We start from the raw sequence: 226,082 nt of genomic DNA on the forward strand, positions 1-226,082 counted from the left end.
GGCGTCTCCAGGCTCCGTGGACGCGCTCGAACCCGGTTCGTCGTCCGAGGTCTCCCCGTCGTCCTGACCCGACGACACCGAGGCCGCAGCCTCGTCAGCAGGCTCGGACTCAGGCTCAGACTCAGACTCAGACACGGACGTGTCCTCGTCCCGCGCCTCCACCTCCGCATCGGCATCCGCATCGGCATCCGCTTCGGCGGCGTCACCGTCGGCCTCGGAGGCCGAGCCTTCGGCGCCCGCGGGCGCCGGCTCGGCGGACGCGCCCGAACCCGCCTCGTCGTCCTGACCCGACGAGCCCGAGACGGCAGCCTCGCCCTCGCCATCACCCTCCGCCGGAGACTCGGCCTCGTCCGCGGCCGCAGGCTCCCGCTCCGCAGACGCGCCGGAACCCGCCTGCTCGCCCGAGAGCCCCTCGGACGCCTCGCCCGACCCCGGAGCCGGAACCGCCGCCTCCGCGGCCTCAGAGGGCGCCTCCTCGTCCGCCGACGCACCCTCGTCGTCCGCGCTCGCCACCCACGCCGCCACCGCGGCCCGCAGCCTCGCGTCGTTCTCCGCCGAGCCCGACTCGGTGCCCCGCTCCCTGCTCGCCGGCGCAGACGGCTCGGGCGGCATCTTGAAGACCGCCGTCGGCTGGTCCACTCCGGGAGCGGCAGCCCCCGGGGACGCCTGGCGGAACACGGCAAGCCGCGGGTCACGTTCACCCGAAGTCGTCTCCCCCGACGACTTCCGCTGCTCCGACTTGTCGGGGGACTCGCCCGCCACCGTGCCTCCTCCATGAGTCATGCGTCATGTGTCATGCGTATGCCATGCGTACGCATTGTCGGGCGCCGTTCAGGCGACAGCCCGTGTTGTCCGAACCATCTACCAGTGTCCTGTGTGAGAGGACAGCCCCCGCGCAGAGACGAGAACGACATACCTGCCGGTTCCCGTACGAAGTGCCCAGGCGCTCTCGACAGACCAATGTGAGAGGGGTCACCCTGTCATTCATCCACGCGGGGAGGCATGGATGGGCAGGAGCCGCAGAACACTTCCGGAAGAGCTTCTACTGCTCGCTCTGGACCCGACCACGGGTACCACAGCGCAGCCGCAGTCGCTCGACCTCGGCCTGGCCGGAGCCCAGCTAGTAGAGCTGGCTCTGGCAGGACGGATAGCCCCGGACGGGGATCGTATCGCCGTGGTGATGCCACGGCCGACCGGAGATCCGACTCTGGACTCCGCACTGGAGTTGCTGCGCCGACGCGGCAGTCCGGTACGGGCGGTCCATTGGATTGGCGGGCCCCGACTGGGGCTGCGCCAGATTTACCTCTCGCATCTGGAGCGGTGCGGCATGGTGCATGCCGTGGCGGGCCAGATGTGCGGAGTGCTGCCGACAACTCGCTACCAAGCGACGGAGACGGCGATCAGCCGGGACATCAGGGCCCGGCTGGACAGTGCGATCCGCACCGGTGTACCGCCGGACCCGCGGACCGCGGCGCTCGCTGCGCTGGCCCACGCGGTCGGACTCGGCAAGCACTTGTACCCCGGGAACGAAGGGCGTTCCTCGAGGTCCCGTCTGCGGGATCTCATCAGGCACGACCCCATGGGCGGACTCGTGGCGCACGCCGTGATGGACGTCCAGAACGGTGCGGCCGCTCAGCCCCGCCGCAATCCAGCCGCCCCGGGCGGCAGTCGCCAGCCGGCGGCCGTATCGATGCAACCGCGCCACGGGAGCATGGACCGCGTCGCCGCGCACTAACCGCACCACAACCGCACCACAAGCCGCACCGTACACACAGCACAGCCGCCGCATCGACGTCCCCAAGACCCGGTCCGGGAGCCGCACAAGACGCGCGGGGCAGCAGAAACGCTGCCCCGCGCGTTCCCGCGTGTAGCCATTTGCCAGCGCAGCCACGACCATTGGTGGCAGTCTGCTGAGCGGTAGATACGCACAGCTACGCAGCCGGAGGTGCAGTTTCCGTGGCGTCCAACGTCAACCCCACCGTCAGGCGACGTCGTTTGGGCCAGGAGCTGCGCCGGCTCCGGGAACTCAAGGGCATGACGGCCGAAGAGGTGGCGGAGCGCCTGCTCGTCTCCCAGTCGAAGATCAGCCGCCTTGAGAACGGCCGCCGCTCGATCAGCCAGCGCGATGTCCGCGATCTGTGCGGCGTGTACGAGGTCGAGGACCACCGGATCGTCGACTCGCTGATGCAAATGGCCAAGGACTCGCGTCAGCAGGGCTGGTGGCACGCCTTCGGCGACATCCCGTACAGCGTCTACATCGGCCTGGAGACCGACGCGGCGAGCCTGCGGGTGTACGAGCCCCAGGTCGTCCCGGGACTTCTGCAGACCCAGCAGTACGCCGAGGCACTGATCGCCGGCGCGCTGCCCGAGAGCGGGACCACCGATATCGAGAAGCGGGTCAGCGTCCGGCTGCGCCGCCAGGAGCGGATCAACGACGCCGAGCATCCGCTGCGTCTGTGGGTGGTGGTCGACGAGGCCGCGCTGCGCCGCCTGGTCGGCGACAAGCAGCTGATGCGCGAGCAGCTCGAGCATCTGGTGGAGCTGTCCCAGCTGCCGCATGTCACCGTGCAGGTGCTGCCCTTCGACATGGGCGCCCATCCTGGCATCAACGGCCAGTACGCGATCCTCGAGTTCCCCGACGCCTCCGACTCGAGCGTCGTCTATATCGAGGGCGTGACCAGCGACTTGTACCTGGAGAAGGCCAACGATGTGCAGAAGTACAGCGTCATGTACGAGCATCTGCGCGCGCAGGCCCTGAATGTGGACCAGACCCGGCAGTTCATCGCGGACATCGCGAAGGACTACGCCCGCTGAGGGGCTTCGCGAGGCGCTTCGGCGGCGAAGGGGACCGTACGGTACACCCCCGCCACCTCGCGGCGGAAGAGTCGCATGGGATATGCCATCCGGTCGAGTGAATGGCCGCCTCGCGCACCCACTGCGGCGAGTAGCGTCGATCACGCCAGCAAGAACGTTGGCGCGAATCACACCACTTGCTGAAGCGGAGCAGACATGGCAATCACTCAGGGCGCCACGGAGACCTGGACGAAGTCCTCGTACTCCACAGGAAACGGCGCATGCGTAGAGGTCAAGTCCCCCATCGTGCAGGCGATTGCCGTGCGGGACTCCAAGGTGCCCGCCGGCCCGACGATCACCTTCGTCCCCGAATCCTGGAACGCGTTCGTGAACGAAGTGGGTCAGGGCGCTTTCGATCTCGGCCGATAACCGCGCCGAGCGCACCCCGAGCAGGACAGCGCCCCAACGCACCACAGAGCACCACAGACATGAGCCCTCTCGACTGGTCCGCCGTCCCGGCCGAGGGGGCTCGGCCATGCCCCCACTGCCATCCCCTCCCCCACCGGCTGCCGTCTCAGCGCGGTTGCCTCAGCCCCCGGCCGTCTCAGCGCGGTTGCCTCAGCGCAGTTGATCGACGTAGCGGTCGGTACCCGGGACCGTCGGAATGAAGGGAGCCACCAACTCCACCCGCCCCAGCCCCGATTCGACGACCGCTGCGTCGAGACCGGCGAACGCAGGCTCCCAGCGCTCCCTCGGGTCCTCCTCGAGGAACCACAGCAGCGTCAGCCGGGTATCCACGCCCTCCACCTGCTTCACATAGGTCATCCGGTCGCCCGGCAGCGGTGTCGGCCGGAAGACGGTCACCATCGCTGCGGGAGAGCCCGCCAGCCGCTTCGGCAGATGCTTGGCACGCAGCCACTCCAGCAGCTCCGCCCGCTGCTCGGGCCCGTCGGCGTCGATCACCTCGACCACCAGCCCGGCGTACGGGTGGTCCAGCGCGTGGTAGTCGCGCGGCCCCGCCGCCCCGTCCCGGTAGACGGTCGCCTCATGGTCCTGGAAGGCCGTGAAGACATGCGTACGGTCCTGGTAGACCCTTCCGTCGCGGTTCAGCCGCTTGTTGATCCCCACGGTCCACTTCATATGGTCCGCGTAGCGGCCGTCGGTGATCCAGTACGTGGAGATGTAGCAGCCTGCGGTCACCGGCTGGGCCACCGCCGACTTCTCCGGGTAGCGCAGCCGCTGCAGTTCCCTGGTGGCGACCCAGCGTCGCCCGGCGTACATCCAGGGCATCGCCATCGCGCCCGCGTAGTAGTGGTCGTCCTCGTACCAGCGGTTGTACGCGTACTCATGGCCTGGATGCGGTTCGACCATGGTGATCAGGGCATGGCCGGGGCGCACCCCGTACGGGCCGACGCCCGCCAGTTCCGCGTACACCTCACTGCGCGTGCCTTCGCCCCGCGCGTCCTCGCCGTGCGTGTCCTCGCCGTGCGTGTCCTCGCTCACGATGTCCCCTCCCCTTCCTCTTCCTTCCGCCGACGCAGGGACCTACTCTGACGCCCCGTCAGAAGAACTGCCATAGCCGGGAGGGCGTTGATGTTGCTCAAGGGAAAGACCGTCATCGTCTCCGGGGTAGGGGCCGGTCTCGGCCATCAGATCGCCGCGACCGTCGTACGGGACGGGGGCAACGCGGTCCTCGGCGCGCGCACCGAGGCGAATCTCGTGAAGTCGGCCGAGGAGATCGACCCCGGCGGCACACACACCGCGCACCGCGCCACGGACATCACCGACGAGGCGCAGTGCGACGCGCTGGCCGCGCTCGCCGTCGAGCGCTTCGGGCGGATCGACGCCGTCATCCATGTCGCCGCCTGGGACAGCTACTTCGGGGGTCTGGCGGACGCGGACTTCGAGACCTGGCGCGGAGTCATCGACGTGAACCTGCTGGGCACACTGCGGATGACCCGCGCCTGCTTGCCGGCGCTCAAGGAGCGGGGCGGCTCGGTCGTCATCATCGGTACGCAGTCGGCGGTGGCCGCGCCCTCGCAGGTGTGGCAGGCGGCGTACGCGGCGTCCAAGGGGGCGCTCACCTCGGCGATGTACTCGCTGGCGCGCGAGCTCGGCCCGGACCGGATCCGGGTGAACACAGTGCTGCCGGGCTGGATGTGGGGGCCGCCGGTGCAGGCGTACGTCCAGTTCACGGCACACACCGAGGGGGTGCCGGAGCCCGAGGTGCTCGGGCGGCTCACCGAGCGGATGGCACTGCCCGAACTGGCCACCGACGGGGACGTGGCGGAGGCCGCGGCCTTCCTCGCCTCCGACCGGGCCCGGGCGATCACGGGCCAGTCGCTTCTGGTCAACGCGGGTGAGTTGATGCGGTGACGATGCGATAGCGCCCGTCGGCGCTCAACCCCCTTCCCCTCCGGGGCCCTTCGACCGGCCGCACGGGCAAATCACCGCCGTGCGGCCTTTTTCACCCCTCCGTGATTCATGGATATGAACAGAGGTCATTAACTCGAACAATTTTACCCTCCCTTGACCCTTCGAGTCGTTGTCGTGACCGCGCCCATGGACACACCATGAACGGCGTTCACAAGGCGGACCCCAGGAGGGGGCACATGAACAGTCTCGACTGGACCGTGCTCATCGGTTACTTCGGTGTGATGGTCGCGATCGGCCTCTGGTCGCACAAGCGCATTGACAACGTCAGCGACTTCTTCACCGCCGGCGGCAAGATGCCGTGGTGGCTCTCGGGCATCTCGCACCACATGTCCGGCTACAGCGCGGTGATGTTCACCGGCTACGCGGGCATCGCCTACAAGTACGGTGTCACGTCCTTCGTGACCTGGTCCCTCCCGATCGCCATCGGCATCTTCATCGGCGCCAAGCTCTTCGCGCCGCGCGTGAACCGGCTGCGGTCCAAGCTCCATGTCGCCTCGCCGCTCGAATACCTGAAGAACCGGTACAACCTGAAGACGCAGCAGGCCCTGGCCTGGTCCGGCCTTCTGCTGAAGATCGTGGACGTCGGCGCCAAATGGGCCGCCATCGCCACCCTGCTCTCCGTCTTCACCGGCATCTCGCTCAACCAGGGCATCCTGATCACCGGCATCATCACGGGCATCTACTGCACGATCGGCGGCCTCTGGGCCGACGCCCTGACCGAGCTGGGGCAGTTCATCATCCAGCTGCTGGCCGGTCTCGCGATGCTCATCGCGGTCATGGGCAAGCTCGACGGCTTCAGCACGCTGTGGACGGTCTGGGACAAGCCGGAGCTCCAGGGGCACGCCGACGCGACCGCCGGACCGTACACGGTCACGTTCCTGCTGGCGTTCCTCTTCATCAAGACCTTCGAGTACAACGGCGGCATGTGGAACCAGGCGCAGCGCTACATGGCGACCGCCAACGCCCGCGAGGCCACCCGCTCGGCGCGGCTCTCCGCCATCCTGTGGTTCGTCTGGCCGCTGGTCCTCTTCTTCCCCATGTGGTGCGCGCCGCTGCTCATCGAGGCGAAGAAGCCGGACGCCTCCGACTCGTATGCGCTGATGACCGAGCAGTTGCTGCCGCACGGTCTGCTGGGCCTGGTCATCGTGGGCTTCTTCTCGCACACCATGGCCATGTGCTCCTCCGACGCCAACGCCATCTCCGCGGTCTTCACCCGGGACATCGCACCCGTGCTCTCCAAGAAGGCGAGAAGCTGGTCGGAGCGGGCCGGGCTGATCGCGGCCCGGCTGTCGACGATCTCCTTCCTGGCGCTGTCGATGGCCATCGCGACGCAGGTCAACTCGCCCACGTTCAAGGACATCATCACCGTCGTGATCAAGTGGGTGGCGGGACTGATGGGCCCGATCGCGATTCCGTTCATGCTGGGTCTGCTGCGTCCGTTCCGTAAGTCGGGACCGACCGCGGCGCTCACCAGCTGGGCGGCGGGCCTGATCGCCTTCTTCTTCCTCAACTACGAGATCGACGGCACGGCCAGGACCGATGTGGCCCTGCAGTACCAGGTCTCCGTACCGCTCGCGGTCTCGCTGGTGCTCTACATCGCGATCGGCTTCCTCAAGCCGGAGGACACCCCCGAGCGGGACGCGGTCATCGCCCGGATCAACACGGACGACGACGGTCCGGACGCTGGGCTCACCGCCCGGGCCGTGCCGGCGTCGGCGGAGCCGGCCGACGCGAAGGTGCTGGGCCGCGAGGGCGCGGACGGCTGACGTACAACGGTACGCAGAGGGCCCGGCTCCCGTGGGGGACTCGGGCCCTCCTGCGTACTCGGGCCGTCCTGCGTACTCGGGCCCGCCTGCGTACCGAGGTCAGGTTCGCGGGTAGCGGGCCAGCCAGCCGGGTGCGGTCACCGTGGGGCCGTGCAGGGCCGGGCCCTGCGTCATCTCCATCGCGAAGTCGTCGGCGAGCTCCAGGATGGTGGCGCGGCCCTCCAGTTCGGAGAGCCAGGCGGGCGGCAGTGCGGTCTCGCCGTGCAGCGCTCCGAGCAGTGAGCCGGTCAGCGCGCCGGTGGTCTCCGAAGGGCCGTCGTGGTTCACGGCCAGGCGCAGGCCGTGCCGGATGTCCTCGCCGACAAGAGCGCAGTAGACGGCGATGGCGAGCGCGTCCTCCGCGTTGTGGCCGTCGCCGATGGAGGCGATCCTGGTGGGGCTCGGCATGCCCTGGCGTACGGCGCCGAGCGCGTGCTTGAGGCCGTCCGTGACGGGCTGGTGGCCGGGGCGCGAGGCCAGCTGGGCCAGGGCGCGCTGCACGGAGCCGTCGAGGGTCTCGCCGCGGGCCAGACCGTGCACGATGACGGCGAGCGCGCCGGCGGAGAGATACGCGGTCGGATGACCGTGGGTCTGGGCCGCGCACTCCACGGCGAGCTGGCACACCAGCTGCGGCTCCCAGCCGACGAGCAGCCCGAACGGCGCGGAGCGCACCAGTGCGCCCGCGTCGCGCGCGGAGGGGTTCTTGGGTGCTTCGAGCGTGCCCATGTTCTCGTCGCCGAGCCCGGTGAGACAGGCCGCCGCGGGTTCGCGGCGGGTGTAGAGCCACTCCTCGCGGGCGAGCCAGCCATTGTCCTTGCGGCGCTCGTCCGGGCCCCAGTCGCGCTGGGTGGCCGCCCATCTCAGATGTGCGCGGTGCACATCTGTGGGCGGGTGCCAGGCGCCGGTGTCGCGGCGAACCTGGGCGCGAATCAGCCCGTCGACGGTGAAGAGGGTCAGCTGGGTGGCGGAGGTGACGGCGCCGCGGCGGCCGTGGGCGGGCACGAAGTCGCTGACAGCCTCGGGGCCGTGAGCCTCGCGTATCTCCTCGATGGTGAGCGCGGAGACTCCCGCGCCGAGCGCGTCGCCGATGGCGCCGCCGAGCAGGGCCCCGCGCACCCGCGCACGGAAGTCCTGCTGCTCGGCACGGCCCCAGACGGCCGTGGCTGCTGCGCTCACCGCGCGTCCCTCCCTGGGCTCCCGAACGTCGAACGTATGCCTGGCGCAGCACTGTAATCGACCCGGATCGGTCGGTTCAGAGGCCGGAACGGGATCGCCACGGTATGTGGACAGAAGGGCTTCTGGTCTGCTTTGACCCCTTTGGTCGGCGGGTGTCACCACTCAGTCGGTGGATGTCACCGCTTCATCGGTGGACGTCACCGCACCCTGTGTCTCGATGAGAGGACGCAGCGGCGGCTCCAGCCCGGCGGTGTCCCCGCCCAGTTCCCGGTACCGCTCAAGATCGGCGAGGGCCTGTTCCCGCCGGCCGGTGGCCAGATGCACCGCGGCCCGGCGTCCGTACGCCCAGCTGTACGCCGGATCGAGCGCGATCGCCCGGTCCAGCTCCGTCCGCGCCTCCTCCGACCGCTCCAGGTCCTGGAGGGTCGCGCCGCGCTCGGCGGCGATCCACGCCTTGTCCGGCTGGAGTCCCGCCGCCTGCGCCAGGTCCGCCAGCGCCTCCTCGAACCGGCCGAGCCCGCGCATTGCCTGGCCACGGCTGCCGACGACCCAGCCGTCGTCGGGGTTCAGCACAGCCGCGCGGTCGTAGTCCGCGATCGCCTCCTGGTACCGCTCCGCGCGCCGGTGGGCCTCCCCGCGCAGCGTGAGATGGACCGCGTGATCCGGCGCGAGGGTCACCGCCCTGTCGAGGTCGGCGAGTTCACCGTCGAGATCTCCGAGCGCCCGCCGCACCCCGGCCCGTACCGACAGGGCGAAGGTGTCGTCGGGATCCAGCTCGAGCCCGCGGTCCAGGTCCGCCAGCGCCTCCTCGTAGCGGTGCATCCGCTCGTAGGCCCGGCCCCGGGAGACATGGGCATAGCCGTAGTCCGGGGCGAGTGCGAGGGCCTGGCCGTAGTCCGCGAGCGCCTCCTCGTACCGCTCCGCCAGCTGGTGCGCGTAGCCCCGCTGCGCCAGCGCCCACTCCTTGAACCGCGCGCTCGCGACCGCCCGGTCCAGGGCCGCGAACTCCCCTGCGCTGTCGCCGCGTTCCCGGTGGATCTCGGCCAGCCTGATCAGCGCCCACACATACTCCGGAGTCAGCTCCACCGCACGGTCCAGGTCCGCCAGCGCCTCCTCGGTCCTGCCCAGCGCCCGCTTGGCCATGGCGCGGCTGCCCAGCGCCCAGGAGTAGGCCGGGTCGAGCGCGAACGCCCGGTCGAACGCCGCGATCGCCTCCTCGGACCGCCCGTCGTGCCGCAGGATCTCACCGCGCTCGCCGACGATCCAGGGATTGTCCGGATCGAGCGCCCCGGCCCGGTCGATGTCCGCGAGCGCTCCGTCGGTGTCCGCGAGCGCGCGCCGCACCTGCGCCCGCCGCACCAGCGACCACACATGGCCGGGCTTGATCTCGAGGGCCCGGTCCAGATCCGCCAGTGCTTCCTCGTCGCGCCCCATCGCGTGCCTGGTCAGGGCACGGCTGGAGAGCGACCAGGTGTCGTCGGGGTCGAGTGCGAGCGCCCGGTCGAACTCGGCGACGGCCTCCTCGGACCGCCCCGCGAGGCGGTAGGTCTCACCCCGCCCGTAGTACGCCCGCCGGCACTGCCCGTCCAGAGTGATCGCCTGCTGGTAGTCGCGCAGCGCCTCGTCGTACCGGCCGGCGTTGCGGCGGTCCCGCCCCCGGATCACCAGGGCCGCCACCCGCCCCTCGTCGTCCAGTTCGCCCCGGGCCAGCATCAGCCCCAGCACTTCCGCACTCCGGTACTGCTCGTCCTCGAGCGCGGCGAGGCAGTCCCTGCCCCAGGTGCGCAGTACGCCGCTGTTGCCGTCGCCGCCCGCGTCCGCGACGGTCTGCGCCCAGAGGCGGGCCGGCACCGTCCCTGCGTCGCAGGCGTCGATCCCCTCCCGCAGCACCATCGGCAGCGCCGTCCGCGGCTGCGCGCACAGCAGGTGGTACGTCTCCTCCAGCTTCAGCTCGCGCCAGGCGTCCTGCCGCCAGCGCTCGTCCGGCTCCAGCCCCTCCCCGGCGGCCGCCCGCCACCCGGCGAACGCCTCCGCCAGCCGGGTGTGCCCGGTGCGCCAGCGCTGCGGTGAGCTGTTGCGCTGCAGCCGCAGCATCGGCTCCCGTACGACGTCGTGGTACTGGGCCCGGCCGCCGCGGTCGCTCACGAACGGCATCCCGCGCAGCCAGCGGAAGAGTCCCGCCCCGTCCCCTTCGACTCCGACGTCGACGGCCGCCCGGAAGACGTCCTCGTTCAGACGGCGCGGCAACGCGCCCTCGAGCGCCGCGGACCGGCGGACCGGATCGCTCTCCCACTTCAGGAAACGCTCCACGGCGGTGGCGCTGGGGTCGTCCACGCGGCCCGGGTTCCCGGCGCTGCCGGCGTTCTCGGCGAGGCCGGCGGCGAGGGTGGAGACAAGCACAGGAAGCCGGCCGGAGAGCATCAGCACCTCCCGTACCAGCTTCTCGTCCTCCACGCCCTTGGCGGTGAGGAACTGGCGGGCCTCGGACTCGGTGAAGGGGGCGAGCGGGAGGTCCGCCACGAAGTCCACGCAGTCGGCCCAGCAGTTGGGATCGAGCGGCCGCTGCCCGGCCGTCGTGACGACGACCTGGGCGGGCGGTGAGCCGTACCGGTCGGTGGTCATCAGATCGCGCAGCCAGGTGTCGAGGAACGGCCCGGTGCGTTCGTACGTGTCGAAGAAGAGCGTGAACCACGGGACGTCGGCCGCCACCCGCTTCAGCTCGGTGACCAGGACGGGGGTGAGGGCCTTGAGCGGTTCGAGGACCAGCTGTACGTCCTCCTGCTTGCCGAAGCGGGCGCTGAGGGCGGCGCGTAAGTGGTCGGCGCCCCGGGCCAGTTGGGCGGGGTCGACGGCCCCGGCGAGCGAGCCGATGCCCGGCACGGTGCCCAGTGCGACGAGGCCGGCCTGGGCTGCGACCATGCTGCCCGCGGAGGGCGGCTGCGGCTGACCGTCCGACACCGCGGTGGACAGGGCCTCCGCCTCGTAACGCCGCTGACGGTAGGTCGCGAGGAGCCGGTCCAGCGCCTTCAACTCATGGCCCTGCTGGGCGAATTGGGCACTGAGCGCCGCCAGCGCCTCCGGCACGCTGTTCACGGTCTCGTCCATGGTGGCGGTGAGCGCGCGGCGCTCGCGGGCCGTCTCCACCAGTTCGCGTACGAGGGAGGACTTACCGACGCCCGCGTTGCCGTGGATATGGAAGAGGAAGCGATGCCGGACGTCCAGCGGCGAAACGTCGAAGTTCTCCCGGAACAACGCGATTTCACCACGGCGTCCCACGAATCCCGCGCGCCTGCGCATCTTGATCAGCTCGTGCATCGACGGGCTTGCCGACCCCATGGTCCCCCTCCGAATACTCCCCCTCCAAGGCCCGGGACCAGTCTGTCAGCCCGTCGCGGCATGCGGAACGAAGTCCCCGAGCGCAGGCGCGATGGACCTGGAGGAGGTCAACTTCCTACCCGTCCAAGGCGTCGGCGGGCGCCCGCGCAGCCGTGGCCTCGGCGAGCCTGCTGCGGAACCTCTCCAGTTGTCCGGTGTCCGCCCCCGGACAGCTGAGAAGTTCCGTCACCGCGTCGAGCGCGTCCGCCGGGTCCTCCCAGGCCGGATCTCCGGCCAGGAACTCCTCCAGGAGGGCGTCTGCCCTCTCCCACTCGCCCTGCCCGCAGAGGACCACCATCAGTTCGCCGGCCTCGGTACAGGTGAGTGCCGCCGGATCGGTACGGGGGTAGTGCCGTTCGGCGTCCCTCCACAGCTCCGCGGCCTGCTGTACGCCCTGGGTACGGCTGACCACCAGCGCGAGATAGTACGAGCCTTCGCTCGGCTCCTCGGTGAGAAGGCGCTCGGCGGCTTCCCTGGCCGGCTCGAAGCGCCCCGCCAGCCGACATGCCTCGGAGCGCAGCCCCAGGAAGTCGACAGGCTCCGCACCCTCCCGCTCGGCCAGGTCCAGTGCAGCCAGGGCCTCTTCCGGGCGGCCCAGGAAGAGCAGCGCCGAGGCCCTCTTCCGGTGCACCCAGGCCGAGCCGAAATCCAGTTGGAGACAGCGGTCGAGGCCGGCGAGGGCACGCTGAAGCCGCCCGGTGGTCAGGTCCAGTGCTGCCCGTCGTACGTACGCCCAGACATACTCGGGATCCACATCGATCGCCCGGTCCAGATCCGCGTACGCCTCCTCGAACCGTCCCATGGCTCTGTAGACCCCACCGCGGTCGGCCAGGATCCAGGCCTCCGCCGGCTGCAGTTCGTCTGCCCGGTCGAGATCCGCCAGCGCCTCCTCGTACCGGCCCAGGGCACGTCGGGTCTGGCCGCGGCTGCCCAACGCCCACCCGTAGCCGGGATCGAGGACGATCGCGCGGTCGAAGTCCGCCAGCGCCTCCGGGTAGCGACCCGCTACCCGGTGCGCCTCGCCGCGCTCCGCGAGTGTCCAGGCATTGGCGGGTTCGATCTCCACCGCCCGGTCCAGATCGGCGCGTTCACCGTGGGCGTCGTCGAGCGCGCGGCGGACCCTGCCGCGCTCGACCAGCGCCCACGCATACTCGCCGTCGAGGTCCAGTGCATGGTCCAGGTCAGCCAGGGCCTGCGCGAACCGGCCGGCCTCGCGATGTGCCCTCCCGCGGCCGGCGAAGGCGAAGGCGTAGTCGGGGGCGCGCTCGATCGCGACGCCGTAGGCCGCGATCGCCTCGTCGTACCGGTCGTCCAGCCGGTAGATGTCGCCGCGCTGCCCCGGGATCCACGCAGTGTCCGGGCTCAGCTCCTCGGCCCGGTCCAGATCCGCCAGCGCACCCGGAATGTCCCCGAGGCGCCCCCGGGCCTGGGCTCGCCTGACCAGCGCCCATGGGTAGTCGGGATCCAGCTCTATGGCGCGGTCGAAGTCCACCAGCGCCTCGGCGTACCTGCCCCGCTGCTGGTTCGTCTGGCCTCGGCTGGCGAAGGACCAGGCGTCCGTGGGATCGAGCTCCAGAGCACGGTCGAGGTCCGCGACCGCCTCCTCGAACCGGTCCGCCATCCGGTGCATCTCGCCGCGCTCCCTGATGATCCACCAGGTGCCGGGCCGCAGTTCGTCGGCCCGGTTCATATCGGCCAGGGCCAGGTCGAACTCGCCGAGCGCCTGGCGGGTGAGCCCGCGGCCCAGATACGCCCTGGCCCGCCCGGCTTCGAGCGCGATGGCACGCTCGTAGTCGAGGAGCGCCGCCGGATACTCCTGGGCGTCGCGCAGGTCCCGGGCCCGCGCCACCAGGGCGCTCACCTGGCCCTCGGTGTCGAGCCCGGCACGGGAGAGCAGCAGGCCCAACACTCTTATCGTGCCCCGCTTTTCGTCCGCGAGGGCGGCGAGGCAGTCCTCGCCCCACTGCCTGAGCACGTCCGCATCGGAGTCCTCGCCCGCCTCCGCCAGGACCTGTGCCCAGCGGCGGGCCTCCGCCGTGCTGTCGTCGCACGCGTCCACACCGTCCCGCAGGACCGTCGGCAGCGCGCCCTGCGGCTGGGCGCACAGCAGGTGGTACGACTCCTGGAGGCGCAGCTCGCACCAGCGCACCTGCTCCCACAGTTCCTCGGGGTCCACCCCGGCTCCGGCTGCTTCCCGCCAGCCGGCGAAGGCTTCGGCGAGCCGGGTGTGCAGTGAACTCCAGTGCTGCGGCGAGCTGTTGCGCTGCAGACGCAGCATCGGGTTGCGTACGACATCGTGGTACTGGGCGCTGCCCCCGCGGTCGGACACGAACGGCAGCGACCGCAGCCAGCCGAAGAGTCCGGCCGCGTCCGCTTCAACCGCCGCCCGGAAGACATCCTCGTTGAGGCGCCGCGGCAGGGCGCAGGCCAGGGCAGCCGCACGCCGGACCGGATCCTGCTCCCATTTGAGGAAGCGGCCGACGGCGGTGGCGCTCGGATCGCCGACGTCAGCGGGATCGGCGGGCTGGTTCTCGGCGAGGGTGGACACCAGGACCGGCAGTCGGCCGGAGAGCCGCAGCACGTCCTGTACCACCCCTTCGTTCACCACACCCTTCGCGGCCAGGAGCTGGCGGGCCTCGGACTCGGTGAAGGGCTCCAGCGGCAGATCGGCGACGAAGTCCATATGGTCGGCCCAGCAGCCGGCGTCGAGCTGCCGCTGCCCGGCCAGCGTGACAATGACATTCGCGGGCAGCGCGCCATACCGCTCAGTGGTGATGAGATCCCGCAGCCACGCATCGAGGAAGGGGCCGGTGCGTTCGTACGTGTCGAAGAAGAGCGTGAACCACGGTACGCCGGCAGCGAGCCGGGCCACCTCCGCCACCAAGACCGGGGTGAGGACCTGAAGCGGGTCCATCACCAGCTGTACATCTTCCTGATTACGGAAGCGCGCACTGAGCGCGGCCCGCAACCGGTCGGCCCCCTGGGCCAGATGGGCCGGGTCGACGGCCCCGGCCAACGCGCCGATTCCGGGCACCATACCGAGCCCGACGAGACCCGCCTGGGCGGCGGCCATCGACCCGGCGGACGGGCCCGGGGGCTGCTGCGGGTCGAGCACCGCGACGGACGCCGACTCCGCCTCGTACCGCCGTTCGCGGTAGGTCGCCAGCATCCGCTCCAGGGCCTTGAGAGCGTGCCCCTGCCGGGCGAAGTGCGCGCCGATCGCCGCCATCGCCTCGGGCACGCTGCTCACGGCCTCGTCGACATAGGAGGTGAGCGCCTTGCGTTCACGGGACGCTTCTTGAAACTGCTGGACGAGAGAGGTCTTTCCTACGCCCGCATTGCCCCGGATGTGGAAGATGAAGCGATGCCGTTCGTCCTCCGGGGGGAAGTCGAAGTTCTCCCGGAACAGCGCCAGTTCATCGCGGCGCCCCACGAATCCGGCGCGCTTGCGGCGCCGGATGAACTCCTGCATGGACGGGCGTGCCGACCCCATGGTCCCCCTCCGGATAGTCCCCATCCAAGTTCCGGGACCAGTCTGTCAGCCCGTCGCGGCATGCGGAACGAAATCCCAGGGCGGCCGGGACCGCTCGGGGACGGACGGCGCTGGATCAGGCCGCCTCACGAGGGGATACAGGACCACGCAGCCCGCCGGTCAGGTAGCGAGGGGACTTCGCCTGGGGGACGATGAGCAGGAAGGCACGCACCGCACAGGCGGTGGAGGCGGCGAGACGGCTGCTCGCATCCCCGCCGAGCCCTAGTCGCCCAGCACAGGAAGCAGCTCAGGCAGGTGCCCGTCGGACGCGATGGCCGCTTGCTGTCGCTCCTGCGACACCTCGCCGTACAGCGTCGTACGCGGCTTCGCCGGGCGGCCCGCCTCCTCCGCGATGGCGATCAGGTCCTTGATGGAGCGGTACGAGCCGTAACTGGAGCCCGCCATCCGGGAGATGGTCTCCTCCATCAGCGTGCCGCCGAGGTCGTTGGCGCCGGAGCGGAGCATCTCGGCCGCTCCCTCCTGCCCCAGCTTCACCCAGCTGGTCTGGATGTTGGTGATGTGCGGGTGCAACAGCAGCCGGGCCATCGCCGTCACAGCGCGGTTGTCGCGGCTCGTCGGCCCCGGCCGGGCGATGCCCGCCAGATAGACGGGCGCATTGGTGTGGATGAAGGGGAGCGTCACGAACTCCGTGAAGCCACCCGTCTCCTGCTGGATCTGCGCGAGCGTACGGAGGTGGCCGAGCCAGTGCCGGGGCTGGTCCACATGTCCGTACATCATGGTCGAGCTGGACCGGATACCCAGCTGGTGCGCGGTCTTGACGACTTCGATCCAGGTGGTCGTGGGCAGCTTGCCCTTGGTGAGGATCCAGCGGACCTCGTCGTCCAGGATCTCCGCGGCCGTCCCCGGGATCGAGTCCAGGCCCGCCTCCTTGGCGGCGGTGAGCCACTCGCGAATGGAAAGACCGGTCCTGGTGGCGCCGTTCACGACCTCCATCGGCGAGAAGGCGTGCACATGCATGCCGGGGACGCGCTCCTTCACGGCGCGCGCGATGTCGAAGTACGCCGTGCCGGGCAGGTCGGGGTGGATGCCGCCCTGCATGCACACCTCGACCGCACCGACCTCCCACGCCTGCTCCGCACGGTCGGCGACCTGGTCGAGGGAGAGGGTGTACGCGTCCGCGTCCGTACGCCGCTGGGCGAAGGCGCAGAAACGGCAGCCCGTGTAGCAGACATTGGTGAAGTTGATGTTGCGCGTGACGATGTAGGTGACGTCGTCGCCGACCACGTCACGGCGCAGCTCGTCCGCGATCCCGGTGAGCGCGTCCAGCGCCGGCCCGTCCGCGTGCAGCAGTGCGAGCGCCTCGTCGTCGGTGAGCTTGGTCGGGTCGTCGGCGGCCGTCGCGAGCGCGGCGCGTACATCCGTATCAATACGGGACGGCACCATGCCGGGCACGGCTGCCTCCCGAAGCGCCTCCCAGTCCCCGTACACCTCGTCGAAGTCGTCGCGCCGGTCGGAGGTCCGGCCTTCCGTATCGATCGTGCGGTGCAGATCGGTCCGTCCGGTGGAGGTGAACCCTTCGTCGGGCTCCTGCCACGGGTGCCCCTCGACACGGGCGCCCTGGTTCGCCAGCCCGGTCTCCGGATCGGCGAGCGCGCGGACATGCGGCAGCAGCCGCGGGTCCAGCCAGGGCTCACCGCGCTGGACGAACTCCGGGTACACGCAGAGGCGCTCTTCGAGCCGGAAGCCCGCCGCCGCCGACCGCTCGGCCAGCTCGTCGATCTGCGGCCAGGGCCGCTCGGGGTTCACATGGTCGGGCGTCAGCGGCGAAACTCCGCCCCAGTCGTCGATGCCGGCGCCGATGAGGCGTGCGTACTCGCCCGCCACCAGGTTCGACGGCGCCTGGAGGCAGGCGGACGGCCCCATGATGTGCCGGGCGACGGCGACGGTGGCGACCAGCTCGTCCAGCTCGGCGTCCGGCATGCCGCGCATCGCCGTGTCCGGCTTGGCGCGGAAGTTCTGCATGATCAGTTCCTGGATGCCGTGGTACGCACGGGCGACGCGCCGCAGCGCGAACAGCGAATTGGCGCGCTCCTCGTACGTCTCGCCGATCCCGATCAGCAGCCCGCTGGTGAAGGGCACGGAGCTGCGCCCGGCATCCTCCAGCACCCGCAGCCGGACGGCGGGCTCCTTGTCCGGCGACCCGTGGTGCGGCCCGCCCGGCTCGCTCCACAGCCGGGTCGCCGTGGTCTCCAGCATCATGCCCATGGAGGGCGCGACCGGCTTGAGCCGTTGGAAGTCCGTCCAGGTCATGACGCCGGGGTTGAGATGCGGCAGGAGCCCGGTCTCCTCCAGGATGCGGATCGCCATGGCCCGTACGTACGCGATGGTGTCGTCGTAACCGTGCGCGTCGAGCCACTCCCGGGCCTCGGGCCAGCGGTCCTCGGGCTTGTCCCCGAGCGTGATCAGCGCTTCCTTGCAACCCAGTTCGGCCCCCCGCCGGGCGATGTCGAGGACCTCGTCCGGCGACATGAACATCCCGTGGCCCGCGCGGCGCAGCTTGCCGGGGACGGTGACGAAGGTGCAGTAGTGGCACTTGTCGCGGCACAGCCGGGTGAGCGGGATGAACACGCTCTTCGAGTACGTGATGACACCGGCGCGGCCCGCAGCCTCGAGCCCGGCGTCCCGCACCCGCGCGGCGGACGCGGTGAGGTCTTCGAGATCGTCTCCCCGCGCCTGCAGCAGCACGGCGGCCTCGGTGACGTCCAGCGCTACCCCGTCCCTGGCTCGCTTGAGGGCGCGGCGCATGGCGTTCTCGGTGGGGCGTACGGGGCGTACGGGCTGGTGATCCGTCATGGATGGAGCATACGAGCGCGGGGGAAGGGGAAATAGCTGGCCTCGGGCGGAGGGGCACGGCCGAGGGGTACTGACCTGAGTACCTGCGCCCAGGCATGCTGGGCACAACCACGCATGTCCGGGCCGTGCGATGGGCCGTAGCTTCAGTCTCATGATCGACGACCTTGAGATGCCCGACTCCCCCGCGAGGGCGGTGGTCCGCAGGGCTCTCGACGTGGCGTGGTGGGCGTTCATCGTGCTGATTTCCGCGCCGCTGCTGCTTGTGCTCGGCCTGGTCATCACGTACCAGGTGGAGCGCGCCACACCGGAGGACTACCCCAGCGTCGCTCCCGAGGAGATGATGCGCCGCGCCACCGTCCGCTCCCAGAACGCGTACGAGGTGCTGGGCTTCGACCGCGTTGTGCCGCCGGGCGTGGTGGAAATCGGGGCGGGCACGGAGAACTACCTCTCGACCGACTTCTGCCACCCGGGCGGGCTCGAGGGCATGGCCGATGATCCCGTGGACGGGGCGTACGGGCTGTACCACGGCTGGGCCCTGGACAAGGTCTCCGAGAAGGAGGCCCTGCCTGCGTTGCGGAGGTTGCACGACCATTTGAAGGACACGGGCTGGCATATCAGCGAGTACGGGGAGTTCCAGACCGGCGACGAGTGGAACCTGCGGGCGGAGCGGGACGGCCGGGCGGGAGACGGCGGGAACGAGACGCTGTCCTTCACCTGGCGTGCGGAGGACCAGCGGTTCTCCGGGGGCAGCGGGATGCCCTGCGCGTACGACCCCAAGAAGGCGTATGGCGATTCGCTGACCGGCGTCCATCCTCCGGAGCTCCGTCCGGGCGGGGGGCAGGGCTGATGTCACAGGCGTCACCGAGGTCACAAGATGACGCGTCAGCAAGCGTTGGCGATATCCAACGATTTGATCGTTTTGATTCCATTGCATTCGAAAACTGGTTCGTGGCAACATGCCGTGCATGACCAGCAACGGGGACGGTACATCGGAGCCCGAAAGCCCTTGCGGCTAACGGATTTGGCCGATTCGGTACCAGATTCAACTGCCGTGGGGACTCAGCCACCGGTTCCCGCCGAGGATCAACTCACCTGGGCCCGCAGAGAATTTGCAGTGTTGCTAGGGGAATTCCGCCGCACCGCCGTGCTGGTGCCGATCGATCCGTTCGGGAGCCTGTGGACCTCGGACCAGGGCGGGGTTCGCTGGATCTGCGCGTTCTCGGACGAAGAGGCGCTGGCACGGTTTGCACGTGCGCAGGGGGACGCCGAGCGGGAGTGGACGTACCAGACGATCCTGGGCGCGCGCCTGCTGGATGTGATGGTGCCGATGCTGCCGGGGCCGGCAGGCGTGGCACTCGACGCGGGCAGTGAAGAAGGCATGTTGTTCCCGCCGGTGCAGGGCATCGTGCCCGACGCCGCGGCGGTAGATCTCGGGGGTATGGAATGAGCGGGAGCGATCCTGATCTCGCGGCGCCGGAAGCGGCGCTGGCCGAGATCGCGAACGGCATCAATCTGGCGCATGCCGAGTTGAAGGACCTCGGGATGATCGGTGAGGCGTCGACCGGTCGGGGGTTCTCGGATCTTGCGTTGTCGGGGCTGGAGTTGGGGCACAGCGGGCTGACCGCGGAGTTCCAGACGTTCTGTGATCGCTGGGAGTGGGGCGTACGAACCTTGACTCTGCGCGGGAATGGCTTTGCGCTGGGGGTGGGTCTGTCGGCCGGCTCGTACGCCGAGCAGGAGCAGTACATCAAGGACTCGATCAAGATCGGCGTGAACTCGGTGAACGGGAACCCGCACTTGAGCGAGGACGAGGTCAAGGGCATGAGCTGGGGCAAGATCAGCACCCAGTCGGCGTTCGACGGCGCGACCTGGAGCGCCGAGTCCTTCTCGGAGGCCCAGAAAGAGGTCAACAAGACCTGGAAGAACACCGGGTACGACGTGATGGACGCGGGGCTGGACTCCGCGGAGCGCTCCGGTCTGATCGACCCGGAGTTGCGTGAGAAGACGGACGAGCAGATGCGCGAGGTGTTCGATCCGTCGGAGGAGACGATCGCGCAGGCTGAAGAGCCGCGGTGGGGGGAGCACGGCTGATGCCGGACTGGGGAAAGTTGGTCGATGAGGGTATCGACGCCGTAGGCGACGGGATCGACAAGGCCAAGGAGAAGGCCGGCGAAGGTGTCGACTGGGCAACGGACAAGGTCGGTGACGGTCTTGACCACATGGGCCAGCACAAGATGGCGGACGTGGTCGAGGACTGGGGCGATCGCACCGCCTCGTCCCTGGGCGCGGAAGTCGGTGAGCAGCAGCTCGGCGAGAGCGAGGAGGCGAACGAGCTGATCCACGGCAACCCCGGGAAGATCGCCGAGTCGGTGAAGAACCTGCGGGACTTCCACAAGGCGTTCGACCTGGTCGGCGGCGGGATGAAGAAGCTCGACTCCAGTCACTGGAAAGGTGAGGCAGCCGACACCTTCCGGGAGAAGTTCTCCACCCTGCCCACCGACTGGCTGCACGCGGCGGACGCGTTCGAGGACGCCGCCAAGGCACTGGAGACGTACTCCAAGTCGATCACCAGCGCGCAGGACAAGGCCAGGGAAGCGATCGCCCTGTACAAGGAAGGCGACGAGTCCTCGAAGACGGCAACCGACGAGCACAACAAGAAGGTCGACGCCTACAACGCCGCCCGCAACGGCGACCACCCGCTACCCAAGCCCGGTGAGCTCTCCGACCCGGGCGAGGCCAAGCGGGAGCGGGCGCGAGAGATCCTCAAGGAAGCCCGCCGCCACCGCAACGAGGCGGCCGAAACGGCGAAGACGGCTGTCACGGCAGCGATGGCGCACGCTCCGAAGGAACCCACCGGCCGCGAAAAGCTCAACCTCGAGCTCATGGACTACAGCCTGGGCCAGAGCTTCGAGCTGGCCCACTTCGGCGGCGGCGTCGTCAAGGGCACGGCCGGGCTGCTCAACTTCGTCCGGTCGGTGGACCCGATGGACCCCTACAACCTGACCCACCCGGCCGAGTACTACAAGGGCCTCAACATGACGCTCGCCGGGCTGGCGTCCACCGCCGCCAACCCGGACCGGGCCCTGAAGAACGCGTGGGACGCGGCGAAGGGCGACCCCTCCGAGTTCCTCGGCCGGTTGGTCCCCGAACTCATCGGCTCAAAGGGTGCCGGGCTCGTGCGCGGCGGCATCCGTGCCGGGATGAGGAACGGCGTTAAGCACGGGCTTGAAGAGGGCGCCGAATCGGCCGCTCGTAAAGGCGTTGAGGATCCTGCCAAGCCTTCCCGTCCTCAGGAGGCGGTGGAGAGCAAGGGCACCGACCCGGTCGATCTCGCCACCGGCACCATGTACCTCCCTCAGACCGACGTCATCCTGCCCGGTGTGCTTCCGCTGGTCTTCCGCCGCCGCGTTGCTTCCGACTATCAGGTGGGCCGCTGGTTCGGCCCTTCCTGGTCGTCCACTGCCGATCAGCGCCTGGAGATCGACTCTGAAGGCGTCGTCTTCGTCTGCGAAGACGGCCTGCTGCTTTCCTATCCGCACCCCGCGCCTGGTGTTCCGGTCATGCCGAGCCGCGGCCCGCGCTGGCTTCTGGACCGCGACATCGACGGGGACTACACGGTCACCGACCCTGACACCGGCCGCGTCTGGCACTTCACCACGCGCAGCGCCAACCTGGCTCTGCTGGCTCAGATCGACGACCGCAACGGCAACTGGATCACCTTCGAGTACGACGAGACGGGCACGCCGACCGGAATCCTGCACCACGGCGGCTACCACCTGAAGCTCACGACCGACCAGAGCCGGATCACCGCCCTGCACCTGGCCGGCGCGGCACCAGACGGCACCGATCAGGAGATCCTGCGCTACGGCTACACCGACGGGAACCTGACTGAAGTCATCAACTCCTCCGGCTCGCCCCTCCGGTTCGGGTACGACGAGCGCAGCCGGGTCACGTCCTGGACCGACACCAACGGCAGCCGCTACGAGTACGCGTACGACGACCGCGACCGGTGCATAGCCGAGGGCGGCACCGAGGGCCACATTGCTCTGCGGCTGGACTACGGCGGCACCGACCCCGAAACCGGTCTGCGCGTCACCACCACAACCACCACCAGCGCCGCCGTCCACCGCTACCTGATCAACGACGCCCATCAAGTCGTCGCGGAGGTCGACCCGCTGGGCGCGGTCACCCGCTACGAGCGCGACCGATACAACCGGCTGCTATCCCTGACCGATCCTCTCGGCCACACCACACGCTTTGAGTACGACGAGTCGGGTCAACCGCGGACAATCGTCCGCCCTGACGGGCGAGAGTTGCACGCCGATTACAACGATCTCGGACTCCCGGTACGCGTCACCAATCCGGACCGGACGTCAGTACGTCAGGAGTACGACGAGCGGGGCAACCGCGTTACGGTCATCGACCCGTCCGGAGCGACCACGCGCTATACCTACGACGAGCACGGGCACGCGACTTCGGTCACCGATGCCCTGGGCAACACCACCCACATCCGCAGCAACGCCGCCGGCCTCCCGGTTGAGATCACTGACCCCCTGGGCGCGGTCACCCGCATCGACCAGGACGGGTTCGGACGGCCTGTCGCCCTGACCGACCCGCTCGGCAACACAACCCGCCTGGAATGGACCCCGGAGGGTAAGCCAGCCCGCCGCATCCAGGCGGACGGCACCGAGCAGTCGTGGGCGTACGACGGCGAGGGGAACTGCGTCGCCCACACCGATGCCCTGGGCGCTGTGTCCCGCTTCGAGTACACCCACTTCGACCTCATGACCGCCCGGACCGGTCCCGACGGCGTGCGCTACGAGTTCCAGCACGACACCGAGCTGCGTCTGACTCAGGTACTCAATCCTCAGGGCCTGACCTGGAAGTACGCGTACGACATCGCAGGCCGTCTCATATCCGAGGCAGACTTCGACGACCGCACCCTCGCCTACACCCACGACGAGGCAGGCCGCCTCGCTACACGCACCGACACACTGGGCCAAGTCATCCGCTACGGGCGAGATGAGCTCGACCGCATCGTGTCCAAGAACGCCGAAGGGGCTCTCACCACCTTCGCGTACGACCTCTCCGATCAACTCGCTGAGGCAATCGGCCCGGACGCGACGATCACCTACCTCCGGGACCGCTTCGGACGACTCAAGTCTGAGACCGTGAACGGCCGCACTCTCACTTACGACCACGATGTGTTGGGGCGCCGGACAGGCAGGACGACACCGTCGGGCGTGCTGAGCTCTTGGACGTACGACGCGGCAGGCCGACGTGCCACCCTGACCACCTCTGGTCGAACGCTGAGCTTCGACCGCGACGCAGCAGGCCACGAACTCGCCCGCCACATTGGCGAGACGGTCACCCTGGAGTCCAGCTTCGATGCACTGGGACGCCTGACCGGCCAACACGTCACCGGCGCAGACCGCAGCATCCAGCGCCGCGCCTACACGTACCGGGCCGACGGCAACCTCATCGGCATCGACGACCAACTCGCCGGCAGTCGCCACTTCGACCTGGACGCAGCAGGCCGGGTCACCGCCATCCACGCGACAGGTTGGACCGAGCAATACGCATACGACGAGGCCGGCAACCAGACCGAAGCAACATGGCCCACGTCTCACCCCGGACAGGAAGCCACAGGCCCGCGCAGCTACATCGGCACCACGATTACCCGAGCTGGCAACGTCCGCTACGAGCACGACGCACAGGGCCGGATCGTCCTGCGTCAGAAGACACGTCTTTCGCGCAAGCCCGACACATGGCGCTACGAGTGGGACGCGGAGGACCGCCTGGCCTCTGTGATCATCCCGGACGGCACGCACTGGCGCTATCAGTACGACCCTCTCGGCCGACGCACCGCAAAGCAGCGCTTCGCCGCCAACGGCCAAGCAATCGTGGAGCAGGTTGACTTTGTCTGGGACGGCACCAACCTGTGCGAACAGACCACTACCTCGGTAGTACTGCCGAACCCGGTAACCCTCACGTGGGTTCACGAAGGCTTGCGCCCCATTGCCCAAACCGAACGCATCACGCTCGTCGATGCTCCACAAGTGGAAATAGATCAGCGGTTCTTCAGCATCGTCACCGACCTCGTCGGCAGCCCAACGGAGCTCATTGACGAACAAGGCGAGATCGCATGGCATAGCCGCACCACGCTCTGGGGTAATACCACCTGGGCAAGCTCCAGCAAAAGCTATACACCGCTCCGCTTCCCAGGCCAATATTTCGACCCCGAGACCGGCCTCCACTACAACCATCGCCGTTACTACGATCCCGAGTCTGCGCGCTATCTTTCAGTCGACCCTCTCGGCCTTGCGCCCGCCCCAAACCCCACAACCTATGTCCACAACCCGCACACTCGGTCCGATTCACTCGGCCTGGCACCGGACTGCGACGGGGATGGTCGTGGCCCATTCGACTTTCGCGACCCCAACCCAAACTATCCCCCTAGTTCCGCGGCAACTGACACAATGAGGTCCGCCCCTACAGGTGGAAACATCGACTGTTCGGAGATTGCGGAGTACATTCTTCGGAGGGGTGACGGCCAAGGGAAAATCATCAACTTTACTGCCCATAACGATCCAGTGATCCGCATCCCCGAGAGCGGCGGACGAGACGTAGCCGACTATCGCTACCATGACGTCTACACCGATGGCCGCTATGTGTACGATCCGGCAATGAGGTCCGATCCAATCCCCTATGGTGACTACGAGCGGGCCATCAGACTCATGAACCCCGGAAAGAAGCTGATCATCCAAAACGGTGGATACGATGGCCCCCTCTGGTGAGACGATTGGAGATGAAATTCAGATGCCATCGAGAAGTGCGCATTCAATGCAGATTCTCAGCAAATTCGGTGATCTCGCCTGGTTTAAGTCGAGTGCGGGTCCACACCCTCTCTACGGATACCAGCAGGTGCCATATCTCGGGTTGCGTTACAATTCCCCCCCGGACGGCACAGCCGAGTTGATTAAGCAGGCAATTAGAGACACGTCGACCCAAGTTGACTGGACGCTTGACACGAAGCGGAAAAATTGGCTTCTCATCCCATCCCGCATTCTCCAAGAAAGCGGAAAAGCCGATTCTCCAGAATTCCGGGAGGTCATACACTCGATTACTGCAGAGGATCAAGACTTCTGCATTAGGGCACTTTCTGACCTCGATGCCATCCTTCGCAGCCTGGAGCATGCGCCCCAATCTGGGGATCAGGAGTAGAACAGGTGATGGCCTCACTCGTCTATTTTCGCAAGGTTGCCGAGTCCAGTAGCTCTGTTGCGTACCTCTTCGGCTTCGACGCAAGTGAAACCCCACGCCGTTTCGTCATAGATGTCGAAAGCCGAAGGGCGGAGCCCGTCGACGGCAGCATTGACTACGCCTTCCTCAAGGCATCACGGAAAATCAATGCTTCCCGGTGGGAAAGAGCTATACCCCGTGATCAATATTATGTTTTCCGTACGCCCCGGACAGGGCGAACCCAGCGGATTCGATCTTGGGGACATCGTCTGCGAGGGTGGCCTTGGACAGGCTGGATCAAGCGGGCACATCCCGGACCAGGGCATGATGATCTACCCCTCCGTGACATTGCTGCTGGACAGCCTCGCCGCACTGCTGAACGGTCGAGACAGGATGCTGAACTTCACGGGCGTCGACACGTCCTTCGGCATTGCCTTCCGACGGAGCAATAAGGAGATCTCCATCTCCTCGAGGAACAAACTGATTGCCAAGGCCAGTCAAGACGAACTTGCACGCGCGGTCTTCCTGGCTGCGGACGAACTGGCGGCCTCGGGCCTAGCTCAGCTTCCCGAGCATGATCCCGCCAGAACGGACTATCTTGCCGCCTTGAATGACTTCCGAGCACTGGCCGAGGGGTCCACCACTGGCTAAGCGGGCAGGGTTCGGGGTCTGCGTGGCGTCAGAGACCGCGATGCGGAGCCTCGTCGAGGTGAGCGCTAGGCGGAGCTCGAAGTCACGGCCCCGGGACGCGGGCGTGGGCGACCGCGTGCGCCGCGAGTTCCGCGGTGATCTGGACCGCGGAGTCGGAGAGGTCGCTGCCGTACGGCACGTCCCAGCCGTCGAGTTGATGGCCGGAGAGATGACGGGAGAGGTATTCGCCCCTCCTGCGTGGCGGAGCGTCGGACGGAATTCAGTCGGCGTAGTCCTTGAGCTTCTGCGTCTCCAGGGTGATCCCGACCGGGTCTGGGAGCTCGACAACGGCGCCGAAGGGGCGCGTGGTGATGCTTCGGTACGAGCCCCCCTCGGGCTCGGCGTGGACGGTGACCGCCTGGGTCTCACGGTCGATGAGGAGGTAGACCGGGATACCGGCTGCCGCATAGCCGTCGGGCTTCTCGACGCGGTCGCGCATGTCGGTGTCCGGGTCGCGCGAGGTGACCTCGACCGTCATCAGGACGCCGTCGGGCGCCGCCCATTCGCCCTGCGGAACGAAGTGGTCGATGGGCGCGAGAGCGCCGTCCGGACGGGCCCGCCCCCTGCGATACTTCTCGACCTTCAGGCCTTGCTCGGGGTAGAGGCGATGATCGGGCAGGTGCTGCATGCACTGTTCGAGGAGCCACATCACGATGGCTCCGTGGACGCCGTCCGGCACGGGCTTGACCTGGACCTTTCCCTGGATGAACTCCAGCCGCACCATCTCTGGCGAACGGCGGGCGAGTTCCTCGAACTCCTCGACCGACATCTGGGGCCGGGGGGTGGTCCTGGGGGTCATGGCGTCGCCTCCTCCCCTCCATGGTGCCCTGACCGGCGCGTCCTGCACGCTCATGCACGAGTCCTCGGGGCCAGCCCGGCAGCGATGCGCGCGGCGTCGGCGTGCGCGGCCACGTCCGCCGGGCGCGGGCCGGGGCGGAAGGTGGCCGGGATGTCGTCCTCGTCCTCGTTCCGGCAGGCCTCGCACATGCCGTTGATGAGCGGCTCGTCCTCCTCGGTCGTGTCGCAGAACATGCAGACCATGACGCTACGCAGCACGGTCTCGGGCTCGCGGACGGGCTTGGGCGGCATCTTGTCCTCCAGTCGTCGTTTCGCGATCCCTGCCGGGTTGTGGATCGCGACGGGTAGTCCGTCAGTGAGCGCATGAATCAGGTGCTTCACGCTCGCGCCGTACTCCAGCCACGTCGCGGCAAGGGGTTCCAGCCGCTCGCAGTCGGCGGCGGAGAGGGTCATCCGGGGGTCGGTACGGCCGAGGGCGGCGAGGGTTCGGTAGGCGGTGGTGCGCTGCGGTGCGGGCTCGACGGCGGCCGGCTGGGTGGCGGCCGGATCCGTGGCGGTCGGCGCATCGTCCGGGGCGTCATCCGGGGCGTCGAGCATCACGCCCCGTACGCTCCGGCAGTACTCCTGCCACCAGGCGGCACTGCGGGCGGTACGCGACCAGTACGTACGCGTCACCCAGCGCACCCCGTCGTCGCGGACCACCTGCTCCTTGATCCGGCGCAGATGGCCCGCGTTCGTGAGTGCCTTGAGTGCGCTGCGGATCGCCGCCTGGCCATAGTCGGCGATGTGTTTGGCAAGGGTCTTGTGGTCCATCGCCGCGCCCTCGGGGAGGCGGTCGATGAACGCGGCGACGGACGCTTCCCGCTTGAGCAGATGTGCGAAGTCGCCTCTGCGGCGCGGGGATTGATCCGGCGCAGGACGCTTGCCGTAGCCCGGACTGGCCATGGGGTGTGCGGGCGTGGGCAGGGCACAGCTAGAGTTGAGATACGCCACGAGATCGGTCCTGTCGATCTTGGAGGTCAGACCCCGGCTGGTGCTGCTAACACCGGTCGGGGTTGTTTATTGCTGCGAACGCTAGAGGCATATGACAGCGCGTGGCAAGTTGAACACCGAAAGTCAACTCTTGAGGGCATCACGGCAGTTGGGGAGGGTGGGTGGGTTCAATCCACCAACCATTCCTCACAAAGAGGGCTCGGAGCTCGGAGCCTGCGGTTCGAGGCTCCCTGAGTAGGGGTGAGTAGCCGCGCGGATCGTTCCGGGACCCGACAGTGGCGCGGCGGAACCACGAAATAGGGCGTACGTTCGGTCGCCATTCAAAGTGAGGACCCAGGGCGCTGACCGTCGACAGCTAAGGCGGAGACTAAACAGCAGCCCGACGCCGCGGCATGGTGCGGTTCTTCCAGCAGCTACAAGGTCGGAGGACATGGACGAGCCAAGCCAGTTGCAGATCTATGCGGTGGAAGAGTCGACCGAGCCCGGAGGGACTTGCATCGCAAGGTGCGTTGGGGGTGTTGCCCGGGTTGGGCAGGTCTTCACACACGAGGGCACCTCGGAGGCCTCCGTTCAGGACCTGCGGCTGACCCTGGACAGAATCGAACGGTACGGCCGGTGCGTGGACTTCTTCGGCCCACCCCATGTCGCAAGGGTTCACCTCTCCGGCGGATCGACGTCGATCCTTGTCAGAGGGGCCATCATTGCCTCCGCGCCAACCGCGGAACCCATCACCGAATCGCTGGAGAACTGACCGTGCACGCCATTCCCTTCCTCGTCTCGGTCATTACCTCGGGGCGGCTGCATGGACTGGAGATCGGCTCCACCCTCAGCAAGGTTGGTCAGGCGATTCACTCCGACTTCGTCGACGTGGTCGACGAGAATGGTCTCTCGCTGCGCCGGGACTACGGCATCTTCGAGTTCGCCTTCAACCCTGGGTCGGAGTGGGTGATGGCCAACTGCTCCATCGAGTTGCACAGGCTGGCATCAGGCAATTCCATGGCGAAAAAGTGGCGTAGGAGCATGCAGGTCGACTTCCCGCGGTACCTCGTCTGGGATGAGCTGCGGGAGGCGCTCTCCCAAGCACCAGGGGCTCCGTCCCTGAGCGTCACCGACCAAGGTGGGTTCCTCGAGTACCGTGCGGCCGCAGCGAACGTGAACGTGTCCGTCATCGTGAGCGACGATCACGAAGCGCGCGGACGGTCCCTGGGGCATGGAGATGTGTGGAGCGTCAGCATGTGGGCTGCCGCTCGGGCGTAGTGAGTCGGCTTATGTCAGGGCCAGTTCAACCCAGATCGTTTTGCCGATGAGCCGGTCGGCTGTGCCCCACGCCGCCGCCAGCGGCAGGTGCTCAACCGACTGGTGGTTATGACCCCTTGTCCCCAGTGGCGGGATCCACATTCCATGTCGCGGGCAGATCGCTGCCGCAGAAGACACAGACGAACTCGCCCTCGCGCACAATGTTGTGCTGCTGACAGCGTTCACAGCGTCGGAACACCAGCTCATGCGTGAAGCCATCAGGGCGATCGAACCCGGCTCGGTCCAGCGTCTCGGCGACGGCAGGCCACGAGCTGATGTCCGGGCAGTAGCCAGTCGATTGGTTGCTGACCTCAATGACCGCCCACCGACCCGATTCGCGGCTGAAGCCCATCTCACCCGCACTCAAGACCCGGCCGCCGCCTGCACACGCCACGTGTTCACTGCGCCGCGATGCCAGCCGCAGACCGGCGTCCATGCCGATGACGAAGGTGAATGGTTCGTCCAGCTCCGCCGCCGCACGCTCGGAAGCCCAGCCGTCGAAGTCGGTCACCGAGCGGATCATCTTGCCCTCGCTGCCAGGCAAGACCATGGCCCGCAGCTCAGCCGGCCCGACATAGCGATAGCTCCGCCCCGTGTTCACACAGGTCAACCTAGCCACTTACGCAACGCATCGTGCGGTCGATGAACCACCAACGGGCGGGTGACCGACGGGGCGATCGAACCACACGGGCAGCCACGCCGGGGTTCTGGGTCGGCGGGCCGCCGATCGCAATGGCTTGCCCATCTCAGCCGGCATCTTTGCCGCGAACATACATGGCAGCCACCCTGCCCACCCGGCCTCGCGCACTTCGACGGCCGGTGCGGGCTTCCGCCTTCGCTGGTGCGGCTCGGAGCCCTGCCCGATTGGCCGCGTGCCTCCGCGTACATCTGGGGACGAGAATCACCCTATCCAGGCAAGACGATTAGTCCGATTTACTGACAATCGGAGTGTTTCGATCGACCATGACGACCGATCAGCTGTGCACGGGTCAAGCTCGCCCTTGGGTTCGACTTTGACGCCCCAAAACGATCGGAACAAGGAGCAAGTTCATGAGTCCTGACAACAGGACAGGGTCCTGGCTGGGGCCGCTGCCGCGTAGAGACAAGTGGAGGGCTGGCGGCACAATCGTCTCGCTCGCGCTGGTCCTGGCAGCGGGGTTGGTCAGCCCGGTCGCGGTCGCGGCTCAGAGCATGGGCGAGCGCGTGAGCGCGTCGAGCGGCCCGGGCGGCGTACTCGACAAGTGCAAGGGCGGATCGCAACGCGGCGGCAAGGACGACTGCAAGAGGGGAGCGACGGGCCCGACCGGCCCGAAGGGCGCGACCGGTGCAACTGGCGCCACCGGTGCAACTGGCCCCACAGGGACGGGTACGACCGGCCCGACCGGCGGGCAGGGCGACGCGGGCACGCCTGGCGGACCAGGCGCCACCGGTCCGACCGGAACGGGTACAACCGGCCCGACCGGCGCGCAGGGCGACCCGGGCACGCCCGGCGGACCAGGCGTCACCGGTGCGACGGGACCGACGGGCGCGCAGGGTGACCCGGGTACGACGGGCGCCACCGGTGCGACCGGTCCGACAGCTACGCTGGGCGCGACGGGTCCGCAGGGTGACCCCGGTACGCCGGGCGCGACGGGACCGCAGGGTGACCCGGGTACGACGGGCGCGACCGGTCCGACAGGTCCGCAGGGTGAGCCCGGTACGCCGGGCGCCACCGGTGCGACAGGTACGCAGGGGGTGACGGGACCGACCGGGGCGACGGGTCCGCAGGGTGACCCCGGTACGCCGGGCGCCACCGGTGCGACCGGTCCGACAGGTACGCAGGGAGTGACGGGACCGACCGGTACGACGGGTCCGCAGGGTGACCCCGGTACGCCGGGCGCCACCGGTGCGACCGGTCCGACAGGTACGCCGGGCACGACGGGTCCGCAGGGGGTGACGGGACCGACCGGGGCGACGGGCGCAACCGGAGGTACCGGACCTGCCGGGCCCACAGTCAATGTCGGCGCGAGTGTCTTCTCCTCAAACAGCCAGGCCATCCCGACCAACACCCTGACCCAGATCGACTTCGATGGCGCCGCCTACGACACGGACGCGATGTTTGATTCGACGTCCTCGACTCTGGTGGTCAACACTCCCGGGCGCTACCTCCTCAAGGCAAGGCTCCTCTGGTCCTTCAGTCCGAGTTCGGGAGGGGATCGTGAACTTCGCATCTACGTCGACGGCGGCGTCGTCGCCTTTGACGGGCAGGACACCGCAGACCTCCCGGCCGGTCTTGGAACTTCGCAGGAGGTGTCTACGATTGTTCAGCTGGATGCCGGTGACGTGATCTCCCTCAACGTCTTCCAGACCACCGGAAACAGCGCCACTTCGAACAGCCTGTTTGCCGGAGCGACCTATCTCGCTCCGCAGCTCCAGGCGGAGTGGCTCGCGCCGTAGACAACACCTCTCTCCGCAGGATTCTGTGACGGCCTGCCGGTTCGTCCGGCAGGCCGTCACGCTGAGCCTCAATGAGACACCGTCAAACCGCTCACCGCAGCGCGAGCTCCGCCCAGACCGTTTTGCCGATGACGCGGTCGGCCGTGCCCCAGGCAGTGGCGAGAGCATCCACCAGCAGCAGGCCGCGGCCCGTCTCCGAGTCGGGGGTCGGCGACCTCGGGGCCGGTTCGCGGTCGGCGCGGGCGTCCGGCGGGCTGTACGGGACGTCGGCCGTGACCGAGAAGGCGGTACGGCATGACGGAAGAGCGGCCCGAGCGGCCGGCCGAAGTGGACGGGACGGCGCACCTCTTCAGCGCTCTCGGCAAGCAGATCAAAGTGCTGAGGGAGAACGCTTCGATGAGCCAGCGGGAGCTGGGGGTCGCAGCGCACTGCGGGGAGGACCTGATCTCCGCGATGGAGCGGGGCGTACGGACGCCGCAACCCGACTTCCTGGTGCGGGCCGATGAGTTGCTGGCCGCCGGGGGTGTACTCAAGGCGGCGATCGATGACGTGCGGGAGGCGCAGAAGAAGGCGCGGACTAGGCACCCCGAGTGGTACCGGGACTACGCCAAGCTGGAGGCGGAGGCCGTAGAACTGCACTACTACAGCAACCAGGCTGTGCCCGGCCTGCTTCAGACCGAGGAGTACGCCCGGGCCGTCTTCTCTCAGCGGCGTCCGTTGCTGAACGAGGAGACGGTCGAAAAACGCGTGACCGACCGGCTGTCCCGTCAGCAGATCTTCGAGCGCTGGCCTTCGCCGACCTTCAGCTTCATCCTGGAGGAAGCCATCTTGCAGCGGCCGATCGGTGGACGGTCAGTGCATGAGGGGCAGCTTCGACTGCTGCTGCGCCTCGGCCGGCTACGCACCGTGGAGCTCCAAGTGATGCCGACCGACCGCGACGAACACCCCACAATGGACGGTCCGTTTACCCTGCTGACCAGCAAGGAGCGACGGCAGGTGGCGTACGTAGAGGTTCAGGGATACCCCCGGTTGATCACCGATACGGAAGAGGTCAGGCTCATCACCGATCGCTATGGCATCCTGCGGACTCAGGCTCTCCGGCCCCGAGAATCCGTGACTCTGATTGAGAAGATGCTGGGAGAACGATGAGCACCGAGAATCTCTACTGGTTCAAGTCGAGTTACAGCGGCGGCGAAGGCGGCGAATGCCTCGAAGTCGCCTACGACTGGCGCAAGTCCAGCTACAGCGGCGGTGGCGGCGGAGAGTGCATTGAGGTCGCCACTCACCCAGACACAGTCCACGTCCGGGACTCCAAGAACCTCCAGGGCCCCCAGCTCGCCGTCGCCTCCGACTCCTGGTCCGCCTTCGTCTCGTACGCGCGACGACACCCGACCGGCTGAGGCCCGTGCGTGTCTGACTGATTCGGCGACAACCTGTCGGCAAGCTCGGGCCACGTGACCACATTACGACTGATCGCCATCGCCCTGCTGACCGTCGCCGCCGTGCCCGCCGCCGCCCTGCTCCCCGCCGACGGGCTCCGCACCGGCGCGCCCACCGTGCAGGCACCCGGTGCGCCCGGTGCTCCCGGGGGCTACAGGTACTGCGCGTACTCGTCCAGCACCCTCAGCACCTCCGGCTCACCCGCCGGCGGGAGCTGCGGCACGGCCGCCTCCAGGCCTTCGGGCGACCGCTCCCGAAGGTCACATATCGTGTAGCCATGGCCATGCCACCTCCCCACCAGTCCCCCGGTCCGTACGGACCTCCGCAGCCCAACCCCTACGCTCAGCAGCCCTACCCGCACCCGCCCTACCCGCAGCAGGGCTACCCGGGACCACAGGGATACCCGGGGCAGCCGGGCCAGCCCGGGCAGGGCGGGTGGGGACAACCGCCGGCGGGGCCGCCGCGGCGCAAGAATCACACCTGGCTGATCGTCGGTATCACCCTTGGGGCGGTGGCCCTGGTTCTCGCCCTTTCCTACATAGGCAACCTGGGCGGCGACTCCGGGCGCCCCGCCAAGACGTTTCCCGAGGCCAAGTACCGGCTCACGATCCCAAAGACTCTCCTGGCCAACGAGTACAGGCTGGTCAAGGACGGTTCGGCGGACGCCGACGCCGAGGCTCAGAAGAAGGGTTACGGGGCCGGTCCGGACGCCCGCAATGTCAAGGCGGTCATCGGCTCGTACACCGGTACCGCCACCGACGCCGCTCGCGGCCTCGTACTCACCGGCATGTACGGGCAGTTCAACGATCCGGATCAGGCACGCGACAGTCTGCTCGACGGCATGAGAAAAGCCGATGGGATGGACGAACCCAACCCGCCAAAGACCATCACGCCGCCCGGCTCGGACGTCGACATGACCTGCACGGTCATGCTTTCCACGGACAAGGACGGGACTTCCACCGTCCCGGTGTGCGCCTGGGGCGACGACAACACGGCGGCCTATGTCGCTTTCCTCACCCCGGCCTCCGCAAAGCAGGACCCCGACACAGTCGACCTCAACGCGACCGCGCAGCAGGCTCTGAAGGTGCGCGCCGAAGTGCGGCGGCCCATCGGCTGACCCGACGCCCACAGCGGGCCCGTTCCGGTCCGCCTCCGCCGCCACCTCCCGGGAGAGCGGCCGCGGGTCAGGACGCCGGAGGGCTGCCAATCCCGTGGCCGCGTTCAGACCAACACGCTTGAAGTGAGGCGCGTTTTGTCTCCTGTGGGGCTATGGGGCGGTTCACTGACCATGTGTCACGTGAAGTGCCGGTTGCCAGGTCAGCATCATGTGGGCGGAGCGGCTCCGTGACTCCCGTCTGGCCCTTCAGGTGAAACGGCCGGAAGGACCGTCCGTGGGCGGCGCCGGGCCGGGGCGCAAGGCGCTGCGCCGTGCCCCCGGCCTGAGCCGGTCGCACAAGCCCGACAGTCCCGATCCCCAGCTCGGCACAGTGCGCGGCCTGGGCGAAGGCAGAACCGTCTCAAGGGGGAAGCGGCCCGGTCGAGGGCGGCGCTTTCGGCTCGACCGCTTTTCCGTCTCTTCATGAACTTTTTCGACCGTGATCACGCAACTCCCGCCGCCGGCCGAGGTCCCTCCAGGCCCGCCGCTACAGGTACTGCGCGTACTCGTCGAGCACCCTCAGCACCTCCGGCTCACCCGCCGGCGGCAGCTGCAGCACGACCTCCTCCACGCCCAGCTCCACGTAGTGCGCCATCTTCCCGGGCGTCGGCAGGACCGCGTACGGCACCACCTGCAAGGTCTCCGGGGCGCGACCCGCGGCCGACCAGGCCTCCCGAAGCGCCGGGACAGACTCCGTCAGGCCCCGGCCGCCGATCGGGAGCCAGCCGTCCGCGTACTCCGCGATGTGCGAGAAGAGCTTCGGGCCGGCCGCTCCCCCGATGAGCGTGCGCGGGCCGCTCACCGGCTTGGGGTAGGCGTAGGAGGCCCTCACGGAGCCGAACTCGCCCTTGTACGGGGTCGGTTCCGGCGCCCACAGCGCCCGCATCAGCGCCATCCGGTCCCGGACCAGCTCGCGCCGCTTCGTCCACTCCACGCCGTGGTCCGCGGCCTCCTCCTTGTTCCAGCCGTAGCCGAGGCCGAGCGTGAACCGGCCGCCCGACAGATGGTCGAGGGTCGCGATCTGCTTGGCCAGGTCGATCGGGTCGTGCTGGGCGACGAGTGTGATGCCCGTGCCGAGGCCGAGCCGCGACGTGACCGCCGCGGCCTGGCCGAGTGCGACGAACGGGTCGAGGGTGCGGCCGTACTCCGGCGGCAGCTCGCCACCCGCCGGGTACGGGGTCGCGCGCTCCACCGGGATATGGGTGTGTTCCGGCAGATAGAGCCCGCCGAATCCGCGCTCCTCCAGCTCGCGCGCGAGCCGCACGGGCGTGATCGTCTCGTCCGTGAGGAAGATCGTGGTCGAGATCCGCATACGGAACCTCCGTCATCGTCTGTGGTGGCGGCCCAAACGTATGCCGTACGGTGCCACATGCCGAGAGCTCGGCAACCACAGCAACGACGACAACCACGGGGAGAATCCACATCATGATGCGTATCCGCGTCGTCACCACCGCACTTGTGCTGTCCGGGGCACTGTTCGCCGGCGCGCCCGTCGCATCGGCGGCCTACGCACCCACGGCGGCCGTCGCCGTGCAGAAGACCGTGCAGAAGACCGCCGCCGCGCCCGGGGCCGGGTCGTCCGTCGCCCAGGCGTCGACGACCGTGAGCACCCTGAGCAAGGTCGGCAAGAAGAGCAAGAAGAAGAAAAAGAAGAAGAGCGGCCTCTCCGCCGGGCTGATCATCGGTCTGATCCTCGGCCTCGCGGTGCTCGTGATCATTGTGCTGCTGCTGATGCGGCGCAACCGCAGTGACGCCTGAGCCGTAACGGTGGCCGGAAATCCCACTTGAAAGCCAGGAGCAACCCGGCACGCCCCTTCCCTTGCCCAGCAGTTCACGGCTCAATACCAGGGTTCGAGTACATCACTCCTGTCCCTCTCACCACCCCTGGGGAGCCGACGGCATGTGCAACGACGAACACGCGATGGACAGACGCGGACTGCTCGTGACGGGAGCCGCTGCGGCCCTTACGTTGGGCACTGTGAGCTTCGCGAACGCTGCGCCGAACAACGGTGGACAGACCAACAGCGAACCCAGCCAGGTCGTGCGCGGCACGCTGCCGCCCGGCTCCCCCGACTTCGTGTATCTCCCGGTCGAGATCCCGAAGGGCGTACGCGAGATCCACGTGGCGTACACCTACGAGCGGCCCGTCGTTCCGCCCGGCACGCAGGGCAACGCCCTCGACATCGGCATCTTCGACGAGCGCGGCACGGAGCTGGGCGGGGACGGCTTCCGCGGCTGGTCGGGCGGCGCGCGCACGGAGTTCTTCATCCGCGCGGACGAGGCGACGCCGGGCTACATCCCGGGCCCGGTACGCGCAGGCACGTGGAACATCGCGCTGGGCCCGTACACCGTCTCGCCGCAGGGTCTCGCGTACGAAGTCACCATCACGCTCCGGTACGGCGCGCCCGGCAGGACGCCCAAGCCGGTCTATCCGCCGGAGCGGGCCAAGGGCCGCGGTCGCGCCTGGTACCGGGGCGACTGCCATCTGCACTCCTGGTACTCGGACGGCAAGCGCACGCCCGCAGAGATCGCGGCGCTCGCCCGTTCCGCCGGGCTCGACTTCATCAACACCTCCGAGCACAACACACACTCGGCGCACGCCCACTGGGCCGACCAGGCGGGCGACGACCTGCTGATCCTCATGGGCGAGGAGGTCACCACGCGCAACGGCCACGTGGTCGCGCTCGGCACCGACCCCGGCACCTTCATCGACTGGCGCTACCGGGCCCGCGACAACCGCTTCGGCCACTACGCGCGCGAGATCAGGCGCTCCGGCGGCCTGGTCGTGCCGGCCCATCCGCACGCCACCTGCATCGGCTGCAACTGGAAGTTCGGCTTCGGCGAGGCGGACGCGGTGGAGGTGTGGAACGGCGCGTACACGCCCGACGACGAGGTCTCGCTGCAGTCCTGGGACAACACACTGGTCGCGTCCGTACGCTCCGGACGGCGCTGGACCCCGGCGATGGGCAACAGCGACGCGCACCGCGACCCGGACCCCGTCGGCACTCCGCAGACCGTGGTCCTCGCGGACGACCTGACGCGCGAGGCGATCCTCGACGGCATCCGGGCCGGGCGCAGCTATGTCGCCGAGTCGAAGGCGGTGTCGCTCTCCTTCTCGGCGGCGGGCGGCCGCGGACGCCATGCGGGCATCGGCGAACGGCTGCACGTCGACGCCGACGACCCGGTGACCCTGCGCCTGGAGGTCAGCGGCGCCCCGAACTGCTCGGTCCGCTTCGTCACCGACCAGGGTGTGCTGCACACTGCGGCGCTCCCGGCGACGGGCACGGTGGAGTGGCACACGACGGCGGCGTACGCGGCGTATGTGCGGGCGGAGGTCCGGCACGCGGCGGTGATCCCGGTGCTGCCGGGGCCGTTGGCGGCGTTCACCAACCCGGTGTTCCTCGGCACCTGACCCGCTTCGCGAACTCGTCGGAACGAATCGCCGGTTCGGCTCCTCTGTGGGGTGACGTATCCGCTCACCGAGGAGGTCCTCATGGAAACGAACCGGCGTGCCGCCGCCCAGGCTGTGGCGGGCGTACTGACCGCCGACGGGCTGCTGCACGTGTTCTGGGCGACCGGCAGCCACTGGCCGACCGACGACCCGAAGGCCCTGTCGTACGCGGTGCTCGGCGCCGATGTGCCGTTCACCCCGCCCGTGCTCCTGCCGCTCGCCGCGCTGCTGTTCACTGCGGCGGGCCTGGTGACCGCGCGCGCCCGGCGCCGGGGACGACTGCTCCAGGCGGCCACCGTTGCCGTTGCCTGCGGTACGGCACTGCGTGGGGTGGTCGGTCTGGCCTGGGCCTTCGGGGTACGGGCGGGACTCGACGACGGCGCCGGATCCACCTTCTACTGGCTGAACCTGGCGCTCTACACTCCGCTGTGCCTGGCTCTGGCGACCGCGGCACTGCGGGTGGCGAGGGAGCGGAGTGAGTGACGACGTCCAGCGAATGGTGCGGGCCGCGCAACGCGGCGACACCATCGCGATGAACGACCTCCTCGACGTCCTCACCGCGTACGCGGGCCGCATCTGCACCCCGATCGCGCTCGCCGACGGCCCGGACGCCGTCCAGGAGACACTGGTCGCCGTCTTCCGGGGGCTGCGTTCCCTGAAGGAACCGGCGGCGCTCTACGGATGGGTGCGGGCGATCGCCTGCCGGGAGGCGGTCCGGGTCGCCCGCAGGTCCGCCCGTTCAGTACCGGCCGATCTCACCACCCTCCCCCAGCGGGGCGATCCTCAACTCGCCGCGGACATCGGGGACGTACTGACCCGGCTCTCGCCAGAACACCGGGCGGTCCTCGTCCTGCGGGACATCGAGGGCCTCGACGAACAGTCCGCGGCCGAACTGCTCGGCCTCCGCGTCGGCACCGTCAAGTCACGGCTGCACCGGGCCCGGGACTCCTTCAGGAAGGCGTGGTCATCGTGACAACCGTCAACTGGCCGCCCGCCGCGGGCCTCGACCCGGTGCGGCGGCTGTACGCACTGGCCGCCGGCGTCCCCGGCGCCACGATCACCGAGCGCGAGATCGACGCGGACTACGCCGAGGTCTGGCCGCTCCTCACCGACCTGGACGGCGAACTCGCCCGTCTGGTCCCGGACATGCGCCGCCTGCGGGTGATCCGCATCGACGGCGACCGCGTGGAGGCGGTTGCGCGGAGCCGCTTCGGCATGCGGGCCCGCTTCGACGGCGTACTGCGCCCGGGCTGGGTCTGGCTCCAGAGCCGCTTCATCCTGATGGGAGTGGCGGCGATCCCCTGCGGCGAGGGCCGCACCCGGGTGGCTTTCACGGGCGGCATCCGCATCCCGGGACGCGCGGCGCTGATCCCGGTGGGGGTGGGGCGCGCGGGGCGCCGGGTGCTGGGAGAGCTCGAGAGGCGGGTGGCGGCGGGGCGAACGGAGTGAGGACGGTCGGCTGCCACCGCGGGCGCCCGCCGCGGGCGCCCGCTTGCCCGCTCCGCCGGAGAAGCCTCAGCCCGCAGCGAGAGCCGTCCGCAGGCGAGCACACACATCAGCCACGGCCGCCTCGTCCGGCAGTTGCCCCGCCTCGAACATGGCCATCTGCAGCGCGGGCCCGTAAGCGTCGTACCGGGCGAGATCATCCTTGAGCGCGGGTTGCACCACGAAGTGAATGTGCCCCGGCACTGCGCCGGCATGGGACCAGAGGCAGACGTAAACCTGCTCAGGCTCCATCGTCTCCGTGACCGCGGAACTGACCCTCCGTAGCAGCGGGCCGAGTTCGCCGGATTCCTCGGCTGTCAGATCGGCCACATGGATCACGTGCCTGATCGGCTTGACCACCAGCGTCCCCAGGCCCAGCGGCCCCACGCAGTGCTCGACGACCCATGTGCCGGTCCGCAGGATCGGGCCACCCGGCAAGAACTCAGTACCGGCCGTGAGCCCACAAGCCAGGCACGCCTGATCGGCATCCGGATCCTCAACCAACGGTGCCACCCCCCAGTTCGGAAGGTGACAGCGTTTCCTGAAGCCGCGAGGAGATCAACCCCCGCGGCCTGGTGGCCGGTCACCGGCACCCAGTCACCGGACTGCCAACGACTTCTGATCACAAGGCGTGTCGCGGCGCGCGGGGCCGGCGTCGAGCCTCAGCCGGGCCACACCACCGCCTGCAGCTCGCTGTATGCCTGCAGCGCGTACGAGCCCACATCCCGCCCGACCCCGCTCTTCTTGAACCCACCGAACGGCGCCTCCATATTGCGTCCAATCGTGTTGACCCCGACCCCGCCCGCCCGCAGCTCCCCCGCCACCCGGAACGCCCGCGCCACATCCCCCGACCAGACATAGTCGATCAGGCCGTAGTCGCTGTCGTTCGCCAGCGCGATGCCCTCGTCCTCGTCGTCGAAGGGGACCACGACCACCACCGGGCCGAAGATCTCCTCCCGCACCACCCGCATGTCGTTCGTGCAGTCCGCGAACAGCGTCGGGGCCACATAGAAGCCCTTGTCGTACGCAGGTCGCTCGCCGCCCGCAACCAGCCGAGCGCCTTCCTTCCTGCCCAGTTCGACGTACGACTCGACCCGGTCACGGTGGGCCGCCGAGATCACCGGGCCGACCACCGTGCCCTGCGCCGCCGGGTCGCCGAGCTTCATATACGTCAGATAGCCGGTCAGCTTCTCGACCAGAAGGTCGTGGATCCCGCGCTGCGCGATCACCCGCGTCGGCGCCGTACAGATCTGGCCGCTGTAGAAGGAGAACGTCGTGCCGATGCCCATCACCGCGGAATCCACGTCCGCGTCGTCGAAGACAAGCGCCGCGCCCTTGCCGCCCAGCTCCATGAGCTGCCGCTTCATCCCGCGGCCGCAGACCTCCGCGATGCGCTGTCCGACCGCCGTCGAGCCGGTGAAGCTGACCATGTCGACATCCGGGGAGTCGACGGCGGCCTCGCCGACGGCGGGTGCGGAGCCGGTCACCACGTTCACGACACCGGGCGGCGCGCCCGCCTCCGCCAGGGCCTCGGCCATCCTGTAGACGGACAGGGGGTCCTGCGGGGCGGGCTTCACGACCACCGTGTTGCCGATGGCGAGCGCGGGAGCGACCTTGCCGGCCGGGTTGGCCCAGGGGTTGTTGTACGAGGTGATGCAGGTGACGACGCCGACCGGGCGGCGTACGGCGAGTGCCCCGAAGACGCCCGCCTTCCCCATCGGTCCCGCGGCGTTGATCTGCGGGGGCAGCCCCTCCTCCACGGGCTCCAGCGCGCCCTTCGCGTACCGCCGGAAGCGGGCCGCGCCGACGGCGACCTGCATGCCGCGCGCAGTCGCGGTCGTCGCGCCGCTCTCGGCCTGGGCGAGGCGGGCGTACGGCTCGGCCTCGCGCTGGATGACATCGGCGGCTGCGTCCAGGATCCGGGCGCGCTCCTCCGGTCTCGTACGCGACCAGGCGGTGAAGGCCTCGCGGGCGGCGGCGGCCGCCGCGTACACCTGCTCGCGGCTCGCCTCGGGCGCGAGCCCGACGACCTCCTCGGTGGCCGGGTTGACGACCTCGTAGTGACCGCCGTCCGGCTCGACCCACTCCCCGCCGATGAACAGCTTCTGCCGCACCGGTTGCCGCACCGTCGGCTCGGGCCCACCCCGCCCCGCCGTCACTGGAGTTCGCCCTGCCCCGCCGCATCGGCTGTCCCGTGCGGCCTGCTCTCCGGTCGGGGGTCCGGGGGTTGTCCCCCGGGAAGATGCAGCGTACTCACGGTCCTCGTGTCACGGCCGGACCTGAGCACCGTGCCCGGTACCGCGCCCGTCACCTCGTCGTCCCGTATCGTCTTGACGCCGTTGACGCGCACCGACACGATGCCGATGGCCTTCGCGTCCAGGCGCGGGCTGTCGCCGGGCAGGTCGTGTACGAGCATGGCCGGGCCCGCCTCGATCCGTTCCGGGTCGAAGAGGACGAGGTCGGCGTGCCAGCCCTCCTGGACACGGCCGCGTTCGCGCAGACCGAAGAGTTGTGCCGGGTCGTCGGTCAGCATCTTCACGGCCTCCTCGAGGCCGACGAGCTTCCGGCCGCGCAGACAGTCGCCGATGAAGCGGGTCGTGTACGGCGCTCCGCACATCCGGTCCAGGTGCGCGCCCGCGTCGGAGCCGCCGAGCATGACGTCCTCGTGCTGCCAGGTCTGCCGGCGCAGTTCCCAGGAGTCGGGGTCGTTGTCGGTGGGCATCGGCCAAAGAACCGTACGCAACTGGTCGTTGGCGCAGATCTCGACCAGGCAGTGGAAGGCGCCCTGGCCGCGCTCGGCGGCGATGTCCTTCACGACGCGCCCACTCAGGCCCTCGTTCTCCTTGGAGTATGTGTCGCCTATGACATAGCGGCCGAAGTTCGCGAGCCGACGGAAGACTCCGGCCTCCTTGGAGTCGGCGTGGCGCAGCATTTCGGCGCGTACGTCCGCGTCGCGGAGTTTCACGATCCGCTCGGGGACGGGAAGAGAGAGGACCTCGCCCCAGCCGGGGATGAGGTTCAGTGCGCAGAAGGTGCCCAGCGACATGTTCATCGGCGTGAGGATCGGCATGGTCAGCGCGACGATGCGGCCACCGGACTTCCTCGCCCGCTCACTCGCCTCGAGCTGGCGCGGCACGCGCTCGGGCACGGACGCGTCGATGGTCAACACATTCCAGTTGAGGGGCCGTCCGGCCGCGGCGCTCATCTCGACGAACAGGTCGATCTCCTCGTCGGCGAACTGGTCCAGGCAGCCCGCGACAATCGCTTCGAGCTGGGTGCCTTCGTGTTCGGCGACTGCCCGCGAGAGGGCGAGGAGCTCTTCGGGCTTCGCGTGGCGGGATGCGACCGGCTCCCCGTCGCCGTCGGAGTGGGTGGAGGACTGGGTGGTGGAGAGCCCCCACGCCCCCGCGCCCATCGCGTCGTGAAAGAGCCTGATCATGTCGTCGAGCTGCTCGGGCGTGGGTTGCCCGCCGACCGCGTCGTGGCCCATGACATGCCGGCGCAGTGCGCAATGCCCCACCATGAAGCCCGCGTTGACGGCGATCCGGCCTTCCAGGGCGTCCAGATACTCGCCGAAGGTGTGCCAGCTCCACGGCGCGCCCTCCTCCAACGCGACCAGCGACATACCCTCCACTTTGGACATCATGCGGCGGGTGTAGTCGGCGTCCTCGGGGCGGTCGGGGTTGAGCGGGGCGAGGGTGAAGCCGCAGTTGCCGCCGGCGACGGTCGTCACTCCGTGGTTCATGGAGGGGGTGGCGAACGGATCCCAGAAGAGCTGGGCGTCGTAGTGCGTGTGCGGGTCGACGAAGCCGGGGGTGAGGACGAGCCCCGACGCGTCCTCGCTCGTCCTGGCCTCCTCGGCGACGGTCCCGGGTTCGGCGATGAGGGCGATGCGCCCGTCCCGTATCCCGACGTCGGCGAGGTACGCGGGCGCGCCGGTCCCGTCCACGACGGTCGCCGAGCGAATGAGGTGGTCGAGCATGACGGGTCCCTCCAGCGCGGGGTTGGTCGTTGTTGGTCGTTTCATGGCTCCGGCCGGGGCACGTGCGGCAGGCCGCTGCCGACGGGCACCCGGCCGGAACCCGGGGACGGCGGTCCGGGAGGCCGCCGCCGTTCTGTGGGGGCGGGGAGTCCCCTACCCGCCCCTTCCCCGACTGGGGGCAAGCCCCCGGTACGCCCTTCGGGCGTGTCCTCAATCGCCGGACGGGCTTGATTGTTCGGGCCGACCTCTTCAGCCCCGCCGGCGATTGAGGCGCGGGGTCCGGGGCGGAGCTCCGGTCATGGGAAGGGGCGGGTCGGGGCTGTTCCCGATCTGCGGCTCCGCCGCGTGGGCCCGCCCCAGGCGCACCGTCAGCCCGCCGCCTGGCGGAAGCGGGTCGTCCGATGCACCGGGTCCGTGTCGATCTGCGGGATCACATGCTCACCGATCAGCTTGATCGTGTTGATGGTGTCCTCGTACGAGATCCCGATCGGGAGCCCGAAGGAGAGCTGGTCCGCGCCCGCCTGCTCCCAGCGCTTGCACTGCTGCAGCACCTCGCCCGGGTCGCCGCAGATCATCAGCTCCTCCGCGATGAGCAGCTCGATGATCTCCGCGCTGTACTCGGGCAGCAGCTCCGGCCACTCGGGGATGCCCTCGGGCCGCGGGAAGGTGTCGTGGTAGCGGAAGAGCAACGACTGCAGATAGTTCAGTCCGCCGCCGACGGCTATCTCGACGGCCTTGTCGTGCGTCTCGGCGCAGATCGCCGTCGACGTCACCATCACGTTGTCGTTGACGAAGTCGCCGATCGCCTTCGCCTCCTTGACGGCCGTCTTGTACGACTCGACGACCCACTCCATGTCGGAGACCTTCTGCACACTGAAGCCCAGGACACCGAGGCCCTTCTTGCCCGCCATGGCGTACGAGGACGGGGAGCCGGCCGCGTACCACATCGCCGGGTGGGACTTCCCGTACGGCTTCGGCAGAATCTTCCGCGGCGGCAGCGACCAGTGCTTGCCCTGGAAGCCGACGTACTCCTCCTGGAGCCACATCTTGGGGAACTCTGCGATGGTCTCTTCCCAGAGTTCTTTGGTGTGGTTCATATCGGTGATGCCGGGCATGAAGCCGAGAATCTCGTGGCTGCCGGCGCCGCGGCCCGACCCGAACTCGAAGCGTCCTTCGGAGAGATGGTCGAGCATGGCGACCTTCTCCGCGACCTTCACAGGGTGGTTCACGGGCGCCAGCGGGTTGAAGATGCCCGAGCCCAGATGGATCCGGTCCGTCGCGTGTGCGAGGTACCCGAGGTACACATCGTTCGCCGACAGATGCGAGTACTCCTCCAGGAAGTGGTGCTCGGAGGCCCAGGCGTACTTGAAGCCGGACTTGTCCGCCTGGATGACGTACTCGGTCTCCTCCATCAGCGCCTTGTGCTCCGCGAGCGGGTCGGTCTCGGCGCGCTTGCCGACGTATCCCTGTACAAAGAGCCCGAATTCCAAAGGGGTTCACCGTCCCTTTTACTTTCTGACGTACCGTCAGATCCCGATGCGGTCGACTGTTCCACCGCCTGCGCGAAGCGTCAATACCTGACGTCCAGTCAGAAAAGGCTCACTCCGGCGAGCCAGCCGCCGTCGATGACGAACGGCTGCCCGGTGATGTACGAGGAGTCCTCGCTGCTCAGGAAGAGCACCAGCTTCGCCACCTCCTCCGGCTCCCCGACCCGGCCGAGCGGCACGAGCTTCCGGTACAGCTCGCCCACCGCCGCCGGGTCCACGCCGCCCGGGTTGCTCATCGGCGTGTCCACCGCACCCGGGCAGACCGCGTTGACGCGGATCTTCCTGGCGGCCAGCTCCAGCGCGGCGACCCGGGTCAGGCCGAGGATCGCGTGCTTGGTCGCGGCGTACGCACCCACGCCGGCCATGCCCGTCAGGGCGGTGTACGAGGCTGTGTTGACGATCGTCCCGCCACCGGCCGCCTCGATCTCGGGCGCGACGTTACGTATGCCGAGGAAGCAGCCGATCTGATTGACCTGGATGATCTGCTGGAACTCCTCCAGCGGCGTGGAGACCAGCTCGTTGAAGCGCAGGATGCCCGCGTTGTTGACCAGCCCGTCGATCTTCCCGAACGCGTCCTTCGCCGCGGCCACGGCTGCGGCCCAGTCGGTCTCCTGGCTCACATCCAGATGGACGTACGCGGCCGTGCCCTCACCCAGCTCCTTGGCGAGAGCCTCGCCCTGGTCGTCCAGCACATCGGCGAGCACCACCTTCGCGCCCTCCGCCGCGAAGAGCCGCGCCTCCTGCTCACCCTGCCCGCGCGCCGCGCCCGTGATGAGGACGACGCGTCCGTCGAGCTTTCCCATCCCACTCTCCTCAGTTCAGGTGCGGAGCAACGTCGGCGGCGAAGGCCGCCATCTGATCGGTGAGTTCGGTGCGGCTTCGGCTGCGGAACCGGACCTGGATCTGGTGCACGCCCATCGCGGCGTAGGCGCGCAGCGACTCGGCGAGGGCGTCGGGCTTTCCGGTCAGGGTTCGCCGGCCGGTGTCCCAGTCCGGCTCGCCCACGTACAGCGGCTCGGTGATGGCGCCGATCTCGATGGGATCGGTGACGCCTGCTTCCTCGCGCAGCGTCTTCAACCTGGCGATCTGGGCGGGGAGTTTGCCGCGTGGGTCGCCCTGGGGCAGCCAGCCGTCACCCCGTACGGCGGCCCGGCGCACGGCGGCGGGCGAGGACCCGCCCACCCAGATGGGTATCCGCCGCTGAACGGGCCTGGGCCGCTGCCCGAGCCCGCTGAAGGAGAACCGCTCGCCGGCGAACTCGGGATACTCCTCCGGGCCGAGCGCCGCCCTGAGCGCGTCGATGGTCTCGTCGAGAACGGGCCCGCGCGCGGCGAAGTCCACGTCGAGCGCCTCGAACTCCTCCTGCACATGCCCGGCCCCGACCCCGAGGATCAGCCGTCCGCCGGAGAGATGGTCCAGGGTCGCGTACTGCTTGGCGCTCAGGAGCGGGTGCCGCAGCCCGACGACGGCGACATGGCTGAGCAGCAGCACACGCTCGGTGATCCCCGCGAGGTAGGAGAGCGTGGCGACGGGGTCGTACCAGACGGTGGACATGGCACCGGCGAGCCGGCGCGGGATCGCGACATGGTCACAGCTCGCGAGATACGCGAACCCGGCCCGGTCGGCGACCCTGGCGATCTCGGCAAGATCCTCGGCTCCGGCGCCGGTCTCCCACGGCTCCGCGTAGATGGTGCTCTGCGACTGGATCGGGAGCTGCATCCCGTACGACAGCCGCCCCTCGGGCAGTACGTGCACGGCGCCGCCTCCTCGCCTGATCTGACGCTTCGTCAACTATCGGGACGGGGCCATCGTCATACCTGACGGTTCATCAGACAAGTGGTGCGGTGACGTGAGTGCGGCTGCCTGCCAGGGGGCGTCGCCTCAGCCGAGCAGGGCGTACACGGTGGAGGCCCGCGCTGCGACGTCCTGCGAGCCGTCGGCGGTCATGGTGACGTCCGCGAACGCCATGCGCCGGCCGAGCTTGGTGATCCTGACGTCGATCAGGACGTCCGTGCCGGTGATCGCCCGCTGGAAGGCGCTGGACTGCTGGACGGTCGTCATCGGCGCGAAGCCGCCGAGGGCGGAGGCGACGGCGACGACGGTGGCGGTGTCGGCCGCCGCCATGAGCGCCTGCCCGGACAGAGCGCCGCCTTCACGGGCGAGGCGATCGCTCCAGGGGAGGCGGAGAATCGCATGCCGTTCACCTGTCTCGACGACGGAGAGCCCTAGGTCGAGCACCCAGGGGGCGAAGTTGTCGGCAAGGATCTTGTCGGCTTGAGCGAGGGTGAGCGTCATCCCCCGATAGTGCCGCTCACCCGGTCATGTGGCGAGCGCCTGTACGCCGCCGACCCCGAGGAGTCGAGCCCGGAGGGGCACCGGAGCCCGCACCCGACAAGAACCCGCACCCCGCAGCCCGGGCAACAAGCACCCGCACCCCCGCCGGAGGCTACGCGCCCGGCCACAGGCCGTCCGGTGTCAGGCCCAGCAGCTCAATCGCGTTGCCGCGCACTATCCGGTCCACCACATCCGGCGCCAAGTGGCCCATCTGGCTCTCCCCGACCTCCTTCGACTTCGGCCACGTCGAGTCCGAGTGCGGATAGTCCGTCTCGTATAGCACGTTCCTCACTCCGATCGCGTCCAGGTTCTTCAGCCCGAACGCGTCGTCGAAGAAGCACCCGTACACATGCTCCGCGAACAGCTCCGACGGCGGCCGCAGCACCTTGTCCGCCACCCCGCCCCACCCGCGGTTCTCCGCCCAGACCACATCCGCGCGCTCCAGGATGTACGGGATCCAGCCGATCTGGCCCTCCGCGTACATGATCTTCAGACCCGGGAAGCGTTCGAACTTGCCGCTCATCAGCCAGTCGACCATCGAGAAGCAGCAGTTGGCGAAGGTGATCGTCGACCCGACGGCGGGCGGCGCATCGGCGGACGTCGACGGCATCCTCGACGACGAGCCGATGTGCATCGCGATCACCGTCCCCGTCTCGTCGCACGCCCGCAGGAACGGGTCCCACTCGTCCGTGTGCACCGACGGCAGCCCGAGGTACGGAGGTATCTCCGAGAAGGCCACCGCCCGCACGCCCCGCGCCGCATTGCGCCGGACCTCCTCCGCCGCCAACTCCGCGTCCCACAGCGGAATCAGGGTCAGCGGAATCAGGCGCCCGCGCGCCTCGGGGCCGCACCACTCCTCCACCATCCAGTCGTTGTACGCCCGCACCCCGAGCAGCCCCAGTTCGCGGTCCTTCGCCTCGGTGAAGGTCTGGCCGCAGAAGCGCGGGAAGGTCGGGAAGCAGAGCGCCGACTGGACGTGGTTGACGTCCATGTCGGCGAGGCGCTCCGGCACGCCGAACGAGCCCGGCCGCATCTGCTCGTACGTGATGACCTCGAGCTTGATTTCGTCGCGGTCGTAGCCGACCGCCGTGTCGAGGCGGGTCAGCGGCCGGTGCAGATCCTCGTAGACCCACCAGTCGCCGATCGGCCCGTCGTCACCCTTCGCCCCCATCACCGGGGCGAACCTGCCGCCCAGGAACGTCATTTCCTTCAGCGGCGCCCGGACGATGCGCGGGCCGATGTCCTGGTACTTCGACGGGAGCCGGTCCCGCCAGACGTTGGGGGGCTCAACCGTGTGGTCGTCCACCGAGATGATCTTCGGGAAGGTCTCCATGGGCTCCACGGTAGCGCCCATCTGACGATCCGTCAGCTAGTGGAGCGGTACGGGAAGCCTCTCGAGCACGGGGCCGCGACTCACTATAAACTCCGCGTATACACGATGTGTATAGTGCAGTGGCGTACGCGGCCGGTCAGCGGCAGAGCGCCGTATTCCGTGTGCCCGCCATCCACCGAGGGGGATATTCGCCATGCCCGGAAAAAGGACGAAAGCGAAGGTCAACGCCGCCGCGCTCGCAGTCGCCGCCCTGGCGCTGACGCTCGGCGGCTGTTCGATGGAGACCACCTCACCGGGCGCCGCCAGGAGCCACGCGGCCTCCGACGCCAAGCCGCTGCCCGCCGCGGGCGTCGACTGCGGAAAGGCCAGGTGCATAGCCCTGACCTTCGACGCCGGGCCCGGCAAGGACACGGCCCGACTCCTCGACACCCTGAAGGAGAAGAAGGTTCACGCAACCTTCTTCCTGCTCGGCAAGAACCATGTGCTCAAGCACCCCGACCTCGTACGCCGAATAGCCGACGAGGGCCATGAGGTGGCCAATCACACCTGGTCGCACCGCCGGCTCGACGAACTGAGCGCAGACGAGATACGCGAAGAGCTCTCCCGTACGCAGGAGGCCATCGCCAGGATCACCGGCCGCAGGCCCACTCTTATGCGCCCGCCGCAGGGCCGTATCAACGACGACGTCACCAAGGTCAGCCGGGAGCTCGGCCTCGCCCAGATCCTGTGGAGCGCCACCGCCAAGGACTTCTCCACCACCGACTCCGAGCTCATCAAGAGCCGGATACTCGACCAGGCGGGGCGCGACGGCATCATCCTGCTGCACGACATCTACGACGGGACCGTGCCCGCCGTGCCCGGCATCATCGACGAGCTGAAGAGGCGCGGCTACACCTTCGTCACCGTGCCCGAGCTGCTCGCGCCCGGCAAGGCCAACCCGGGAGAGGTGTACCGCCCGTGACGGGAGCTTCGGGCAGAGATCACGGACGGAGATCGGCAACTGGGGGTTAGCGCACAAGCTGTCGCGGGCAGGGGCGATGTGGAGGTGCCCCGCTGCTGACGGGGCCACCATGCACAGGGCAGACTGTCGAGGGCGATTCCGGCAGTACGGGGGCAGGGAGCAGCTATGGACCGTGACAGCGGGCCACGCGTACCGGAGCAGCGGACTCCGATGCAGAGCAGCATCATTGACCTGCGCTTCAGCGTGCTCGGCCCGGTGCGTGCCTGGCGCGGCGGGGAGGCTCTGCCGTCCGGTTCGCCGCAGCAGCGCGCCCTGCTGGCCGCGCTGTTGCTGCGCGACGGCCGCACCGCGACCGCTTCCGAGCTGATCGACGCGATCTGGGGCGAGGACCCTCCTTCACAGGCGCTCGCGGCGGTACGGACGTACGCCTCGCGCCTGCGCAAGGTGCTGTCCGCGGACGCGCTGGTCAGCGAGTCGGGCGGCTATGCGATACGGGTCAGGGTCGACGCCCTCGACCTCGCGGTGGCACAGGAGTTGGCGGCGGAGGCGGACAAGGCGCGCGCGGCCGGGGACCGCAACCAGGCCCGCGCGCTGGTGGACAAGTCGCTGGGCCTGTGGGACGGCGAGCCGCTGGCCAATGTGCCGGGGCCGTACGCCGAGAACCAGCGGGCCCGGCTGGAGGAGTGGCGGCTCCAGCTCCTCGAGACCCGGCTCGACCTCTGCCTGGAGGTCGGCGCCCATGCGGAGGCGGTGTCGGAGCTGACCGCGCTCACCGCGGCGCACCCGCTGCGGGAGCGGCTGCGCGAGCTGTTGATGCTGGCGCTGTACCGCAGCGGACGCCAGGCCGAGGCGCTGGCCGTGTACGCCGACACCCGCCGGCTGCTCGCCGAGGAACTGGGCGTCGACCCGCGCCCGGAGCTCGCCAAGCTCCAGCAGCGCATTCTCCAGGCCGACGCGGAACTGGCCCGGCCGAGCGAGGAGCCGGCCCGGGCCCCGCATGTCGCCCGGCCCGCACAACTCCCCGCCACGGTGCCGGACTTCACCGGACGTGCCTCCTTCGTACGCGAACTGGGCGACCAGCTGGCCACCGCCGAGGGCTCCGTCATGGCGGTCTCGGCGCTCGCGGGCATAGGCGGCGTCGGCAAGACGACTCTCGCGGTCCATGTGGCCCACGAGGCCCGGCCGCACTTCCCGGACGGCCAGCTGTACGTCGACCTGCAGGGCGCGGGCAATCGCGCCGCCGATCCGGAGACGGTCCTGGGCGCGTTCCTGCGGGCCCTCGGCACCGCGGACTCCGCCATTCCGGACTCGCTGGACGAGCGGGCAGCGCTCTACCGCTCGACGCTGGACGGCCTGCGCGTCCTGGTCCTCCTCGACAACGCGCGGGACGCCGCCCAGATCCGTCCGCTGCTGCCCGGCACGGCGGGCTGCGCGGCGCTGGTCACCAGCCGGGTCCGGATGGTGGACCTGGCCGGGGCGCACCTCGTCGACCTGGATGTGATGTCGCCGGAGGAGGCCCTGCAGCTCTTCACCAAGATCGTGGGTGAGGAGCGGGTCACCTCCGAGCGTGAGGCGGCGCTCGATGTGGTTGCCGCGTGCGGGTTCCTGCCGCTCGCGATCCGTATCGCGGCCTCGCGCCTCGCTGCCCGTCGTACCTGGACGGTCTCGGTGCTGGCCGCGAAGCTCGCCGACGAACGCCGCCGCCTGGACGAACTGCAGGCGGGCGACCTCGCGGTCAAGGCCACCTTCGAACTGGGCTACGGCCAGCTGGAGCCGGCCCAGGCCCGCGCCTTCCGCCTCCTCGGCCTTGCCGACGGACCGGACATCTCGCTCGCCGCGGCCGCGGCGGTGCTCAACCTCCCGCCCCAGGTGACGGAAGACCTGCTGGAGGCCCTCGTCGACACCTCGCTGCTGGAGTCGGCGGCGCCGGGCAGGTACCGCTACCACGACCTCGTACGGCTCTACGCGCGTGCATGCGCCGAGCGGGATGAAGAGCCGCCCGAGGAGCGGGAGTTGGCGCTGTCCCGGCTGCTGGACTTCTATCTGTCGACGGCGGCACGGGTGTTCGCGATAGAGCGTCCGGGCGACCGGCTGGTGGGCCACCTGGAGCGTACGGAGTACGAGGGCCTGGTCTTCACCAACGGGCACGACGCGCAGGACTGGCTGTACGCGGAGGCGAACTGCCTGCTTGCGAGCGCACGACAGGCGTCGAGCGGTAAGCGGCTGCGCCTCGCCGTGGACCTGCTGTGGGCGGCACAGGATCTGGCGGAGTCCGGCGCCAACTCCAAGTTGTACGAGACCGTGGCCCTTTCTGCACTCGACTCGGCCCGTGCCGCCGGCGACGTCCGTACCGAAGCGCGGGCGCGGACCTCGCTGACCAACGTGCACATGGTGGCGGGCCGTTACGAGGAAGCCGACGAGGAGGCCAAGCAGGCGGCGGTCCTCGCGAAGTCCGCCCATGACCCCGCTCCGGTCTACTGGTCGGACAACGACCGCGGGATCATCGCCTTCAACCAGGGGCGGCACGCCGAGGCCGAGGAGCACCTTCGCCGGGCGACGGAGGGTTCCCGTGCCGACGAGAACCGCCCGGGCGAGGCCAGCGCCCTGTGCAATCTCTCGCGCATCCACCTGTCCATGGGCCGTACCTCGCAAGCCATCACGCTCGCCGAGCAAGGGGTCGAGATCTACGACCGCATCGGGCACACCCTGCGGCTGGCCAATGCCCGCTACGCCCTGGGGGTCGCGCTCACCCATGCGGGACGCCACACCGAGGCGCTGGGGGAGCTTCTCGAAGCGCTGGAGAGGTTCGAGACGAACCGGCAGCGTCTGTGGGAGGGGACGACACACTTCCGTATCGCCCAGGCGCACCTCACGGCCCGCCGCCCCGCACAAGCCGCCCAGCATGCCGAGCAGGCGCTCGCCATCGGCTGCATCGGCGGCGACCGGACCCGGGCCAACGTACTGATTACGCTGGGCAGGGCGCTGGACAGCCTCGGCCAAGCGGACCGCGCGCGAGCCTGCTGGCGCGAGGCATTGTCCCTGCACGAGCAGTCGGGTGCCGCGGAAGTGGAGGAAGTACGCGGGCTTCTTGCCCCTCTCAGCGCAGCGTGAGGGCCCCCCGCCAGGGCGTTCATTGAACGTTTATGCTCGTCCGACATGCTCAGTGCATTCGATCCGTCGCGTCGGGGGGCAGGCGGATCCCGGGACCTACACCTCCGCGTGGGGGCGAGCGGTCCCCCTGGCCTTCTGTCCGGCGACCCTCGGGGGAGCCTCCGGGCAGAAGGCCACCTTCGGTAGCGTCGGGCAATCCCATGGGGGACAGAAAGATGAGCAACACCGAGAAGAAGCCGGAAGAGATCACCACACTGGGCGACCACCACACGCCGGCCCCGCCGCAGGGCGCCGCCATCGTGCAGGGTGACCACCACACGCCCGCACCGCCGAAGGACACCGCCACCACGATGGGCGACCACCACACTCCGGTCCCGCCCGTGGACGGCGTCACGACGCTGGGAGACCACCACACGCCGGCCCCGCCCGTGGACGGCATCACCACGATGGGCGACCACCACACGCCGGCCCCGCCCAAGATCTGACCCGAACTTCACTGGACGGGGTGCGGCCGCGGCGGCGCGGAGGGGGAGCCGCCGCGGCCGCAGCATGTCCGGTGCCGGCCGCCGAGGTGCTCGCCGGCCGGACGGTCAGACGCGCTCGCGCGACCGCAGTTCCGTCTTCAGCACCTTCCCGCTCGCGTTCCTGGGCAGTTCGCTCACGAACTCGACCTCCCTCGGCACCTTGTAGTTCGCCATCTCCCGTCGCGACCAGGCGATGAGATCGTCCGCCGTCAGCGTCGAGTCCCTGCGCCGTACCGCGTACGCCTTGCTCACCTCGCCCAGCCGCGGGTCAGGTACGCCGATCACCGCGACATCCGCGATATCCGGGTGCAGACCCAGTAGTTGCTCGATCTCCGCCGGATACGCGTTGAAGCCGCCGACGATGAACATGTCCTTGATCCGGTCGGTGATACGGAGATTGCCCGCATCGTCCAGCACGCCGACGTCACCCGTGCGCAGCCAGCCGTCCTCGGTGATCGCCTTCGCCGTCTCCTCCGGGTCCTCGAAGTAGCCCTGCATCACATGGTGTCCACGCACCAGCACCTCGCCCGGTTCGCCGGTGCCTGCCAGCACGCGGACCTCTGTGCCGGGGATCGCGCGGCCCGAGGTGGACGCGATCGTCTCCGGGGCGTCGCCGCGGCGGCACATGGTGACGATGCCGCTCGCCTCGGAGAGGCCGTACGCCGTGAGGACCGTGGCGATACGCAGCTCGCTGCGCAGCCGCTCGACCAGCTGGAGCGGCACGACCGCCGCGCCGGTGACGACGAGCCGCAGCGCGCTGAGGTCGTGCTGGTCGCGGGCCGGGTGGTCGAGCAGGGACTGGTGGAGGGTCGGGGGGCCAGGCAGTACCGAGATGCGTTCGGAGGCGATATTGGCCAGGACCGTGTCCACGTTGAAGACCGGCTGCGGGACCATTGTCGCGCCCCGCGTCAGGCAGGCGATGATGCCCGCTTTGTAGCCGAAGGTGTGGAAGAACGGGTTCACGATCAGATAGCGGTCGCCTTCCCGCAGCCCGGCGAGATCGCTCCAGACGTCGTAGCAGCGCAGCGTCTGCGCATGGGTGATGACGGCGCCCTTGGGCCGGCCCGTGGTACCCGAGGTGAAGATGATGTCGGAAGGCGCGGACGAGTCGATCGCGTCGGCGCGGGCACGGACGTCCGCCGCGGGGATGGCGTCGCCGCCCGCCAGGAAGTCCTTCCAGTCACGGAAGTCCTCGGGTGCGCTGTCCGCCAGCACCACCACCTGCTCCAGATGTGGCAGGTCCACCTCCGCGCGGCGCAGGGACGCGACGTACGAGGTGCCCAGGAACGTGCCGGTGATGAAGAGGAGTTTGGCGCGGCTGCGCTGGAGGACGTACGCCGCCTCGCCGCCCTTGAAGCGGGTGTTGAGCGGCACCAGCACTGCACCGGCCGTCACCGCGCCGAGTGCCGAGACGATCCAGTCGAGGGTGTTCGGCGCCCAGACCGCGACCCGGTCGCCCGGCTCGACGCCGGACGCCATGCAGGCGGCGGCGGCACGCTCGACGCGCACGCCCAGTTCGGCGTACGAGACCCTGACGCGGCCCTCGACGACGGCCTCCCGCTCCCCGTACCGTTCGGCAGCGCTCCGTACCAGCCTCGGGACGCTGCCCCACTCCAGGTCGCCGCGCATCGCAAGCCCTCCCACCGCAGTAGCTGACTATCCGTCAGATTAGCTGTAGCCTGACGCGCTGTCAGCAGTGAGGACGATCGCGGAGGTGGCGCACCGTGGCGACGCTCAAGGACGCAGCGGCGATAGTCGGCATAGGGCAGACGCCCTTCGCCAGGCAACTCCCCGAATCCGAGAAGACCCTGGCCTGCCGCGCCGTCCTCGCCGCGCTCGACGACGCCGGTATCGACCCTTCCGAGGTCGACGGCTTCGCCTCGTACACGATGGAGGAGACGGACGAGGTCGAGGTCGCCAAAGCCATCGGCGCCGGGGACGTCACCTTCTTCTCCAAGGCCGGTTACGGCGGTGGTGGTTCCTGCGCCACCATCGCCCATCTCGCGGGCGCGATCGCCACCGGTCAGGCGAGCGTCGGCATCGCCTGGCGCTCCCGCAAACGCGGCAGCGGCCCAAGGCCCTGGAAGAACACGGCGGTTCAACTCCCCACACCCGCCCAGTGGACCCGTCCCTTCGGTCTGCTGCGGCCCGCCGACGAGATCGGCATGCTGGCGCGGAGATACATGCACGAGTACGGCGCCACCCGCGACCATCTCTTCAACGTCGCCCTCGCCTGCCGCAACCGCGCCAACCAGAACCCCGCCGCCGTCATGTACGAGCGGCCGCTGACCCGCGAGATGTATATGACCGCCCGCTGGATCAGCGAGCCGCTCTGCCTCTTCGACAACTGCCTGGAGACGGACGGCGCGCTGGCCTGCGTGATCGTCTCGGCCGAACGGGCCCGCGACTGCCGGCAGAAGCCGGTGTACATCCACTCCGCCGCCCAGGGCCTGCCCGCGCAGCACCACGGAATGGTCAACTACTGGAACGACGACCCGCTCACCGGACCCGCCTGGACGGCCGCCAGGCAGCTGTGGAAGACCGCCGACTTCGGTCCGCAGGATGTCGATGTGGCGCAGATCTACGACGCGTTCACCCCGCTCGTCCCGCTCTCGCTGGAGGGCTACGGCTTCTGCGGGCGAGGGGAGGGCGCGGCCTTCACCGAGGGCGGCGCGCTGGAGATCGGCGGCCGGCTGCCGGTCAACACCGGCGGCGGAGGTCTGAGCGAGGCGTACGTCCACGGCTTCAACCTCATCACCGAGGGTGTGAAGCAGTTGCGCGGCACCGGCACGGCGCAGGTCCCGGACGCCGCGACCTGCCTGGTCACGGCGGGCGAGGGAGTGCCCACTTCGGCTGTACTGCTGAGGAGTTGAGATGGACTCGCTACTGATGCCGGTCGTCGACGACGACGGCGCGCCCTTCTGGGAGTACGCCGCACAGGGCGAACTCCGCGTGCAGGCCTGCGCCGACCCGGACTGCGCCGAACTGCGCTTCCCGCCACGGCCCTGCTGCCCGCACTGCCGGTCCTTCGACAGCGAGTGGCGCAGGATGAGCGGGCGCGGCCGCATCTGGTCCTACGTACTCCCCCATCCGCCGCTGCTGCCCGCGTACGCCGCCCAGGCGCCGTACAACGCGGTCGTCGTCGAGCTCCTGGACGCGCCCCGTATCCGCCTGGTCGGCAATGTGGTCGCGGCGCCGGACGCGCCGCTGAACTCCGTCGATCCGGCGCGGCTGCGCATCGGGACCGGAGTGAGGGTGGCGTTCACCGAGCTGGACGGGGTCACCGTGCCGCGCTGGCTGCTGGAGCGGGCATGAGCCTGGGCATCGACACCTACAAGGAGACGGGTGTCGCGCTGGTCACGCTGGACCGGCCCGAGCGGCACAATGCGATCGATCTGGTGATGGCCGGTGAACTGGGCGCCGCCTGGCGTCAGTTCCGCTTCGACGACTCCGTACGGGCGGTGGTGGTGACCGGAGCGGGCACCAAGGCGTTCTGCACCGGCATCGACCGCTCGGTGCGGGTGCCGCAGCCCTCGTCCCCGTACACGATCGACGATCCGCTGATCGCGATCGGGCCGAAGGCGAACGAGCTGTGGAAACCGGTGATCGCGGCCGTGGAGGGGATGGCCTGCGGCGGGGCGTTCTATCTGCTCGGGGAGAGCGAGTTCCTGGTGGCCTCGCGGGAGGCGACGTTCTTCGATCCGCATACGACGTACGGCATGGTCAGCGCGTACGAGACGATCTCCATGGCGCAGCGGATGCCGTTCGGCGAAGTGGCGCGGATGGCGCTGATGGGGACGGCGGAGCGGATCTCGGCGCAGCGGGCCTACGAGACGGGTCTGGTCTCGGAGCTGACGGAGCCGGGCGAGGCGGTGGCGGCCGCGCTGCGGGCCGCCGCGGTGGTGGCGTCGTACCCGACCGAGGCGGTGCAGGGGACCGTACGGGCGGTGTGGTCCGCGAAGGAGGCGGCCAGGTCGCAGGCGCTCGCCCATGCCCCGCACCTGATCACGCTCGGGAATCTGCCGCCGGAGCGGCAGGCGGAACTCTTCGAGGGCGGGCGGGGCCGGGGAAGCTACACGTTGCGGTAGCCGCATCCCAGCCCCGACGGCGGACATCCCCAGCCCTCCGGCGATTGAGGAGGGGGGCTTGGGGCGGAGCCCCAACAGGGCCGTCAGCTCGCCGTACGGCTCGCGCTGATGACTTCGCACTTCTTGTACTCGGAGCCGTCACCGGAACCGGTGTACGGGGTGCTCGCGTTGCCGGGCGCAGAGGCAGCGGGCTGCACCTGGAGGTCCTCGACCTTGGCGATGGCGAGGTTGACCTTCGTGTCGCCGAGGTTGCCCTTGAACTGCAGGCTCACGTCGTACTTGTACGCCAGCGAGTCACTGTTGGTGACGGTGATCTTCGCGGTGAGGTTCTTGCCGGAAGCGTCGAGGCCGCACTCGTCGATCTTGACGTCACGCTCGGCCTTGTGGGCGCTGGAACCGCCGGTCACAGAGCCGGTGGAACCACTCGAGGTGCTGCTGTCGTTGTGGTTGCTGCCGCCGCTGCTACTGGTGCTTCCATGGCTGCTGCCGCCGCAGCTGCCGCCGTGGGAGCCGCGGGCTCCGGTCAGCGCGACGACTGCGATACCGAATACGGCAATGGCGCGGACATGACGGATCTTCACGTTTCAACCCCCGTTGAAAGTCGTGTCGGTGAGTGGAGCTCAATTGACGAGCGCACGTCACCCTAGCAGCGGTTGATCGCCGCGCCGTCCACGAAACTGACTACGCGGCCACCCCGCAGCGGCCCCCGAACCGGCCTCCCGCGCTCAGTCGTCGAGCAGCGCCTCGGCTTCGCATTTCTTCACCCGCGCCACCAGCTCGGGGCTCCGCATGGCGACCTTGACGGTCCTGGTCTCGCCGCCGTCCAGCGTGACCTCGGTGTTTCCGCGGTCGACGACCGCGCCCGCGGCGTCCACGAACACCACGTCGACCTCGTACCTGTGCGAGACCCCGCCGTCCGCAACCACCTTCACCGTGGCGGACGTTGTGGCCCTGCGCTTTCCACGGCCCTTCTTCACACAGGTGACGACAGTCGCCCGTGCGGTGGCAGTGGCGGTCGCCGTGGGCGTCGGATCCTCGGTGTACGAGTCCGACCCTGACGAGCCGGATGAACCGGACGACGAGCTGTAGTCGTCGTTGTCGTAGTCGCGGTAGCCGCCGTTCGACTTCTTGGAGCTGGAGCAGCCGCCTCCGCCACCACTGCTGCCGTGCGACCTGCTCTTGCCACCTCTGCCGCCCTTGCCGGTCGAGGCCGAACTCGAGAAACCGGTCAGCGCCAGCACCACCACGACCAGTACCGCCGCGAGCTTGAGACGTCGGCCCAGCATCGCCCGTCCTCCCCCTGTGCTTCCCAGCACTTATATGTACCTGACAATCGCGCGACACCGTAGCAGTCGCGAATCAGGGGGGGATACCCGCGCGCGTGACGGCCGTCGTAGCAGTCACGGAAGGGGCTACATACGGCGGCCGTCGCTCCGACGAGAGCGAGGATCAGCCGATGATGTTGCGGATCATCCCCGGCCTCCTTGGGGGTGCCGCTCTCGATCACGACGCTACGCCCGGACAGTGCCGGTCGCCATCGGGGCACCCGCCGGACAGGCCGCGCTTCCGGCCGTCCGGCGATGGAGGACGAGCCCTAGCGTGCGCCGCCCGGACCGCCCCGGCCGGTGGCCGTGCCCTTGACCGCGTCCAGCGCGTACACACAGCGGTCCTTGCTGCACGCGTACACCACCCCGCCCTGCGCCACCGGGGAGCCCGTGATCTCGCCGCCCGTCGCAAGCTTCCAGCGGAGCTGGCCGCCGCTCGCGTCCAGGGTGTAGAGCACATGGTCCGCGGAGCCGAAGTGGACCCGGCCGTCGGCGGCCACCGGGGCGCCGATGACCTCGCCGCCCGCCGCGAAGCGCCACATGGGTGTGCCTGTCACCGCGTCCAGGGTGTAGAGCGCGCTGCCGCTGCCGACATGGATGTTGCCGTTCGCGACCAGCACCGGCTCGATGGACTGCCGCGATTCCGTGGCGATGCGCCAGCGGTCCTTGCCGGTCGTGGCGTCCAGCGCGTACACCGTGCCGAGGTAGTCGACGAGATAGACACCGCCGCCCGTCACCGCCGGACCCGGCGCGAAGACCGGCGGCGAGAGGAAGACCGCGGGCGACTCGAAGTGCCAGCGCACCCGGCCGTTGGCGATGTCGATGGCGAGGGCGCGGGTGCCGGCCGCGACATAGACATAGCCGTCGGGCGCGGGCTGCACCCGTACCGGCACATTGCCGCAGGACGCCGCGTCGCCGACGGGGTACGACCAGCGCTCGACACCCGTACGGGCCTCCAGCGCACGCAGCCTCGCGTCCTTCCACACGTACACCGTGTCGTCGAAGATCGCGGGCCCGGCCTCGGGCGTCTCGAAGTCCGTCTGCGCCCCGGCCGTCTCCCAGAGCTTCTCACCGCTGGAGGCCTCCCAGGCCTGTACGCCGCCGCCGCGCGTCCCGGTGAGGACGGTGCCGCGGTCGGCCTTGAGGGAGTACACCCAGGCGTCGGTCTGGAGCCGCCACCGCTCCTGGCCGTTCGTCGCGTCGAGTGCGTACAGCGTCGGCCCGTCCGAGGCGTGGATACGGCCGCCGGCCACCGCCATCGCCCAGGCCACGTCCCTGGTCTTGAACTGGCGCCGGCCGCTGCCCACGTCCAGGGCATGTACCTCGAAGGACGTCACATACAGCAGGTCACCGGCCACCACCGGCGTACCCCAGACGTCGTTCGACATCCGGAAACGCCACGGCCGCCAGTGTCCGGCCGCGCCGTCCGGCGGCGAAGCGGGCGGCGGCACCGGCGCCACAACGGCGGACGGTCCCGGAGACGGTACGGCGCTGGTCGCGGCCTCCGCGCCGTTCAGCCCGCCGGGCGGGCGGACCCAGCCGGTCGCGGGACCGGCCTCCACGACCCCGCCGCGGCCCGCGTCCGCGACCCTGGGTCCTGGGCCGATCGGCACCTTGGAGCCGGGCAGCCGGACCGGTCCTGCCGGGGCGGGCGAGGCTGCGGCCTGGCCCGTACGCGGGTCGTTGCCGCCCCGCCAGGCGGAGTCCCAGTCCGCGCCCTGCCGGGAGGGCGGCGGCTGCGGCGGCGCCTGAGGGCGCGGAGGCGTGGGCTCGGCGGGGCGCTGCGGGACCGGAGCCGGAGCCGGGGGGCGTCCGCCGCGGCGCTGCTCGATCATCGCGGTGGCCCGCTCCGGCAGCCAGGCGGACGCCGTACCGCTGTCGTCGCTGCCGGAGGAGAAGAGATGCGGAGCGAGCTGCGCCTGCAGATCCTCGGGCGTCGGCCGCAGCCCGGCCTCCATCTGCATACAGGAGTCGATGAGCGGCCGGAGCTCGTCCGGCAGCCCCTCCAGGTCCGGGCCCTCGCGCAGCAGCATGAACACGGTCTCGACGGGGTTCGCGCCGTGGAAGGGCGCGTGTCCGGTGGCCGCGAAGACCAGCGTGGAGCCGAGCGAGAAGACATCGCTCGCGCCGGTCACGCTGCGTGAGTCGCGCGCCTGCTCCGGCGACATGTACGCGGGTGTACCCACGGCGACGTTGGTCATCGTCAGCCGGGTGTTGGAGACGCCGGACGCGATGCCGAAGTCGATGACCCGCGGCCCGTCCTCCACGACCAGGACGTTCGACGGCTTGAGGTCGCGGTGGACGAGACCCGCGCCGTGGATGGACTGCAGCGCCTCCGCGACACCGGCCGCCAGCCAGCGCACCGCCTGGGCCGGCATCGGCCCGCACTCATTCACTATTTCTTCGAGGGAGGGGGCGGGGACGTACGCGGTGGCCAGCCACGGCACGGCCGCCCGCGGATCGGCGTCCACCACGGCTGCGGTGTAGAAGCCGCTGACGGCGCGGGCGGCCTCCACCTCACGGGTGAAGCGGACGCGGAACAGCTGGTCCTCGGCAAGCTCGGTACGCACGGTCTTGATCGCCACCCGGCGGCCCGACGCCGACCGGGCGAGATAGACCAGTCCCATGCCGCCGGCACCGAGCCGGCCCAGCACCTCGAACGGACCGATCCGTCTCGGGTCATGCTGCGTCAGCTGCTCCATCACTTGCCTGCCACCTCCCCGTACGGGCCCCAGAAGAAATGGGGCCCGTCACAGCCCCGTGCAGCGTCTCACCGCCGAGACCCTCAGCGGTTGCACACCCTGATTCTTCCTGTCGGAGGCGACGGTTGCGAACCCGGGGGCGGATCGGGGTGTCTCACCCGGTTTCGGGCACGGTTCGGGGGGGCGGAATGGTTAGCTATGCGCCTCCAGACGGCCGCTTGCACGCAGGGAGCCGCCGCAGGAGATCGAGTCGCTGCCGTCCCCGGTGCGCCAGGCCCCGTACAGAGTCTTGACGCGGGCCGGCCACTTCGGGTTGCTCACGTCGTCGCAGTCGACAACCAGTCGCCAGGTGTACGAGGAGCCGCTGTAGCAATTGGCGGAGGCGGTGCCACCGCTGCCGGCGAGGTTGCAGGGCAGCCGGGCGGCGGAGGCGGGGGTCGCGGTGAACAGTCCGGCGGCGACGGCAGCGCCGACGGCGAGTGCCAGGGCGGTCTTGGTACGCAGCACGAGGGGGTCCTTTCGCGGTGGGGGAAGGACCACCACTATGGATCAACCCACAGCTCCAGGTCTAGACCATTTGCTGCCCCAACTTCCGCTCTTTCAGGCCGCCTTGGACTCTTCCTCGGGTTCGGCGAGTACGGCGAAGGAAGCGCCCTGATTGTCGGCGAGTACCGCGATACGGCCGTGGGGGATGTCGAAGGGCGGCGCCTGGACCCGGCCGCCGAGGCGGGTGACCGCCGCGGCCGCCTCGTCGCAGTCCTCGACGCAGAAGTAGATGAGGAAGTGGCCGGGCATCTCGGCCGGGAAGGCGTCGGTGAGCACGCTGCGGCCACCGATGGCGGTGTCCTCCCCGGGCTCCGTACCGGCGGGCGACCACGTCCGGAAGTCGATGGGCGCGTCCGGCAGATCCATTCCCTGGAAGCCGAAGACCGACTCGTAGAAGGGGTCGGCGCTCTCCTTGTCGCGCGTGTACACCTCGGTCCAGCAGAAGGAGCCGGGCTTGCCCTGCTTCTCGAAGCCGGGCTTGTCGCCGGCCTGCCAGAGCCCGAAGACCGCTCCGCCGGGGTCCGCGGCCTCCACAATCGTGCCGGCGGTGCCGACCGGCTGCGGGTAGGTGATCACCTGGCCGCCGGCCTCCGTGATCTTCCTGCCGAGGGCGGCGGCGTCGTGAGTGGCGAAGTAGACGCCCCAGACGGTGGGCATCCGGCCGTCCCGCTTGGGCGCGAGACCGGCGACGAGCCTTCCGTCGCTGAAGGCGTTGACGTACCCGCCGCCCCCCTCGTCGAATGTCCAGCCGAACAGCTCGCCGTAGAAGCGCTTGCCCGCCTCGACATCGGGAAGCGCTGCGTCCACCCAGCAGGGCGTGCCCTCCGTGAATGCGGCCATGGACCCGATTCCTTCCCTTGTAACGGGATGTGGTGCCCGTCACACTCAAGCTAATGGCGCATCACACGTGCCGCAGGGAATCAAATCGAACAAATTGCTCAATTGTCAGGATCCGGAGCCCGGGGTCTTGCTTCGTTGAGTTATGCACAGAAGTTTTCCACAGGCTGTTGATAAGACTATTGAGGCACCCCATTTGCACTCGGCCGAATCGCGCGCCGATCACCCCTCGGTAAGCTGACGGCATGACAGGACAAGTACGCACCGTCGACGGCCGAGTGGCCGGACGACGCGGCCAGGCGACGCGGCAGAAGCTGCTCGACTGCCTCAGCGAGATGCTCAGCTCCTCGCCGTACCGGGACGTCAAAGTCATCGACGTGGCCCGGAAGGCGGGCACTTCACCCGCGACCTTCTACCAGTACTTCCCGGACGTCGAGGGCGCGGTCCTCGAGATCGCCGAGGAAATGGCCAAGGAGGGCGCGGGGTTGACCGAACTGGTCGCCGGCCGCTCCTGGGTCGGCAAGGCGGCCTGGCAGACCTCGGAGGAGCTGGTGGAGGGCTTCCTCGACTTCTGGCGCCGCCATGACGCGATCCTGCGGGTGGTCGACCTCGGCGCGGCGGAGGGTGACAAGCGGTTCTACAAGATCCGCATGAAGATCCTGAACTCCGTCACCAACTCCCTTACGGACGCGGTGAAGGAACTCCAGACGAAGGGCAAGGTCGACAAGGACGTCAGCCCGGCGGCGATCGCGGGCTCGCTCGTGGCGATGCTGGCGGCGGTGGCGTCGCATCAGAAGGGGTTCACGGCCTGGGGTGTGAAACAGGCGGAACTGAAGCCCAATCTGGGGCTGTTGGTGCATTTGGGCATCACGGGCAGGAAGCCGACGAAGTAGGCGCGGCAGCGTCGCGTCACCCCAGGTCCTGTCACGCCGACGCGGCGCCCGCACCGGCCGAACACCCTACGAACGCCTCCGACAGAGGCCGGAACCCACGGTCACAGACCTCCTTCAGCTGCCCACCTGGCGACGCGACAGGCGGAAGACGCGGATCTCTCTCCTCACCCGGGACTGGTACGTCGCGTACGGCGGCCAGAACCTCAGCGCCGCCCGCCACGCCCTCTCCCTCTCCTCACCCTCCAGCAGGCGTGCCCGCACCAGGACGTCCTTGCCCCTCCAACTCACCTCCGCCTCCGGGTGTTCGATCAGGTTCGCCGTCCACGCCGGATGGCCCTCGCGGCCGAAGTTGGAGCCGATCAGGATCCAGTCGCCCGACTCCTCCGGCATGCACGCCAGCGGGGTGACTCTGGGCAGGCCGCTCTTCGCGCCGCGGGCCGTGAGGACGACTCCCGGCAGCATCTGCGCGCTCAGCAGCACCTTGCCCCGCGTCAGCCGGTGGACGGCACGGTCCAGCGCCGGGATGAAGTGAGGCGCGATCCTCGCGAAGGCGCGGGTCGACGAGACCTTCTGGACCAGGCGCGCACCGAGCGCCATCAGACCGCCACCGCCTCGGGCCCCGGCGCCGCCGCGGAACCCGACCCCGACGCGGAACCCGACCCCGACGCGGCTCCCGGCGCCGCTCCCGACGGCGCTCCCAACCCCGCCCCGGACGCGGCTCCCTGCGCCGCTCCCGACGGCGGGACGAAGAGTCCGGCCCGTTCGGCCGCACGGGTGCGCAGCCTGTGCACCGGGCCGAAGAGCAGCTCGTCCGCCGCCGCCCGTTTGAAGTACAGATGCGCCTCGTGTTCCCAGGTGAAGCCGATGCCGCCGTGCAGCTGGACTGCCTCGCCCGCGACCACCCGCAGCGCTTCCAGGCCCTGCGCCAGCGCCAGGCCCCCCTCCCTCGGGTCCCAGGCCGCGTAGTACGCCGCCGAGCGGGCCGCCTGGACCCGCACATACAGATCGGCCAGCCGGTGCTTGACCGCCTGGAAGGAGCCGATCGCGCGGCCGAACTGCTCGCGCGCCCGGACGTACTCCAGCGTGCGGTCCAGCGCACACGACGCCGCGCCGACCGCTTCCGCCGCAAGCAGCGTCGCCGCCCGGACCCCGGTCTCCGCCAGCGCCCCCGGCACATCCGCCGCGTCGTCCGCGCCCAGCAACTCCGCCGCGCAGTGCCGCAGTTCCACCCGGGCCTGCGGCCGTGTCCCGTCCAGCGCGGTCTGCCGGCTCCGCGAAAGCCCCGCCGCATCCGCCCGGACCAGGAAGAGGAGCGTACGGCTACGGGCGAAGCCGCCCGTATGGGCCGCGACGAGCAGCAGCCCCGCGCTGTGGCCGTCGAGGACCTGACAGGCCTCCCCGTACAGCAGCCGGCCGCCGCCATCACCCGGCCGCGCCTGGACGCCGCCGGCCCGGCCGCCGCCCGCCCACTCCCCCGACGCATTGTCGCCGCTCAGTCCGAGCGCCACCGCGAGGCTGCCGCCCGGCACGGCGAGTGCGCAGGTCAGCGAGCCGTCCGCGATGCGTGGGAGCAGTTCGTCGCGCTGCGCGGGCGTGCCGAGCGCGGCGATCAGCGGCGCCGCCAGCCCCGCCGTGGCGAGCAGTGGCGAGGGCAGCAGTGCCCGCCCGGTCTCCTCACAGGCGAGTGCGAGCTCCGCGAGACCGCAGCCCACGCCGCCGTACGACTCCGGCAGCGCCAGCCCCGGCAGGCCCAGCTGCGCGGACAGCTGTGTCCACAGCTCCGCGTCGTATCCGGCGGCCGTGCGGACGGCGGCCTTGACCTCGTCCGGGCCCGACCGTTTGGTCAGCAGCTCGCGCAGGGTGCGGCGGATCTCGTCCTGCTCCGCGGTGAAGGCGCTGTCCATGGGATCATCCCCTCCGTATCTGACGGGCCGTCATGTTAGAGCCGGCGGATCCAGATGCACAGGGGCGTGCGCCCATCGGGGGACACGCCTGCCCATATCTGATGTACCGTCAGATTCATGCCTTCAACTCCGCGCACCCGCACTCCGCGCACCCCGCGCCCGGCGCGCATCCCGCGCAAGGTCGCCATCGTCGGCATATCCCTCTCGGACTGCGGACGCGTCGACGGCCCCACGCCATACGCCCTGCATGCCCAGGCCGCCCGCCGCGCACTCGCCGACTCCGGCCTCGAGCGCTCCGCCATCGACGGCTTCGGCTCGGCCGGCCTCGGCACCCTCGCCCCGGTCGAGGTCGCCGAGTATCTGGGCCTGCGGCCGAGGTGGGTGGATTCGACCGCCGTGGGCGGGGCCACCTGGGAGGTCATGGCGGCCCACGCCGCCGACGCGATCGCGGCCGGTCACGCCAATGCCGTACTCCTCGTCTACGGATCGACCGCCCGCGCCGACATCAGGGCGGGGCGGCGCACCTCCAACCTCTCCTTCGGCGGCCGCGGACCGCTGCAGTTCGAGGTCCCTTACGGGCACACACTCATCTCCAGGTACGCGATGGCCGCCCGCCGCCATATGCACGAGTACGGCACGACCCTGGAGCAGCTCGCGTCGGTGGCGGTCCAGGCGCGGGCGAACGCCGCCGCCAATCCGGACGCGATGTTCCGCGAGCCGATCACCGTCGACGAGGTGCTCGACGGGCCGTTGATCGCGGACCCGTTCACCAAACTGCACTGCTGCATCCGCAGCGACGGCGGCTGCGCGGTGCTGCTCGCGGCCGAGGAGTACGTACCGGACACCGCGAAGGACCCGGTGTGGATCCTCGGCACCGGGGAGTACGTCTCGCACACCACGATGTCGGAGTGGGAGGACTTCACCGTCTCCCCGGCGGCGGTCTCGGGCCGCCTCGCCTTCGAGCGCGCGGGCGTCTCCCCTGCCGACATGGATATCGCCGAGATCTATGACGCCTTCACCTATATGACTCTGGTGACCCTCGAAGACCTGGGTTTCTGCGCCAAGGGCGAGGGCGGCCCGTTCGTCGAGAAAGGGCGGCTGACGCGGGACGGCGAGCTGCCGGTCAACACCGACGGCGGCGGGCTCTCCGCCTGCCATCCGGGGATGCGCGGACTGTTCCTGCTGGTCGAGGCAGTGCGGCAGCTGCGCGGCGAGGCGGGCGGCCATCAGGTGCGCAAGGCGGACGGCGGGCCGCTGCGACTGGCGGTCGCCTCCGGTACGGGTGGCTGGTTCTGCTCCTCGGGGACGGTGGTCCTGGGCAGGGACTGAAGAATCTATACGGTCGTCATAGACAACCGTATGAGACGCTCGTACAGTCGGGTCATCGGCAAGCGCGAACGCGCACCGCCGCTCCCCACTCGACACAGGAGTCCCGATGACGAAGCGCTCCGGCACCAGCGGCAAGCTCGCCAACAAGACGGTTCTGATCTCCGGCGCCTCGATCGCGGGCCCGGCCCTCGCTCTCTGGCTGCACCGCTACGGATTCACGCCGACCGTCGTCGAGCGCGCACCGGAGCTCCGCCCCGGCGGCTACAAGGTCGACCTGCGCGGCGTCTCCATCGACGTCTGCGAGCGGATGGGCATCCTCGATGACGTACGCCGCGCCTCCACCGATATGCAGGGCGGCTCGTACGTCGACAACGCCGGCGCCACCATCGCCGAGATGCCGGCCGACTTCTTCGGCGGCCGGGTGGACGGCGACGACGAGGTCATGCGCGGCGACCTCGCGCAGATCCTCCACAAGCGCACCCGCGACGACATCGAGTACGTCTTCGGCGACTCCATCGCCACGCTCACCGAGGACACGGACGGCGTCGACGTCACCTTCGAGCAGGGCGAGCCGCGCCGCTTCGATCTGGTGGTGGGCGCGGACGGGCTGCACTCACACACGCGCCGACTGGTCTTCGGCGACGAAAAGCAGTTCAAGCGGCACCTGGGCGCGTACATCTCCATCTTCACCGCACCCAACGACCTGGACCTGGACCGCTGGGAGACGTACCACGCGCTGCCCAACAAGCTGGTGTGCGCCTACAGTTCGGGCGGCGAGAGGACAGCCAAGAACATGTTCGTCTTCGGCGCGCCGGAACTCTCCTACGACTACCGGGACATGGCACAGCAGAAGAAGATCCTCGCCGACGTCTTCACGGGCGACGGCTGGGAAATCCCGAAGATGCTGGACAACGCCGCGGCCGCCGACGACTTCTACTTCGACTCCATCAGCCTGATCGAGATGGACAGTTGGTCGAAGGGGCGCGTCGTGCTGCTGGGCGATGCGGCCCACTGCGCCTCCCCGGCCTCAGGCCAGGGCACCGGCCTCGCCCTGATCGGCGCGTACATCCTGGCGGGCGAACTGGCCGCGGCGAACGGCGACCACTCGGTGGCGTACGAGCGTTACGAGCGCCTGATGCGGCCTGGCGTGGAGGTCAACCAGAAGTTCGCGCAGGGCTTCGCCAAGGAGATGACCATCTCCTCCAAGGGCAAGATCCGGCTGCGGATGGCGCTGGTGCGGATGCTTCCGTACATGCCCTGGAAGAACCTGATCGCGAAGAAGATCACCGATGATGTGCAGAAGGCGGCCTTCGCCGTCCCGGTCAAGGACCACAAGGAGTACAGCGTGTACGAGGGCTGACGCCGACCGCTACTCGTCAGGCGGGAGCAGCCGCTCGACCAGCGCCGTGATGAGATCGCCCGCCTGCTCCTCCGGGAAGACGTCGGGCAGCGTGAGGCGCTCCACCACCAGCCAGTTGGCCGCCAGATAGATCATCCTGACCGCGTCGGCGTCTCCGGGCAGACCGGAGGCCAGATGGTTGGCGACATTCGCCTCGACGTCCTCGCTGACGCGTGCGGTGAGCACGGCGCGCAGCTCGGGGCGGCGGGTGGCTTCCAGCCGCAGTTCGAGGAGAGCGAGGTAGCCCGTGCTGTACGCCGAGACGCGCTCCACCACTTCGCGCACCAGCTCCGCGGTCCGCGCGCGGGTGGCCGGGCCGGTGAACATGGCCTCCATCGTGGCGTCGTCCGGGCGCAGGCACTCGTAGATCCGCCCCCCGGCCTGGGTGAGCAGGTCGTCGCGGTTGGCGAAGTAGTTGGACGCGGTGCCCTTGGGGACGTCCGCCTCGGCGTCGACGGCCCGGAAGGTGAGGCCGCGGGCGCCCTCGCGGGCGAGCACTTCGATGGCCGCGTCCACCAGCGCCGCGCGCCGGGCCAGGTTCTGCCTCATGTGCGTCCTCTCGATCACCCCCGGGCCGATACCACTCCGAGTGTAGTACTTTGCCCTTATGGACAACGATCGGCAGGAAACCTTCAGCGAGCTCCTGCACGCACAGCGGGTCTGGGACACCACACTGCCCGCGTTCGACCCGGCTTCCGCGCCCCTCGCCCCACTGCCGCTCTTCCACCGTTGGTTCGCCGAGGCCGTGGCAGCGGGCCAGACCGAGCCGCACACCATGACCCTGGCCACCGTGGACGAGCAGGGGCGTCCCGACGTACGCACGCTGATGCTGCACGGCGCTGACGAGCGCGGCTGGCACTTCGCCTCGCACGCCACCAGCGCGAAGGGCCGGCAGCTCACCGCGCACCCGGAGGCCGCACTGGGCTTCTACTGGGCGGCGCAGGGCCGCCAGATCCGGATCCGGGGCCGCGTGACGGCGGGCGCCTCCGCGGAGGGCCAGGCCGATCTGCACGCCCGCTCGACGGGTGCGCTGGCCGCCGCGCTCACCGGGCGGCAGAGCGAAGTCCTCGGCTCGCAGGACGAGTTGGCGGCGGCGTCACAGGCGGCGTGGGAGCGGGCCAGGGCCGAGCCGGACGCGCCCGTGCCGACCTGGACGCTGTATGTGCTCCAGCCGTACGAGGCGGAGTTCTTCCAGGGCGACGAGCGGCGGCGGCACGTACGGCTGCGCTACCGCCGCGAGGAGAGCGGCTGGGCGAGGGAGCTGCTCTGGCCGTGATCACCGCTCCGTGCCGGACGGAAGACAGGCACCGCCACCTCACCGTCCTCCCGGCGGAAGATGACCTCCAGCTCCATGCCGATGTTCAGCCCGCCCTCCGGGCACTCCACGATCTCGGTCATCATCCGCGGGCCTTCGGCGAGATCGACGACCGCGGCGGTGTACGGGACGCGGTCACCGAAGGGCGGCAGGTCATTGCGGTGCACAACAGACCAGGTGTAGAGCGTGGCGCGGCCGCTCGCGCCCTCCCACCCGACGTCCTCGCTCCAGCAGTGCGGGCAGAACTCGCGCGGATAGTGGTGCGCCTTCGCGCAGGCGCGGCAGCGACGGATCAGCAGGCGGCCATCGGCTGCGGCGTCCCAGAAGGGGCGGGTGAAGTCGTCGACTTCAGGCGTCGCGGTCATCAGAAGAGTCCGATCGCACTGTCCAGGGACCAGGTCTGCCATGCCATGGCGAAGAGGGCGACGAACGATATGAGCGCCATCATGCCGTTCTGACCCTGTTCCGCCCAGTAATGGATCATCAGGACCAGATAGAGCAGATTGAGAAGGAGCCCGCCGAGGAGAGCGACCGGGGTCAGAAAGCCGACGATCAGACCGAGGCCCAGGGCGAGTTCGGCGTAGACGACGACGTACGCCATGACCTTGGGGCGGGACTGGACCACCTTGTTGAAGCCGTTCTTCACCAAGGGCCACCGGTGCTTGCCCGCGACGTCCGCCGCCCAGGCGATGCCGGTGCCGCGCTCGAACCAGTCCTTCTTGTCCTTGTGGCGCCAGCTCTCCAGCCACCACAGGCCGAGACCGATGCGGAGGACGGCGAGCCATTCGGCACCGGTGAGCCAGATGGTCTCCATCCGGGCCCCCTCTCTCTCTTCGCGTCTTCATTTCTGACGACACGTCAGTTCAGCGGATGCGACGGCATGTGCGCAAGAGGTGTGCGGGCGTGATCAATTCGCAACCGATTCCCGTCTTGACTGAGACCCATCATGTAATCGCGCGATTACGCTCACGGTTCATGGCCGCCGAAAAGGACATTGACCTCACGAACGACCGGCCCGTCTACGTCATCGGCGGCGGCCCGGGCGGTCTCGCTGCTGCCGCCGCGCTGCGGGAGCAGGGCATGCGGGCCGTGGTGCTCGAGAAGTCGGAATCCGTCGGCGCCTCCTGGCGCCGCCACTACGACCGGCTGCATCTGCACACGACCCGGAGGCTGTCGGCACTGCCCGGTCTGGCGATGCCGCGGTCGTTCGGGCGCTGGGTCTCCCGTGACGACGTGATCCGCTACCTGGAGAAGTACGCGGAGTTCCACGAGCTGGAGATCGTGACCGGGGTCGAGGTCTCCCGGATCGAGCCCTCCGGTCCCGACTGGGTGCTGCACGCGACAGGCGGCCGGGAGCTGACCGGGCGGGCGGTCGTGGTGGCCACCGGCTACAACCACACCCCCCGGCTGCCCGACTGGCCGGGCCGGGATTCGTACACCGGCGAACTGCTGCACGCGGGCGCGTACCGCAACGCCGCCCCGTACGCGGGCAAGGACGTACTGGTCGTCGGCGTCGGCAACACCGGCGCCGAGATAGCCGTCGACCTGGTGGAGGGCGGCGCCGCCCGGGTCCGCCTCGCCGTGCGGACGACCCCGCACATAGTCCGCCGCTCGACGGCGGGCTGGCCGGCCCAGCGGACCGGCATCCTGGTCCGCCGGCTGCCGGTCCGCATGGTGGACCGGGCAGGCGAGATCATGTGCAAGGTCTCCGTCCCCGACCTCACGGAACAGGGGCTGCCGCGCCCGGACACGGGTCTCTACTCCCGCGTGAAGCAGGGCGCGATCCCGATCCAGGACGTGGGCCTGATCGACGCGGTACGGGCCGGCAAGGTCGAGCCGGTCGCGGCGCTGGAGTCCTTCGAGGACACTAAGGCGGTCCTGGCGGACGGCACCCGGATCTCTCCGGACACGGTGATCGCGGCAACGGGCTACCGCCGGGCGCTGGAGGGTCTGGTCGGCCATCTCGGCGTCCTGGACGAGCGGGGCAAGCCGGTGACACACGGCGGCCGCACGGCGGCGCAGGCGCCGGGGCTGTACTTCACGGGCTTCACGAACCCGATCAGCGGGATGTTCCGCGAGATGGCGCTCGACGCGCGCAAGATCGCCAAGTCGCTGGCGAGGTAGCGGGGCGCCAGAAATCCACCGCCCTGACTCCTGGCGACGTCGGCCGGCCGTCCGAGAGTTCGCCCACCGCACCCCCAAGGAGCTCGTCGCAGCCCGGCTCGCCGCTCGACAGGCATACGGGAGTCCGGCTGGCCGAAACACTCCCCCACGGCGAAGGCCGTGGGATAGCGGGATCACTCACGTGGGTACGGGTGGGACAGCGGTCCATCGTGAGCGGCCGACGCCATCCCTGAGAACTGAGCGCGCGGTCCTGTGAACCTGCAATCCCCTGTCGTCACCAGGCTTTGCCCGCAGGACTGTTCCTGACGTGTCGTCAGGTCTGTAATCTGACTATGCGTCAGTTGCCTAGGCCAACGAGCAGGAGCGGGGCTCAGCGATGCTTGGATCTACTCACGGCACCCTCACCTCCGACCTCCGTGCCCGAGTGGTGGCCTGTGGGGAGCACCCCCGCAATGCCGTCCACGACACAGCTTCGGCCACCGCGGCCGACGGCGATCTGGACGTCAGCGGGCGGCCACTGTACGCACCCGTGCCCGATCTGGACCGGTTCTTCCGGCCCGCCTCCGTCGCCGTCGTCGGGGCGTCCGACAGCGAGGGGCGGCCCAATGCCGGGATCACCCGGCAGCTGATCGGCTGGGCCGAGCGCGTCGGGGCGCGGCTCCATCCGGTGCATCCCACCCGGGAGGCCGTCTTCGGGCTGAGCTGTGTCCCTTCCGTCAGCGACCTGCCCGAGCAGGTCGATCTCGCCGTGCTCCTGGTCGCCGACCCGCTGCCGGTGATCGGGGAACTCTCTGAGGCCAAGGTGAAGTTCGCGGTGGCCTTCGCCTCCGGGTATGCCGAGACCGGCGAGGAGGGCGCGGCCGCGCAGAGGCGGCTGGCGGCCGCCGTCGAGCGGTCGGGGCTGCGGCTGCTCGGGCCGAACACCAATCTCAACGCCTTCGAGAAGTTCCGCGACGACCTCGACGGACCTGCGATCGCGCTGATCACCCAGTCCGGGCACCAGGGTCGGCCCGTCTTCAGCATGCAGGAGCTGGGCGTACGGCTCTCCCACTGGGCGCCGACCGGCAACGAGGCCGACCTGGAGACCGCCGACTTCATCTCGTACTTCTCCGAGCGCCCCGAGGTCGGGGCCATCGCCTGTTACGTGGAGGGGCTCAAGGACGGGCGGTCCTTCCTGCTCGCCGCCGACCGGGCCGCGCGGCGCGGGGTGCCGGTCATCGCGGTCAAGGTCGGGCGTACCGAGGCCGGCGCGCGGATGGCCGCCTCGCACACCGGCAAGCTGACGGGCGCGGACCAGGTGGTGGACGCGGCGATGCGGCAGTTCGGCGTGGTCCGGGTGGACGGGCTCGACGAACTCCAGGACACCTCAGCCCTGTTGGCGCGGGCGCGCAGGCCCCTGGCCGAAGGGGTTGTCGTCTATTCGATCTCGGGCGGCACCGGCGCGCACTTCTCGGACCTCGCGACAGCGGCCGGGCTGAAGCTGCCGCGGCTCTGCGAGGCCAAGCAGGCCGAGCTGCACGAGTGGATACCGGAGTATCTGAGTGTGGCCAACCCCGTCGACAACGGCGGACACCCCGTGGGCGACTGGCGCGGACGCAAGATCATCGACGCGATCCTGGCCGACCCCGATGTCGGTGTGCTGATCTGCCCGATCACCGGCCCCTTCCCGCCGATGAGCGACAAACTGGCGCAGGACCTGGTGGACGCGGCGGAGGCCACGGACAAGCTGGTCTGCGTGGTGTGGGGATCGCCCGTGGGCACGGAGGCGGCGTACCGCGAGACGCTGCTGGGATCCTCGCGGGTCGCCACCTTCCGTACGTTCGCCAACTGCATCACCGCCGTCCGGGCCTATCTGGACCACCACCGCTTCAGGGCCGGCTACCGCTCGCCCTTCGACGAGGCGCCGCGCACCCCTTCGCCCTCCTTCCGCAAGGCGCAGGCACTGATGCGCCCGGGCAAGCAGCTGAGCGAGCACGCGGCGAAGCAGCTCCTTCGGGCGTACGGGATCAGGGTGCCGCGCGAGCAGCTGGTGACCAGCGCGGCGGCGGCGGTGCGGGCGGCGGGCCTGGTCGGCTACCCGGTCGTCATGAAGGCGTCCGGCACACAGCTCGCCCACAAGAGCGAACTCGGCCTGGTCAAGGTCGGGCTGACCTCGGCCAGCCAGATCCGCGACGCCTACCGCGAGCTGACGGACATCGCCCGCTACGAGGACGTCGGCCTGGACGGGATCCTGGTCTGCCAGATGGTCGAGCGAGGCGTCGAGATGGTCGTGGGGGTCACCCAGGACGCCCTCTTCGGCCCGACGGTGACCGTGGGCCTCGGCGGGGTGCTGGTGGAGGTCCTGCACGACGCGGCCGTACGCGTACCTCCCTTCGGCGAGGACCAGGCCCGCGCGATGCTCGGCGAACTGCGCGGCCGCGCACTGCTGGACGGCGTACGGGGCGGCCCGCCGGTGGATGTGGACGCGCTGGTGGAGGTCGTGCTGCGGGTCCAGCGGATGGCGCTGGAGCTGGGCGACGAACTGTCGGAGCTGGACATCAACCCCTTGATGGTGCTGCCGCGCGGGCAGGGCGCGGTGGCGCTGGACGCGCTGGCCGTCTGCCGGTGACGTCGACCGTACGAATCGGAGCTGCTCCCCCATGACTTCCTCCCCCGAAGAGTCCACTGAGTCATTGATACTGCACAGCACTGACAACGCGGTCTCGTGGATCACCCTCAACCGCCCCGAGGCCATGAACGCGGTCACCTGGGACCAGCGGGAACGGATCATCGCGCTGCTGGAGGCCGCCTCCGCCGACCCCGAGGTCCGGGCCGTCGTCATCACCGCCACCGGCAAGGGGTTCTGCGCGGGCGCGGATCTGCGCGGGACTCCGCCCACCGCTCGGGAGCGGATCCCCGGGGACGTGGCGCGGACGATACGGCTCGGCGCGCAGCGCCTGATCGGAGCCGTACTCGACTGCGAGAAGCCCGTGATCGCCGCCGTCAACGGCACCGCCGCCGGCATCGGCGCGCATCTCGCCTTCGCCTGCGATCTCGTACTGGCCGCGGAACCGGCCAGGTTCATCGAGGTGTTCGTACGGCGGGGGCTCGTCCCGGACGGCGGCGGTGCGTATCTGCTGCCCCGGCTGATCGGGCCGCAGCGTGCGAAGGAGCTGATGTTCTTCGGCGACGCGCTCCCGGCCGCGGAGGCCGAGCGGATCGGACTCGTCAACCGGGTCGTACCGGCAGAGGAGTTGGAGAAGACCGCTCGCGAGTGGGCGGAGCGGCTGGCGGCGGGGCCGACGAGGGCGCTCGCGCTGACCAAGCAGCTGGTGAACGTCTCACTCGACGCCGACCGGGCGTCGGCCTTCGCCGCCGAGGCCGCCGCACAGGAGATCAACATGACGACGCACGACGCGAACGAGGGCGTGGCGAGCTTCGTGGAGCGCCGCACGCCTCAGTACCGCGGGCTCTAGAGCGGGTTCCCCGGATTCCCAGGCAAGAACGACACCGGCCGCCGCGACGGCGCCCGCGCGAATGGCTGGATGACCCTCGAGCCGTACTACGTCCAGGGGTTCTGAGACCTCGCCCGACCCTCCGCTCGCAGCCTTGGCTCCGAGGCGCTTGCTGTGACGGCCCCCGCGGCCGGGCTGATTACCTGGCCACAGGGGCCGATGGCGCCTCAGCTCAACAGCTCACCAATCGCCTGAGCTCTGAGCGCGGGCCGCGCGGACACCCTTCCCATCTGACGAACCGTCAGGTTCAATGGAGGTGTGATGGGACACGCAGGGATGGCGGCCACCGCCGTCCGATATCTCAGGTCCGTGGGGGCTCCCACGGCCACGGACCCGGCCACCGCCCCGGTCGGCGAGCCGTTCGACGTGCTGCCGCGCCCCGACCTGCGGGCCGTCGGCGTCGACGAGCGGCTGCCCGTCGACGCGGCCGAATTCCGCCGCGTACTGGGGCACTTCGCGACCGGCGTCACCGTCATCACGGCGTACGACGAGGACGGACCGGCCGGTTTCGCCTGCCAGTCCTTCGCCTCCCTGTCGCTCGACCCGCCGCTGGTCGCCTTCATGGTCGCCCGTACATCCACGACCTGGCCGCGCATCGCCCGCGCCGGGTCCTTCTGCGTCAACGTCCTCGGTGCGCACCAGGGCGAGCTGTGCCGCGGCTTCGCGGTGAGCGGCGCGGACAAGTTCGCCGGGGTCACGCACACCGGAGCGCCGGTGACCGGGTCGCCGCTCCTGGAGGGCGTACCGGCCTGGATCGACTGCACGATCCAGACCGTGCACACCGGCGGCGACCATCTGATCGTCGTGGGCCGGGTCGCGGCGCTGGGTGCAACGGCCGGGAACACGGACGACGAGGGCGCGCCGCTGCTCTTCCACCGGGGGAGGTTCGGGCGCTTCAGCGCGTGACCGTGTCGGCCGCGGTCGTCGGCTTCACCAGCGACACAGATGACACGGGCGACACGGGAGACAGCTTCGGCAGCGGCTTGCGCCGGATCACCAGCGCCATCAGCGCCGCCGCCGCGCACAGCGCCCCCGACGCGTACCAGACCACGTCGTACGAACCGAAGGTGTCCCGCGCCAGGCCGCCCGCGAAAGCTACGATCGCCGCGCCCACCTGGTGCGAGGCCAGCACCCAGCCGAAGACGATCGCGCTGTCGTCGCCGTAGTGCTCGCGGCACAGGGCGATCGTCGGCGGGACCGTCGCCACCCAGTCCAGGCCGTAGAAGACGATGAAGAAGATCATCGGCGGGTGGACGGACGGGGCCAGCAGCATCGGCAGGAAGAGCAGGCTGATGCCGCGCAGCGCGTAGTAGACGGCCAGCAGCCGCCGTGCCTCGAAGCGGTCGGTGAACCAGCCCGAGGCGATCGTGCCGGCGACATCGAAGACGCCGATCACCGCGAGCAGCGAAGCGGCCGCCGTGATCGGCATGCCGTGGTCGTGGGCGGCGGGCACGAAGTGGGTCTTGACCAGGCCGTTCGTCGAGGCACCGCAGATCGCGAAGGTGCCTGCCAGCAGCCAGAACGGGCCGGTGCGGGCTGCCCGGAACAGGACGGTGACCGCGCGTCGGGCCGCGCCGGGTACCGGGTCGGGCTTCGGCGTGAAGCCCTCGGCGCCGTACGCCGCGATACCCATGTCCGCCGGGTGGTCCCGCAGCAGCAGCCAGACGAACGGGACGACGGCGAGAGCCGAGAGCGCGACCGTGATCGAGGCCGGGCGCCAGCCGTGGTTCTCGACCAGCCAGGAGAGAAGGGGCAGGAAGACGAGCTGGCCGGAGGCGCCGGCCGCGGTGAGGATGCCGGTGACCAGTCCGCGCCGCTGCACGAACCACCGGTTGGTGACCGTCGCGGCGAACGCCAGCGCCATCGATCCGCTGCCCAGGCCGACCAGAATGCCCCAGTACATCACCAGTTGCCATGACGTCGTCATAAAGACGGTCAGTCCGGATCCGACCGCGATGACCGTCAGCGCGACCGCGACCACCCGGCGGATGCCGAAGCGGTCCATCAGCGCCGCGGCGAACGGCGCGGTGAGCCCGTACAGCGCCAGATTCACCGAGACCGCGAAGCCGATCGTGCCGCGCGACCAGTTGAACTCCTCGTGCAGCGGCTCGATCAGCAGGCCCGGCAGCGAGGCGAAGGCGGCGGCGCCGATGATCGTCACAAAGGTGACGACAGCGACGAACCACGCGCGGTGGATACGGGGAGGACGACGAAGGGGCTGCGGGCCGCCGTGCGGCGCGGTTGTCTGGGGCACGTCACCCAGCATCCGGGGATCGATCACCGCCAACGAGTGGCCCGAACGACAGCGTTCGTTAGGATCGGGCCATGGCCGACGCGAAGAGACGCGACACGACGAGCTCCATCACTACGAGGCGCGAGACGACGAGCTCCGCAACCAGGAAGCACCGCATCGCCGTCCTCGCCATGCCCCAGGTGATCCCCTTCGAGCTGGGGATCCCCCATCGCATCTTCGGACGCGCCTTCTCCCCCGGCGGCGACCACCTCTACGAGGTCGTCACCTGTGCGCCGACACCCGGCTTCGTGCAGCCCGAGGCGGACTTCTCGCTGTACATCGAGCACGGCCCGGAGGCACTGGCCGAAGCCGACACGGTGATCGTGCCCGCCGCGTACGAGCCCGATGTGCTCTACCAGGAGGGCCGCCTCCCCGAGGAGCTCGCCCAGGCGTTCCGTCATGTCCGCCCCGGCACCCGTATGGCGTCCATCTGCACCGGCAGCTTCGTCCTCGCCGCCGCCGGCTATCTGGACGGCCGGCCCGCCACCACCCACTGGCACTGGGCGGACCTCTTCCAGCGCCTCTTCCCCTCCGTCAAGGTCGACCCCGACGTGCTGTACATCGACGACGGCGACGTCCTCACCTCGGCGGGCGTCGCGGCCGGCATCGACCTGTGCGTACACATGGTGCGGCGCGACCACGGGGCGGCCGTGGCCAACGACGTCGCCCGGCGCAGCGTCGTACCGCCGCACCGGGAAGGCGGGCAGGCCCAGTACATCCAACGCCCTCTCCCTGAAGCGCAGTTGGCGACCACAACCACCGCACGCGGCTGGGCGCTCGGCCGCCTCCACGAGCCGATCCAGCTGCGCGACATGGCGGAACAGGAGTCCATGAGCGTACGAACGTTCACGCGCCGCTTCCGCGAGGAGGTTGGCGTCAGCCCCGGCCAGTGGCTGACGCAGCAGCGCGTGGAGCGGGCCCGGCATCTGCTCGAATCCACGGAGCTGTCGGTCGACCAGGTGGCGCGGGACGCGGGCTTCGGTACGGCGCAGTCGATGCGCCAGCACCTACAGGCGGTGCTCGGCGTCCCGCCGACCGTCTACCGCCGCACTTTCCGCGCGGGAGTCCTGAACGACAGCGGCCTCGGTGGCGGATGACATCCGCCGCTCCCCCAGGGCGCTGACCACGGCCAGTACGACCGTCAGTCCCACGCCCGCCAGGATCGCCGCCGACGGCGACGCGACGCTCAGCAGCGCGCCCGACAGCGTCGCGCTCGCCGCGTAACCGACGCCCACGGCCGCGTACATCACCGAGAAACCGGCGGCGAGCATCCGCGCGGGAAGCGCCTGGCGCAGCGCGAGCGTTCGGGTCAGCTGCACCCCGGACGTGAGTACCCCGGCCAGCAGCAGGCCCACCGCGACGCCGACGAGCGCCGGTACGAGCGCGACCACCGCGACCACGGCGGAGACGGCGAAGAGCAGCACCAGGCTCTGTGTACGGACCCGGCCCGGCCAGGTTCGCAGGCCGTATCCGAACGAGCCGAGGGCAGCGGCCACCGAGTACCCCGCGAGCAGCGGGCCCGCCCAGCCGACCGCGATGTGCCGCTGCTCCAGCAGGGCCGGCAGGACCAGTTCGGCGAGGGCCAGCAGGCCCATGCCGGCCGCGCCCGTGACGTACACCGGCCAGGCGGCGGCCAGTACGCGCAGCGTCGAGCCGCCCTCGGCGGGGGCCTCCTCGGCCTTCCATCCCACAGGCAGCGCCCACAAGCCCGCGGCCCCCGACACGGCGAGCCCGGCGGCGAGCAGCAGCGGCACGGAGGGATTCACGCCGAGAGCGAGAGAGGTGGCGAGCACCGGGGTCGCGGCCCAGATGACGAAGGTGAGCGTCGTCTCGAAGCTCATGGCCTGAGCGGCGGAGCGCTCGGGAACCAGCGAGAGCAGCATGGTGCGAAGACCGCCCGGCGACGCGGCGGGCGCGGCACCGGCGGTCAGTGCGAACGCGCCGAGCAGTACGGGGTGTTCATGCGGGAAGACTCCCAGCGCGGCGAAGGCGGCGGCCCCGGCGACCAGGCCGGCGGCGATCTGGAAACGGGCGCGTTCCGGGGTGAGGCGGGGCCCGAGCAGCAGCGCGCCGAGGATCTCGCCGAGCACGTACACGGCGGCGAGCGTGGCGCCGAGCCCGTAACCGCCGGGCCGCTCGCGCACCAGGAAGACCAGCGCGAGCGGCGCCATCGCGACCGGGGAACGGGCCCCGACGGCGACAAGTGACCAGGTCAGGACGGGCCGAGTGGCCAGTTCGCGGTAGGGCATGGGGCGACCGTAACGCGGACCGGTGGGGCGGGCTCAACCAGTTTTCCGGGGGTCGGCGTAGGGCGCGTGCTCAGGCTCGTGCTGCCGGTCTCCGCGCTCAGGCTTGTGCCGAGGGTCGTGCCGGGCGCCGACCCGGAGGTCACAGCGTCAGGGCTCAGAACGTCAGAACGCCGCGCGCAACCCGCCCGTGGTGTGCGTCGTCCGCCGCCTTCGCGAAGTCCTCGATCGGATAGGTCTCGGTGACCAGTTCGTCCAGCAGCAGCCGGCCCTGCCGGTACAGCTCGGCGTAGAGCGCGATGTCGTGCTGCGGGCGCGAGGATCCGTAACGGCAGCCCAGAATGGACTTGTCCAGGAACATGGCCGCCGGCACGAACGACGCCTCCGCCGTCGCCGCCGGCATACCGAGGAGAATCGCCTGGCCGTGCCGGTCGAGCAGATCGATCGCCTGGCGGATCAGCGCGGTGTGACCGACGCACTCGAAGGCGTGGTCGGCGCCGGTCGGCAGAATCTCCCGTACGCCGTCCGCCGATTCGAGGAAATGCGTCGCCCCGAACTGCCGGGCCACCCCCTCCTTCGCCGGATTCGAGTCCACCGCGACGATGACGGACGCGCCCGCGATCCGGGCGCCCTGGATGACGTTGAGCCCGATGCCGCCCGTACCGATGACAACGACGGTGTCGCCGCGGTCGACCTTCGCGCGGTTGAGTACGGCCCCGACTCCCGTCAGCACCCCGCAGCCGATCAGCGCGGCGGAGGTCAGCGGCAGGTCGGAGGGGATCTTCACGGCCTGGACGGCCTTGACGATCGTCCGCTCCGCGAAGGCGGAGTTGGAGGCGAACTGGTAGAGCGGTTCGCCACCGCGCGAGAAGGGTCGGCCGGGCCGCCCGATCGCCTTGCGGCACATGGTGGGCCGGCCGCGGTCGCAGTCCGCGCACGCACCGCAGTTGGCGAGGGTGGAGAGCGAGACGTGGTCGCCGGGCGCGACATGGCCGACGCCCGCACCGACCGCCTCGACAACGCCCGCGCCCTCGTGCCCGAGGACCACCGGCACGGGAAAGGGGATCGTGCCGTCGATCACCGAGAGATCGCTGTGACAGAGCCCGGCGGCGGCGACGGTGACCAGGACCTCGCCGGGGCCCGGATCCCGTATCTCCAGATCGTCAACTACCTGCGGCTGCTTGCCGTCGAAGACGACGCCTCTCATCGGGGCTCCCTCGGTAGGCCGAGCACCCGCTCGGCGATGATGTTGCGCTGGATTTCGTCCGAGCCGCCGTAGATGGTGTCGGCGCGGGTGAAGAGGAACAGCCGTTGGAGAACGTCGAGTTCGTACGGGTTCTCGGCGCTCCAGTCGTACGGACCTGCCGCCGCGCTCGCACCGCGTACGGCCATGGCGAGCTCGCCGAGCCGCTGGTGCCAGCCGCCCCAGAGCAGCTTGGCGACGCTGGGCGCTCCGGGGTCCTCCTCGGAACTGCCCAGCGTGCGCAGGGCGTTCCAGCGCATGGTGCGCAGTTCGGCCCACTGCCGTACGAGACGGTCTCCGAGTACGGGGTCGTCGGCGGCGCCGCTCTCGACTGCCAGCCGGACGACCTGCGCCAACTCCTCCTCGAACCCGATCTGTTGGACCAGGGTCGACACGCCGCGCTCCAGAGCGAGCAGTCCCATGGCGACGCGCCAGCCGTTGCCCTCGCCGCCGACGACATGTCCGGCGGCGGCGAGGGCGCCGTCGAAGAAGACCTCGTTGAACTCCGCGGTGCCGGACATCTGGCGGATCGGCCGTACGTCGATACGGCCCGGCTGGTCCATGGGCAGGAGCAGGAACGACAGGCCGTGGTGGCGCTGCGATCCGGGCTCGGTGCGGGCGAGGACGAAGCACCAGTCGGCTTCGTGCGCCAGGGAGGTCCAGATCTTCTGTCCGCTGATCCGGTAGGTGTCACCGTCCCGTACGGCGGCGGTCCGCACCCCGGCCAGGTCCGAGCCCGCGCCGGGCTCGCTGTACGCCTGGCACCAGAGCTCCCCGCCGCGCGCGACGGCAGGCAGGAAGCGGTCCCGCTGCTCCTGGCTGCCGTACGCGATGAGCGTGGGCGCAAGGAGGTTCTCGCCGATGTGCCCGACGCGGCCGGGGGCGCCGGAGCGGGCGTACTCCTCGGCCCAGACGACCTGTTGGGTCAGCGTGGCCTGCCGGTTCCCGTACCCGTCCTCGCCCCAGCCGAGCCCGATCCACCCGGCTCGGCCGAGCTCCCGCTCCCAGGCGCGGCGGGCCACCACGCGCTCGTGCTCGCTGCCGGGGCCGCCGTGGTGGGCGGCCTCGGCGTGGCTCCCGACGAGGTGGGCGTCGAGCCACGCCCGTGCCTCCCGGCGGAATAGCTGGTCCGCGGGACCGAACGCGAAGTCCATGTCTCCTCCATGGAGTTGAAGTTTCCCACCCCGCCCCTTCCCGAACTGGGGGCAAGCCCCCAGACCCCCGGACGCCCTCCGGGCGTGTCCTCAAGCGCCGGACGGGCTGCAATGCGGCCCCTCCGGCGCTTGAGGAGCGGGGCTCGGGGCGGAGCCCCAACAGGAGCCCCGCCGGCGATTGAGGCGCGGGGTCCGGGGCGGGGCCCCGTAACCCGGGGCCCGGCTAGGCGTTCGGGCGCTCACCCGACGTCGCCGCCCGCGCCATCTCCTCCAAGCGCGCCAGCATCGGCATCGGGTCCACCCCCACCGTCCCCGGCAGAAAGTCCGCGATCTTCTCCGGGGTCCACGCCCCCTCCGCGTAACCGGCCCGCAGTTCCCTCGGCTGCGCCCACACCGCGATCTTCGGGCCCGCGATCGTGTAGACCTGGCCCGTGATCCGCTCCTCCCGCGCCCGCTCGGAGAGCAGGTACACGACCAGCGCCGCCACGTCCTCCGGCTCCCCGATCTCCTTCAGCTCCATCGGTACGTTCGCCGACATCCGCGTACGCGCCACCGGCGCCACCGCGTTCGCCGTCACCCCGTACTTGTTCAGGCCCAGCGCCGCGCTCCGCACCAGCGAGATGATCCCGCCCTTCGCCGCCGAGTAGTTGGCCTGCGCCACGCTCCCCTGGTGGTTGCCGCTGGTGAACCCGATCAGGGTTCCGCCGCCCTGCTTCCGCATCACCGCCGACGCCGCCCGGAACACCGTGAACGTCCCCTTCAGATGCGTCGCGACGACCGGGTCCCACTCCTCCTCGGACATGTTGAAGAGCATCCGTTCGCGCAGAATCCCGGCCACACAGACCACACCGTCGATACGGCCGTACTGCGCCAGCGCCACGTCCACGATCCGCTGACCGCCGGCCATCGTCGAGATGTCGTCCGCGACCGCGACCGCCTCTCCGCCCGCCGCCTCGATCTCCTTGACCACGGCCTCGGCGATCTCACTCGTCGGCTCGCCGCCCTCGATCGAGACGCCGTAGTCGTTGACGACGACCCGTGCGCCCTCCGCTGCGGCGGCCAGCGCGACCGCCCGACCGATGCCGCGCCCCGCACCGGTGACGGCGACGACCTTGCCTGCCAAGAAGTTCCCCACGTCCGGCCCCTTCCCGCGGTTTCTGACGGACCGTTAGATTCTACGGTCAGTCAGATACTTCAGCACAAGACCCGGGAGGCCCGATGTCACTGCCGGCCGAGTTCCACGACATCGCCAAACGCGTGAACAACTGGGGGCGTTGGGGCACGAGCGACGAGATCGGCACGCTCAACCTGATCACCGACGAGGTCGTCAGGAACGCCGCCGCCGAAGTCCGCAGCGGGCGCCGCGTCGCCCTCGCGCTGCCGCTGCAGCAGGACGGCGTCCAGACCGGCCTCATCCCGGGCCGGGTGAACCCGCTGCACACCATGGTCCAGATCAACCAGGAGCTGTTCGGCCCCGGCACCGTCGCCACCAGCGACGACGCCGTGACCATGGGCCTGCAGGCCGCCACCCACTGGGACGCGCTGACCCATGCATCGCACTCCGGCAAGATCTACAACGGCCGCCCCGCCGACACCATCACCGCGCACACCCGCGCACAGTTCAGCGGTATCGACAAGGCACGCCATATCGTCTCGCGCGGCGTACTGCTCGATGTGGCGCGTACCAAGGGTCTGGACCGACTGCCCGGAGACCACGCCGTCACACCCGAGGACCTCGACGAGGCCGCGGAGTTCGCCGGCCTGACCATAAAATCCGGTGACATCGTTCTCGTACGGACCGGACAGATCCAGGTCTGCCTCGGCGGCGACAAACACGGCTACGGATACCCGTCCCCGGGCCTGTCCGTCCGTACCCCCGAGTGGTTCCACGCCCACGATGTCGCCGCCGTCGCGAACGACACCCTCACCTTCGAGATCTTCCCGCCGGAGATCGAGAACCTCTGGCTGCCCGTGCATGCCCTGGACCTGGTCGAGATGGGCATGCTGCAGGGCCAGAACTGGAATCTGGAAAAGTTGTCCACAGCCTGTGCGGAAACCGGGCGGTACGCGTTCCTGCTGTCCGCGATGCCGGAGCCGTTCGTCGGCGGTACGGGGACCCCCGTAGCCCCGGTCGCGATCCTCTGACAGCCGTCACCGGCAGACAACGGGCGGCGACCCGGACTGCGCAACCCCGGACCGCGACCCCAGGGCGGCTGTCCCGGGCTGCTATCCCGGGCTGGCACCCCGCGCCCTACGGCGCGGTGACATAGCCCCGCACTCCCGGCTGCTCGTACGCCCCCGCCACGACCGCCGGTGCGCCCCTGTCCACCTCGCACCAGATGGACTTGCCGGCGCCCTCCGGCTGCCAGCCCCACCGGTCGGCGAGTCCGTCGACCAGTTCAAGACCGCGGCCGTTGGTGTCGTCGCCCTCGGCGTGACGCGGCTGCGGCGGGCGGGCGCTGATGTCGGCGACCTCCACCCGTACGGTCCCGGCCTCGGCCACGCCCGCCCCGAAGAGCATCCGCAGCACAGCCGGACAGCCGGTGTGGACGACGGCGTTGGTGACCAGCTCCGAGATCAGCAGGATCAGCGTGTCGGCCAGCGGCTCGTCCCCTATACCGGACCCGGCGAGCCTGGAACGAGCCCACCTGCGGGCGCGCCCCACCTCCGCGGGATCGGGCCCGACCTCCAACTGAACCAGAAGCACCTGCACCGCTCACACCATCCGAACCGGCGGACACATCGCCTCGCGCCTCGACAAGGTCCTGAACAAGGTCACTGAAAGTGACTCCCTTGCAAGACAGCATGGTTGACGTACAGTCACCGCAACAAGCGCTTCGGGCATATTCCAGCGCGAAAGAGTACCCGTGGTGCATACTGTGCGACGCACGTTGCGGAGAGTCGAACAGAGGCTCACAGCCCGTACTCGCACAGGGCGAACGGAGCACATTCCCGGTCCCGGAGCCGCCGCAGGGGCAACACCGGCAGAGCCCGGCCTCGGAACCACTCGCATCCCACGGAGAGTACCGGAGCCCGGCCCCGACTCCGGGCCGTGACGAGTCACGTGAAGGACACAACCCGGTATCGACGTTCATTCAACTCTCGGTGACGCTTCAGAGTGCTAAGGCCAAGGCCTCGGCCTGGATCTCCTCCGACTCCGCCGCGGTGAGCCACATCTGCCCCCGCAGCCAGGCCCGCTTGAGATGCAGATGTACGTCCGCCTCCCAGGTGAAGCCCATCCCACCGAACACCTGGAGGCAGTCGCGGGCGCCCTGGACGGCTGCCTCGTCGGCCAGCAGCTTGGCGCCGGCGATCTCGGTGAAGTCCTCGGTGACGGCCGCCGCGTAGACGGCGGCGCGGGCCACTTCCGTGCGTACGAGCATCTGGGCACACAGATGCTTGACTGCCTGGAAGCCTCCGATGAGCTGCCCGAACTGTTCGCGTTCCTTGGCGTATTGGACGGCCATCTCGGTGGTGCGGGCGGCGCTGCCGAGCTGTTCGGCGGCGGTGAGAAGGATCGCGTCCGGGCGTGGCGGGGCCTGGGGACCGTCCGGGATCCGGTGCAGCGGGGTGAGCGGGTCCATGGACCGTAGCTGCCGCGCGTGGGGCAGATCCTTCGGATACCGGATCCGCATCCCCGCCCCGTGGATGACGACTGCCGCGTCGGCGTCGGCGAAGTGCGGAATCAGGCCGCGCAGTTGATGGCCGCAGGTGATGACCTGCGTGCCGTCCGCGGCGCCCGGCACCCGGCCCGCCGCCAGATGGGTCGCGACCAGCGGTCCGTTCAGCAGCGCCCTGCCCGCCTCCTCGAAGAGCAGCACCGCCTCGGGCAGTCCGAGCCCGGCCCCGCCCTCCTCCTCCGGCATCCGCAGCGCGAAGAACCCGGCCGCGCCGAGCTCCCGCCACAGCTCCCGGTCGACGGTGCCCTCGCGGTCCACGGCCGCCCTGAGCGCGTCGCGGCCGAAGCGGCCCGCGAGCAGCTCCCGTACGCCGCTCCGCAGAGCACGCTGGTCGCCCGTCAACCGGAAGTCCATCGGCGCCCCTTCGGAAGGCCGAGTATCCGCTCGGCGACGATGTTCTGCTGGATCTGCGAGGTGCCCGCGGCGATCGTGTACGACAGCGAGGAGAGCCGGTCGCCCGTCCACTCCTCGTCCAGGTCCATCGCGTCGGGACCGAGCACCTCGGCGGCCGTGTCGTACAGCTCCTGGCGCGCGTGCGAGTAGCGGAGTTTGAAGACGGAGCCGCCGGTGCCGGGTACGCCGCCGGTGTTCTGCGCCTCGCTGACGTTCCACTGGGTGAGCCGCCACAGGGCGCGGAACTCCGCGTTGAGCCGGCCGAGTCTGCGGCGCAGCACCGGATCGTCCCAATGGCCGTTCCGCCGGGCCGTACGGGCCAGTTCGCCGAGTGTGCGGCGGCAGGCGACGACCTCGCCGACGAAGGCCGTGCCGCGTTCGAAGGAGAGGGTGACCATGGTGACGCGCCAGCCGTCGTTCTCCTCGCCGACCCGGTTAGCCACCGGAACGCGGACCTCGTCGAGGAACATCTCCGCGAACTCCGCGGACCCGGCGAGCGTGCGCAGCGGGCGGACCGTGACCCCGGGCGAGTCCATGGGCATCGCCAGCCAGGAGATCCCGCGGTGTCTCGGCGCCTGCGGGTCCGTCCGTACCAGCAGCTCGCACCAGTCGGCCACCTCTGCGTGCGAGGTCCAGATCTTGGAGCCGGTGACCACGTACGAGTCCCCGTCCCTGACGGCCTTCGTACGCAGCGACGCCAGGTCCGAGCCCGCGTCCGGTTCGCTGAAGCCCTGGCACCAGACCTCGTCGCCGCGCAGCACGGGCGGCAGCCAGCGGGCGCGCTGCTCGGCCGTGCCCTCGGCGGCGACGGTGGGGCCCGCGTGCAGCAGTCCCACGAAGTTCGCGCCCACGTACGGCGCCCCGGCCCGCTCCGTCTCCTCCAGATAGATCAGATGCTGGGTCGGCGTCGCACCCTGCCCACCCGCGTCGACGGGCCAGTGCAGGCCCGCGTATCCGGCGTCGTACAGCATCCGCTGCCAGGCCGTGTCGTACGACCGCCGGCCCGGCCAGTCCAGCGGATCGGGCTTCGGGGGCAGCTTCGGCAGCGACAGCGCCAGCCAGGAACGCAGCCGCGCCCGGAAGTCCTGCTCTTCCTCGGTGTACGTGAGGTCCACTACCGGTCCAGGTCCAGTTCGAGCATCCGGATCGCATTGCCGCGCATCAGCTTGTGGACCGTCTCGTCGTCGAAGCCCTTTACGGGGTCGAGGTGGGCCGGCTCGATCACATGGTCGTCGACGCTGATGATCCGAGGCAGTTCCATGCTGGTGTCCCCTCCGGCATACGGAATCCGACGGCGAATCCGGCGACATATCTGATGACCCGTCAGGAAGCAGGCTAGCCCCGCACCCCTGGACCGACAAGGCGGTGAGCCCTACGCTCTCCGCACGATCTGACTATCCGTCAGCAACGGAGGGGCCGGGCATGAACGAGACCGCACACGCCCTGGGTGAATCCCGCACGCTCTGGGAACTCGTCGAACGCCGCGCAGGGCTCACCCCGGACCGCCCGGTGCTGATCCAGGACGACCGCAGCCTCACCTTCGGCGCGCTGCGGGACCGCTCCGAACGGGTCGCCGCGGGGCTGTACGAACTGGGGGTGCGGCCCGGCAGTGTGGTCGCCTGGCAGCTGCCGACCCGGATCGAGACGGCACTGCTCTCCTTCGCGCTCGCCCGGATCGGGGCCGTACAGTCGCCGGTCATCCCCTTCTACCGGGACCGCGAGGTGGGCTTCGCGCTACGGGAGTCCAAGGCGGAGTTCTTCGCCGTGCCGGGCACCTGGCGCGGCTTCGACCACGCGGGCATGGCGCACCGCCTCGCGCTGGAGCTCCCCGAGCCGCCGCTGGTCTTCGAGGCGTACGACACGCTGCCCGACGCCGATCCCTCCGTACTGCCGCCGCCGCCCGCCGACGGGACATCCGTCCGCTGGATCTACTGGACCTCCGGCACCACCTCGGACCCCAAGGGCGTGCTGCACACCGACCGCTCGCTGATCGCTGGCGGCTCCTGCCTGGCCCACGCGCTGCAGCTGTCGTCCGACGACGTCGGCTCGATGGCGTTCCCCTTCGCGCACATCGCCGGGCCCGACTACACGGTGATGCTGCTGCTGTACGGCTTCCCGGCGATGATGTTCGAGCAGTTCGCGCTGCCCGCCGCACTCGAGGCCTACCGCAGCCACGGTGTGACGGTCGCGGGCGGCTCCACCGCCTTCTACTCGATGTTCCTCGCCGAGCAGCGCAAACGGCCGGAGCACAAGCTCATCCCCAGCCTGCGGCTGCTGGCCGGCGGCGGAGCGCCGAAGCCGCCGGAGATCTACCACGCCGTCGTACGCGAGATGGGCTGCCAGCTCACGCACGGCTACGGCATGACCGAGGTCCCCATGATCACCATGGGCGCGCCCGACGACACCGTGGAGATGCTCGCCACGACCGAGGGGCGGCCGCCGGAGGGCATGGAGATACGGATCGTGGACGGCGAGGTGCGACTGCGCGGCGAGGCCGTCTGCCAGGGATATCTGGATCCGGCCCAGAGCGCCGCCGCCTTCGACGGCGAGGGCTTCTTCATCACCGGCGACCTGGGGTACGTCACCGGGTCCGGGCATCTCGTCCTCACCGGCCGGATCAAGGACGTCATCATCCGCAAGGGCGAGAACATCTCGGCGAAGGAGATCGAGGACTTGCTGCACGAGCACCCGGCCGTCGAGGACGTGGCGGTGATCGGACTGCCGGACGCCGAGCGGGGCGAGCGGGTCTGCGCAGTGGTGGAGCAGCCGGAGGGCGCCGAGGAGTTGAGCCTCGGCGCCCTCACGGCGTATCTGCGCGAACAGGGGCTGTCGGTGCACAAGCTGCCGGAACAGCTGGAGGTGGTGGAGGGGCTGCCGCGGAACGAGACCTTGCGGAAGGTGCTGAAGTACAAGCTCAGGGAGCGGTATTCGTGACGGGTGCGGGCGGGTCCGGGCGGTCCGGGCTCGGGTCCCGGCCCGGGTCCGGCGGGTCCGAGGGAATGTCCCCTACCCGCCCGCGCCCGAACCGGAGCAAGCCCCGGACCTCCTGTGCGGCCTTCGGACTCATGTCCTCAATCGCCGGACGGGCTCCACTGCCACGGCTCCACGACTACGGCTCCGGTGTGACGAAGTACGAGGCGAAGCCCGTCAGGATCTCATCCTCGGTGATCCTGCCGTCGCCGTCCCCGTCCAGCGCCGCCGCAACCTGCGTCGCGACACCCGGGGCCACTCCGAGCACCCGTAGCACCCGCTCGGCGGCGGAAGGGGTCACACCGCCGCCGTCCTCGTCGGCGATGGCGATCACGGCGTGGAGGAAGGGGCGGGCGATCTCTGCGAATCGCTGGGGGTTGTCACGCAGTCTCTTCACCGCACCCGTGATGAACTCCTGGCGGGTGACCCGCTGGTCCCCGTCCACGTCGGCGATTCCGGCCATGCCCTGCCAGAACGCCTCCGCACCGCTGTAGAGGGCCTGGCCCTTGTCGCAGCGGGCGGTCGTGGAGAACTCGGCGAGCAGCGCGGCTGCCGCCCCGCTGAAGTCCTCACGGTCGATATAGCCATTGCCGTCCTGGTCGAAGGCGGCGAAGCGGGAAGCGATCTTGCGCTCGTACTCTGCGCTGTCCATGCGGGGAGCGTACGACCCCGAGCACTGACGCGTGCAAGTACTCCGCCAATTACGTCAGGACGACATCCGGGCGGACGCCCGGTGACGGCGGAGAGTCACGCCATGACTGCGGTCAGGCGGAGAGCGGCTGGGCCTCCTCGTCGACGGCCGAGCCCGCGTCCGCGTACACCTCGAAGAGCCGGCGCACGCCGAGGGCGGCCAGGACCCGGTTGACGTGCGAGCCGTCCTCCGCTCCGCGGGCGGGGAGGATCAGCCGCATCCGGCCCCGGCAGGAGCGCAGCAGCCGACGCGCGGCGATCAGCACGCCGACGCCGCTGGAGTCGCAGAAGAGCACCTCGGAGAGGTCGAGCACGAGATCGCGGCGGCCGCCGGCGACCGCGTCATGGACATGCTGACGCACCACGGGCGAGGACACGAGGTCCAGCTCGCCGCAGACGTGCAGCACGGTCCACGCGCCGTGCCGGGTCTCGTCCACCTTGAGCATCATGACCGGACCTCTCCTCCTGCCGATCCGGAGCCGTGCGACCGCCGGCCGGCAGACGCCGGCCGGCGGACACGGAAATCCGGAAGCTGTCCTTCCCCTCGCGGCTGCCCCACCGCTCACCCATGAAACACGATGCTCACAGCCGAAACACGATGCTCACGGCCATCGGTCTCCCGGCATCCCGGCCCTCCTCCGGCTCACACTTGCCGCAAAGATGCGTGCGTCCCCGGCCCCGCGCACTACATTCGAAGGGGCGACAGGCACAAAGCGCACGCTTGGGGGCCGGATGGCAAAGGACACACCACCGCGCTGGGACCGCAGGATGCAGCAGCGGCTCGCGCGGGGAGAGGCCGCTGCCCTCGGCGAGCTCTACGACAGGTTCGCCTCGCTGGTGCACATGCTCGCCCACCGGGTGCTCGACGACGACACGGCGGCCGACCAGGTCACCCGCGAAGTCTTCGGCTACATCTGGGAGAACCCCGACGCGTACGACCCCAAGCAGGGCTCGATGCGGTCCTGGGTCGCCAGACTCACCAACAGCCAGGCCGTCCACCGGCTGCGCCAGACCGAGGCCGCCGCGCTCGCGGAAGGTGGCGAGGGCACCACGGAGGAGCTGGAGCAGAAGGTCCGCAGGGCGGCGGTGGCGGCCCGCGCCGACTACATCGTCACCTCCATGCCGGCGCCACTGCGGGCCGCACTGGAGCTCGCCTATTTCCAGCGCAGGGACTATCGCCAGACCGCGGCCGACCTCGGGGTCACCGAGGACGAGGCCAGGCGCCGGCTGCGGCTGGGCCTGCAACTGCTCTCCACCGCCCAGACCCGCCCCCTGGAAGGCTCGTCCCCGCCCCGGTACGGACGCTCCTTGTGAACGGGCCTCTGGACGGCGGCCGCGGCGCCGACGGGGACGGCCGCGACGAGAGGCACGGCGTCCCGCGTATACCGGGACCGCGGTGGGCGCCGGACGATCTGGATCCGCCGGCGCGCATCGTCCCGCCGCCCGTACCGACCGCGCCGCCCGTACCGACCGCGCCGCCCGTACAACCAGGTGGCCGGCCCGAGGCGGGTCGTGGCGGACCCGGTGGCGGCGACGGGGAGGGGCCTTCGCACAGCGTGCTGAAGTCCCTGCTCGGCGCCTGGGCGCTGTCCGCCTGCTCCGCCGAGGAGACCGCGGCCGTCGAGGCGCACCTCGGCGACTGCGCGCCCTGCGCGGACGAGGCGCTGCGGCTGCGTGACGCCGTCGCTCTGCTGCACACCGACCGGGACCTGGACCTCGACCCGCTGCTGCGCTTCCGGGTGCTCGAGAACTGCCTGGTCCGCAGGCCCGCCCGTATCCCGGTGCCGGCCTGGGCGACTCCGTACGACGCCGAGACGGCGCGGCTCGACGCGCTGCTGCGGGACATCGGCGACGCGGAATGGCATGCGCCGGTACGCCTCAAATGGTTCGAGGGCGAACGGCAGGTGAGCCGCAGAACGACCGTCGCCGGAGTCATCGGCCATCTCATGACCGTCGACGGACTGGTCGCGGGCGCGCTGGGGCTGGACGATCCCCTCGGGTCCGACGCGCCGAGAGTGCCCACCGAGCGCACCGAGGCTTTCTGGCGCACCGAGGACCTGCCGCCCACCCGTACCGTCCGCGAGCCCTGGCGCGACCAGAGCCACACACTGATCCGCACAGTCTCCTTCGCCGGCCGCGGCGCCGCCGAACTGTCCGTGTCGTACGGGAACTTCGCCCTTCCGCTGCGGGACTCCCTGCTGGACCGCGCCTTCGAGTGCTGGATGCACGCGGGCGACATCGCGGACGCGGTGGACTATCCGTACGAGCCACCGAGCGGCTCCCATCTGCACGGGATGATCGATCTGGCCGCCCGGCTACTGCCTGCCGCGCTCGCCGACCGCAGACGTGCGGGCCTCGCCGGACCGGCCAGACACCTGGTCGCGGCCGGCACACCGGGCCGGTCGCTGCATCTGGAGGTCGAGGGCTCGGGCGGCGGTAACTGGTACATCGCCCTGGACTCCCCGGCCGCGATCGGCTCCGCGGACCAGGCGGTGGCTCAAGTGGCCCTGGACGGCGTGGAGTTCTGCCGACTGATGGCGGGCCATGTCTCGCCGGAGGAGGCCGCGGCGGGCCAGGACGGCGACCGGGAGGCGATCCGGGACGTACTGTTCGCGGCGGCGTCGCTGAGCAGGCTCTAGAAGATGGATGAAGATCCTGTTCAGGCGGTGGCGCGCAGTCGGTCCCGGACCAGCGAGATCGCCACGACCAGTGCCGCGACCAGTGCGGAGAGGATCACCTGCTCGCGTCCGGCGTCGTCGGTGAGCATATAGACCAGGACGAAGGAGATCATTGCGATGGTCGCCCAGGTCAGGTACGGGAAGAGCCACATCCGTACGACGAGCTTGTCCGGTGATTCGCGCAGCAGGATGGGGCGCATCTTCAGCTGGGTGAAGCAGATGACCAGCCAGACGAACAGGGCGATGGCACCGGAGGAGTTCAGCAGGAACAGGAACACCGTGTCGGGCCACTGGTAGTTGAAGAAGACGGCGGCGAAGCCGAAGACGACCGATCCCAGGATGGCGGCCTGCGGCACGCCGCGGCTGTTGGTACGGGCGAATGCTGCGGGTGCGTCACCACGCCGGCCGAGTGAGAAGGCCATGCGGGAGGCGGTGTACAGGCCGGAGTTGAGGCAGGACAGCACGGCGGTAAGGACGATGACGTTCATGATCTGGCCGGCGTGCGGGATGCCGATCGCGTCGAGCGCCGCTACGTACGAGCCCTTCTCCTTGATCGCCGGGTCGTCCCACCTGAGCAGAGAGACCACGACCAGGATCGAGCCGAGATAGAAGACGCCGATCCGCCAGATCACGCTGTTGGTGGCCTTGGTGACGGCGCGTCGCGGGTTCTCCGACTCACCGGCGGCGAGGGTGACGATCTCGCTTCCCATGAAGGAGAAGACGACCATGAGGATGCCGGTGAGGATCGCCCCGGGGCCGTTGGGCAGGAACCCGCCGTGGCCGGTCAGATGGGCCAGGCCCACAGATTCGTGACCGGAGCCGGGCAGTACGCCGAACACCGCGAGAGCGCCGATCACGATGAAGCCGGCGATGGCAACGACCTTGATACCGGCGAACCAGAACTCGAACTCGCCGTAGGAGCCGACCGAGGCCAAGTTGGTCGCCGTGAGGACCACCATGACGATGAGGGCCCAGCCCCACTGCGGGACGGCCGGGACCCATCCCTCGAGGATCTTCGCGCCGGCGGTGGCCTCGACGGCCAGGACCACGACCCAGAAGAACCAGTACAGCCAGCCGATGGAGAAGCCGGCCCAGCGGCCGAGCGCCCGGTCGGCGTAGGCGGAGAACGAGCCGGAGGTGGGGTGGGCCGCGGCCATCTCGCCGAGCATCCGCATGACAAAGACGACCATCGCGCCCACCAGGGCGTACGACAGCAGGATGCCGGGGCCGGCGGCCGCGATCCCGGAGGCGGAACCGACGAACAGGCCGGCGCCGATCACACCGCCGATCGCGATCATCGACAGATGACGGTTCTTGAGCCCGGCACTGAGGCCGTCCGCGGACGGCGTCTGCCCGCTCTCACGGGGTGGCGAAGCCATGTCGGTGTTCCTGGGGTGCGCGCTCATGCTCAGTCCTTACAGAGGAAAGGAATCGGGACAGAGGGAAGAGATCTGGGCAAAACCGGCCTGCGGGGTCGTGCACATGCCGAGCACGGGTGGGACGACGGTGTGTACGGCCACTCGGGAGGCCGGAAGGCCGGCCCGCCGGATCAGGTCTGCCTGTTCGCGGCCTGTCGCCGTTGCCGATGCCCACGTGTCGGGTGAGGACGGCCGTCCGGCTCATCGGGCTCGGCTACATGGAGCCGCCGGGGGCGAGGACACGTGAGGGTGGGGAGCGCCAGGGGGTGACCCGGCGCGCTGAATCGGGGTACGCAGACGATAGGAGCGAGCGCGGCCGGGCCACCATGGACAGATGTCACGCACGCTGGAGCGCTCTTCAGACACATGCTCAAACGCAGTCGCGGATGTGCAGCCCGATTCGCCCTACCAGCACGGCGACGGCCCGGCGCTATGGCAAAGGCCCGGCACGGCGACAGCCCGGCGACGGCGGCGGTGATAGGGCCGAGGTCCTCGCATCCGGTGGCTGTCGGGACCGTTCACGGCCAGGTGGCCGGATGGCAGCCCGGGAGACATGCGTCGGCGATCTCCGCCGGGGCGTCGCCTTCTGGCGGGTGATCGCAGCGCTCTGCCGACGGCCACGGCACGAAAGCCCCGTCCCCGCGCTGCACCAGCAGCCGCTTGCCGTGTGTCACCACGCCCCGCGGCCGCAGCCCGCTCAGGCTCGCGGTCGTATACGCGGCGGTCAGGCTGTTGAGGTCGTGGACGTCGCCGATCCGGAACAGGGACCGGGTCTCTGCGATGGCCTCGTGCTCGCCCGCGCGCATGACCACCCGCAACTCCGGTGCGACGGCCAGGGCTGCCACCGATACGGCGATGTTGTCCAGGTCGTCGGAGGCCACGGCGGCCAGCGCCTGCGCCTGCTGCAGATTGAGCGTGCTCAGCACGAACCGGTCGGTCGCGTCGGCGACGACCACGGGCACGCCCAGTGCCCTGGCCAGACGCAGCATCGGCGCTGCCGGATTCCGCTCGAGTGCGATCACGCCGATGCCCAGAGCCTGCAGCTGGGTGCAGAGGCGCAGGCCGACCTGCCCGAGCCCGACAACGACCACATGCCCCGCCCGCGGCAGAGCACGGGAGCCCACGATGCCGACCGCGCGCGGTCCCAGCAGACGATCGACCATCCCCGCGGTGAACACAGCGGTGAACACAATGGTGACAAGCATCGCGACGGCAGAGAACACCAGATAGGCGTCCGAACCATGGGCGGCCGCCGGGCCGACGGCAGATACCGTTCGCGCCGCTTCGAACAAAGCCTCTACGGGCGGGCGGTGGTTCAGGGCCACGGCCCAGGACCAGTCGGCCAGCAGCACCGTGAGCAGCCCGGCCAGACCCGTCAGCATGATCCGCGAGCTGCCGTCGTGCGGTCGCAGCTGCCCTCGGATCCTGCCCAGCCGGGCCCGGCACCGCAGCGAGCGCGGCGGCCGCCACGACTCCAGGCGCACGGCCCCCTCCTGCCAACGAGCGCCTATGTGGCCCGCAGGTGTCCCGGTCAGGCTCAGCAGATCGGGCTGGAGGCAGGCGGCAAGGAGAACGGGCGCGGCGACGTCGGCCGGCGAGGTGACCTGACAGTTCGGCAGTACGCGCAGGAGCTGCTCACTGACCGTGCGGTCGAAGACCGTCACCACCAGCTTGACGTTGGGGCGGATGTGCTCAACGGCGAGCGCGTAGCGCAAGGACTCCACGTCGTCGTCGAGGAGCACCGCAACGCCGGCCACCTCCCGCCGCAGCGCCCGGCGCAGATCCTCGTCCCCGGGACGGTCGAGGTGACACACAAGATGTCCGGCCGACTGCAGCACACCGCAAACCCTGCGCGCCATGTCGCTGCCGATCACCACGAAGTACAGCCGTGGCGCTGCGCTCTCGGGCATCACTGCGCACTCCCTCACCTCTCGGGTGGTGAGAACGCTAGGGGCCCGCACCGCCTGTGTGCTCGTCCCTGTGTCTGACATCGGAGGGCCATGGGTTGTACGCCTGCACAAGACCGAAGGGGTAGGGCCTGTCCGGTCTGCTCTCGAAGGCGGCCACCCACTCGTCGTGCCCGGTGAGACGGCCTTCGGGCGCCTGCGCGCCATCGCCTTTTCTGATCAACATGAGGTGCCGTAAGAACCGTGCCACCAGCCACAGACGGCGGTGACCTCAGCGTGAAGGTACGTGCTGGGAGAAGAACGAGAGCACGTGGTTGCGCACCATGGCCACCGATTTTGCCGGGTCGATCGAGCCGACCAGCTTGATCCGGTCGTTGGCGGTCATCAGTCCGGCGGCCTGCAACTGGGGTGCTATGGCGGCGTAGTCGGTGAACACCCAGTGCGTGGCGTTGTCGAGCTGCCGCCAGCGGGTGCATTCTCCCGGGTGGGCGAGCATGGCCGACCAGGAACGCTCGAACCGCGCGTCGCGGAAGCCGTCGGTCCCGAACAGCAGCAATGGCCGGTCCACCCCGTGCTGAGCAGTCGGGAGCAGTTCACCTTCCTGACCGGGCCTGTCCGGCGGGTAGTCCAGGTAGCCCTCCAGATTGACCGCCGCGTCGATACGCCGGTCCTCATACATCGCCTCGGTCGCGGTCGTCCCGCCCGCCGAGTGGCCGTATATACCCACCCGCCGCAGGTCCAGGGCGCGGCCAAGGTTCTCGGGCAGCGTGCGTGCTTCCGCGTCGGGATTCCGGCCGGCTGCCAGGGTCGTCAGCTCGTCCAGTACGAACCGTGTGTCCGCGAGCCGGGTGTCGATCACCGTACGGAAGACCTGCGGGTCTTGGGGGGTTCCCGGCAATCCGTACTCTCGTACTCTGCCGTCGGGAAACTCGACCGCACTGGATTCGCCCGGGTGATCGATGGTCACCACCACGTAGCCGCAGCCGGCCAGTTCCTCGGCGACCCCGGTGCCGACGGTGCGCGGGTCACCGCCTCCTGGGGTGTACAGCAGCACCGGCCGCCGGACCGGCTGTGCGGGCGCGCCCGCGTATGAGTGGGTCATGGTGGCCGCCCAGTCCACACCACTCTTTGGCAACTCCGGATGCAGGTAGATGGGGTCGAAGGCCTTGAACTTCTCCGCTGCAGCGGGGGTCATCTGCGGCGCGATCGGATAGCGGTGGACAGTGCGAGCGGGGTAGAACACCGTGACCATCACTTCCCGGACGGGGATGGTGCTGTCCCACGGGTCGCGCCTGCGCTGATCGACCAGATGCAGCGTGGTGACCCCGATCCGGTGCGGGCCGGTCGGAGGCTGCAACCGCACGGTGATGTCGCCCGCGGCCCGTGCCTGCGCGACGCCGCCGCCCGTGAGCAGCGCCGCGGCGGCCAGCACGGCCGAGGTGGTGACGGTCCGTCGGTCCACTACGGCGATCCCCTCACCCCCGGGGCCGGCATCAAGGGCTCGCTCAAGCGCACCGGCGCGGCCCACGCGCTCACCGGTGCCGGTCTTCCTGCGGAACATGGCTATCCCCCTGTGCCTCTGTGACGTTGGTCCTTGTGTCTTCCGACGGCCCCTTGAGTGAATGAACGAAGGGGGCACGATCTGAATGCTGGCGCTCGAAGGAAGTGCGGTCGAGGGTTCAGGCCCTGTCCGAAACGATGGCGCGGCGCGGCCTGGGAGACTAGTGATCCGGATCCGTTTCACGGCCGCCGACTTCGCGCGGGTCCGGTTCGCGCCCCGGCCGGCCCCGCTGCAAGAGCTGAACGCGGCCCTGATGATGATGTGCCGCCCCGACGAGGAGTTGCTCTTCGGCCTATGGAGACAGCGGGTGCTCCGCTCCCTGCCCGTCACCGTCCGGCCGCTGAGGGACCTGGTCCCTGCGCAGGAGGCCCCCCACTTCATCGACGTGTTCAGCGACACTCTGCAGGAGGGACTGGACACCGTCCGAGCTTCGCGCCCGGACCTGGTCCGCTCCGAAATCGAGCGGGTCTACGCCACGCACACGTCCCCGGCGCCGCTGTGGATCCGCGAGCTGCACCAAGGTGGTGCCAACGCCTGGCAAGTCCTCCGCCGGGCCCAGCACGCAGCCTTCGAAACGGTCGTGAACCCTGTGTGGACCTTGGTGCAGGACCTGCACCAGACGGAGTTCACCCGCCATGCCCTGGCCGTGGCCGAACACGGCATTGGTGCCGCACTCGCCGTACTCGTCCCCGGCACCCGGTTACATGAGGGCGTCTGGGAGTTCGAGGGGCCGGAGCGGGACATCACACTGCACGGGCGCGGCGTGTTGCTCCTGCCCACCTTCCACTGGACCGGCCATCCCCTCATCTCCAGCTTGCCCGACCACCCCCTGGTCGTGACCTATCCAGCCGGTCCGGGCCTGCCGCTCGCGCCGACCGGTCCGGTCGGCACGGACGACGCGCTGGCCGTGGTGCTCGGGCGGACCCGCCTCGACATCCTGCTCCGGCTCGGGGAGGAGCACACCACCAGTGAGCTTGCCCGGCGGCTGGGTGTCAGCAATGCCACCGCTTCGGCCCATACCGCCGCGCTGCGCGGCGCCGGCCTGATCACCACGGTCCGCGCCGGACGGGCGGTCCTGCACCAGCGCACTGCTCTGGGGAGCCTGCTGGTTCAGCGACGTATTGGAACGCGGCGCGCGCACGGCTGACAGTAGGTACGCGACGGCGGCTCGGCTGCAGACGGACCCCGCTGCTACACCCTCCTACGCCGGCGCGTTACCAACCCGCTCGCGCAGCGCCAGCCACTCCTGAAGCTCGATCAGATTCCCTTCTGGGTCCTCCAGGTAGGCAACTCGCATCCGGTCGCCCATCGGCCCAGGGTCATTGCTGAACTCCGCCCCCCGCGCGGTGAGCTCGGCGTGGGCTGCGTCAAGGTCGTCCACCCGCAGCACCACCAGCGCGCGGTATCCCTCCGGCTCCGCCCCCAACCGCCCCAGCACGCCCGCCATCTGCGCCCGATCCTGCAGCGCGATCGCGGCGTGTCCGGTATCGGGGATGAGCTTGGCGTACGGGCCGCTCTCGGCCTCGAACTGCGGCTTGAGCCCGAGCACGTCCCGGTAGAAGCGGTAGACGGCGGGGAAGTCGGACACCAACAGGCGTATCTGGGTGAGTTCCATACTGACCTTTCCAGACCGGTTCCGACTCCGGTTCCGGCTCGATGGCGATCTTTGAGAGAGCCCCGTCGGAGTTCAGCGACGCACACTTACTTCTCACCAGCATTCATGCGCTCTCCGGGTATCGCGTGATGCCGAAACCCACCGACAAGTGCTCTCTCGCTTGAAACCTACGCAGCCAGGGGGCCGAGACCAGCGCGTAACTGCTGCCCGATCACACTCCCGCAACGTCTCCTGCTTGGTGCTGCCGGATGACGTTCTCCGCCCATGAGCACATCGTCCTCGGCGTCAAGCCACTGGCTGAGCCTCCATCGCGCCCGGTGCAGCGGGTGGCGGACCCGGTCCGATCCGCGTTGCGGCTGCGGGGCCCGAGGCACGCCACATAGAGGCTTGGTGCAGCAGAACATCCGTGGCGTGCCGCTTGAGCAGTACCATCACTCCCCGCCCACGCTGATGTTCGGATTGCCGTCGCGCCCCTGCGGCTTCAGCTCGATCTGGATCGTGTGGGTGCGGTCGCGCGCCGCCGAACCGCCGCCGCCCGCCATGACCACCCCGATCCGCAGCTCGGCCCGGCCGCTGCCCTCCCGCCGCACCTGCACGGCGAACTCCAGATTCACCTTCTCCACACTGAACTTGAGGTCGCGCCCCGCGCCGTCCCGCTGCGCCCGTTCCAGCTCGTCCCGGACCTGTCCGATCACTTCGGCCAGTCCGGCCACCGCGGTGTCGTCACGCTCAGCCATCGCGCACCTCGTCTCCTGTAGTTATCGTTGAGCAGTATGAGGGAGCCGTTGCGCACGTCCAACTCAGCACCGCATGAAGAGAGTTGGCGAGTCTGTCTGCTCCGTACGCAGGACCGGGTTACCCGCCCGCTCGGGGCTGGAGTGCTGCTCCCGGGGGGTCTGGTGCTCACCTGCGCCCATACGGTGCTGTCCCGCCCCGACCGGTCCGGCATCCGCACCCCGTTCGACACCGTCTACGTCGACGTCCCGCACGTCACCCTCTCCGGCGGCGTCTCCGAACCCCTGCCCGCCCGGCTGCTGCGGCAGTATCTGGTGCCGCCCACCCCGCACTTCAGTGGCGACCTCGCCCTGCTCAAGCTGGATGAGGAGCCGCCCGTGGCGCATGCCGTACTGCACCGCCAGATCCCCGCGCGCAAGGAACCGGTGCACTTCACCGGCTACCCGGAGGACCTGCCGGGCGGCGAGCACCTCGACGCCCGGCTGATGGGGCGGGGCGGGCCCTCGCCCACGCCCGAGTGGGTGCAGCTGGACACGGAGGGTTCGGCGTACGTGGTCCGGCGCGGCTACAGCGGCGCCGGCGTCGTCCAGAGCCGCTCGCGCCGCCTCATCGGCATCGTGGCCCACCAGTTCGGCACCCCGGAGGCGCCCGTCCGGCGCGAGCACGCGTACATGATCCCGACCGAGACAGTGCTGAAGCATCTGCCTCTGGAGCGGCTGGGGCTGACGGTGACGGGGCACCGGGCGGTCTCCCGCGATGTCGCCGTCGCCCCGGACAGGACCGCCTCGGGCCGGGTGCCGGGGTTGCATCGGCGGCTCACCCGCTGGCTGGACGGCGCACCGGACACGGACCCCGTAGAGCTCGCCTTCGCCGGTGAGGGTGAGCACGAACTGCTGCACACGATCCGCTCGGCCCTCACGCTGGCGGACCGGGAGCAGAGCCCGCCGTCCGCGTCCGGGAGTTCGGCGGGCGAGCCGCAGGTGGGCAGCATCGACATCGCCGTCGACGCCACCAACCGCACCGTCGAGGACCTCGCCGTCCACGCCGCCGGCCGCATAGGCCTGGACCCGCCGTCCGGCACGCCCGAACCGGAGTCGCCGTCCCGTACCACCGAACCGGACGCCCCGTCCCGTACCACCGAACCGGACACCCCGTCCCGTACACCCGAACCGGACGCCCCGTCCCGTACACCCCACCAGGCACTGCTCGCCCGGATCGCCGACGAGAGCCCGCCGCTCTTCGCCGCCTTCCTCGCCGTCGACCGGTCCGCCTCCACGGACGCCGAGATCGTGGCACTGCTGCGGGCCCTGCGCGCCCGGGACGACAGCCGGCTGCTCCTCGTCTTCAGCGACCGGCGCTCCCCGCTGCTCGCGCAGGTCCGCGCCGAACTCCTCGAGCCCGAGTGGCCCGACCGCCGCGCGGACCGGCTCGGGACGCGCGTGGCCCGGCTGGCCGAGACCGAGCAGCGGTTACGGCAGCTGCCCGCGAACCCGGCCACGGGCGGCCGCCCCGCCCCGCGGCGGCCCGAGCCGCGGACGCCAAGGCTCCGCCGGGAGCTCCAACAGTGGCGACGCGGCAGTCCGTTGTTCGACTCGCCCGCTCTGCCGCACGCGCTGTTCCGGCTCGCCGTCGACATCGAGACGGCCATGCTGGAGGCCGAGAGCGCCGAGCGGGCGCTGACCGGTCCGCTGGGCCCGCACGAGTTCGTCGTGGAGCCGCCCGGCGAAGGTCTCACGGATCTGCCGGTCGTCGCCGTACGCGATCCGGACGCGCTGGTCACCGCCCCGGCCGGGCACCAGCTCGCGGGCGGCGACCGGCTGCACCAGCAGTACGAGGTGGTGGGTCCGTTCGGCCGGGGCAGCCACGGGCAGGTGTATCTCGCCCGCGATCTCCTGCTGGAGAACCGGCCCGTGGCGCTCAAGGGGATCCTCGATCCGGGCGACCCCGCAGCCGTCCTCCAGGCCCACCAGGAGCGGCTGCGGCTGGTCAGCCTCAACCATCCGTCCGTCATCCGGGTGGTCAACTACGCACGGCATCCGTCGTCCTCGGCGGAGTTCATCGTGATGGAGTTCGCCGACGGCGCGCCGCTGGAGTGGGTCGCGGCCCGGATCGCCCGGCACGATCCGCCGTTCTCCGGACCCCGGGTCCGGGAGTTCATCGTCGCGTACGGGCTGCGCATCCTGGACGCGTTCAGCTATCTGCACGACCAGGAAGGTCTCGTCTACGGCGATCTCTCCCTCACCAACGTGCTGCACTGCGGCAACGGCATCAAGCTCATCGACGTCGCGGGCGTACGCGAGCCCGGCGCACCGGGACCGGTCAGCCACCGGCCGCCGGAGACCGGTGCCGCGGGCGAGATGACCACCGCGGGCGATCTCTACACGGTCGGCGCCGTCCTCAGCGAGCTCCTCGCCAAGGCCCCGGCGCCGCCCGCGGACCTCGGCACCGAGTCGCTGCAGCGGGCCCTGCACCGCGCCATGGCGCCCGATCCCAAGCAGCGGTACGCCTCCGCCCAGGAGATGGCTCTCCAGCTCCGTGGAGTCCTGCGCGAACTGCGCTCCCTGCGGCTCGGCGTGGAGACCTTCGAGCCGTCGCCGCTCTTCGACCGGGCGGCCACCGCGCTGGACGGGCAGCTGGGCAAGGCCCCTCCGCTGGACCGCTGGCGGGAGGACAGCAGCCGCAGCTACCGCCTCGGCGCACAGGTGCCGGGGCCTGCCGAGGCCGCCGTCGCTCTGCCCGTGCCCAAGGCGGATCAGCAGGACCCCAACTGGAAGGAGCTGCAGCGCACTTCGTACGACGACCCGGTCGGACTGCTCCAGCTCAGCGGCGAGTGGCTGGAGTCCCCCGAGCTCCATCTGCTGCGCTGCCGACTCCATCTCGAGCTCGCCCGCGACCAGTTGCGACAACGGGTCGAACAGCTGGAAGCCGCGACCAGAGAGCTCAAGGGAGCCCACCGCATACTCGGCGACCGGGCCCGCTACGACTGGCGGCTGAACTGGCACCAGGGTCTGACCGATCTCGCCCACGGCCGACTGCGTCCCGCCCTGACCTCCTTCGACGAGGTCTACCGAGCCATTCCGGGCGAGTTCGCGCCCAAGCTCGCGCTCGGCTACTGCCACGAGAAGCTGGCCGACGACTGGCGCGCCGCAGGGGACGACAGCGCGCCGCAGGCCGCCGAGGCGCGGGAGGCACACGAACAGCAGGCCATGCAGTTCTACGAAACGGTCTGGTGGCGCAACCATGCGCTCGGCAGCGCCGCCTTCGGGCTCGCCCGGATCCATCTCGCCCGCCGCAGCCCGGAACGGGCCCTCGCGTCCCTCGACGGCGTCCCGCCGGACTCCCGGCACCGCACCGCCGCCCGTACGGCGATGGTGCGCATCCACGCGAGCCTGCCCGCCGACGGCACGCCGCCGACCGTGGCATCGGCGGTGCGCGCGTACGCCGCACTGCACCGGCTGGTCAGCCACGAGGGCCTCACCGACCGGCAGTCCCAGGAACGGCTCACCGCGGAGCTGCGCGAGCTCCTTCTCGAACTCGTCCACGCCGCACGGGAGAAGGGCGAGGATGCCGATCCGCCGGCCGAGCTGCGCGCCTCGCTGCCCTCCGCGATAGACGTCCCGGCCACGGAACGCGAACTGCGCGAGCAGCTCTCCGCCAGTTACCGGCAGCTGGCGAAGCAGGTGCCGCGTACCGACCGGGCCGAGGACGCGGCCCTCGCCGAGGCGCTCCTCGACAACGCCTACCGGACCCGTCCTCTCGGTCTGAAGCACCACCGGGACCGGAAGCGGGACCGCGACCGGGACCGCGACCGGGAGAGGCACGACGGCCGCCGTACGGAAACGCCGCCGCGGCCACTGACCGCCTGGCTGCCACGCTCGCTGCGGCCCGGCTCGGGGGATGGCCGATGAACCCGATGAACCGCCTCGCCGCACCCCTGTCCCGGGCACTGCGGGCCCTGCCCCGGGCACTCCCCGCACCGCGCCGCCTCTTCCCCGCACTGTGGCGTCGCGCCACCGGCCGTACCGCCGAGGGCAGCCGGCCCACTGCCGCGTTCCTGCGCCGCCGCATGCTTGTGCTGCCGGCACTCGGTGTGATCGCCCTCGCCCTCTCCGCCGCCGCCTACGGCGACATCCACGGCCGTACGGAACGGCTGCGGGACCGTTGCACACCCGCGCTGGTGGATCTGGCCGAGGCCCGGACCTCCCTCCAACTGGCCCAGGAGGAAGCCGTGTCACGGCTCCTCCGCACCCCCGGGGAGCCCGGCCTGGTCGAGCTCGGCGAGACCTACCGCTCGCTGCTCACCGAGGCTTCACAGAGCCTCAACCAGGTGGCGCAGTCCAGGGCCCTGCACAAGGCGCAGGAACAGGAACTGCGGGTGGTGTCGGGTCTGGTCGTCGCCTACGGGGACAAGATCGCCTGGGCGGACCGGCACCGTACGACCGACGTGCTGCGCACGGCCGGGGTCGGCTACGCCGCCGACATGCTGGGCAGCTCCAAGGGCACCACAGCCGGTACTCCACCGCAGGAGCCGACCACCATCCTGGACCGCATCAGAGAGCTGGAACGCCAACTACGCGACGAAAACCGGGACTTGGTGGCCTGGAGTCCCTTGACAGTGACGGCCGCCGGCGCCGCCGCACTGGCGGCCGCGCTCTTCGCCTTCGTCCTCGTCGGCACCTCGGTCTTCCTGCGGGACCGGCTGCGGCTGATCAGCCTGCAGTTGGCGGTGGCCGCGGTGCCGGTGCTCCTCACCCCCGCACTGCTGGCGGTCGGCGGCGCACAGGAGCACGGCGCGCAGGAGCGGGTCGGTACGGCCGTCGGCGCCCTGGAGAAAGTGCGCGCGGATCGCGTCACGGCCCCTCGCCGGATCGAGTCCACCGCGCTCGACGCGGCCGCCGTGATGCGCGGCACACATCCCGACGGCTGGTCGATGACCGCGGGCATCGCCGTGCCGGCCGGCGGCGTGGGTGCGCTCGCCTGCGGCGTCACGCTCTTCCTCTACGGCCGCCCGTATCCGGCCGGCCGCACCCTACGGAAGTACGGGGACGCATGAGGTGCTTGAGGGTTGTGCTGGCCGCCTGTCTGCTCGCCGCTGCCGCCGTGACGGCCGGCGGCTGCTCGGCTACGGACGAGGAGCGGACGCTGGTCGTCCTCGGCCCGTGGACCGACGGCGAGGAGAAGCCGTTCCTGGCGGCGCTGAAGGGCATCGAGAAGCGGACCGGACGCAGTTACGTCTACAAGGGCACCCGTTCCCTGCGCGAGACCCTGGTCGCCCAGTTGCAGGCCGGTGCGCCGCCGGATGTGGCGATAGTGAGCAGCCCGGGCGACCTGACGGCGTACGCCCGCGCCGGGGACGCCTATCCGCTGCCCGAAAGCGTGGTGGGTGCCGCGGTTCCGCCGTGGGCGCCCGCCGTCACCGTCGACACCAAGGACGGCGAGGCCCGTACGCACGCGTACTGGGCGCCGGTGCGGCTGGACCTGAAGTCGATCGTGTGGAGCCACGCAGCAGATACGGGGAAGACCCCGGACTGGTGTCTTGGCGTGGGTTCGGGTGCGACCTCGGGCTGGCCGGGCACGGACTGGGTGGAGGATCTGCTGCTGCAGCGGCAGGGACCCGCCGCGTACGAGAGCTGGGCGACCGGCAAGACCCCCTGGCCGGAGACCAGGCCGGCATGGGAGCAGTGGGCCGGCATACTCGCCGCGAACAAGGGGGAGCTCGGAAAGGAGGGGCTCGAGAACGGCTTCGAGCTGCTCAAGAACGGCGGGTACGGGCTGCTGAACGGCGGCAGGTGCACCCATGAGCACCAGGGCTCCTTCATCCGCCGCCACTACACGGACGATGTGCTGCCCACCCCCACCGCGCGTTTCCTCGGTTCCGATAAGTCCGGAAAGTCGGGAAATTCCGGAAAGACTGGAGGAACTGGAAGGACTGGGAAGGCTGGAGGATCCGGCGCGAACGCCTTCGAGGTCTCCGGCGACATGGCCGCGGTGTTCAAGCCCAGCACCGCCGCCTGGGACCTGCTGGGCCGGCTCACCTCCCGCGCGGCCCGGGACGACTGGGCGAATGCGGCGAAGCCCGGGGAGCGGCCGTACTTCCCGGGCGGCACCTTCGGCACCCTGCCGCAGTCGCAGGGCACCCGCGACGTCCAGAAGCTGCTCGAAGGAGCCGGCCAGATCTGCCTGGACGCCTCGGACGCGATGCCGCCGACCCTGCGCGACGCGTTCTACCGCGCCGTACTGGAATTCCTGGGCCACCCGCAGGACCACGACCTGCTGACCCGGCTGCTCAAACAGCTGGAGGCGGAGCGGATCCTGCAGCAGCGGGAGGGGGCGTTCGTACTGGACGATCTGTGCGACAACCCCGTCGGCGCCTCGCCGTAGACGGCCCGGCTGCCAAGGCGTGCCCTAGGCGAAGACGACCGTACGGCGGCCGTTCAGCAGAATCCGGTGCTCCGCGTGCCACTTCACCGCGCGCGCCAGCGCCTGGCACTCCACGTCGCGGCCGATCGCCACCAGCTGCTCCGGCGTGACCTGGTGGCCGACGCGTTCGACCTCCTGCTCGATGATCGGCCCCTCGTCGAGGTCGGCCGTCACATAGTGCGCCGTCGCGCCGATCAGCTTCACGCCCCGGGCGTGCGCCTGGTGGTACGGCTTCGCGCCCTTGAAGCTCGGCAGGAAGGAGTGGTGGATATTGATGATCCGGCCGCTCAGCTGCTTGCACAGATCGTCCGAGAGCACCTGCATATAGCGGGCGAGGACCACCAGCTCGACCTTCTCGGCGCGGACCAGTTCGAGCACCTGCGCCTCGGCGGCGGCCTTGTTCTCCTTGGTGACCGCAATGTAATGGAACGGGATCCCGTACGAGGCTACGAGCTCGGCGAAGTCCTTGTGGTTGGAGACGACCGCCGCGATCTCGACCGGCAGCGCGCCGGTCCTGGAGCGGAAGAGCAGGTCGTTCAGGCAGTGGCCGAACTTGCTGACCATCAGGACGATCCGCATCCGCTCCTCGGCGAGATGGATCTGCCAGTCCATCTGGAAGGAGTCCCCGACGGCGACGAAACTGGCCCGCAGCTTCTCCACGGTCACCGGCGGCTCCGCCGAGAAGTGGACCCGCATGAAGAACAGACCCGTGTCCCGGTCTCCGAACTGCTGGCTGTCCTCGATGTTGCAGCCCGTCATGAAGAGATAGCTCGACACGGCGTGCACAATGCCCTGTTTGTCAGGACAGGAGAGCGTCAGGACGTACTGGTCAGTCATCTTCGTAGGATGCCACACCCGCTGATCCCGGCCGGAGTGCTCGTCCGTCAGCCGGACACCGGGCGAACCGCGAGCGGACCTCCCCGCCTTCGGCGGAACTCAGAGGGATCTCAGGCGGACCGGGTCATGATCCGCAGCACGTCCAGCGAGCGCGGCGGAGTGTCCGGGTCCTCGCCGTCGGCGACAGACAGCCGTACATGCGCCTCACGGGCGGCTCGTACGGCCTCGGGCCAGCCGTGGTGTTCGAGATAGGCGGAGACGGGAGCGTCCGCACCCACCTGGTGCATGATCCGCAGCACGCGCAGGACGGCGACATCGACAAGGGCGGCCTCGCCCGAGTCGCGGAAGATCGTCCCGACGTACTTCTCGGCGGACCAGTTGTCCAGCCAGGTGTCCTCGACCAGGCGGTACACGGCGTCGGTGACGTCGCCGTACCCCTCACGGCCGGCCAGCCAGCACTCTTCATGGAAGACAGGGTCGGAAAGCATGTGCAGCGCCGAGCGCACATTGCTGCGCCAGCGCCACCAAGGCATGTCATTGAGCGGCATGCCGCCCATGGTGGAGGAGCGACGGCCGCGGCGGGAAGAGGTGTCCGAACCTTGCTGCACGCCGTCGATCGTACGTTCCCTGGTCGCAGGGCTCCACAGCCCCCTGTAATTCACTTTGACGTCACCCGTCGTTGATCAATGCTCACTCTTCCGTTACCCGGGAGGAGGAAATGTGCATCACCATGACCGGTTGGCGACGTTCATCCTCCCCCCGCCCCTCAAGGACCCGCCCCTCACGGACCGTGCGGATACGCGCCGTCTGTATGACAACGGCCGTCGCGGCGGTCGGAGCGTCGCTGGTCACCGGCTGTGGCGTGCTCCCTGGGGCCACGGGGGGGTCCAGGGAGCCCGTCACGGTGATGACGTTCGCACCGGAGGAGACCCCGGTGACGAACATGCCCGGAATGCCCGCCATGGCGAAGGCCTACGCCCGCTGGTCCGAGGCGCAGGGCGGTATCGACGGGCACGAGCTGCGCGTCATCACCTGCAACGAACAGAACACCTCCACCGGAGCCGCCAACTGCGCACGGCGCGCGGTCAAGGAGGGCGTGGTCGCGGTCGTCGGCTCGTACAGCCAGCACGGCGATGCCTTCATGCCTCCGCTGGAGGCCGCCGGCATCCCCTTCATCGGCGGATACGGCATCTCCGAGGAGGAGTTCACCAGCTATCTGTCCTACCCGGTCAACGGCGGCCAGGCGGCGCTCCTCGCCGGCAACGGCAAGCAGCTCGCGAACGTCTGCCAACGGGTCTCGCTGGTAAGGCCCAACTCCCTTGCCGGCGACGAAATGCCCGTGCTCCTCAACTCCGGCCTCGCGGAGGACAGTCAGCGCAGGTCCACGGACATCCTTGCCGCGGAGGACGCGACCGACTACACCGCGCAGGCTGAGCAGGCACGCAGGAAGGCAGGTGCGCGGAGCGGCTTCGGGACGGGGAGCGACGACCGGCCCGGCTGTGTCACGGCCGCGCTCGGTGACCGCACGGAGACTTTCGTCGACTCCTTCCGGCGGCTGCCCGAGGACAGCCGGAAGGTACGGATCTCCTCCGTCATGGGCAGCGTCGGCCAGCCGCTCATCGACCGCACCGGCGGCCGCAAGGGCCCGCTGGAGGGTGCGTACATCACCGGCTGGTACCCGACCGCGGGCGATGCGCGCTGGGAGGAGATGCAGAAGATGATCCGTACGTACGCCTTCGGCGACAACGACATCGACCCGGCCGACGCCGGTGTGCAGACCACGTGGATCGCGTACACCGTGCTGAAGACGGTCATCCGGTCGATCCACGACGACAGGATCAACCCCAGGAAGGTCTCGCGGGCCCTCGACGACGGGGTGCGGGTTTCGACCGACGGCCTCACTCCGGTGCTGCGCTGGAAGTTCGAGGACATGCTCGGCACGCCCGACTTCCCGCGGGTGGTCAACCGGGCCGTGACCTTCCAAGTGGTGTGCGACGGACGCCTGGTGGCCCAGAAGCCGGGCTTCGTGGACGTCAGCAAGACGCTGTCGTCGTCCACCACCGCGAGCTGACCGGAGGCCGGTCGGCAGGTCGACTGGCTGCCCGGCCGACCGACCGACCGACTGGAAGCTACAGCTGCTCGCTGCGCCGCGTCGTGAGCTCGTACTTACGGGCTATGGCGTTCCACAGCCCGGACGCTTCCTTCTTGGCCTTGGTGGCGTCACCGCTGGCGCGGTTGGCCTGAGCGGTCTGGCCGGTGTTGCGGGCCTTGCCGTCCTTGCAGCCCTTCTTGCTCTTGACCTGCTGGGCCCAGGCCGCGTAGTGGTCGTCGGCCGACGCGGACGCCTGCCATGCCTTGGTGAGCGAAGCAGTCAGTGCGGCATTGTCGGGCAGCTTGTCGACGGTCAGGCCCTCGAGCCGGGTCACCAGACCGCGCCGCTGCACCGCGGCGCCGTGCAGGTCGGTGGACGCCTGGTCCAGGTTCTGGCACTGCTTGATGTTCTCCACCGAACTGATCACCGTGGCACGGCTGTTGTTGCTGTCCGCGAGGAGCTTGTCGAGCGCCTCGGCCTGCTGCTTTGCGGGGTCGGCGGCGGCCTCGGGAGAGTTCTTGGGGGCGTCGGAGGTCGCTGCGACGTTCTTGCTGGCGTCCGGTTCCTTCTTGGCGTCGTCCCCGCCGCCGAACATCACTGCGCTGACGCCGAGTCCGAGGACGGCACAGCCGACCACGACGGCGGCGATCAGCGGTATGTGCGAGGACTTGCGCCGATCGGGCTCGGGCTCATGGTCCTGCGGCTCGTACTGCGGCTGCTGGTACTGCGGTTGCTGATACTGCTGCTGATGCGCCGGTTGTTGCTGATGCGACTGCTGCCGGCGCGTCCGCCGGCCGCCGACCGGACCCTCGAAGCGGGGCAACTGTGCCGTGGCGTCCGCGGGCTGGGCCGCGGGCCCGTCCGTACGGAAGAGGCTGTCGAACTCGGCAGGCGGCTGCCGGTCGCCGGGCGCCCCCGGCCGGATCCCGAACGGCGCGGCGTTGGGCGCGGGCGGGGCGGAGCCGGGCGGTACGGCTGCGATGTACTGCGTGGCCTCGGCGTCCGGTCCCGATACGGGTCCGGGTCCGGGCATGGCACCCGGCATGGCACCGGGCCCGGTCCCGAGGAACTGGGTGGACTCGGCGGGAGTCTCCGGCGGCAGGGCTCCGGGCCCCATGGGCGCCACCGCCGGGATGTACTGCGTCGCGTCGGAGGCACCCATGACGGGCGCCTGCGGAGGCAGCGCTTGGGGAGGCAGGGCCTGCGGAGGCAGCGCCTGAGGGGGCGGTCCCTGAGGAGCCGGTCCCTGCGGGGGCACAGCCTGAGGCATTGGCTGCGCGCCGTACCCGGCCTGCGGGCCGTACCCGCCCTGCGGGCCGTACTCGGCCTGCGCGCCGTATCCGCCCTGCGACACCTCGCCGTACCCGTCCTGCGGGCCGTATCCGCCCTGCGGTACCTCCCCATAGCCGCCCTGGGCAGGCTGCCCACCCTGGCCAGGCTGCCCCGGCTGCTGCCCCGGCTGCTGCTGCGGCCCCCAGGGCTCGCCCCACGGCTGCCCGCCCGCCGGAGCCACCTGTGGGTCGGAGACACCTGGAATCCAGGGCTCACTTCCGTCGGCGGGCAGCACGACGCCTTCGTGCGCGGGCCGCGCAGCAGGAAGCTGCCGCTCGTCACCCTGTCCGCTTTGCGTCACCGGGACTCCTACGTATGGGCCTACTGAACCGTCGGTTCACGCTACCCGGTGCCTCAGCCGCTCCGCACACACGCGCGGAAGCAGTAACAAGATGCGGACTCAAGTCGCTGTTAAAGGGGCACCCGGCCTCATGCGGCCTGAATCTCCAGCCGCGCCCCGAACTCGCGCACCGAAGGCTCCATGGCGTACGGCTCCAGGCGCTGCTGCAGGTCGTCCAGGTACTCCGCGCCCCGGCTCGAGCGCAGCCTCCCCAGCAGCTCCACCGCACGCGTGCCCGTGTGACAGGCCTGCTCCACCTCACGCTGCTGCACCTGCGCAGTGGCCAACAACACAAGACCGATCGCGCGCCGCCTGGCCCGCGACTCCGGGTGCCCGTCCAGCGCGTTTGCGGCATGGTACGCCGCCACCTCCGCCTGCCCCAGGTCGCGGTAGCAGTGCGCCAGCTCGTCCGCGAGATACGCGTGGTCGAAATGGGCGATCCAGTCCGGATCATCCCCTGCCGACGGCTCGGCCCGCTCCAGCGCGCCGAGCGCCTTGCCGGCCACCTCGTGGCAGGTGCGGGTGTCCCCGAGCAGGGCGTGCCCGCGCGCCTCCGCGGCGTAGAACATGGCCTCGGCCCGCGGTGTGACCCGGCCGCGGGCGCCTTCCTGCGCGGCCCGCGCCAGCTGGGAGATCTCCCGAGGGTTGCCGAGCTGAGCGGCCAGATGACTCATGGACGCCGCCAGCACATAGCCGCCGTACCCGCGGTCCCCGGCCGCCTGGGCCAGTCGCAGCGCCTGGATGTAGTAGCGCTGGGCGAGCCCCGGCTGGCCGGTGTCGACGGCCATGTATCCGGCGAGCTCCGTCAGCCGCGCGACCGCCGCGAACAGCTCACGGCCGACCGATTCGCGGTACGAGCCCGAGAGGAGCCCTGAGACCACGCTGTTCAGATAGTGCACGACGACCGGCCGGACATGGCCACTGCCGAAGCGGTGGTCCAAGTCGGTCAGCGCGCTCGTCATCGCCCGTACCGCTTCGACGTCCGAGACGCCGACCCTCGCTCCGGCCGTACGCGCGACCTGCGTGTCCGCGCCGGTGATCAGCCAGTCGCGGCTCGGCTCGACGAGTGCGGAAGCCGCGACCGCCGACCCGGACAGGAAGTCGCGGCGGCCGACGTCACTGCGCCACAGCTCGCAGACCTGCTCGATCGCGCCGAGCACGGTCGGCGAGAACTGCAGGCCGACGCCGGACGCGAGGTTCTTGCCGTTCGCCATGCCGATCTCGTCGATCGTGACCGTACGGCCGAGCTTGCGGCCCAGCGCCTCGGCGATGATGCCCGGTGCACGGCCGCGCGGCTGCTGCCCGCGCAGCCAGCGTGCCACCGAGGTCTTGTCGTAGCGCAGGTCCAACCCGCGCTCCGTACCGACCATGTTGACGCGACGGGCGAGCCCCGCATTGGAACACCCGGCTTCCTGAATGAGCGCCTGCAATCGTTCGTTCGGTTGTCGGACGACGAGAGGCCTGGCTGCCATGACTACCCCCTGAGGCCGCGGTGATCCATGAAGTGATCACTGCCCGGCTGATATACGGAGAATGCAGACTTGGGCTGAGTTGGTCGTTTTTCCGGGAAGATTCGGAAGATTCCCTGGAAGGTCTTTCCGGAAGGCGGCCGCCTTGACGCACGCAGAAGCCACACGGAAGCCACGACGTCTGCCGCCGTCGCCCTCCCGGATCGCCGCCTCCCCCTCGCGATGACGCCACTGCCTGTGGCTACCCGCCCACCGCGGTACAGCCGCATGCGCGCCCCCACCCGTGCACCCATGCGCCCCGTGTGCAGGATCGATGCGCCACGCACCGCCCATGGGACGCCCGTAACCCAAGGTGGTGGCGGGAGTTGAGTGTGTCGTGGAAGAGACCATCGGAGTCATGGAAGCCGTACAGATCCCCCAGCAGCGAGGTGAACAGCTGCTGGACAATGCCGTGCGGTACGCGGAAGAGCGGCACTGGGACGTGTTCCCCGGCACCTGGCTGGAGGCGGTGGAGGGCAGGGAACGCTGCTCGTGCGGCGACACCGCATGCGCCCTGCCCGGCGCCCACCCCGCCAGGCCGGACTGGGCGAACCAGGCGACCGGCAGCGCGGTCGCCGCACGCCGACTGTGGTCCAGGCAGCCGAAGGCGTCGATCCTGCTGCCGACGGGACGTACCTTCGACGCTCTCGACGTACCGGAGTCGGCCGGCTTCCTGGCGCTGGCCCGCCTGGAGCGGATGAACCTCCCGCTCGGCCCGGTGACCTGCACCCCCGACCGCCGGATGCTGTTCTTCGTGCTGCCCGGCGCGGCACTCAAAACCCCCGACCTGGTCCGAACCCTGGGCTGGGTGCCGAGCGCCATCGACCTCGTCGCGCGCGGCGAGGGCCACTACGTCGCTGCGCCGCCGACCCGGATCGGCGGCCATGGCGCGGTGCAGTGGGCCCGCCGCCCCACCACCGCCAACCGGTGGTTGCCGGACGCGGACGAGCTGATCAGCCCGCTGGCATACGCATGCGGGCGGGAGGCTGCCGCGAAGCGGATCCGCCGCGCATAAGGCGGCCGGTGCCCGAGCCTGGCGGCCCCCAAGGTGACCCATAAGGTGGCCTCGTACATACGGGGACACTGAAAGGCGGGGCGCCATGCCGGACCAGGCAATGGGAGCCACAGAGGCGGGCGGGGCGCGAACGGCGCCGCCCGCCGTTCGTGTTGAGGGCTTGTGGAAGCGGTTCGGCGAGCAGACCGCGGTGGCCGGCATCGATCTCACGCTCCCCGCGGGCAAGTTCATCGGCCTCGTCGGCCCGAACGGCGCCGGCAAGACGACGACCCTGTCGATGGTGACCGGCCTGCTGCGCCCGGACCAGGGCCGGGTGGAGGTGGCGGGCCACGACGTGTGGCGCGACCCCGTCGAGGTGAAGTCCCGTATCGGCGTACTCCCTGAGGGCCTGCGCCTCTTCGAGCGGCTCTCGAGCCGTGAACTCCTCGCCTACAGCGGTCGGTTGAGGGGTCTGCCGGGCGATGAGGTCGACAAGCGCGCCACTCAGCTCCTGGACGTACTGGACCTGGCGGGTGCACAGCACAAGCTGGTCGTCGACTACTCCACGGGCATGCGCAAGAAGATCGGGCTCGCGGCGGCCCTGCTCCACAACCCCGAAGTGCTGTTCCTGGACGAGCCGTTCGAGGGCGTCGACCCGGTCTCGGCGCAGACGATCCGCGGCGTCCTGGAGCGGTACACCGACTCGGGCGCGACCGTCGTCTTCTCCAGCCATGTGATGGAACTGGTGGAGTCGCTGTGCGACTGGGTGGCGGTGATGGCGGCGGGCCGGATCCGCGCGCAGGGCCCGCTGGCGGAGGTACGGGGCGACGCGCCGTCCCTGCAGAGCGCGTTCCTGGAACTGGTGGGCGCGAACGGCCGGGACACCGAGCACTCGCTGGACTGGCTCGGCGGCGGTACCCGTTGAGCAACGTCAGCGCCTTGAACAGCGCATACCTCGCCCCGGTCTTCATCCGTCTCAAGCTGTCGCTGCTGCGCAACGGGCTGCGCCAGTCGTCCGGCCGCAGAGCCGCGTACATCGCCTCGATCGTCGTCACACTGCTCTTCGCCGCGCTCCAGCTCATCGGCCTGATCGCACTGCGCGGAAACGATCACGCGGAATCGGTCGTGGTGCTGCTGACCGCCGTACTGGCCCTGGGCTGGGCGTTCATGCCGCTCTTCTTCCCCAGCGGTGACGAAACGCTGGATCCGACCCGTCTGGTGATGCTGCCGCTGCGACCGGGCCCGCTGGTCTCGGCGCTGCTGGCGGCGTCGCTGGTGGGCATCGGACCGCTGTTCACGCTCTGCCTGGCGGTGGGTTCGGCGATCGCGCTGTCCCACGGCGTCTTCGCGCTGCTCGTCTCCGTTGTCGCCGTCCCCCTCACCCTGCTGGTGTGCGTGGCGCTGGCACGGGCGGTCGCGGCGGCCAACGTCCGGCTGCTGACCTCCCGCAAGGGCCGCGACCTGGCGCTGCTCAGCGGTCTGGTGATCGCGGTCGGCATCCAGGTCGTCAACTTCGGTGCCCAGCGCCTCGGCCGGGCCGGCGGACTGTCGGCGCTCGATCCGGTGGCGGGGATCGTACGGTGGCTGCCGCCGGCGTCGGCGATCGGCGCGGTGGACTCGGCGAGCGAGGGCTCGTACGCGGTGGCCATCGGGCAGTTGGGGTTGTCGACGGCCGCTCTGCTGCTTCTGCTGCGGTCCTGGCAGCGCAGCCTGACCAAGCTGATGACGACGCCGGACGGCTCGACGCTGGCCGCGGCCTCGGAGCCGACCCGCAAGGAGTCCACGACCGGCTTCCACCGTCTGCTGCCCGAGGGCCGTACGGGCACGGTGATGCAGCGCAGCCTGCGCTATGTGTGGCGGGACCCGAAGACGAAGGCGGCGTGGGTGACGGCGCTGGCGATCGGCCTGATCGTGCCGCTGTTCAACGCACTGCAGGGCACGGGCTCGATCTACTTCGCCTGCTTTGCGGCGGGGATGCTCGGCATCCAGATGTACAACCAGTTCGGCCAGGACACCTCGGCGTTCTGGATGGTGGCGCTGACGATCTCGTCCACCCGGGACGCGTACGTCGAACTGCGCGCCCGCGCAATGGCGTTGCTGGTGATCACGCTCCCGTACACCGTCCTCGTCACTGTCCTCACCGCGGCCGTGCTGGGCAACTGGCAGGCGCTGCCGGAAGTGGTGGGCCTGTCCCTCGCGCTGCTGGGCGCGATGCTGGCGACGGGAGCTGTGGCGTCGGCCCGCTTCCCGTACTCGATCCCGCAGGACAGCGCGTACAAGAACGTCGCTCCCGGTCAGGGCGGCCTCGCCTGGATCTCGATCTTCGGCGGCATGATCTCGGCGGCGCTGCTGTGCGCGCCGGTGATCGCGCTGACGATCTGGCTGCATGCTGCGAACATCCAGTCGGCGCTGTGGCTGCTGCTGCCGGTGGGCGCGGCGTACGGGCTCCTCGTCGGGTGGGCGGGGGTGCGGCTTGCGGCGCCGCAGACCGCGAGCAGGCTCCCGGAGATCCTGGCGGCGGTCAGCAAGGGGTGAGTGGCAGCAAGGGGTACGGGGGTCAGCCTCCGTACGCGTACCCGAACCAGCAGCCGTACCCGGGGGCGTGCCGGGCGGCTGGGGTGCGCCCCCTACGCCGCCGAAGAAGGACCGCACGGTCATGATCGTGAGCATCGTGATGCGGTCCATCGCGGGGAGACCCGTCAGCCGATCGGCTGACGGGTCCCGTACCCACGGGCACTCTCTGAGCGCTCAGTTCGCCAGCAAGGACTCCAGTATCGACTCGTTCGGCGCGGTCGGTCCGGGTTCGGCCGCACTCGGGCACCGCGGGTCGAGCCGGAGTCTGGCCAGATCGCGGCCGGCGACGGCCCAGGCATACCGGGACGACCGTTCCCAAGCCAGCTGCGGCGGGTTGTACCAGCCGTCACCGAGGCCGCCGAGCATGGGCTGAGCCTCCGCGAGCCCTGGTCCGAGCCGGTACACCGAACCGCCGAAGACCGACGCGAACACCTGCCCACGATGGACGCTGAGCTCGCCGTAGCTCGGCAGCTTCCCGGTCTGCAGGACCGTGCGGGTCTCGAGATCCATGGCGAACCAGGTACCTGCGAGCCGCTTGTAGACCCCGTACAGCACACCGTCGTGCACCGCGATGTGCTGCAGGCTCGCGTATCCCTCCACCGGCGCGACCTCCCACAGCACCTTGCGGTACCGCAGGTCGAAGGCGGCGATCGTGGCGCTCGGCCTGGCCGGCGTTATGCTGCCGCCGCCCCAGGTGTCCCCGGCGAGGTACGCGATCCGGTGGCCGGGCCTGTCGTCCAGCGCGAGCGACATCACGCTCTGGTCCACGATGACATCCGGATAGACCCTGAGCTTGCGTCTCGACCGGTCCACGACTGTCAGCGCGCCCTTGAGCAGGCCGACGCCCGGGGCGGTCGACAACAGCAGTAGATCCTGGCCCCGTTCGTACACCATGTCCGTGGGCCGTTGCTGCTCGTTCTCGACGAAGCCCATCGACCGGACCTTGCCGCGGTCCGGGTCGTACTCCAGCAACTCGGTACTCGGGTACATCGCCGCGTACACGCGGTCGCCGACGAGTTGCAGTTGCTTCGGCTCGCCCGGGATCCTGATCCGCTGGGACGTGCCGTTCGCCGGCCGGTGCGTCGTGATCGAGAAGTGCCCGCCGACGTGCACGGTCCCGCGCCTGCCGTACGTCATGGACTGCACGGGATCCGGTCCGGACAGGCCGATGTCGATCAGCTCGAGAATGTCCGACTTGCCACTTGCCAGGTCCAGCCACCACAGCCGGCCGCTGCCCGCACCACCGAGCAGTGTCCCGTCGGACAGCGGCAGCAGCGCGCGATGCTCGTCCCCGCCCGCGGGCGCGGCGACCGGCACGAGAGTGTCGCCGTCCCGCCGGTAGACCGTTCCGGTCGGGCGTCCGACGCAGTACAGCGTGCCGTCGGACGTCATCGTCATCGCGTCGATCAGCCGCTCCGGGCCGGGCGTCGGAATCACCCGTGCGTCACTGCCGTCGGGCGCCATATCCACTACCGACTTGGTGAGCGCCGCGATCACCCGGCCGCCGCGGGCGAGCAGCGCGGCCGCGCCGCCGTAGGGCGTCGGGGTGAGGTTCGTCCTCGCGCCGGTGACGCGGTCGTAGGCGACGACGTAGCCGTGCGGCAGCGTCCCCGCGTAGACGAAGCGCTCGTCGGCGGCGATCGCGCGCACATACATGTCGCCCGGCACCGCGACGCCGAGATTGCGCAGGACGCCGGTCTGCGGTTTGTACTCCCAGACTTCGCCGCGCGGGGACGTTCCCGCATACACCGTGCCGTCGGGCGCCGTGGTGAGACACCAGACGAAGCCGCCCGCCGGGCCCACCGTGCCGATCAGCTTCACCTCGCCGGTGGCCGGATCGAAACGGTAGATGTCCGAGTACGGATAGGTCCCTGCGTAGACGTGCCCGCCTGAGACGGTCGCAGCCCAGCCGCCCTCTCCACGGGGGAGCCGGACGGCTCTGGTGAGTTTCTTCGACGCCAGGTCGATCTCGCCGAGTATGGGCGGACTTTGACCACGGGCGACGACGTAGGCGCGATCGTCGAGCTTCGTCATGCCGACGATGGCGGCGGTGAACGACGCGATGCCGTAGGTGGAGATGGGAGTACCCGAGCAGTGGTCCCCCGCACTGGCTGTGTCCGGTCTGTCTGCTGTGTCTGGTCTATCGGCCGTGCCTGCGGTGTCGGTTGTGTCGGCGTTCGCAGCGCCCGGGGCAACCAATTGGCCCGCTACGGACGCCAGGGCGAACCCGGCTCCGGCATGCAATAACCGCCTGCGTTCCATGCATCCCTCCCTTGAGAGATTCGGAATCTCTCAAGGTAGATGCGGATCAACGGCCCGTCATCGCCCCGGCCAGGTTCCACCATGAGACTGTTCCGGTTTGTCCGGTTTAGGGTTTTTTATCACGCAGAATCCGCGTACGCGGGAGCGACGCACCCCCGCGGCAATGCGCACCGCAGCGCCCCTCTCCGCACCCTCATCGCCCCCGCGGGGCGAAGCCTTCCGATTAGCGCATGTATACGTTCCGCCCCTGCGGCACACGGCGCCGTCGCCGCCAAACCTCTCATCGAGGGATGTTTTCCAGTCGAAGCAGGCTCCGCACGGGGTAGAGCAGTCCGGGCATTTACGCAGTTCAGGCGGTAGTTTTCTGTTGCACCACCGAAGATCGTCCACATGATGGACACGCCCTTGCACCCGCCCCGAGCTGCCCGAACGACCATTCGGTCACCCCCGAACGAACGTACACGGCCGGAAACGAGCGAACGACGTGCACTCACTGTCCGCATGCGCAAGACTCCCGACCGCAATCGCCCCCCGATCGAAGGAGTTTCACACATGCGTTACATCCGCAACACAGTCGCCGCAGTCGCCACGGCATCTGCTCTCCTCCTGACCGGCACCACGGCCATGGGCGTCGCGCAGGCCCGGCCCACGCAGCCCGCACAGCCCGCCAACGCGAAGAGCCTGTACGCGCCGTCCGCGCTCGTACTCAGCTTCGGCAGGGGCGAGGACGCCACGACCGCCACGGTCGAGCGCGCCGTCACCCTGAGCTGCGCCCCGCGACCTGCGGGAACCCACCCCTCGCCCGCGGCCGCGTGTGCGGAACTCAGCGCCGTCAACGGTGAGTTCGCCGCGCTGACGGAAAAGCGGTCGCACAAGATGTGCACGCGCCAGTGGAGCCCGGTCGTGATCAGCGCCCAGGGGGTGTGGCAGGGCAAGCACGTCGCCTGGTCGGCCACGTACGGCAACGAGTGCGAAATGGAAGGAAGCATGGCCGACGGCATGGTCTTCGCCTTCTGAACGGCCCCTCACCACGGGTCCCCTGACGCACGATTACGTCGTGCCACGAGGCCGGTAGCTCACCCCCGCAGCAGAGCACACCAAGTAGCCGGTCGACCGGTTGCCGACCTCGCTGATCGCCCAGCCGTTGCCGCCGCGGCTGAGGGCGATCCCCCCGGGCTCCGCACGCCGGGCCACGATTCCCGTCAGGGCGTCAGCACACCATCCAGGAACGGCTCGATCGCCGTCCGCCATCCCTCCGGCTGGTCGTAGTGCACCAGATGGCCCGCGTCAGTCACTTCCCCGTACTCACCCCGCGGCAGGACCCGCACCATCTCCTGCGCCTCCGCGCGGCCCAGTTCGCCGTCCAGACCACGGACCACCAGTGTCGGGCACTGAACCTGGGCCAACTCCTCCCAGTGGGCGTCGTGGACCCACGTTTCACGGGAGGTGAGCATCTGGCGGCGGGAGAAGACCGGGCGCCAGCCGTCCGCCCGTTCCGACATCACCTCTGCGAAGAACTCGCCTCGGGCAGGGTTGTGGCGCTCCACCCAGGGGTCGTCCTCGCCGAACCACTTGCGGACGTCCGCCAGTGTCGCGAACGGGACCGGCCAGGAGCGGAACCAGTCCTCCCACTCGCGCTGCGAGGCCGCACCCAGCGCGGAGGCGCGCATATCGCAGATGATCAGGGCCTGGACCAGATCCGGGCGCTTGGCGGCGAGCTGCCAGGCGGTGAGCGCACCCATGGAGTGGCCGATCAGGGTCACGGGGGCGAGGCCGAGTTGTTCGACGGCGGTCTCGGCGTCCGCGACGTACGCCTCGCGGGTGAACGGGCCTTCCGCCGGCTTGTCGCTGCGGCCATGACCTCGCTGGTCGAGCGCGATCGCCCGGTGCCGCTCAGCCAGCCAGCGGGCCGTCGAGGCCCACTGCGAGGCACGGCCCATCAAGCCGTGGAGCAGTAAGACTCCAGGCGCGCGCTCCGTCTCGCCCCTCCCTTTGGGAGGGTCGGCGAACTCCCAGGCAGCCAGGCGTACGCCGTCGGCTCCGGTTACGTCAGTGCGCCGCACCATGTGGCCTGGCACCCCCTTCTCTCCCCCGGTGGTCCTGCTCGGTCGAGTCCCGCCAGACTATCGAACCTCTATTCGAATACGCGGTCCTGGCGCGCAACACCCCTCGTTCGAGTGACCGCGCTCAAGGGTTGACCCCCGCAGCCGAGGGAAGATCTTCTGCGGGAGGCGGGCCGCTCGGGGATGACGGTCCGACGGGATTGACCCTGGGAGCTCGGGGCTCCGGGTCAGCACAGGGGAGGACAGGCCCCGGCTCTCATGGGAGCCGGGGCCCTCCTGTAGGTACAGGACGTGCGGGACGCAGGCGTCCGGGACATACGGGTCGTGCGGGACGTGCGCGTCGTGCGGGACGTGCGCGTCGTGCGGGGCATACGGGTGCAGGGCATGCGGGGCTCGCTGAGCGTGCTGGGCGCAGCGTTGAGCGCGCTGGACGTACGGCGGGCGCATCACCCGGATCCCTCCCCGGCCATGGGGTCATATGCCTCAGCCACAGCGTGGCACGCGATTCGCCCGGGCGCTGCCATTCCGGACGGAATGCGGTATCTGGCGGCGGAAATCCGCCACGCGAGGTCCCCGAGGAGTTCCTGAGAGACGCCGGGCGTCGGCTCAGGAGCGCTTCGGGACCCCTCAGACCTCGGTCAATGCTCGGCTACTGCTTGGCCACGAATACATGCGAGGCCACATCGGCCGCCAGCTCCGCCGCCTCGCCGCTGCTGCCCACGAGCACTCCGCCCGCGGACTCCGTCACGCTGACCACCGAACCGGGCTGCACGCCCGCCCGCCGCAGCGTGTACATCAGCTGGGCGTCCGTCTGGATCGGCTCGCCGATCCGCCGTACGACCACGGTCTTGCCGTCCGCGCCCGGGTCCAGGTCCGCCAGCGAGACCATGCCGTCGTCCAGGAACGGGTCGGCCTCCGCCTTCTCGCCCAGCTCCTCGAGGCCCGGGATCGGGTTCCCGTACGGCGACTCGGTCGGGTGGCGCAGCAGCTCCAGAACGCGCCGCTCCACCGCCTCGCTCATCACATGCTCCCAGCGGCACGCCTCCGCGTGGACCTGCTCCCACTCCAGGCCGATCACGTCGACGAGCAGACACTCGGCCAGCCGGTGTTTGCGCATCACGCGCGTCGCCAGCCGCCTGCCCTCGCCGGTCAGCTCCAGGTGGCGGTCGCCGGCGACCGTCACCAGGCCGTCGCGCTCCATACGCGCCACGGTCTGGCTGACCGTCGGACCGCTCTGGTCGAGCCGCTCGGCGATCCGGGCGCGCATGGGCACCACACCTTCCTCTTCGAGCTCGAGGATGGTGCGGAGATACATCTCCGTCGTGTCGATCAGTCCGGACATACGTGCCCCTCGATGCTGTGACTTGAAAACAGTCGTGCGCTGGCCCTGACTCAATTCTGACGCATCCCACTGACAACCGTGCCGTGCCGGGGCAAGCCATCGGGAAGCCGTCGGGCTCGGGACGCCTCTCCCCGAGTCCGTTCCCTGTGCTCTGTTCCCTGAGCCCGTACGACCGCTCGTACGCGAAGCTGTATTGACAGGGCAATGGTCCAGACCGCAACGTGATCCGCGGCACGGGTATTCCCGCCGCGGTGCGCAGCTGCGGTTCCCCCTCCCCGGAAAGGCTCGGCGATGAGCGAGAGCAAGTTGGCCGGTCAGTTCTTCGACGCCGCGATCGGTCTGCTGCAGCGTGCGCGGGACGAGGAGGCGGCGAACATCGCCGACGCCGGGGTCGCGATCGCGGACACCGTCGCCGCGGGCGGTCGCCTCTTCGCTTTCGGCGCCGGGCACTCCTCGCTCGCCGCGCAGGACGTCGTCTACCGGGCCGGCGGCCTCGCCCTGATGAACCTGCTCGCCGTGCCCGGCGTCGTCGGTGTCGACGTCATGCCGGCCACGCTCGGCTCGGCCCTCGAGCGTGTGGAGGGGCTCGCGGGCGCCGTCCTCGACTCCAGCCCCGCCAAGGCCGGCGACGTCCTCGTGATCATCTCGCTCTCGGGGCGCAACGCGCTGCCCGTCGAGATGGCCATGAACGCCCGCGCGCTCGGGCTCAAGGTCATCGGCGTGACGTCGGTGGCGTACGCGGAGGGCACCGGATCCCGGCACGTCTCCGGCACCTTCCTCAAGGACCACTGCGACATCGTCCTCGACTCCAAGATCGCGGTCGGCGACGCGGAGCTCACCCACGAAGGCATCGAGGCGCCCTTCGCACCCGCGTCGACTGTCGTCACCAGCGCGCTGATGCAGGCGACGATGGCGGCTGCGGCGGAGCAACTGGTCGAGCGAGGCATCGAGCCGCCGCTGCTGCGCTCGGGCAACGTGGACGGCGGGCACGAGTGGAACGGTCGCGTGATGACGGAGTACGGGGACCGGATCTTCTTCCGACACTAGGGTTGCCCCCTCAGCGCCAAACCCCGCCGCCCTTGCGGCCCCCGTCGACCCCGCCGCCCTTGCGGGCCCCGTCGACCCCGCCGTCAGGCGTCGGCCTGCCCGCCCGCCAGCCGTGCCAGGTCCAGCGCCGACGCCGCCAGAACCGCCACGCTCTCCGCGTACACCGCGTCCGGGCGTTCGAACGCCGGGCGGCTCGCCCCGCGCAGAAACGTCACCACGCCCAGCGTCCGGCCCCGGCTCCGCAGCACCGTGCACAGCGCGTGCACCGCGTCCCGCGGCCACTGGCGCTCCGCCGCCCAGTCGCCCGCCATCGCACCCGCGGCCGCGCTCGCCCGGACCGAACCGATGCGGTCCGCCGCCTGGAACGCCGGGTGGCCCTGCGGGTAGCGCACCGGAATGCCCGCACCCGCCACCGGCACACACGGGCCCGGCGCACCCGAAGGCGTTGCCGCGACGCGCACCAGCCGCTCGCCGTCCGCCTCCAGCAGATCGATCAACGCATGGTCGGCGAAACCCGCGAGCGCGAAGTCCAGATACGCGGTCGCCGCCTCCATCGCGTCCTCACACTCCGCGGCGGCACGCCCGGCCCGGTGCAGCTGGCTCGACCGGAACCGCTGCCGGTCCGCCTCCTGCTCGGCCAGCTTTGCCTCGGTCACATCGTGGAACAGCCACCCCACCCCGAGCGGAACAGGCTCCTCCGCGAGCGGCGAGGCCAGCCGCAGGAACCCACTGCGCAAGCACCGCCGCCGCTCACCCTCGGCCGTGCCCAGCGTCACCCACAACTCCGCCAGCCCCCGCGGCGCCCCCTCCGCCAGCACATGGTGGAGCGCGCCCTCCAGCTCCTCCACCCCCTGGACGACCAGCTCCCCGAGCGGCCGCCCGAGCGATGAGGTACGTCCGGCGCCCAGCACCCGCGCCGCATAGTCGTTGACGACGGTCGGACGCAGATCCACATCGACCAGTACGACGCCCCAGGACGCGTCCTCGAACAGCGCCTCGCTCAACGCGATCGACCGCTCCAGATCGATCTGCGCATGCACCTCGCTGAACGCGCAGTACACCCCGGCCGGCTTGCCGTCCGCGCCGAGCACCCGCGCCGACTGGGTCCGTACGAGAACACGCCCGCCGTCCTTGCGCAGCAGCGCGAACTCATGCACGGTCCGCCCCGGCGCGTCCATCGCGGCCATCAGCCGCCCCTGCACCTCTACGGCATCGGCGCTCCGCACCGCCCATCCGGCGAACCCACGCCGCCCCACCGCCTCCTCGGGCGCCCAGCCGAGAATCCGCTCGGCCTCGCGGTTCCAGTGGGTGATCGTGCAGTCCGCGTCGAAGGCACAGAGCGCGGCATCCATCCCGTCGAGCAGGGCGGCAAGCAGCTCCGCCCCCGGCACCGGCCCGGTCTCCGGCGAACCCACGCCGCCCCGCTCCGGCTCGTCGGGCCCGAGCGCATTGGTGGTCTCACTCCTGGAAGCACTCATCCTGGACCCCCTGCAGGACGCATCCACACATGCTTTTTGCACCTCGGATCATTCAACTGGAACGTGACGCAGCGCACACTCTGTTCCCGAAAATCGTTGCCTCCGGGAAATTGGGTTGTGGCCTCCTGGACCGCTTCCTAAGGTGTTGGTCACACGGTGAAAGGAGGTGATCCGGAAGTGATTTCGTTTCGGATGCGTGAGGTGACTGCGGGCTGACGGCCCGTCGTCGCACTCTGTGTGCAGCCGACAGAACCGTCGGCCGAAATACCTAGCAGTCACCGACCCGCGGGCTCGCCGGCACATCCGGCCGGCCCCTCCGCAAGGAGGGACCAGAGCCCGCGGGTTTCTGCGTTCCCGGGGCAGCCCCCGGCATGTCGCAGCCGCCGCCTCGCGAGCGACTCAGGGTGACAGTCGTTCCACCTGCCACACGGACCCGGCACGGACATACCGCAGCCGGTCGTGCAGCCGGTTCTCGTGGCCCTGCCAGAACTCCACCGCCTCCGGCTCGACCCGGTAGCCGCCCCACTCCGGCGGCGCCGGGACCTGCTCGCCCTCCGGGTAGCGGGCCGCCAGCTCCTCGTACGTGCGCAGCAGTTCCTCCCGCGAGGCGATCACCGAGGACTGGGCGCTGGCCCAGGCGCCGAGCTGAGAGCCGTGCGGGCGGGTGCGGAAGTAGGCGACCGTCTCATCGCGGCCGATGCGGGACGCCGTGCCGGTGACGATGACCTGGCGGGCCAGACCGTGCCAGGGGAAGAGCAGCGAGATGTACGGATTGGCGGCGAGCTCGCGGCCTTTGCGGGAGGCGTAATTGGTGTAGAAGACGAAGCCGCGCCCGTCGAAGTGCTTCAGCAGTACGGTGCGCGACGACGGGCGACCGTCGGGTGCGGCCGTGGAGACGATCATGGCGTTCGGCTCGCGCAGACCGCCGGACGCGGCGTCCCGGAACCAGCGGGCGAACTGGTCCATGGGCGTGGACGCCAGATCTGACTCCAGGAGCGCGGTGGAGCGGTACTGCTCCCGCATGACGGCGGGGTCATGAGAAGCGGAATCCGGAGCCGGGGCGGCGGGATCCCGGTCCGGGGCAGCGGGATCCGAGTTCGGAGTGGCGGGATCCGAGTTCGGTGCGGCGTAGTCGGTCACGGGGGCCATCCTGCCGCAGTGAGCGAGTTTGCCCGGCACGGAGTGCCCCTAATCCTCCCCGGCCGAAATGGGGCAGTGTGCCGGATGTCACGCTTCCCCGCATCAGCCGGACCCGCCAAAATCTTGGGTCGGGCCACTGTGGCCTCCATACAGCAGGGGATATCGTCCTGCCTTCCCGACGGTTTGGGTGACCACCAGCCGCGCGGGGCATCACCGGGGTGACCGACCCACCACCGTCGTACGCATCTTGAGGAGCCGCCTGATGTCCGACTTCGTACCAGGACTCGAGGGAGTCGTCGCGTTCGAAACGGAGATCGCCGAACCCGACAAAGAGGGCGGCTCTCTCCGCTACCGGGGCGTCGATATCGAGGATCTGGTGGGCCACGTCTCCTTCGGGAACGTGTGGGGCCTGCTCGTCGACGGCGCCTTCAACCCCGGCCTGCCCCCGGCCGAGCCCTTCCCCATCCCGGTGCACTCCGGCGACATCCGGGTCGATGTGCAGTCGGCGCTGGCGATGCTCGCCCCGGTGTGGGGTCTTAAGCCGCTGCTGGACATTGACGAGGCGACGGCCCGGGACGACCTGGCGCGGGCCGCGGTGATGGCGCTGTCGTACGTCGCCCAGTCGGCGCGCGGCCAGGGCCTGCCGATGGTCCCGCAGAAGGAGATCGACAAGGCGCAGTCCGTCGTCGAGCGCTTCATGATCCGCTGGCGCGGGGAGCCGGACCCGCGGCACGTCAAGGCGGTCGACGCGTACTGGACGTCGGCTGCCGAGCACGGCATGAATGCCTCCACGTTCACCGCCCGGGTCATCGCGTCCACCGGCGCGGATGTGGCGGCCGCGCTGTCGGGTGCGGTCGGCGCCATGTCGGGGCCGCTGCACGGTGGCGCGCCGTCCCGTGTGCTCGGCATGATCGAGGAGATCGAGCGCACGGGTGACGCGACCGCGTATGTGAAGCGGGCCCTGGACAAGGGCGAGCGGCTGATGGGCTTCGGGCACCGGGTCTACCGGGCCGAGGACCCTCGGGCGCGCGTGCTGCGCCGTACGGCCAAGGAGCTGGACGCGCCGCGCTTCGAGGTGGCGGAGGCGCTGGAGCGGGCCGCGCTGGAGGAGCTGCACAACCGTCGCCCGGACCGCGTCCTGGCGACGAACGTGGAGTTCTGGGCCGCGATCATGCTGGACTTCGCGGAGGTCCCGGCGCATATGTTCACGTCGATGTTCACCTGTGCCCGTACGGCGGGTTGGTCGGCGCACATCCTGGAGCAGAAGCGCACGGGCCGGCTGGTGCGTCCGTCCGCGCGGTACATCGGGCCTGGGTCGCGGAACCCGCGCGAGATCGTCGGCTTCGACGACATCGCGGACTGACCTCGCGGACCGACCTTCCGGACTTACGTCCCGAGGAAGCTGCGCTACGGGGCCGAGTCCCTGGTCGCAGGGGTACGGCGCCGTTCGCGTGCCCTCGTCACGCCGGGACGAGCAGGTCCTGGTGGTGGCGGCCGGCCACCTGCGGGTGGGCCCGCAGCCAGCCCTTGAGCTCGTTGCGGCCGTACTCGGCGAAGAGCGGGTTGGCCGGGTCGGCGGTGACACCGGGCGCGTCCGCCGCGTGCGGGAAGGGCACCGGGGCGATCCGGGCGTCCAGCCGCGGGTTGTAGAAGAACGGCACGGAGTAGCGCTCGGTGGCCCCGGCCGGGCTGACCACACGGTGGTTGGTGGCCAGCAGATAGCCGTTGGTGGCGACTTCGAGGAGCTCGCCGAGGTTGACGACGAAGGCGCCGGGGATCGGCGGCACCTCGTGGAAGAGCCCGTCGCCGCGCTGCACCTGGAGGCCGCCTATCTCGTCCTGGTGGAGCAGCGTGAGGAAGCCGTAGTCCTTGTGGGCGCCGACGCCCTGGTCGCTGCCGTCGCCCGCGCTGCCCGGGTAGCGGACCAGCTTGAGGTGCAGATGGGGCCGGTCGGCGAAGATCTCGTCGTAGAAGTCCGGGGGCGCGCCGATGGCGGCGAGCAGCTCGTGCAGCAGCTTGTGCGCGACGCCGCTGAGCCGGTCGATCCAGCCGAGCGCGGCGGTGCGCAGGGCCGGGAGGGCGGCGGGCCACTGGTTGGGGCCTTCCAGCCACCAGTAGCCGGGCTCTCCGGGTGCGGGGATGTGTGCGGGGCGTTCGGCGCCGATGTCGAGCTGGTCGCGCCAGTCGCGGCTGCCGCCGGTGCGTTCGTCGCCGGTGCGGGTGTAGCCGCGGAAGTGGGGCGAGTTGAGGTTGGAGACGGCGAGCCGGTCCGCCTCCGGGAGGGCGAAGAAGGCCCTCATCGCGCCGGTGAGGGCGGTGGTCTCGGCCTCGCTGACGCCGTGGCCGATGAGCTGGAAGAAGCCGACGTCGTGGGCGGCGCTGTGGAGCTGCGCGTGGAGCAGCGCGCGGGACTGGGGGCCTCGGTCGGCTGCGGAGAGGTCGATGACGGGAAGCTGCAAGTACGACATGGGTACGTCCGCTGAGGTGTGTCCCGGCCGCCGCTCCCGGCGATGGCCGGGACACGTACCGCCGACGGGCCGCCTGGGTGGGGCGGAGCCGGGGTGACCGGGTGGGGTGGAGAGGGGGGCTGGGTCAGACGGAGCGTCGACAGCCCATGCTCGTCACGCGGACGTAGTCCACGTGGCGGCGGCGTACAAGCAGAAGCATTGGCCCAGGATACTGCGGAGGGGCAGGGACGCCAGTGGCCCGTGTCACAGCCCCGGGCCAGGGTGGGGTGGGCCGCCTCTGTGAGGGATCAGCCCAGCGCCTCGTCCAGCAGTGCCGCCCACTGGGCCACCACTCTCCGACGGCGCGCGGTGTCATCCGTGAGGAGGTTGGCGAGGCCCAGGCCGCGGGCCATGTCGAGCAGGCCCTGGACCGTTTCGCGTACGCCGGGCCGTGACTCGTCCGCGTCCAGCAGCTGGACCGCGATCCGATGGGTCTCGCGGCCGACGCGCGCCTCCAGCTCCGTGACGCGCGAACGCAGTTGCTCCTCGTTGGACGCGGCGACCCACAGCTGCAGGGCGGCCCGGAAAAGCGGCCCCGTATAGAGGTCGACGAGGGCCGCGACGAGCGCCGTCCGGTCCTGTGTCGCCAGCTCCCGCAACGCCTGCGAGCGCTCCTCCGCGACGTACTCCACCGCCGCCGTGAACAGATCCTCCCTGGTCGGGAAGTGGTGCTGGGCCGCACCCCGCGAGACCCCGGCCCGCTCGGCGACCACCGCGACGGTCGAGCCCGCCCAGCCGCGCTCGGCGAGGCAGGACACCGCGGCCTCGAGCAGCCGCTGCCGGGTGGCCCGGCTGCGGTCCTGCTTGGGAGGTGTCACAACACCCATGCGGGGTCCCGTCGTTCGAGGAAAGCGGTCATGCCCTCGCGTGCTTCCGCCGACGCGAAGAGCGAGGCCGAGCGCTGGACCAGGTCTTCGGCGTCCCGGTCGAAGGTCTCCAGCACCCTAGCCGCGAGCAGCTGTTTCGACGCGGCCAGACCCTGCGGGGAGGCTCTGCGCAGCCCGTCCAGCAGGGGGCCGAGCGCGACGTCCACATCGTCGGCGGCGAGCGTGATCAGTCCGATGCGGGCCGCTTCCGCCGCGTCGAAGCGTTCGCCGGTGAGGTAGTAGCGCTCGGCCGCGCGCGGGTCCAGGCGCGGCAGCAGCGGCAGCGAGATCACGGCGGGCGCGACCCCGATGCGTACCTCCGTGAAGGCGAAGTCCGCGGCGCTCGTGGCGGCGGCGATGTCGCAGGCGCCGAGCAGACCGAGGCCCCCGGCCCGTACATGGCCGGCGACACGGGCCACCACGGGCTTCGGCAGCGTGACGATCTGCCGCAGCAGACCGACGAAGGTGTACGGATTGGGCGGGGCCTTCAGATCGGCGCCCGCGCTGAACGTGGAACCGGTGTGGGTGAGGACGACGGCCCGTACGGTCTCGTCCTTGCCGCAGTCGGTCAGTGCCTGCGCCAGCTCGCCGACGAGCCGCGCCGACAGGGCGTTGCGGTTCTCCGGGGAATCCAGCGTCAGGGTGGTGATGCCGCGCTCGTGGGCGGTGGCGACCAGCGTCACGTGTTCTCCCTCTCCCGGTCCCTCAGTTCACGCCTGAGGATCTTTCCCGAGGCGGCGCGCGGCACGCCGCCGATGAACTCGACGCGGCGGACCTTCTTGTACGGCGCCACGCGCTCGGCGACGTAGGCGAGGACGTCGTCCTCGGTGAGGTCCTCCGCGGCCCGCTGCCGTACGACGTACGCCTTCGGGATCTCGTTCCCGTCCGCGTCGTACACCCCGATCACCGCCGCGTCGGCGACGCCTTCGTGGGTGAGCAGCAGCGCCTCCAGCTCGGCGGGTGCGACCTGGAAGCCTTTGTACTTGATGAGTTCCTTGACCCGGTCGACGACGAAGAGCCAGCCGTCGGCGTCGACGCGCCCGATGTCGCCGGTGTGTACCCAGCCGTCGGCGTCGATCATGTCGGCGGTGGCGTCGGGGCGGCCTAGGTAGCCCTTCATCACCTGCGGTCCGCGGATCGCGACCTCGCCCTCCTCGCCGACGCCGACGTCCTTGCCGGGGTCGGCGAGGGAGAGTATCCGCATCTCGGTGTTGGGCAGGAGCTGTCCTACGGCCCCGGGCGGCGGGGCCGCCGCGGCCAGCGGCACAACGTGTGTGCCGGGTGAGAGCTCGGTCATGCCGTACGCCTGCAGGACCGGCGGCAGTCCCAGCCGGGTCGAGCAGGCCTGTGCCAGCAGCGCGTCGAGCGGGGCCGCGGCGCTGACGATGTACTCGAGCGACGACAGGTCGTACTGCGCGACGGCCGGGTGCTTGGCGAGGGCGAGGACGATCGGCGGGGCGACGTACAGGCCGTTGATGCGGTGCTTCTCGATCGTCGCGAGGAAGGTGTCGAGCTCGAAGCGGGGCAGTACGACGACAGTGGCGCCGTGGCTGAGCGGGGCGTTCATCAGGGCGGTGAGGCCGTAGATGTGGAAGAAGGGCAGCACGGCGAGGATGCGGTCGCCGGGGCCCATCGGAATCATCGGGTGGAGCTGCGCGAGGTTGGTCGCGATGGAGCGGTGGGTGAGCATGACGCCCTTGGGGACGCCGGTGGTGCCGGAGGAATACGGCAGGGCCGCGACATCCTCGGACGGGTCGATGGTGATGTCCGGCTCGGGTGCGGTCGAGCCGAGCATGTCGAGGATGCTCACATGCCCGTCGGAGCGGTCGCAGACGAAGATCTCCTCGATGCCGGCGACGAGTTCGGCGGCCCGGCGGGCGACCCCGAGGAGCGGTGAGACGGTGACGATCCAGCGGGCGGAGGAGTCGCGGAGCTGTTTGGCGAACTCCTCCGCCGTGGCGAGCGGATGGACGGTGGTGACGGAGGCACCGGCGCGCGTGGCCCCGTAGAAGACGGCGGGGTACGCGACGGTGTTGGGGCTGTGCAGGGCGAGGACATCGCCCTTGCGCAGACCCGCGTCGGCGAGCGAGGCGGCGATCCGGCGGTGGAAGGTGTCGAGCTGGGCGTACGTGAGGGTGGTGCCGTTCACGCCGTCGACCAGGGCGATCGTGTCGCCGTACTCGGCGGTGGCCCGGCCGAGCACCACGTCGTGGATCGGCTCGGCGACTGCGGGAACGTCTGCGTACTCGCTGTGGAACACCATTGCGGCCCCCTCGGCTCTGTGGACGGCCAGAATCCCCCGTCTCAGTACGACTTGGGGAGACCCAGGGACTGGTGGGATACGTAGTTGAGAATCATCTCGCGGCTGACCGGGGCGATCCGGGCGACGCGGGCGGCGGTGATCAGGGATGCGAGGCCGTACTCGCGGGTGAGGCCGTTGCCGCCGAGGGTGTGCACGGCCTGGTCGACGGCCTTGACGCAGGCTTCGCCGGCGGCGTACTTGGCCATGTTGGCTGCCTCACCGGCGCCGATGTCGTCGCCGGCGTCGTAGAGGGCGGCGGCCTTCTGCATCATCAGGCGGGCGAGTTCGAGCTCGATGTGGGCCTGGGCGAGGGGGTGGGCGATGGCCTGGTGGCCGCCGATGGGCTGCTTCCAGACCTGGCGGGACTTCGCGTAGTCGATGGCTTTGGTGAGTGCGTACCGGCCCATGCCGATGCCGAAGGCGGCGGTCATGATGCGCTCGGGGTTGAGCCCGGCGAAGAGCTGGAGGAGCCCGGCGTCCTCGTCGCCCACGAGGGCCTCGTCGGGGAGGTGGACCTCGTCCAGTACGAGCTCGAACTGCTTCTCCTGGGCCTGGAGTTCCATGTCGATCTGCGAACGCTGGAAGCCGCGCGCCTCGCGGGGGACGATGAAGAGACAGGGCTTGAGTTTGCCCGTGCGCGAGTCCTCGGTACGGCCCACGATGAGGGTCGCGTCGGCGATGTCGACGCCCGAGATGAAGACCTTGCGGCCGTTGAGGATCCAGCCGTCGTCGGACTTGCGGGCGGTGGTGGTGATCCGGTGGGAGTTCGACCCGGCGTCGGGCTCGGTGATGCCGAAGGCCATGGTGAGGCTGCCGTCGGAGAGACCGGGGAGCCAGGTGCGCTTCTGTTCGTCGGTGCCGAAGCGGGCGATGACGGTGCCGCAGATGGCGGGTGAGACGACCATCATGAGGAGCGGACAGCCGGCGGCGCCCAACTCCTCCAGAACAATGGACAGTTCCTGCATCCCACCGCCTCCGCCGCCGTGCTCCTCGGGGAGGTTCACGCCGAGGTAGCCGAGCTTGGCGGCCTCGGCCCACAGCTCTTCGCGTACGTATCCCCGGCCGTGCCGCTGCCCGAGTGCGGCAACGGCGGTACGCAGTGCGGTGTGTTCCTGGCTCTCGATGTTCATGACGCTGTCTCCTCCTGTGTGGCTGGCGCCACTACTTCGTTGACGACGGCGAGCAGAGCACCGACCTCGACCTGACGGCCGGGTACGGCGTGGAGCGCGGTGAGAATGCCGGAGGCGGGCGACACGATGCGGTGCTCCATCTTCATGGCCTCCAGCCAGACAAGCGGCTGCCCCTCTCTCACCCGGCTCCCTTCGGCGAGCCCTTCGCCGACCCGGACGACGGTCCCGGGCATGGGCGCGAGCAGCGAACCGGGCCGGGTCCGGTCCTGGGGGTCGGCGAACCGGGGCTGTACGGCGAGGGAGTGGGCGCCGGTGGGGCTGTCGACGTGGACGTGCCCGTCGCCGTGATCGGTGACGTCGAAGTGCCGTACGACTCCGTCGATCTCCAGCCGTACGCGGCGGGCGTCGGTGGTGACGACGCGGACGCCGGGATCGTCGACGAGTTCGAACCCGCCGCGGGTGGGGCGGTAGCGGACCTCGCGGTCGCCGTAGACCTTGAGCTGCGCCTGGGACGGCAGGTTCCGCCAGGCGCCGAGCCGTGCGGTGACGGTTGTGCCGGGGCGGCTCACGGCATCCGCGAGGGCGGCGGCGACGGCCGCGTGGCGCTCTCCTTCGGCGGGCGCGGTGAGCGCGTCGAGGTTGCGCTCGTAGAACCCGGTGTCGAGCTGCGCGCCGATGAATTCGGGGTGCTCCAGGGACCGTACGAGCAGCTCCCGGTTGGTGACGGGCCCGTGCAGGCGCGCCCGCCGCAGGGCGTGGGCGAGCCGCCGCACGGCTTCGTCGCGGGTGGGCGCCCAGGCGATGACCTTGGCGATCATGGGGTCGTAGTGCACGCCGATGGAGTCACCGGCGGTGTATCCGGTGTCGACGCGCAGACCGGGGGCGGCTCCAGGGACCGCCAGCTCGTGCAGCACCCCCGTCTGCGGTGTCCACCCCTTCGACGGGTCCTCCGCGTACAGCCGCGCCTCCACCGCGTGGCCGTTCGCCGGTGGCGGGGTCTTGGGCAGCGCCGAGCCTTCCGCCACGCGCAGCTGCAGCGCCACCAGGTCGAGGCCGAACACCGCCTCGGTGACCGGGTGTTCCACCTGGAGGCGGGTGTTCATCTCCAGGAAGTGCGGCCGGCCCTCCGGCGAGACCAGGAATTCCACCGTTCCCGCGCCCCGGTAACCCACCGCCCGCGCCGCCGCGACCGCCGACTCGTGCAGCGTCGCGACCAGCGCGGCCGGCAGGCCCGGCGCCGGGGACTCCTCGATGACCTTCTGGTGCCGGCGCTGGAGCGAGCAGTCGCGGGTGCCCAGCGCCCACACCGTGCCGTACGCGTCCGCCAGGACCTGCACTTCCACATGGCGGCCGCGTTCGATGTACGGCTCCAGGAACACCTCGCCGTCACCGAACGCCGACGCCGCCTCCGACGCAGCTGCCTCCAGCTCGTCGCTCAGAGCCGCGAGTTCGCGGACGACGCGCATGCCCCGGCCGCCACCACCCGCCGCCGCCTTCACCAGCAGCGGCAGGTCCGCCTCCGTGACCGTCGCCGGGTCGAGCGGCGCGCCGCCCATCAGCTCCTTCGCCCGCGTCTTGGACGCCATCGCCTCGATGGCGGAAGGCGGCGGGCCGATCCACATCAGCCCCGCGTCCGCCACCGCCCGTGCGAACTCCGCGTTCTCGGACAGGAAGCCGTACCCCGGGTGCACCGCATCCGCGCCCGCCGCCAGCGCCGCCTTCACGATCAGGTCGCCGCGCAGATACGTGTCCGCGGGCGCAGCGCCCGGCAGCCGTACCGCCGCGTCCGCCTCCCGGACATGCAACGCCGACACGTCCGCGTCCGAGTAGACCGCGACCGTCGCGATCCCCAACTCCCGGCACGTACGGAACACCCGGCACGCGATCTCGCCCCGGTTGGCGACAAGAACAGAAGAGATCATCACTGCCTCACTCACTGCCTCACATCCGGAAGATGCCGAAGCCGCCGCGCGCGCCTTCGACCGGTGCCGTGTGGATCGCGGACAGACAGAGCCCCAGCACAGTCCGCGTATCGCGCGGGTCGATGACCCCGTCGTCGTACAGCCGCCCCGAGAGGAACATCGGCAGCGACTCCGCCTCGATCTGCTGCTCCACCATCGCCCGCAGACCGGCGTCCGCCTCGTCGTCGTACGGCTGGCCCTTCGCCGCCGCCGACGCTCGGGCGACGATCGACAGCACACCCGCCAGCTGCTGCGGCCCCATCACCGCGGACTTGGCGCTCGGCCAGGCGAAGAGGAACCGCGGGTCGTACGCCCGCCCGCACATGCCGTAGTGCCCGGCCCCGTACGACGCGCCCATCAGCACCGACAGATGCGGGACGCGCGAGTTGGACACCGCGTTGATCATCATCGCGCCGTGCTTGATGATGCCGCCCTGCTCGTACTCCTTGCCGACCATGTAGCCGGTGGTGTTGTGCAGGAAGACCAGCGGCACATCGCGCTGGTTGGCGAGCTGGATGAACTGCGCCGCCTTCTGCGACTCCGCGCTGAACAGCACGCCCTGCGCATTGGCCAGCACACCCACCGGATAGCCGTGTAGCGACGCCCACCCGGTGACCAGGCTCGGCCCGTACAGCGGCTTGAACTCGTCGAAGTCCGAGCCGTCGACGATCCGTGCGATCACCTCGCGCGGGTCGAAGGGTGTGCGCAGATCGCCTGGCACGATGCCGAGGAGCTCCTCCTCGTCGTACTTGGGCGCCGCGGCGGGACCCGGATCGGCGTGCGCCTTGCGCCAGTTGAGGCGGGCGACGATCCGCCGGGCCTGCCGCAACGCGTCCGCCTCGTCGAGGGCGAAATAGTCGGCGAGGCCTGACGTGCGGGCGTGCATCTCCGCGCCGCCGAGCGATTCGTCGTCGCTCTCCTCACCCGTCGCCATCTTCACCAGCGGCGGTCCGCCGAGGAAAACCTTCGACCGCTCCTTGATCATGATGGTGTGGTCGGACATACCGGGGACGTACGCCCCGCCCGCCGTCGAGTTCCCGAAGACGACCGCGATCGTCGGGATGCCGGCCGCCGACAGCCGGGTGATGTCCCTGAAGAGCGCCCCGCCCGGGATGAAGATCTCCTTCTGGGAGGGCAGATCCGCGCCGCCGGACTCGACGAGAGAGATACAGGGCAGACGGTTGGCGTACGCGATCTCGTTGGCGCGCAGGGCCTTCTTCAGCGTCCAGGGGTTGGACGCCCCGCCGCGCACCGTCGGATCGTTCGCGGTGATCAGGCACTCGACGCCCTCCACCACACCGATGCCGGTGACCATCGACGCACCCAACGGATAGTCGCTGCCCCAGGCGGCGAGCGGGGACAGCTCGAGGAAAGGCGTGTCGGGGTCGAGGAGCAGCTCGATGCGCTCGCGCGCCAGCAGCTTGCCGCGCCCCCGGTGCCGGGCGATGTACTTCTCGCCGCCGCCCGCGAGCGCCTTGGCGTGCTCGGCGTCCAGCTCGGCGAGCTTGCCGAGCATGGTCTCGCGGTGGACGGCGAATTCGGGGCCCGCGGGGTCGAGGGCCGAGGCGAGCACGGTCACAACAGTTCCTCCGGGATGTCGACGTACCGCGAGCGGAGCCACTCGCCGAGCGCCTTCGCCTGCGGGTCGAAGCGGGCCTGAGCCGCGACGCCTTCGCCGAGGATCCCCTCGACCGTGAAGTTCAGGGCGCGCAGATTCGGCAGGACATGGCGTACGACCTTCAGCCCTGCGGTCTCCGGGAGCAGCGCGCGGAAGCGGTCCACGGTCAGTTCGTGGGCGAGCCAGCGCCAGGCGTCGTCGGTCCTGGCCCACACCCCGACATTGGCGTCGCCGCCCTTGTCGCCGCTGCGGGCGCCGGCGATCAGGCCGAGCGGAGCGGCGCGGCGGGGCCCGGCGGTGTCCAGTGCCGGCGGCAGCGCACCGGCCTCTTCCAGGTGACCGACTTCCCTCGTACATAGGGGAGTCGGCACGGCCACCCGTCGCCCGTCCGGCAGTACGGCCGTGTGCGCCACCTCGGCCAGGTCCACATACTCGGCCTCGAAGACACCGTACGGCGCGCCCTTCCCGGGCGGTGCCGTCACATGGAAGCCCGGGTAGCTGCCGAGCGCCAGCTCGATCGCCGCGCCGCTCACCGCGCGCCCGACCTTGTCCGGGTCGCTGTCGCGGACCACGAGGCGCAGATACGCGCTGGCCCGCTCCTCGGTGTCGCCGTCCGGCCGCTCGGTGCGGGCCAGCTCCCAACGCACCTCCGCCGGACGGGATTTGCCGAAGGCCTCCGCCAGCTGCTCCTGCACCAGACGTGCCTTGGCCTCGATATCGAGTCCGGTGAGTACGAACACGACCTCGTTGCGCCAGCCGCCGAGCCGGTTGAGTCCGACCTTCAGCCGGGGCGGCGGGGCCTCGCCGCGTACGCCGGAGATCCGCACCCGGTCCGGTCCGTCCTGCGCCAGCCGTACGGTGTCGAGGCGGGCGGTGACGTCCGGCCCGGCGTACCTCGCGCCTCCGGTCTCGTACAGCAGCTGCGCGGTGACCGTGCCGACGTCCACGAGGCCGCCCGTGCCGTCGTGCTTGGTGATGACGCAGGTGCCGTCGGCGTGGATCTCGGTGAGCGGGAAGCCGGGGCGGCGTACGTCATGGCCGCTGAAGAACGCGTAGTTGCCGCCGGTGGCCTGGGTGCCGCATTCGAGGACGTGACCGGCGACGACCGCGCCCGCGAGCGCGTCGTAGTCCTCGGGCCCCCAGCCGAAGTGCGCGGCCGCTGGTCCGGTGACCAGGGCGGCGTCGGTGACCCGGCCGGTGACGACGACATCGGCCCCGGCTCGCAGGCACTCGGCGATACCGGCGCCGCCGAGGTAGGCGTTGGCGCTGAGGGCGTCCGGGAAGCGGGCGGCGAGGTCGTCGCCCTCGACGTGCGCGACCTGGACCGGGACGCCGACCCGGTCGGCGAGCTCGCGTACCGCGGTCGCCAGCCCCGCCGGGTTGAGCCCGCCCGCATTGGCGACGATCTTCACATTGCGCTCGTGGGCGAGCCCGAGGCTCTCCTCCAACTGCTTGAGGAAGGTCTTGGCGTAGCCGAGGCGGGGGTCCTTCAGCCGGTCGCGGCCGAGGATGAGCATGGTGAGTTCGGCGAGATAGTCGCCGGTCAGTACGTCCAGCGGCCCGCCGGTGAGCATCTCCTTCATCGCGTCGAAGCGGTCGCCGTAGAAGCCGGACGCGTTCCCGATCCGCAGCATCACGCCGCCTTGGGGTCGCGGCCGGATCCCGCAGGTCCTGCGAAGGCCTGCGCGATGTCCAGCCAGCGGTCGGCGTCGGCGCCCTGGGCCCGTACGGCGAGATCGTCGCGATGGGCCCGCTGCGTGACCAGCAGACAGAAGTCGAGCGCGGGACCGGTGACGCGCTGCGCGGCGTCCTCGGGGCCGTACGCCCAGAGCTCGCCGCCGGGCGCGGTCAGCTCCACCCGGAAAGGATCGGCCGGCGGCGTCAGCCCCCGTACTCCGAAGGCGAAGTCGCGCGCCCGGATCCCGATGTAGGCGACATGCCGCAGCCGTGCGGATGGTTCGCGCACGACGCCGAGCGCGTCGGCGATGTCCTGTCCGTGCGCCCAGGTCTCCATCAGCCGCCCGGTCGCCATCGACGCGGCGCTCATAGGCGGCCCGTACCAGGGGAAACGGGCGCCGGCCGGGGCCTGGCGCAGAGCCTGTTGCAGCCGCTCGCGGCCGTCGCGCCAGCGTGCCAGCAGCTGACCGGGCGGCAGCGCGGCGCCCGCCTCGGCGCCCTCGTCCACGAAGGAGTCCGGCGCGCCGAGGGCCTTCTCGACCTGGGCGGCGAAGGCCTCGGGGTCGGTGACGGCCAGCAGCGCGGCGGCGTCGGTCCAGGCGAGGTGGGCGATCTGATGGGCGACGCTCCAGCGCGGCGCGGGCGTCGGCCCCGCCCATTGTGCGGGGTTCAACTCCCCGACCAGCAGGTCGAGTTCATCGCTTTCGCTACGCAAGTCGTCGAGTACGACGGCCGGGTCGGACACGGTGCGCTCCCTCGGGACACGACGTTGTGTGTCCCGGAGCATGGCAGCGCACGGAGAAACAAGCAAGCATGCTTGCTTGATTACTGAGTCTTTCTGGCCACCTGCGTCCGTACCGCGCCCATGCTCGCCGCGATGACCAGCGCGATCGCCAAGGCGTCGACCATGGAAAGGTCCTGATGCAGTACGAGGAACCCGGCCGTGGCGGCGATCGCCGGCTCCAGGCTCATCAGCACTGCGAAGGTCGGGGCGGGCAGCCGGCGCAGCGCGAGCAGCTCCAGGGTGTACGGGAGTACGGACGACATCAGCGCGACGGCGAGCCCGAGACCGAGCGTGGACGGCACGAGCAGCGTGGATCCGGCCTCCGCGATCCCGAGCGGCAGACTCAGTACGGCGCCGACCGCCATGGCCAGCGCAAGCCCGTCGGCCTGCGGGAAGCGCCGCCCGGTGCGGGCGCTGAAGACGATGTACGCGGCCCACATCGCGCCCGCGGAGAGCGCGAACAGCGCGCCAACGAGGTCGAGCCGGTCGAAGCCGCCGCCGCTGAGCAGGACCACGCCGCCGAGCGCGAGGCCCGCCCAGACGAGATTGACCAGCCGCCGCGACACGATCACCGACAGCGCCAGCGGGCCGAGGACCTCGAAGGTGACAGCGGCACCGAGCGGGATGCGGTCGACGGCCTGGTAGAAGAGGACGTTCATGGCGGCCATGGCGGCACCGAAGGCGACAACGGTGCCCCAGTCGGCGCGCGAGTGCCCGCGGAGTGTCGGCCGGCAGACGACGAGCAGGACGAGCGCGGCGAGCACGAGCCGGAGGGTGACGACACCGAGAGCTCCGGCTCGCGGCATGAGCAGTACGGCGACGGAAGCGCCGAACTGGACGGACAGCGCACCGGCGACGACGAGGGCGACGGGGCCGAGGGTGCGACGGGACCGCGTGGCGCGACCGGTGCCGGTGCCGTCGCCGCTGCCGTCGCCGCTGCCGGGGCCGGGGCCGGGGCTTTCGGCGGCATCCAGGGCTGCGGCGGCCTCGAGCTCGCCCGTGACGACAGTGGTACGGGTTTCGTCCACCGCACACCTCCCTGACTGATTCCGGCCGCCGACCCCCTCCACGCTACGGGCGTGGGCTCGCTGCGTGAAATACCAATTGGGCTGGGGTTATGCTCCAGACGCATGAGCATCGAGCTGCGCCATCTCCGCTGTTTCCTGGCCATCGCGGAGGAGTCCAGCGTGACCGGGGCGGCGGTCCGGCTGCACCTGGCCCAGCCCACCGTCTCGCGCGCTCTCGCGGCGCTGGAAAAGCATCTCGGCATCCGGCTCGTCGACCGCTCCACCCACCATCTCGCCCTCACCGCCGAGGGCAGGGCCTTCCGCGACAAGGCGGCGGCCGCGGTGACCGCGTTCGACGAGGCGCTGGACCCCGGCCGGCTGCGCAGGTGGCCGCTGCGGCTCGGGCACGCCTGGTCCGCCCTCGGTCCGTACACGACCCCCTTGCTGCGCCGCTGGCAGCAGGACCACGCCGACACGCCGCTGGAACTCCTCCGCATCGACGACCGCACGGCGGGCCTGTCCCGCGGCGAGGTCGACGCGGCGGTGCTGCGGGGCCCGGTGGACACGCCCGGCCTGGTCACCGAGCTGCTCTTCACCGAGCCCCGGGTGGCGGCGGTGACGTCGGACGGCCCCCTGGCCGCGCACGCCTCCTTGACCCTCGCGGAAGTGGCGGGCGGGCCGGTCATCCTGAACACGGTCTCGGGCCTGACGACTCTCGACCTCTGGCCGCCGGAGAGCCGCCCGACGTCCACGCTCACGGTCGCCAACACGGACGACTGGCTCACGGCGATCGCGGCGGGCCGGGGCACGGGGGTCTCGGTGGCCTCCACCTCCTCGATGCACCCGCACCCGGGCGTGACGTACCGCCCTCTGTCGGACGCACCGCCGGCTCCGGTGCTGCTGGCATGGCGCGAGTCGGCGCCGCATCCGGCGGTTTCTCAACTGGCGGCGCTGGCGCGGGAGGTGGCTGCCCCGTAGTGAGCTGTACCCCCACATGGGTGACACGGTCCCGGTTTCCCGTTCCCTCAACTGTGATCCCTTGACCCTTGGGTCCCAACCTCGGGAGCATCGAGCAGGACATGCGGCACTGGCAACAGGGGAAAGGGGAACCCGGACGATGAAGGTCTCCAAGCTGGTCAGCACGTGCGATCTCAAAGACTGTCCGACGTTGTACACCACCGACCGGGACACGCTGCTGGTGCAAGGGGAGACGCCCGCCGACCACGGGCTACGCATTCCCGCCCATGAGACTCTCGTCGAGATTCCGATGGAGCTTATTCGGAAGGCGATTCGTGAGCAGCTCATCTAAGACGTTCGCGGAGCTGTTCGACACCTTCGACCGGGAAGCCTTCCGACTCGAGACCCTGGACGACTACGGCAAGTCAGGAAACGTTGACGCTTTCCAGTCATTCCTGGCGGGCGAGCCGCAGCCTGAGGACTACAACGCGGACTGGGTGGCCGAGCTGCACTCACACATAAGCAAGGGCAAGCGCGTGTATCGCGTGCACATCCTGTCCCGTCCGCTGACTCCCTATCTTCGCTTTGAGCTCGGTTGGGGCTACCAGAAGAACATGAGCGGAGGCGAGCAGTTCTTCGTCCTCGACACGACCGAGCAGCCGCACCCTCTTGAGGGCGTTCCCGACTTCTGGCTCTTCGATTCGACGGACACAGCAGTGCTGGGGTACGACGAGGTCGGGGCGTTTCTCGGCGCAGAGGTTCTCGAGGCAGCGCGAGCACGCGAGTTCGTCGAGTATCGGGAGAGGGCGCTGGCTCATTCAGAGCCGTTCACCGACTGGTGGGCCAAGTACGGGGAGTGAACAGAGCGCAGCTTGGAGCCGCACTGCGGGCACTACGAGAAGCATCCGGAAAGGAAGCCAAAGCAGTGGCCCGCAGTGCACTCATGTCTCCATCCAAGCTGTCCAAGATTGAGAACGCGAAACTTCAGCCGAGCACAACGGATGTGCAACGTGTCCTTACCGCCATTGGTGTGTCGGACGAGATAAAGGCGGAGTACACCGAAGCAGCGCGGACTGCGGCCACCGAGGCGACGGCGTGGAGGCTGTTGAAGCGAGCCGGGATTCACAAGGGCCAGCAAGCCACAAAGGCTCTTGAGGCTCAAATGTCAATGCTGAGGTTGTTCCAACCGGCGCTGGTTCCAGGGTTGCTTCAAACGCCGGAGTACATCAGGGCCGTTCTGCAACGGCACAACCTGAGCGAAGAATCCTTGACCCGCACTCTCAGCGGAAGACTTGAACGACAGGCCATCCTCTACGACAACACAAAGAAGTTGCGGTTCATTATCACGGAACCTGTTCTCCGCTGGCGGATTGTCGCAGCACAGATGATGGCCGCACAGCTGGACCGGATCATCTTCATGTCCAGGCTCCCCCACGTGGACATCCGCATAGTTCCTCTGGAAGCGCGGCAGCACGACATAGCCAACCACGCCTTTGTGATCCGAGATGACCGCATGGTCACCGTAGAAACCGTTCACGCCGAGGTCGTCGTGACCGATCCAAGGGACGTTGCCCTCTACGTACAGAAGTACGAGGGCTTCGAGCACATGGCGCTGTCCGGCGATGCAATGAGGAGCATGATCGAGGCCATCCGGGACGGATTCTTGCGGGAACAGGAAACAGACTAGAGCGTCCTCTCTGCTGGCCCCACGATGAACCCATGCCGCAAGAGATGTCTGACCAGCCGCCCATTACCAAGGGCTGGCGAATGGACCCCATTCCGAGTCGCCCCGCCTACAAGGATGACGACGGGAACGTCCGTATTCCCATCTGGCTGACGAAGAACGGTCGGCACACGGCGGACACGGAAATGGTCCTCCTACCCTCCGAAGCCGAGTTGCTGAACGAGCGTCTGACCGACGCCATCGGCGGCCCCAGGTCGACCTTGCAAGCGCTCCTCCACGCCTCGGTCATTGCCCGCGGCCCCGGCGTCACCGTCGTGTCCAAGCTCCCCCATTCCGCCTGAGGGGGGCCCGCACCACCACAACTTCCGCCCGGCACGGGCGGGGGACGGCCACGCCCGGTGGCCGACAAACGATGAGGAAGGCACACCCATGCAAAACGGAACCGACCTGTACGCGCTCGCCATCGACTGCGCCGCATTCGCCAAGGCATGCGGCGGCAACACCCACCCCGACGGCGAGACCTGCGTGACCCTCGCCCGGATCGGCCGGGATGCCTGGGCGCTGGGTGACAGCAAGCGGCCAGGCATGGAGCCGTTGCGCTTCACCACGGCCGAGCTGGACGCCGCCGGGATCGCGCCCGAGCGGTTCGGCCTCTCGGCCTAGAAGCACCCCAGCCGGCCTCGGCCCCCGCCCCCAGGGGCCGAGGCCTCCAACCACACCGAACGGGGTGCCAGTTGCACCATCACGGCTACCTCTGGACCGGTCCGAAGCAACGGTTCGACCAGGAAGGCCTGCGCCGCCCCCCACACCGCGATCCGCCTCCGGCCGGCAGCAAGCCGGAGCTGATCCAGCGGTACCGCGACATCCTCGCCGACTTCCCCGTATCCGATCTGCCACCCCTCGAGACGGCCCACTGGCTCATGAAGCCCCAGGCAATGATCCGTGGGACGTGGGACGAGCCGAAGAGGGCTGCGGAATGGCTCGGTGAGCGACTGACCGAGTACGCGCCACGCTTCGCTTCCCCATCGGACCGGGACACCACGCGCATCACTGCGCTGATCAACTCCGCTGCTGAGCATCTTGGTCGAGGCGGCGACCTGTCCGTGGGCCTCTACCTCGAACGTCCGGCATTCCTGTCACTGGCCCTGGTGACGTGCTCCCCCAACCGCACCTCGCCCGATATCCCCTGCCCCACTTGCTAGATGAGAAGGAGGCTGCCCCGTGTCCGTTGATGGCTCCGGCCCTGTCCTGTTGGACGGTGCCGAATGGAAGGCGTACTTCCGGAACTTCAAGCGCTCCGCGTTCCGGCTCGAGGTGCACCAGGTGTACACGATGCCAACGGAGGCCGAGACGTTCCGTAGTTTCCTCGCCGGTGAGTCCAAGCCGGTCGACTTCAATGCAATTTGGCACCAGACGATCCGGGCGCAAACGTCGTCGGGCCTCACCTGGACCCGGGCCAAACTGGTCGGCAGGCCGTTGACGGACTACAGCCGCTACCTCTTCGGGTGGGGCATCCCGGGAAATGTCGAGGCCGGGGAGGACTACCGGATCGTGGACGTGACGGAACGGGAAGTCGAGCTGCCGAATCAGGACTTCTGGATGTTCGACGAAACGACCGTGGTGCACCTGAACTACCGGCCGGACGGGACGCAGATCAACCGTGAGCTGGTCGAATCCCCCGACATCGGCCAGTACCTCGCATGGCGCGACCTCGCCCTGGAGATCTCCATTCCCTTCAGCGGCTATCGAATCTGAGCATCATCGATCAAGAGGCCGGAAAGCAAGGTGTAGGTCCTCGATGATTCCACCTTGCCGCCCGGATTCCGGCCGCTGGATCACCCAGCCAGATCCCGGACCCGCACCACGCCGTCCCGCCCCACGATCAGCGCGACCTGAGGACCGACGGCCTGCAGGACGATGCTGCGGGCCGACATGTCGGCGACCCGGTGCCGGACGGCGTCGCCTGACGACCTGACGCCCTGCCCGCCCCGCCCGCATATGAGTGAGACAGCAGGCCCCCCGGTCATGTCCGTGGTAGGCAGGGCCGTATGAAGCGCGACGAGCTGTTGTGGTTCCTTCGCAGGTACAAGCTTGCCGTCCAGGCGACAGTGACCCCGGACGGAGCACCCCAGGCCGCGGTCGTCGGGTTCGCGGTCAGTGACGAGCTCGAGATCGTCTTTGACACCGTCGAGACGACCCGCAAGTGCTTCAACCTGCGTACCGACCCCCGCATCGCGCTCGTGATCGGCTGGGACGACGCGATCACCATGCAGATCGAGGGCGTGGCGGACTTCCCCACCGGCCCCGAGCTCGAACGCCTTCAGCAGTGCTACTTCGCCGCGTATCCCGACGGCCGGGACCGTCTCACCTGGCCCGGCATCACCCATGTGCGGGTACGGCCGACCTGGGTGCGGTACAGCGACTTCACTCAGGACCCGCCACACATCGTCGAGCTGCCCCTCCCATAACCGGTCAGCCGTCAGGACGCCGGTGTCAGGGCGGGCTTGGCCACGAGCTGCCCATTCTTCTCGCAACCCAGGTTCTTCGCGAGTGCGAGGGAAGCTGAATTCAGGATCGTCAAACTGTTCTCACGAACCTTCTGGGAATTTCTTTCAGGCTCAGTACGATACTTGAGCTCACCCCGAATTATCGCCGGAGAACCCTCACTGCCTGACAGTTTCTTACTTACGCACTCGTTGTAAAGAATGGCTTTATCGGCCTTGGCAAATGCCTTTCGGCCAATTTTGTACTTCGTGAATTTCGGATCATCGCCACCGACTGCCACATTCTTCTCGTCGGTCAGAGAATAGGCGATCTCCAGGTCGAACGCCGCACCGGACTGGACTGTGTACACCTTGCATAGAATATGGTCCTTCGCCCAGGTGTCGGCCGAGGTCGAGTAATCCTCGACGATGCTCTTGGCAACATCTTGCAGGTCACCCTCCGAGGAGAGTTGCGAGAACTCCTTCACGCCGGAGACGGTTTCGATCGCTTGACCTGCGTCAGCCGAAAAGGCTCCATCGCAGAGCTGCTTGGAGCTCACTGAATCCTTGCCGTGATCGGGCTCATCCTTGCCGTAGTCGCACGCCGCGAGGACAAGAGGAGTAAGCAGGGCAAGCAATATCGCGCCAACTTGCCTCACCGGGAATGTCATGTGAACCACTTTCAGCCCGTAACCGAGTCTACTGTTCAGGATTTGGCCATGTGGGCCGCACGATTACTCCCCTTGTCGTAACCGCTGTTCAGCGCTTCCTCCAAGTCGCCGCCAAATTCGCTGTCACGCTCGATCCCATGGAGCTTCATGAACTCTCTCATCGGAGCTTCCGATGTGGCCTCACCGGCGTCATAAATGGCGAGCCGCTGCTTCAGGACGTCGTCACCACTGTCTTGTTGTTTGGATTCGCTCCAGTCGCCGATCACGTTTCCGAGATGCTGTTCAAGAGCTCCCGTTCCCGCATCCGTGATGACCGGGATCAAGGTAGCGGCAACGCCTGCGGCTGCGACAGGGGGAAGGAAGGCGGCGCCTGCGGCGATCCCCACTCCCGTGCCGAACTCGATCCAGCCCGCCCGCTTTTCCAGGGCCTTGTTGTAAGCCTCGTCCTTCGCCAGACCGTCGGCCTTGACCTGGTCGGCACGTGACTCGTCGAGCATGCCCTGCACCTCACCGCCGGTGCGTACGGCCTCTCGGGCATGGGCCTGGTTGATCGTTCCGTTGTCGCCGACCTGGGCGTCGAGCACACTGGTCGTGTAGATCTTCTCGGCGTTCGAGAGCTCCGCATAGGCATCCGGATGCCTGCCCAGCGCGTTGAGGAAGTTTCGCGCACCGTCCCGGCCGAATTCGGCGTGATCTGCTGGGTCGCGCTGAGGAGCGAACATGCTCGTCGAATCGTTGTCGTTCAAAGCCCAGTTGATGTCGTCGACATAGCCCGCTCCCATCCGGCCAAGACTGTCGGAGAGCACCTCCTGGCGGTCGAGCAAGTCGGCGTCACCATACTTCTCGACTACGGACTTCATGATGGCCTCGGAGTCTTCGTCTCTGACCAGCTTGGGCGTCGGGTCGTCGTAGGCATGTCCGAGGGTGGCCGCCTCCAGGGCGTGCCCAAGCGCGTCGGGCACGTAGTTCGTGGCCTTTTGTATTGCGTCCGGGTTGAAGTGACCGTTGATGTCGCCCGGGAATCCCTTGTAGTCCTCGTTGGTGAAGTAGTCCAGGTAGTTGGTGATGGCCTCATTCTTGACCTTGCCGAGGTCGGCAGCTCCGCCCTTGACGCTCCCGTCCTCGTTGTAGGCCGTGGGCTCCGCCGTGAAGAACTGCTTCGCGGCTTCCGGACTGTGCCCAAGAGCCTCCAGCACCCCGGGAACCGGGTCGAAGCCGGCACCCTCCTTGCCCGACGGGTTATACAGATTCGTGCCGAACTCGCTCTTCGAGTGGGCGAAGAGGATCGGGTCCTTCTGCTGAAGTTGAATCACGTGTTCAGCAATGGGGTTCAGGAACTTCGGGTCATAGTTCCCATAACGCATGATCCCGCCGAGCAGCTGGTAGCCGAAGGGAGGCGAGTCCCTGCCGTACTTCTCGAGCGGAATCTGCTGGGTTCCAAGCTTACGGAACTGCGCACCCCAGTCCTTGAGGTACCCGGGGTTGTGATCCGGGTCGGTGGCTGTCGCCAGGGTGAGGCCCATGTTGCGCTGGAGTTCCTTGGTCAACTCCAGACGCGCCTTGTTGTCCCCGTGGGCGCTGTCGATGGACATCTGGCCGAAGAATTCCAACGCTTGCTTGGGCCCGCCCAGGCCCGTATAGAACGCGTCTGCGAACTCGGGGTCCTTCGTGTTGTACTTCATGATGCTGTTGAACTCGGCGAACTGCTTGTCGTTCATCTTCCGGCCGAGCCTGGCCAGTTCGAGCGCCCGGTCCTTCTCGGCGTCGTCCAACGATGCGTAGTTGTTGCTACTGAAGTCGTTGGGGTCATTCTTGTTGGTTCTGCCGAGTGCCCTGGCCATGTTGGCGTCGATCTCCGCGGCATGAGCTATCAACCCCGTGATCCGGTCGGCCAGTTCCTGTGCTGCATCGAGTTGATTTTGTGTGCGTTCGTCACTGTCCCCCCGTATGTGAGGGAAGTACCACCGGACTGCCCCGCCACCGATGTCCTCGATCCTGACACCCAGGTTGGGCGCATCCACATCGACTGCGGTCTTCATGCTCTTCTGGATCGCGACGAGTTCCGTATGGGCGTCGTCAAGAAGTGTCCAGATGCTCTTGGCCTCCGCGTGCGCGTCGTCGAACTGCTTTGCCGTCTTCTTGATGAACTCTCGTGTGACGGTCGCGTTTTCCCCCGCCCAGCGAGCGGATTCCGACTTCGCGACCATGCCAGAGTCTGCGCTCTTCGCAAGCTTCTGCAGATTGTCGACAGTCTTCTTCCAGTCCGATACGGCTGTGCCGAGCTTGCCGAGGTCGACCTGGGCCACGTCCATGAAAGTGAGGCTGGCCACCGCCGTCTCCCTTACTTGAAGTACTTGTCAATCTCTGACACGGCCACAGCGGAGCCATCGCGATGACGGAACGAGTTTCCGATTTGGGCATCGTTGTTGGCGTGCGTCTTCTTGGAGTAGTTGAGGTGATTGGAGATGTGCGCGCAGGCCTGCAGGAGCGTCTTCATCTGGGTGTCCCACACGGTCACCGTTGTCTCCAGCGCGGAACCAAAAGCGAAGTTGTGGATCTTGAGATTGCCGGCGGCCTGCATGGTCGACCCGGCACCGTGCTTGTCCATACCCGCGCCGGCGATGTCCGCCTGCTTGCCGAGGTGATCATGCAGAATGAAGGCTTCATGACCGACGGCGCCCAAGTCGTCCTGGTAGGCGACGAAATCACCCTTCCCACCACCCCCGGCATCCGCAGGCAATTGATTGAGCCGCATTCCCGTGGAGCCCTTCTCAGCCGCCTGTGCTTTCAGCTGCTCCCATTCGTCCCACGCCATGGGTGGATCCCTTCCCCGTTATCCGCCTCGTCCCCGTACGCCCGTCTGCTGGACGGCAACTTCCACGTCAACCTAGCAACTGGGTTTTTTGTCCATCGGTGTTCTGCCGCATCTCACATGATTCCTTCACCATTGCCCGGCCCCGGCAAGTCGTGGCCCCAATAATCGGTCAGCCGTCCAGCCCCTCCGCCAGCACCTCCGCCAGATGCCGCGCCCGCCGTCCCTCCAGCTGGTCCAGTTGCGTACGGCAGGAGAAACCGTCCGCCAGGATCTCCGCGCCCTCGCCCGCCGCCCTCACTGCGGGCAGCAGCTGGTCCTCCGCGCACGCAACCGACACCTCGTAGTGGCCCCGCTCGAAGCCGAAGTTGCCCGCGAGTCCGCAGCAGCCGCCGCTCAACTCGCCCTCCAGACCCGCGCGTTCGCGAAGTCGGCGGTCCGCCGCGTCGCCCAGGACCGCGTGCTGATGGCAGTGCGTCTGGCCCGCCACCGGGCGGTCGATCCGGGGAGGGGTCCAGTCCGGGGCGCACTCCTCCAGGGCCTGGGCAAAGGTGCGAACGGACGAGGCCAGTCGGGCCGCCCGTGGGTCGTCGGACAGGAGCTCCGGCAGATCCGTCTTGAGGGCCGCCGCGCAGCTCGGTTCCAGTACGACGACCGGGACGCCCAGCTCCAGCAGCGGTTCCACGGTGTCCAGCGTGTGGCGCATGACCGTACGGGCCCGATCGAGCTGGCCCGTGGAGACGTACGTCAGTCCGCAGCAGACCCGGCCCGGCGGCAGGGCGATGCCGATGCCCGCAGACTCCATGACCTGCACCGCCGCCCGGCCCACGGACGGCGACAGATGGTCGGTGAAGGTGTCCGGCCACAGCACGGCCGTACGGCCGGTCGCGAAGACCGCCGTCCGGTCGCCCATGTGCTCCGGCAGCCAGCGCCGGAACGTCACCGGCGCGAGCCTCGGCAGCTCGCGCTCCGGCGCGATCCCGCCCAGCCGTTTCGCGAGCGCGGCCAGCGGCCGGACCCCGGCCGCCGCGTTGGCCACCCGCGCGAACGGCGCCGCCGCCCGCAGCCACACCGGCAGCCACCCCATCGCGTAGTGCGAGGCCGGCCGCCGCCGGCCCGCGTAGTGGTGGTGCAGGAACTCCGCCTTGTACGTGGCCATGTCGACGCCCACCGGGCAGTCGCTCCGGCAGCCCTTGCAGGAGAGGCACAGATCCAGCGCGTCCCGTACCTCCTCCGAGCGCCAGCCGTCACGGACGACCTCGCCCGCGAGCATCTCGTGCAGCAGCCGGGCGCGGCCGCGCGTCGAGTGGGCCTCCTCGCCCGTGGCGCGGAACGACGGGCACATCACGTCCGTACCTGAACTCGGCCCGGCGACACGGCACTTGGCGACGCCCACGCATCGCCGTACCGCCACCGAGAAGTCCCCGCCGTCGTGCGGATAGCCGAAGGAGACCTCCACCGGCTTCTTCGGCAGCACCTCGAAGCGGAGGTTGGCGTCGAGGCGGTCCGGGCGGGCCAGCATCCCCGGGTTCATACCGCCCGCCGGGTCCCACAGGTCCTTGAACCGGCCGAAGAGCCCGACCAGTTCGTCGCCGTACATCTTCGGCAGCAGCTCCGCGCGGGCCTGACCGTCGCCGTGCTCCCCCGACAGCGAGCCGCCGTGCGCGACCACGAGCTCCGCCACCTCCTCGGAGAACCGCCGGAAGGCCCGTACTCCCTCCGCACTCATCAGGTCGAAGTCGATACGGACATGAATACAGCCGTCCCCGAAGTGCCCGTACGGCGTACCGCGCAGACCGTGCTCGGAGAGCAGCGCGCGGAAGTCCCGCAGATACGCGCCCAGCCGGGCCGGCGGCACCGCGCAGTCCTCCCACCCCGGCCACGCCTCACCGCCGTCGGCGGTCCTGGTCGCCGTCCCCGCCGCGTCCTCCCGCACCCGCCACAGCGCCCGCATACCGGCCGGGTCGTCCACCACCGTGCCGTCCAGCGCCTCCGCCGCCCGCACGATGCCGTCCGCCCGCGCCCGCGCCTCGGCCGCGTTGTCGCCGCCCGTCTCCACGAAGAGCCAGGCCCCGCCGCGCGGCAGCCCCCGCACGTCCCGCACCAGGTCCTCGGCCATGCCCTCGACGGTCAGTGGGTGGTACGCCAGCAGGCCCGGGGCCGCATCCGCCGCCGCGCTCTCGTCGGCGTAGCCGAGCACGGCCAGCGCCCGTGCGCGCGGCGCCTCGACCAGCCGTACGGTCGCCTCGGTCAGCACGCCCAGCGTGCCCTCGCTGCCGCAGAGGGCCCGCGCCAGATCGACGCCCTTCTCGGGCAGCAGAGCGTCCAGCGCGTAGCCGGAGATACGCCTCGGCAGCCCGTCCGGGAACCCGGTCCGCAGCAGCGCCAGATTCCGGTCGACCAGTTCCCGCAGCCCCGTCGGCGCGCCGCCCTCCCAGCCCTGCCCGAGCCGCAGTTCCGCGCCGCCGTAGGTGAGCAGGGACAGATTCCGCACGTTGTCGGCGGTCGTACCCCACGCCACCGAGTGCGAGCCGCACGAATTGTTGCCGATCATCCCGCCGAGCGTGCAGCGGCTGTGCGTGGACGGGTCGGGTCCGAACGTCAGCCCGTGCGGCCGTACGGCGTCCCGCAGGGTGTCCAGGACGACGCCCGGCTGCACCACCGCCGTACGCGCCGCCGCATCCACCGCCACCACCGCCGTCATATGGCGGGTGAAGTCCAGGACGACACCGATGCCGGTGGCCTGACCTGCGATGGAGGTCCCGGCGCCGCGCGGCACCACCGGCACCCCGTGCCGTCGGCACACCTCCAGGGCGGCGGCCACGTCCTCGGCGTCGCGCGGCGCGACGACGCCGACCGGCACACGCCGGTAGTTGGACGCGTCCATGGTCATCAGCGCCCGCGCGGCCGCGCTGAAGTCCACCTCGCCGCGCACCGCCCGGGTGAGCGCGCGCGCCAGTTCGCCCGCCTCCCGGCGGTCCCGCCCGCCCCGGCCGCCCCGGCCGCCCCGCCCGCCCCACCGTCCCTGTCGCTGTTCAGCCATGTGTCTCAGGATGCCCCTGTCTCTCTCGTCACACCGGAAGGAAACGTGCCAGCTGCGCACGCTGCGCCGCACCGCCCGCAACGAAACCCCACAAGAACTTCCCAATGCGATCGGCAACTCTCCTATAGTGACGACAACTTGATCAGGAACAAGCGGCTCCAGTTACTGCCACCGCCACCCCCGGAAGGCAACACTCGATGACCGGCACCGACGAAAACCGATGACCCGCGTCACGCGAGCGGTCCCCCCGGCGCAGCCCCACCCCACGCTCGCCGGGACGACCGTCAACACTCTGAAGATCGTCGTCGTAGGCGGCTTCGGAGTCGGCAAGACGACCATGGTCCGCTCCGTCAGCGAGATCCGTCCGCTGCACACGGAGGAGGTGATGAGCCGCGCCGGCCGCAGCCTCGACGACACGACCCGCGTACGGAAAAAATCCGACACCACCGTCGCCTTCGACTTCGGCCGGATCACGATCGACGAAAACAGCGTCCTGTACCTCTTCGGCGCCCCCGGCCAGGAACGCTTCTGGTTCCTCTGGGACCGCGTCTTCGCCGGCACGCTCGGCGCGGTCGTCCTCGTCGACACCCGCTGCCTCGACGACGCCGGGTACGCGATCGACCGTCTTGAACACAACGGCACGCCCTTCATCGTCGCCGTGAACGACTTCGGCGGCCCGTTCCACAGCGACGAGCAGATCCGCGAGGCGCTCGCTCTCGGGCCCGAAGTACCGCTGATGGAGTTCGACGCCCGGGACCACTCCTCCAGCAAGTTCGTACTGCTCGCGCTGATCGAGCACATGCACGCGCTGTCCTTGCCCCACAAGGACTGACGCGCAGCTCAGCGGGCCCCCGGCGGCCGAGACGGCCGTCTCATCCGCCGGACCGCGTATCCGTCCTGCCCCCGGACCGGTATACGCTCCCGAACGTGGCTGAGATCCAGATTCCCGCTGACATCAAGCCCGCCGACGGCCGTTTCGGCGCGGGCCCCTCCAAGGTGCGTACGGAGGCGCTGGACGCCCTGGCCGCCACCGGCACCTCTCTCCTCGGTACGTCCCACCGCCAGGCCCCGGTGAAGAACCTGGTGGGCGCGGTGCGCGACGGCGTACGCGACCTCTTCCAGCTCCCCGAGGGCTACGAGGTGATCCTGGGCAACGGCGGCTCCACCGCCTTCTGGGACATCGCGACGTACGGCCTGATCGAGAACAAGTCGCAGCACCTCGCCTTCGGCGAGTTCTCCTCCAAGTTCGCCAAGGCCGCGAAGCTCGCGCCGTGGCTGGCCGAGCCGACCGTCATCTCCTCCGACCCGGGCACGCACCCGGACCCGGAGGCCGAGGCCGGTGTCGACGTCTACGCCTTCACACACAACGAGACCTCGACCGGCGTCGCGGCCCCGATCAAGCGTGTCGCGGGCGCGGACGAGGGTTCGCTGGTGCTGGTCGACGCCACCTCCGGCGCGGGCGGCCTGCCGGTCGACATCGCCGAGACGGATGTCTACTACTTCGCCCCGCAGAAGTCCTTCGCCTCCGACGGCGGCCTGTGGATCGGCGTCTTCTCCCCGGCCGCACTCGAGCGCGCCGCCCGTATCCACGACTCGGGCCGCCATGTCCCGGAGTTCTTCAGCCTCCCGACGGCGATCGACAACTCGCTGAAGAACCAGACGTACAACACTCCGGCGCTGGCCACGCTCTTCCTCCTGAACGAGCAGCTGACCTGGCTGAACAGCCAGGGCGGCCTGGACTGGTCGGTCCGGCGCACGGCGACGTCCTCGCGGACGCTGTACGGCTGGGCCGAGGCGTCCAAGTACGCGACGCCGTTCGTCATCGACCCGGCGAAGCGCTCGCAGGTCATCGGCACGATCGACTTCGCGGACGAGATCGACGCGGCGGCGGTCGCGAAGGCGCTGCGCGCCAACGGCATCGTCGACACCGAGCCGTACCGCAAGCTGGGCCGCAACCAGCTGCGCGTGGCGATGTTCCCGGCGATCGACCCGGCGGACGTCGAGGCGCTGACGGCGTGCATCGACTACGTGATCGAGAAGCTGTAACCGAAAGCTGTACGACGAGGGGCCCGGACGCGTGTCGCGTCCGGGCCCCTGGTCTGTGCGCACTCGGCCCCGGATGGGCCACCGCGGGCGTGCTGCCCTCCCTCGCTGTCCAGGAGGACTCGTCTGCCGTCTGCTGCGGCGCCGGGCGCGACGGGCATCGTGTCACCTGTACGGCGTGCACTCACACGTGCGAGTGACGGGCCGCGCACCGGACACACGGTGGTCCACCGGCCCACGGTGATGGTCTCGACACCAGCCACCAGGAGGCCCGCATGTCTGCGGCAGCAGGTGAGCCCCCTCAGACCCTGCTCGAGACGGCCGACAGGCTCTCGGCTCAGCCGCTGATGACGGCCGCGCGAGGTACGCCCGCTCGGCGAGTGACCATTCGTGGCACCGGTCGGGCGTCAGCGTCATCGGGAGGCACGACGGTCAGCCGCGCCGCAGCAGACGCTTCGCACCGAGGACAAGTGCGGTGGCGCCGGCGAGGACGATCAGCCCGTACGTGAAGGTCCTCTTGTTGCCGCCATCGCTTCCGGCGGCCGAACCCCCGCCCTTGGACGGCGACTTGCTGTCCGCGTCCGAAGCGGAGTCCTTGCCGGTCGGGACCCGCTCCACCCCGCTCTGCTTCCCCTCCGAGCCGAACATCAGCGCTTTCCCGTCCAGCGTGTACGTGACCGACTCGGCCTGCCCCTGAAGCGGCGCGCTCACCCGGTGGTCCGCGCCGAGCTTGCCGTCCTTCCACACGTATCCGCGCGCGCTGAAGTACGAGCGCAGCACCAGCTCCTTGCCGTCGGGCGAGAAGGCCCCGTCCGTCACCCACGGCACCTCCCCGATCCGCCGGAAGACATTGGTCCCGGAGGCGGTGAGTGTGGCGGGGCCCTCGTACAGTCCGCCGCCGCCGTCGTTCTTCGATGCGATGTAGACCCGGCCGGTCTTGGGATGGACCATCAGCGCCTCGGCGTTGCGCGCGCCGTCCGCGTACTTGACGGTGTACTGCGTCGCCCGGACGGTCATGTCCTTGAGGGCCTTCGGCTCGGGGAACTTGTAGATCCAGACGTGGTCCCAGCTGCCGTTGAGGTTGTCGCCGATGTCGCCCACATACACGTTCCCGTCGGGCCCGACCGAGATGGCCTCCATGTCGCGGGGCTTCCCGACTCCCTGCATAGTGACCGTCGCGACAGTCTCGCCGGTCTTGGAGTCGACGGCGAAGACGCGCGGCTCATCCTGGTCGTTGTGCGTCCAGTAGATCCCGGGGTGCGCGCGACTGGCCGCGAGCCCGCTGGACTCCGTGATCCTCGGGTCCTTGATCGTGAAGCCGGAGTCGTCGGAGTCGTCGGAGGCGGCGGGGCCCGCGGCGAGCAGCACGACGGCGGCGGCAACTCCGATGGCGGCGGAACCGGTGACGTACGGAAGCGAACGCATGCCCCCCAGCCTGCCATCTCGCGCCGATGTGATCAGCTCGCGCCGCCGACGGCGTCGCCCTTACCGCCGCCCGTGGCCGCCGTTGTCGCCCTTGCCGCCGTGGCCGCCGTGGCCGCCGTGGCCGCCGTGGCCGCCGTGGCCAGCCTCACATCGCAGATGCGCGGCTTGATCCGACATGATGACCCCCATGCGTTTCATGTTCGTCGGCGACTCCATGACCATCGGACGCGCCGGCGACTACAGCTGGCGCTACCGCATGTGGCAGCACCTCAGCACATCCTTCGACGGCCCGCACGAGATCGTCGGCCCGCGGACCGAGCTGTACGACACGGTGGCGAACACGCCGGTGTCGTACGCGTACGCCGACCCCGCCTTCCCCGCCGAGGCCCGCCGCCACCTGTCCGGCTGGGGCGAAGGCTGGCTGCACATGGCTCCGCTGATCCGGGAGACGGTCGCGGCGGAGAAGGCCGACATCCTGCTGGTCTCGCTCGGCCTGATAGACCTCGGCTTCTACACGGACAGCACCCAAACCGCCCTGAACGCCCGCCAGTTCATTACCGAGGCCCGCGCGGCCAACCCGCATGTGCGGATGGTCCTGCTGCCGGTCATCCCGAACATACGGGCCCGGTCGGACGCCCCGTTCGCGGCGGAGTGCGCCCGCTTCAACGAACTCCTGGCGAAGGCGGTCGCAGACCTGGACACCGCGGCCTCGCCGATTCTGCTGGCGTCGCCCCCGGAGTCGTACGCCCTCGACACGGACACGTACGACGGGACACACCCGGGCCCGACGGGCGAACACAAACTGGCGGGGGCGTTCGCGGGGGCGATGCACGAGGCGTGGGGGCTGGGCGGGCGGTACGGGGCCGTGGCGACCGGCGTCAGCGCGTCAGGGCAGGCGCTCACTCCCGAAGGGTCCGCGAAGCTGATCGAACAGGTGGCACAGGCGCTTTGACCACGAACCTCGACTGGTTCAAGAGCAGCTACAGCAGCGACCAGGGCGAATGCGTCGAAGTCGCCGTCGACTGGTTCAAGAGCAGCTACAGCAGCGACCAGGGCGAGTGCGTCGAGGTGGCCACCTGCCCCGCCACCATCCACGTCCGTGACTCCAAGGACACCACCCGCCCCGCCCTCGCCCTCTCCCCCACCGCCTGGACCGCCCTCATCGAGACCGTCAGGCGTACGCCGCCCACCTGGTGATCGCAAACTTGGACCCGTCGCGACGGACCTCCACCGCGCCCGCTCCACCGAAGTGCGCCGGGACCACCAACTCCCCCTCGTCCGCCGCGCGTTCGAGGACGCTCCTCCTGCTCGCCGCCGCGCGCTCCGCGTCTTCGTCGAAGCAGCTGTTGCAGGACGGTTCGAGAATCTGCACCGGGCTGTACAGCAGATCGCCGACGAACACCGCCCGGTCGCTCCCGGACGCCAGCCTCAGCACTGCCGAGCCCGGCGTATGGCCGTGCGCGGACTCGAGCGTGAGGTTGGCGTCGATGCGGTGGGTACCTTCCCACAGCGCCGCCTGGCCGGAGCGGTGCACGGGCGGTGGTGGAGGCGCGGCCATCCGTAGTCCGTGTCCGTCGACCCAGCGCTCGACATGGTGCGGGCCTGGACGACGGACGGTGGAGCCGCCGGCGCCGCCGGCTGGCCCGCCGCGCTGAAGGACCCGGTGGTGGCCGCCGCCCTGCGGGTCCTGCACGAGGACCCCGCCGGGGCGTGGAGCAACGAACGGCTCGCCGCCCAGGTCGGCGTCTCCCGGGCCACGCTCGCGCGCAGATTCACCACCCTGGTCGGCCGCCCGCCGATGGCCTACCTGGGATGGTGGCGGCTGACCCGCGCGGCCGCCCTGCTGCGCGACACCCAGGAGCCGCTGGACACCATCGCCCGCCGGGTCGGCTACGGCTCGCCGTACGCGCTTTCCCACGCCTTCAGCCGACTCTTCGGTACGACCCCGGGCCGGTACCGGACGCAGGCAGCGCAGTAGGGGCGGCGCCACTCGGGTACGTGACGCCGCCCCGAGCCGACACCCGGCGGTCAGAACACGAACGGACCGGGAACCTGCGCCGAAGTGGCATTGCAGGTCGCGGTGATGCCGAAGACGACGACCTGCAGAGACTTGGCCTCCAGGCTGTCTCCCGAGGCGACCGTTCCGGTGAGCGGCCCGGTGGACACATCGCCCCCGGCGGGGATCGCCGGGTTGGAATTACCGGTGAACGTCGATTCTCCGGAGCCGTTCTTGGTCAGCGTGAGCGTCGACTTGACCGAGTTCGCTCCGATGTCGATGGGTGATTTGATGGCCGAGGTGGACAGGCTGATGGTCGCGGCCGTCCCGTCCTGAGTGGCGGTGAGCGTCGCCGTGCCCGAGCCGAACGATCCGCAGTCGAACGAGATGGTGGCGGTGTCCGGCGTCACCGCGTTCGCGGCTGGTGCCATCACGAGCGCGCCTGCGGCCAGTACGCCGGTGCTCACTAATACGCCGAATCCGAGTCTGCCGTGCTTCATGGGGTCCCGCCTTCATGTGGGGGTGTACGGGATGCCGTCGCCGGCTGCCGCTGCGCGCGGCCTGGGGCGGTGGGGTCCCCGGGCCTGATGGGCAGTCAGCGACTGCGGTCATTGCGGCATGCACACCTCAAGAACACAAGGCCGGTCCCATGAACTGTGACCGGCACCGGCTAAATCCAGCCGCGGCATCGCCACCCCCCGTACGTGCTGCCGGACACCAACTGCCTTGACAAAAAAGGTCTGTTGTAAATCAGCCAACGGAACTACGCTGGCGCGATCACAACGCCTGCAGGAAGGCTCCACACCATGCGCAAGCTCACCCGCATCGCCGCAGTCGCCGGCGCCGCCACCGCGATCGCCCTCGGCAACGTCTCCAGCGCCCAGGCCGCGAGCACCTGGTACGCCTACGCGCACACCTCCGGCACCGCGTACGGCACCTTCACTGACGACGGTGACGAGTTCAGAGCCTGCGACACCAAGGCGGACGGTCTCGGCGTCTGGCTGAAGGTCACCGCCACCTGGTACGCAGGTCCCAACGATGTGCCGTACACCGGAAGCTTCGAGCGCTACTTCACGCCGAACGCCGGCAACTGCTCGACCTACCACCACGGCAACCTCGTCGAAGACCGCACGGTCAAGCTGACCGTCTGCCTCGGCAACACCGTCAACGGCAACACCAGCCGCTTCGACTGCGGCTCGACCATCACCGCCACGTCCTGACCCTCCCCGGCCACGCACCGAATCCAGCCGTGCGGTCGCGCGAGGCGTGGCCGCGCGGCCCTGCGGCCACGCCTCCCGCACGCGGACCGCGATGCTGCCGCAACCGTCATGGGGCTCCCTCGTCCGACTCGACGGGCCGTCCCCTCACCATGCGCCGCGGGCCGTCGCGCCCGCAGGGCCGGGGCCGCCGAACGGGTGACCCGCGGCGGCCCCGTCACTACGCCCTGGTCAGCCTGTTCGCGAACATCGACATCGTGTACGTGCCGATGCCCATGACCACCTCCAGCGCGTTCTGCTCCGTATAGCCCTGCGCCAGGAACGCCCCCAGCTCCTCGTCGCCCACGCCCCCTGTCGTACGCAGCACCTCCAGCGCGAACTTCCGCACCGCATCCAGCCGTTCGTCGTCGAGCGGCTTCTGCTCGCACAGTGCGGCGATCAACTCCTCCGCCGCACCCAGCGACCGCAGCTTGCCGGTGTGCATGGCGACGCACACATGACACTCGTTGCGCGTCGCGACCGTCATGACGACCACCTCGCGCGCGACCGGCTCCAAGGTCGTCTGCTCGAACATGGCGCTGAGCTTCAGGAAGCCGTCCAGCAGGTGCGGTGACGCGGCGAGCTTGGCGACCGCGGACGGCAGATGGCCAAGGTGCTTGATGGTCGACTCCATGGAACGACGCGACGCGGCCGGAGCCGATTCCAGGGTGTGTTCCGTGAACATGTGGTGACTCCTATAATCGACAACGTGGTTGACGATAAAAAGGTAAACCAGGTTGTCGAAGCGCGCAACGGCCTTGCCGACACGCCGGGTTACGAGCTGCCCCTGCTCCTCTTCGCCGGGTTCAGGTCCCTGATCGACCGGCTCCACGCCGAGCTGGCCGAGCAGGGCCACCCGGACGCCCGGCCCGTGTACGGCTTCGCCATGCAGGCGATCGGCACGGGCGGCGCGACCGCGAGCGAGATCGGACGACGGCTCGGCGTCTCCAAGCAGGCGGCCGGCAAGACGGTCGACCGGCTCGTGGCACTCGGCTACGCCGTACGCGCCGACGACCCCGCCGACGCCCGCCGCAAGCTCGTCCGCCTCACCCCGCACGGCATCGACGCGCTGACCCGTTCGGCCGCGATCTTCGACGAACTGCGCGCGGACTGGGCCCGCACGCTGGGCGCGCGGCGCGTGGTCGAGATGGAGGAGGCGCTGCGTACGGTCGTCCCGGCGGAGGCGTTCCGGCTCGACGCCGCGGGCTGGTTCGGCGGCGCGTGACGCCTTCTCGACACCGGCGTGTCCCGGTCACCGTGCGTATCGTTGTACTGCGCGGCTGCATGCGACCCCGCTGCAGCGGGGAGGAGCGCCACGATGACCGTCGTAGAGAGCGGCAGGATCGACATGGCCGACGACAGCGCCGAGCGCTTGGACGAGTGGTTCGAGAGGCTTGAGCAGATGCCCGTCCCCGAAGGAATCAAGGTTGAGATCGTCGGGGGAATCGTCTTCATGTCGCCGCAGCGGAAAGTCCATTGGCAGATCATCCGCAGGATCGTCAGAGCACTGGAAGACAAGTTCGGCATGGATGTCGAGGTGCTGTCGGACGTGCGCATCGATTTCCCCGGCCCGGAGAACGGCTTCTGCCCAGACGTGGCAAAGCTCCGCGAGGGAGCGGTGCCGGACAGCCGGGACCGCTGGCGCTTCGAGGACGTGGAGTTCATCGCCGAGGTGATTTCCAAGGGCACCGCCCTCAACGACTACGGCCCGAAGAAGATCGCCTACGCCGTCGCCGAAGTCCCCGTCTTCTTGATCGTTGACCCGTACACCGGAAGGTGTCTCCTCCACACCCAGCCCAAGGACGGGGACTACATGACCGAGACCAAGGTCGCTTTCGGGCAGCCGGTCGACCTCACCAACACCCCCCTCGGTCTCACCCTCCCCACCGAGAAATTCCCCCGCGACTGACCACCGGGCGTCCTTGCCTGGAGCGTGCTCCAAGGCGTTGGCTTGGTACCCATGAAGTACACACAGCTCGGACGTACCGGACTCAAGGTCAGCCGACTCGTCCTCGGGACGATGAACTTCGGGCCTCAGACCGACGAGGCCGACAGCCACACGATCATGGACGCCGCGCTCGGCGCAGGCATCAATCTCTTCGACACCGCCAATGTCTACGGCTGGGGCGAGAACAAGGGCCGCACCGAGGAGATCATCGGCAGCTGGTTCGCCAAGGGCGGCGACCGTCGCGACAAGGTCGTCCTCGCCACCAAGGTCTACGCGAACATGGGCCCCGAGGGCGACGCCTGGCCCAACTACGACCGGCTCTCCGCACTCAACATCCGCCGCGCGGTCGAGGCGAGCCTCAAGCGGCTGCGGACCGACCACATCGACATCTACCAGTTCCATCACATCGACCGCCGCACGCCGGTCGAGGAGACCTGGCAGGCGATCGACACCCTGATCCAGCAAGGCAAGATCATTTACGCGGGCTCGTCCAACTTCGCCGGCTGGCGGATCGCCCAGACCAATGAGACGGCCCGCCGCCTCGGCTCGTACGGGCTGGTCAGCGAGCAGTGCCTGTACAACCTTGCCGAGCGCCGCGCCGAGATGGAGGTCATCCCGGCCGCGCAGGAGTACGGCCTCGGGGTCATCCCCTGGTCGCCGCTGCACGGCGGGCTGCTCGGCGGTGTGATCCGGAAGGAGCGCGAGGGCGGGACGGGGCGCAGCGCGTCCGGACGCTCGGCGGACGCGCTCGCCAGCACCGAGGTGCGTGCGCAGATCCAGGCGTACGAGGACCTGCTCGGCAAGCACGGCCTTGAGCCCGGCGAGGTGGCGCTGGCCTGGCTGCTCAGCCGACCGGGAGTGACCGGGCCCATTGTCGGCCCGCGTACGGCGGACCAGCTGGCCTCCGCGCTGCGCGCCGTCGAGCTGGAGCTGAGCGAGGAACTGCTGTCCGCGCTGGACGAGATCTTCCCGGGGCCTGGGCCCTCGCCGGAGGCCTTCGCCTGGTGACGGGCGCAGGCATGGTCGGTCAGGGCTTGGGGCGTGTTTCCAGAAGTCCCGCCGCCCGCAGCACGCCCCAAGGGCTACTGACCGACCACTGCCGCCACGGCGACGATCGCGAACATCAGCACAAGCACACCGGCCATGATCTGGTTTCTGGTCTTGGGATTCACGGAACGAGGTTAACTCGCCCGTTCGGGTGGACTTGACCCCGTCCCGCCACCCAGCGGCCAGCTGCCCACCGTCTCGTACCGCGGCTGCTCGCCCGGTACACCGCTGACCGGCAGATTGCTGCGTACGAGCGCGAGCTCGGCCACCTCCCAGGGCGTGCCCTCGAAGGTGTCCAGCCCCTCGACGTACGGGCGCAGATCGGCCTCGTCGCGGCTGCGGGCGATCGTGAGGTGGGCCTGATAGCGGCGGTGCTCCTCCATGCCGATCCCGGCCCGCCGCGCCGCAGCGTCGGCGCGTTCCGCGAGCAGGCGCATCTCCTCCAGGCCGCCGGCGGCCCCGACCCACAGGGCCCGCTGCCCGAACCGCCCGCCGCCGTGGAGGCGCAGGGCCAACGGGTGGGTCCTGCGGGCGGCCCGCCCGAGCCGCTCGTGCAGCTCGGGCAGCAGCGCGTCCTCCACCTCGCCCATGAAGGCGAGCGTGAAGTGCCAGCTTTCCCGGCCGGTCCAGCGCAGTCGGTCCGCGGCGGGGAGGGACCTCAACCGGTCGACGGCGAGAGCGAGTTCGCCGACTGCCGGGGCGGGCGGCAGTACGGCGGCGAAGAGTCTCATGACCCGAGTCTGTCAGCCTCGACGGTCCGGGTCGGGCAGCCCGACAGGTCCCGGCCAGGCAGCCCGACGGTCCCGGCCAGGCAGCCCGACGGGTTACGGTCAGGCGGCTGTCGCCAGCTGCTCCCTCGGTACGAACTCCAGATGCCGGCGCCCCGGCCGCAGATCTATTTTGAGGCGCAGCCCGCCCACACGGGCGAGCATCACGCCGACTCCGATCGCAGCGACCAGCGCCACCGTGCCGCCCGCCGCGAAGCCGATCCGCGGTCCGTACGTGTCGGTGACCCAGCCGACCAGGGGCGCGCCCAGTGGCGTACCGCCCACGAAGACCATCATGAACAGGCTCATCACGCGGCCTCGCATGGCCGGTTCCGTCGCCATCTGGATGCTGGAGTTGGCCGTGACGTTGACCGTGAGGCCGAACATCCCGATCGGCACCATCAGCACCGCGAAGATCCAGAACTGCGGTGCGAACGCGGTCACGATCTCCAGGACACCGAAGAGCACGGCCGCGCCGACCAGCACCCGCAGCCGCGAGGTGCGGCGCCGGGCCGCGAGCAGCGCGCCCGCCAGGGAGCCGGCCGCCATCAGGGTGTTGAGCAGTCCGTACGTACTCGCGCCGGAGTGGTAGACGTTGTTGACGAAGGCCGAGAGCCAGATCGGGAAGTTGAAGCCGAAGGTGCCGATGAAGCCGACGAGGACGATCGGCCAGATGAGTTCGGGCCGGCCCGCGACGTACTTCAGTCCTTCCCGCAGCTGGCCCTTGCCGCGCGGCGCGCGCTCGACCTTGTGCAGCTCGCTGTTGCGCATCAGCAGCAGGCCCGCGATGGGCGCGATGAAGGACAGACCGTTGAGCAGGAAGGCGTAGCCGCTGCCGACAGCCGTGATCAGCACACCGGCGACTGCGGGGCCGACGAGGCGTGCGGACTGGAAGTTCGCGGAGTTCAGGCTGACCGCGTTGCCCAGCTGGTCCGGGCCGACCATCTCGGCGACGAAGGACTGGCGCGCCGGGTTGTCGACGACGGTGACCAGGCCGATGACGAAGGCCGTGAGATACACGTGCCACACCTGGACATGGCCGCTGAGCGTGAGCACGGCGAGCGCCAGGCCGGTGAGGCCCATCGCGAACTGGGTGGCCAGCAACAGCCGGCGCTTGGGCAACCGGTCGGCGAGCACTCCGCCGTAGAGGCCGAAGAGCAGCATGGGCAGGAACTGCAGCGCGATGGTGATACCGACGGCGGACGCGGATCCGGTCAGGGTCAGCACCAGCCAGTCCTGGGCGATGCGCTGCATCCAGGTGCCGGTGTTGGAGACTACTTGCCCGGTGGCGAAGAGCCGGTAGTTACGGATCTTCAGCGAGCTGAACATGGTTGTAGGGGCTGGTGCGGGTGCGGAGTCTGCTCCGGGTCCCGTACTCAAAAGGGTTCGCCTCCTCTGTGGTGCGGTGATTAAAGGTGTGCGAGCTTCTCCAGTACGGGGGCGGCTGCGCGCAGCTTGGCCCACTCGTCATCGTCCAGCCCTTCGGCGAGCGAGGCCAGCCAGGCATTCCGCTTGCGGCGGCTCTCCTCGAGCATGGCTTCCGCCTGCTCGGTCTGGCTGACCACCTTCTGCCGGCGGTCGTCGGGGTGCGGCTCGAGCCGGACCAGTCCCTTGGCCTCGAGCAACGCCACGATCCGGGTCATGGACGGCGGCTGGACATGCTCCTTGCGGGCCAGCTCACCGGGGGTGGCATGGCCGCACAGGGCAAGGGTGCCGAGCACCGACATCTCGGTGGGGCTCAGCGATTCATCGACGCGCTGATGCTTCAGGCGTCGGCCCAGCCGCATCACGGCTGAGCGCAGGGAGTTCACGGCGGCGACGTCGGCGTCACTGCCATGGGACAGGTCAGGCATGTTTGTTAGCATAACTCATTACCCAACCTAAAGACCAGTCGGTTCTCCACTCGCCGGCCAGAACGTCGGCCAGAACGTCGGCCAGGAGATCATTTCGTCACTCATATGAGTGAGCCACATCCGGAAAGTGACACAGCGGCCGCGGGCATCCGGCAACCCTGGCTGATATGGGATCGACAGTCCTCAGCCTGCGGATAGACGGTGAGCTACTCGACCGGCTCAGGCACCATGCCGCCAGACGCGGAATGAGCGTCCAGGACTATGTGGTCCGGACGCTCATCCGCGATGACTTCGACGAACGCTTCCAGGCGGCCGTCGAGGAGACAGAGAAGTTCTACGGCCTTACGTGAGACCCAGCGCGGGCATCGCGTAGTAGAAGACGAACACCGCGGACACCACGTACATGGCCACGGGCACCTCACGGCCCCGTCCGGCCGCCAGCCGCAGCAGGCTGAAGGTGATGAAGCCGATGCCGATGCCGTTGGTGATCGAGTACGTGAACGGCATCATCATCATCGCCAGGAAGGCCGGCACGGCGACGGTGAAGTCGTCCCAGTCGATGTCCCGGACCGAACCGGCCAGGATCAGGAAACCGACCGCCAGCAGCGCGGGCGTCGCCGCCTGGGACGGGACCATCGTGGCGAGCGGTGTGAGGAACAGCGCCACCGTGAACAGCGCACCGGTGACGACGGACGCCAGGCCGGTACGGGCCCCCTCGCCGACGCCCGCGGTGGACTCCACGAAGCAGGTGGAGGCCGAGGACGAGGTGGCGCCGCCCGCGGCGACGGCGATGCCGTCGACGAAGAGCACCTTGTTGATGCCGGGCAGCCTGCCGTCCTTGTCCAGCAGCTTGGCCTCGTCGCCGACGCCGAGGATCGTGCCCATCGCGTCGAAGAAGCAGGACAGCAGCACGGTGAAGACGAAGAGAATGCCGGTGAGGTAGCCGACCTTCCCGAAGCCGCCGAACGGGCTGACCTTGCCGACCAGACCGAAGTCGGGCGACGCCACCGGGTTGCCGGGCCACTGGGGCGCGGTCAGGCCCCAGGACGGGACCGTCGCCACGGCATCGATGACCATCGCGACGATCGTCATCGCGACGATGGAGATGAGGATCGCGCCCGGCACCTTGCGGATGATCAGCGCGAGCGTGAGCAGCGCGCCGAGGATGAAGACGAGGACCGGCCAGCCGACGAGGTGGCCGCCGACGCCGAGCTGCAGCGGCACGGGGGTGTTGGCGGCGTCCGGGATACGGGAGACGAAGCCGGAGTCGACCAGGCCGATCAGCATGATGAAGAGGCCGATGCCGATCGCGATGCCCTTGCGCAGGCTGCGCGGCACGGCGTTCATGACACGCTCGCGCAGTCCGGTGGCGACCAGCAGCATCACAACGAAGCCGGCGAGGACGACCATGCCCATCGCGTCCGGCCAGGACATCCGGGGCGCGAGCTGGAGGGCGACGACGGTGTTCACACCGAGGCCGGCCGCGAGCGCGATCGGGACATTGCCGATCACACCCATGAGCAGGGTGGAGAAGGCTGCGGTCAGCACGGTGGCGGTGACCAGCTGGCCGCTGTCGAGCTGATGGCCGTACATGTCCTTCGCGCTGCCGAGGATGATCGGGTTCAGCACGATGATGTACGCCATCGCGAAGAAGGTGGCGAATCCGCCGCGCACCTCGCGGGCGACCGAGGAGCCACGCTCCGAGATCTTGAAGAAACGGTCCAGGCTGCCGGACGGCCGACGGGGAGCCGGGGGCCGGTCTGCGGAGTCGACCTTGGCGGTGGCCGAGGGGGGCATGCGGAACCTCAGTCATACGGGGAGGGGGCGGGGACGGAAAAAACAGCGACAGTAAAAAACTGGCCAGACTTGTGTCTTCCAACAAGCAAAACCAGTCATCTCTAAGCAGTTTCAGTATGAATACATAAGGCAAAGATTTCTATCTCCGCGCGTAGACCCTTGGGCCGCCCGGCCCCTGTCCGGCCCTTGCCCGTCTGCCGACCGGCCCCGTGGCCTCGGCATACGCGCCGCCTACACTGTGCGCATGGCGAAGTGGACCCCCAAGCACGAGGCACCCGAGCCCCTGGAGGGGCCCGTCGTCGCCACCATCACCGGCGGCACGATCCTCTGGTTCGTCCTCTTCCTCGTCCAGATCCCCTTCTACGGCTGGTTCGACGACCGTGACCTGATGTGGTGGGTGTGGACCTGTCTGGCCGGTGGCGGACTCGGGCTGATCGGCATCTGGTACGTACGCAGGCGGGACGTGGCGATCAAGCGCGCGAAGGCCGCCGAGGCGGCGGAGCCGGGTTCCTCTGCCGCTGCGAGCGACTGAAGCAAGTGACCCGTACCGCGCCCGTACTGCCACAGGACCATTCGCGTCCTACCGTGGTCTGATCTCCGGCGCACTCGGCGGGTGAACCGGCCCCTCCGGCCGTACCGTCGAAACCATGACGCAGCGGGCGAGAATCGACGCGGACGGCCCCGAGCCCGGCGGACCGACCATCGACGCGGGCTCCGAACTCGACCCCGTACACCCGATGAAGCTGCCGCGGTCCGCGATCGCAGTCCCGGCCACCGGGCTGACGAGGGCCGAGGTCGCCGAGCGGGTCGCCCGCGGAGAGGTCAACGACGTTCCCGTACGCAGCTCCCGCTCCACCACCGAAATCGTCCGCGCGAACGTCTTCACCCGCTTCAACGCGATCATCGGCGTGCTGTGGGCGATCATGCTCCTCGTCGCGCCGATCCAGGACAGCCTGTTCGGCTTCGTGATCATCGCCAACACCGGTATCGGCATCATCCAGGAGCTGCGCGCCAAGAAGACCCTCGACGGGCTCGCGGTCATCGGCGAGGCGAGGCCGACGGTACGGCGCGACGGAGAGGCAGCCGAGATCTCCACGTCCGAGATCGTGCTCGGCGATCTCGTCGAACTCGGGTCCGGCGACAAGGTCGTCGTGGACGGCGAGGTGGCCGAGGCCGACAACATGGAGATCGACGAGTCGCTGCTGACGGGCGAGGCCGATCCGGTCATCAAGCACCCCGGGGATCCGGTGATGTCGGGCAGCTTCGTGGTCGCGGGCGGCGGGGCGTTCACGGCGACGAAGGTGGGGCGCGAGGCGTACGCGGCGCAGCTCGCCGAGGAGGCCTCCCGCTTCACGCTCGTCCACTCCGAACTTCGCAGCGGCATCAGCACGATCCTCAAGTACGTGACCTGGATGATGGTCCCGACCTCGATCGGGCTCATCATCAGCCAGCTCGTCGTCAAGAACAACAACTTCAAGGACTCGGTGGCCAGGACCGTCGGCGGCATCGTCCCGATGATCCCCGAGGGCCTTGTGCTGCTGACGTCGGTCGCCTTCGCGATCGGCGTCATCCGTCTCGGCCGCAAGCAGTGCCTGGTGCAGGAACTGCCCGCCATCGAGGGCCTCGCGCGGGTGGATGTGGTCTGCCTCGACAAGACGGGCACGCTGACCGAGGGCGGTATGGACGTATCGGAGCTGCGGCCGCTGGACGGCGTGGACGAGACGTACATACGGAAGGTGCTGGGCGCGCTCGGCGAGTCCGACCCACGGCCGAACGCCTCGTTGCAGGCGATCATCGACGCGTATCCGGACAGCGAGGAGTGGCGCTGCACGGAGTCGCTGCCCTTCTCGTCGGCGCGCAAGTACAGCGGCGCCGCCTTCAGCGAGGGCGACGGCGACAACTCCACCTGGCTGCTGGGCGCGCCGGATGTGCTGCTCCCCGCGGCCGACCCGACGCTGGGCGAGATCGGGCAGCTCAACGAGCAGGGCCTGCGGGTGCTGCTGCTCGCGCGGGCGGCGGGCGACCTCGACGCGGCGGACGTGGCCGCGGAGGCGAGGCCCACAGCGCTGGTGGTGCTGGAGCAGCGGCTGCGTCCCGACGCGTCCGACACGCTCGCGTACTTCGCCGACCAGAACGTCAGCGCGAAGGTCATCTCCGGCGACAACGCGGTGTCGGTGAGCGCGGTGGCAGGCAAGCTCGGCCTGCCGGGCGCGGCGAACACGGTGGACGCGCGCCGGCTCCCCGCGGAGCAGGCCCGGATGGCGGACGCCCTGGTCGCCAACGCGGTCTTCGGCCGGGTCACGCCGCAGCAGAAGCGCGACATGGTCGGCGCGCTGCAGTCCCGCGGTCATACGGTCGCGATGACGGGTGACGGCGTGAACGATGTCCTCGCACTGAAGGACGCGGACATCGGCGTCTCGATGGGGTCGGGCTCGGAGGCGACGAAGGCGGTCGCGCAGATCGTGCTGCTCGACAACAGCTTCGCGACGCTGCCGTCGGTGGTGGCGGAGGGCCGGCGGGTCATCGGCAACATCACGCGGGTGGCGACGCTCTTCCTGACGAAGACGGTGTACTCGGTGCTACTGGCGGTGCTGGTGGTGTGCAGCCAGGTCGAATACCCCTTCCTGCCCCGTCATCTGACGCTGCTCTCGACGCTGACGATCGGTATCCCGGCGTTCTTCCTGGCGCTGGCCCCCAACAAGGAGCGGGCGCAGCCGAACTTCGTACGCAGGGTGATGCGGTACGCGATCCCGGCGGGCGCGATCGCGGCCGCGGCGACGTTCGCCACGTACCTGCTGGCCCGGCACTACTACAGCGGCCCGGGCGCCCTGGACGCGGAAACGAGCGCGGCGACGCTGACGCTGTTCCTGGTCTCGATGTGGGTCCTGGCGATCATCGCCCGCCCGTACACCCTGTGGCGGGTGTGCCTGGTGGCGGCGATGGAGGTCGCCTTCCTGATCGTGCTGGTGGTGCCGTGGCTGCAGAATTTCTTCGCCCTGAAGCTGGTGGGCACGACGATGCCGTGGGGGGCGGTGGCGATCGCGGCGGCGGGGGCGGGGCTGCTGGAGGTTGCGTGGCGGTGGGTGGACCGGAGGTTCGCGGCGTAGGAAGGTCCTTGCGGCCTGGCCCCGGCAGTGCGCCTGGCCGAACGGTGTGGCCTGCCCGGCCTCACTCCGCCGGCTCCACCCACACGACGACACGAACCACCCCTCGACACGACGACGGCGTCCTGGTCTGAGGGGCGGCGGATGCGACGGATGCGACGGATGCGACGGCGAGAGTACAAGCGCCTCCGCCAAAGCGGTGTGCGTCCAAACGGCCATATTGAGCGCACTTGGCCCCGTGACGGTGGGCTGCCGCGATGACGGCATCGCCGTTCGACCCGCAGTTGCGGGACTGCTCGTCGAGCTCAGCAGACGGTCTGCCGGGCGGCCCTCGCCCCGACCCCGGGGCGAGACACCTCCCTACCGCTACGCGTCGAACCAGCGGTCCCGCGCCAGTTCCTCCGTGCGGGACGGGTCCTCCAGCAGTGCCGCCACCTCGAAGCGGCGCGGCCACTGGCCCGCCGCCCAGGCCAGGCCCGCCGCCACACCCTCCAGAGTCGATGCGTGGATCACGCCGTCCTGGGTGCGCCGCCAGTCCAGTTCGACGCCGCCCGCCACCAGCTCCTCGTGCTCGACGTACGTCGCAGGGGTGCCGCTCCCGAGCAGGACGTGGACCGACTCCGGGACCTCGTGTTCCTCGCCCTCCGTGGTCACCTCCGCCGAGACCGCCTCGCCCAGGCGGCGGACCTGGAACAGCTCCGCCAGCTCCGCCGCCCGTGACGGCGCCACCGGCAGCAGCGGCAGGCCCGCCGTCAGCGGGAGCAGATCCGGCGCGTCCGCCACCACCGCGTCGGAAGCGTCGACGACCCGTACCTCGCCGTCGACGATCGCCCGCAGCTCGTCAGGGAGCGTGACCTGATCCGGGTCGAGATACGCCAACGCCGTGTACAGGGCGTGGAGTTGCGCACCGGACACCTCGCGAGAGGCATCGGCGAGCCGGCCGAGCAGCTCCGCCGCCCCGCCCGGCTCTTCCAGCAGCGCGGCCAACGACGTGCGCACGCCCAGCGCCCGCAGCACCTGCACATCCTCGAAGCCGGTCGCGTCCACCGTGTCGTACAGACCGGCCAGCAGCGGATCGCCGCCCGCAGACCGCAGACCCGCCGGGCGGCGCCCGTCCAGCACCGGATGGTCCCGCAGCCACCACGCCGTGTACGGGCGCACCGTCTCCGTCGTCCCGTCCGGGAGCAGGATCCGTACGGACTGGGTCAGCGCGTCCCGCAGCGGCGGCTGCGCCAGCAGCGCCAGCGCGCGGGGCCAGCAGTCGTCGTCCACCAGGTCCAGATCCCGTACGGCGACGATCTCCGTGGCGACCGGCGGCACCGGCGTCTGAGGCAGCCGGTCGAGCACGTCCTCGCACCACACGTCGACCGCGTCGAGCAGACCCGCGTCGTCGGGCTCGGCGAAGTCCCCGTCGCGAGGCTCAAGTTCATCGGGGTCGAGGACCACATCCGTGGCCCGTACGAGAGCGAAGTTCGCCAGCACACCGCACGCGGCCAGCGGCTGTTCGCCCCACCGCTCGGCCAGCTCGCCGTCACAGAGCGCCAGTTCGTCCTCGCGCATCACCGAGGCGAACGGGCTGCGCGGCAGCACCAGTTCACCCGCAGGAGCGAGCTCGCCGTCCTCGTCCGGCAGCGCCAGCGCGCCCAGCCACGGCTCGTCCCCGGGCTCGATGCCCGCGTCCCGTACCAGCGCCAGCACCGTCTCGGCGAGCTCCTCCGCGTCCAGCGCGGCACCGTCCCCGACTCCGTCGTACCAAACCTCGCCGGCGTCCAGCGAACCGGCCACCGCCGCCCGCACCTGCGGCGTCGTCAGCACGGCGCGCGGTGTCGCGGGCAGCGCACCAAGCTTCTCCAGGAGCGGATGCGCGGCCTCCGGGTGGACCACCTTCAGCCCGAGCCGCGCGAGATGCGGCGGGGTCTCGGCCAGCGGCAGCAGCGTCTGGCGGGGCCCGATCGTCGTACGCCCGTCGGCGAGCGGCACCGGCAGCCCGGTCAGCCGGTCCGGGTCGACCCCGGCGAGGCTGTCGTAAAGCCGCTGCCACCAGCCGGGCTCGCGCTCAAGACCCGCGAGCCGGTCGATCGCCTCGGTCAGCGGCACCCGCGCCACGCCGAGCGTGCGCAGCTCCACGCGGCGCTCGAGACCCGCGGGCAGCAGGCTCGGCAGCACCTCTGCCAGCACGCGGACGGTATCCGCGCCCGCGCCCTCCAGGACTTCCGCCTCGATCGGCCGCAGCCCGGCGGAGACATCCTCACGGTCCGGCAGCCCGGTGTCCCCGGACCACTCGCCGGACACATCGCGCGGCAGCGCCGCCTCCAGGAACGCCGTACGCGGCAGCAGCTGAAGGATCGCCTCCCGCAGCGCGCCGTCCAGCTCGCCCTTGCCGAGCGGACCGGGCACCAGGTCAATGGTCCCGACGGTCACCGGCTGCCAGCTGCCGAGAAGTTCGGCGTACGCCTCAGCCGCCTTCCGCACCAGGAAGTCGGTGAGCGGCCCGGGCGCCGGGTGGCGGCGGGCGGTGTCCAGCGGCAGCGAGGCGATCAGCAGCGCGGGCACGCCGAGAGGTTCGTCGGTGGGCGTGGGCGCGTGCACCACAGGGGCGGTACGCGGCCGGGCCGGCGCGCCCTCCTCGTCCACGGGCACGGCCCAGGTGACGGTCCAGTACGGCCGCAGCCGCTCCTCGACGGGCCGGTCCGCGAGCAGCGCCGGCTGGAGGGCGCCCCCGTGACTCACCACCCGCCAGCGCCGGTCGCCCTGCACGCTGTCCTCGATGTGGACGTACGCGCCGTGCTCGGAGCGCCTCAACACCCTTACGTCGCCCGGGGTTTCGACGACGATCTCGGTCAGGCCGGTCAGCGTGAGCAGCAGCGCGTCGTCGATTCCGGCGAGCAGCCGCTCCACCAGATCGACCGCGGCCCCGTCCCGCAGCGGCAGCACGACGACCGTGTCGTACCCCTCGGGAGCCGTACCCTCAGCAGGCAGCGGCAGGCGCAGCAGCGGTACGTGTCCGTCGCGGCGGCGCAGCTCGTCGCCGAGCCCGGGGCTCGCCTTGGCCGCCTGCTGGGCCAGTTCCCTGGCCTCGGCCAGGGTCCAGCGCACGCCTCCGTGCCGGCCGATGACGGCGGGCTCGTCGCTCACCGCGAGGACGGCCGCGAAGCCGACGCCGAAGCGGCCGACGGCGGCCTCGTGGCCCTCGCGCTTGGCCGAGGCCCGCAGCGTGCTCAGCGATTCGACGCCGGTCGCGTCGAGCGGCGCGCCGGTGTTCGCGGCGGCGAGGACAGCGGGCTCGTCGCCCGTGCCGGGCCGCAGGGTCAGCCGGAGCCGGCCCGGCACGCGGGCGCGGGCCGCGGCGTCCGCGGCGTTCTGTGCGAGTTCGACGACAAGGCGGTCGCGGTAGCCGCCGAGGGCCAGATCCTCCTCGGCGTTGGCGTCCTCACGGAAGCGGGCGGGACTGGCCCCCCACGCGTCGAGCACCCCGCGCCGCAGCCGCGCCGTCCCGAACGGGTCCGCCCACTCGGTCGTCCTGACGCTCACGCTGTGACTCCGCTCTCTCCGGTTGACCCGCAGTCTGCGTGCGGACCATGGGCGGCCCGCAGTCTGCGTGCGGACCATGGGCGGCCCGACCGCGACCCACGTGCCGTGCACCGCGGTCGACCCGCCCACTGCTTATGCGGCCGAAGGTACCGCGAACTGCGCGCTCAGCACTCCGCAGGAACCCGCGAGCTGTCGGAAGCGGTCTACGAGTGACCGAGATCCTCCGACTCGCCGTCCGGCTCCGAGGAGACCGAACCGCCTTCGCGGGCCGGACGCAGCGGGAACTCGTCCGTGCCCATCGAGTCGAAGACATGCGGCGCCGGCTGCGGCGGCTTCGGCATCACAGCCGCCTCGGAGTGCGCGCCGCAGCCGTACGACAAGGACACGACGCGCCCGTCCGCCGGTGAGAACTCGTTCGCGCAGATACCGAAGGCCTGCCGCAGGGAGCCCGCCAGCGGAACGAGGAAACCGCAGCTCGCACAGGACGCGGGGGCCGCCTGCGCCATGGGGGTCTTCGCGCCGAAGGACTCGTCCCAGCGGTCCGCGGCCACGTGCAGCCCGTACCGGGACAGCACGCGGGCCCGGCGCATGCCGAGCTCCTCCGCGACCGACGCGATCGCACCGCGGCCGTTGGCGACGCTCTCGTCGATGGGCCTGCGCTCGGTGAGTTCCGCGTCCTCCGCCTCGACGCGCTCGACCAGGTCGTGGGACGGCGGCACGGTCTCGGCGATCACGGAATTCGGCGGGGGCACGTCCTCGCCCGTGAAGCCGGGCTCCAGCCGCAGATCCTCCGCCTCGGTGGGCAGCAGATCGCCGGGACCCAGGTCGCCGGGCCGCAGCCGCTCGCTCCACGGCACCCACTCGGGCGCGAGCAGCGAATCGGGGCCGGGGAGCAGGACGGTTTCGTCCAGCGTGACGATCTTGGCGCGGGAGGCCCGCGTGACGGTCACCGCCCAGCGCCAGCCGCGGTATCCGGGTTCCTTGGCCTCGAAGAAGTGCGTGACTACACGGTCACCCTCCGAGACCAGGGATACATGCTCGCCGACCACCCCAGGGGCGGCGGCCTCTTCGGCCGCCGACCGGGCAAGGTCTACCGCCTCGGCGCACAGGCGGTCAGGGGTCCGGCTTCGCGTCGTCGCTGCACTCACAGGTCTCGCTTCTCTCCTACGCCGTCTCACGGGTGCGCCGGCCGATTCGCGAGGTACGGGCCGCAGGCGGAGCGGACCGGGGGGCCGCATCGACGTCCGCGCCCAGACCAACCTGTCTCGGGCACACCTATCGTCATCCATTCTGCGGGATGCCGAAGAGGCGCGCGGCCGAGAACTACCGCCGGTGGCGCGCTACGCACGCTACCCCCTCTGCCGCTCCCCGCCCACATGCCCGCCCCAACAAGGGGCGAACAACGGCGCATCGCGGTTCGCCTCGGCAGGGCTTGGGGCACTATGACGGGGTGGCAGCCGTGAGGTCGTCCGAAAAACCCGGTGCGCTCAGCAGAGCAGGCCGGGCGGTCGGCCGCGCCCTGCATCTGCCCTTCACCGGAACGGCGCGCGGCATCCGCAAGGCGACGCACGCGCATGGCGCGGGCGAGTCGGGGCTCGGGAAGCTGATCGAGCTGCACGCCGTGAACGGCGCGGGCGATGTCATGATCACCGTCGCGCTGGCGTCCACGGTCTTCTTCTCCGTACCGACGGACGAGGCACGCGGCCGTGTCGCGCTCTACCTCGCCATCACGATGGCGCCCTTCATCCTGCTGGCCCCCGTCATCGGACCGCTTCTGGACCGCATCCCGCACGGCCGCCGAGCGGCGATGGCGGGCGCGATGCTCACCCGAGCGGTGCTGGCCGTGACCATGTCGGGCGCGGTGGCGACGGGCGGCCTCGAGCTGTATCCGGCGGCGCTGGGGGTGCTCGTCGCGTCGAAGGCGTACGGAGTCGTGCGCAGCGCGGTCGTGCCCCGGCTGCTGCCGCCGGGCTTCTCCCTGGTGAAGGCCAACTCCCGGGTGACGCTGGCGGGGCTGCTGGCGACGGGTGTCGCGGCACCGATCGGGGTGGGGCTGCAGAAGGTCGGGCCGCAGTGGCCGCTGTACGGGGCGTGCGCGCTCTTCCTGCTCGGGACGTACTGGGCGTTCACGATGCCGGCCAAGGTCGACTCGGCGAAGGGCGAGGGCAAGGCGCACATGCTCACCCACGGCGAGAAGAAGCCCAGTCTGCGTACGGTCGGACCCTCCGTACTGCACGGGCTGCAGGCGAACGCCGCCTTCCGCGCGCTCTCCGGCTTCCTGATCTTCTTCCTCGCGTTCCTGCTGCGCGTGCATCCGCTGCCCGGGCAGAGCGCGGCGGTGTCCCTCGGGATAGTGGGTGTGGCGGCCGGCGTCGGCAACGCGCTCGGCACGACGGTCGGAGCCTGGTTGAAGGCCCGCGGCCCGGAGATGATCATCGCCACGGTGCAGGCGGTGATGCTGACGGCGGCGATCGCCGCGGCGGTGTTCTTCGGCGCGGGCATGGTGGCGGTACTGGGCGCGACGGCGGGTCTGTGCCAGGCACTGGCGAAGCTGTCCCTGGACGCGCTGATCCAGCGGGACGTCCCGGAGCAGGTGCGCACGTCCGCGTTCGCCCGCTCGGAGACGCTGCTGCAGATGGCCTGGGTCGCGGGCGGCGCGATCGGCATCGCGCTGCCGCTGAACGGAACGCTGGGCATGTCGGTCGCGGCGGGAATCGTCGCGCTCGGCGCCCTCACGACAGTGAGGGGCCTGCTGACCGCGGCCCGCCAGGGCGGCATGCAACGTGCTCGGGTGGCCTGAGGCGCGGTACGCGGGCACAGCGGCACGCGGGGCGACACATACAGCGCGGCACGCCGCGGCGACGCGCCAGTGCCTTGACCACATGCCGCTGCCGTTGCCGCGCCCTTCTTCCGCGCCGGCCTCAACCGCCGTACGGGCCCGATTCGAGGCCCTTACGGTCAACCCTCGCGGCACGCCGTACCCGGGCGTCGCGGGGCGCGGGGGGCCCGATAGCCTTCGGACCATGACCGTTGCGTTCTTCTCGGGCAAGCGCCGCCGGGCCGCTGCCGCTCTCGGTGCCGTCTCCGCCGGGCTCCTCGTACTCTCCGCCTGCGACAAGCCGACACCGCTCGCGACCGTGACGGTCGGGACGGACTCGGTGCACACCGAGGCGACCTGCTACAACGACGGCAAGGCCATCAAGGAGTCCTTGATCCAGAGCTGCCTGAACAAGAAGGCCGAAAAGGTCGTCAAGGTCGCGATGGACGACAAGGTCCGCTTCGGCGTCGACCCGGAGATCGCGGACCACGGCTGGACGCTGTTCATCGGCGGTCAGCAGGCCGAGCAGGAGCCGTACAAGAAGTCGTACCGGACCATTCCGGGCAACGCCTTCTTCGCCTCGCAGACCGGTGAGACCTCGAACAAGGCTCAGGTCAGCATCGTGGAGACGAACGGCAAGAAGCTCGTCGGCATCTGGCACTTCCAGTTCGAAAAGGACTCCTGACCCGGAGGACCGTGCCGTGCGCGTACTGGTGGTGACCGCGGTGGCGGCGGAGGCGGACTCCGTCGCCGCGGGGCTCACGGGTCCCGTACTCGACGCTCGGCAGCTGCCCGGCGGGTACGCGCCGTCCCGCCACGGCACCGTGGACGTGCTCGCCGCCGGTGTCGGGCCCGCCGCCGCCGCGGCCGCGACCGCCACCGCGCTCGCCCTCGACGCCTACGACCTGGTCGTCTCCGCCGGGATCGGCGGCGGCTTCCAGCCCCACGCCCCCATCGGCGCGCTTGTCGTCGCCGACGCGATCGTCGCCGCCGATCTCGGCGCCGAGACCCCCGACGGCTATCTGCGCGTCGACGAACTCGGCTTCGGCCGCAGCATCCATCGTCCGCCGGCCGCACTGTCCCAGCAGACGGCGGACACGCTCGACGCCGTGTACGCGCCCGTCCTCACCGTCTCCACCGTGACAGGCACCGCCGCCCGCGCCGCCGAGCTGAGGAAGCGTCACCCTCGTGCCGCCGCCGAGGCGATGGAGGGCTTCGGCGTCGCGGAGGCCGCCGCCGCCCACTCCGTGCCGGTCCTCGAAATCCGTGCGGTCTCCAACGCCGTCGGCCCGCGCGACCGCGCCACCTGGCGCATCGGCCAGGCACTGGACTCACTGCGGTACGCCTTCCAGCTGCTCAACCCACTCCTCGAGGAGTCGCCGTGACCCTGCAGATCGCGTACTCGCCCTGCCCGAACGACACCTTCGTCTTCGACGCCCTGGCGCACCGCCGGGTGCCCGGCGCGCCCGCCCTCGATGTGACTTTCGCGGACATCGACATCACCAACGGCATGGCGGAGCGCGGTGAGTTCGACGTGCTGAAGGTCTCGTACGCCGTACTGCCGTGGGTCCTCGACGAGTACACGTTGCTGCCCTGCGGCGGCGCGCTCGGCCGCGGCTGCGGTCCGCTGGTGCTCACCAAGCAGCCCGGCACCGATCTCACCGGGAAGACCGTCGCCGTGCCGAGCGAGCGCTCGACCGCGTATCTGCTCTTCCGGCTGTGGGCCGCTGACATCGTCCCGGGCGGCGTCGGCGAGGTCGTCGTGATGCCGTTCCACGAGATCATGCCGGCCGTGCGCGACGGCAAGGTCGACGCCGGACTCGTGATCCACGAGGCGCGGTTCACCTACCAGAACTACGGACTGCACTGCCTCGCCGACATGGGCGAGCACTGGGAGTCGACGACCGGCCTGCCCATCCCGCTGGGCGCGATCATCGCCAAGCGGTCGCTGGGCGCCGAGACCCTGAAGCTGCTGGCCGATTCCATCCGCACCTCGGTGCGGATGGCGTGGGACGACCCGGCGGCCTCGCGGCCGTACGTACTCGAGCACGCCCAGGAGATGGACCCGGCCGTGGCCGACCAGCACATCGGGCTCTACGTCAATGAGTTCACCGCCGACCTCGGCGACGACGGGCACGCGGCGGTACGCGGACTGCTCACGCGCGCCGCGGCCGAGGGACTCGTACCGCCCCTCGGCCGCGATGCGCTCAGCTTCGTTTAGCCGCTGCGTACAGCCGCCCAGGGCTGCCCTAGACGTCCAGCTGGTCCGCCACCGCCCGGAGCAGGCCCGCGATCTTGCCGCCGTGCACCTTGTCGGGGTACCGGCCGCGCTCCAGCATCGGCGTGATGTTCTCCAGCAGGGTCGTCAGGTCCTGCACGATGGACGCCAGCTCGTCGGGCTTGCGACGCTGGGCCGCTGCCACGGAGGGGGTCGGGTCGAGAACTGTCACCGAAAGTGCCTGGTCACCACGTTGTCCTGCCACGACGCCGAACTCGACGCGCTGGCCCGGCTTGAGCGCGTCGACCCCCGTGGGGAGCACCGACGAGTGAACGAAGACGTCGCCGCCGTCGTCGCGGGAGAGAAAGCCGAAGCCCTTCTCGCTGTTGAACCATTTGACCTTGCCGGTAGGCACGTCTGTCCTCGTCCTCGTACTCGTTGGGTCGCTTGCGGCGCCTGAACTCGGGCGCCGAAAAACGGCTCTGGATAGCACTACAGCGGGTCGTCTGACCCGCCACCCCCAAGGCTAATGGTCCAGGGGCTGGTGACAAGACGTCGCCGAACGGTTCCTCCGCGCAAGGAACTACCCTGGCCGGATGACTGCTACTCCTCCCGCACCCGGTGACGGGCTGGTGCGCGTCGGCGCGATCGTTTTCATCGTCGGCGCTGTGGCCACTCTGGTCACGCTGGCCCCGCTGTTCCTGGGGACCGAGCCCTTTCCTTCGATCGCGTACGCCGTCTGCATGCTGATGGGCGTGGGGTTCCTGATCGCCGCGGCGGGTGTACTGCGTTCGATCGCCGCGCAGCGCCGACAGGCCAAATCCGCGCTCTAGTTCCGGCTGGTCCGGGCTGGTTCCAGCTATTTCCGGCTAGTTACGGCTGGTTCCAGCTGGTTCCGGCTGTAGCCGCGCAGCCAGTCCGGGAACGCCGTCAGATCGTCCAGGATCACGTCCGCGCCGGCCTCACGCAGTTCCGCCGCGTCGCACGGGCCGGTCGGCACGGCGACCGCGAGTGCCTCGGCCGTGTGCGCGCCGCGTACGTCTCCGGTGTGGTCGCCGACGTACACGCTCGCGCCGTGCTCACGCAGCGCCTCCGCCTTGGCCTCCGCCCACAGCCAGCCGATGACCTCGTCCGGGGCGATGCCCAGGTGGGCGAGGTGGAGTTTGGCGTTCGGCTCATGCTTTGCGGTGACCACGATGGCGCGGCCGCCGAGCTCCTGGACGGCGGCGACGGCCTCGCGGGCGCCGGGCAGGGCGAGGGTCGGCTCGATCGCGTACGTGGGGTAGATCTCGCGGTAGCGGTCGCCCATCTCCTGTATCTGCTCGTCCGGGAACCAGTGCGCCAGCTCCCGTTCGAGGGGCGGCCCGAGCCGGGTGACGGCCAGGTCGGCGTCGATCCACACGCCGGTCTCGGCCGAGAGCGCCAGGTACGCGGCGTGGATGCCGGGCCGGGAGTCGATCAGCGTCATATCGAGGTCGAAGCCGACCGTCAGCGGATGCGTAGCCATAGGGGCCATTGTGCCCATCCGGCCCGCGCGGGCCCGATGCCGAGACCAGTCAGGCCTTATCAGCCCCGGGCCGGCTCGCCCGGGAGCAGAACGCACACGGTGAAGGCGCCGTGGGCGGTATCCGGGTCCCCGACGCGCCCAAGCGCTTCACCGTTCTGAGTCACCGCCTCCGCGCCCGCCACGCCAGGAAGAGGGCGGAGGCGACGGCCGCCCCCTTCACCACCCACGGCCAGGTCCCGGTGAGCGCGTCGCGCATCCCGTTCTCCGGGATCGGTTCGCCCCAGCGGCCGTTCACCCGGCCCCACAGCCAGACCAGCCCGCCCACCGCGACCGCTCCCGGCAGGCCTGCCACCGCCCATTTCGCCTCGGCACGGGACAGCCTGCGCGAGGCGTACGCGAGGAGCCAGCCGCCGCCGAGCGCGAGCCAGGAGCCGAGGACGGCGCCCGCGACGAGGAGCGCGGCGGCGAGCAGCAGGAAAGGGTTGGCAAGGCCCGTCCGTACGGACTTCGGCCCGGCACCCGCGGTACGGCGGCGGAGCCGCGGACGCCACCGGCGCGGTTCGGCCTCCGCCTCCACCGCGTCGTCGTCCTCGGCCTCCTCCTCGTACTCCTCCTGGTATCTCTTCTCGGCCTGCTCTGCGCCCCGCGCTGCCAACTCCTCCTCGGACGGCGGGGGTTTCAGTATTTCGGGGATCTCCACACCGCCGACGAACCCGGCGACGCTCTCGCCCGCGCCGAACGGCCCCGGCTCGATCCGCCACCAGTCGGGCTCGCTGCCGGACGGGCCGAGCTCGTCCATCCCGGCGAGATGGGGCGGCGAAGCGCCGTACGTCATCGGTGGCCCGTCCGCAGCCCCGTGTCCCGGTACCGATCCCGATCCCTGTGCCTGTCCCGCCTCCGACGGCGACTTGCGCGGTCGCGGGATCCGGAGCCGTACCCGCCGCTGCGGTACGTCGGCCTGCGGTACGTCGGTCTGCGGCCCGGCCGGCCGTGGCTTCGGCGCCGAACCGCCGCCGTCCTCCGACGCGGCCGCGACCACCTCGTCCGGCGTACCGAGCCGGCCGAGGATACGGCGGACGGCGGACGGGCTGTCGCCGCCGAACCCGGCCCGCTGCCGGTCGATCTCGCTGCGCAGCGTCGACACCAGCCGCATCCGGGTGCCGGACGGCAGCTGGTACTGCTGCGCCAGGTCGCCGACCCGGCTCAGATAGTCGTAGACGAGCTGGTCGCTCTCGATCCCCACCGGCGTTCCCCTGACGTTCCCTGCCGGGCCGCCCTGTCTCCCGGGCCCGCCCTGTCCCCGACGGTAGCGCTCCAGGCACTACCGTGGGGCGGATGGGGACCATGCCCGAAGGAAGCAGTCCGAGCAGTCCAGGCAGCCCGCGCACGCTCGCCGAAGCCCTGCGCACCCGCGGCGACGAGGAGCTCGCCGCACTGCTGCGCGCCCGCCCCGATCTGCTGAACCCCGTGCCGAACGACCTGACGCAGCTCGCCACCCGGGCCGGCACCCGCGCCTCCGTCGTACGCGCCCTGGAACGTCTCGACCGGTTCACGCTGCAGACCGCCGAGGCGCTGGCCGTGGCCCCCGACCCCGCCCCGTACGACACCCTGCTCGCGCTGCTGACCGGCTACGAGGGCGACGCGACGATCGAGGCGGCCCTGCCGCACGCCGTCGGCGTGCTGCGCGCGCAGGCCCTGGTCTGGGGCGGCGACGACCGGCTACGGCTGGTGCGCACCGCGCGCGAACTCCTCGCCCCGTCCCCCACCCGTCCCTCTCCGACCGGCCTGGGCCCGACCGTCGCCGAGGCCACCGCCGGTATGTCGCCGACCCGGCTGCAGGAGATCCTGGCGGCCGCCGGGCTGCCGTCGTCGCACGACCCGGTCTCCGCGGTCGCCGCGCTGACCTCGCTGTTCACGGACCGAACGCGGATGGAGTCGCTGCTGGACACCGCACCGCCCGATGCGCTGACGGTCCTCGACCGGCTGGTCTGGGGCCCTCCGTACGGAGAGGTGACGGCCAACCCCACGCCACCGGTGCGGTGGCTGCGCGACCGAGGGCTGCTGCTGCCCGCGTCACCGCGCACGGTCGTGCTGCCGCGCGAGGCAGCGCTGCATCTGCGGGCCGGCCGCGCGCATCGCGCGCCGGAGCCGGTGCCGCCGGCGGTCACGCCGGCCGCTACCGCGTCGATCACCGCGGGCCGTCCACAGGTTGTGGACAGTACGGCGGCGGGCCAGGCGTACACCGCGCTCTCGACGGTCGAGGACCTGCTGAAGGACTGGCACGAGGGCGGTCCTGCGGTGCTCAGATCCGGCGGTCTGTCGGTACGTGACCTCAAGCGCGCGGCCACCGCACTGGACACCACCGAGCAGATGGCCGCGTTCTGGCTCGAACTCGCTTACGCAGCAGGCCTGTTGGCGTCCGACGGCGAGGCGGACGAGCGGTACGCGCCGACGCCCGCGTACGACGAGTGGCTGACCCTCCCCTCGGCGGAACGGTGGGCGCTCCTCGCCACCGCCTGGCTCAAGGCGACCCGCACACCGGGCCTGGTCGGCAGCCAGGACGCCAAGGGCCGTACGCTCTCCGCCCTCGGCCCGGACCTGGACCGCTCGGCGGCACTGGAGGTCCGCCGCCGGGTCCTCGAGCTCCTGGCCGCACTCCCGACGGGCACGGCACCCGACCCGGAGACGGTACTGGCCCGGCTGCGCTGGGAACGCCCGCTGCGGGGCGGCGGCGCGGCGGGCCCGGACACGAACGCGGCCCGGAACGCGGCGGGCGGCCCGACGGACCTGCGCTCACGGATCGCGGCGTGGACGCTGATGGAGGCGGAGGTGCTGGGCGTCACGGGCCGCGGGGCGCTGTCGACGCACGGACGGGCGCTGCCGGGCGGCACGGGCCCGACGGGGTCGGGTGACGGCGCGCGGACGCCGACGGGCGCCGAAGCGGAGACCGGCTCAGGCGCGGCCGCCGAGCCCGCCCCGCACGGCGCGGCCACGCCCGGCTTCACCGGCGAGCCCGACGCGCACGCCGCCGCCCGCGCCCTCGCGCCGCTCCTCCCCGCGCCGCTCGATCACGTCCTTCTGCAGGCCGACCTCACCGCCGTCGCCCCCGGGCCCCTCGATCGACCGCTCGCCGAGACCCTCTCCGTACTCGCCGACGTCGAGTCCAAGGGCGGCGCGACCGTCTACCGCTTCACGCCCGGCTCCGTACGCCGCGCACTCGACGCCGGGCGGTCCGCCTCCGAACTGCACACCTTCCTCGCCACGCACTCCCGCACCCCGGTGCCGCAGCCGCTCAGCTACCTCATCGACGATGTCGCCCGCCGCCACGGCCATCTGCGGATCGGCGCCGCCTCCGCCTACGTACGCTGCGACGACGACGCGCTGCTCGGCGAGATCCTCGCCGACAAGCGGTCCCAGGGCCTGCGGCTGCGCCGGCTCGCCCCCACTGTGCTGGCGGCCCAGGCCGATCCCGCGACGCTCCTCGACGGGCTGCGCACCATGGGGTACGCGCCGGCCGCCGAGTCCGCGGAGGGCGATGTGCTGATCACCCGCGCTCACGCCCGCCGCACCCCGCCCCGCACCCCGCCCGTCCCGGTCCCGGACGGACCGCCCCTGCCCGACGGCATACTGCTCGGCGCCGCGGTGAAGGCGATCAGGGCGGGCGACCTCGCGGCCACCGTCGTACGCAAGCCCGTTCCGGAGCCTGCGAGGAACGGCGAGCTCCCCCGTACGACCTCCGCCGAGACTCTCGCCACCGTGCAGGCCGCGGCGATGACCGGCTCCGCCCTCTGGATCGGCTACGTCAACGCGGACGGCGCGGCAAGCCAGCGCGTCATCGCGCCCGTGCGCGTCGACGGCGGCTTCGTCACGGCGTACGACCACACCGCTGACGAGGTCCGTACGTACCCGCTGCACCGCATCACCGGCGTCGCCGAACTCGCGGACGACCCCACCTGAAGGGCTTCACGCGCCTGACGGGCCTGGCGGGCCGCTTCGCCGTCGCATGCGCGAACCTGCGCCCCAGCAGCAGATAGCCCAGCAGCGCACCCGTCGTGTTGAGGATGACGTCGTCCACGTCGAAGGCCCGTCCCTCCACCAACGCGCCCTGCGCCAGCTCGACCAGCGCCATCACCAGCACGGTGAGCGCGATCACCCGCACCATGCGCATCGAGCGCGGTACGAAGACGGGCAGCAGCACCCCGAAAGGCACACCCAGCAGCAGATTGCCGCCGACCTGCTTGCACGCGGCCACGAAGGTGTAGTCCTCGGCGTACTGCCGCAGCGACGAGCCGGGCCTGAGGTTGGCCGTGGCGATGTCCGCGGAGGCGTGCGAAGGGGCGAGGGTCAGCCTGGCCAGTACGGCCGAGAAGGCCACCAGCGCCACAAAGGCCACCACCACGGCGCATACGCGCAATGCTGTTCTGCCCCACGATGTACGGGGCTGTGCTCCCGTTGTCATGGAACTGCGGGTACCCCCGCCGCCCCTGGTCAGGCCCGGCCGTTGTCGATCTTCGAGTGGAGGGACGCGAGACGGACGCGAAGGGGCAGGCCGACGGCATCCGGCTGCTCATCCACTCCGGTCCGGGTGCTCAGTACGGCACACTGGAGGTTTGGCCATACAGAAAGGGCGCAGGTGTGAACGGACCCCTCATCGTCCAGAGCGACAAAACTCTCCTCCTCGAGGTGGACCACGAGCAGGCGGACGCCTGCCGTCGCGCCATCGCGCCCTTCGCGGAACTGGAGCGTGCCCCCGAGCACATCCACACCTACCGGGTCACCCCACTCGGCCTGTGGAACGCCCGCGCCGCCGGGCACGACGCCGAGCAGGTCGTCGACGCGCTCGTGGCGTACTCCCGCTACCCCGTCCCGCACGCCCTCCTCGTCGATGTCGCCGAGACGATGGCCCGCTACGGCCGGCTCACCCTCTCCAAGCACCCCGTCCACGGGCTTGTACTGACCACCACCGACCGCCCGGTGCTCGAGGAGATCCTGCGGTCCAGGAAGGTCCAGCCGCTGGTCGGGGCCCGGATCGACCCGGACACGGTCGCCGTCCACCCCTCCGAGCGCGGCCAGATCAAGCAGACGCTGCTGAAGCTGGGCTGGCCGGCCGAGGACCTCGCCGGTTACGTCGACGGCGAGGCGCACCCTATCGATCTGGACGAGACGGGCTGGGGGCTGCGCCCGTACCAGAAGCAGGCCGTCGAGGGCTTCTGGCACGGCGGCTCGGGTGTCGTCGTACTGCCCTGCGGCGCCGGAAAGACGCTGGTCGGAGCCGGTGCGATGGCGCAGGCGAAGGCGACGACGCTGATCCTGGTGACGAACACCGTCTCCGCGCGGCAGTGGAAGCACGAACTGGTGAAGCGCACCTCGCTGACCGAGGACGAGATCGGCGAGTACAGCGGTACGCGGAAGGAGATCCGCCCGGTCACCATCGCCACGTACCAGGTGCTGACGACGAAGCGGAAGGGGATCTATCCCCATCTGGAGCTCTTCGACTCCCGCGACTGGGGCCTGGTCATCTACGACGAGGTGCATCTGCTGCCCGCGCCGGTCTTCAAGTTCACGGCGGATCTGCAGGCCAGGCGCCGGCTCGGGCTGACCGCGACGCTCGTACGCGAGGACGGCCGCGAGTCGGACGTCTTCTCGCTCATCGGGCCGAAGCGTTTCGACGCGCCCTGGAAGGAGATCGAGGCGCAGGGCTATATCGCGCCCGCGGACTGTGTGGAGGTACGGGTCAATCTCACCGACGCCGAGCGGCTCGCGTACGCGACCGCCGAGACGGAGGAGAAGTACCGTTACTGCGCGACGACCGCGACCAAGCGCAAGGTGACGGAGGCGCTGGTGCGGAGGTTCGAGGGCCAGCAGATCCTCGTCATCGGCCAGTACATCGACCAGCTCGACGAACTGGGCGAGCACCTGAACGCGCCGGTCATCAAGGGCGAGACGTCGAACGCGCAGCGCGAGAAGCTCTTCGACGCCTTCCGCCAGGGCGAGATCTCTGTGCTCGTCGTCTCGAAGGTCGCGAACTTCTCGATCGACCTGCCGGAGGCGACGGTCGCGATCCAGGTGTCGGGCACCTTCGGCTCCCGCCAGGAGGAGGCACAGCGGCTGGGACGTGTGCTGCGGCCGAAGGCGGACGGCCACCAGGCCCACTTCTACTCGGTGGTCGCGCGGGACACGATCGACCAGGACTTCGCGGCGCACCGCCAGCGGTTCCTGGCGGAACAGGGGTACGCGTACCGGATCGTGGACGCGGACGAGCTGCTGGCGAGCGACTGAAGGGTGTTGTGGACCTGGGGCGCGTTGGAGAAGTAGCGCCCTAGCCCGTCGGGAGGTTCGCGAGGATGGCGATCGTCATCAGCCCGCTGCCTCCGGAGGCCACTGCCAGCCAGCCGCGCGCCGCCCGGAAGCGGGGGCGCGCGGGCAGTCCCCACGTCACCAGCAGCATGGCCACCGCGGCGAGCCAGAAGATGGGTGCGGCGATGAGCGACTGGTTGAGCGCGTCCGAGCAGTGGTCGGGGCCGCAGCTGTCGGTGGCCATCGGCGAGAGCCCGACGAAGAACATGTCGATCATCAGCAGGGGGACGAGGAGGACGCCCGCGACGATCCGCACCGGCGCGGCCCAGCCGTCGTGCGTGCGCGGGTCGCGCTTCGGCGGCAGAGCGCCGGGCAGCCACTGGCCGGGGGTCGTACTGGTGCGGTTCGTCATGGACGACAGTCAACCTCCGGGCGTCCGGCCGACACCTCGGGCGGCGTACTCAGATCGTCCGTGCGCAGGTACTCACCACGGGGCCCGGGGAGTGTGAGGGCGGACGCGGTCCGCCCTCCCGCGTACGCCAGCAGCGCGATCCCCAGCAGCGGGTAGGGCGATGCCAACGACTGCTGCCACCAGGGGAGTCGGAGGACCGGCTCGCCGTGGTGCGGGACCAGCCAGAGCGTACGGGCCATGAAGACCGCGGCCACGGCGGCTGCCGTACGGGTCCGGCCCTCGGCGATCAGGACCGCCAGCAGCGGTACGCACCACACCCAGTGGTGCGACCAGCTGATCGGCGAGACGAGCAGCGCGGTGTACGCGACGGTCAGCACGCCCCACCGCTCCGGCACCCGGCGGGCGATCCACAGGCCCGCCACACCGGTCACCGCCGCCGCGAGCAGCCATACCGTGCCCGGGTCCGGGGTGTGCAGCACCCGCGCGAAGAGCCCTTGCAGCGACTGGTTTTCGGTGGCCCAGGCCTTGCCGGCCCGGCCGGTCTCGAAGATGCGCCGGGTCCAGAACTCGGCACTGGCGTGCGGGAGTACGAGTGCGCCCAGCAGCACCGTGGCGGTGAAGGAGGCGAGGGCGGTGAGCCCGGCCCGTACCCGGCCGGTGATCAGGAGATGGACGATGAACACGGCGGGCGTGAGCTTCACTCCGGCCGCGACGCCGAGCGCGAAGCCCTTGCCGATGGCTTCCTCGTCCCGCGACAGGTCCCACAGCACCAGGCAGACGAGTGCGAGGTTGATCTGCCCGAAGAGGAGGGTCTGGAAGACCGGTTCGAGCCAGAGGCCGGCGGCGATCGCGGCGATGACCAGCGGGGTCCGCGCCGGGAGCCCGGCGAACCGGCAGGAGAGGCGCACGAGTAGAGCGAGCAGAGCCGCGTTCCCGACGACAAAGACCACCTTGAGCGCCGGAACGGGCAGCCAGGTGGTCGGTACGAAGAGGATCGCGGCGAAGGGCGGGCAGGTGGCGGGAAGTCGCCAATCGGTGACCGTGAGTCCGTAGAGCTCGATGCCGTTCGCGACGGCCGCCCCCTCGGCCCGGTACACGAGGGTGTCGGCCACGGGGATGCGCTGGGCGACGCAGAGCGCGGCGAGGGAGAGTGCGGCGAGGGAGAGTGCGAGGGCGACGACGGATACTGCGGTGAGTAAACGAGGGGTCACGTTCCGGTACTTCACGGCCGCGACCCTACTAGTGGCTCGGCTGAAGACGGTCGAGCAGGTCGAGCAGGTCGAGCAGGTCGCGCAGGGCGGCCAGTTCGAGCAGGTGGTCGGCTCCTCAGCGGTGGCGGACTCCGGCCTCCTCGGCGTACTCACCGAGGACCGCGACGCTGAAGACGGCCTCGGCGAAGACCTTCACCGCGCGGAGTGCGTTGCCGACACGGTGCGGGGAGTGGGGGGCGGCACCGGTGGCGGTGGCGCCGCGATGCGGGTGGGGTACGTGGCTGCCTGGGGTGAAGGTTGCTGAGCTCATGTCTCCATGATGGTTCCATGGCCTGCTCGGCGCATCGATCTGCGGACTGACCCGTGAGGACGCCCGCGTACGACTCCAGACATAGGTCATCCCCTACGGGGAGGACGGCCGCGGCTCCCCGCGTGAAAACCATTCGCCCGCGATCCGCGCTCTGACTACAATCGCCCGTCTTGCCCGCCTCCCCTGGGGAGCGCCGCCGCCCGGACGGAAACCGGCCGGTCCGCCATGCCGGGGTCCCTGCCGTGATCCCGACCCACGCCGTATCCGCCGGAGGCAACCCGTGCCCGCGCACATCCCTGAACCCACCGAGCCCAGCTCCCTCGAGCCCGGCTCCGCCGATCCGCTGGGGCGCGAACGCGCCCATCTCGCCGACTCGCGTGCCGCGCTCCGCGCGATGCGCGAGGACGTCCAGGCACTCGACATCCGCGATGTCACCGCGAACTGGGTCAACGCCGCCGTCCTGGGGGCCCAGATCGAGGAGCGCATCAAGGCGCTCGCCGATCTCTCCCACACGCCGCTCTTCTTCGGCCGGCTGGACTATCTGCATGTGGTCGGCGCGGAACAGGCGGAGGGCGCGTCGGGAGAGCGCTTCTACATCGGCCGCCGCCATGTCCACGACGCGAACGGCGAACCGATGGTCATCGACTGGCGCGCGCCCGTCTCGCAGCCGTTCTACCGGGCGTCGAAGAAGGACCCGCTGGACGTCGGCCTGCGGCGGCGCTTCGGCTACACGGGCGGCGACCTCACGGCGTACGAGGACGAGCATCTGACCGACCCGGCCACCGATACGTTCTCCGGCTCCGCCGGGGGGTCGCGGACGAGCAAACTGCTCCAGGCCGAGATCGAGCGCCCGCGCGTCGGCCCGATGCGGGACATCGTCGCCACGATCCAGCCGGAGCAGGACGAGATCGTACGGTCCGGGCTCGGCGGCACCGTGTGCGTCCAGGGCGGTCCGGGCACCGGAAAGACCGCGGTGGGCCTGCACCGGGTCGCGTATCTGCTCTACGCGCACCGTGAGCGGCTTGCCCGGACCGGGACGCTGGTGATCGGGCCGAACCGTTCCTTCCTCCACTACATCGAGCAAGTGCTGCCCGCGCTAGGAGAGTTGGAGGTCAAGCAGGCGACGGTCGACGACCTGGTGGCCCATGTGGAGGTACGCGGCACGGATGCGGCGGACGCGGCGGTCATCAAGGGCGATGCCCGGATGGCGGAGGTGCTGCGCCGGGCGGTCCGCGCCCATGTGACGATGCCGACCGAGCCGCTGATGGTGGTGCGCGGCTCGCGGCGGTGGCGGGTACCCGCGTACGAAATCGAGGAGATCGTACGGGAGTTGCTCGACCGCGATATTCGCTACGGCGCGGCGCGCGAGGCTCTTCCGCAGCGGATCGCGCATGCGGTGCTTGTCCGTATGGAGCAGGCGGGCGAGGCGCCGGACGACCGGGTACAGGACGCGGTGGCGCGCAATCCCACGGTGAAGGCGGCGGTGAAGGCGGTGTGGCCGCCGGTGGACCCGGCGAAGCTGGTACTGCGGCTGCTGTCGGACACGGAGTTCCTGGCGGAGCACGCGGAGGGACTGCTGAGTGCGGACGAGCAGAAGACGGTGCTGTGGGCGAAGCCGGCACGTAGCGTGCGGGCCGCCACGTGGTCTTCCGCGGATGCGGTGTTGATCGACGAGGCAAACGATCTGGTGCAGCGCACGCACTCGCTCGGCCATGTCGTGCTGGACGAGGCGCAGGACCTGTCGCCCATGCAGTACCGCGCGGTGGGCCGGCGCTGCACGACGGGCTCGGCGACGGTACTCGGCGATCTGGCGCAGGGCACCACGCCCTGGGCAACGGCGAGTTGGGCCGACGCGCTCGTGCATCTGGGCAAGGCGGACGCGGTGGTGGAGGAGCTGACGGCCGGTTTCCGCGTGCCGCGCGAGGTGATCGCGTACGCCTCGCGGCTACTGCCGCACATGTCGCCGGGCCTGGCGGAGGTCCGTTCGGTCCGTGAGTCGCCGGGCTCGCTGGAGGTACGGGAGGTGGCGGACGTCGCCGGTCTGGACACGGCGGTGGTGACCGCCTGTACCGAGTCGCTGCGCCACGAGGGTTCGATCGGCCTGATCGCCGCGGATGCCCGGATCCCGGCGCTGGCCGAGGCCCTGACGGCGGCCGGCCACGCATTTCTCTCGCCCGGCGACGAGACGACCGCCGAGTCCCGCCTCACCTTGGTCCCGGCATCCCTCGCCAAGGGCCTGGAGTACGACTACGTGGTGCTGGACGAGCCCGCCGCGGTCGTCGACGGCGAGCCCGACGAACGGACCGGCCTGCGTCGGCTCTATGTGGCCCTGACCCGGGCCGTATCAGGACTGACCGTGCTGCACGCCGCGCCGCTGCCCACCCAACTCGGCGGTCAGTAGCGCGACTCACTAGACGTAGCCGCGAGTGTCGTGCCCGGCGCCCGACCGGGCACCGGGCACGACACTTCATGTCAGGTTCCGACATACGGGGCATGCCGCCCGTCGGTACCCGCTCGCGCTAGGGGACGAACTGATTGTTGACCAGCGTCCACGTTCCGTTGCAGTCGATGCTGACTTCTGCGAACGCCGGGTCTGTCGTGCCCGGGGGAGGATCGACGGCCTCGTCTCCGCGATCGACGTCACAGAGCGTCTCCCAGACCTCCCCGCTCGTGGTGATGACCTCGACGAACACCTGATTGGGGGTTCTCTCGTCGATCGTGGCGTCACAGGCGCCCTCGATCGTCACCGGCGGGTCACCGAGCGTGGTGATGTCCGTCCAGTCGAATGGGTCGACCTGGGGGGTGAGACCCCTGGCCCCGACCCAGATTGTCCCGTCGTTGACAGCTGCGAAGACCTGCGTCTGCCCGTGAATGTTGGAGTTGATGCTGTGGCACGTCCCATCAGCACCGGTCGGTCCGGTCCCACCGGTCGGCCCTGTGCCACCGGTCGGTCCGGTCCCACCGGTCGGCCCTGTGCCACCGGTCGGTCCGGTCGGTCCGGTCGGACCGACATCCCCGGTCGGGCCGGTCGGACCCGTCGGCCCACGGTGCCCGTTCTTTCCGTTCTTTCCGTTCTTTCCGTTCTTCCCGTCCCTTCCTTCCTCTCCGCGAAGCCCTCGAGGCCCGGGCTGGTCCATCGTGGTCGTCGGGGCATTCACTCCCACAACGACACGGGACTGCCCCACGGCGGTGTGCGCGGCGGCCTGCACCGGTACCGAGGCCGCTCCCAGCGCGGCGGTCAGCAGTGCAAGCATGCTGCCGGTCACCAACTTCTTGCGAAGAAACGCGCGCGGCAAGCTCCTGTTACCAGGAATCATGCGACTCTCCCTTGGTCCTTGGTCCTTGGCGGAGACTTGTTGAACGTCGACCCGCTACTGCGTGGACAATCGGAGCAAGAGAGACACATCTTGACCTTTCACCTCCCCGTATCACCTGCCCGGTCGAGGTATTTGCGCCGAAAGTGCAAACACACACCGAAAAGGCTGAAAATCAGCCTTTTCGGTGTGTGAGGGGTCCGAGGCGGGCCCGGTTTATCCGTCCAGCGCCTCCCGCCATTCCCGCACCGCCGGCGCCGCCACCGGGGCCGACCAACCGCCCGGCCGCGCCGCGCCGCCGATATGGAACGCGTCCACGCCCGCCGACCGCAACGCCGGCAAGTGGTCGAGGCGCAGGCCGCCGCCGACCAGGATCTGCGGCTCGTAACCCGGTTCACCCCGTCGCGCCGCCTCCGCCAGCAGCGTCGGAAGCCCGGCATCGACGCCCTCGGCCGCGCCCGCGGTCAGATACGTGTCCAGACCCGGCAAATCCGCCAGCTGCTTGCGCAGCGCATCGCGGTCCGCCGCCCGGTCGATCGCCCGGTGGAATGTCCACCGGCAGCCGTTCAGCTCCGCCACCACCCGCTCCACCGCGACCAGATCGGGGTTGCCGTTCTCGTCCAGGAACCCGAGCACGAACTCCTCCGCGCCCTCCGCCCGCAGCTCTCGCGCGGCCCGCACCAGCGCGTCCACGCCGCTCACGTCACCCGCGGCGAACCCGTCGCCGAGGCGCAGCATCACACGCAGCGGGATGTCGACGGCCGCGCGGACCCGGGCGTACGTCTCCCGGGTCGGGGTCAGGCCGTCGGCCGACATGTCGGTGACGAGCTCGAGCCGGTCGGCCCCTCCGGACTGGGCGGCGACCGCGTCCTCCGCGTCGAGAGCGATCACCTCCAGGACTGCACGGTTGCTCATGGAACTCCATTCCTCCAGGGAGACGACTACGGCTCATACAGGTCTAGTCCAATCCCAGCCTAATACGCATGTACGACGAAGGCAGCTGTACGAGCTTCCGAGCGGGGCTTCCGCACAGGATCCCCACGTGCGCCGTATACGACCTGGGGGTATACGCGGGGTGACGCTGCTCGCCGTACACACTGATGAGGACGAGTCCGAAGTCCTGCGGCCGGCAGGTGCGTTGGAGCACGCGTCCGAGCACCCCGTCGCGCTGGAGGACGCCAAGGACGAGGCCGTAGCCGCTGGCCGTACCCCGATCGCCGTCGCCGCCGCCTGGGACAGCGCGGCTTCAGGGCGGCCCAGCGGAACCGTAGGTGCGGCTCAGCCGCCCGGGCCGCCGCTTCCGAACGCGCCGCCACCGTCCTCCCCGGGCGGAGGCGCGGCCTCGGGCTTCTTGCTGGGGCTGTGCGTGCTGTGGGTCTTCATGTTGTACGGGAGGAGCCGCCCGCCGTCATGCGGGAAGTCGTCCTCGTCCGGCTCACGGATCTCTTCGATGTGCGCCGGGTGGTCGGGCGGCTTCGGCTGCTCCTCGGGGCGCGGCGGGACCTGCTGATCCCGTCGTCTCCCGTCGAACCACATGGCGCCCGCCAAGAGCGCAATGAGGAAGACTCCGAAGATGAAGGGCGCGGCTCCCTTCAGCTGCTCAGCGACCGCGATGTCGGAAACCGGGCTGTTCTGCGCGAGCATCAAGGCGTTCATGGGGTCTGCCTCCGCACACCACCGGAATGGCATACATACCCTTTGCCCCATTGTCGCCCCTCACCACCGTCACCACCGCTTCAGCCGAAGAAGACCAGCTCCTTCTCGTTCGCTCCGGTGAGCTCGTAGCGCGTGCCGGTCAGCGGGCGGCCTGCCAGCAGGCGGATCAGAGTCGGGGCCGCTCCGGTGTACGTGGCGGGGTCGGGGCTGTCCGCGCCGAGGACGATCGGGCCGTCCCGGCCGTCCAGCCGGGCCAGCAGCGGCATGGTCCTGCGGGCCCTGGTGAGCCCGGCCAGCAGCTCCAGCGCGTACCCGAGGCCCTCGCCCGCGTACGCTCCCGGCTCACCGAACGCCTCCCGTACGTCGCCGGCGTGCACCCACTCGCCGAGAGCGATGCCGTCCAGCAGCCCATGCTCCGCCTTCGCGATGACCGGCCCGGCCTCGGTCATACCGCGCTCCAGCTCGTCCACGACGCGGGAGTTGGACCACTCGGCCCGTTCGGCGATATCGCGGTCATTGGACTCGGGGCTGAACACACCCTCCTCGAACCGCCCCTCCACCACCCGCATCAGCGCCGCGCCGCAGTGCGCGAGCACATGGCGCACGGTCCATCCGGGACAGCAGGTACGGAGGGCGAAGTCCTCGTCGGGGCGGGCACGCAGCAGCGGGACCAGGGCGTCGCGCTCGGTGCGCAGCAGCCGGCCGGGAAGCTCGGGATCGCGTACAGATTCCATGGCGCCCAGCCAACCGCATCCGAGGGGGCCCCGCTCTAGAGTCGCCCCATGACCGACGACTTCGTGGACCTGCGCGCACGCTGGAACCGGACCCTCCTCGCCGCCCGCCACGACGCGGGCGCACCGGACCCGCTGCCGTACGCCGAGAATCTGCTCTCGCGCTGGTCGGAGCCGCAGCGCCACTACCACACGGTCGATCACCTGATGGCGGTGCTGAACCATATCGACGTACTGGAGGAGCACGCCGCGGATCCGGACCTGGTCCGCCTCGCGGCCTGGTTCCACGACGCGGTCTACCTCCCCGACCGCTCCGAGAACGAGGAACGCTCCGCCCACCTGGCGGAACGCGCCCTCACCGAGGCCGGGTTGACCCCCGCCGCCACCGCCGAGGTCGCCCGGCTGGTCCGCCTCACCGTCACCCACGCGCCTGAGATCGACGATCCGAACGGCGCGGTCCTGTGCGACGCGGACCTGGCCATCCTGGCGGCGCCGCCGGAGCCGTACGCCGCGTACACCGCGGCCGTACGCGAGGAGTACGCCTTCGTCCCGGACGACGCCTTCCGCGAGGGCCGCGCGGCGGTGCTGCGCCAGCTGCTCGGCCTGCCGCGACTGTTCCGTACGCCGCACGGGGAGCGGGAGTGGGAGTCGCGTGCGCGGCACAACCTGGCGACAGAGCTGAAGCTGCTGGCGTCCTGACCCGCGTTTCTCGACGTCCGGCGCGCGCGGGACGGCGCGCGCGGGACGGCGCGCGCGGGAGCGCGCGCCGAGGTCTGAGTCACTGCCTTCTGCGCGGTGATCACCCGATCGCGCGACGCCGACGCAAGCGGCCTCGCGAGGTGGTAACCGCACCCCCTGGGTTCGTCCGCCCGACTCTCGCCGGGAGCCCTCAAGCGGGGCGCCCCTTGCGTCTGCGCAGCCCCGCCTTCGTCAGCAGCACGACCACCTCGCGGCTGGACACCTCCACCGCGCCCGCCCCCACCGCATCGGCATACCGGTGCGACGGCACGTCGTAGTGGTCCCGCTCGAAGGCCCGCGGCGGGCAGCCGATCGATGCCGCGAACGCGTGCAGCTCCTCGTACGAGACATCGCTGACCAGGTGCGACCACAGCCTGCCGTGGCCCGGCCAGGTCGGCGGGTCGATGTACACCGTCACGAGAGGCCGCCGACCGGCGCCACCACGACGCCCGCCTTCGCGCAGACCCAGTGCGGCTCCGGGCCCAGCTCCGGTTCGACATCCAGCGCGTGCGGGTCGCCGGCGTCGCAGACCGGGCACAGCGGCCATCTGCCGTGCCGCTCGAGCAGCGCGTCCTGGACGTCCTGGGCCACCAGGCCGGCGACGTACTCGACGCCCTCCGGCCACTGCTCGACCCACCAACGGCGGTGCGTCACCGCGTCCTCGACCAGCGAGACGACCCCGGCGTCGGCCACATCGCGGGCGGCCAGGTCGGCGAGGACCAGCGCACGCGCCGCGTGCAGGGCCTGCTCGAGTGGGTTCGCGTCGTCCATGAAGCCATTGTCACCCCACCTGCTCCACTGCCGGCCGGCGGTCCGCTCCCGGCTGCCGGTCCGCCCCGGACCCAAGGGGGTTGACGACAAAGGAATTCCGAAAATATCTTTCAAGGGTGACCAATCCAGTGAAGGAAATTTTCAGCGTCGACGCTCCGCCCGCCCCGGCCGCCCTCGCGGCCAAGGTCCGGACCCTCGCGCCGTCCATGACCCGCTCCATGCAGCGGGTCGCCGAAGCCGTCGCCGACGACCCGGCCGGCTGCGCCGCCCTCACGGTCACCGGCCTCGCCGAGCTCACCGGCACCAGCGAGGCCACCGTGGTCCGCACTGCCCGCCTCCTCGGCTATCCCGGCTACCGCGACCTGCGCCTCGCGCTCGCCGGGCTCGCAGCCCACCAGCAGTCCGGCCGCGCGCCCGCCGTCACCGCCGACATCGCCGTCGACGACCCCATCGCGGACGTCGTCACCAAGCTCGCGTACGACGAGCAGCAGACCCTCGCCGACACGGCCGCGGGGCTCGACACCGTACAGCTGGGCGCCGCCGTGGCCGCCGCCGCGACCGCCCGCCGTATAGACATCTACGGCGTCGGCGCGTCCTCCCTCGTCGGCATGGATCTCGCCCAGAAGCTGCTGCGGATCGGCCTGATCGCCCACGCCCACGCCGATCCGCATCTCGCCGTCACCAACGCCGTGCAGCTCCGCTCCGGCGATGTCGCCATCGCCATCACCCACTCCGGCTCCACCGGCGACGTCATCGAGCCGCTGCGCGTCGCCTTCGACCGCGGTGCGACGACGGTCGCGATCACCGGCCGCCCGGACGGGCCCGTATCGCAGTACGCCGACCATGTGCTGACCACCTCCACCGCCCGCGAGAGCGAGCTGCGGCCGGCCGCGATGTCGTCCCGTACCAGCCAACTCCTCGTTGTGGACTGCCTGTTCATAGGCGTGGCGCAGCGCACGTACGAGACGGCGGCCCCTGCCCTGGCCGCTTCGTACGAGGCGCTCGCCCACCGGCACAGCCCCCGCACCCGCTGAGCACCCCGATCACCGAACCCCTCCCCCCCACGGACCGAGAAAGCTGAGCCGCTCTTCATGACCTTCTCCTACGGTGAACTCCGCGCCGAGCTGGCCACCCTCACCACCGAGGCGTTCCGGCCCGAACTCGCCGAGATCGACCGGCTCCCCACCCTCGAGATCGCCCGGATCATGAACGGCGAGGACGAGTCCGTCCCCGCCGCCGTCGCCGCGCAGCTGCCGCGGATCGCCGCCGCGATCGACGACACCGCCGAGCGGATGTCCCGCGGCGGCCGGCTGGTCTACGCCGGCGCCGGCACGGCGGGGCGCCTCGGCGTACTGGACGCGAGCGAGTGCCCGCCCACCTTCAACACCGACCCGACCGAGGTCGTGGGCCTGATCGCGGGCGGCCCGTCCGCCATGGTCAAGGCGGTCGAAGGTGCCGAGGACAGCAAGGAGCTGGCCGCCGCCGACCTGGACGCGCTGAAGCTGACCGCGGACGACACGGTGGTCGGGATCTCCGCCTCGGGCCGTACCCCGTACGCGATCGGCGCGGTCGAGCACGCCCGCTCCATCGGAGCGCTCACCATCGGCCTGTCCTGCAACGCGGACAGCGCACTCGGCGCGGCCGCCGACCACCGCATCGAGATCGTCGTCGGCCCCGAACTGCTCACCGGCTCGACCCGGTTGAAGGCCGGCACGGCGCAGAAGCTGGTCCTCAACATGATCTCGACGATCACGATGATCCGGCTCGGCAAGACATACGGGAATCTGATGGTGGACGTCCGCGCCTCCAACGAGAAGCTGCGCGCCCGCTCCCGCCGGATCGTCGCGCTGGTCACCGGCGCGTCGGACGAGGAGATCGAGGCCGCCCTCGCCGCGACCGACGGCGAGGTGAAGAACGCCATCCTCACCATCCTCGGCTCGGTCGACGGCCCCACCGCCGCACGGCTCCTGACGGAGAGCAAGGGCCATCTGCGCGCGGCACTGCAGTCCGCCCGCCGGTAACCACCGACTGAACGTCCCCCCACAGCAAGGCACTCCGCACCATGGCAACAGACGCCCCCAACGCTCCTGACGCCCCGGACGCTCCCAACGGCCCCAACGCCCCGGACAAGAACACCACCGTCGCCGCCGCCATCCTCCCTCTGGTCGGCGGCGCCCGGAACATCACCACCGTCGCGCACTGCATGACCCGCCTCCGCCTCGGTCTGCGCGACTCCTCCCTCGTACAGGAAGAGGCGCTGAAGGCGCTTCCCGCGGTCATGGGCGTGGTCGAGGACGACACGTACCAGATCGTGCTCGGCCCGGGCACGGTCGCCCGGGTCACCCCGGAGTTCGAGGCGCTCGTGGCAGCGGCCCCCAGGACCGCCGATGACCTGGCCGACCGGGGTGCCGCCATCAAGGCGGCCCGGAGGGCGAAGAATTCGACGCCCTTCAAGCTGTTCCTGCGCCGTATCGCGAACATCTTTGTCCCGCTGATCCCGGCCCTCATCGGCTGCGGCATCATCGCCGGCCTCAACGGCCTGCTGGCCAACCTCGGTTGGGCCCCGGCCGTGGTGCCCGCACTCGCCGCGACGGCCTCCGGCTTCATGTCGCTGATCGCGGTCTTCGTCGGCTACAACACCGCGAAGGAGTTCGGGGGTACGCCGGTCCTGGGCGGCGCGGTCGCCGCGATCATCGTCTTTCCGGGCGTCGCGAAGATCACCGCCTTCGGTGTCCATCTCTCCCCCGGCCAGGGCGGCGTCCTGGGCGCGCTCGGCGCGGCGCTGCTCGCGGTGTACGTGGAGAAGTGGTGCCGCCGCTGGGTGCCGGAGGCCCTGGACGTCCTGGTCACGCCGACCCTCACGGTCCTCGTCGCCGGCCTGGTGACTCTCTTCGGCCTGATGTTCGTGGCAGGTGAGATCTCCACCGCGATCGGCGAGTTCGCGAACTGGCTGCTGGCAGGCGGCGGCGCTGCCGCGGGCTTCGTCCTCGGCGGTCTCTTCCTGCCGCTGGTGATGCTGGGCCTGCACCAGGCGCTGATCCCGATCCACACCACGCTCATCGAGCAGCAGAGCTATACGGTCCTGCTCCCGATCCTCGCGATGGCGGGCGCCGGGCAGGTCGGCGCGGCGGCCGCGGTCTACGTCCGGCTGCCCCGCAACACCTCGATCCGCAGCACCATCAAGTCCGCGCTCCCGGCGGGCTTTCTGGGCGTCGGCGAGCCGCTGATCTACGGCGTCTCGGTCCCGCTGGGCCGACCGTTCATCACGGCCTGCGTCGGCGGCGCGTTCGGCGGCGGCTTCGTCGGCCTCTTCAACATGCTGGGCGACAAGGTCGGCTCCACGGCGATCGGCCCCTCGGGCTGGGCGCTGTTCCCGCTGCTCGACGGCAACAAGGGCCTGGGCGAGACGATCGGGGTCTACGCGGCCGGGCTGCTGGTCGGTTACGTCGTCGGCTTCCTGGCCACGTACTGGTTCGGCTTCACCGGGCCGATGCTCAAGGAGCTCAACGTGGCCCCGGAGGAGTCCCTGCCCCCAGTGGCAGCGGGCTCCCCCGCCCCACCGAAGGAACCCGCGTCGGCCACGACCTGACGCCCCCGTACGCCCTTCGGGCGTGTCCTCAATCGCCGGACGGGCTGAGATTCAGCCCGTCCGGCGGAAGATCAAGCCCGTCCGGCGATTGAGGAGCGGGGTCCGGGGCGGAGCCCCGGCTCGGACCTACGCCGCTCCCGCCGCCTGATCCGGCGCCGCTTTTCTGCGGCGGCGCAGCTCGCGCCGGAGGTGAGAGGCGCATGAGTTCGGCGACTGTCCGGTGAGCGTCGACTACCGCATGCCCGGCGGCACCCCTTCGGAAGAGGTGCCGCCCGCGTCACCTCGCAGCGGGCCGAGCATGTCCCGGCCGGCGGCTCGACGGACTAACGCGTCGCGCAGAGTGTGTCGCGGGACGGGCGTTCGCCGGTGAGCAGGAACCCGGTCACCGCGTCGTCGCCGCAGGCATTGCCGTCAGCACGGTAGGCACCGTGGCCGACCGCGTCGACCGTGACCATCCTGGCCCGGTCGCCGAACGCGGCACGCATCTTCAGCGCGCCGGCGAGCGGTGTGGCGGGATCGCGCAGGTTCTGGATCAGCAGAATGTTCGACGGGCCGCCGTCCGGCGTGACGCGGACCGGGCGTTCTCGCGGCTCGTCGTGCCAGAAAGCGCACAGCGCGATGTTCACCGGCATCCCCCCGGTGAGCGGGTACCGCTTGCGGCTCTTCGCGACGTCCTTCGCGTACACGGCCGGGTTCGCGTCCGGCCAGGCGTCGGCGTCGTTGCAGAGGGTCGCGCCCGAGACGGCGACCGTGTTCTGCATGGCCTCATCAGGAGGCGTACTCGCCGCGGGCAGCGGGGAGCCGTCGCGGGCGGCCGTGATCAGCCGGCCCAGGGCAGGGAAACGGGCCTTGGAGTAGAGGCTGTCCAGCAGCGACTGGCGCAGGACATTGCCGTTGAGCTCCTCCGGGTTGGCGCCGGGCCAGGGAATCGGCGCCCGGTCGAGCCGTGCGGCAAGCGCCAGGAACATCGGCCTGACCTCCGCGGGGGTCTCGGCGAGACGGCCGGGATTGCCGGGATCGGCCGCCCAGGCCGCGAAGTCCGGGAACGCGTCCTCGACGCCGATCTGGTAGTTGGCGAGCCAGCCCCGCGCCACCCGCTCGGGATTGGGGTCGTCGTTGCTGTCCAGGACCCAGCGGTCGGTGCGCTGCGGGAACATCTGCGCATACACGGCTCCCGCGTACGTCCCGTACGAGACGCCCCAGGCGGAGAGTTTCCGTTCGCCGAGTGCCTGGCGGATCCGGTCGATGTCCCGGGCTTCGTTGCGGGTGCTGATGCTGCGCAGCACCTCGCCGCCCTGCGCGGCACAGGCGTCCGCTAGACGGCGAGCGGTGGCGGTGTTCCCCTCGATGCCGCCGTCGGCATCGGGCCACGGCCGCACCTTGACCAGTGCCAGGTCCTCGTGCGCCAGACCGCAGCCGACCGGCGTACTACGGCCGACGCCCCGGGGGTCGAAACTCACGATGTCGTAGGCGTCGCGCACCGACTGCGGCAGCGCCTTTCCGCGTCGGGAAGGCTCGTTGATCCCGGAGTTGCCGGGTCCGCCGGGGATCAGCAGCAGCGTGCCACGGCGGGCAGCGGGGTTGTCGCTGCGGATACGGGAGACCGCGAGGGAGATGCGGGACCCGCGGGGCTTCGCATGGTCGAGCGGAACGGACACGGTCGCGCACTCCTGACGCGGGTCGAGCCCGCTGCCCGGGCACTTCTCCCACCGGACCGCCGTCTCCGGCCGCGGGGCTGCCGCGGCGGAGGCGGGCGCCGGGAGGGCGACAAGGGCGGTCGCGAGAACGGGAAGGGTGAGAGCCACTGACGTGAAGCCGGGCTTCCGGCTGCCGAGGATTCGCATGACAAGACCCTCGCGCAGCCGGAGCCGGTGTCCCACCGGGCCAACTGGCCTGTTCACCGGGGGGTTTGCCCCACCCCGAGACGCCTCGGGGTGGCACCCCGACTCACGGGAGCCGGCCCTCCGTATTCAGCCGGCGCACCCGCGCCCGGAGCACCTCGCCCGGCGGGGCCGGGGTCAGGGCCTCCGGTGGACAGTCCCACTCCCGGCCGCCGCCGGGTGGCCGCAGCTGCACATAGCCGCCTTCGTGGCCCATCACCTGCCCGATCCGCCCGTCGCGGGCGTCGACCGCGAACTCCCCGGCGTTCACCGCCGTACCTCGTGCAGTACGGCGGCCAGCCGCAGTGCCGTGTCCAGGTTGCAGCGGCCCAGTTCGACGAGCGGGTACGGCGCGTCGCTCGCGAGGGACACCACATCCACCCGCAGCGACGGCAGACTCACGCCCACCTCGCCCAGCTCGCCGCGCAATTGGGCCACCACCTCTTCGGCGGCTCGCAGCCGCTCCGCCGATCGCACCACCATGACCAGGCACCTCCACGCTGAGTGTTCGCGTTACGTACACAGCGTGTCCGGTGGATGGCTAGCCTGAACACTGACGGCGCCCAACAATCCCACGTGTGCGACCAGGAGTTGCCCATGCCCGGACCGAAGGATCTCGACCCGTCGTCCTCCCCGCGCGCGCTGCTCGGCGCGGAATTGCGCCACGCACGCGAGAAGGCGGGCCTCACCCAGGAGGAGCTGGGCGCGCCGCTGTTCGTGAGCGGTTCGTTCATCGGCCAGCTGGAGGCGGGTACGCGGCGGATGCAGCCGGAGTACGCGAGCCAGATAGACGAGCTCCTGCGGACGAACGGTTTCTTCCAGCGGAACTGCCGGGTATCGGGCAAGTCGAGGTATCCGGACCACTTCGCGGAAGCGGCGGAGGCGGAAGCGGTCGCGACGACGATCAAGGAGTACGCGCCGCTGCTGATTCCGGGACTGTTGCAGACGGAGGCGTACGCGCGGGCGGTGTTCCGCGCGTATCAGCCGACCGCGACGGAGGCGGTGATCGACGAGCTGGTCGAGGCACGTCTCGCCCGCGCGCACCTTCTCGACGATCCAACAACGCCGTTGTTGTGGGCGGTTCTGGACGAGGCGGTGTTACGGAGGGCTGTCGGCGGCTTCGAGGTGATGGCGGAGGCACTTGGCCATGTGGGATCGCTGATCAGACGACACCGAATCATCGCGCAGGTATTGCCGTTCGACGCGGGCGCGCACATGGCTCTCGAAGGTCCCGTAAAGCTGATGTCCTTCACCGACGCACCCCCTCTCGCGTATCTCCAGGGCCTGGGAACAGGTCAGTTGCAAGATGATCCGGCAAGGGTCGCGCGTTACGAACTGACCTACGATCTGCTCGGGGCCAGCGCATCGTCACCGGAAGCGTCCTTGGCTCTGATCGAATCAGTGGCGGAGGATTACGCCCATGAGGATCAGCCCTGAGTACAACCTGAGCGGCGCGACCTGGCACAAGTCCAGCTACAGCGGAGGCGACGGCGGCAACTGCCTGGAGGTCGCCACCTGGCGCAAGTCCACCCACAGCGGCGGCAGCGGAGGCGACTGCCTCGAAGTCGCCGACGGTCACCCCGACATCGTCCCCGTCCGCGACTCCAAGAACCCCGACGGCCCGGCCCTCGTGTTCCGGACCGCCGCCTGGTCCGCCTTCGTCGCCGACCTCAAGCAGCACTAGCCGGCGGAGCCCCTCGGAACCGGCCGTTCTCGTTCGTGTGCCGAGGGGCCGCCCTCCGGTTCTCGGCACCTTGGGCACTCGGATACCCATGCCATCGCTCGCCCACCGACTCAGCGGGACCGGGGCGCCCGGCGCGCCCCTGCCTGCCGGGGATGTCAGGATGGCCCTATGACGACCAAGGTCTACTTCGACATCACCATCAATGACGCCCCCGCCGGGCGGATCAACTTCAACCTGTACGACGACGTCGTTCCCAAGACGGCGGAGAACTTCCGCGCGCTCGCCACCGGCGAGAAGGGGTTCGGCTACGAGGGGTCCTCCTTCCACCGCGTCATCCCCGACTTCATGCTGCAGGGCGGCGACTTCACCCGCGGTGACGGCACGGGCGGCAAGAGCATCTACGGCGAGAAGTTCGCCGACGAGAACTTCAAGCTCACCCACAGCAAGCCGGGCCTGCTCTCGATGGCCAACGCCGGTCCGAACAGCAACGGCTCCCAGTTCTTCATCACCACCGTGCTGACGCCGTGGCTGGACGGCAAGCACGTCGTGTTCGGCGAGGTCGCCGACGAGGACAGCATGGCCCTCGTCAAGAAGATCGAGAGCTACGGATCGCAGAGTGGCCGGACCAAGGCCAAGATCACCATCTCCGGCTCCGGCGTCGCCTGACGAACCTGCGGGACCTGAGCGGCCGAGAGGTCCGGGTCCCCGCGTGACCACGCGCTGAAACGCCCGAAGGCGGCACCCCTGTCAGGGATGCCGCCTTCGGTCGCGTAACCGGGCTTACTGAGCCGAGGCTCAGAAGTCCATGTCACCGCCCGGCATGCCGCCGCCCGCGGGGGCACCGGCCTTCTCGGGCTTGTCGGCGATGACGGCCTCGGTGGTGAGGAACAGCGCCGCGATGGAGGCCGCGTTCTGCAGAGCAGAGCGGGTCACCTTCGCGGGGTCGATGATGCCCTCGGCGATCATGTCGACGTACTCGCCGGTCGCGGCGTTCAGACCGTGGCCGACGGCCAGGTTGCGCACCTTCTCGACGACGACGCCACCTTCGAGACCACCGTTGACGGCGATCTGCTTGAGCGGGGCCTCCAGCGCGAGCTTCACGGCGTTGGCGCCGGTCGCCTCGTCACCTTCGAGGTCGAGCTTCTCGAAGACCGAAGTCGCCTGGAGCAGAGCCACGCCACCACCGGCGACGATGCCCTCCTCGACGGCGGCCTTGGCGTTGCGCACCGCGTCCTCGATGCGGTGCTTGCGCTCCTTGAGCTCGACCTCGGTCGCGGCGCCGGCCTTGATGACGGCCACGCCGCCGGCCAGCTTCGCGAGGCGCTCCTGGAGCTTCTCACGGTCGTAGTCCGAGTCGGAGTTCTCGATCTCGGCACGGATCTGGTTGACGCGACCGGCAACCTGGTCGCTCTCACCGGCACCGTCGACGATCGTGGTCTCGTCCTTGGTGATGACGACCTTGCGGGCGCGGCCCAGCAGGTCCAGACCGGCGTTCTCGAGCTTGAGGCCGACCTCCTCGGAGATGACCGTGCCGCCGGTGAGGATGGCGATGTCGTTCAGCATCGCCTTGCGGCGGTCACCGAAGCCCGGAGCCTTGACGGCAACGGACTTGAAGGTGCCACGGATCTTGTTGACGACCAGGGTCGACAGGGCCTCGCCCTCGACGTCCTCGGCGATGATCAGCAGCGGCTTGCCGGACTGCATGACCTTCTCGAGGAGCGGCAGCAGGTCCTTGACCGAGCTGATCTTCGAGTTGACGATGAGGATGTACGGGTCGTCGAGCGACGCCTCCATACGCTCCATGTCGGTGGCGAAGTACGCCGAGATGTAGCCCTTGTCGAAGCGCATACCCTCGGTGAGCTCAAGCTCCAGACCGAAGGTCTGGGACTCCTCGACGGTGATGACGCCTTCCTTGCCGACCTTGTCCATCGCCTCGGCGATGAGCTCGCCGATCTGGGTGTCGGCGGCGGAGATGGAGGCCGTGGAAGCGATCTGCTCCTTGGTCTCCACGTCCTTGGCCTGCTCGAGCAGTGCACCGGAGACGGCCTCGACGGCCTTCTCGATACCGCGCTTGAGGGCCATCGGGTTGGCACCGGCGGCCACGTTGCGCAGGCCCTCGCGGACCAGCGCCTGGGCGAGGACGGTCGCGGTGGTCGTACCGTCACCGGCGACGTCGTCCGTCTTCTTGGCGACTTCCTTGACCAGCTCGGCGCCGATCTTCTCAAACGGGTCCTCGAGCTCGATCTCCTTGGCGATGGATACACCATCGTTGGTGATCGTGGGGGCGCCCCACTTCTTCTCGAGGACGACGTTACGGCCCTTGGGGCCGAGGGTGACCTTGACGGCGTCGGCGAGCTGGTTCATCCCGCGCTCGAGACCGCGCCGTGCCTCCTCGTCGAACGCGATGATCTTGGCCATGTGAAGTGGTCCTCCCGGACTGGGGTGGATTCTCCGGACCGCGCTGGCGCCCGCGACGGACGGCCTGCATGCCTTGTGGTTCCTTGCCCCACCCGGCCTGCGGACCTCACCAACCCGGTCCTCGTTGTCACTCTCACTGTCAGAGTGCTAACGCCAATGATTAGCACTCGCCCTAGGAGAGTGCAAGCGACTCTCACGGATCGAAGCCCCCCGAGCGGACGCGCGAAGGGACCCGCGGACGGGCACAGGAGCGGACGCGCGAGCACACCCGCGGGCAGACGCACGAGGGGCCCGCATCCCTGGTGGGATGCGGGCCCCTCGCCGTGAGTGCGTCGGTGGCCGATCGCGCCGAGATCAGACGGCGAGCTTGACCATATCCGCCTGCGGACCCTTCTGGCCCTGCGAGATCTCGAATTCGACTCGCTGACCCTCTTCAAGGGTGCGGTAACCGTCCATCTGGATCGCACTGTAGTGGACGAAAACATCCGCACCACCGTCGACCGCGATGAAGCCGTACCCCTTCTCCGCGTTGAACCACTTGACGGTGCCCTGAGCCATGCCTAACTCCCCTATTACTGGCCCTTGCGCAGGACCGCACTTCGCGGACCCTGGGTCAGACCTCCACCCTCCGACAGGAGAGGGTGTGCGCCGGAACGCGTCGACCGCGGCTGAATGTATCTGCCCAACTGCCCTCTGCAACAGGTCAATCCGACGAGAAATCCGAGCACGCGTGAACGGATAATTGAACTGAATTCAATAAATTCCGGGGCAAGTCGGGCCCGGCAAATGACGCTTAAGAGGCAATTCGAGCGAACTTATTGGCTGCTTCTCGATGGGCCAGGACGCATTCTCATATGCGGCCGGCATAAGCAGCGGCGGGGCCTTCCCCAACTGTACCGCGCTCAACCATACAGAATTGCCCCCTCCGCTTCTCTTGCGGAGGGGGCAATTCTGGTAACGCTGCGTAGCTCAGCCGCCGGCGACGGCAGGAATGATCGAAACGCCCGCACCGTCCGGCGTCGCGGTCTCAAGACCCTGCTCGAAACGGACGTCGTCGTCATTCACGTACACGTTCACGAAGCGGCGCAGCTTGCCCTGGTCGTCCAGGACGCGCGCGGCGATGCCCGTGTGGTTCTGCTCCAGGTCGGCGATCACCTCGGAGAGCGTCGCGCCCTCTGCCGGGACCTCGGCCTGACCGCCCGTGTACGTACGGAGAATGGTGGGGATGCGGACGTTCACGCTCATGGTGTTCTGCCTTCCGTAGGTAGTCAGCGGGCCAGGCCGGCGTCGCGGAACGCGTCGAGGCTCGGGCGGATGGTCGCCGTGGGTCCGGTCGTCGGGGCGACCGCGTCGAGGGTCTTGAGACCGTCGCCGGTGTTGAGCACGACCGTGGTGAGCGCCGGGTCGAGCACGCCCTCCTCGATCAGCTTCCGCGTCACGCCCACGGTCACGCCGCCCGCGGTCTCCGCGAAGATGCCCTCGGTACGGGCCAGCAGCTTGATCGCGTCGACGATCTGCTCGTCGTTGACATCCTCCACCGCGCCGCCCGTGCGGCGCGCGATGTCCAGCACGTACGGGCCGTCGGCCGGGTTGCCGATGGCCAGCGACTTGGCGATGGTGTCCGGCTTCTGCGGACGTACGACGTCGTGCCCGGCCTTGAAGGCCGTCGACACCGGCGAGCAGCCCTCCGCCTGGGCACCGAAGATCTTGTACGGCTTGTCCTCGACCAGACCGAGCTTGATCAGCTCCTGCAGACCCTTGTCGATCTTGGTGAGCTGCGAGCCCGAGGCGATCGGGATCACGATCTGGTCGGGCAGCTGCCAGCCGAGCTGTTCGCAGATCTCGTATGCCAGCGTCTTGGAGCCCTCGCCGTAGTACGGGCGGAGGTTGACGTTGACGAAGCCCCAGCCCTCGCCCAGCGGGTCGCCGATGAGCTCCGAGCAGAAGCGGTTGACGTCGTCGTAGTTGCCCTCGATGCCGACCAGCTCGCCGCCGTACACCGCGGCCATGACGACCTTGCCCTGCTCCAGGTCGTGCGGGATGAACACGCAGGAGCGGAAGCCGGCCCGTGCGGCTGCCGCACCGACGGCGCCCGCGAGGTTGCCGGTGGAGGAGCAGGAGAGAGTCGTGAAGCCGAAGGCGCGCGCGGCCTCGACGGCGATCGCGACGACGCGGTCCTTGAAGGAGTGCGTCGGGTTGCCGGAGTCGTCCTTGATGTACAGGCCACCGGTAACGCCCAGCTCACGGGCGAGATTGTCGGCCTTGACGAGCTTGGTGAAACCGGGGTTGATGTTCGGCTTCTCGGCCACGTCGGCGGGGACGGGCAGCAGCGGGGCGTACCGCCAGATATTGTTCGGACCCGCTTCGATCCGCTTCTTCAGCGCGTCGGAGTCGCCGCTGGGCAGGTCGTACGCGACTTCGAGGGGCCCGAAACACAGGGCACAGGCGAAGATCGGGCCGAGGTCGAAACGCTCTCCGCACTCGCGACACGAGAGCGCCGCGGCGGGACCGAGGTTCACTGGAGTGGTGCTTGCGACAGTCTGAACAGCCATGGAGGCGAGGCCCTTTCTCCTCATCTTCCCCGTGACGCATTTCGCCACGAGACGGAATTGGCACCTTCCCCACCGTGACCTCGCGGTCGGCGGGAGGGTTGCCGGGGCTTCAACGGGCCGTTCCCTCTGCCCCTCTGGATGAGCGGTATTCGATTGTCAGCGTGAGGACCCCCGACATGCGACGGTCATCCGCGTTGTTCAAGACTGTAACCGAAGGCCTGGACGGTTGAGATAGTCGTCCGAACCGCGAGATGAAGATCATGGCCCCTGCCGCTGGCGCGGCGTGGCACAACCAGGGAGTAACGAGCGTGCTGGAAGAGGTGGAGCGCTGGCTGAGCAGGCGTTCCTGGTCCGTGTCCGACCGGCCGCTGCACCAGCTCATCGCTGCCAAGCGCGGTACGACCGTCAGTGTCGTGCTGCCCGCGCTCGACGAGGAGGCGACGGTCGGCGAGATCGTCACCGTGATCCGGCGCGAGCTGATGGAAGCGGTGCCGCTCGTCGACGAGCTGGTCGTCATCGACTCGGGCTCGAGCGACCGTACGGCGGAGGTGGCCGCGGCGGCCGGCGCGCGGGTGGTGCACCGCGACGCGATACTGCCGCGGATACCGGCGGTCCCCGGCAAGGGCGAGGTGCTGTGGCGGTCGCTGATGGTGACCAGCGGCGACATCGTCTGCTTCATCGACGCGGACCTCAGGGACTTCTCGGCGGACTTCGTCTCCGGGATCGTCGGACCGCTGCTGACCGACCCCGAAGTGCAGTTCGTCAAAGCGATGTACGACCGGCCGCTGGGCGATGTGGCAGGTCAGGGCGGCCGGGTCACCGAGCTGGTGGCGCGCCCGCTGCTCAATCTGCACTGGCCGCAGCTGGCCGGGGTCGTCCAGCCGCTCGGCGGCGAGTACGCGGCGCGGCGCTCGCTCCTCGAGCGGCTGCCCTTCCCCGTCGGTTACGGAGTGGAGCTGGGCCTGCTCGTGGACGCACTGCACACGGTGGGTCTTGACGCGCTGGCCCAGGTGGACGTCGGCTCGCGCAAGCACCGGCACCAGGACGGGCAGGCGCTGGGCCGAATGGCCGCGGCGATCTACCGTACGGCTCAACTACGGCTGTCCCGCGGCCACTTGGTGCGGCCGGCGCTCACGCAGTTCGAGCGCGGCGAGGACGGTTTCGAACCGCGCACCTATCCGGTGGACACGGAGGAGCGGCCGCCGATGCGCGAGATCGGTGAGTACGCGGCGCGTCGCGCGGCATAACCATCACCGCTGTAACGATTTGTCCAACACTTCCTATTTATGGGCTTCAGATACAGTACGGGCGCCCCGCGCCGCAGTGCCGGGCTTCCGCGGTTCCTCGGGGCCCTGGCATTCATCACCACCGTTCTGACCGCTGTGGTCATCCAGGGACAGGCGATGGCCGACACCGTCGCCCCGGCGAACCGGGGCGACCACAGCTCCGAGCGGCTGTGGCTCCTCGGCGGTCTGGCGCTGAGCCTGACCGCGGCCGGTGTGATCGCGGTCGCCGCCACGCGCGGGCGCCGCAATCACTGAGCGGGCGCCGCTATCACCGACCTGCTCCCGTGAATCACCAATCTGCCGACCTGCCCTTCGGCCGTACGCACGTTTGAGGGTTTGTGCGACGGGCTAGGTTTCGCCACATGGTTTCCGAGCACCCTGCTGCCCAGGTCCTCGTCGCGTCGAACCGCGGCCCGGTCTCGTACACGCTGCGCGAGGACGGCTCGCTCGACGCCAAGCGCGGCGGCGGCGGGCTGGTCTCCGGTCTCTCCGCCATCGGCTCCGAGGCGGACGCCCTGTGGGTGTGCGCCGCGCTGGGCGACGGCGACCGTGAGGCGGTACGGCGCGGGGTCGGCGAGGCCGGGGTGCTGATGCTCGACATCGACCCGGCCGTCCACTCCGACGCGTACAACGGCATCGCGAACTCCGTGCTCTGGTTCGTCCACCATCTGCTGTACCAGACGCCGGTGGAGCCGGTCTTCGACGATGAGTTCCGCCGCCAATGGGCCTCGTACGAGACCTACAACCGGGCCTTCGCGGACGCGCTCGCCGCGCAGGCGGCTCCCGGTGCGGCGGTCCTGGTGCAGGACTACCACCTGGCGCTGGTGCCCGGCATGCTCCGCGAGCTGCGGCCGGATCTGCGGATCGGGCACTTCTCGCACACGCCGTGGGCGCCCGTCGACTACTTCCGGATGCTGCCCGACGACATCGCCGAGCAGCTGCTGCGCGGCCTGCTCGGCGCGGACCGGACCTGTTTTCTGACCCGGCGGTGGGCGGACGCGTTCACGGCGTGCTGTACGGACCTGCTGGGCGCGGACTCCCTGACGGGCACCCGGATCGGCGTGCACGGGCTCGGCGCGGACGCGGACTTCCTGCGGGAGCGCGCGCACCGGCCGGATGTGGCGGAGCGGCTGGTGGCGCTGCGCGAAGAGATCGGCGGCACCCCGTCGGCGCCCCGGAAGACGATCGTCCGGGTGGACCGCACCGAGCTGTCCAAGAACATCGTGCGCGGCCTGCTCGCCTACCGGCAGCTGCTGGAGTCCCGTCCGGAGTGGCGGGAGCGAGTCGTCCATGTCGCCTTCGCCTACCCCTCCCGGCAGGACCTGGCGGTGTACCGCGACTACACGGCGGCGGTCCAGCGCCTCGCCGACGAGATCAACTCCGGTTACGGGACACCGACGTGGACCCCGGTCGTCCTCCATGTGAAGGACGACTTCGCACGCTCCCTGGCCGCGTACCGGCTGGCCGACGTGGCCCTGGTCAACCCGATCCGTGACGGCATGAACCTCGTCGCCAAGGAGATCCCGGTCGTCTCGGACAACGGCTGCGCGCTGGTGCTGTCGCGGGAGGCAGGGGCGTACGAGGAATTGGGCGAGGACGCCGTGGTGGTGAACCCGTACGACGTGACCGGCACCACCGAGGCGCTCCACGAGGCGCTGACGATGCCGGACAACGAACGGGCCGGGCGCACCAAGCGGCTGGCGGCAGCGGCGACCGCGCTGCCGCCGCAGAAGTGGTTCCTGGACCAGCTACAGGCGCTGCGCGAGATCTGACAGAAACCCGACCACCGCCGCCGGGCCCGGCAGCAGCAGATCGGCCCGCTCCGCGAGCTCGGGGACCTCCTCGCTTCCGCTGCACACCAGCAGACCGGGGACGCCGTCCGCGCGGAGCTTCTCCACCGCGGCGAAGGCGGGCAGATCCCCGAGGTCGTCGCCGGCGTAGAGCACGGAACCGGCCTTCACCTCGCGTACGTACTCCTCGAGCGCCACACCCTTGTCCATCCCGGGCGGGCGCAGCTCCAGGACCATACGGCCCGGCTCCACGATCAGGCCGTGGCGTGCGGCGAGTTCGGTGAGCGGTTCGCGCAGGGCCTCGAAAGCTGCCTGCGGGTCGGACGCACGGCGGGTGTGGACAGCGACCGCCTGGCCCTTCTCCTCGATCCAGATGCCCTGCCAGGCGCCGACGCGGTCCAGGAATCCGGGGAGTTCGGCGCGGACGGCCGCGACGCCGGGGTGCGGGGCAGGCGTATGGACGGTGCCGGAGACGGCGTCCCAGCGCTCGGCGCCGTAGTGGCCGAGGACGACGAGATGGTCGAGGCCCGGCACTCCGGCGAAGCCGCCGTACCGCACGGCGACACCGGCGGGGCGGCCGGTGATCACGGCGACGGACAGGACCCGCGGGGCGAGCGCGGCGAGCGCGGGGACCGCGCCCGGGTGGGCGCGGGCCTGGTCGGGGTCGGGCACGATCTCGGCGAGGGTGCCGTCGAAGTCGAGTCCGACGACGGTTTTCTCGGGCCTGGCGAGGATCGCGGCCAGACCTTCCCGGCCGGCGGGCGTCGACGGTGTCGGCAAGGGGTGCGCATACGGAGTGCTGCCCATGCCCCGACCCTATCGGCGACTTCGCCGGGCGTCTCTGACGCGGCGCAGCCGGTTGACGGTCACGGGGTCGTGAGCCAGGGCGCGCTCGTCGTCGAGAAGGGCATTGAGGAGCTGGTAGTAGCGGACCGGGGAGATACCGAGCTGCTCGCGGATGGCCCGTTCCTTTGCGCCGGGTCCCGGCCAGGAGTGGTGCTCCATGGCCAGAACGGCACGGTCCCGCTCGGAGAGCGCCTCGTCGTGGGTCATACGATCCAACATATCCGCGCGACGAGGCCCGCTGCCCGGCTGTCCGCGCACTCGGCTGCCCCGCTGCCCGGCTGCCCGGCTGTCCGCGCACTCGGCGGCCCGGTTGCCGGGCGGCTCGGCTGCCCGGTTGCCGGACCTCGGCTGCCCGGTTGCCGGACCTCGGCTGCGCGGTTGCCGGACCTCGGCTACTCGGCGTTCTCCGCGGCGGTGGCCGCCCGGCCGATCCGGCCGAGGACGGTCGCCGGGTCGCCGCCCGGCTCGACGGCCTTGCCTATGTTCCCCTTGATGTTCTCGCTGACCGAGGCCCACGACGTCTTGCCGACCGGCGGAAGCACCGAGGTGGGGAGCTCGTGGAGGAACTTCCTCAGCTCCAGGTGCGCCGGGTCCTTCTCCATCGCCTCGGACGCGGTGACCGTCGCCGGCAGCAGGGCGTTCTGGCCGGCGAAGTCGAGGACGTTCTTGTCGCTGAAGACGAAGTCCAGGAACTTGCCGACTTCGACGCGGTGGCCGTTCTGCTTGAAGCCCATGATCCAGTCGGCGACGCCCATCGCCGACCTGGCCTTGCCGTTCCTGCCGGGCAGCGCCACCTGGCCGACCTGGATGCCCGCCTTCTCGGCGGCCTGCACCAGCGAGGGGTGACCGTTGAGCATGCCGACCTCGCCGCGGGTGAAGGCGGCGAACGCCTCCTTGCGGTTCAGCTTGGAGGGCGCGACCGGGCCGGTGAGCTTCTTCTCGACCAGGTTCTCCTTCAGCCAGGTGAAGGTGCTGATGTTCTGCGTGGAGTCGATCGCGTACTTGCCGACCGGGTCGATATAGCCGTCGCCGCCGCTGAGCAGCCACATCATGGTCTCGGCCTGGGCCTCTTCCGGACCGAACGGCAGCGCGAAGGGGTACTTCGCGTCCGTGTTGGCCTTCAGCCTGACCGCGTCGTCCTTGAGGTCGTCCCAGGTCTTCGGGTCCTCCTTGATGCCGGCCTCTTTGAAGAGCTTCTTGTTGAAGAAGAGGAGCCGGGTGGAGGCGACGAACGGCAGACCGTACTGGACATGCCGCTGCTCGCCGGCGTCGACGAGCGGGCCGAGGAAGTTGGACTGCACGGGTACGGAGAGCAGTTGGTCCGCGCTGTAGAGCTTGTCGGCCGCGGCGTAGTCGGCGTACGCGCCGATCTGCGCGACGTCAGGGGCCTTGCCCGCCTTGACCATCTCGGCGACCTTGCGGTCGACGTCGTTCCAGGATTCGATCTGGACGTCGATCTTGATGCCAGGGTTCTTGGACTCGAACGCGGCGGCGAGATCCGCCCAGTACTTCTTGCTGCTCTGGCCGCCGGCCACGTCGTAGTCGGCCGCGACCAGCTTGAGCGTCACATCTCCGGAAGCGCTGGAGCTGCCACAGCCCGAGAGCGTCACCGTCATACCCAGTGCGGCGACTGCCGCGGTCAGACCCAAGAAGCGCTGCTGCACAGCTCTTCCCCACCCTCTGCCGTTGGTTGCCCGTCTTGTCCCAGACGGTCCCCCGCGACGTCTTCTGAGAAGAGCTGCGATTTTCCCCCATCCGGGTGATGAGGTCTACTCCACTGGATATCACTTCTGCAACGCCTGACCCACGGCGGACGGGCATTGCCCGGGTAGGCCACGGCCTGCTAAGCACGTCACGGCACGAAATGGTCGGTGCCGGTCCCGAGTTACGCGCACGTCACTAGGAGCCTTGCCGCATGTCCCGTACCGCAGCAGAAATTGCCACCCAGCCCGCCTGCTGGCGACGAGCGGCCGAGGCTGCCGCCGTCTTCGAGGGACTTCCGGCGCCGGGCGAGCGCGTCGCCGTCACCGGGTGCGGGACGTCCTGGTTCATGGCGATCGCGTACGCCGCGTTGCGGGAGGCGGCGGGACAGGGCGAGACGGACGCCTTCGCCTCCTCCGAGTTCCCGGCCGGCCGGTCCTACGACCGTGTCGTCGCGATCACCCGCTCCGGCACCACGACCGAGGTGCTCGACCTGCTGCGCGAGCTGAAGGGCTCGGTGCCGACGCTGGCTCTGACCGCGGACCCGAAGACGCCCGTGATGGAGGCGGCGGACGCGGTGGCGGTGCTGGACTGGGCGGACGAGGAGTCGGTCGTCCAGACCCGGTTCGCCACGACCGCGCTGGCGTTCCTGCGGGCGGGGCTCGGCGACATCCCGGGGCTGAAGTCGGTCACCGACGCGGCGGTCGACGCGGAGCTCGCGATCACGGAGCCGCTCGCGGACGCGGTGGTCGGCGCGGAGCAGTGGACGTTCCTGGGCCGCGGCTGGACGTACGGGCTGGCGCTCGAGGCGGGTCTGAAGATGCGCGAGGCGGCGGGTGCGTGGACGGAGTCGTACCCGGCGATGGAGTACCGCCACGGTCCGATCTCGATCACCGGTCCCGGCCGGGTGGCGTGGGTCTTCGGCGCGCTGCCGGAGGGCCTGTCGGTGGACGTGGCCCGGGTGGGCGGCACGCTGGTGGCCCGTCAGGAGACGGACCCGCTGGCGGACCTGATCCGTGCGCAGCGTCTCGCGGTGACGCTGGCCGAGTCGAAGGGCTACGACCCGGACCGCCCGCAGAACCTGACCCGCAGCGTGATTCTGGGCTGACGGGTCCGCGGGGTGCGGGCCAGGTCCGGCGGGTGCGGGTGCGCCTGCGGTGGACCTGTTCCCGGACGCCCTCCGGGCGTGTCCTCAATCGCCGGACGGGCTGCATTGCAGCCCGTCCGGCGATTGAGGAGCGGGGCTTGGGGCGGAGCCCCGGTCACTCCGCCGTTTGTATGACCGCGCAACAATCCGTCACAGTGGACTAGACCTTTCTTGGGTGTACACGCCAGACTGTCCACGTGAGACATGTCATCGCCCTCGATGTGGGCGGCACCGGGATGAAAGCCGCCCTGGTCGGGGTGGACGGGACGCTGCTGTACGAGGCCCGCCGCGCGACCGGGCGCGAACGCGGGCCCGACGCCGTCGTCGAGACCATCCTCGGCTTCGCCGAGGAACTACGCGCGTACGGCGCCGAGCACCTCGGCGAGAGCTCCCTCGCCGCCGGCGTCGCCGTACCCGGCCTCGTCGACGCCGACCGCGGCATCGCCGTCTACGCCGCCAACCTCGGCTGGCGCGACGTACCGATGCGCGCCCTGCTCGCCGAACGCCTCGGCGGCGTACCGGTCGCGCTCGGCCACGACGTCAGGACCGGCGGCCTCGCCGAGGGCCGGATCGGGGCCGGCAAGGGCGCCGACCGGTTCCTGTTCGTGCCGCTCGGCACCGGGATCGCCGGTGCCATCGGCATCGCGGGATCCATCGAGGCCGGCGCCCACGGATACGCGGGCGAGATCGGCCATATCGTCGTACGCCCCGAAGGCCCCGACTGCGGCTGCGGCCAGCGCGGCTGCCTCGAGACGCTGGCCTCCGCCGCCGCGGTGACCAGGGCCTGGGCCGCCGCATCCGGCGACCCGGACGCGGACGCGGCCGACTGCGCGAAGGCCGTCGAGTCCGGCGACGAACGGGCCGCGCGGGTCTGGCACGACGCCGTCGACGCGCTCGCCGCCGGCCTGGTCACCGCGCTCACCCTGCTGGACCCCCGCACGCTGATCATCGGTGGCGGTCTCGCCGAGGCGGGGGAAACCTTGTTCACACCACTGCGGGCCGCGGTCGAGGAGCGCGTCACGTTCCAGAAGCTGCCCGCCATCGTCCCGGCTGCCCTCGGGGACACCGCCGGATGCCTGGGCGCGGGGCTGCTCGCCTGGGATCTGCTCGCCACCGACTCGGAGGTAACCGCCTAATGGCCGCAAGCGCCGAAAGCACAGTTCTCGCGGGCGCCCGGGTGGTGCTGCCGACCGGGATCGTCGAGAACGGACGGCTCGTCGTCGCCGGCACGAAGATTGCCGGCGCCGCGCGGGCGGACGCGCCCGCCCGCGATCTGTCCGGCCACTGGGTCGTCCCCGGCTTCGTCGACATCCACAACCACGGCGGCGGCGGCGCCTCGTTCACCTCCGGCAGCGCCGAGGACGTGCTGAAGGGCGTACGCACCCACCGCGAGCACGGCACGACCACACTCGTCGCCTCCACCGTCACCGGCGAGATGGACTTCCTCGCCCAACGGGCCGGCTTCCTCTCCGAACTCGTCGAACAGGGCGACCTGGCCGGTATCCACTTCGAGGGCCCGTTCATCTCGCCGTGCCGCAAGGGCGCGCACAGCGAGGCGCTGCTGCGCCACCCCGACCCTGCCGAGGTGCGCAAGCTGATCGACGCCGCGCGCGGTACGGCGAAGATGGTCACCCTCGCCACCGAACTGCCCGGCGGCATCGACTCCGTACGCCTGCTCGCCGAGCACGGCGTGATCGCCGCGATCGGGCACACGGACGCGACGTACGAGCAGACCGTCGAGGCCATCGACGCGGGCGCGACCGTGGCGACCCACCTCTTCAACGCCATGCCCGCACTCGGGCACCGCGCACCTGGACCGATCGCCGCGCTCCTCGAGGACGAGCGGATCACGGTCGAGCTGATCAACGACGGCACACATCTGCACCCCGCCGCCCTGGAACTCGCCTTCCACCGCGCGGGCGCGGACCGGGTCGCGTTCATCACGGACGCCATGGACGCGGCGGGCTTCGGCGACGGGCGCTACCAGCTCGGCCCGCTCGCCGTCGACGTCAAGGACGGCGTCGCCCGGCTGGTGGAGGGCGGCTCGATCGCCGGCTCCACACTCACCCTGGACACCGCCTTCAAACGCGCGGCCACGATCGACAAGCTGCCGGTGGAGGACATCGTCCGGGCCATCTCGGCCAATCCGGCGAAACTGCTCGGCGCATACGACACGGTCGGCTCGCTGGAGCCGGGCAAGGACGCCGACCTGGTGGTCCTCGACGCGGAGTTCACGCTCAAGGGGGTCATGCGCAAGGGCGAATGGCTGATTGAGCCCCAAGTTGGGTGATTTCTGCGCAAGTTACGGCAAGGTGGTTGGCTCGGGGGTCTGGGCCAACCGTCTTCCGTTTGGCATGATCAGGTCCCGTACGAGCATGGCACGCGCATTCTCCGGGGGGTGTTACGGGTGATCCTGACGGTCACGCTCAACACCGCTCTCGACATCACCTACAGGGTCGGCGCGCTGATCCCGCACGCCAGCCACCGCGTCAGCGAGGTCCGCGAACGCCCCGGCGGCAAGGGCCTCAACGTCGCCCGCGTGCTCTCCGCACTGGGACACGAGACGGTGGTCACGGGCTTCGCGGGCGGCTCCACCGGAGCCGTACTGCGCGACCTGCTGGCCCCTCTCGCACCACATGACGCGCTCGTCCCGACCGCCGGAACCACGCGCCGCACCATCGCCGTCGTGGACGACACCAGCGGCGACACGACCCAGCTGAACGAGCCGGGCCCGACGGTGACCGCCGAGGAGTGGGCCATGTTCCTCTCCTCGTACGCCTCCCTCCTGCGGGACGCCGAAGCCGTCGCCCTGTGCGGCAGCCTGCCGCCCGGCATCCATGTCGGCGCATACGCCGAACTGGTCCGCCGCGCCCGCAGCGCGGACGTCCCCGTACTCCTCGACACCAGCGGCGAGCCACTGCGCCGCGGCATCGCCGCCCGTCCCGACCTCGTCAAACCCAACGCGGACGAGCTCGCGCAGCTCACCGGCTCCCGTGATCCACTGCGCGCCACCCGCGACGCCCGCCGCCGCGGCGCGCACACGGTGGTCGCCTCGCTCGGCGCGGACGGCGTGCTGGCGGCCACTCCTGACGGCGTCTGGCAGGCGATCCCGCCGACATCCGTGAAGGGCAACCCGACGGGCGCGGGCGACTCGGCGGTGGCCGGACTGCTCTCCGGGCTCGTGGAACGGCTCCCGTGGCCGGACCGGCTGTCCCGGGCCGTGGCCCTGTCGGCGGCTACCGTACTGGCTCCGGCGGCGGGCGAGTACGACGCCGGGGCGTACGAGGATCTGCTGCCGCGCATAGCGGTGACCGAGCGCGCGGCCGCGGCGTGAGGGAGCGCGGGATCCGCGTGACAGCACACGGGCTCGGCGTCAGGGCACGCGGGCTCGGCGTCAGGGCATGCGGGCTCGGCGTCAGGGCACGCGCCCGGCAGCTGCCGGGCGGCCCCGAGGCCGGTCGCCCCCGGTCCGACCCGACGCCGCAGCACCGGCGCCCCGGCACGCCGACACCATCGCGCCGCGGCGGCAACTCTCCGGGCTTCTGCGCCCGACTCCGCACAAACGGGCTCAGCCGCCCGGGAATTGGGATGCACCATGCCACTCGTCACCACTGGTGAACTCGTCTCGGCCGCCGCGGCCGACGGCCGCGGCATCGCCGCCTTCAACGTCATCACCCTGGAGCACGCCGAGGCGATCGCCGCCGGCGCCGAGCAGGCCGGCACACCCGCGATCCTCCAGATCTCCGAGAACGCCGTGAAGTTCCACGGCGGCCGGCTCTCCGCGATCGCCGCCGCCGCGGCCTCCGTGGCCCACGCGTCCACCGCGCCGCTCGCCCTCCACCTCGACCATGTCGTCTCGGTGGGCCTGCTGCGGTCGGCGGACGACGAGGGCTTCAGCTCGGTGATGTTCGACGCCTCGAAGCTGCCGTACGACGAGAACGTCAGGGCCACGGCGGACGCGGTGCGCTGGGGCCACGAGCGCGGCATCTGGATCGAGGCGGAACTGGGCAAGGTCGGCGGCAAGGAGGGTGAGGCCCCGCTCGACGCCCACGCCCCGGGCGTCCGCACGGACCCGGCCGAGGCAGCGGCCTACGTGGCCGCCACGGGCGTGGACGCACTGGCGGTGGCGGTCGGCTCCATGCACGCGATGACGGAGCGCACGGCGGCCCTGGACCACGCGCTGATCGGCCGGCTGCGGGACGCGGTGCCGGTGCCGCTGGTCCTGCACGGCTCGTCGGGCGTCCCGGACGCGGAGATCCTCGCGGCGGTCACCTCCGGTATGACCAAGATCAACGTCGGCACGGCACTGAACACGGCGTTCACCGGTGCGGTACGGGCCTTCCTGGAGACCAACCCGCAGACGGTGGACCCCCGGAAATACCTCGTCCCGGCTCGCGAGGCGATGACCGGGACGGTGGCGGGCTTCCTGGAGCTGCTGTGACGATCCGGGCCGAGGCCCGGATCGTCACAGCGCAGCTGGGCTGAGGGTGCTCAGAGCTCCCCGTCGCTGACCTGGAGCCAGTCGAGGATGGCGTTGCACTGATTGCCGTTCTCGCACGAGATCTTGATCTCGTTCTCACCCTTCTTGAGGTTCACCGGCGCCCAAGTGGTCTGCCAGTTCTTCTCCCAGTTCGGGTCTGTGGACTTGACGAAGTTCTTCAGGCCCAGCGGGTTGCTGTTCGCCTTGCCGTTCACAGTCAGGGTGGCGTTGGCGTCCACGGCCGGGATGGCGTAGCGCACGTACAGCCGGTACTCCTTGGCCTCGGCGACGTTTGCCTTCCAGGTGACCGAGGCGCCGACCGCGTTGAAGTCGGTCACATACGCGCCGTCGGTGCCCTCCGCGCCCTTGATGTCCTTCGCCAGCTTCGCCGGGACCCCGAGCTGCAGCGTCGCCGCGTCCTGCTTCGGCAGGTCCGCCGGCTTGTCCGACGCGGACGGCTGCTCGCTGGGCTTCACGGACTCGCCCGCGGTCGCGCCGCCGTTCCCGCCCGGCCGGCCGCCCGCCTTCTTGTCCTCGTCGCCGCCCGTCAGGAGCGCCGCGCCGATGCCGATCACGACGACCGCGACGACCGCGATCGCGCCGATCAGCAAGCCTTTGGTGTTGGGGCCGCCACTGCGTCCGCCGCCGTGGCCCGTGCCCTGCGGCGGGACCGTGCTGGTGGGGGCGCCACCGGGGTAGGTCTCGGGCGCCGCGTACTGCGCGGTCGGCTGGCCCTGGGCGTGCCCCTGCTGCTGGCCGTACGCATACTGCTGCGGGACCTGCTGGCCGTACTGGCGCTCGCCGACCGTCCGGACCTGGTTGTACGAGGTTCTGGGGACGCCGGGCTGCGCGGCGGGACCTGGATAGCCGTAGCCGCGGCCCTGGCCGGGCGGTGTCGCGCCTGCTGCCCGTCCGTCCTCGTACAGATAGCCGAACGGATCGTCGTCCTCGGGCGTGCTCGCGCCGTTGTTCGCGGCCGTCATCCCAGTCACTCCTCACCATGTCGTCAGCACATCGCCGACGTGGGCGAGCCTACCCGGTTCGGAGCAACCGAAAGGGTGGCGTAGACCTCAGCCCGCCCGCCTGTGCACCTTCGCACGGGACCGCTTCTCGATGTACATCCGCTGGTCCGCGGATTGCAGGACCTCCTCGACGGACATCCCGCAGCTCGCCCAGCCGATACCGAAGCTGGCCCCGACGCGGACTCCGCGGCCGCCGACCCGGATAGGCAGGATGATCGCGTTCCGCAGGCGTACGGCCAGGTCGGCGGCGTCCGCCGAGCCCAGGCCGTCGGCGAGGACGACGAACTCGTCACCGCCGAGCCGGGCCACCGTGTCCCCGTCCCGTACGCCCGTGGTGAGCCGCCGCGCCACCTCGACCAGCACGGCGTCGCCCGTCTGGTGCCCGAAGCGGTCGTTGATCGACTTGAATCCGTCCAGGTCGCAGAAGAGGACCGCGAGGCCCTTCGTCCCGTCGTTGGTCTCTCCGTCGGGCGCGACGGTGTGGACATGGTGGTTGTACGGGCCGCCGACCGAGTCGGTGTCGAAGCCCTCGCTGCGGAAAATGTGCTCACCGTCACCGGCGTACGCGGCGTCCAGAGCCTCGATGGCCGACTCCCGCTCCTCGTACGGCCGCTCGCACAGCCGGGAGCTGAGCCGGGCCCGCAGCTCGGCGCTGTTGGGCAGGCCGGTGAGCGAGTCGTGCGAGGCGCGGTGGGCGAGCGCCAGCTCGTGGCTCTTGCGCTCCTCGATGTCCTCGACGTGCGTCAGCAGAAAGCGCGGCCCGTCGGCGGTGTCCGCGACGACGGAGTTGCGCAGCGAGACCCAGACGTACGTCCCGTCCCGTCTGCCGAGACGCAGCTCGGCACGGCCGCCCTCGGCGGACGTACGCAGCAGAGTGCCGACATCTTCGGGGTGGACGAGATCGGCGAAGGAGTAGCGGCGCATCGCGGAGGCGGGACGGCCGAGCAGCCGGCACAGGGCGTCGTTGGTGCGCAGCAGCCGGCCGTGCTGGTCGCCGCCCATCTCGGCGATGGCCATACCGCTGGGCGCGTACTCGAAGGCCTGCCGGAAGGACTCCTCGCTGGCGCGCAGGGCCTGCTGTTCGCGCTCGAGACGGACCAGGGCGCGCTGCATATTTGCTCGCAGCCGGGCGTTGCTGATCGCAATGGCCGCCTGGGAGGCGTACATCTGGAGCGCTTCCTGGCCCCAGGCTCCCGGCCTGCGGCCGTTGCGCGGCCGGTCGACGGATATGACACCGAGGAGTTCGCGGCCGCCGCCCGATGCGTACATGGGGGCGTAGAGGCGGTCCTGCGGGTGCCACTCGTCGTCGAAGCGGGGATCGGGGCCCTCGGTGTGCCACTGCGGTACGTCGTCCTCGATGAGGACCCAGCCCTCGGTGTGCGGTATGAAACGCAGCTCTCCCCAGGCCTCGCCCATGGAGAGCCGGCGTTCCCAGGAGGGGCGGGAGCCGACCCGCCCGGTGATCAGGGCTTCCGCGGCGGCACTGCCGGCGAACGCGGCGACGACGAGATCACCGTCGGGACGAACGAGATTGACGCAGGCCAGCTCGTAGCCGAGTCCTGCGACGATGCCGTCGGCGACGGTCTGCAGAGTGTCGGCCAAGCTCCGGGCCGTGTTGAGGTCCGCGACAGCCTGATGCAGCTGCCGCAGGGTCGCAAGACGGACGTAGGGCTCCGACTCGGTCTCCATTGCTCGCTCTCCCCGAGACCTCGACAGCAAACTCCAGGGTTCTCATCAGCGTTCTTGTTGCGGTATCACGGCCACTGAATCACAGCGAGCTGCCCACTCGGTACACAGGGTCAACAAATACCGCACTCTGTGACTCAAGTCACATCAGATGATGAAGGGTTGCGTGGATCGAGTGGGAGCGCTCCATCGCTTTCTTGAACGCAAATCCGGGTGCGCTGGTCCTAGGACTCGACTGGTCCCAAGGCCCGATGCGGGCGACGGACGGCAGAGACTAGCGTTCCTCGTGTGTTGCAGACGACCCCCACTCCAGCCGCTGTTGCCATCCCCCATGCTGAGGGGGTGAGCAACGAGGAGTTCCGCGCAGCCATGTCCCGGCTGGCCGCGGGTGTGGTGCTGGTGACCGCGAACGACGCCGACTACGGACCGCACGGCGAGGACGTCGGCATGACCGCGACCGCGTTCATGTCGGTGTCGCTGGACCCGCCCCTGGTACTGGTGAGTCTGCGCAACGGCTCACGCATGGACGACCTGCTGGCGGAACAACCGCTGTGGGGCGTCTCGGTGCTCTCGGAGAGCCAGCGGCACATCGCCGGGCGCTTCGCGATGAAGGGGCGGGTCAGCGACCGGCTGCTGTTCGAGGACATCCCGTACACGAGGGGTGAGGTGTGCGGGTCGCTGCTGGTGCGGGGCGCGCTCGCGACGCTGGAGTGCCGTACCGAGCAGCGGATCGAGGCGGGCGACCACACGCTGGTGATCGGCCGGGTGCTGAAGGCCGGCCTGGAGAGCCCGGACGGCGGCCCCCTGACGTACTTCAAGGGCCGCTATCACCAGCTTGGTTGAGCAACGTTGAGCCCCGCCGGCGATTGAGGCGCCGGGCCCGGGGCGGAGCCCAAAACAAGCCCCACCGGCGATTGAGGCGGTGTCCGGGGCGGAGCCCAAGACAAGCCCCGCCGGCGATTGAAGCGCCGGGCCCGGGCCGGAGCCCAACAACAAGCCCCACCGGCGATTGAGGCGCCGGGCCCGGGGCGGAGCCCCAGCAAGATTCCGCGCGCTACCAGTCCCGGCCCGTGCGCCCGCGCTTGGTCTCCGCCCGCTGCTTCTTCTCCCGCAGCCGCCGCTCGTTGATACCGCGCGGAATCTTCGTCGCCCGACGCGGCCGCGGCGGAGGCGCCGTCGCCTCCGCGAGCAGCGAGGCGAGCCGGACCGCGGCCGTCTCACGGTTGCGCCACTGCGAGCGGTGCTCCGACGCGCGTACGGAAATCACCCCGCCGACCAGCCGCCCCGCGAGCCGCTCCAGCGCGCGCTCCTTCCACACCGGCGGCAGCGCCTCGGTCTTGGCGAGGTCGAAACGGAGCTCCACCTGCGAGTCGCTGGTGTTGACATGCTGCCCGCCGGGCCCCGACGACCTCGAGAAACGCCACATGAGCTCGGCCTCCGGCAGGAAGACCGAACCGCGGATGCTGTGTTTACCGGGGGGACGCCCCCCGGACCCCCGATGGGGCTGGGTCCCGGACATATGTCCATGGTCGCGTGCGGCGCCGTCCACGTCACCCGCTTTTCCACCGGACAGCGCAGGCACCCGCAGGCACCCGCAGGCAAAAAGAACAAAGGCGGGTGGAACCTGGCAGTCCCCTGCCTGCGTTATGAGGTGTGACGGTAGCTTCGGGAGGGCTCGAAGCCCGCACAGTCGACCACGAAGGGGACTTCCCAATGGCAGTAAGCCTGTCCAAGGGCGGCAACGTCTCGCTCACCAAGGAGGCACCGGGCCTGACCGCCGTCACGGTCGGCCTCGGCTGGGACGTCCGCACCACCACCGGCACCGACTTCGACCTCGACGCCTCCGCGATCGGTGTGAACCCCGGCGGCAAGGTGGCCTCCGACGCCCACTTCGTCTTCTTCAACAACAAGGCCACGCCGGACCAGACCATCGTCCACACCGGTGACAACCGCACCGGCGAGGGCGGCGGCGACGACGAGCAGATCAACGTCAACCTGGCGGGTCTGCCCGCCGACGTCGACAAGATCGTCTTCCCGGTCTCGATCTACGACGCCGTCACCCGCAGCCAGAACTTCGGCCAGGTGCGGAACGCCTACATCCGTATCGTCAACCAGGCCGGCGGCGCCGAGCTCGCCCGCTACGACCTGAGCGAGGACGCCGCCACCGAGACCGCGATGGTCTTCGGCGAGCTGTACCGCAACGGCGCGGAGTGGAAGTTCCGCGCCGTCGGCCAGGGTTACGCCTCGGGCCTCGAGGGCATCGCCCGCGACTTCGGCGTCAACCTCTGACGTACGCGCTGTACACAGGAGCCCCTGGCCGTCGGCCCGGGGCTCCTGCCGTTGTCACGGCGCCGCGGGCTTGTCCTTCCCGTACAGCCAGGTGCCCCAGAGCTCGGTCAGGTCCTTGCCGGACTTCTTCTCGACGTACTCGGTGAAGTCGGCGGTGGAGGCGTTGGAGTGGCGGTGCGCCGCCGCCCAGCCCTTCACGATGTCGAAGAAGACTTCCTCGCCGACCGCCTGACGGATCTTGTGCAGGACCATCGCGCCGCGGTGGTACACCGGGGCGTCCGAAACCTCCGCCCCGGAGGGCGGAACGGCCGGCGGGAAGGCCCAGTTGGCCTCCTCGGCGAAGGCCTCGTCAAAGCTCTTCCGGGCCGGGGTGTCGTGGTAGTCCTCGAGCCAGATCCACTCCGCGTACTGGGCGAAGCCTTCGTTGAGCCACATGTCCTTCCAGGACTTGGGCGACACGGAATCGCCGAACCACTGGTGCGCCACCTCATGGACGAGGAGCGTCTCGACATCGAGCTCGTTCTCGCCCGGGTCCAGGGGGAGGACCGGCCTGGTCTGCGTCTCCAGGGCGTAGTCGGAAGCGGCCGCCGGCACGACGATCGCACCGGTGGAGGAGAAGGGATACGGGCCGAAGTTCTCCTCCCCCCACTCCGTCATCTCGGGGATCCGGGCGAGGACCTTGGTGCTTTCGTCGGGCACGGCCTGGTTGACGGCGGTGAGTACGGGGAGACCGGACGGCGTACGCGACTTCGTCAGCCGGTAGTCGCCGACGGCGAGCGTGACGAGGTAGCTCGCCATGGGCTGCTTCGACGTCCAGCGGAAGGTGGAACGCCCGTCGGTGGTGCTCGGGGTCGCCTTCAACTCGCCGTTGGAGCTGGCCTGCAGCTTCTCGGGGACGGTGACGGTGATGTCGTACGTGGCCTTGTCGCTCGGGTGGTTGTTACTGGGGAACCAGGCCATCGACCCGATCGGCTGGCCCAGCGCGAGCGCGCCGTCAGCGGTCTTCAGCCAGCCCTCCCGCGGCTTCCCGGTGTCCTTGTCGGCGTCCTTGTCGACAATCGTCTTCGGGACGCCGGAGTAACGGACGACGGTGCGGAAGGTCTTGCCCTTGTCGAGGTCGCGGTGCGGCCTCAGCGTCAGCTCGTCGCCCGCGCGGTTGGCGGCGGCCGCCTTGTCGTCGACGGTGGCGCCGGTGACCGTCATCCCGTGGAAGTCGAGGTTGAAGGCGCTCAGATCCTGAGTGGCGCGGGCGGTGATCTCGGCGGTGCCGTCGAGGCGGCCCGTCTTCGGGTCGTAGCCCAGCGTCAGGGCGTAGTGCTGGACGTCATAACCGCCGTTGCCGAGCTTGGGGAAGAGCGGATCACCCGTGCCCGCGGCGCCCGGCTTTCCGCGCACGCCCGCCTCGGCGTCGGTGCACCCCGCGAGGAGAAGCAGGGCGACAACGGGCGTCAGGGCGCGTACGAGAGTTCGCAGGTCCACCCTTTTGATCCTATCCGGGGCAGATTTCAGCCGCTCGTGCTCTGGAAGGCCGCCCGGTCCTCGTCGCCGAGCCCCGGCGGCCGGCCGCGTCCTGGACGATTGCGAGCACGGGCCGGCCGCCCCCCGTCGACACGAGGGCAGGCGCGGTGACGGTGGCGAAGGAGCAGCGGCTCATCCCCCTCGCCCGTCCGCCTCCCCCGAGCGGCGGAGGCGGTCCGCCCCGAACGCCGACGCGGCTTCGCCGTGTCCACAGCCAGTCTGTTCTCCATGACGACAGCGAACGTGACCTCGGCGACCGTGACCACACACACCGCCCCTGCGTCCCGCTGGGCCCGCCGGACCGCACATGCCATCGCGCTCTGCGCCGTCCCCTCCGGACTGTGGCGACTCGCGATGGCCTCCGGTATTTACGTCGGCTACAGCGACGAGATCCTGCGCGACAAGTTCGGCATCCCCGGCTGGGGCATCGCGTACGTCATCGGCCTGGCCGTCCTCCAGGAGTGCGCCGCCCTGCTCCCCCTCCTGCTCGTCACCGACCGGTGGCGACTCCCCCGCCCGAAGACCGTCGCCATCACGGCCGCCGCCGCCTCGGCCTTCGCGACGGTGCTGGCCCTGAGCCAGGTGGTGGTCTACTTCACCGTCGAGAGCCAGACCTACATGTCCGGCACGGCGAACACCGTGACGGGTTTCTGCTACGCCCCGCTCTTTGTCATCGGCCCGCTGCTTACGGCCGTGACCTGGTCGTACTGGAAGCGGCAGCGGGCATGACACCATCGAGCACGTGCTCGACATCGGCTACTCCCTCTCCCGCCGTTTCCCCGACCCCCCGCAGACCGACTACCGGCGCGCCGACGTCCAGGCCCTGCGCCACGACCTCTTCTGCGGCGACGTCTACCTCGCGGACACCAAGGAGGACCGCGAGGTGTCCACAGCCTGGGGATGGGTCCCGGTGCTGGACTTCGCCTGGGCGCTGTGCGACATCGTCGAGCAGCTCGACCGCGACCCGCTCGGCAGCCGCGCCGCGAAGCCCCAGTACGCCGAGCTGGACTTCACCGAATCGGCCGACCGGATGCTCTTCGAGCGGCGCTTCGGCTGGGTGGACGTGGAAGCCGACTGGATGCCCGGCGACGAACCGCCCCTCACCTTCAACCACACCGAGCTTCGCCGCGAGGCCCGCGACTTCCTGCACGACCTGATCGCGGACCTCTCCGACATGCACGAGGGTCTCGACGACAACCCGGTGGTCTGGGACCTCCAGGCACGCTTCCCCCGCCTCTAGTACTCCAACTGTGCTGAGGTAACGGGGCTGCAGTACTAACTCTCCACCCGCACCCCGATCTGCGCCGCGAACGCCGGTGCCAGATCCAGCAGTTGGGCCGGGCTGATCACCGCACCCGCCAGCCGGTCCACGCCCCGCGCGATGTCCAGCTCGGCGACCGTCCGCAGATCGACGTCCTTCAGCTGCGCCGCGCTGAAGTCCGCCCGCCGCAGCACACAGTCCCGGAACTCCACCCGTTCCAGCTGCGCACCCCCGAAGTCCGGCTCCGACAGCACACATCCCTCGAAGACGACGTCCTTGAGCCTGCCGTTCCGCAGATTCAGGTAGTCGATCTTCCCGCCGCGGATCAGCACCCGCTCCAGTACGGCTCCGTGCAGCTGCACCCCGCCCAGCCGCGCGTCCGTCACCTCCACATCGCGCAGCGAAGCACCCGCCAGATCAGTGCCCACGCCTCGTATGCCACTGAGCACGGAGTCGACGAAGCGGGCGTTCAGCAGCTCCGCCTCGTCCAGGCCGCACCCGCGCAGCGCACAGTCGATGAAGCGCGCGCCACGCCCCGACTGCCCCGCGAGGTCCGCATCCTGGAACTCCAGGCCGTCGTAGTCGCCGTCCGGCTCCAGCCCGTCGCCGTCGTACGGAACGAGCGGCGGCAGCCGCACCTCCGGCCGCTGCGCTGCACGCGATCTCTCCGGTTTCCGTGCCATGGCCCCATGGTGCCCCCTCCCACTGACAACGCCCGGATGAGCCGCCTTGACCTCAAGCGCGCTTGAGGTTGGAGGGTGTTGCCATAGCCACAGAGTCACCGACCACGGAGTCACCGACCACACAGCTCAGGGGGAGCCCGCCATGCACGCCATCCGCCTCCACGCCTTCGGCTCCGCCGAGAACCTCACCTACGAGCGGACCGAAGACCCCGTCCCCGCCCCGGGCCAGGTGCGGATCGCCGTCGCCGCGGCCGGCGTCCACCTCCTCGACACCGCCCTGCGCGAAGGCAGGCAAGGCCCTTTCCCCACCCCCGCCGAGCTGCCCACCATCCCCGGCCGCGAGGTCGCCGGCATCGTCGAGTCCCTCGGCGAGGGCACGGACACCAGCTGGCTCGGCAAGCGCGTCGTCGCCCACATCGGCATGGCCCCCGGCGGTACGCCGAACTCACCGTCGTCGACGCCGCCAAGCTCCACGAAATCCCCGGTGACCTGGACGAAGCCGAAGCCGTCGCCATGATCGGCACCGGCCGTACGACCATGGGCATCCTGCAATTCACCGATCTCGGCCCCGACGACATCGCGATCGTCACGGCCGCGGCCGGCGGCATCGGCACCCTCCTCGTCCAGTACGCGAAGAACGCCGGCGCCCTTGTCATCGGCCTCGCCGGCGGCCCCGCCAAGGTCTCCCTGGTCGCCGAGAACGGCGCCGACCTCGCCGTCGACTACAAACAGGACAACTGGGCCACCCAGGTCCGCGACCACCTCGGCGACCGCCGCGCCACCGTGCTCTTCGACTCGGTCGGCGGCGCCACCGCGCTCACCGCCGTCGACCTTCTCGGCAAAGGCGGCAAGCACATCGTCTTCGGCTGGTCCGGCGAAGGCCTCCACGATGGCGCCCCGCTCACCTTCACCGACGAGGAACTGGCCGAGCGCGGCATCACCTCCGAAGGCGTACTCGGCCCGGTGATGCTCCAGAAGGCGGGCGGCAACGTACGCGTCCTGGAAGAACGCTCCCTCGCCGAGGCCGCATCCGGCCGCCTCCGCCCCGCCGTACAGCGCTTCCCGCTCGCCGACGCCGCGGCCGCCCACCGCGCTCTGGAAACCCGCGGCACGGTCGGCAAGGTCGTGCTCATCCCCCGGACGGCATCCCAGCTGGACGACTAGGCGGTCAGACGACCGGGCAGCTGGACGACTAGGCGGTCAGACGGCCGGACAGCTGGACGACTGGGCGGTCAGACGGCTGCACGGTCAGACGGCCGGCCGGCCCCCAGCGACGCCAGCGCCCCATCGGTCAGCCGGTACACCGTCCACTCGTCCTGC

Annotated in this window: 205 protein-coding genes, 4 pseudogenes and 1 riboswitch (1 of these 210 only partly in view); of the genes and pseudogenes, 102 read left to right on the forward strand and 107 right to left on the reverse strand. The window is 70.0% G+C overall.

Annotated features, from left to right (window positions below):
* Nucleotides 1-783: pseudogene (locus tag AB0D12_RS14595) on the reverse strand (hypothetical protein); the annotation flags it as partial.
* A gap of 223 nt (nt 784-1,006) precedes the next feature.
* Between AB0D12_RS14595 and AB0D12_RS14600 the strand changes: the two are divergent.
* From AB0D12_RS14600 to AB0D12_RS14610, 3 genes are all read left to right on the forward strand, one after another.
* Complete coding sequence (locus AB0D12_RS14600) at nt 1,007-1,735, forward strand: GPP34 family phosphoprotein (RefSeq protein ID WP_362681384.1); 729 nt, start codon at nt 1,007-1,009, stop codon at nt 1,733-1,735.
* Between the two features lie 221 nt (nt 1,736-1,956).
* Nucleotides 1,957-2,814: a helix-turn-helix transcriptional regulator gene (locus AB0D12_RS14605; RefSeq protein ID WP_362681387.1), complete on the forward strand. Its 858-nt coding sequence runs from the start codon at nt 1,957-1,959 to the stop codon at nt 2,812-2,814.
* A gap of 195 nt (nt 2,815-3,009) precedes the next feature.
* Nucleotides 3,010-3,222 (forward strand): DUF397 domain-containing protein, encoded by a 213-nt coding sequence (locus AB0D12_RS14610; RefSeq protein WP_362681390.1) that lies wholly within the window; start codon nt 3,010-3,012, stop codon nt 3,220-3,222.
* A gap of 189 nt (nt 3,223-3,411) precedes the next feature.
* Here the strand turns inward: AB0D12_RS14610 and AB0D12_RS14615 are convergent, their stop codons facing one another.
* On the reverse strand, nt 3,412-4,296 hold the full coding sequence (locus tag AB0D12_RS14615) for a hypothetical protein (RefSeq protein WP_362681393.1): 885 nt from the start codon (nt 4,294-4,296) through the stop codon (nt 3,412-3,414).
* Nucleotides 4,297-4,386: 90 nt separating this feature from the next.
* On the opposite strand from AB0D12_RS14615, the gene AB0D12_RS14620 reads away from it, so the two are divergent.
* On the forward strand, nt 4,387-5,169 hold the full coding sequence (locus AB0D12_RS14620; RefSeq protein ID WP_362681396.1) for an SDR family oxidoreductase: 783 nt from the start codon (nt 4,387-4,389) through the stop codon (nt 5,167-5,169).
* Nucleotides 5,170-5,405: 236 nt separating this feature from the next.
* Entirely contained in the window at nt 5,406-6,995 is a 1,590-nt protein-coding gene (locus tag AB0D12_RS14625) for a sodium:solute symporter family protein (RefSeq protein ID WP_362681399.1), read from the forward strand.
* A 99-nt stretch (nt 6,996-7,094) separates the two neighbouring features.
* Here AB0D12_RS14625 and AB0D12_RS14630 read toward each other — a convergent pair whose 3' ends face one another.
* From AB0D12_RS14630 to AB0D12_RS14645, 4 genes are all read right to left on the reverse strand, one after another.
* Nucleotides 7,095-8,210, reverse strand: coding sequence for an ADP-ribosylglycohydrolase family protein (locus AB0D12_RS14630; RefSeq protein WP_362681402.1), 1,116 nt, complete (start codon nt 8,208-8,210; stop codon nt 7,095-7,097).
* A gap of 162 nt (nt 8,211-8,372) precedes the next feature.
* Nucleotides 8,373-11,546, reverse strand: a complete 3,174-nt coding sequence (locus AB0D12_RS14635; protein WP_362681405.1) for a tetratricopeptide repeat protein — start codon at nt 11,544-11,546, stop codon at nt 8,373-8,375.
* Nucleotides 11,547-11,661: 115 nt separating this feature from the next.
* Nucleotides 11,662-15,078 carry a tetratricopeptide repeat protein gene (locus AB0D12_RS14640; RefSeq protein ID WP_362681407.1) on the reverse strand — a complete coding sequence of 1,139 codons (3,417 nt, stop codon included), beginning with the start codon at nt 15,076-15,078 and terminating at the stop codon, nt 11,662-11,664.
* 261 nt (nt 15,079-15,339) lie between these two features.
* Entirely contained in the window at nt 15,340-17,931 is a 2,592-nt protein-coding gene (locus AB0D12_RS14645) for a bifunctional FO biosynthesis protein CofGH (protein WP_362681410.1), read from the reverse strand.
* A 151-nt stretch (nt 17,932-18,082) separates the two neighbouring features.
* Here AB0D12_RS14645 and AB0D12_RS14650 point away from each other — a divergent pair, with 151 nt between their 5' ends.
* The 5 genes from AB0D12_RS14650 (at nt 18,083) to AB0D12_RS14670 (ending at nt 25,824) form a co-directional block, all read left to right on the forward strand.
* Nucleotides 18,083-18,778, forward strand: a complete 696-nt coding sequence (locus AB0D12_RS14650; protein WP_362681413.1) for a hypothetical protein — start codon at nt 18,083-18,085, stop codon at nt 18,776-18,778.
* Nucleotides 18,779-18,805: 27 nt separating this feature from the next.
* Entirely contained in the window at nt 18,806-19,378 is a 573-nt protein-coding gene (locus AB0D12_RS14655; protein ID WP_362681416.1) for an SseB family protein, read from the forward strand.
* On the forward strand, nt 19,375-20,022 hold the full coding sequence (locus tag AB0D12_RS14660) for a hypothetical protein (RefSeq protein WP_362681419.1): 648 nt from the start codon (nt 19,375-19,377) through the stop codon (nt 20,020-20,022). Before AB0D12_RS14655 ends, AB0D12_RS14660 begins: the two co-directional genes overlap by 4 nt.
* Nucleotides 20,022-24,728, forward strand: a complete 4,707-nt coding sequence (locus tag AB0D12_RS14665) for a putative T7SS-secreted protein (RefSeq protein WP_362681422.1) — start codon at nt 20,022-20,024, stop codon at nt 24,726-24,728. The genes AB0D12_RS14660 and AB0D12_RS14665 overlap by 1 nt, the downstream gene beginning before the upstream one ends.
* A 643-nt stretch (nt 24,729-25,371) precedes the next feature.
* Nucleotides 25,372-25,824, forward strand: a complete 453-nt coding sequence (locus AB0D12_RS14670; protein WP_362681425.1) for a hypothetical protein — start codon at nt 25,372-25,374, stop codon at nt 25,822-25,824.
* A 259-nt stretch (nt 25,825-26,083) separates the two neighbouring features.
* Here the strand turns inward: AB0D12_RS14670 and AB0D12_RS14675 are convergent, their stop codons facing one another.
* Together AB0D12_RS14675 and AB0D12_RS14680 are read right to left on the reverse strand one after the other, a co-directional pair.
* A complete protein-coding gene (locus tag AB0D12_RS14675) occupies nt 26,084-26,662 on the reverse strand; it encodes a Uma2 family endonuclease (protein WP_362681428.1) in 579 nt (192 codons plus the stop codon).
* Between the two features lie 50 nt (nt 26,663-26,712).
* Nucleotides 26,713-27,606: a hypothetical protein gene (locus tag AB0D12_RS14680; protein ID WP_362681431.1), complete on the reverse strand. Its 894-nt coding sequence runs from the start codon at nt 27,604-27,606 to the stop codon at nt 26,713-26,715.
* Nucleotides 27,607-28,084: 478 nt separating this feature from the next.
* On the opposite strand from AB0D12_RS14680, the gene AB0D12_RS14685 reads away from it, so the two are divergent.
* Complete coding sequence (locus AB0D12_RS14685) at nt 28,085-28,405, forward strand: hypothetical protein (protein WP_362681434.1); 321 nt, start codon at nt 28,085-28,087, stop codon at nt 28,403-28,405.
* Nucleotides 28,406-28,407: 2 nt separating this feature from the next.
* Nucleotides 28,408-28,911: a hypothetical protein gene (locus AB0D12_RS14690; protein WP_362681437.1), complete on the forward strand. Its 504-nt coding sequence runs from the start codon at nt 28,408-28,410 to the stop codon at nt 28,909-28,911.
* Between the two features lie 106 nt (nt 28,912-29,017).
* Here AB0D12_RS14690 and AB0D12_RS14695 read toward each other — a convergent pair whose 3' ends face one another.
* Nucleotides 29,018-29,500, reverse strand: coding sequence for a hypothetical protein (locus tag AB0D12_RS14695; RefSeq protein WP_362682064.1), 483 nt, complete (start codon nt 29,498-29,500; stop codon nt 29,018-29,020).
* Between the two features lie 500 nt (nt 29,501-30,000).
* Here AB0D12_RS14695 and AB0D12_RS14700 point away from each other — a divergent pair, with 500 nt between their 5' ends.
* From AB0D12_RS14700 to AB0D12_RS14720, 5 genes are all read left to right on the forward strand, one after another.
* Entirely contained in the window at nt 30,001-31,386 is a 1,386-nt protein-coding gene (locus AB0D12_RS14700; RefSeq protein WP_362681440.1) for a hypothetical protein, read from the forward strand.
* 294 nt (nt 31,387-31,680) lie between these two features.
* Nucleotides 31,681-32,535, forward strand: coding sequence for a helix-turn-helix transcriptional regulator (locus tag AB0D12_RS14705; protein ID WP_362681443.1), 855 nt, complete (start codon nt 31,681-31,683; stop codon nt 32,533-32,535).
* On the forward strand, nt 32,532-32,786 hold the full coding sequence (locus AB0D12_RS14710) for a DUF397 domain-containing protein (RefSeq protein ID WP_362681446.1): 255 nt from the start codon (nt 32,532-32,534) through the stop codon (nt 32,784-32,786). Before AB0D12_RS14705 ends, AB0D12_RS14710 begins: the two co-directional genes overlap by 4 nt.
* A 54-nt stretch (nt 32,787-32,840) precedes the next feature.
* Nucleotides 32,841-33,101 carry a hypothetical protein gene (locus tag AB0D12_RS14715; RefSeq protein WP_362681449.1) on the forward strand — a complete coding sequence of 87 codons (261 nt, stop codon included), beginning with the start codon at nt 32,841-32,843 and terminating at the stop codon, nt 33,099-33,101.
* Between the two features lie 2 nt (nt 33,102-33,103).
* Entirely contained in the window at nt 33,104-33,943 is an 840-nt protein-coding gene (locus AB0D12_RS14720) for a hypothetical protein (RefSeq protein WP_362681452.1), read from the forward strand.
* Nucleotides 33,944-34,469: 526 nt separating this feature from the next.
* Here AB0D12_RS14720 and AB0D12_RS14725 read toward each other — a convergent pair.
* Nucleotides 34,470-35,294, reverse strand: coding sequence for an LLM class F420-dependent oxidoreductase (locus AB0D12_RS14725; protein WP_362681455.1), 825 nt, complete (start codon nt 35,292-35,294; stop codon nt 34,470-34,472).
* A gap of 113 nt (nt 35,295-35,407) precedes the next feature.
* Between AB0D12_RS14725 and AB0D12_RS14730 the strand changes: the two genes are divergently transcribed.
* The 5 genes from AB0D12_RS14730 (at nt 35,408) to AB0D12_RS14750 (ending at nt 38,882) form a co-directional block, all read left to right on the forward strand.
* On the forward strand, nt 35,408-35,740 hold the full coding sequence (locus AB0D12_RS14730) for a hypothetical protein (protein ID WP_362681458.1): 333 nt from the start codon (nt 35,408-35,410) through the stop codon (nt 35,738-35,740).
* A 142-nt stretch (nt 35,741-35,882) separates the two neighbouring features.
* Nucleotides 35,883-37,394: a CehA/McbA family metallohydrolase gene (locus AB0D12_RS14735; RefSeq protein WP_362681461.1), complete on the forward strand. Its 1,512-nt coding sequence runs from the start codon at nt 35,883-35,885 to the stop codon at nt 37,392-37,394.
* Nucleotides 37,395-37,475: 81 nt separating this feature from the next.
* The gene (locus tag AB0D12_RS14740) at nt 37,476-37,916 is read left to right on the forward strand and encodes a DUF3995 domain-containing protein (RefSeq protein WP_362681464.1); all 441 of its coding nucleotides are present in this window, start codon (nt 37,476-37,478) and stop codon (nt 37,914-37,916) included.
* A gap of 13 nt (nt 37,917-37,929) precedes the next feature.
* A complete protein-coding gene (locus AB0D12_RS14745) occupies nt 37,930-38,406 on the forward strand; it encodes a sigma-70 family RNA polymerase sigma factor (protein ID WP_362682066.1) in 477 nt (158 codons plus the stop codon).
* Nucleotides 38,403-38,882, forward strand: a complete 480-nt coding sequence (locus tag AB0D12_RS14750; RefSeq protein WP_362681467.1) for a hypothetical protein — start codon at nt 38,403-38,405, stop codon at nt 38,880-38,882. Before AB0D12_RS14745 ends, AB0D12_RS14750 begins: the two co-directional genes overlap by 4 nt.
* Nucleotides 38,883-38,948: 66 nt before the next feature.
* Here AB0D12_RS14750 and AB0D12_RS14755 read toward each other — a convergent pair whose 3' ends face one another.
* The 8 genes and pseudogenes from AB0D12_RS14755 to AB0D12_RS14790 all read right to left on the reverse strand — a co-directional run bounded on the left by AB0D12_RS14755 (nt 38,949) and on the right by AB0D12_RS14790 (nt 48,114).
* A complete protein-coding gene (locus AB0D12_RS14755; protein ID WP_362681470.1) occupies nt 38,949-39,422 on the reverse strand; it encodes a hypothetical protein in 474 nt (157 codons plus the stop codon).
* 158 nt (nt 39,423-39,580) lie between these two features.
* Nucleotides 39,581-41,032 carry an aldehyde dehydrogenase family protein gene (locus AB0D12_RS14760; protein ID WP_362681473.1) on the reverse strand — a complete coding sequence of 484 codons (1,452 nt, stop codon included), beginning with the start codon at nt 41,030-41,032 and terminating at the stop codon, nt 39,581-39,583.
* Between the two features lie 134 nt (nt 41,033-41,166).
* A pseudogene (locus tag AB0D12_RS14765) lies at nt 41,167-42,900 on the reverse strand (D-aminoacylase); the annotation flags it as partial.
* A gap of 368 nt (nt 42,901-43,268) precedes the next feature.
* Complete coding sequence (locus AB0D12_RS14770; protein WP_327324291.1) at nt 43,269-44,390, reverse strand: LLM class flavin-dependent oxidoreductase; 1,122 nt, start codon at nt 44,388-44,390, stop codon at nt 43,269-43,271.
* Nucleotides 44,391-44,488: 98 nt separating this feature from the next.
* Nucleotides 44,489-45,250 (reverse strand): glucose 1-dehydrogenase, encoded by a 762-nt coding sequence (locus AB0D12_RS14775; RefSeq protein ID WP_362681477.1) that lies wholly within the window; start codon nt 45,248-45,250, stop codon nt 44,489-44,491.
* A 10-nt stretch (nt 45,251-45,260) separates the two neighbouring features.
* The gene (locus tag AB0D12_RS14780; RefSeq protein WP_362682068.1) at nt 45,261-46,166 is read right to left on the reverse strand and encodes an LLM class F420-dependent oxidoreductase; all 906 of its coding nucleotides are present in this window, start codon (nt 46,164-46,166) and stop codon (nt 45,261-45,263) included.
* A 162-nt stretch (nt 46,167-46,328) separates the two neighbouring features.
* The gene (locus AB0D12_RS14785; RefSeq protein WP_362681480.1) at nt 46,329-46,742 is read right to left on the reverse strand and encodes a PaaI family thioesterase; all 414 of its coding nucleotides are present in this window, start codon (nt 46,740-46,742) and stop codon (nt 46,329-46,331) included.
* 151 nt (nt 46,743-46,893) lie between these two features.
* The gene (locus AB0D12_RS14790; RefSeq protein WP_362681482.1) at nt 46,894-48,114 is read right to left on the reverse strand and encodes an amidohydrolase family protein; all 1,221 of its coding nucleotides are present in this window, start codon (nt 48,112-48,114) and stop codon (nt 46,894-46,896) included.
* A 193-nt stretch (nt 48,115-48,307) separates the two neighbouring features.
* On the opposite strand from AB0D12_RS14790, the gene AB0D12_RS14795 reads away from it, so the two are divergent.
* The 3 genes from AB0D12_RS14795 (at nt 48,308) to AB0D12_RS14805 (ending at nt 52,671) form a co-directional block, all read left to right on the forward strand.
* The gene (locus AB0D12_RS14795) at nt 48,308-49,075 is read left to right on the forward strand and encodes a polysaccharide deacetylase family protein (protein WP_362681484.1); all 768 of its coding nucleotides are present in this window, start codon (nt 48,308-48,310) and stop codon (nt 49,073-49,075) included.
* 165 nt (nt 49,076-49,240) lie between these two features.
* Nucleotides 49,241-52,186: a BTAD domain-containing putative transcriptional regulator gene (locus tag AB0D12_RS14800; protein ID WP_362681487.1), complete on the forward strand. Its 2,946-nt coding sequence runs from the start codon at nt 49,241-49,243 to the stop codon at nt 52,184-52,186.
* 215 nt (nt 52,187-52,401) lie between these two features.
* Nucleotides 52,402-52,671 carry a hypothetical protein gene (locus tag AB0D12_RS14805; RefSeq protein WP_362681490.1) on the forward strand — a complete coding sequence of 90 codons (270 nt, stop codon included), beginning with the start codon at nt 52,402-52,404 and terminating at the stop codon, nt 52,669-52,671.
* A 105-nt stretch (nt 52,672-52,776) separates the two neighbouring features.
* Here AB0D12_RS14805 and AB0D12_RS14810 read toward each other — a convergent pair whose 3' ends face one another.
* Nucleotides 52,777-54,339: a FadD3 family acyl-CoA ligase gene (locus AB0D12_RS14810; RefSeq protein WP_362681493.1), complete on the reverse strand. Its 1,563-nt coding sequence runs from the start codon at nt 54,337-54,339 to the stop codon at nt 52,777-52,779.
* Nucleotides 54,340-54,434: 95 nt separating this feature from the next.
* Between AB0D12_RS14810 and AB0D12_RS14815 the strand changes: the two genes are divergently transcribed.
* The 3 genes from AB0D12_RS14815 to AB0D12_RS14825 are packed head-to-tail and all read left to right on the forward strand — an operon-like array spanning nt 54,435 to nt 56,798.
* Nucleotides 54,435-55,583, forward strand: a complete 1,149-nt coding sequence (locus AB0D12_RS14815) for a lipid-transfer protein (protein WP_362681496.1) — start codon at nt 54,435-54,437, stop codon at nt 55,581-55,583.
* Nucleotide 55,584: 1 nt separating this feature from the next.
* Nucleotides 55,585-56,025: an OB-fold domain-containing protein gene (locus AB0D12_RS14820; protein WP_362681499.1), complete on the forward strand. Its 441-nt coding sequence runs from the start codon at nt 55,585-55,587 to the stop codon at nt 56,023-56,025.
* Entirely contained in the window at nt 56,022-56,798 is a 777-nt protein-coding gene (locus AB0D12_RS14825) for an enoyl-CoA hydratase/isomerase family protein (protein WP_362681502.1), read from the forward strand. Before AB0D12_RS14820 ends, AB0D12_RS14825 begins: the two co-directional genes overlap by 4 nt.
* A gap of 83 nt (nt 56,799-56,881) precedes the next feature.
* Here AB0D12_RS14825 and AB0D12_RS14830 read toward each other — a convergent pair whose 3' ends face one another.
* From AB0D12_RS14830 to AB0D12_RS14850, 5 genes are all read right to left on the reverse strand, one after another.
* A complete protein-coding gene (locus tag AB0D12_RS14830) occupies nt 56,882-57,379 on the reverse strand; it encodes a hypothetical protein (RefSeq protein ID WP_362681505.1) in 498 nt (165 codons plus the stop codon).
* 144 nt (nt 57,380-57,523) lie between these two features.
* The gene (locus tag AB0D12_RS14835; protein ID WP_362681508.1) at nt 57,524-58,084 is read right to left on the reverse strand and encodes a hypothetical protein; all 561 of its coding nucleotides are present in this window, start codon (nt 58,082-58,084) and stop codon (nt 57,524-57,526) included.
* A gap of 308 nt (nt 58,085-58,392) precedes the next feature.
* Nucleotides 58,393-60,825, reverse strand: coding sequence for a PQQ-binding-like beta-propeller repeat protein (locus tag AB0D12_RS14840; protein WP_362681511.1), 2,433 nt, complete (start codon nt 60,823-60,825; stop codon nt 58,393-58,395).
* A gap of 192 nt (nt 60,826-61,017) precedes the next feature.
* Nucleotides 61,018-61,332, reverse strand: a complete 315-nt coding sequence (locus AB0D12_RS14845) for a hypothetical protein (protein WP_362681514.1) — start codon at nt 61,330-61,332, stop codon at nt 61,018-61,020.
* A gap of 93 nt (nt 61,333-61,425) precedes the next feature.
* Nucleotides 61,426-62,211, reverse strand: a complete 786-nt coding sequence (locus AB0D12_RS14850) for a VOC family protein (RefSeq protein ID WP_362681517.1) — start codon at nt 62,209-62,211, stop codon at nt 61,426-61,428.
* Between the two features lie 242 nt (nt 62,212-62,453).
* On the opposite strand from AB0D12_RS14850, the gene AB0D12_RS14855 reads away from it, so the two are divergent.
* The gene (locus tag AB0D12_RS14855) at nt 62,454-63,101 is read left to right on the forward strand and encodes a TetR family transcriptional regulator (RefSeq protein ID WP_327324309.1); all 648 of its coding nucleotides are present in this window, start codon (nt 62,454-62,456) and stop codon (nt 63,099-63,101) included.
* 114 nt (nt 63,102-63,215) lie between these two features.
* Here the strand turns inward: AB0D12_RS14855 and AB0D12_RS14860 are convergent, their stop codons facing one another.
* Both AB0D12_RS14860 and AB0D12_RS14865 read right to left on the reverse strand, forming a co-directional pair.
* On the reverse strand, nt 63,216-63,698 hold the full coding sequence (locus AB0D12_RS14860; protein ID WP_362681520.1) for a nitroreductase family deazaflavin-dependent oxidoreductase: 483 nt from the start codon (nt 63,696-63,698) through the stop codon (nt 63,216-63,218).
* Nucleotides 63,698-65,005: an acyl-CoA dehydrogenase family protein gene (locus AB0D12_RS14865; protein WP_362681523.1), complete on the reverse strand. Its 1,308-nt coding sequence runs from the start codon at nt 65,003-65,005 to the stop codon at nt 63,698-63,700. The genes AB0D12_RS14860 and AB0D12_RS14865 overlap by 1 nt, the downstream gene beginning before the upstream one ends.
* A 117-nt stretch (nt 65,006-65,122) precedes the next feature.
* Here AB0D12_RS14865 and AB0D12_RS14870 point away from each other — a divergent pair, with 117 nt between their 5' ends.
* Together AB0D12_RS14870 and AB0D12_RS14875 are read left to right on the forward strand one after the other, a co-directional pair.
* Nucleotides 65,123-66,334, forward strand: a complete 1,212-nt coding sequence (locus AB0D12_RS14870; RefSeq protein ID WP_362681526.1) for an acetyl-CoA acetyltransferase — start codon at nt 65,123-65,125, stop codon at nt 66,332-66,334.
* A 106-nt stretch (nt 66,335-66,440) separates the two neighbouring features.
* Nucleotides 66,441-67,694 carry an FAD-dependent monooxygenase gene (locus AB0D12_RS14875; protein WP_362681529.1) on the forward strand — a complete coding sequence of 418 codons (1,254 nt, stop codon included), beginning with the start codon at nt 66,441-66,443 and terminating at the stop codon, nt 67,692-67,694.
* Between the two features lie 9 nt (nt 67,695-67,703).
* Here AB0D12_RS14875 and AB0D12_RS14880 read toward each other — a convergent pair whose 3' ends face one another.
* A complete protein-coding gene (locus AB0D12_RS14880; RefSeq protein WP_327324314.1) occupies nt 67,704-68,282 on the reverse strand; it encodes a TetR family transcriptional regulator in 579 nt (192 codons plus the stop codon).
* A 58-nt stretch (nt 68,283-68,340) separates the two neighbouring features.
* On the opposite strand from AB0D12_RS14880, the gene AB0D12_RS14885 reads away from it, so the two are divergent.
* A complete protein-coding gene (locus AB0D12_RS14885; protein ID WP_362681532.1) occupies nt 68,341-69,009 on the forward strand; it encodes a pyridoxal 5'-phosphate synthase in 669 nt (222 codons plus the stop codon).
* Here AB0D12_RS14885 and AB0D12_RS14890 read toward each other — a convergent pair.
* Both AB0D12_RS14890 and AB0D12_RS14895 read right to left on the reverse strand, forming a co-directional pair.
* A complete protein-coding gene (locus tag AB0D12_RS14890) occupies nt 68,961-69,413 on the reverse strand; it encodes a Zn-ribbon domain-containing OB-fold protein (protein ID WP_362681535.1) in 453 nt (150 codons plus the stop codon). The genes AB0D12_RS14885 and AB0D12_RS14890 overlap by 49 nt on opposite strands.
* A complete protein-coding gene (locus AB0D12_RS14895; protein WP_362681538.1) occupies nt 69,413-69,862 on the reverse strand; it encodes a DoxX family membrane protein in 450 nt (149 codons plus the stop codon). Before AB0D12_RS14895 ends, AB0D12_RS14890 begins: the two co-directional genes overlap by 1 nt.
* A gap of 161 nt (nt 69,863-70,023) precedes the next feature.
* Here AB0D12_RS14895 and AB0D12_RS14900 point away from each other — a divergent pair, with 161 nt between their 5' ends.
* The 4 genes from AB0D12_RS14900 to AB0D12_RS14915 all read left to right on the forward strand — a co-directional run bounded on the left by AB0D12_RS14900 (nt 70,024) and on the right by AB0D12_RS14915 (nt 75,572).
* The gene (locus tag AB0D12_RS14900) at nt 70,024-71,172 is read left to right on the forward strand and encodes an NAD(P)/FAD-dependent oxidoreductase (protein WP_362681541.1); all 1,149 of its coding nucleotides are present in this window, start codon (nt 70,024-70,026) and stop codon (nt 71,170-71,172) included.
* Nucleotides 71,173-71,548: 376 nt separating this feature from the next.
* Nucleotides 71,549-73,780 carry an acetate--CoA ligase family protein gene (locus tag AB0D12_RS14905; protein ID WP_362681544.1) on the forward strand — a complete coding sequence of 744 codons (2,232 nt, stop codon included), beginning with the start codon at nt 71,549-71,551 and terminating at the stop codon, nt 73,778-73,780.
* A 31-nt stretch (nt 73,781-73,811) separates the two neighbouring features.
* Nucleotides 73,812-74,627, forward strand: coding sequence for an enoyl-CoA hydratase-related protein (locus AB0D12_RS14910; protein WP_362681547.1), 816 nt, complete (start codon nt 73,812-73,814; stop codon nt 74,625-74,627).
* Nucleotides 74,628-74,942: 315 nt separating this feature from the next.
* On the forward strand, nt 74,943-75,572 hold the full coding sequence (locus AB0D12_RS14915) for a flavin reductase family protein (protein ID WP_362682071.1): 630 nt from the start codon (nt 74,943-74,945) through the stop codon (nt 75,570-75,572).
* Here the strand turns inward: AB0D12_RS14915 and AB0D12_RS14920 are convergent.
* A complete protein-coding gene (locus AB0D12_RS14920; protein WP_362682074.1) occupies nt 75,562-76,932 on the reverse strand; it encodes an MFS transporter in 1,371 nt (456 codons plus the stop codon). The two genes, AB0D12_RS14915 and AB0D12_RS14920, sit on opposite strands and share 11 nt — an antisense overlap.
* Nucleotides 76,933-76,991: 59 nt before the next feature.
* Between AB0D12_RS14920 and AB0D12_RS14925 the strand changes: the two genes are divergently transcribed.
* Entirely contained in the window at nt 76,992-78,056 is a 1,065-nt protein-coding gene (locus AB0D12_RS14925) for a helix-turn-helix domain-containing protein (protein WP_362681550.1), read from the forward strand.
* Here AB0D12_RS14925 and AB0D12_RS14930 read toward each other — a convergent pair.
* The 4 genes from AB0D12_RS14930 to AB0D12_RS14945 all read right to left on the reverse strand — a co-directional run bounded on the left by AB0D12_RS14930 (nt 77,967) and on the right by AB0D12_RS14945 (nt 82,737).
* The gene (locus tag AB0D12_RS14930) at nt 77,967-79,208 is read right to left on the reverse strand and encodes an MFS transporter (RefSeq protein WP_362681553.1); all 1,242 of its coding nucleotides are present in this window, start codon (nt 79,206-79,208) and stop codon (nt 77,967-77,969) included. The genes AB0D12_RS14925 and AB0D12_RS14930 overlap by 90 nt on opposite strands.
* 154 nt (nt 79,209-79,362) lie before the next feature.
* On the reverse strand, nt 79,363-80,412 hold the full coding sequence (locus tag AB0D12_RS14935; protein WP_362681556.1) for a Zn-dependent alcohol dehydrogenase: 1,050 nt from the start codon (nt 80,410-80,412) through the stop codon (nt 79,363-79,365).
* Nucleotides 80,409-81,602 carry an acyl-CoA dehydrogenase family protein gene (locus AB0D12_RS14940; RefSeq protein WP_362681559.1) on the reverse strand — a complete coding sequence of 398 codons (1,194 nt, stop codon included), beginning with the start codon at nt 81,600-81,602 and terminating at the stop codon, nt 80,409-80,411. The genes AB0D12_RS14935 and AB0D12_RS14940 overlap by 4 nt, the downstream gene beginning before the upstream one ends.
* 223 nt (nt 81,603-81,825) lie before the next feature.
* Nucleotides 81,826-82,737, reverse strand: a complete 912-nt coding sequence (locus AB0D12_RS14945; RefSeq protein ID WP_327324326.1) for an SDR family NAD(P)-dependent oxidoreductase — start codon at nt 82,735-82,737, stop codon at nt 81,826-81,828.
* An 83-nt stretch (nt 82,738-82,820) separates the two neighbouring features.
* On the opposite strand from AB0D12_RS14945, the gene AB0D12_RS14950 reads away from it, so the two are divergent.
* Nucleotides 82,821-83,747, forward strand: a complete 927-nt coding sequence (locus AB0D12_RS14950) for a cyclase family protein (protein WP_362681562.1) — start codon at nt 82,821-82,823, stop codon at nt 83,745-83,747.
* 106 nt (nt 83,748-83,853) lie between these two features.
* Here AB0D12_RS14950 and AB0D12_RS14955 read toward each other — a convergent pair whose 3' ends face one another.
* The 4 genes from AB0D12_RS14955 to AB0D12_RS14970 all read right to left on the reverse strand — a co-directional run bounded on the left by AB0D12_RS14955 (nt 83,854) and on the right by AB0D12_RS14970 (nt 86,936).
* On the reverse strand, nt 83,854-84,315 hold the full coding sequence (locus tag AB0D12_RS14955) for an ATP-binding protein (protein WP_362681565.1): 462 nt from the start codon (nt 84,313-84,315) through the stop codon (nt 83,854-83,856).
* A 400-nt stretch (nt 84,316-84,715) separates the two neighbouring features.
* Nucleotides 84,716-85,636, reverse strand: a complete 921-nt coding sequence (locus tag AB0D12_RS14960) for an acyl-CoA dehydrogenase family protein (RefSeq protein ID WP_362681568.1) — start codon at nt 85,634-85,636, stop codon at nt 84,716-84,718.
* Entirely contained in the window at nt 85,621-86,790 is a 1,170-nt protein-coding gene (locus tag AB0D12_RS14965) for an acyl-CoA dehydrogenase (RefSeq protein ID WP_362681571.1), read from the reverse strand. The genes AB0D12_RS14960 and AB0D12_RS14965 overlap by 16 nt, the downstream gene beginning before the upstream one ends.
* Nucleotides 86,790-86,936 carry a hypothetical protein gene (locus tag AB0D12_RS14970; protein ID WP_362682091.1) on the reverse strand — a complete coding sequence of 49 codons (147 nt, stop codon included), beginning with the start codon at nt 86,934-86,936 and terminating at the stop codon, nt 86,790-86,792. Before AB0D12_RS14970 ends, AB0D12_RS14965 begins: the two co-directional genes overlap by 1 nt.
* 161 nt (nt 86,937-87,097) lie before the next feature.
* On the opposite strand from AB0D12_RS14970, the gene AB0D12_RS14975 reads away from it, so the two are divergent.
* On the forward strand, nt 87,098-88,609 hold the full coding sequence (locus AB0D12_RS14975; RefSeq protein ID WP_362681574.1) for an AMP-binding protein: 1,512 nt from the start codon (nt 87,098-87,100) through the stop codon (nt 88,607-88,609).
* 175 nt (nt 88,610-88,784) lie between these two features.
* Here the strand turns inward: AB0D12_RS14975 and AB0D12_RS14980 are convergent, their stop codons facing one another.
* Complete coding sequence (locus AB0D12_RS14980; RefSeq protein WP_327324332.1) at nt 88,785-89,297, reverse strand: EF-hand domain-containing protein; 513 nt, start codon at nt 89,295-89,297, stop codon at nt 88,785-88,787.
* Between the two features lie 112 nt (nt 89,298-89,409).
* On the reverse strand, nt 89,410-89,784 hold the full coding sequence (locus AB0D12_RS14985) for an STAS domain-containing protein (RefSeq protein ID WP_362681577.1): 375 nt from the start codon (nt 89,782-89,784) through the stop codon (nt 89,410-89,412).
* Between the two features lie 283 nt (nt 89,785-90,067).
* Between AB0D12_RS14985 and AB0D12_RS14990 the strand changes: the two genes are divergently transcribed.
* Together AB0D12_RS14990 and AB0D12_RS14995 are read left to right on the forward strand one after the other, a co-directional pair.
* A complete protein-coding gene (locus AB0D12_RS14990) occupies nt 90,068-90,649 on the forward strand; it encodes a sigma-70 family RNA polymerase sigma factor (protein WP_362681580.1) in 582 nt (193 codons plus the stop codon).
* Entirely contained in the window at nt 90,646-91,974 is a 1,329-nt protein-coding gene (locus AB0D12_RS14995; protein WP_362681583.1) for a maleylpyruvate isomerase N-terminal domain-containing protein, read from the forward strand. The genes AB0D12_RS14990 and AB0D12_RS14995 overlap by 4 nt, the downstream gene beginning before the upstream one ends.
* Before the next feature lie 20 nt (nt 91,975-91,994).
* On the opposite strand, the gene AB0D12_RS15000 is transcribed toward AB0D12_RS14995, so the two are convergent.
* From AB0D12_RS15000 to AB0D12_RS15010, 3 genes are all read right to left on the reverse strand, one after another.
* Complete coding sequence (locus AB0D12_RS15000) at nt 91,995-93,392, reverse strand: amino acid permease (RefSeq protein WP_362682077.1); 1,398 nt, start codon at nt 93,390-93,392, stop codon at nt 91,995-91,997.
* A 557-nt stretch (nt 93,393-93,949) separates the two neighbouring features.
* Complete coding sequence (locus tag AB0D12_RS15005; RefSeq protein WP_362681586.1) at nt 93,950-95,341, reverse strand: NAD-binding protein; 1,392 nt, start codon at nt 95,339-95,341, stop codon at nt 93,950-93,952.
* 268 nt (nt 95,342-95,609) lie between these two features.
* A complete protein-coding gene (locus AB0D12_RS15010) occupies nt 95,610-96,899 on the reverse strand; it encodes an alpha/beta hydrolase (protein WP_362681589.1) in 1,290 nt (429 codons plus the stop codon).
* A 163-nt stretch (nt 96,900-97,062) separates the two neighbouring features.
* On the opposite strand from AB0D12_RS15010, the gene AB0D12_RS15015 reads away from it, so the two are divergent.
* Nucleotides 97,063-98,046, forward strand: a complete 984-nt coding sequence (locus AB0D12_RS15015) for a winged helix-turn-helix domain-containing protein (protein WP_362681592.1) — start codon at nt 97,063-97,065, stop codon at nt 98,044-98,046.
* A 54-nt stretch (nt 98,047-98,100) separates the two neighbouring features.
* Here AB0D12_RS15015 and AB0D12_RS15020 read toward each other — a convergent pair whose 3' ends face one another.
* Complete coding sequence (locus AB0D12_RS15020; RefSeq protein WP_362681595.1) at nt 98,101-98,514, reverse strand: VOC family protein; 414 nt, start codon at nt 98,512-98,514, stop codon at nt 98,101-98,103.
* A gap of 431 nt (nt 98,515-98,945) precedes the next feature.
* Nucleotides 98,946-99,251: a trypco2 family protein gene (locus AB0D12_RS15025; protein ID WP_362681598.1), complete on the reverse strand. Its 306-nt coding sequence runs from the start codon at nt 99,249-99,251 to the stop codon at nt 98,946-98,948.
* A 36-nt stretch (nt 99,252-99,287) separates the two neighbouring features.
* On the opposite strand from AB0D12_RS15025, the gene AB0D12_RS15030 reads away from it, so the two are divergent.
* Genes AB0D12_RS15030 through AB0D12_RS15040 form a run of 3 tightly spaced genes read left to right on the forward strand, consistent with a single transcriptional unit; the run spans nt 99,288 to nt 105,630 of the window.
* Complete coding sequence (locus AB0D12_RS15030) at nt 99,288-103,157, forward strand: tetratricopeptide repeat protein (protein WP_362681601.1); 3,870 nt, start codon at nt 99,288-99,290, stop codon at nt 103,155-103,157.
* A complete protein-coding gene (locus AB0D12_RS15035; protein ID WP_362681603.1) occupies nt 103,154-104,302 on the forward strand; it encodes a hypothetical protein in 1,149 nt (382 codons plus the stop codon). Before AB0D12_RS15030 ends, AB0D12_RS15035 begins: the two co-directional genes overlap by 4 nt.
* Nucleotides 104,299-105,630: an extracellular solute-binding protein gene (locus AB0D12_RS15040; protein ID WP_362681606.1), complete on the forward strand. Its 1,332-nt coding sequence runs from the start codon at nt 104,299-104,301 to the stop codon at nt 105,628-105,630. Before AB0D12_RS15035 ends, AB0D12_RS15040 begins: the two co-directional genes overlap by 4 nt.
* 24 nt (nt 105,631-105,654) lie before the next feature.
* On the opposite strand, the gene purU is transcribed toward AB0D12_RS15040, so the two are convergent.
* On the reverse strand, nt 105,655-106,506 hold the full coding sequence (purU, locus tag AB0D12_RS15045; protein WP_362681609.1) for a formyltetrahydrofolate deformylase: 852 nt from the start codon (nt 106,504-106,506) through the stop codon (nt 105,655-105,657).
* 110 nt (nt 106,507-106,616) lie between these two features.
* Nucleotides 106,617-107,063: a hypothetical protein gene (locus AB0D12_RS15050; protein ID WP_327328368.1), complete on the reverse strand. Its 447-nt coding sequence runs from the start codon at nt 107,061-107,063 to the stop codon at nt 106,617-106,619.
* 173 nt (nt 107,064-107,236) lie between these two features.
* On the opposite strand from AB0D12_RS15050, the gene AB0D12_RS15055 reads away from it, so the two are divergent.
* Nucleotides 107,237-108,577 carry an ABC transporter substrate-binding protein gene (locus AB0D12_RS15055; RefSeq protein ID WP_362681612.1) on the forward strand — a complete coding sequence of 447 codons (1,341 nt, stop codon included), beginning with the start codon at nt 107,237-107,239 and terminating at the stop codon, nt 108,575-108,577.
* A 58-nt stretch (nt 108,578-108,635) separates the two neighbouring features.
* On the opposite strand, the gene AB0D12_RS15060 is transcribed toward AB0D12_RS15055, so the two are convergent.
* Nucleotides 108,636-109,760, reverse strand: a complete 1,125-nt coding sequence (locus AB0D12_RS15060) for a hypothetical protein (RefSeq protein WP_362681615.1) — start codon at nt 109,758-109,760, stop codon at nt 108,636-108,638.
* A 24-nt stretch (nt 109,761-109,784) separates the two neighbouring features.
* On the opposite strand from AB0D12_RS15060, the gene AB0D12_RS15065 reads away from it, so the two are divergent.
* Nucleotides 109,785-110,258, forward strand: a complete 474-nt coding sequence (locus AB0D12_RS15065) for a hypothetical protein (protein WP_362681618.1) — start codon at nt 109,785-109,787, stop codon at nt 110,256-110,258.
* Nucleotides 110,259-110,359: 101 nt separating this feature from the next.
* Here AB0D12_RS15065 and AB0D12_RS15070 read toward each other — a convergent pair whose 3' ends face one another.
* Nucleotides 110,360-111,742 (reverse strand): transcriptional regulator, encoded by a 1,383-nt coding sequence (locus AB0D12_RS15070; protein WP_362681621.1) that lies wholly within the window; start codon nt 111,740-111,742, stop codon nt 110,360-110,362.
* 394 nt (nt 111,743-112,136) lie between these two features.
* Between AB0D12_RS15070 and AB0D12_RS15075 the strand changes: the two genes are divergently transcribed.
* The 3 genes from AB0D12_RS15075 to AB0D12_RS15085 all read left to right on the forward strand — a co-directional run bounded on the left by AB0D12_RS15075 (nt 112,137) and on the right by AB0D12_RS15085 (nt 115,307).
* The gene (locus tag AB0D12_RS15075; RefSeq protein WP_327328369.1) at nt 112,137-112,793 is read left to right on the forward strand and encodes a bifunctional DNA primase/polymerase; all 657 of its coding nucleotides are present in this window, start codon (nt 112,137-112,139) and stop codon (nt 112,791-112,793) included.
* 85 nt (nt 112,794-112,878) lie between these two features.
* Nucleotides 112,879-113,697: an ABC transporter ATP-binding protein gene (locus AB0D12_RS15080; protein ID WP_362681624.1), complete on the forward strand. Its 819-nt coding sequence runs from the start codon at nt 112,879-112,881 to the stop codon at nt 113,695-113,697.
* Nucleotides 113,698-113,711: 14 nt separating this feature from the next.
* On the forward strand, nt 113,712-115,307 hold the full coding sequence (locus tag AB0D12_RS15085) for a transporter (protein WP_362681627.1): 1,596 nt from the start codon (nt 113,712-113,714) through the stop codon (nt 115,305-115,307).
* Nucleotides 115,308-115,520: 213 nt separating this feature from the next.
* Here the strand turns inward: AB0D12_RS15085 and AB0D12_RS15090 are convergent, their stop codons facing one another.
* Nucleotides 115,521-117,380 carry a hypothetical protein gene (locus tag AB0D12_RS15090; RefSeq protein WP_362681630.1) on the reverse strand — a complete coding sequence of 620 codons (1,860 nt, stop codon included), beginning with the start codon at nt 117,378-117,380 and terminating at the stop codon, nt 115,521-115,523.
* A gap of 780 nt (nt 117,381-118,160) precedes the next feature.
* Here AB0D12_RS15090 and AB0D12_RS15095 point away from each other — a divergent pair.
* Entirely contained in the window at nt 118,161-118,625 is a 465-nt protein-coding gene (locus AB0D12_RS15095) for a subtilase-type protease inhibitor (RefSeq protein ID WP_362681632.1), read from the forward strand.
* 185 nt (nt 118,626-118,810) lie between these two features.
* Here AB0D12_RS15095 and AB0D12_RS15100 read toward each other — a convergent pair whose 3' ends face one another.
* Both AB0D12_RS15100 and AB0D12_RS15105 read right to left on the reverse strand, forming a co-directional pair.
* On the reverse strand, nt 118,811-119,674 hold the full coding sequence (locus AB0D12_RS15100) for an alpha/beta hydrolase (protein WP_362681635.1): 864 nt from the start codon (nt 119,672-119,674) through the stop codon (nt 118,811-118,813).
* A 646-nt stretch (nt 119,675-120,320) separates the two neighbouring features.
* Nucleotides 120,321-121,013 (reverse strand): metal-dependent transcriptional regulator, encoded by a 693-nt coding sequence (locus AB0D12_RS15105; protein ID WP_362681638.1) that lies wholly within the window; start codon nt 121,011-121,013, stop codon nt 120,321-120,323.
* 291 nt (nt 121,014-121,304) lie between these two features.
* On the opposite strand from AB0D12_RS15105, the gene AB0D12_RS15110 reads away from it, so the two are divergent.
* Entirely contained in the window at nt 121,305-122,060 is a 756-nt protein-coding gene (locus AB0D12_RS15110) for an SIS domain-containing protein (RefSeq protein ID WP_362681641.1), read from the forward strand.
* A gap of 83 nt (nt 122,061-122,143) precedes the next feature.
* On the opposite strand, the gene AB0D12_RS15115 is transcribed toward AB0D12_RS15110, so the two are convergent.
* Both AB0D12_RS15115 and pdxH read right to left on the reverse strand, forming a co-directional pair.
* Nucleotides 122,144-123,538, reverse strand: coding sequence for a PAS domain-containing protein (locus AB0D12_RS15115; RefSeq protein ID WP_362681644.1), 1,395 nt, complete (start codon nt 123,536-123,538; stop codon nt 122,144-122,146).
* Between the two features lie 399 nt (nt 123,539-123,937).
* Nucleotides 123,938-124,561: a pyridoxamine 5'-phosphate oxidase gene (gene pdxH, locus AB0D12_RS15120; RefSeq protein WP_362681647.1), complete on the reverse strand. Its 624-nt coding sequence runs from the start codon at nt 124,559-124,561 to the stop codon at nt 123,938-123,940.
* 379 nt (nt 124,562-124,940) lie between these two features.
* Between pdxH and AB0D12_RS15125 the strand changes: the two genes are divergently transcribed.
* Nucleotides 124,941-126,041: a citrate synthase 2 gene (locus AB0D12_RS15125; RefSeq protein ID WP_362681650.1), complete on the forward strand. Its 1,101-nt coding sequence runs from the start codon at nt 124,941-124,943 to the stop codon at nt 126,039-126,041.
* A 97-nt stretch (nt 126,042-126,138) separates the two neighbouring features.
* Here AB0D12_RS15125 and AB0D12_RS15130 read toward each other — a convergent pair whose 3' ends face one another.
* The 10 genes from AB0D12_RS15130 to AB0D12_RS15175 form a co-directional block, all read right to left on the reverse strand.
* Complete coding sequence (locus tag AB0D12_RS15130) at nt 126,139-127,146, reverse strand: 2-oxoglutarate and iron-dependent oxygenase domain-containing protein (RefSeq protein WP_362681653.1); 1,008 nt, start codon at nt 127,144-127,146, stop codon at nt 126,139-126,141.
* Between the two features lie 287 nt (nt 127,147-127,433).
* Nucleotides 127,434-128,012, reverse strand: a complete 579-nt coding sequence (locus AB0D12_RS15135) for a TetR/AcrR family transcriptional regulator (protein ID WP_362681656.1) — start codon at nt 128,010-128,012, stop codon at nt 127,434-127,436.
* Complete coding sequence (locus AB0D12_RS15140) at nt 128,000-128,734, reverse strand: enoyl-CoA hydratase family protein (RefSeq protein WP_362681659.1); 735 nt, start codon at nt 128,732-128,734, stop codon at nt 128,000-128,002. Before AB0D12_RS15140 ends, AB0D12_RS15135 begins: the two co-directional genes overlap by 13 nt.
* Nucleotides 128,731-130,314, reverse strand: coding sequence for an AMP-binding protein (locus AB0D12_RS15145; protein ID WP_362681662.1), 1,584 nt, complete (start codon nt 130,312-130,314; stop codon nt 128,731-128,733). Before AB0D12_RS15145 ends, AB0D12_RS15140 begins: the two co-directional genes overlap by 4 nt.
* 41 nt (nt 130,315-130,355) lie before the next feature.
* Nucleotides 130,356-131,483 (reverse strand): acyl-CoA dehydrogenase family protein, encoded by a 1,128-nt coding sequence (locus AB0D12_RS15150; RefSeq protein WP_362681664.1) that lies wholly within the window; start codon nt 131,481-131,483, stop codon nt 130,356-130,358.
* Nucleotides 131,480-133,405, reverse strand: coding sequence for a biotin carboxylase N-terminal domain-containing protein (locus tag AB0D12_RS15155; RefSeq protein WP_362681667.1), 1,926 nt, complete (start codon nt 133,403-133,405; stop codon nt 131,480-131,482). Before AB0D12_RS15155 ends, AB0D12_RS15150 begins: the two co-directional genes overlap by 4 nt.
* A gap of 19 nt (nt 133,406-133,424) precedes the next feature.
* On the reverse strand, nt 133,425-135,023 hold the full coding sequence (locus tag AB0D12_RS15160; RefSeq protein ID WP_362681670.1) for a carboxyl transferase domain-containing protein: 1,599 nt from the start codon (nt 135,021-135,023) through the stop codon (nt 133,425-133,427).
* On the reverse strand, nt 135,020-136,696 hold the full coding sequence (locus tag AB0D12_RS15165) for an acyclic terpene utilization AtuA family protein (RefSeq protein WP_362681673.1): 1,677 nt from the start codon (nt 136,694-136,696) through the stop codon (nt 135,020-135,022). Before AB0D12_RS15165 ends, AB0D12_RS15160 begins: the two co-directional genes overlap by 4 nt.
* Nucleotides 136,696-137,484, reverse strand: a complete 789-nt coding sequence (locus AB0D12_RS15170) for a TIGR03084 family metal-binding protein (protein ID WP_362681676.1) — start codon at nt 137,482-137,484, stop codon at nt 136,696-136,698. The genes AB0D12_RS15165 and AB0D12_RS15170 overlap by 1 nt, the downstream gene beginning before the upstream one ends.
* Nucleotides 137,485-137,564: 80 nt before the next feature.
* Nucleotides 137,565-138,551 (reverse strand): EamA family transporter, encoded by a 987-nt coding sequence (locus tag AB0D12_RS15175; protein WP_362681679.1) that lies wholly within the window; start codon nt 138,549-138,551, stop codon nt 137,565-137,567.
* A 102-nt stretch (nt 138,552-138,653) separates the two neighbouring features.
* Here AB0D12_RS15175 and AB0D12_RS15180 point away from each other — a divergent pair, with 102 nt between their 5' ends.
* From AB0D12_RS15180 to AB0D12_RS15220, 9 genes are all read left to right on the forward strand, one after another.
* Complete coding sequence (locus AB0D12_RS15180) at nt 138,654-139,508, forward strand: LysR family transcriptional regulator (RefSeq protein ID WP_362681682.1); 855 nt, start codon at nt 138,654-138,656, stop codon at nt 139,506-139,508.
* A gap of 139 nt (nt 139,509-139,647) precedes the next feature.
* The gene (locus tag AB0D12_RS15185) at nt 139,648-139,839 is read left to right on the forward strand and encodes a hypothetical protein (RefSeq protein WP_362681685.1); all 192 of its coding nucleotides are present in this window, start codon (nt 139,648-139,650) and stop codon (nt 139,837-139,839) included.
* Nucleotides 139,823-140,347, forward strand: a complete 525-nt coding sequence (locus tag AB0D12_RS15190; RefSeq protein ID WP_362681688.1) for a DUF6879 family protein — start codon at nt 139,823-139,825, stop codon at nt 140,345-140,347. The genes AB0D12_RS15185 and AB0D12_RS15190 overlap by 17 nt, the downstream gene beginning before the upstream one ends.
* The gene (locus AB0D12_RS15195; RefSeq protein WP_362681691.1) at nt 140,344-141,174 is read left to right on the forward strand and encodes a helix-turn-helix transcriptional regulator; all 831 of its coding nucleotides are present in this window, start codon (nt 140,344-140,346) and stop codon (nt 141,172-141,174) included. Before AB0D12_RS15190 ends, AB0D12_RS15195 begins: the two co-directional genes overlap by 4 nt.
* 32 nt (nt 141,175-141,206) lie before the next feature.
* A complete protein-coding gene (locus AB0D12_RS15200; protein WP_362681693.1) occupies nt 141,207-141,512 on the forward strand; it encodes a hypothetical protein in 306 nt (101 codons plus the stop codon).
* Between the two features lie 88 nt (nt 141,513-141,600).
* Entirely contained in the window at nt 141,601-141,834 is a 234-nt protein-coding gene (locus AB0D12_RS15205; protein ID WP_362681696.1) for a DUF397 domain-containing protein, read from the forward strand.
* A 71-nt stretch (nt 141,835-141,905) separates the two neighbouring features.
* Nucleotides 141,906-142,373 (forward strand): hypothetical protein, encoded by a 468-nt coding sequence (locus AB0D12_RS15210; protein ID WP_362681699.1) that lies wholly within the window; start codon nt 141,906-141,908, stop codon nt 142,371-142,373.
* Nucleotides 142,374-142,392: 19 nt separating this feature from the next.
* Entirely contained in the window at nt 142,393-142,926 is a 534-nt protein-coding gene (locus AB0D12_RS15215; protein ID WP_362681702.1) for a DUF6879 family protein, read from the forward strand.
* Nucleotides 142,927-143,219: 293 nt separating this feature from the next.
* A complete protein-coding gene (locus tag AB0D12_RS15220) occupies nt 143,220-143,639 on the forward strand; it encodes a pyridoxamine 5'-phosphate oxidase family protein (RefSeq protein ID WP_362681705.1) in 420 nt (139 codons plus the stop codon).
* An 11-nt stretch (nt 143,640-143,650) separates the two neighbouring features.
* On the opposite strand, the gene AB0D12_RS15225 is transcribed toward AB0D12_RS15220, so the two are convergent.
* The 4 genes from AB0D12_RS15225 to AB0D12_RS15240 form a co-directional block, all read right to left on the reverse strand.
* Nucleotides 143,651-144,325, reverse strand: coding sequence for a hypothetical protein (locus AB0D12_RS15225; protein ID WP_362681708.1), 675 nt, complete (start codon nt 144,323-144,325; stop codon nt 143,651-143,653).
* A gap of 35 nt (nt 144,326-144,360) precedes the next feature.
* Nucleotides 144,361-146,655, reverse strand: a complete 2,295-nt coding sequence (locus tag AB0D12_RS15230) for a DUF6571 family protein (protein ID WP_362681711.1) — start codon at nt 146,653-146,655, stop codon at nt 144,361-144,363.
* Nucleotides 146,656-146,666: 11 nt separating this feature from the next.
* Nucleotides 146,667-147,140 (reverse strand): hypothetical protein, encoded by a 474-nt coding sequence (locus AB0D12_RS15235; RefSeq protein WP_362681714.1) that lies wholly within the window; start codon nt 147,138-147,140, stop codon nt 146,667-146,669.
* 169 nt (nt 147,141-147,309) lie between these two features.
* Complete coding sequence (locus tag AB0D12_RS15240; protein ID WP_362681717.1) at nt 147,310-150,180, reverse strand: FAD-binding and (Fe-S)-binding domain-containing protein; 2,871 nt, start codon at nt 150,178-150,180, stop codon at nt 147,310-147,312.
* A gap of 220 nt (nt 150,181-150,400) precedes the next feature.
* On the opposite strand from AB0D12_RS15240, the gene AB0D12_RS15245 reads away from it, so the two are divergent.
* A complete protein-coding gene (locus AB0D12_RS15245; RefSeq protein ID WP_362681720.1) occupies nt 150,401-151,012 on the forward strand; it encodes an ATP/GTP-binding protein in 612 nt (203 codons plus the stop codon).
* 95 nt (nt 151,013-151,107) lie between these two features.
* On the forward strand, nt 151,108-152,226 hold the full coding sequence (gene serC, locus AB0D12_RS15250) for a phosphoserine transaminase (protein WP_362681723.1): 1,119 nt from the start codon (nt 151,108-151,110) through the stop codon (nt 152,224-152,226).
* Nucleotides 152,227-152,655: 429 nt separating this feature from the next.
* Here serC and AB0D12_RS15255 read toward each other — a convergent pair whose 3' ends face one another.
* On the reverse strand, nt 152,656-153,648 hold the full coding sequence (locus AB0D12_RS15255) for a WD40 repeat domain-containing protein (RefSeq protein WP_362681726.1): 993 nt from the start codon (nt 153,646-153,648) through the stop codon (nt 152,656-152,658).
* 187 nt (nt 153,649-153,835) lie between these two features.
* Here AB0D12_RS15255 and AB0D12_RS15260 point away from each other — a divergent pair, with 187 nt between their 5' ends.
* Both AB0D12_RS15260 and AB0D12_RS15265 read left to right on the forward strand, forming a co-directional pair.
* On the forward strand, nt 153,836-154,600 hold the full coding sequence (locus tag AB0D12_RS15260) for a GDSL-type esterase/lipase family protein (RefSeq protein WP_362681728.1): 765 nt from the start codon (nt 153,836-153,838) through the stop codon (nt 154,598-154,600).
* A complete protein-coding gene (locus AB0D12_RS15265) occupies nt 154,597-154,845 on the forward strand; it encodes a DUF397 domain-containing protein (RefSeq protein ID WP_362681731.1) in 249 nt (82 codons plus the stop codon). The genes AB0D12_RS15260 and AB0D12_RS15265 overlap by 4 nt, the downstream gene beginning before the upstream one ends.
* On the opposite strand, the gene AB0D12_RS15270 is transcribed toward AB0D12_RS15265, so the two are convergent.
* Nucleotides 154,820-155,341, reverse strand: a complete 522-nt coding sequence (locus AB0D12_RS15270; protein WP_362681734.1) for an MBL fold metallo-hydrolase — start codon at nt 155,339-155,341, stop codon at nt 154,820-154,822. The genes AB0D12_RS15265 and AB0D12_RS15270 overlap by 26 nt on opposite strands.
* On the opposite strand from AB0D12_RS15270, the pseudogene AB0D12_RS15275 reads away from it, so the two are divergent.
* Nucleotides 155,243-155,626, forward strand: a pseudogene (locus tag AB0D12_RS15275) (AraC family transcriptional regulator); the annotation flags it as partial. The gene AB0D12_RS15270 and the pseudogene AB0D12_RS15275 overlap by 99 nt on opposite strands.
* A gap of 50 nt (nt 155,627-155,676) precedes the next feature.
* On the opposite strand, the gene AB0D12_RS15280 reads toward AB0D12_RS15275, so the two are convergent.
* Complete coding sequence (locus AB0D12_RS15280; protein WP_362681737.1) at nt 155,677-156,144, reverse strand: hypothetical protein; 468 nt, start codon at nt 156,142-156,144, stop codon at nt 155,677-155,679.
* Nucleotides 156,145-156,450: 306 nt separating this feature from the next.
* Here AB0D12_RS15280 and AB0D12_RS15285 point away from each other — a divergent pair, with 306 nt between their 5' ends.
* Entirely contained in the window at nt 156,451-156,864 is a 414-nt protein-coding gene (locus AB0D12_RS15285) for a hypothetical protein (protein ID WP_362681740.1), read from the forward strand.
* Between the two features lie 217 nt (nt 156,865-157,081).
* On the opposite strand, the gene AB0D12_RS15290 is transcribed toward AB0D12_RS15285, so the two are convergent.
* The gene (locus AB0D12_RS15290) at nt 157,082-157,585 is read right to left on the reverse strand and encodes a carboxymuconolactone decarboxylase family protein (RefSeq protein WP_362681743.1); all 504 of its coding nucleotides are present in this window, start codon (nt 157,583-157,585) and stop codon (nt 157,082-157,084) included.
* A 24-nt stretch (nt 157,586-157,609) separates the two neighbouring features.
* Here AB0D12_RS15290 and AB0D12_RS15295 point away from each other — a divergent pair, with 24 nt between their 5' ends.
* The 3 genes from AB0D12_RS15295 to AB0D12_RS15305 all read left to right on the forward strand — a co-directional run bounded on the left by AB0D12_RS15295 (nt 157,610) and on the right by AB0D12_RS15305 (nt 159,856).
* Nucleotides 157,610-158,125 (forward strand): MarR family winged helix-turn-helix transcriptional regulator, encoded by a 516-nt coding sequence (locus AB0D12_RS15295; RefSeq protein ID WP_362681746.1) that lies wholly within the window; start codon nt 157,610-157,612, stop codon nt 158,123-158,125.
* Between the two features lie 93 nt (nt 158,126-158,218).
* The gene (locus tag AB0D12_RS15300; RefSeq protein ID WP_362681749.1) at nt 158,219-158,809 is read left to right on the forward strand and encodes a Uma2 family endonuclease; all 591 of its coding nucleotides are present in this window, start codon (nt 158,219-158,221) and stop codon (nt 158,807-158,809) included.
* Nucleotides 158,810-158,860: 51 nt separating this feature from the next.
* A complete protein-coding gene (locus AB0D12_RS15305; protein ID WP_362681752.1) occupies nt 158,861-159,856 on the forward strand; it encodes an aldo/keto reductase in 996 nt (331 codons plus the stop codon).
* Nucleotides 159,857-160,029: 173 nt separating this feature from the next.
* Here AB0D12_RS15305 and thpR read toward each other — a convergent pair whose 3' ends face one another.
* The 3 genes from thpR to AB0D12_RS15320 all read right to left on the reverse strand — a co-directional run bounded on the left by thpR (nt 160,030) and on the right by AB0D12_RS15320 (nt 162,515).
* Nucleotides 160,030-160,626 (reverse strand): RNA 2',3'-cyclic phosphodiesterase, encoded by a 597-nt coding sequence (gene thpR / locus AB0D12_RS15310; RefSeq protein WP_362681755.1) that lies wholly within the window; start codon nt 160,624-160,626, stop codon nt 160,030-160,032.
* A gap of 99 nt (nt 160,627-160,725) precedes the next feature.
* On the reverse strand, nt 160,726-162,042 hold the full coding sequence (locus AB0D12_RS15315; RefSeq protein WP_362681758.1) for an MFS transporter: 1,317 nt from the start codon (nt 162,040-162,042) through the stop codon (nt 160,726-160,728).
* Between the two features lie 29 nt (nt 162,043-162,071).
* Entirely contained in the window at nt 162,072-162,515 is a 444-nt protein-coding gene (locus tag AB0D12_RS15320; protein ID WP_362681761.1) for a MarR family transcriptional regulator, read from the reverse strand.
* Nucleotides 162,516-162,682: 167 nt separating this feature from the next.
* On the opposite strand from AB0D12_RS15320, the gene AB0D12_RS15325 reads away from it, so the two are divergent.
* Nucleotides 162,683-162,865, forward strand: a complete 183-nt coding sequence (locus AB0D12_RS15325) for a ribbon-helix-helix protein, CopG family (RefSeq protein WP_327324388.1) — start codon at nt 162,683-162,685, stop codon at nt 162,863-162,865.
* Here AB0D12_RS15325 and AB0D12_RS15330 read toward each other — a convergent pair.
* Nucleotides 162,858-164,312 (reverse strand): NCS2 family permease, encoded by a 1,455-nt coding sequence (locus AB0D12_RS15330; RefSeq protein ID WP_362681764.1) that lies wholly within the window; start codon nt 164,310-164,312, stop codon nt 162,858-162,860. The genes AB0D12_RS15325 and AB0D12_RS15330 overlap by 8 nt on opposite strands.
* Nucleotides 164,313-164,556: 244 nt before the next feature.
* Between AB0D12_RS15330 and AB0D12_RS15335 the strand changes: the two genes are divergently transcribed.
* Together AB0D12_RS15335 and AB0D12_RS15340 are read left to right on the forward strand one after the other, a co-directional pair.
* Entirely contained in the window at nt 164,557-164,844 is a 288-nt protein-coding gene (locus AB0D12_RS15335; protein WP_327324390.1) for a DUF2530 domain-containing protein, read from the forward strand.
* 115 nt (nt 164,845-164,959) lie between these two features.
* Nucleotides 164,960-167,419 (forward strand): HAD-IC family P-type ATPase, encoded by a 2,460-nt coding sequence (locus AB0D12_RS15340; RefSeq protein ID WP_362681767.1) that lies wholly within the window; start codon nt 164,960-164,962, stop codon nt 167,417-167,419.
* Between the two features lie 363 nt (nt 167,420-167,782).
* Here the strand turns inward: AB0D12_RS15340 and AB0D12_RS15345 are convergent, their stop codons facing one another.
* Together AB0D12_RS15345 and AB0D12_RS15350 are read right to left on the reverse strand one after the other, a co-directional pair.
* Nucleotides 167,783-170,947: a molecular chaperone Hsp90 gene (locus AB0D12_RS15345; RefSeq protein ID WP_362681770.1), complete on the reverse strand. Its 3,165-nt coding sequence runs from the start codon at nt 170,945-170,947 to the stop codon at nt 167,783-167,785.
* A gap of 203 nt (nt 170,948-171,150) precedes the next feature.
* A complete protein-coding gene (locus tag AB0D12_RS15350) occupies nt 171,151-172,095 on the reverse strand; it encodes a DUF3027 domain-containing protein (protein ID WP_362681773.1) in 945 nt (314 codons plus the stop codon).
* Between the two features lie 302 nt (nt 172,096-172,397).
* Here AB0D12_RS15350 and AB0D12_RS15355 point away from each other — a divergent pair, with 302 nt between their 5' ends.
* The 4 genes from AB0D12_RS15355 to AB0D12_RS15370 all read left to right on the forward strand — a co-directional run bounded on the left by AB0D12_RS15355 (nt 172,398) and on the right by AB0D12_RS15370 (nt 175,986).
* Nucleotides 172,398-173,747 (forward strand): MFS transporter, encoded by a 1,350-nt coding sequence (locus AB0D12_RS15355; RefSeq protein WP_362681776.1) that lies wholly within the window; start codon nt 172,398-172,400, stop codon nt 173,745-173,747.
* Nucleotides 173,748-173,970: 223 nt separating this feature from the next.
* Nucleotides 173,971-174,450 carry a DUF2771 domain-containing protein gene (locus AB0D12_RS15360; protein ID WP_362681779.1) on the forward strand — a complete coding sequence of 160 codons (480 nt, stop codon included), beginning with the start codon at nt 173,971-173,973 and terminating at the stop codon, nt 174,448-174,450.
* Nucleotides 174,451-174,466: 16 nt separating this feature from the next.
* The gene (locus tag AB0D12_RS15365) at nt 174,467-175,150 is read left to right on the forward strand and encodes a futalosine hydrolase (RefSeq protein WP_362681782.1); all 684 of its coding nucleotides are present in this window, start codon (nt 174,467-174,469) and stop codon (nt 175,148-175,150) included.
* Nucleotides 175,147-175,986 (forward strand): 1,4-dihydroxy-6-naphthoate synthase, encoded by an 840-nt coding sequence (locus AB0D12_RS15370; RefSeq protein WP_362681785.1) that lies wholly within the window; start codon nt 175,147-175,149, stop codon nt 175,984-175,986. The genes AB0D12_RS15365 and AB0D12_RS15370 overlap by 4 nt, the downstream gene beginning before the upstream one ends.
* Nucleotides 175,987-176,014: 28 nt before the next feature.
* On the opposite strand, the gene AB0D12_RS15375 is transcribed toward AB0D12_RS15370, so the two are convergent.
* Nucleotides 176,015-176,398, reverse strand: a complete 384-nt coding sequence (locus tag AB0D12_RS15375) for a cold-shock protein (protein ID WP_327324410.1) — start codon at nt 176,396-176,398, stop codon at nt 176,015-176,017.
* 181 nt (nt 176,399-176,579) lie between these two features.
* On the opposite strand from AB0D12_RS15375, the gene AB0D12_RS15380 reads away from it, so the two are divergent.
* Nucleotides 176,580-176,816 carry a hypothetical protein gene (locus tag AB0D12_RS15380; RefSeq protein WP_362681788.1) on the forward strand — a complete coding sequence of 79 codons (237 nt, stop codon included), beginning with the start codon at nt 176,580-176,582 and terminating at the stop codon, nt 176,814-176,816.
* 26 nt (nt 176,817-176,842) lie between these two features.
* Here AB0D12_RS15380 and AB0D12_RS15385 read toward each other — a convergent pair whose 3' ends face one another.
* Both AB0D12_RS15385 and AB0D12_RS15390 read right to left on the reverse strand, forming a co-directional pair.
* Nucleotides 176,843-177,499, reverse strand: coding sequence for a haloacid dehalogenase-like hydrolase (locus AB0D12_RS15385; protein ID WP_362681791.1), 657 nt, complete (start codon nt 177,497-177,499; stop codon nt 176,843-176,845).
* A 151-nt stretch (nt 177,500-177,650) separates the two neighbouring features.
* Entirely contained in the window at nt 177,651-178,733 is a 1,083-nt protein-coding gene (locus AB0D12_RS15390) for a hypothetical protein (protein ID WP_362681794.1), read from the reverse strand.
* A 92-nt stretch (nt 178,734-178,825) separates the two neighbouring features.
* Between AB0D12_RS15390 and AB0D12_RS15395 the strand changes: the two genes are divergently transcribed.
* Nucleotides 178,826-181,447, forward strand: coding sequence for a helicase C-terminal domain-containing protein (locus AB0D12_RS15395; RefSeq protein WP_362681797.1), 2,622 nt, complete (start codon nt 178,826-178,828; stop codon nt 181,445-181,447).
* Here AB0D12_RS15395 and AB0D12_RS15400 read toward each other — a convergent pair.
* Nucleotides 181,410-181,949, reverse strand: a complete 540-nt coding sequence (locus AB0D12_RS15400) for a VanZ family protein (RefSeq protein ID WP_362681800.1) — start codon at nt 181,947-181,949, stop codon at nt 181,410-181,412. The genes AB0D12_RS15395 and AB0D12_RS15400 overlap by 38 nt on opposite strands.
* A gap of 176 nt (nt 181,950-182,125) precedes the next feature.
* On the opposite strand from AB0D12_RS15400, the gene AB0D12_RS15405 reads away from it, so the two are divergent.
* The gene (locus AB0D12_RS15405) at nt 182,126-183,769 is read left to right on the forward strand and encodes a DNA repair helicase XPB (protein WP_362681803.1); all 1,644 of its coding nucleotides are present in this window, start codon (nt 182,126-182,128) and stop codon (nt 183,767-183,769) included.
* Between the two features lie 40 nt (nt 183,770-183,809).
* On the opposite strand, the gene AB0D12_RS15410 is transcribed toward AB0D12_RS15405, so the two are convergent.
* The 3 genes from AB0D12_RS15410 to AB0D12_RS15420 all read right to left on the reverse strand — a co-directional run bounded on the left by AB0D12_RS15410 (nt 183,810) and on the right by AB0D12_RS15420 (nt 185,720).
* Nucleotides 183,810-184,199, reverse strand: coding sequence for a hypothetical protein (locus tag AB0D12_RS15410; RefSeq protein ID WP_362681806.1), 390 nt, complete (start codon nt 184,197-184,199; stop codon nt 183,810-183,812).
* Nucleotides 184,196-185,425, reverse strand: a complete 1,230-nt coding sequence (locus tag AB0D12_RS15415) for a glycosyltransferase 87 family protein (protein WP_362681809.1) — start codon at nt 185,423-185,425, stop codon at nt 184,196-184,198. Before AB0D12_RS15415 ends, AB0D12_RS15410 begins: the two co-directional genes overlap by 4 nt.
* Nucleotides 185,426-185,525: 100 nt before the next feature.
* Nucleotides 185,526-185,720, reverse strand: coding sequence for a hypothetical protein (locus AB0D12_RS15420; RefSeq protein WP_362681812.1), 195 nt, complete (start codon nt 185,718-185,720; stop codon nt 185,526-185,528).
* Between the two features lie 280 nt (nt 185,721-186,000).
* On the opposite strand from AB0D12_RS15420, the gene AB0D12_RS15425 reads away from it, so the two are divergent.
* Entirely contained in the window at nt 186,001-188,121 is a 2,121-nt protein-coding gene (locus AB0D12_RS15425) for a UvrD-helicase domain-containing protein (protein ID WP_362681815.1), read from the forward strand.
* Between the two features lie 118 nt (nt 188,122-188,239).
* Here the strand turns inward: AB0D12_RS15425 and AB0D12_RS15430 are convergent, their stop codons facing one another.
* The 4 genes from AB0D12_RS15430 to AB0D12_RS15445 all read right to left on the reverse strand — a co-directional run bounded on the left by AB0D12_RS15430 (nt 188,240) and on the right by AB0D12_RS15445 (nt 191,424).
* Entirely contained in the window at nt 188,240-189,037 is a 798-nt protein-coding gene (locus AB0D12_RS15430; protein WP_362681818.1) for a hypothetical protein, read from the reverse strand.
* A 213-nt stretch (nt 189,038-189,250) separates the two neighbouring features.
* Nucleotides 189,251-189,949 carry a copper homeostasis protein CutC gene (locus AB0D12_RS15435; RefSeq protein ID WP_362681821.1) on the reverse strand — a complete coding sequence of 233 codons (699 nt, stop codon included), beginning with the start codon at nt 189,947-189,949 and terminating at the stop codon, nt 189,251-189,253.
* A gap of 363 nt (nt 189,950-190,312) precedes the next feature.
* On the reverse strand, nt 190,313-190,690 hold the full coding sequence (locus AB0D12_RS15440; protein ID WP_362681824.1) for a DUF6479 family protein: 378 nt from the start codon (nt 190,688-190,690) through the stop codon (nt 190,313-190,315).
* Between the two features lie 80 nt (nt 190,691-190,770).
* Nucleotides 190,771-191,424 (reverse strand): maleylpyruvate isomerase family mycothiol-dependent enzyme, encoded by a 654-nt coding sequence (locus AB0D12_RS15445; protein WP_362681826.1) that lies wholly within the window; start codon nt 191,422-191,424, stop codon nt 190,771-190,773.
* 48 nt (nt 191,425-191,472) lie between these two features.
* Between AB0D12_RS15445 and AB0D12_RS15450 the strand changes: the two genes are divergently transcribed.
* Entirely contained in the window at nt 191,473-192,120 is a 648-nt protein-coding gene (locus tag AB0D12_RS15450; RefSeq protein ID WP_362681829.1) for a hypothetical protein, read from the forward strand.
* Between the two features lie 190 nt (nt 192,121-192,310).
* Here the strand turns inward: AB0D12_RS15450 and AB0D12_RS15455 are convergent, their stop codons facing one another.
* Nucleotides 192,311-192,577, reverse strand: a complete 267-nt coding sequence (locus tag AB0D12_RS15455) for a DUF4031 domain-containing protein (protein ID WP_327324425.1) — start codon at nt 192,575-192,577, stop codon at nt 192,311-192,313.
* Entirely contained in the window at nt 192,574-192,930 is a 357-nt protein-coding gene (locus AB0D12_RS15460; protein ID WP_362681832.1) for a hypothetical protein, read from the reverse strand. Before AB0D12_RS15460 ends, AB0D12_RS15455 begins: the two co-directional genes overlap by 4 nt.
* A gap of 116 nt (nt 192,931-193,046) precedes the next feature.
* Here AB0D12_RS15460 and AB0D12_RS15465 point away from each other — a divergent pair, with 116 nt between their 5' ends.
* Genes AB0D12_RS15465 through AB0D12_RS15475 form a run of 3 tightly spaced genes read left to right on the forward strand, consistent with a single transcriptional unit; the run spans nt 193,047 to nt 196,519 of the window.
* On the forward strand, nt 193,047-193,964 hold the full coding sequence (locus AB0D12_RS15465) for a MurR/RpiR family transcriptional regulator (protein WP_362681835.1): 918 nt from the start codon (nt 193,047-193,049) through the stop codon (nt 193,962-193,964).
* A gap of 57 nt (nt 193,965-194,021) precedes the next feature.
* The gene (gene murQ, locus AB0D12_RS15470) at nt 194,022-194,951 is read left to right on the forward strand and encodes an N-acetylmuramic acid 6-phosphate etherase (RefSeq protein ID WP_362681838.1); all 930 of its coding nucleotides are present in this window, start codon (nt 194,022-194,024) and stop codon (nt 194,949-194,951) included.
* A gap of 41 nt (nt 194,952-194,992) precedes the next feature.
* Complete coding sequence (locus tag AB0D12_RS15475) at nt 194,993-196,519, forward strand: PTS transporter subunit EIIC (protein WP_362681841.1); 1,527 nt, start codon at nt 194,993-194,995, stop codon at nt 196,517-196,519.
* 323 nt (nt 196,520-196,842) lie between these two features.
* Here the strand turns inward: AB0D12_RS15475 and AB0D12_RS15480 are convergent, their stop codons facing one another.
* The 3 genes from AB0D12_RS15480 to AB0D12_RS15490 form a co-directional block, all read right to left on the reverse strand.
* The gene (locus tag AB0D12_RS15480; protein ID WP_362681844.1) at nt 196,843-198,363 is read right to left on the reverse strand and encodes an alpha/beta hydrolase; all 1,521 of its coding nucleotides are present in this window, start codon (nt 198,361-198,363) and stop codon (nt 196,843-196,845) included.
* Between the two features lie 103 nt (nt 198,364-198,466).
* Complete coding sequence (locus tag AB0D12_RS15485) at nt 198,467-198,670, reverse strand: hypothetical protein (RefSeq protein WP_362682094.1); 204 nt, start codon at nt 198,668-198,670, stop codon at nt 198,467-198,469.
* On the reverse strand, nt 198,667-198,882 hold the full coding sequence (locus tag AB0D12_RS15490) for a hypothetical protein (protein WP_362681847.1): 216 nt from the start codon (nt 198,880-198,882) through the stop codon (nt 198,667-198,669). The genes AB0D12_RS15485 and AB0D12_RS15490 overlap by 4 nt, the downstream gene beginning before the upstream one ends.
* Before the next feature lie 114 nt (nt 198,883-198,996).
* Between AB0D12_RS15490 and AB0D12_RS15495 the strand changes: the two genes are divergently transcribed.
* The 3 genes from AB0D12_RS15495 (at nt 198,997) to AB0D12_RS15505 (ending at nt 200,749) form a co-directional block, all read left to right on the forward strand.
* Nucleotides 198,997-199,836: a helix-turn-helix transcriptional regulator gene (locus tag AB0D12_RS15495; RefSeq protein WP_362682081.1), complete on the forward strand. Its 840-nt coding sequence runs from the start codon at nt 198,997-198,999 to the stop codon at nt 199,834-199,836.
* The gene (locus tag AB0D12_RS15500; RefSeq protein WP_362681850.1) at nt 199,820-200,083 is read left to right on the forward strand and encodes a DUF397 domain-containing protein; all 264 of its coding nucleotides are present in this window, start codon (nt 199,820-199,822) and stop codon (nt 200,081-200,083) included. The genes AB0D12_RS15495 and AB0D12_RS15500 overlap by 17 nt, the downstream gene beginning before the upstream one ends.
* Before the next feature lie 168 nt (nt 200,084-200,251).
* Nucleotides 200,252-200,749 carry a peptidylprolyl isomerase gene (locus tag AB0D12_RS15505; protein ID WP_362681853.1) on the forward strand — a complete coding sequence of 166 codons (498 nt, stop codon included), beginning with the start codon at nt 200,252-200,254 and terminating at the stop codon, nt 200,747-200,749.
* A gap of 129 nt (nt 200,750-200,878) precedes the next feature.
* On the opposite strand, the gene groL is transcribed toward AB0D12_RS15505, so the two are convergent.
* The 4 genes from groL to thrC all read right to left on the reverse strand — a co-directional run bounded on the left by groL (nt 200,879) and on the right by thrC (nt 205,053).
* Entirely contained in the window at nt 200,879-202,501 is a 1,623-nt protein-coding gene (gene groL, locus AB0D12_RS15510; RefSeq protein ID WP_362681856.1) for a chaperonin GroEL, read from the reverse strand.
* Between the two features lie 354 nt (nt 202,502-202,855).
* Nucleotides 202,856-203,059, reverse strand: a complete 204-nt coding sequence (locus AB0D12_RS15515; protein ID WP_005315736.1) for a cold-shock protein — start codon at nt 203,057-203,059, stop codon at nt 202,856-202,858.
* Between the two features lie 411 nt (nt 203,060-203,470).
* Entirely contained in the window at nt 203,471-203,746 is a 276-nt protein-coding gene (locus AB0D12_RS15520; protein WP_362681859.1) for a MoaD/ThiS family protein, read from the reverse strand.
* 23 nt (nt 203,747-203,769) lie between these two features.
* On the reverse strand, nt 203,770-205,053 hold the full coding sequence (thrC, locus tag AB0D12_RS15525) for a threonine synthase (RefSeq protein WP_362681862.1): 1,284 nt from the start codon (nt 205,051-205,053) through the stop codon (nt 203,770-203,772).
* 17 nt (nt 205,054-205,070) lie between these two features.
* Nucleotides 205,071-205,198, reverse strand: a riboswitch (SAM riboswitch).
* Between the two features lie 163 nt (nt 205,199-205,361).
* On the opposite strand from thrC, the gene AB0D12_RS15530 reads away from it, so the two are divergent.
* The 3 genes from AB0D12_RS15530 (at nt 205,362) to AB0D12_RS15540 (ending at nt 208,111) form a co-directional block, all read left to right on the forward strand.
* Nucleotides 205,362-206,300 (forward strand): glucosyl-3-phosphoglycerate synthase, encoded by a 939-nt coding sequence (locus AB0D12_RS15530; protein WP_362682084.1) that lies wholly within the window; start codon nt 205,362-205,364, stop codon nt 206,298-206,300.
* Nucleotides 206,301-206,339: 39 nt separating this feature from the next.
* Nucleotides 206,340-206,594 carry a hypothetical protein gene (locus AB0D12_RS15535; RefSeq protein WP_362681865.1) on the forward strand — a complete coding sequence of 85 codons (255 nt, stop codon included), beginning with the start codon at nt 206,340-206,342 and terminating at the stop codon, nt 206,592-206,594.
* A 107-nt stretch (nt 206,595-206,701) separates the two neighbouring features.
* Complete coding sequence (locus tag AB0D12_RS15540; RefSeq protein WP_362681868.1) at nt 206,702-208,111, forward strand: trehalose-6-phosphate synthase; 1,410 nt, start codon at nt 206,702-206,704, stop codon at nt 208,109-208,111.
* Here AB0D12_RS15540 and otsB read toward each other — a convergent pair.
* The 3 genes from otsB to AB0D12_RS15555 form a co-directional block, all read right to left on the reverse strand.
* Nucleotides 208,088-208,936: a trehalose-phosphatase gene (gene otsB / locus AB0D12_RS15545; RefSeq protein WP_362681871.1), complete on the reverse strand. Its 849-nt coding sequence runs from the start codon at nt 208,934-208,936 to the stop codon at nt 208,088-208,090. The two genes, AB0D12_RS15540 and otsB, sit on opposite strands and share 24 nt — an antisense overlap.
* 9 nt (nt 208,937-208,945) lie before the next feature.
* Nucleotides 208,946-209,194 carry a DUF3263 domain-containing protein gene (locus AB0D12_RS15550; protein ID WP_327324436.1) on the reverse strand — a complete coding sequence of 83 codons (249 nt, stop codon included), beginning with the start codon at nt 209,192-209,194 and terminating at the stop codon, nt 208,946-208,948.
* A gap of 173 nt (nt 209,195-209,367) precedes the next feature.
* On the reverse strand, nt 209,368-210,591 hold the full coding sequence (locus AB0D12_RS15555; protein WP_362682087.1) for an extracellular solute-binding protein: 1,224 nt from the start codon (nt 210,589-210,591) through the stop codon (nt 209,368-209,370).
* A 299-nt stretch (nt 210,592-210,890) separates the two neighbouring features.
* Between AB0D12_RS15555 and AB0D12_RS15560 the strand changes: the two genes are divergently transcribed.
* From AB0D12_RS15560 to AB0D12_RS15580, 5 genes are all read left to right on the forward strand, one after another.
* Entirely contained in the window at nt 210,891-211,784 is an 894-nt protein-coding gene (locus tag AB0D12_RS15560) for a sugar isomerase (RefSeq protein ID WP_362681874.1), read from the forward strand.
* 236 nt (nt 211,785-212,020) lie between these two features.
* On the forward strand, nt 212,021-212,959 hold the full coding sequence (locus AB0D12_RS15565; RefSeq protein WP_362681877.1) for an ROK family protein: 939 nt from the start codon (nt 212,021-212,023) through the stop codon (nt 212,957-212,959).
* Nucleotides 212,959-214,113: an N-acetylglucosamine-6-phosphate deacetylase gene (gene nagA, locus AB0D12_RS15570; protein WP_362681880.1), complete on the forward strand. Its 1,155-nt coding sequence runs from the start codon at nt 212,959-212,961 to the stop codon at nt 214,111-214,113. The genes AB0D12_RS15565 and nagA overlap by 1 nt, the downstream gene beginning before the upstream one ends.
* Before the next feature lie 117 nt (nt 214,114-214,230).
* A complete protein-coding gene (locus AB0D12_RS15575) occupies nt 214,231-215,157 on the forward strand; it encodes a 1-phosphofructokinase family hexose kinase (RefSeq protein ID WP_362681882.1) in 927 nt (308 codons plus the stop codon).
* Between the two features lie 261 nt (nt 215,158-215,418).
* Nucleotides 215,419-216,264: a class II fructose-bisphosphate aldolase gene (locus tag AB0D12_RS15580; RefSeq protein ID WP_362681885.1), complete on the forward strand. Its 846-nt coding sequence runs from the start codon at nt 215,419-215,421 to the stop codon at nt 216,262-216,264.
* Between the two features lie 50 nt (nt 216,265-216,314).
* Here the strand turns inward: AB0D12_RS15580 and AB0D12_RS15585 are convergent, their stop codons facing one another.
* Both AB0D12_RS15585 and cdgB read right to left on the reverse strand, forming a co-directional pair.
* Nucleotides 216,315-217,286: a CBM35 domain-containing protein gene (locus AB0D12_RS15585; RefSeq protein ID WP_362681888.1), complete on the reverse strand. Its 972-nt coding sequence runs from the start codon at nt 217,284-217,286 to the stop codon at nt 216,315-216,317.
* 87 nt (nt 217,287-217,373) lie between these two features.
* Nucleotides 217,374-219,014: a diguanylate cyclase CdgB gene (gene cdgB, locus AB0D12_RS15590; RefSeq protein WP_362681891.1), complete on the reverse strand. Its 1,641-nt coding sequence runs from the start codon at nt 219,012-219,014 to the stop codon at nt 217,374-217,376.
* Between the two features lie 366 nt (nt 219,015-219,380).
* Here cdgB and AB0D12_RS15595 point away from each other — a divergent pair, with 366 nt between their 5' ends.
* The gene (locus AB0D12_RS15595) at nt 219,381-219,854 is read left to right on the forward strand and encodes a flavin reductase family protein (protein ID WP_327328377.1); all 474 of its coding nucleotides are present in this window, start codon (nt 219,381-219,383) and stop codon (nt 219,852-219,854) included.
* A gap of 211 nt (nt 219,855-220,065) precedes the next feature.
* On the opposite strand, the gene arfB is transcribed toward AB0D12_RS15595, so the two are convergent.
* A complete protein-coding gene (arfB, locus tag AB0D12_RS15600) occupies nt 220,066-220,530 on the reverse strand; it encodes an alternative ribosome rescue aminoacyl-tRNA hydrolase ArfB (RefSeq protein WP_362681894.1) in 465 nt (154 codons plus the stop codon).
* 194 nt (nt 220,531-220,724) lie between these two features.
* Here arfB and AB0D12_RS15605 point away from each other — a divergent pair, with 194 nt between their 5' ends.
* Nucleotides 220,725-221,300 carry a TerD family protein gene (locus AB0D12_RS15605; RefSeq protein WP_266547139.1) on the forward strand — a complete coding sequence of 192 codons (576 nt, stop codon included), beginning with the start codon at nt 220,725-220,727 and terminating at the stop codon, nt 221,298-221,300.
* Between the two features lie 54 nt (nt 221,301-221,354).
* Here the strand turns inward: AB0D12_RS15605 and AB0D12_RS15610 are convergent, their stop codons facing one another.
* The gene (locus AB0D12_RS15610) at nt 221,355-222,779 is read right to left on the reverse strand and encodes a M1 family metallopeptidase (protein ID WP_362681897.1); all 1,425 of its coding nucleotides are present in this window, start codon (nt 222,777-222,779) and stop codon (nt 221,355-221,357) included.
* Nucleotides 222,780-223,046: 267 nt separating this feature from the next.
* On the opposite strand from AB0D12_RS15610, the gene AB0D12_RS15615 reads away from it, so the two are divergent.
* Together AB0D12_RS15615 and AB0D12_RS15620 are read left to right on the forward strand one after the other, a co-directional pair.
* A complete protein-coding gene (locus AB0D12_RS15615; RefSeq protein ID WP_362681900.1) occupies nt 223,047-223,547 on the forward strand; it encodes a hypothetical protein in 501 nt (166 codons plus the stop codon).
* A gap of 13 nt (nt 223,548-223,560) precedes the next feature.
* Complete coding sequence (locus AB0D12_RS15620; protein ID WP_362681903.1) at nt 223,561-224,058, forward strand: hypothetical protein; 498 nt, start codon at nt 223,561-223,563, stop codon at nt 224,056-224,058.
* 35 nt (nt 224,059-224,093) lie between these two features.
* Here the strand turns inward: AB0D12_RS15620 and AB0D12_RS15625 are convergent, their stop codons facing one another.
* Nucleotides 224,094-224,762, reverse strand: a complete 669-nt coding sequence (locus AB0D12_RS15625) for a pentapeptide repeat-containing protein (RefSeq protein ID WP_362681906.1) — start codon at nt 224,760-224,762, stop codon at nt 224,094-224,096.
* Between the two features lie 142 nt (nt 224,763-224,904).
* On the opposite strand from AB0D12_RS15625, the pseudogene AB0D12_RS15630 reads away from it, so the two are divergent.
* A pseudogene (locus AB0D12_RS15630) lies at nt 224,905-225,926 on the forward strand (zinc-binding dehydrogenase).
* A 68-nt stretch (nt 225,927-225,994) separates the two neighbouring features.
* Here AB0D12_RS15630 and AB0D12_RS15635 read toward each other — a convergent pair.
* Nucleotides 225,995-226,082 carry the 3' portion of a GNAT family N-acetyltransferase gene (locus tag AB0D12_RS15635; protein ID WP_362681909.1) on the reverse strand. Its footprint extends 410 nt past the window's final position, so 88 of the gene's 498 nt are visible here — the last part of the coding sequence; its start codon lies off the right edge, out of view — the gene reads right to left on this strand; it ends in the stop codon at nt 225,995-225,997.

This window comes from Streptomyces sp. NPDC048479 (assembly GCF_040651435.1).
Taxonomy (GTDB): Bacteria; Actinomycetota; Actinomycetes; order Streptomycetales; family Streptomycetaceae; genus Streptomyces.

What these genes read in the sequence shown, in the direction of transcription:
- AB0D12_RS15240 (WP_362681717.1), bottom strand. Translation starts at nt 150,180, where the DNA reads ATGGCTGAACAGCGACAGGGACGGTGGGGCGGGCGGGGCGGCCGGGGC.
- AB0D12_RS14645 (WP_362681410.1), bottom strand. Translation starts at nt 17,931, where the DNA reads ATGACGGATCACCAGCCCGTACGCCCCGTACGCCCCACCGAGAACGCC.
- AB0D12_RS15125 (WP_362681650.1), top strand. Translation starts at nt 124,941, where the DNA reads ATGTCCGACTTCGTACCAGGACTCGAGGGAGTCGTCGCGTTCGAAACG.
- AB0D12_RS14635 (WP_362681405.1), bottom strand. Translation starts at nt 11,546, where the DNA reads ATGGGGTCGGCAAGCCCGTCGATGCACGAGCTGATCAAGATGCGCAGG.
- arfB (WP_362681894.1), bottom strand. Translation starts at nt 220,530, where the DNA reads ATGTCCGGGACCCAGCCCCATCGGGGGTCCGGGGGGCGTCCCCCCGGT.
- AB0D12_RS14780 (WP_362682068.1), bottom strand. Translation starts at nt 46,166, where the DNA reads ATGCAGCTCCCGATCCAGTCGCAGAGCACCATCTACGCGGAGCCGTGG.
- AB0D12_RS15360 (WP_362681779.1), top strand. Translation starts at nt 173,971, where the DNA reads ATGACCGTTGCGTTCTTCTCGGGCAAGCGCCGCCGGGCCGCTGCCGCT.
- AB0D12_RS14820 (WP_362681499.1), top strand. Translation starts at nt 55,585, where the DNA reads ATGGACTCGCTACTGATGCCGGTCGTCGACGACGACGGCGCGCCCTTC.
- AB0D12_RS15080 (WP_362681624.1), top strand. Translation starts at nt 112,879, where the DNA reads ATGCCGGACCAGGCAATGGGAGCCACAGAGGCGGGCGGGGCGCGAACG.
- AB0D12_RS14665 (WP_362681422.1), top strand. Translation starts at nt 20,022, where the DNA reads ATGCCGGACTGGGGAAAGTTGGTCGATGAGGGTATCGACGCCGTAGGC.
- AB0D12_RS15135 (WP_362681656.1), bottom strand. Translation starts at nt 128,012, where the DNA reads ATGGGTGTTGTGACACCTCCCAAGCAGGACCGCAGCCGGGCCACCCGG.
- AB0D12_RS15020 (WP_362681595.1), bottom strand. Translation starts at nt 98,514, where the DNA reads ATGGAACTCACCCAGATACGCCTGTTGGTGTCCGACTTCCCCGCCGTC.
- AB0D12_RS15550 (WP_327324436.1), bottom strand. Translation starts at nt 209,194, where the DNA reads ATGTTGGATCGTATGACCCACGACGAGGCGCTCTCCGAGCGGGACCGT.
- AB0D12_RS14835 (WP_362681508.1), bottom strand. Translation starts at nt 58,084, where the DNA reads ATGCTGGGCCGACGTCTCAAGCTCGCGGCGGTACTGGTCGTGGTGGTG.
- AB0D12_RS15490 (WP_362681847.1), bottom strand. Translation starts at nt 198,882, where the DNA reads ATGGTGGTGCGATCGGCGGAGCGGCTGCGAGCCGCCGAAGAGGTGGTG.
- AB0D12_RS15480 (WP_362681844.1), bottom strand. Translation starts at nt 198,363, where the DNA reads ATGCGAATCCTCGGCAGCCGGAAGCCCGGCTTCACGTCAGTGGCTCTC.
- AB0D12_RS14775 (WP_362681477.1), bottom strand. Translation starts at nt 45,250, where the DNA reads ATGGGAAAGCTCGACGGACGCGTCGTCCTCATCACGGGCGCGGCGCGC.
- groL (WP_362681856.1), bottom strand. Translation starts at nt 202,501, where the DNA reads ATGGCCAAGATCATCGCGTTCGACGAGGAGGCACGGCGCGGTCTCGAG.
- AB0D12_RS15285 (WP_362681740.1), top strand. Translation starts at nt 156,451, where the DNA reads ATGCGCAAGCTCACCCGCATCGCCGCAGTCGCCGGCGCCGCCACCGCG.
- AB0D12_RS15220 (WP_362681705.1), top strand. Translation starts at nt 143,220, where the DNA reads ATGAAGCGCGACGAGCTGTTGTGGTTCCTTCGCAGGTACAAGCTTGCC.
- AB0D12_RS14950 (WP_362681562.1), top strand. Translation starts at nt 82,821, where the DNA reads ATGTCACTGCCGGCCGAGTTCCACGACATCGCCAAACGCGTGAACAAC.
- AB0D12_RS14915 (WP_362682071.1), top strand. Translation starts at nt 74,943, where the DNA reads ATGGCGGCCACCGCCGTCCGATATCTCAGGTCCGTGGGGGCTCCCACG.
- AB0D12_RS15585 (WP_362681888.1), bottom strand. Translation starts at nt 217,286, where the DNA reads ATGACGGCCGCGAACAACGGCGCGAGCACGCCCGAGGACGACGATCCG.
- murQ (WP_362681838.1), top strand. Translation starts at nt 194,022, where the DNA reads ATGACCTTCTCCTACGGTGAACTCCGCGCCGAGCTGGCCACCCTCACC.
- AB0D12_RS15330 (WP_362681764.1), bottom strand. Translation starts at nt 164,312, where the DNA reads ATGCCCCCCTCGGCCACCGCCAAGGTCGACTCCGCAGACCGGCCCCCG.
- AB0D12_RS15030 (WP_362681601.1), top strand. Translation starts at nt 99,288, where the DNA reads ATGAGGGAGCCGTTGCGCACGTCCAACTCAGCACCGCATGAAGAGAGT.
- AB0D12_RS15010 (WP_362681589.1), bottom strand. Translation starts at nt 96,899, where the DNA reads ATGTTCCGCAGGAAGACCGGCACCGGTGAGCGCGTGGGCCGCGCCGGT.
- AB0D12_RS15595 (WP_327328377.1), top strand. Translation starts at nt 219,381, where the DNA reads ATGTCCCGGCTGGCCGCGGGTGTGGTGCTGGTGACCGCGAACGACGCC.
- AB0D12_RS14850 (WP_362681517.1), bottom strand. Translation starts at nt 62,211, where the DNA reads ATGGCCGCATTCACGGAGGGCACGCCCTGCTGGGTGGACGCAGCGCTT.
- AB0D12_RS14680 (WP_362681431.1), bottom strand. Translation starts at nt 27,606, where the DNA reads ATGGCCAGTCCGGGCTACGGCAAGCGTCCTGCGCCGGATCAATCCCCG.
- AB0D12_RS15005 (WP_362681586.1), bottom strand. Translation starts at nt 95,341, where the DNA reads ATGCCCGAGAGCGCAGCGCCACGGCTGTACTTCGTGGTGATCGGCAGC.
- AB0D12_RS15395 (WP_362681797.1), top strand. Translation starts at nt 178,826, where the DNA reads ATGGGGACCATGCCCGAAGGAAGCAGTCCGAGCAGTCCAGGCAGCCCG.
- thpR (WP_362681755.1), bottom strand. Translation starts at nt 160,626, where the DNA reads ATGAGACTCTTCGCCGCCGTACTGCCGCCCGCCCCGGCAGTCGGCGAA.
- AB0D12_RS14685 (WP_362681434.1), top strand. Translation starts at nt 28,085, where the DNA reads ATGGACGAGCCAAGCCAGTTGCAGATCTATGCGGTGGAAGAGTCGACC.
- purU (WP_362681609.1), bottom strand. Translation starts at nt 106,506, where the DNA reads ATGACTGACCAGTACGTCCTGACGCTCTCCTGTCCTGACAAACAGGGC.
- AB0D12_RS14840 (WP_362681511.1), bottom strand. Translation starts at nt 60,825, where the DNA reads ATGGAGCAGCTGACGCAGCATGACCCGAGACGGATCGGTCCGTTCGAG.
- AB0D12_RS15505 (WP_362681853.1), top strand. Translation starts at nt 200,252, where the DNA reads ATGACGACCAAGGTCTACTTCGACATCACCATCAATGACGCCCCCGCC.
- AB0D12_RS15445 (WP_362681826.1), bottom strand. Translation starts at nt 191,424, where the DNA reads ATGGAATCTGTACGCGATCCCGAGCTTCCCGGCCGGCTGCTGCGCACC.
- AB0D12_RS14930 (WP_362681553.1), bottom strand. Translation starts at nt 79,208, where the DNA reads ATGCCCTACCGCGAACTGGCCACTCGGCCCGTCCTGACCTGGTCACTT.
- AB0D12_RS15255 (WP_362681726.1), bottom strand. Translation starts at nt 153,648, where the DNA reads ATGCGTTCGCTTCCGTACGTCACCGGTTCCGCCGCCATCGGAGTTGCC.
- AB0D12_RS15605 (WP_266547139.1), top strand. Translation starts at nt 220,725, where the DNA reads ATGGCAGTAAGCCTGTCCAAGGGCGGCAACGTCTCGCTCACCAAGGAG.
- AB0D12_RS15130 (WP_362681653.1), bottom strand. Translation starts at nt 127,146, where the DNA reads ATGTCGTACTTGCAGCTTCCCGTCATCGACCTCTCCGCAGCCGACCGA.
- AB0D12_RS14880 (WP_327324314.1), bottom strand. Translation starts at nt 68,282, where the DNA reads ATGAGGCAGAACCTGGCCCGGCGCGCGGCGCTGGTGGACGCGGCCATC.
- AB0D12_RS15410 (WP_362681806.1), bottom strand. Translation starts at nt 184,199, where the DNA reads ATGACGAACCGCACCAGTACGACCCCCGGCCAGTGGCTGCCCGGCGCT.
- AB0D12_RS15300 (WP_362681749.1), top strand. Translation starts at nt 158,219, where the DNA reads ATGACCGTCGTAGAGAGCGGCAGGATCGACATGGCCGACGACAGCGCC.
- AB0D12_RS14640 (WP_362681407.1), bottom strand. Translation starts at nt 15,078, where the DNA reads ATGGGGTCGGCACGCCCGTCCATGCAGGAGTTCATCCGGCGCCGCAAG.
- AB0D12_RS14980 (WP_327324332.1), bottom strand. Translation starts at nt 89,297, where the DNA reads ATGGACAGCGCAGAGTACGAGCGCAAGATCGCTTCCCGCTTCGCCGCC.
- AB0D12_RS15460 (WP_362681832.1), bottom strand. Translation starts at nt 192,930, where the DNA reads ATGGACGACGCGAACCCACTCGAGCAGGCCCTGCACGCGGCGCGTGCG.
- AB0D12_RS14620 (WP_362681396.1), top strand. Translation starts at nt 4,387, where the DNA reads ATGTTGCTCAAGGGAAAGACCGTCATCGTCTCCGGGGTAGGGGCCGGT.
- AB0D12_RS15075 (WP_327328369.1), top strand. Translation starts at nt 112,137, where the DNA reads ATGGAAGCCGTACAGATCCCCCAGCAGCGAGGTGAACAGCTGCTGGAC.
- AB0D12_RS14960 (WP_362681568.1), bottom strand. Translation starts at nt 85,636, where the DNA reads ATGGACTTCCGGTTGACGGGCGACCAGCGTGCTCTGCGGAGCGGCGTA.
- AB0D12_RS15560 (WP_362681874.1), top strand. Translation starts at nt 210,891, where the DNA reads ATGTCCCGTACCGCAGCAGAAATTGCCACCCAGCCCGCCTGCTGGCGA.
- AB0D12_RS14940 (WP_362681559.1), bottom strand. Translation starts at nt 81,602, where the DNA reads ATGGACTTCGCGTTCGGTCCCGCGGACCAGCTATTCCGCCGGGAGGCA.
- AB0D12_RS15165 (WP_362681673.1), bottom strand. Translation starts at nt 136,696, where the DNA reads ATGCTGCGGATCGGGAACGCGTCCGGCTTCTACGGCGACCGCTTCGAC.
- AB0D12_RS14790 (WP_362681482.1), bottom strand. Translation starts at nt 48,114, where the DNA reads ATGGAGACCTTCCCGAAGATCATCTCGGTGGACGACCACACGGTTGAG.
- AB0D12_RS14720 (WP_362681452.1), top strand. Translation starts at nt 33,104, where the DNA reads ATGGCCATGCCACCTCCCCACCAGTCCCCCGGTCCGTACGGACCTCCG.
- AB0D12_RS14990 (WP_362681580.1), top strand. Translation starts at nt 90,068, where the DNA reads ATGGCAAAGGACACACCACCGCGCTGGGACCGCAGGATGCAGCAGCGG.
- AB0D12_RS14985 (WP_362681577.1), bottom strand. Translation starts at nt 89,784, where the DNA reads ATGATGCTCAAGGTGGACGAGACCCGGCACGGCGCGTGGACCGTGCTG.
- AB0D12_RS15580 (WP_362681885.1), top strand. Translation starts at nt 215,419, where the DNA reads ATGCCACTCGTCACCACTGGTGAACTCGTCTCGGCCGCCGCGGCCGAC.
- AB0D12_RS14855 (WP_327324309.1), top strand. Translation starts at nt 62,454, where the DNA reads ATGACAGGACAAGTACGCACCGTCGACGGCCGAGTGGCCGGACGACGC.
- AB0D12_RS14710 (WP_362681446.1), top strand. Translation starts at nt 32,532, where the DNA reads ATGAGCACCGAGAATCTCTACTGGTTCAAGTCGAGTTACAGCGGCGGC.
- AB0D12_RS14705 (WP_362681443.1), top strand. Translation starts at nt 31,681, where the DNA reads ATGACGGAAGAGCGGCCCGAGCGGCCGGCCGAAGTGGACGGGACGGCG.
- AB0D12_RS15385 (WP_362681791.1), bottom strand. Translation starts at nt 177,499, where the DNA reads ATGGCCCCTATGGCTACGCATCCGCTGACGGTCGGCTTCGACCTCGAT.
- AB0D12_RS15625 (WP_362681906.1), bottom strand. Translation starts at nt 224,762, where the DNA reads ATGGCACGGAAACCGGAGAGATCGCGTGCAGCGCAGCGGCCGGAGGTG.
- AB0D12_RS15235 (WP_362681714.1), bottom strand. Translation starts at nt 147,140, where the DNA reads ATGGCGTGGGACGAATGGGAGCAGCTGAAAGCACAGGCGGCTGAGAAG.
- AB0D12_RS14725 (WP_362681455.1), bottom strand. Translation starts at nt 35,294, where the DNA reads ATGCGGATCTCGACCACGATCTTCCTCACGGACGAGACGATCACGCCC.
- AB0D12_RS14920 (WP_362682074.1), bottom strand. Translation starts at nt 76,932, where the DNA reads ATGCTGGGTGACGTGCCCCAGACAACCGCGCCGCACGGCGGCCCGCAG.
- AB0D12_RS14900 (WP_362681541.1), top strand. Translation starts at nt 70,024, where the DNA reads ATGGCCGCCGAAAAGGACATTGACCTCACGAACGACCGGCCCGTCTAC.
- AB0D12_RS15145 (WP_362681662.1), bottom strand. Translation starts at nt 130,314, where the DNA reads ATGGTGTTCCACAGCGAGTACGCAGACGTTCCCGCAGTCGCCGAGCCG.
- AB0D12_RS15180 (WP_362681682.1), top strand. Translation starts at nt 138,654, where the DNA reads ATGAGCATCGAGCTGCGCCATCTCCGCTGTTTCCTGGCCATCGCGGAG.
- AB0D12_RS15450 (WP_362681829.1), top strand. Translation starts at nt 191,473, where the DNA reads ATGACCGACGACTTCGTGGACCTGCGCGCACGCTGGAACCGGACCCTC.
- AB0D12_RS15420 (WP_362681812.1), bottom strand. Translation starts at nt 185,720, where the DNA reads ATGAGCTCAGCAACCTTCACCCCAGGCAGCCACGTACCCCACCCGCAT.
- AB0D12_RS14745 (WP_362682066.1), top strand. Translation starts at nt 37,930, where the DNA reads ATGGTGCGGGCCGCGCAACGCGGCGACACCATCGCGATGAACGACCTC.
- AB0D12_RS15290 (WP_362681743.1), bottom strand. Translation starts at nt 157,585, where the DNA reads ATGTTCACGGAACACACCCTGGAATCGGCTCCGGCCGCGTCGCGTCGT.
- AB0D12_RS15540 (WP_362681868.1), top strand. Translation starts at nt 206,702, where the DNA reads ATGGTTTCCGAGCACCCTGCTGCCCAGGTCCTCGTCGCGTCGAACCGC.
- AB0D12_RS15475 (WP_362681841.1), top strand. Translation starts at nt 194,993, where the DNA reads ATGGCAACAGACGCCCCCAACGCTCCTGACGCCCCGGACGCTCCCAAC.
- AB0D12_RS15095 (WP_362681632.1), top strand. Translation starts at nt 118,161, where the DNA reads ATGCGTTACATCCGCAACACAGTCGCCGCAGTCGCCACGGCATCTGCT.
- pdxH (WP_362681647.1), bottom strand. Translation starts at nt 124,561, where the DNA reads ATGCGGGAGCAGTACCGCTCCACCGCGCTCCTGGAGTCAGATCTGGCG.
- AB0D12_RS15430 (WP_362681818.1), bottom strand. Translation starts at nt 189,037, where the DNA reads ATGATTCCTGGTAACAGGAGCTTGCCGCGCGCGTTTCTTCGCAAGAAG.
- otsB (WP_362681871.1), bottom strand. Translation starts at nt 208,936, where the DNA reads ATGGGCAGCACTCCGTATGCGCACCCCTTGCCGACACCGTCGACGCCC.
- AB0D12_RS14800 (WP_362681487.1), top strand. Translation starts at nt 49,241, where the DNA reads ATGGACCGTGACAGCGGGCCACGCGTACCGGAGCAGCGGACTCCGATG.
- AB0D12_RS15335 (WP_327324390.1), top strand. Translation starts at nt 164,557, where the DNA reads ATGGCGAAGTGGACCCCCAAGCACGAGGCACCCGAGCCCCTGGAGGGG.
- AB0D12_RS14860 (WP_362681520.1), bottom strand. Translation starts at nt 63,698, where the DNA reads ATGGCGCTCGGTGCGCGCCTGGTCCAGAAGGTCTCGTCGACCCGCGCC.
- AB0D12_RS15380 (WP_362681788.1), top strand. Translation starts at nt 176,580, where the DNA reads ATGACTGCTACTCCTCCCGCACCCGGTGACGGGCTGGTGCGCGTCGGC.
- AB0D12_RS15615 (WP_362681900.1), top strand. Translation starts at nt 223,047, where the DNA reads ATGACGACAGCGAACGTGACCTCGGCGACCGTGACCACACACACCGCC.
- AB0D12_RS14970 (WP_362682091.1), bottom strand. Translation starts at nt 86,936, where the DNA reads ATGGAACTGCCTCGGATCATCAGCGTCGACGACCATGTGATCGAGCCG.
- AB0D12_RS14905 (WP_362681544.1), top strand. Translation starts at nt 71,549, where the DNA reads ATGCTTGGATCTACTCACGGCACCCTCACCTCCGACCTCCGTGCCCGA.
- AB0D12_RS15060 (WP_362681615.1), bottom strand. Translation starts at nt 109,760, where the DNA reads ATGGGTGCCTCCGACGCGACGCAGTACATCCCGGCGGTGGCGCCCATG.
- nagA (WP_362681880.1), top strand. Translation starts at nt 212,959, where the DNA reads ATGGCCGCAAGCGCCGAAAGCACAGTTCTCGCGGGCGCCCGGGTGGTG.
- AB0D12_RS15520 (WP_362681859.1), bottom strand. Translation starts at nt 203,746, where the DNA reads ATGAGCGTGAACGTCCGCATCCCCACCATTCTCCGTACGTACACGGGC.
- AB0D12_RS14600 (WP_362681384.1), top strand. Translation starts at nt 1,007, where the DNA reads ATGGGCAGGAGCCGCAGAACACTTCCGGAAGAGCTTCTACTGCTCGCT.
- AB0D12_RS15495 (WP_362682081.1), top strand. Translation starts at nt 198,997, where the DNA reads ATGCCCGGACCGAAGGATCTCGACCCGTCGTCCTCCCCGCGCGCGCTG.
- AB0D12_RS14650 (WP_362681413.1), top strand. Translation starts at nt 18,083, where the DNA reads ATGATCGACGACCTTGAGATGCCCGACTCCCCCGCGAGGGCGGTGGTC.
- AB0D12_RS14695 (WP_362682064.1), bottom strand. Translation starts at nt 29,500, where the DNA reads ATGGTCTTGCCTGGCAGCGAGGGCAAGATGATCCGCTCGGTGACCGAC.
- AB0D12_RS15100 (WP_362681635.1), bottom strand. Translation starts at nt 119,674, where the DNA reads ATGGTGCGGCGCACTGACGTAACCGGAGCCGACGGCGTACGCCTGGCT.
- AB0D12_RS15150 (WP_362681664.1), bottom strand. Translation starts at nt 131,483, where the DNA reads ATGAACATCGAGAGCCAGGAACACACCGCACTGCGTACCGCCGTTGCC.
- AB0D12_RS15025 (WP_362681598.1), bottom strand. Translation starts at nt 99,251, where the DNA reads ATGGCTGAGCGTGACGACACCGCGGTGGCCGGACTGGCCGAAGTGATC.
- AB0D12_RS14890 (WP_362681535.1), bottom strand. Translation starts at nt 69,413, where the DNA reads ATGACCGCGACGCCTGAAGTCGACGACTTCACCCGCCCCTTCTGGGAC.
- AB0D12_RS14895 (WP_362681538.1), bottom strand. Translation starts at nt 69,862, where the DNA reads ATGGAGACCATCTGGCTCACCGGTGCCGAATGGCTCGCCGTCCTCCGC.
- AB0D12_RS15185 (WP_362681685.1), top strand. Translation starts at nt 139,648, where the DNA reads ATGAAGGTCTCCAAGCTGGTCAGCACGTGCGATCTCAAAGACTGTCCG.
- cdgB (WP_362681891.1), bottom strand. Translation starts at nt 219,014, where the DNA reads ATGGAGACCGAGTCGGAGCCCTACGTCCGTCTTGCGACCCTGCGGCAG.
- AB0D12_RS15105 (WP_362681638.1), bottom strand. Translation starts at nt 121,013, where the DNA reads ATGTCCGGACTGATCGACACGACGGAGATGTATCTCCGCACCATCCTC.
- AB0D12_RS14795 (WP_362681484.1), top strand. Translation starts at nt 48,308, where the DNA reads ATGCCCGGAAAAAGGACGAAAGCGAAGGTCAACGCCGCCGCGCTCGCA.
- AB0D12_RS14625 (WP_362681399.1), top strand. Translation starts at nt 5,406, where the DNA reads ATGAACAGTCTCGACTGGACCGTGCTCATCGGTTACTTCGGTGTGATG.
- AB0D12_RS15515 (WP_005315736.1), bottom strand. Translation starts at nt 203,059, where the DNA reads ATGGCTCAGGGCACCGTCAAGTGGTTCAACGCGGAGAAGGGGTACGGC.
- AB0D12_RS14865 (WP_362681523.1), bottom strand. Translation starts at nt 65,005, where the DNA reads ATGGACAGCGCCTTCACCGCGGAGCAGGACGAGATCCGCCGCACCCTG.
- AB0D12_RS14975 (WP_362681574.1), top strand. Translation starts at nt 87,098, where the DNA reads ATGAACGAGACCGCACACGCCCTGGGTGAATCCCGCACGCTCTGGGAA.
- AB0D12_RS15325 (WP_327324388.1), top strand. Translation starts at nt 162,683, where the DNA reads ATGGGATCGACAGTCCTCAGCCTGCGGATAGACGGTGAGCTACTCGAC.
- AB0D12_RS15340 (WP_362681767.1), top strand. Translation starts at nt 164,960, where the DNA reads ATGACGCAGCGGGCGAGAATCGACGCGGACGGCCCCGAGCCCGGCGGA.
- AB0D12_RS14875 (WP_362681529.1), top strand. Translation starts at nt 66,441, where the DNA reads ATGACGAAGCGCTCCGGCACCAGCGGCAAGCTCGCCAACAAGACGGTT.
- AB0D12_RS15200 (WP_362681693.1), top strand. Translation starts at nt 141,207, where the DNA reads ATGCCGCAAGAGATGTCTGACCAGCCGCCCATTACCAAGGGCTGGCGA.
- AB0D12_RS15280 (WP_362681737.1), bottom strand. Translation starts at nt 156,144, where the DNA reads ATGAAGCACGGCAGACTCGGATTCGGCGTATTAGTGAGCACCGGCGTA.
- AB0D12_RS14610 (WP_362681390.1), top strand. Translation starts at nt 3,010, where the DNA reads ATGGCAATCACTCAGGGCGCCACGGAGACCTGGACGAAGTCCTCGTAC.
- AB0D12_RS14740 (WP_362681464.1), top strand. Translation starts at nt 37,476, where the DNA reads ATGGAAACGAACCGGCGTGCCGCCGCCCAGGCTGTGGCGGGCGTACTG.
- AB0D12_RS15320 (WP_362681761.1), bottom strand. Translation starts at nt 162,515, where the DNA reads ATGCCTGACCTGTCCCATGGCAGTGACGCCGACGTCGCCGCCGTGAAC.
- AB0D12_RS14870 (WP_362681526.1), top strand. Translation starts at nt 65,123, where the DNA reads ATGCCTTCAACTCCGCGCACCCGCACTCCGCGCACCCCGCGCCCGGCG.
- AB0D12_RS14935 (WP_362681556.1), bottom strand. Translation starts at nt 80,412, where the DNA reads ATGAGAGGCGTCGTCTTCGACGGCAAGCAGCCGCAGGTAGTTGACGAT.
- AB0D12_RS14730 (WP_362681458.1), top strand. Translation starts at nt 35,408, where the DNA reads ATGATGCGTATCCGCGTCGTCACCACCGCACTTGTGCTGTCCGGGGCA.
- AB0D12_RS15225 (WP_362681708.1), bottom strand. Translation starts at nt 144,325, where the DNA reads ATGACATTCCCGGTGAGGCAAGTTGGCGCGATATTGCTTGCCCTGCTT.
- AB0D12_RS14885 (WP_362681532.1), top strand. Translation starts at nt 68,341, where the DNA reads ATGGACAACGATCGGCAGGAAACCTTCAGCGAGCTCCTGCACGCACAG.
- AB0D12_RS15440 (WP_362681824.1), bottom strand. Translation starts at nt 190,690, where the DNA reads ATGAACGCCTTGATGCTCGCGCAGAACAGCCCGGTTTCCGACATCGCG.
- AB0D12_RS15050 (WP_327328368.1), bottom strand. Translation starts at nt 107,063, where the DNA reads ATGGGCGGCATGCCGCTCAATGACATGCCTTGGTGGCGCTGGCGCAGC.
- AB0D12_RS15090 (WP_362681630.1), bottom strand. Translation starts at nt 117,380, where the DNA reads ATGACGAAGCTCGACGATCGCGCCTACGTCGTCGCCCGTGGTCAAAGT.
- AB0D12_RS15500 (WP_362681850.1), top strand. Translation starts at nt 199,820, where the DNA reads ATGAGGATCAGCCCTGAGTACAACCTGAGCGGCGCGACCTGGCACAAG.
- AB0D12_RS15055 (WP_362681612.1), top strand. Translation starts at nt 107,237, where the DNA reads ATGACCGGTTGGCGACGTTCATCCTCCCCCCGCCCCTCAAGGACCCGC.
- AB0D12_RS15535 (WP_362681865.1), top strand. Translation starts at nt 206,340, where the DNA reads ATGGGCTTCAGATACAGTACGGGCGCCCCGCGCCGCAGTGCCGGGCTT.
- AB0D12_RS14785 (WP_362681480.1), bottom strand. Translation starts at nt 46,742, where the DNA reads ATGACGCTCACCCTCGCTCAAGCCGACAAGATCCTTGCCGACAACTTC.
- AB0D12_RS14700 (WP_362681440.1), top strand. Translation starts at nt 30,001, where the DNA reads ATGAGTCCTGACAACAGGACAGGGTCCTGGCTGGGGCCGCTGCCGCGT.
- thrC (WP_362681862.1), bottom strand. Translation starts at nt 205,053, where the DNA reads ATGGCTGTTCAGACTGTCGCAAGCACCACTCCAGTGAACCTCGGTCCC.
- AB0D12_RS15400 (WP_362681800.1), bottom strand. Translation starts at nt 181,949, where the DNA reads ATGACAACGGGAGCACAGCCCCGTACATCGTGGGGCAGAACAGCATTG.
- AB0D12_RS14805 (WP_362681490.1), top strand. Translation starts at nt 52,402, where the DNA reads ATGAGCAACACCGAGAAGAAGCCGGAAGAGATCACCACACTGGGCGAC.
- AB0D12_RS15245 (WP_362681720.1), top strand. Translation starts at nt 150,401, where the DNA reads ATGACCCGCGTCACGCGAGCGGTCCCCCCGGCGCAGCCCCACCCCACG.
- AB0D12_RS14655 (WP_362681416.1), top strand. Translation starts at nt 18,806, where the DNA reads ATGACGCGTCAGCAAGCGTTGGCGATATCCAACGATTTGATCGTTTTG.
- AB0D12_RS15155 (WP_362681667.1), bottom strand. Translation starts at nt 133,405, where the DNA reads ATGATCTCTTCTGTTCTTGTCGCCAACCGGGGCGAGATCGCGTGCCGG.
- AB0D12_RS15110 (WP_362681641.1), top strand. Translation starts at nt 121,305, where the DNA reads ATGAGCGAGAGCAAGTTGGCCGGTCAGTTCTTCGACGCCGCGATCGGT.
- AB0D12_RS15000 (WP_362682077.1), bottom strand. Translation starts at nt 93,392, where the DNA reads ATGGCTTCGCCACCCCGTGAGAGCGGGCAGACGCCGTCCGCGGACGGC.
- AB0D12_RS14735 (WP_362681461.1), top strand. Translation starts at nt 35,883, where the DNA reads ATGTGCAACGACGAACACGCGATGGACAGACGCGGACTGCTCGTGACG.
- AB0D12_RS14825 (WP_362681502.1), top strand. Translation starts at nt 56,022, where the DNA reads ATGAGCCTGGGCATCGACACCTACAAGGAGACGGGTGTCGCGCTGGTC.
- AB0D12_RS15070 (WP_362681621.1), bottom strand. Translation starts at nt 111,742, where the DNA reads ATGGCAGCCAGGCCTCTCGTCGTCCGACAACCGAACGAACGATTGCAG.
- AB0D12_RS15305 (WP_362681752.1), top strand. Translation starts at nt 158,861, where the DNA reads ATGAAGTACACACAGCTCGGACGTACCGGACTCAAGGTCAGCCGACTC.
- AB0D12_RS14810 (WP_362681493.1), bottom strand. Translation starts at nt 54,339, where the DNA reads ATGCGCGGCGACCTGGAGTGGGGCAGCGTCCCGAGGCTGGTACGGAGC.
- AB0D12_RS15435 (WP_362681821.1), bottom strand. Translation starts at nt 189,949, where the DNA reads ATGAGCAACCGTGCAGTCCTGGAGGTGATCGCTCTCGACGCGGAGGAC.
- AB0D12_RS14675 (WP_362681428.1), bottom strand. Translation starts at nt 26,662, where the DNA reads ATGACCCCCAGGACCACCCCCCGGCCCCAGATGTCGGTCGAGGAGTTC.
- AB0D12_RS14660 (WP_362681419.1), top strand. Translation starts at nt 19,375, where the DNA reads ATGAGCGGGAGCGATCCTGATCTCGCGGCGCCGGAAGCGGCGCTGGCC.
- AB0D12_RS14910 (WP_362681547.1), top strand. Translation starts at nt 73,812, where the DNA reads ATGACTTCCTCCCCCGAAGAGTCCACTGAGTCATTGATACTGCACAGC.
- AB0D12_RS15115 (WP_362681644.1), bottom strand. Translation starts at nt 123,538, where the DNA reads ATGAGTGCTTCCAGGAGTGAGACCACCAATGCGCTCGGGCCCGACGAG.
- AB0D12_RS15260 (WP_362681728.1), top strand. Translation starts at nt 153,836, where the DNA reads ATGCGTTTCATGTTCGTCGGCGACTCCATGACCATCGGACGCGCCGGC.
- AB0D12_RS15040 (WP_362681606.1), top strand. Translation starts at nt 104,299, where the DNA reads ATGAGGTGCTTGAGGGTTGTGCTGGCCGCCTGTCTGCTCGCCGCTGCC.
- AB0D12_RS14925 (WP_362681550.1), top strand. Translation starts at nt 76,992, where the DNA reads ATGGCCGACGCGAAGAGACGCGACACGACGAGCTCCATCACTACGAGG.
- AB0D12_RS15035 (WP_362681603.1), top strand. Translation starts at nt 103,154, where the DNA reads ATGAACCCGATGAACCGCCTCGCCGCACCCCTGTCCCGGGCACTGCGG.
- AB0D12_RS15205 (WP_362681696.1), top strand. Translation starts at nt 141,601, where the DNA reads ATGCAAAACGGAACCGACCTGTACGCGCTCGCCATCGACTGCGCCGCA.
- AB0D12_RS15555 (WP_362682087.1), bottom strand. Translation starts at nt 210,591, where the DNA reads ATGACGGTGACGCTCTCGGGCTGTGGCAGCTCCAGCGCTTCCGGAGAT.